Raw genomic sequence first — 230686 nt, 5'->3', positions numbered from 1 at the left:
TTCGGCATCGTCGAGGGTGACCAGCTCACCTGCCAGCTGCACGGTTGGCGCTTCGACCTGCCCAGCGGCCGTTGCCTGACCAGCGTCGGCCACAAGGTCCGCGCCCACCGGGTCGACGCCGAGACCCCGGCCCCGGCCGGGGAGGCGCTCAGCTGACGTACCGGCCGGGACGCCTGAGGTGGCGCCCCGGCGATCCGTGTCCGCCCGACCCCCCGATACGCCACCATGCAATGGAGGGCGGCGAAAGCCGCAGTCCGGTAGCTACCGGACACCATTGAGAGCGGGGCGGGCGTGGCGGGGGCGGACGCGCGACAGGGTTCGTACCGGTACGGGCGCGGCCGGGAGATGACCCGGGACGCGGCGCGGGTGGAGACGTTCAGCGACGGGGTCTTCGGGGTCGTCCTGACGGTGATGGCCGTCGAGCTGCTCCAGACCGGACCGGCCCGGGTGGGTGGGAGGGAACTCCCGGAGGCCCTGGCCGACGCCTGGCCGTCCTACCTGGCGTACGTGATCACCTTCGGGATCGCCGGTCAGGTCTGCGGCCGTACGCACACCGGGCCGAGGAGGCCTCAGCGACCTAGATCCGCGAGGATTTTCTGGGCGGCGTTGTGGCCGGCGGCGCCGATGACGCTGCCGGCCGGGTGGCAGCCGGCGCTGCCCGCGTACACGCCGTCGATGCCGGTGGCGTAGGGCATCCGGTCGGTGAACGAGACGGTGTTGTCGACGTGGTGGATGTGCCCGCCGGTGATGCCGAAGTGCTCCTCGATGCCGGGCGGGGGCAGGGGCACCGCGTCGGCGATGAGGTCACCGGTGCCCGGGGCGTACCGCTCGACGATCTCGACCAGCCGCTCGACGTAGCCGGGCAGTTCCGCGTCCCAGGTCGTGCCGGCCAGGTCGTAGGGGACCGACTGGACGAACAACGCCGACGAGTGGTGCCCGGCGGCGTCGGAGAGCGACGGGTCGACGGTGGTGTGCAGGTACCACTCGATGGTCGGCTCCGCCGGCAGTCGCCCGGCCTGCACGTCCGCCCACATCGCCCGCAGCGCGGTCATCGGTGAGGTGGCCTCCCCACCGACCAGCGAGGCGGAGCCGGGCAGCAGGTGGATGGTCGACCCGAACGGGCTCGGCGTGCCGGCCGGCAGGCAGGAGAACCGGGGCAGCCCGGTGAGCGCCAGGTTGAGCTTGAGGGTGGTGCCGGGGCGGCGGACCGCCGCCATCCGTTCGCCGAGTGGCGCCGGGAGCGCGCCGTCGGGCAACAGGTCCATCAGCCGGTACGGGTCACACGCGCCGAGCACCACGGGGGCGGCGACCTGTCGGCCGTCGGCCAGTACGACGCCGCTGGCCGCGCCGCCGTCCACTGTCACCGCGCTCACCGGCGTACCGGTGCGGATCGTCGCCCCGGCGGCGCGGGCGGCCTCGGCGAACGTCCGGGAGACCGTGCCCATCCCACCCTCGGCGATCATCCAGGTGCCGCCCGAGCCCGGGAGCCGGCACATGTTGTGCACGAGGAAGTTGTGGCCCGTCCCGGGGTCGTCCGGGCCGGCGTTGAGACCGGACAGCCCGTCGGTGACCGCGTACATGCTGACCAGCAGTTCGGAGCGGAACTCGAACCGGGCCAGGTAGTCGGCTACCGAACCCTGGACGAGGTCGACGAAGACCTGCCGCCCCGCCGGTCGGACGTGCCGCTCGGCGGTCTCCTCGACGCTGAGCGGCTCGGCCAGCCAGGCCGGGGCGAGGTCGTCGCGCAGCGCCGCCAGCTCGGCCTGCATGGCGTCGTCGGCGGCCACGTCGGCGGGGGAGAAGAACTCGGCGAGCTGCGCCCGGGTCGCGGCGGTGTCACTGCCGAAGAGCAGGTACGGCGAGCCGAGCCCGCCCGGCGTGGGCAGGAAGTAGTGCGGGTCGCGGCGCAGCACGGGGATCCGCACGTCGAGGGTGGCGAGCAACTCCGGCGGCATCAGCCCGAGCAGGTACGAGCCGGTGGAGTGGCGCAGCCCCGGCACCTTCGGGAACGGGTTCTCGGTGCGGGTCGCGCCACCGAGCACGTCGGCGGCCTCCAGCACCAGGACGTCCAGGCCGGCGCGGGCCAGCAGCACTGCGGAGACCAGGCCGTTGTGCCCGGCACCGACGATCACGACGTCGGCGCGGGCCGGAATCTCACTGCTCATGCCGCGGCAGCCTAGTCCGCTCCGCCGGGGCTGGGCAGCCCAACGCCTGCCCAGCCGTCACCGCTCGTTCACCGGGCAGTGGCTGCGGTCGATGCCCACGCGGTCCTACCGTCGGTCGGACATCGACCACTCCGGGAGGTTCACCGATGGACCGTCGTACCGTCCTGCGTTCCGCCGTCGCCGGCGCGGCCGCCTTCTCCGGCAGCCTCTGGGCCGGCGCCGCGTTGGCCGCCCCCGCCCAGCCCGGCCCCGGCCCGTACGGGGACCTGTTGGCGGCCGACGTCAACGGCATCCAGTTGCCGGCCGGTTTCACCAGCCGGGTGATCGCCCGGTCCGGTCAGCGGGTCGCGGGCACCTCGTACCTCTGGCACTGGGCGCCGGACGGCGGCGCCTGCTTCCGCGCCGGAGACGGCTGGATCTACGTGTCGAACTCGGAGGTCCCGTTCGTCGGGGGTGCGTCGGCGGTCCGCTTCGCCGCCGATGGCTCGGTCGTCTCGGCGTACCGGATCCTCGGCGGCACGAACGTCAACTGCGCCGGTGGGGCGACCCCGTGGGGCACCTGGCTGTCCTGCGAGGAGGTGCCCCTCGGTCGGGTCTTCGAGACGTGGCCGGACGGCAGCCGGTCGGCCGAGGAGCGGACCCGGATGGGCCGGTTCACCCACGAGGCCGCGGCGTGCGACCCGGACCGCAGGGTGGTGTACCTGACCGAGGACGAGGAGGACGGCTGCTTCTACCGCTTCCTGCCGGACACCTGGGGTGATCTGCGTACCGGTCGGGTGCAGGTGCTCTGCGCGCCGGCCGACCAGGTCGCCGGGCCGGTCACCTGGCGGGACGTCCCGGACCGGGACGGCTTCCCGATCCCCACTCGGCTCCAGGTGGGTGCGGCGAAGCACTTCGACGGTGGCGAGGGTTGCTGGTACGACCGGGGCACCTGCTGGTTCACCACGAAGGGCGACAACCGGGTCTGGGCGTACGACGCGGTCAACCAGCGTCTCGACCTGGCGTACGACGACTCGCTGGTGCCGGCCGGCACGGCACCGCTGACCGGGGTGGACAACATCACGGGTACCGCCTCCGGTGACCTCTACGTCGCCGAGGACGGCGGCAACATGGAAATCGTTTTGATCAGTCCGGACGCCGTTGTCACGCCTTTCCTCAGGATCGTTGGGCAGTCGTCGTCGGAGATCACCGGTCCGGCCTTCTCCCCGGACGGCTCGCGCCTGTACTTCTCCTCGCAGCGGGGCACCTCCGGCACGTCGACCGGCGCCAACGGCATCACCTACGAGATCCACGGCCCCTTCCGCCGCTGACCCCACCCCCACGCCCGCCCTCGCCCCGGTGATCAAGAGGTTTGCGTCAGCAGACGGCACGAAAATGACGCAAACCTCTTGATCAACCCGGCTGAGGGGTGCGGGCGGCGCGGTTGGTGCGCCAGGTGGAGAGGGCCAGGGTGGCGGAGTAGCCGGCCAGGACGATCACGTGGAACACGTACAGCCAGAGGAGCACCGCCACTCCGGCGCCGATCTCGTCGAAGCCGCCGAACGGCACCCCGAGGTCCAGGGGGAGCGAGGCGAAGAGCACGAAGCCGTGCAGGAAGCCGGAGAGGTTCGCCGCGGTGAACGACCCGATCCCCACGGTGGAGAGCCAGTCCGGTGAGGCGGGCCCGACCACCCGGAACACCCACACCAGCACCGGCGTGAGCACGAGCCAGACCGCCAGGAACGACAGCACCACGCCGAGCACACCGAACCAACCCCCCTGGCGTACGAGGCCGGTGGTGAGCGGGAGCGCCAGCAGGATCGACAGCAGCAGCGCGGGGGCCGGTGCGAGCAGCGGCAGCAGGAGCAGTCGGCCCCGCCAGCCGATCAGGTGCTCGTCGGAGCGAGGCGCGGCCACCGACACGAAGGCCCGGCGCAGACCCTCGCCGTAGAGCGACGCGGGCAGCAGTGAGGCCAACGCCAGCAGCGGGGTCAACTCCACTCCGGCGTTGACCAGCGCCTCCACCGCCCGTGGTGCGCCGATGGCGGTGGGCAGAGCCTCCACGGCGTGCGAGGTGAGTCGGCGTACCCGATCGGCTCCGGCCACCAGCGAGGTGAGCCAGATCGCCAGGAGGGCGACCGGCACCACCGCGATCGCCCCGTAGAAGGTGATCGCGGCGGCGTGTAGCGACAGGTCCCGCCCACGCACCGGGCGGAACGCGGCGCTGGTGATCCGCTTCGCCCGCTGCCATCCGTTGCCCATCGCCGTCTCCTTCCCCGTCGTCGGGGCCGCCACTCCTTAAGATCGCCCGTCATGACTGTTGTCACGACCGAACGCCTCATCCTGCGCGATTGGACCGATGATCCGGCGGATCTGGCCAGGATCTACGACATCTACTCCCGTCCGGACATCACCCGTTGGCTGGCCGTGTCGCCCGGCCTGCCGATGACCGACCCGGCCCAGGCCGCCGAGCGGCTGCAGATCTGGCGGGACCGGCACGCGGCCGACGACGGCCGGTACGGCACCTGGGCGATCGAGGTACGCGAGACCGGTCAGGTGGCGGGCACGGTGTTGCTCAAGCCGATCCCCGGCATCGACGAGGCGGTGCTCACCGAGCACATCGAGACGGGCTGGCACCTGCACCCGGACTCGTGGGGCCACGGGTACGCCACCGAGGCGGCAGGTGCGCTCCTGGCGCGGGAGTTCGCCACCGGCACCCCGGAGGTCTACGCGCTGGTGTCGCCGGGCAACGAGCCGTCGATGGCGGTCTGCCGGCGGCTCGGGATGGCGCACGTGGGGCAGCGCACGGAATGGTACGGCGGCGAGTTGTTGGAGACCTTCGTGTTGAGGGCGTCGGCTGCCTGAGCGTTCCGCTACGACCTGACGCAAGATCCGCACAGGTTCGAGGAAGGTGCCGCCTCCAGTCGTCGGAGGTGGCACCTTCCTCGCATTGTCGGCAGTCGAGAGTGGGCAACTCCGTCAATAGTTACCGCGATCGAAGTGTTGACGCTCCCGTAGCACGTCAGTAACCTTTGGTCAAAGTAACGCAAGATTTCGACAAACGCATGCTTGGTTCTGTGCATGCATGCGGAAGATTCAACGGGCCTCCAAGGGGGCCCGTTGATGGTCGTACCCCTCGTCGCCGGTCGCCCTCACCGGCCGGCGACGCACCGCCGCTCACCCCCACCCGTGGTCACCCCCGCCCGCGGCAACCGTCCCCCGACGACAGGACAGTCATGAGACGAACGAATCTGTTCAGGATGGTCGCGGCGACAGCCGCGGCCACGCTGATCGCCACGGCGGGGGCGACCGCCGTCGCGAACCCGGCCGCCGCCCGCCCCGCCGACACGGCGGCCGCGCCGAGCAGCGGCTTCGCCCCGGCCGCCACCAACCTCGCCCAGGGCCGCCCCACCCAGGAGAGCGGCCACGCCGACGTCTACGACTCGTCCAAGGTCGTCGACGGCAACGCGGGCAGCTACTGGGAGAGCGTCAACAACGCGTTCCCGCAGTGGGTGCAGGTCGACCTCGGCGCAGCGCAGAGCGTCAACCAGGTCGTGCTGAAGCTGCCGACGAACGGCTGGGCGACCCGGACGCAGACGCTGAGCGTGCGAGGCAGCACGAACGGTTCGTCGTTCACCGACCTGGTCGGGTCGCAGACGTACACCTTCAACCCGGCGAGCGCCAGCACTGTCACGATCAACTTCACCTCGACCTCCACCCGGTACGTCCGGATCACCGTCACCGCGAACAGCGGCTGGCCGGCCGGGCAGCTCTCCGAGCTGGAGGTGTACGGCAGCGGAGGCACCACCCCGGACACCACCGCGCCGAGCGTCCCGGGGACGCTGTCGCAGAGCACGTCGGGCAGCACGATCACGCTGAACTGGGGTGCCTCCACCGATTCCGGTGGCAGTGGCCTGGCGGGCTACAACGTCTACCGGGGTGGCAACCTGATCGCGACGCTGGGCACCGTGCTCACCTACCAGGACACCCAGCCGGCCACCGCCACCGTCTCGTACTACGTCCGTTCCCGTGACGGCGCGGGCAACCTGTCCGGCAACAGCAACACCGTCACCCGGACCGGCAGCAACCCGCCCGCCTGCACCAACGTGGCGCAGGGCAAGAGCATGACGGCGAGCGGCTCCACCTTCACCTTCACGCCGGACAAGGCGAACGACGGGCAGCTCGGCACCTACTGGGAGGGCGCGGCGAGCTACCCGCAGAACCTGACGGTGGCGCTGGGCGCGAACCACTCGATCTCCGGCGTCACCGTCAAGCTCAACCCCGACTCGGCCTGGGGCACCCGTACCCAGACCATCCAGGTCCTCGGCCGCGACCAGGCGTCGTCGTCGTACACCAGTCTGGTGTCGGCGGCGGCCTACCAGTTCGTGCAGGGCACCAACGTGGTGACCATCCCGGTCAGCGCGACCACCGCGGACGTGCAGTTGCGGTTCACCGGCAACACCGGTGCGCCGTCCGGCCAGGTCGCGGAGCTCGAGGTGTGCGGCACCCCGGCACCCAACCCGGACCTGGTGGTCAGCTCGGTGACCTGGTCACCGTCGTCGCCCAGCGAGGCCAGCTCGGTCACCCTGTCGGCGGTGGTGCAGAACATCGGATCCGCCGCCGCGGGGGCCACCACCGTCAACTTCAGCCTGGCCGGCGCGGTCGTGGGCAGCGCCACGGTGGGCGCGCTCGCGGCGGGTGCTTCGACCACCGTGTCGTTCAACGCCGGTACGCGGCCGATGGGCAGTTACGCCGTCTCGGCGGTGGTCGATCCGACGAACACGATCGTCGAGCAGAACAACGGCAACAACAGCTTCACCGCGGCGTCGCCACTGGTGGTGACGCAGGCCCCGGGCCCGGACCTTCAGGTGCTCAGCATCGCCTCGAACCCGCCGAACCCGGCGGTCGGGGCGTCCGTCACGTTCACCGTGGCGGTCCGCAACCGGGGTACCACCGCGACCGGCGCGACCACTGTCACCCGGCTGGTGGCGGGCGGCACCACGCTCAACACCAACACCGCCTCGATCGCGGCCGGCGCGACGGTCACCGTGGCGGTCAGCGGCAGTTGGACCGCCACCAGCGGCGGTGCCACGCTCACCGCCACCGCTGACGCCACGAACGTGGTCGCCGAGACCAACGAGACCAACAACGCGTTCAGCCAGTCGATAGTGGTCGGGCGCGGGGCCGCCGTCCCGTACACCTCCTACGAGGCGGAGGCCGGTCGTTACTCGGGCACGCTGCTGGAGACCGACCCGCTGCGGACCTTCGGGCACACCAACTTCGCGAGCGAGTCCTCGGGCCGCAAGTCGGTACGCCTCACCAGCACCGGCCAGTTCGTGGAGTTCACCTCGGCCAACCAGGCCAACTCCATCGTGGTGCGCAACTCCATCCCGGACGCTCCCGGTGGCGGCGGCATCGAGGCGACGATCAGCCTCTACGTCAACGACGTGTTCTCCCGGAAGCTGACCCTGTCGTCCAAGCACAGTTGGCTCTACGGCAACACCGACGGGCCGGAGGCGCTGACCAACACCCCGCAGGCCGACGCGCGGCGGCTCTTCGACGAGTCGAACGCGCTGCTGGCGCAGTCGTACCCGGCGGGCACCCGGTTCAAGCTGCAGCGCGACTCGGGTGACACCGCCTCGTTCTACGTCATCGACATGATCGACCTGGAGCAGGTGGCGCCTCCGGCGAGCCAGCCGGCCGGCTGTACCTCGATCACGTCGTACGGCGCGGTTCCGAACGACGGGCTCGACGACACCGCCGCGATCCAGCGGGCGGTGACCGACGACCAGAACGGCGTCATCGGCTGTGTCTGGATCCCCGCCGGGCAGTGGCGGCAGGAGCAGAAGATCCTGACCGACGACCCGCTGAACCGGGGTACGCACAACCAGGTCGGCATCAGCAACGTCACGATCCGGGGCGCCGGTATGTGGCACTCGCAGCTGTACACGCTGACCGAGCCGCAGAACGTGGTGGGTGGTATCAACCACCCGCACGAGGGCAACTTCGGCTTCGACATCGACAAGAACACCCAGATCTCCGACATCGCCATCTTCGGCTCCGGCCGGATCCGGGGTGGTGACGGCAACGCCGAGGGTGGCGTGGGCCTGAACGGTCGGTTCGGCACCGGCACGAAGATCAGCAATGTGTGGATCGAACACGCCAACGTGGGTGTCTGGGTGGGCCGCGACTACGACAACATCCCCGACCTGTGGGGACCGGCCGACGGGCTGGAGTTCACCGGCATGCGGATCCGCAACACGTACGCCGACGGCATCAACTTCAGCAACGGCACGCGCAACTCGCGGGTGTTCAACTCGTCGTTCCGCACCACCGGCGACGACGCGCTCGCGGTCTGGGCCAACCCGTACGTCAAGGACCGCACCGTCGACATCGCGCACGACAACCACTTCGTCAACAACACCATCCAGTTGCCCTGGCGGGCGAACGGCATCGCCATCTACGGCGGCTACGACAACTCGATCGAGAACAACCTGATCTACGACACCGCGAACTACCCGGGCATCATGCTGGCGACCGACCACGACCCGCTCCCGTTCTCCGGCACCACGTTGATCGCCAACAACGGGCTCTACCGCACCGGCGGCGCATTCTGGAACGAGGACCAGGAATTCGGTGCCATCACCCTCTTCCCCTCCACCCGGGACATCGTCGGGGTCACCATCCGCGACACCGACATCATCGATTCCACGTACGACGGCATCCAGTTCAAGAACGGCGGCGGCAACATGCCGAACGTCGCCATCACCAACGTGCGGATCGACAAGTCCAACAACGGCGCCGGCATCCTCGCGATGAGCGGCGCGCGCGGCAACGCCAACCTGACGAACGTGACGATCACCAACTCGGCCGACGGCAACATCGTCATCCAGCCCGGCTCGCAGTTCGTCATCACCCCCTGATCGACACGCGTTAACTGACGTCGGGGTGTCCGCACCGTGCGGACACCCCGACGTTCGTCGTGGACACCGCGGCGCAGGGTCCGCCGTGGCCGTCGGACCGCCGGCAACGCCGCGCGCCGCCGAGCCGGGCGTCACAGAACACTCGGGTACGCAGAAACTGTGCGTCCTCCTCGCTGAGCGTGGTCTCACCGAAGTCGACGACGGCGAGGTGACCGAGCGAGTCGCGAAGCGCCACGGCTAGGGCGGTGACCTCGTCGAGGCTGGTCAGCGTGGTCGGCAGATGGATGATCCACCTCGGCGCGGTCATCGCAACGCCACCGTTCCTCCCGTGATCAGCGTCTGCACCTGCTCATCGGTCAGGCCGCGTTGCTCCAGGACGCGACGGCCCCAGCGGTGCAGCCGGCACGGGTGTGCTGCCTCGTCCTTGCGGCAACGGTCACCGTTCGGCTGCTCGGGGGCGTGCACGGTGATCGCCCGCAGCGCCAGCACGACGTCCTCCGTGGTGACGTGGGGCGGAAGCGGTAGATCGTCGACAGCGCCCATGGTCCTCCCGTCCGGGCGGCGACCTCCCGACGAGCGTCATACCTCACAGTCATAAATATGACTCTGCGGTATAACGCTCCCGACGGTGGCCGACCCGATCTGTTGTCCGGCTGTCCACGATGGTCGTTTCACTGCTGGCCCAACGCAATCTTTCGCGGCAGAATCCAGACCAAGGGGCGAGGTGTCTTACACGACGACAGTCAGGGAGATGACGTGGACGACTCCGGCAGCACAGTCCCACGGAGGCAGCTCGGCAGATATCTGAGAGAGCTTCGCGAAATGCCTATGTGACGGTCACGGCGGCGGCCAAGGAATTGGAATGGTCGGCACCGCGCATCTGGCGGTACGAAACCGGCCAGGTCCCCATGCACCCGAACGACGTGGCGGCCATGTGCCGGGTCTACAACGCGTCTCCGGAGACGATCGAGACGATGCGGGCGCTGGCCCGCGAGACCAAGGCGCACGGCTGGTGGCACAGCTACGGCGAGGCGATCAAGGACTGGTTCAAGCTGTACGTCGGTCTGGAAGCCGCCGCCACCCGCATCCGCAAGTACGAGGCGGACCTCATCCCCGGCCTGTTGCAGACGGTCGAGTACATGACCGAGGTGATCGCCACCGACCATCCGCAGCTCGGCGAGGCGGAGCGCAAGGCTCGGGTAGACATCCGGCTGCATCGGCAGCGCTTGCTGGCCCGTGCGGTGCCCCGCGCCCCGCATCTCGACGTCATCCTGAACGAATCGGTGTTGCGTCGGCCGCTGCGCGATCGATCGGCCATGGTGCGGCAACTGGAGGCCCTGGTGGTGACGAGCGAGCGGCACAACATCAACCTGCGCGTGCTGCCGCTGACCGCTGGGCTGTTCCGCTGGGCATCGTCTGGCACCTTCACCATGCTCGACTTCCCGACCGACGTGCGGTCGCCGGAGCCGACCACGATCTATATGGACGGTCCCTGCGGCGCGGTTTACCTTGACAAGGCGCACGAGATCGAGGTCTACGAGAACGTGTGGCGCTCACTAGGGGAGCGAGCGCTGTCCCCGACCGAGTCCCGCGAGCTGATTGCGACGATAGCGAAGGAGATGACCGATGGAGCGTGACGGAGTCTGGCGCACGTCGACCCGGTCCGGTGGCGACGGCGACTGCGTCGAGGTGGCGGGCTTCGCCGAGACGGTCGGCGTACGCGACAGCAAGGACCGGCAGGGGCCGGTGTTGACCTTCACCCCCTCGGCCTGGACCGCCTTCATCACGTGCACGGTGGTCAGCCAGCCCACGCGATGACTGCGCTCTGCCTCGCCGTACCCCTTCTGTTCGTGCTCTGGCTGTGGGGCCGACCTCTGCTCACCGGCCGCTGGAAGACTCCGGGCTGGTTCGCCGCGACGGCCGGGCTCTCGATCGTCGCTGGCAAGGGCCTCGGGATGTGTAGATCTCGATGACGGACCGGGTGTGCGATCCCGCGCAACTGGGGCTGCGGTGATTAGGCTGAGCTGAACAGAATGTCCCGCTGAGGGGGTGAGCCGGATGGCCCAGGCAGCATTCGCGCCGGAGCCGGCGCCGCAGCACACCGAGCCGTCGTTCGACGTGCTGCGGTGGCACGACGAGCCGTGGACTGCGCAGCTCGCCCTCGACCTGTTGCCGGAGACCAGCGGCCCCAAGGTTGAGGTCCTGAGCGGAAGCGTGATCGTGACACCACACGCGGGAATCGACCATCAGTCGGTCGAGCGGGAGTTGCCCTACGTGTTGCACCGTGCTGCGCGGAAGGCGGGATTCTGGGTCTATCCGGAGATCAACGTCATCTGCGGGGATGATCTCTTCATCCCGGACATCGCTGTGCTGCGGAAGTCCGGTGGTGGCCGCACTACGGTTCCCATCGCCGAGGCGGTGTTGTTGGGGGAGATCGTCTCGCCAGGTAATCGGCGTAAGGATGTGATCGACCGCCCCCGCGAGTACGCCGCCGTCGGGGTGCCGTTCTTTCTCCGGGTGGACCTGCGTAACCGTGTGCCGACCATGGCCCTGTTCGAGCTGTCCGACGGGGAGTACCGGCCGTTGGCCGCCGCCGCGGCGGGGAGCACCTTCGCAATGCGGGAGCCGTTCGAATTCTCCATCGACCCGGCCGAGTTGCTGGACGAGGAGGAGTCGGGCGAGGAGGACTGAGTCGCCCCTTGATCGACACGAGGTCGGCGAGGTGGGGGTGTCGGGGAGCGGGGATGCCGCCAGGTCGGCGATGTGGTGTCGATCAACGGCAAGGGCGGGCGGAGGGACGGGCGGTGGCGGCGGTGGGCTGAGGCTCCCAGCGGGCTCGCAGTGACGGTGGGGAAGAATGGGCCTGTGACTTCCCCCCGCGATCTTGTTCTGCTCGGGTCCACCGGTTCGATCGGTACGCAGGCCATCGACATCGTCCGGCGCAACCCGGACCGGTTCCGGGTGATCGCCGTGGGCGCGGGCGGCGGCAACGTCGAGCTGCTCGCCGCGCAGGCCCTGGAGCTGGGCGTCGAGGCGGTCGGGGTGGCCCGGGCGTCCGCCGCGCAGGACCTCCAACTCGCGTTCTACGCCGAGGCGAGTCGGCGCGGGTGGGCCACCGGTGACTTCAAGCTCCCCAAGATCGTGGCCGGGCCGGACGCCATGACCGAGCTGGCCCAGTGGCCGTGCGACATCGTGCTCAACGGGGTGGTCGGCTCGCTGGGCCTCGCCCCTACGCTGGCCGCGCTCGGTGCTGGTCGTACCCTCGCACTCGCCAACAAGGAGTCGCTCGTGGCCGGCGGCCCCCTGGTCCGGGCCGCGATGACGCGGCCGGGGCAGATCGTGCCGGTCGACTCGGAGCACACCGCGTTGGCGCAGTGCCTGCGGTCCGGGTCGCGCCCGGAGGTACGGCGGCTGATCGTGACGGCCAGCGGTGGCCCGTTCCGGGGTCGGAGCCGCGACGAGTTGACGCAGGTCACACCCGAGCAGGCGCTCGCTCACCCGACCTGGAACATGGGGAAGGTCATCACGATCAACTCGGCCACCATGGTCAACAAGGCGCTTGAGGTGATCGAGGCGCACGAGTTGTTCGACGTTCCCTACGCCGACATCACCGTGATGGTGCACCCGACGTCGGTGATCCACTCCATGGTCGAGTTCGTCGACGGCTCCACGATCGCCCAGGCCAGCCCCCCGGACATGCGGCTGCCGATCGCCGTCGCGTTGGGCTGGCCGGACCGGGTCCCCGAGGCTGCCGCCGGAGTCGACTGGACGACCTCGCACACCTGGGAGTTCGCGCCGCTCGACGACGAGGCGTTCCCGGCCGTCGCGCTGGCCAAGGCCGCCGGAGAGGCCGGACGCAGCCGCCCGGCGATCTACAACGCGGCGAACGAGGAGTGCGTCGAGGCGTTCGCGGCGGGCCGGCTGCCGTTCCTCGGCATCGTCGACACCCTCGAACGCGTGTTGGAGGAGGCTCCGGACTTCGGCGAACCAGGTACCGTCGAGGACGTGCTCGCGGCCGAGTCGTGGGCACGCGCGCACGCGCAGGAGATCATCGCGGGTTCGGTGGAAGGAGCTTGATGTCGTACCTGCTCGGGGTGGTCCTCTTCGCCCTGGCCATTCTCATCTCGGTGAGCCTGCACGAGGCGGGGCACCTGCTGACCGCCAAGGCGTTCGGGATGAAGGTCACCAAGTACTTCGTCGGCTTCGGGCCCACGATCTGGTCGTTCAAGCGGGGTGAGACCGAGTACGGCCTCAAGGGCATCCCCCTCGGCGGCTTCTGCAAGATCGTCGGGATGACCCCGCAGGACGACGACGTCGAGCCGGGCGACGAGTCGCGGGTGATGTGGCGCTACCCGGTCTGGAAGCGGACGATCGTGATGGCCGCCGGGTCGATCACGCACTTCGCGTTGGCCCTGGTCACGATCTGGATCCTGGCCGTCTCCGCCGGCCTGCCCAACCCGGACTTCCCGACCACCGACGCGCAGGCCCGCCAGGAGCCGGCCGTCATCCGACTCAGTGACTGCGTGGTGGCGGAGAACTCGGTGCGCGCCTGCGCCCCCGGCGACGCCGCCAGCCCGGCCGCCCAGGCGCAGTTGAAGAACGGCGACCGGATCACCTCGATCAACGGCACTCCGATCAACTCCTACGGCGACCTGCTCACCACGCTGCGCGGCCTCAAGCCGGGCGACACCACGCAGATCGCATACGTCCGCGACGGGCAGCCGGCCACCACCAGCACCGTGCTCGCGCAGACCCAGCGTCCGCCGCTGGACGACCCGAGCGGCACCGTCGCGCCGGTGGCCGCGCTCGGCGTCGGGCTCGTCCCCAGCACCCCCACCCGAGTGACGTACGGCCCGGTCGGCGCCTTCGGCGCCACCGCCGACTTCACCGGTCAGCTCGCCGTCGGCACCGTCGAGGCGTTGCAGCGCCTCCCGCAGAAGGTCCCCGCCCTGTGGACCGCCCTCACCGGCGGCGAGCGCGACGTGGACACCCCGATCAGCGTGGTCGGCGCCAGCCGACTCGGCGGCGAGGCGGTGGAGAACAACGCCTGGCTGGTCTTCTTCATGCTCTTCGTGTCGCTGAACTTCTTCATCGGCGTGTTCAACCTGCTGCCGCTGCTCCCGGTCGACGGCGGCCACATCGCCGTCGCCTGGTTCGAACGCGCCCGTTCCTGGATCTACAGCAAGATCGGCCGCGCCGACCCCGGCCGGGTGGACTACCTCAAACTGATGCCCTTCACGTACGCGGTGATCCTGATCGGTGGCGCGTTCACGCTGCTGACCATCGCCGCGGACGTCGTCAACCCGATCACGCTCTTCCCAAGGTGAGTGCCTGAAGTGACAGCTATCAGTCTCGGTATGCCCGCCGTGCCGCCCCCGCCGCTCGCTCCCCGCCGGGCCAGCCGCCAGATCATGGTCGGCTCGGTGCCGGTCGGTGGCGGTGCGCCGGTGTCCGTGCAGTCGATGACCACGACCCTCACCTCCGACATCAACGCGACCCTCCAGCAGATCGCCGAGCTGACCGCGTCCGGCTGCCAGATCGTCCGGGTGGCGGTGCCGTCCCAGGACGACGTCGAGGCGCTGCCCGCGATCGCCAAGAAGTCGCAGATCCCGGTGATCGCCGACATCCACTTCCAGCCCAAGTACGTCTTCGCCGCGATCGACGCCGGCTGCGCCGCCGTCCGGGTCAACCCGGGCAACATCCGGCAGTTCGACGACAAGGTCAAGGAGATCGCCCGCGCCGCCGGGGACGCGGGGGTGCCGATCCGGATCGGCGTCAACGCGGGCTCGTTGGACAAGCGGCTGCTGTCGAAGTACGGCAAGGCCACCGCCGAGGCGCTCGTCGAGTCGGCGCTCTGGGAGTGCTCGCTGTTCGAGGAGCACGGCTTCCGGGACATCAAGATCTCGGTCAAGCACAACGACCCGGTCGTGATGATCCGCGCGTACCGGCAGCTCGCCGAGCAGTGCGACTACCCCCTGCACCTCGGCGTCACCGAGGCCGGTCCGGCGTTCCAGGGCACCATCAAGTCGGCGGTCGCCTTCGGTGCGCTGCTGGCCGAGGGGATCGGCGACACCATCCGGGTGTCGCTGTCCGCCCCGCCGGTCGAGGAGATCAAGGTCGGCAACCAGATCCTGGAGTCCCTCGGTCTGCGCGAGCGCGGCCTGGAGATCGTCTCCTGCCCGTCCTGTGGGCGGGCCCAGGTCGACGTCTACAAGCTCGCCGAGGAGGTCACCGCCGGTCTGGAAGGGCTGCCGGTGCCGCTGCGGGTCGCCGTGATGGGCTGCGTCGTCAACGGGCCCGGCGAGGCCCGCGAGGCCGACCTCGGTGTCGCCTCCGGCAACGGCAAGGGCCAGATCTTCGTCAAGGGGCAGGTCGTCAAGACGGTGCCCGAGGCGCAGATCGTGGAGACGCTGATCGAGGAGGCGCTGCGGATCGCCGACGAGATGGGCGCCGAGCTTCCCGAGGAGCTGCGCGGGCTGGTCACCGGCCCGACGGTCACCGTGCACTGATTTTCCATTTGGAAAATGCGGCCGTTCCCCGTGCGGGGAACGGCCGCATTCGTCGTACCCGATGCCGTCCTGCCGCCGTGCGCGGCGGGTGCCGTGCCTGCCGGTGTTTGCCGGCGCCTGTCGGTGTTCTCGGTGCCGTTCGTGCGGACGGTGGCGTGCGGGCGGCGTCGGCGTTCGTGCGGGTGTCGGAGTGCGTTCGGGCGGCGTTGGCGTTCGGACGGACGGTGGCGTGCGTTCGTGCGGGCGTCGGCGTTCGGGTCACTCGGATTCGGCGAGGATCGCGTACAGCTTGCGGCGCGTCTCGTCGAGCACCTGGGCGGCTCGCTCGCGTTGGTCGTCGGTGCCGTTCATCATGACCTGGCGCAGCGCGTTCATCGCTTGGGCCCCGGAGTCGCGGATGTCGTGCCAACTGGTCACCGTGGTCTGGGCGACGTCCGCCCAGGCCGGAGTCTGCGCGGCCTCGGCGGCCTCCGCCTGCCCGGCCTCGGTGACCGTGAAGCGCTTGCGCCCGCCGCCGGACTCCTCCGTGCTGGCGGCGATCACGCCCTCGTCCTCCAGGAGCTGGAGGGTGGGGTAGATCGACCCAGGGCTCGGTCGCCACGCGCCGCCGGTGCGGGAGTCGATCTCCTGGATCATCTCGTAGCCGTGCATCGGCCGCTCGGTGAGCAGAGCCAGCACAGCGGCCCGGACGTTGGGGCGTCGACCTCGACCTCGACCTCTGCCGCGACCCCGGCCGCCCCAGGGGCCGCCGTGTCCGTGCTCGTGGCCATGGTCGTGGGGGCCGGGCGGCACCGGCGGGAAGCCGAACCCTCGCATCCGCGCCTCGTGCCTCGAGTGGTGCTGTCGATGGAACCTCATCAGGTTCTCCCTCTCTTCGTACTGTCGCTGATGCATCAACGATATATCGGCAATGCATCGCCGACAACCCCGGGTCGCCGCCCCGACGCACGGCCCGCGACTGATCGCCCTGCGAGACCGCCCGTTCCTGGCCTTCACCCTGGTCGACGGGCTGATGTCCATGCACATCAGCCTGCTCACCATCGCCCTGCCGCTGTGGATCGCCGGGCACACCACGGCACCCGTCTGGATGATCTCCGCGTTGACGTTGGTCAACACCGGGCTCGTGGTCCTCCTCCAGGTACCGCTGCGGGCACCGCCGCCACCGTGCCCGGAGCCGCCCGTGCCGCCCGTCGAGCGGGCGTGGCAATCGGCCCTGGCCTGCGTACTCTTCGCCGCCAGCAGCGCGCTCCCCACCGCCGGAGCGGTGGCCTGCTCGGCGTCGGAGCGCTCGCCCACGTGACCGGGGAACTGTGGCACTCCGCCCTCGGCTGGGGCGTACCGGGCTGGCTGGTGCTCGGTGCGGTGTTCCTTCTGCTCGGAGCGCTGGTGCCGTCAGTCGTCCGCTGGGCCGAGCGGACCCGTTCCGCCAGCGAACCGGCCGAGCCGATGCCGGCCTTGTCACTCGACCGGCGAAGCGGGGGGTCGATCTGGCAGGCTGGTAGTCGTGCTGACGGTGCCGGTACGGCAACTCGGGGAATCGGAGCGCCGCGCGGTCGAGCGACTACTCGACCATGACCCGTACGCGGGCGCGCAGGTCGCCGAGCGAATCGCCGCGCGTGGCCTCTCGTGGTGGCGGGCCGAGGGGAGAATCCTGGGGTACGGCGCACGGCGCAACCTGGAATCGCTGTGCTGGCTCGGCGGCAACCTGACGCCGGTGCTGGCCAGCGACGCCGCGGTGGCCGCCTTCGCCGACCTGCTCGCCGGCGAGGAACGGCTGTGCTCCTCCATCGTCGGCCGGGCCGACGCCGTGCTGGGGCTGTGGGACCGGCTCTCCGACACGTGGGGGCCAGCGCGAGACGTCCGCCCCAACCAGCCACTGCTGGCCACCGACACCCTGCCACCCATCCCGGCCGACCCGGAGGTACGCCAGGTCCGCTCCGGCGAGGTCGACCGCCTCTTCCCGGCGGCGGTAGCCATGTACACCGAAGAGGTCGGCGTCTCCCCGCTGGCCGAGGACGGCGGGCGCAGCTACCGGCGGCGGGTCAACGACCTGGTCCGGTCCGGCCGGGCGTACGCCCGCTTCGTCGACGGCACTGTCGTCTTCAAGGCCGAGCTGGCCGTGGTGACCAAGCGGACCGCCCAGGTCCAGGGTGTCTGGGTGGCACCCGAGTGGCGGGGCCGCGGTATCGCCACCGCCGCCATGGCGGCCGTGGTCCGCGACGCGCTGCTGCGGGTCGCCCCCACCGTCAGCCTGTACGTCAACGACTTCAACCTCCCGGCCCGCCGCGTCTACGAACGCTGCGGCTTCCAACCGATCGGCACCCTCGCCACGGTCCTCTTCTGACCGCTGGGTGTCTGGTCGTCCCTGACCGTCACGCCCTTCCCAATGGCAGGTCGCGGGCCGAGCCGGCCCGGCTGTTTCGCTCTCCCGACGTGCAGGCCGTGAGTAGTAACTCCACAGATCTTGGACAGCTTCCGTTCCGCGGGCGGAACGGGAACTGCCCAAGATCTCGGTGTGGACGCGCCGCCACCCGTGGTGGCGGTGGTGGATATGCCGCTGGCCGGCACCCCGTTGTGGGGGTGCCGGCCAGCGGTCGAGCTGTTTCGGTGCGGGGTCAGCTGTTCCAGTACTGGCCGACCAGGTCGGTGGCCTGCTGCTCCCACTGGGCGTACGCGTCCGGGTAGGCCGAGACCTGCACGGTCTGCGCGGCATCCGTCAGCGGCATGCCCTGCCACCCGTCGACCTGCTTCAGACCCTTCAAGAACGCCGTCGTGGAGTAGGCGGGGTCGGTGATCTGCTCCGGCGTACCCCAACCACTGGACGGGCGCTGCTGGAACAGGCCCAGCGAGTCGTGGTCGTTGGCGTCGCCGAGGTGGCCCAGGTTCTCCAACTTCGACTCCTGCAGGCTCGTCGCGATCGAGATCACCGCAGCCCGCTCCGGCAGACCCGCCTTCTTCGTGGCGGCGATGATCGCCTTCACGTTCGCGGTCTGCTCACCGTTCAGGTCGATGTGCGACTGCTCACCCTGCGGCTTCGGCGCACCCGCCTGCACTGCGACAGCGGTGGCGGGCTTGGCGTCGACGGGGTTGGCGTGGGCGGCGATCGGACCGGCGAACACACCACCGGCGAACGCCAGACCAGCAACGGACAGCACACTCTTACGCATGATCGTGGTCATGGGGGAAGCTCCTTCGGGGGTCAGAACACCCACCCGGGTACGGCGGGTGCGAGCACCTCGTCCGGCGCTGCAACAAACGGGGGAAGTCTTGGGGGATCATCGGCGGCCTACGGGCGGGGGCTCGTGGCGCCGGGGTCCGGGTGTAACGACCCGGCGGGCCGGGTCATTCCGGGGTCGGCCGAGTCCGTGAGCACCCGGTGGAACGGGGTGCCGGTCGGGCCGGGGTCCAGGTGTAACGACCCGGGTTCGGGGGTCATTCCCGGGGGCGGACCATCGAGCCGACCGGCCGTGGTCCTGCCATCGTCAGGGTGTGTAACGACCCCGGCCCGGCCGTCATTCCGACCGACGAGTGCCGCCGACCACACCCACATACCACCCAAACGGAACAAACCGTACCGGACCGACACGGCCCCGGACCCCACGGCACCCACGCCTGCGGGCAGAACCCCCCGCCTCACGCATGATCCACTCGACTTCGCCGAAATCGCGGTATCCGCGCGGGGTTGATACCGCGACTTCACCGGAAACGCGTCGATCATGCCGGTCTGGGAGGTTCGGGGGCGTCGCGGCAGGGCGGCGAGGTCTGGGGGCGTTGCGGGTGCTGGTCGTCGAGGTCCGTCACCGCCCGACGGGTTGCCGAGGTGTCGAGGGCGCGCACCACCGGTGGGGTTCTTGGCGTGTCGAGGGCGCGGCACCGCCCCATGGGTCGTCGGGGCGCGGCGTCACCGGTGGGGACATGGTCGACGCCCTGCTCAGGGCCCGGAAAATCGGTTGAGACGGCGCACCTACGTCGGCAGGCTTAAGTCTCCGCCACCCCACGTCCGGAGGATTTTCCATGCGCCTGCTCCGAGATCTGTGGGACACCTCGACGCGCCGAATGACGATCGTGGTCACCCTGATCGTGCTCGGTGCCGCCGGTCAGGCCGGTGCCTCGGCGCTGGCGGGTGCGGTGCTCGTGCACCGCTCGGCCGGCTTCTTCGCCGTGCTGGCCGCGGCTCTGGTCGCTGTGGTCCTCAGTGACCTCGCGGTGAGCCTCTTGATGGCCGGTCTGACCGCCGACTGGTCCGCTGACGTGCGCCGCCGGCTCTGCCGGGTCGCACTCGGACAGGACCTGCCGACGCTGGAAACCACACCGGTCGGTGAGTTGCTCGACCGGATCGACGGGGACGTCTACCAGGTGGCGTCGGCCATCCGTAACCAGGGCACGCGGCTCGCCCAGGGGCTCTGCGTCGGTCTGCTGTCGATGGTCGTGGCCCTGGCCGTGTGGTGGCCGGCCGGGGTGGCGATGCTGCTGCTCACTGTGGTGCTCGCCGTCAGCCTTCGCCGGCCCACCGCGCGGATCGGTCCGGCACGGATGGCCGAGGAGGAGGCGTGGTCGGACCTGGCCGCGGTGATGGAGGAGGCGGTGCACGGCCAGGACGACGTACGCACCAGTCTGGCCCGGCCGTACGTGCTGCGGCTGTACGCGCGGCGCGCCGCCGCCGTGCTGTCCCGCGGCCGCGTGGTCTGGGTGCTGTCCGCCAAGGTGGCGACGGCCGCCACCGCGACGATCCGGGCCGGCATCGGCGTGGTGGTGCTCGGCGGCGCCTGGGCGCTGGCCACCGGCCGGGTCGACGCCGCCCGCCTCACCGCCATCTGGCTGCTGGCGCTCGCCTTCGGTGCGACAGCAGAACACGTCAGTCGGATGGTGCCGGAGATCCAGGAGGCTCTCGGCGCGTGGGCCCGGGTGCAGTTGCTCCAGCGTGCTCGGCAGGAGCCCGTCGGAGGGGCCAGCCCGAGCGAAGGTGACCTGCACATCGAGGACCTGACGTTCACGTACCAGGAGGGTGGCCGGGGGGCCGCCTTGCGCGGGCTCGATCTGACCTTCGCGCGGGGTCGCTCGTACGCGCTGATCGGGCGGACCGGTTCGGGTAAGTCGACACTGGCGAAGGTGCTCACCAGGGCGGTCGACGTGCCACCGGGAACGGTCTTCCTCGGCGGCACCGACCTGCGTGACCTCGACGTCGAACAACTGCGCCGCTGGGTGGCGCTGGTGCCGCAACGCACCGAGATCCTGGCCGGCACGCTCGCCGAGAACGTCGCACTCTTCGACTCGGATCTGCTCGACGCCGCAGCCCGCGCGCTCGACGAGCTGGGGCTGGCGGGCTGGATCGCCGAGCTGCCGGACGGTTCGGCGACCCGGTTGGGGGAGGGTGGGCATGTGCTCTCCGCAGGTCAGGAGCAGTTGGTGGCGTTCGCCCGGATCCTGGTCCGTGACCCGCATGTGGTGATCCTCGACGAGGCCACCGCGCGTCTCGACCCGGTGACCGAGGCGCGGGTGCAACGAGCCACCGAACGACTGTTGCGCGACCGGATCGGCATCGTCATCGCGCACCGGCTCTCCTCCGTGCGCCGTTGCGACGAGGTGGTGGTTCTGGCTGACGGCGCGGTGGTGGAGGCCGGTCCGCTGGAGACGTCGACGCGCTTCGCCGAACTGCTGGCCACCAGTCACGCTGCCGCCTTCGCCGCGGCGGCACCGGCCGGCCGCGCGGGCGGCGGCACCGACCTGCTGGTCGGCCCGGACCCGGCCGCCGCCTGGCCGACCGACCTGCCCAACGCCGCCTGGCCGACCAGCCCGGCCCTGGCCGCCGCTTGGCCGACCGACTCGGCCAACCCCGCCTGGCCGACCGACTCGGCGAGCCCGTGGGCCGACCCGGGCGAGCCGGCAACCGTGCGGCCCGACCCGGGCGAGCCGGCAACCGTGCGGCCCGACCTGGGCGAGCCGACGATCGTGCGGCCCGACCCGGACGAGCCGGCAACCGTGCGGCCCGACCTGGGCGAGCCGACGACCGTGCGGCCCGATCCGGACGAACCAAGGACCGGGCGCGCTGAGCTGGTCGAGCCGGGCAAGCAGGCCGAGCCGGTCGAACAGGCCGAGCCGGTCGAGCCCGTCGAGGCGACGAGCGGGTCGGTCGGGCCCACCCGGGCCGACCCGCCGCCGCTGCCGCCCGTGCCGCCGGCCCGTACGTTGCGGGAGATATTCCGGCTCTGTCTCAACGATCCCCGGTACGGGATGGCCGCGATAGTGCTGTTCCTCGGGTTGAGCCTGCTGGGGCTGGACGGGCCGGTGCTGCCGTGGCTCTGGGCTGATCTGGTCGACGGCACCGGCAGCCCGTACCTGCCGGCGGTGGGGATCGTTGCCGGGTTGCTGGTCACCCTGCCGCTGCCGTACTACACCCATGTCTGGTTCCCGGGTTGGTGGGTGCGGCAGATGCTGCGGATCGGCCTGCGCCTGGTGCACGGTCAGACCGGGCCGCGCCGGGTCAGCTCGCACACCCCGGCGGAGGTCGTGGCGCAGGGCGGCGACACCGAGCGGGTGGTTCAGCTCGCCGACAACGTGCTGGACCAGTCGGTGGCGCTGGTCCTGGTCGTGGCCATGACGGCGGTCACCGGCAGTGTCGTACCGGGGCTGTTCTTCCTCGGCACGATGGTCGTCTCCGGGTTGGCGGCGACGCTGTTCGGGCCGAAGCTCGAACGTGCCGCCCGGGCCACGGTGGCGGCACGGGCCGCCTTCGCCACGGCGCTGGTCTCCGCGCTGTCCGCGGCGCGGACGGTGAAGCTCGCCGGTGCTACGACGGCGGTGTTACGCCATCTGGCCGGCCTGGACGTGCTGCGCAGTGACCGGCAGCGGCGGGAGATCTCGGTGCAGGTGTGGGCGCGTTCCACCCCGTCGATGGCCAGCGGACTGTTGCCGATCGGCGCGTGGGCGCTCTACCTGGGCGGCGGGCTGTCCGCCGGTGCGGTGCTGGTGGCCGTCTCCACGTTGGGTGCGGCACGGTGGTTCGCCTGGACCACCGCGTCGTTGATCTCCCAGCTGCCGTCGGCGCGGGTCTGGACCCGGCGGACGGCGGCGATGACCGGAGTGAGCGCGTACTCCGCCGGGGTTCCGGCTGTCGACCTGGCCGCCGGGACGGCGCCCGCGCCGACGCCGCCGCCCCGGCATCCGCTGCGCCGCCTGGAGCTGCGCGATTTCGGGGTGGTGCACTCCGACGGCACGGTGGCCGTCCGGAACGTGGACCTGACCGTGCGGCGTGGGCAGTTGGTGCTGGTGGTCGGGCCGGTCGGGTCGGGTAAGTCCTCGTTGCTGCGGGCGCTGGCCGGGATCGTGCACCACACCGGTGAGCTGGCCTGGAACGGTGATCCGGTCACCGAGCCGGAGTTGTTCCTGCGCCCCAACCAGGTCGGCTACGTCGGCCAGTTGCCCCGGGTGCTGTCCGGCACGGTCGCCGAGAACATCGCCCTCGGGCACCAGGTCGACGCGGCCGGTGCGGTCAGCACCGCCCAGCTCGACCACGACCTGGTCGCCGCCGGTGGTGGGCTCGGTCTGCTCATCGGGCACAAGGGCACCCGGCTCTCCGGCGGGCAGTTGCAGCGGTTGGCGCTGGCGCGGGCGCTGGCACCGCGTACCGAACTGTTGGTCGCCGACGACGTGTCGTCGGCGCTGGACGTCACCACCGAGCTGGCGTTGTGGCAGGCGTTGCGCGACCACGGGGTGACGGTGGTCGGCTCGACCGCGAAGCGCGCGGCGCTGGTCCGGGCCGATCACGTGGTGGTGTTGCTCGGTGGGGCGGTCGCGGCCCAGGGCACCTGGCAGGAGCTGGAGGGCGACTGGTCGCACCTGGCCGGCTGACGGTCGGGCGGCTGCCGGGTACGGCAGCCGCCCGACCACGTCAGGTCAGTAGGCGCGGGCGTACTGGTCGGGGCCGCTGTACGTGACGCCGAGCTTCGCGGCGGCCCGGTGCGGCCAGTACGGGTCGCGCAGCAGCTCCCGGCCGAGCAGCACCAGGTCCGCTTCGCCGCCGGCGACGATCTGCTCGGCGTGCTCGGGCTCGACGATCAGGCCCACCGCGCCGGTCGGCACACCGGCTTCGCGGCGGATCCGAGCGGCCAGCGGCACCTGGTAGCCGGGACCGAGCGGGATGCGCTGCTCGACGCTGACGCCCCCGGACGACGCGTCGACCAGGTCGACGCCGACGCCGGCCAACTCGCCGGCCAGTGCCACGCTGTCCTCGATCGTCCAGCCGCCCTCGACCCAGTCGGTCGCGGAGATCCGGGTCAGCACCGGCACGTCCTCGCCGACCGCGGCGCGCACCGCGCGGGCCACCTCCAGGGTGAGCCGCATCCGGGCGGCCCGGTCGCCGCCGTAGGAGTCGGTGCGGTGGTTGGTCAACGGCGACAGGAACTCGTTGAGCAGGTAACCGTGCGCGGCGTGGATCTCCACGACGGTGAAGCCGGCGTCCAGCGCCCGTTCGGCGGCGGTCGCGAACGCCTCGACCACACCGGCGATGCCGGCGTCGTCGAGGCTGGTGGGCGTCCGGTAGCCGGTGGTGAACGGCTCGGAGCCGGGCGCGACGGGCGTCCAGCCGCCCTCGGCGTCCGGCACGCCGCCGCGTTCCGGTGCCCACGGCCGGTACGTGGAGGCCTTGAACCCGGCGTGCGCGAGCTGCACGGCCGGCACCGCGCCGTGGGCGGCGATGAACGCGGTCACCGGCCGCCACGCGTCGACGTGGGCACCGGACCACAGCCCGGTGTCCTGGGGGCTGATCCGGCCCTCGGGGAGCACGGCCGTCGCCTCGGTCATCACCAGACCGGCACCGCCGACCGCGCGAGAGCCGAGGTGGGTCAGGTGCCAGTCGGTGGGCAGACCGTCGGGGCCGCAGGAGTACTGGCACATCGGCGCCATCGCGATCCGGTTGGGCAGTGTGACGCCACGCAGGGCCAGGGGGGTGAACAGGGAGCTCATGGGGGACATCCTCTCGGAACGGCGACGGCGACGGACCCCCGGGGAGAGGGGTCCGTCGCCGTGCCGGGTGGTGTGGTCAGGCAGGAACGGGGGTCAGGTCGGGCCGGGTCTCGGCGACCGGCTTCGGCTCGGTCAGGTCACGTCGACCGGCGGACTCGTACGCGACGCGGTCGAGGGTGCCCTCGCGGGCGGCGACGACGGTCGGCACCAGGGCCTGCCCGGCCACGTTGGTGGCGGTGCGGATCATGTCCAGGATCGGGTCGATGGCCAGCAGCAGGCCGGCGCCGGCCAGCGGCAGGCCCAGCGTGCTGAGGGTCAGGGTCAGCATCACGATCGCGCCGGTCAGGCCGGCGGTGGCCGCCGAACCGACCACCGAGACGAAGGCGATCAGCAGGTAGTCGGTCACGCCGAGCTGCACACCGAACACCTGGGCCACGAAGATCGCGGCGAGCGCCGGGTAGATGGCGGCGCAACCGTCCATCTTCGTGGTGGCGCCGAACGGCACCGCGAACGAGGCGTACTCGCGGGGCACGCCGAGCCGCTCGACGGAACGCTGGGTCACCGGCATGGTGCCGACCGAGGAGCGGGACACGAAGGCCAGCTCGATGGCCGGCCAGGCGCCGGCGAAGAAGCGCAGCGGGTTGAGCCGGCCGGCGAGGACCAGCACCAGCGGGTAGACCACGAACAGCACGATGGCGCAGCCGACGTAGACGGCGGTGGTGAACTTCGCGAGAGGGGCCAGCAGGTCCCAGCCGTACGAGGCGACGGCGTTGCCGATCAGGCCGAGGGTGCCGATCGGGGCGAGGCGGATGACCCACCAGAGCGCCTTCTGGACGATCTCCAGCAGGGAACGGTTGAGCGCGACGAACGGCTCGGCGGCGTCACCGACCAGCAGCGCGGCCGCACCGATGACGAGGGCCAGGAAGACGATCTGGAGGACGTTGCCCTCGACGAACGCGCCGATCGGGTTGGTCGGCACGATGCCGGTGAGGAAGTCGGTCCACGAGCCGGTGTTCTTCGGCGGGGTCGCGCCACCCAGGTCGAGGGAGACGCCCCTGCCCGGGTTGATGAGCAGGCCGAGCCCGATGCCGATGCTCACCGCGACCAGGGCGGTGATGCCGAACCACATCAGGGTCTTGAGGGCGAGCCGGGCGGCGTTGGCGACACCGCGCAGGCTGACCACGCTGACCACGATGGCGGTGAAGACCAACGGCGGTACGGCCAGCTTGAGGAGCTGGACGAAGAGGCTGCCGACGGTGTGCAGGGTGCTGGTCAGCCAGCTCAGGTCGTTGGTGCGGGCCAGGAAGCCCAGCGCGACGCCGAGCACGAGGCCGAGCAGGATCTGCACGGAGAAGGGGATTTTGCGCAGGCTGAAGGGCATGGTCTATCCATTTGTCCGGTCTGATTCAGGGCAGGCGTGGAAGCGCGCTAGCCCGGACAGATGCCACTGGCCTGCAGTCGGAGATCGACATACAGGCGGACAGTGAGGCCCCAGACATTGGTCATCGTTCGCCGACGGTACGCCGATTTCCGTGCCCGGCAAGGAGCTGTCGGCGTGAGGCTCCTTACAACGGTTGACCTTTCGGCGCCAGGGCCAGCGCGGTGGCGGTGGCCAACCCCCACAGCACGGCGAGCGCGAGGATCAGCCGTTCCAGCACGCCCACGAACGTGCCCCGGCCGACGACGAGCATCGCCAGCCCGACGGCGGCGCAGAGCGGCAGGGCCAGCGCGGCGGCCAGGGCGGCCAGTCGGCGTACCACCCGGCCCGCCGCCCCGGACACGGTGAGCGTGACCATGGCGAAGACCACCGCCGCGATCGCCGCGATGCTCGCGCCGCCGTGCACCAGATCCGCCACCGTCGCACGCTCGAACGGCGGCAGCGGGCAGCCGGCAGAGCAGGTCACCGCCCCGGACACGGCGGTGCAGACGGCGCCGATGGCGAGCAACGCCGGGGCCGCCCACACCCCGGCAGGCAGCGCCACACCGATCAGCAGCAGCGCCGCGGCAAGGGCGAGAACCCCGATCCGGTACGTCAGGGCGTGCGCGCTGTCGGCGATGCCCGCCTCGCTGACGTACCCGGTGAAGCCCGGGCCGGGACCGGCGACCACGGCGACCGTCACCGCGACCGCACCGGCCACCGCGCAGCCGGCCGCGGCGGACCCGGCGACCCGGCGGGCGACGTCGGCGCGGATCCTCGCCGCGGTCGTGGTGCCGGGCCGACCCGCGTCAACCACGCCCGTGCGGCGTGCTCCAGCCGGACTCGTCCGGCCCGAGCGGCCCGATCCCGGTCGGATTGATCTCTCGGTGGGTGCCGTAGTAGTGCCGCTTGATGTGGTCGAAGTCCACCGTCTCGCCGAAGCCCGGGGTCTGGAACAGGTCCCGGGCGTACGCCCACAGCACCGGCATCTCGGTCAGCTTGCCGCGGTTGCACTTGAAGTGCCCGTGGTACGCGGCGTCGAAGCGGACCAGCGTGGTGAACAGCCGCACGTCGGCCTCGGTGATCGTGTCGCCCATCAGGTAACGCTGCCCGGCGAGCCGTTCGGAGAGGGCGTCCAGTCGGGCGAACAGGGCCCGGAACGCCTCGTCGTACGCCTCCTGGGAGGTGGCGAACCCGCACCGGTAGACGCCGTTGTTGACGTCGGTGTGGATCTCGGCCATCAGCGCGTCCATCTCGGGCCGCATCTCGACCGGGTACAGGTCGGGTGCCCCCGCACGGTGCAGCGACCGCCACTCCGTCGAGAAGTCGAGGGTGAGCTGCGGATAGTCGTTGGTGACGACCCGGCCGGTCAGGGTGTCCACCAGCGCCGGCACGGTCACCCGGCCGGTGTAGTCCGGGTCGGTGGCCAGGTACGCCTCGGACAGGAAGCTCACGCCGAGCACCGGGTCGAAGCCGTCCGGGTCGAGGGCGAACGCCCAGCCCCGCTCGTCCCGGATCGGGTCGACGGTGCCCAGCGAGATCGCGTCGTCCAGCCCGAGCAGGCCGCGTACGATCCTCGCCCGGTGCGCCCACGGGCAGGCCCGGCACCAGATCAGCCGGTACCGGCCGGCCTCCAGCGGCCAACGGTCCTGCTCGTCGGGGCCGCCACCCGGCGGCGAGGTCGAGTCGGCGGTGACCCGCCCGGTGAACCGGTTGGGCTGGCGGACGAACGCGCCGCCACTGCTGGTCTCTGCGCTGAACTGGGCCCGGGCCATGCCGTCAACCTATCCGCTGTCGGCGCGGATATCCTGGCGGCCGGTAGCCCCCGCGATCCGGTGGGCCTGCCCCCACCCCCGCCGTCTGCACCCCCGAAGGACTCGCGATGACCGTGGCATACCTGGTGGCCGGTGTCCGCACCCCGATCGGCCGGTACGCCGGTGCGCTGGCCGGCGTCCGCCCCGACGACCTGGCCGCGCACGTGATCCGGGAGCTGGTGGCCCGGCACCCCTCGGTGGACTGGGCCCGGGTGGACGACGTCGTGCTCGGCTGCGCCAACCAGGCCGGCGAGGACAACCGCAACGTGGCCCGGATGTCGGCGCTGCTGGCCGGCCTTCCCGAGGAGGTGCCGGGCAGCACCGTCAACCGGCTCTGCGGCTCCGGGCTGGACGCGCTCGCCACCGCCGCCCGATCCATCGTCGCCGGTGACGCGGAGCTGGTGATCGCCGGTGGGGTGGAGAGCATGAGCCGGGCGCCGTTCGTCATGCCGAAGGCGACGTCGGCGTACTCCCGGTCGGCCGAGGTGTACGACACCACCCTGGGCTGGCGGTTGGTCAACCCGCTGATGCGCGACGGGTGGGGCGTCGACTCGATGCCGGAGACGGCGGAGAACGTGGCCGCCGAGTACGGCGTCAGCCGGGCCGAGCAGGACGCCTTCGCGTACCGCTCGCAGCAGCGCGCGGCCAAGGCGCAGGCCGACGGCCGGTTCGCCGAGGAGATCGTGGCGGTGTCGGTGCCCGCCGGCCGTCGGGAGACCCGGCTGGTCGAGGTCGACGAGCACCCCCGGGAGACCACGCTGGAGAAGTTGGCGGCGCTGCCGACCCCGTTCCGCGACGGCGGCACGGTGACCGCCGGCAACTCATCGGGCGTCAACGACGGAGCCGTCGCGCTGCTGGTCGCCGGCGAGGCGGCGGTGGCCCGTTACGGCCTCACCCCGCTGGCCCGGGTCAGCGGCGCGGCGGCGGCCGGCGTACCGCCCCGGATCATGGGCATCGGCCCGGTCCCGGCGACCCGCAAGCTGCTCGACCGGCTCGGCGTCGAGCTGGGCGCGGTGGACGTGGTGGAGCTGAACGAGGCGTTCGCCGCGCAGTCCGTGGCGGTGCTGCGGGAGCTCGGGCTCCCCGTGGACGCCGAACACGTCAACCCGAACGGCGGCGCGATCGCGCTGGGGCACCCGCTCGGCGCCAGCGGCGCGCGCCTGGCGCTGACCGCCGCCCTGGAGTTGCGCCGCCGCGGAGGCCGCCGGGCTCTGGCCACCATGTGCATCGGCGTCGGTCAAGGGATCTCGCTGTTGCTGGAGTCAGCCGCCTAGAGTGGTCCACACCACACGACCCGCGGGTCTGCCGGTGATCGCGCACGTCCGTCGACGCCGGTGCCGTCCCGCGCCGCGGCGACGACACTGGGGAGCACACTGATGCCCGACGGACTGCCGACCGAGATCGATCTGACCAGGCCGAGCGCGGCCCGGGTGTACGACTACTTCCTCGGCGGGGCGCACAACTTCGAGATCGACAGGCAACTGGCCGAACAGATCGCGAGCATGACCCCGAACCTCGCCGCCACCATGCGGTCCGGCCGTGAGTTCCTGCGCCGGGCCGTGCGGACGCTGCTCGACGCCGGCATCGACCAGTTCCTCGACATCGGCTCCGGAATTCCCACCGTCGGCAACGTGCACGAGGTCGCCCAGGGGGTGAACCCCAAGGCCCGCGTGGTGTACGTCGACATCGACCCGGTCGCTGTCGCCCACAGCCGGGACCTGCTCGCGGGCAACGAGCTGACCGGTGTCATCCACGCCGACCTGCGCGAGCCGGAGCGCATCCTCGCCGAGACCCGGCAGCTCGGGCTGATCGACTTCAGTCGACCCATGGGCGTCCTGCTGGCCGGGGTGGTGCACTTCATCCCCGACGGCGACGGGCCCGAGGAGATCCTGGCCACCCTGCGGGCCGCCGCCGCGCCGGGCAGTTTCCTGGTCCTCTCGCACTCCACGTTCGAGGACCAGCCGCAGGAGATGCTCGACGCCCAGCGTCTCTCCGCCCGAACGGACACCGAGATCACCCTGCGCTCCCGCGCCCAGGTGACCGGCTTCTTCGGCGACTGGACCGTCCTGGAGCCGGGCGTGGTGCACATGCCGCTGTGGCGTCCCGACTCACCGTCCGAGGTGGACGAGCACCCGGAGCGGTTCGGCGCCTTCGGCGGCGTCGCCCGGTACGACCAGCCCGCCGGCTGATCCCATGGCCGCCGTCCCGGACTCCGCCGGGGTCGATGCCGGCCGGGACCCCGCCGGGGTCGATGCCGGCCGGGACCCCGCCGGGGTCGATGCCGGCCGGGTCGATCCTCGGGGGTACGCCGCCGACTGGGCCCGCGCGGTACGCCGCCTCGGTTTCGTGCCCCTCAGCCCGGCCGAGACCGAGCGGCTGCTGCTGGTGCACACGATCCGGCTGGCGGAGGCGGTGCGGGCGGAGCCGTTCACCACCCGCCCCGCCGAGGACGTCGGCGCGGCGCTGGTGGCGGCGCACCTGACCGAGCCACAGGCCCTGGACTGGACGGTGCACACCCTCGGTACGGACTTCCCGCACCGGGTGCTCGGTGCCGCCGACCGTCCGGCGGACCTCGCCGAGCGGATGGCGGCCCTCCAGGGTGGGCTGGCCGCCGGATTCGCCCGGGCGCTTCGCGACCGTACCTTCAGCCAGCAGGAGCGGATCGCCCGCTCGGCCTGGCAGGCCCGCGACGAGGTCGAGCAGGCGTTGCGCGACAGCGAGGCGCGGTTTCGGGCCGTCTTCACCGGTGCGGCCATCGGGATCGGCATCGCCGACGTGGACGGTCGGATCGTCGATGTCAACCAGGCGTTCGCCGACATGCTCGGCTATTCGATCGAGGAGCTGTGCGAGACCAACGTGGCCGCGTTGTTCCACGCCGACGACGCCGCCGGCATGTGGGAGCTGTACCAGGAGCTGGTCGAGGGCAAGCACGAATCCGCCCGGGTGGAGAAGCGGTACCACCGCAAGGACGGCAGCATGGTCTGGACCGACCTGGCGGTTTCGCTGATCCGGCACGACGACGGCCGGCCCCGCTACACGGTCGCGATGATCGAGGACATCACCCAGCGGTACGAACTCCAGCAGCGGCTGCGCTTCCAGGCCCTGCACGACCCACTGACCGGGTTGCCCAACCGGACGTTGTTCTTCGAGACGCTGGGCCGGGTCCTCGACAGCGCGGACACCGGGAAGCGGGTCGGGGTCTGCTTCCTCGACCTGGACGGCTTCAAGGCCATCAACGACAGCCTCGGCCACGACCTCGGTGACCAACTGCTCGTCATGATCGGCCGACGGCTGAACGCGTGCGTGGCCGACCACGGCCACCTGGTCGCCCGGATGGGCGGCGACGAGTTCGTGATCCTCGTCGACGGAGGGGACGACATCGACGACGCGGTGGCCGTCGCGGAGGCGGCGCTGGCCGCCGTCGCGGCCCCGGTGCACGTCGGCGACCACCAGTTGGCCGTCTCCGCCAGCGTGGGCATCGTGCAGTGCCCGGCGGCGGAGACCAGCCCGTCCGAGCTGATGAAGGCCGCGGACACCACGCTCTACTGGGCGAAGGCGGCGGGCCGGGGCCAGTGGGCGGTCTACGACCCGGAACGCAGCGCCCGCGACATCGCCCGGTCGGCGCTGGTCGCCGGGCTGCCGGCCGCGCTGGACCGGGGCGAGTTCGTCCTGCACTACCAACCGATCGTGTCGCTGCTGGAGGGCAGCATGCTCGCGGTGGAGGCGCTGGTCCGGTGGGAGCACCCGGAGCTGGGCCTGATCGGCCCGGACCGGTTCATCGGCCTGGCCGAGGAGACCGGCCTGATCGTCCGGCTCGGCGAGTGGGTGCTCCGGCAGGCCTGTCACGACGCCGAGCGGTGGTGGCGGGAGTTCCCCGACGCCCGGCTGGTGGTCAGCGTCAACCTGGCCGCCCGGCAGGCCGACGACCCGGCGATCGTGGAGACCGTGGCGGACGCGCTGCACACCAGCGGGCTGCCCGCGGGCCTGCTCCAACTGGAGCTGACCGAGAGCGCGGTGATGGGCAGCGCCGACGAGCCGTTGCGCAGCCTGCACCGGCTCGCCGCCCTCGGTGTCCGGCTGGCCGTGGACGATTTCGGCACCGGGTACTCCAACCTCGCGTACCTGCGGCGGTTGCCGATCCACTGCCTGAAACTCGCCGGCCCGTTCGTCGAGGGCATCCGCGCCGACGATGCCGCCGACCACCGCGACGAACGGATCGTCGACGCGTTGGTCCGCTTGGCGCACGCGTTGGAGTTGTGGGTGACCGCCGAGGCGGTGGAGACCGGCGAGCAGGCGGAACGCCTGCGGGCGCTGCGCTGTGACACCGGGCAGGGCCGGCTCTTCGGCGCCCCGGCCCCGGCCGAGGCGATCACCGCCCGGCTGCGTGGTGGCGTGAGCGAGCGGGGCGAGTGAGCCGGTGGGCGCGACGGCGTGGCGAGGCGAGTGAGCCGGTGGGTGCGACGGCGTGGCGGCGTGAGCGGGCGGCGCGACTGGGCCGGTGGGTGCGGGAGCGGAGCGCGGGCGCGGCGTTGCGGGCTGAGCGGCGGCAGGGGAAGGTGACAGTGTGAACCTGACCGACTCGCAGACGGCGGTGACCGTGGTGGCCGGGTTGGCCATCCTGGCCGGTTTGGCCGGCGTGGTGGTGCCCGGCCTGCCGGCGTTGCCGCTGTGCTGGGGTGGCGTGCTGGTCTGGGCGATCTTCGGTGGCGCGGGCGTGGCTGGCTGGGCGGTGTTCGCCGCTGCCACGGTGGCCGCCGCGGGTGGCGTCGTGATCAAGTACGCGTGGCCCGGACGGAACCTGAAACAGGCGGGTGTGCCGACGTCCACGCTGCTCGCCGGCGGGGTGCTCGGCATCATCGGGTTCTTCGTGGTGCCGGTCGTCGGGCTGGTGCTCGGCTTCGTCGGCGGGGTGTGGGCGGCGGAGCGGCTGCGGCTGGGCAGCAACCGCCTCGCCTGGCCGTCCACGGTGCAGGCGCTCAAGGCCGCCGGCCTGTCCATGCTCGTGGAGTTCCTCGCCGGACTCGTCATCGCCGCCCTATGGGTCGGCGGCCTCCTACTGACCTGACCCGAGCTACCAGGCTGCTCGGGTCAGGCGAGGTCAGGACTTTGTGCTACGACTGGAGCAGCTTCATCGCGTACTGCGGATTGCCGTAGTCCCGCCAGGCGGCGATCTTGCCGTCACGGATCTCGTAAACCGCCAGGTTCATGATGGGTGCGAGTTTGCCGCCCGGAAGTGCCAATCCATGCACCTGCTCGGCGAGTACGACGTCATCGTTCACCGCCTGGTTGACCGTCTCGAACTTCACCTGCGCGAAGGTGCGGAATACGCCCTCCCAGACCTGGACGACGTTGTCGCGCCCTTTCACCGGAGTCTCCCCGTAATTCTCGAAGACCACGTCGGGGTGCAAGAAGGTGCCTACCTTCTCCGCGTCCTTGGTGTTGAACGCCTCGACGAACTCCCGAACCAGATTGTCATTGTCCATCGCTGACATTGTCACTCCTTGGTCAAGTTTCGTAATACTTCTGCCGGGCGAAGATGTTCAGTACCAGCGTCCGCGTTGGGGAAGCCGACGCGTGGGCCGGAGCGGCTGGCAGTTAGTGATTCATGACGGCAACCCTGCCGCACCTAAAATGGACCCGCAAGTCCAATCCTTGTGCTTGGCGTACGCCACACCCAGGCTGTGCGGCCAGTCACTCTGGACTTGCAGGTCCAATTTCGCGTGGTCATTCTCGTGGTCACGGATCCGGCGACGCTTCGCGTTCGATCCGGCGGGCTGAAGGTCCGATTCTTGGCCCAACCCAATTCAGGTCGACACGTACGTCGACGTCTTTCATTCCAGCCGCCGCACTCAACGAGGGAAAACGCCATGTCGACATCCGCCGCCCCGCCGGCAGAGTCACTGCAGGTGCAGGGCTCACCCCGGCATAAGGCCGCCGCCGGGGCCGTTGCGATCCTGTTGCTGGGTCAATTCATGATCGTGATGGACTCCACGATCGTCAACGTCGCGCTTCCCGACATCGCCAGCGAGCTGCACTTCGGTCCGGCCGCGCTGTCGTGGGTGCTCAATGGTTACATCCTCGCTTTCGGCGGTCTCCTGCTTATGGGTGGCCGTCTGGGAGACGTGCTGGGCCGACGCCGCATGTTCTGGGCCGGACTGTTCGTCTTTACGCTGTTCTCGCTACTCAGCGGCCTGGCGACCTCGGGCACGTTTCTCGTGATCGCCCGGGTCGTCCAGGGTGCGGGCGGAGCGATCGCCGCACCGCAGGTGCTCGCGCTGCTCACCGCGAACGCGGCTACCGATGGTGCGCGTAACAAAGCGATCGCGCTCTTCTCCGGTGTCTCCGCGGTGGCCGGCACCCTGGGGTTCGTCATCGGCGGAGTGCTGACCGAGGTCGCCTCGTGGCGCTGGACCCTGCTGGTCAACGTGCCACTCGGTGTTATCGCGCTGGCGTTGGTCGCTTTCCTGATCACCGAAACTCCCCGGCGCCCCGGCCGGTTCGACGTCGGCGGCGCGCTCTCAGCCGTCGGCGGCGCGGTCGCCCTGGTGTGGGGGCTGACGCAGGCGCCGGAGAAGGGCTGGGCTTCCGCCCAGACGATCGGTGGCCTCCTGATCGGGGTGCTCCTGCTGGCCGTGTTCGTCGTTGTGGAGGGCAGGGTGCCCCACCCGTTGCTGCGGTTGGGGCTACTGCGCAGCCGGGTCCGGCTGGCGTCCCTGTTGGCGATCTTCGCCTTTGTCGGCTCTCAGATCGCGCAGTACTTCATCCTCGTCCAGTTCCTGCAGGTTCAGCTCACGTACTCCCCGCTCGAGGCCGGACTGACCTTCGTGGCCCTGTCCGCCAGCGTCGTCGCGCTGTCTCCCTTCGTGCCGCGGCTCCAGGCCCGCTTCGGCGGACCGACGCTGATGATCGTCGGCGCGGTCGGGACGGTCGCGAGTTTCCTCTGGCTGGCTACGCTTGGCCCGGAGAGCACCTTCCTGGGCGCGTTGCTCGGGCCGATGGTGATCAATGGCATCACAACGGCTCTCGTGGTCCTGCCGGCGACCGCGGGCGTGCTTGCCGGCGTCGAGCCCGAGCACTCCGGTTCCGCCTCCGGGTTGTTCCAGACCATGCAACAACTCGGCGGAGCGATGGGGCTTGCCGTCATCGCCTCGGTCTACGCCAGCAACTCGGTGCCCGGCCAGTTTCTGCCCGGGGTGCGGGAAGCCTTCCTCGCTGCCGCCGTGCTTGCGGCGGTCGCCGGCGTCGGCGCGCTGTGGTCGTCCTCAGGCCGAGCAGCGGGCAACGATTCTATTGGCTAACTCGCTGTGATCGGGGCTCGCCGCCGACCCAGGGCAATCCGGTCGGGTAGAGCGCGGCGGCGCGGGGCACCTTCGTCGGTTACGGCGGTAGCCGTACGAGAGAGAGGCGGTGTCCCGCGCCACCGTGTGCCGGGCGTTGCCGAGCGCCCGGCGGAGCCCGTTGCGATCGGGCCTGCGCACGGGATACAGCATGCGGTTGTCCAGCGTGCGGCGGCAACGGGATTAGCGGGACGGCACGCGCGACGTATTGACCGTCCCTGATCAACGGGACCACACTTTGCGCACTCGTTGACGGAACCACCTCAGGGGGGTGCGCAGTGGCCACGACGCCCGTTCCGACCGCAGAGCAACCGATGGACGACGACGCGCGGCGACTCGCCGAGCTCGGCTACAAGCAGGAACTGCGCCGCAAGTGGAGCGGCTTCTCCAACTTCGCCATCTCCTTCTCGATCATCTCGATCCTGGCCGGTTGCTTCACCACCTTCGGTCAGGCGTGGAACAACGGCGGTCCGGTCGCCATCTCCTGGGGCTGGCCGCTGATCTCGCTGTTCATCCTCATCATCGGCTTCTGCCTGGCGGAACTGGTGTCGGCGTACCCGACCGCGGGCGGAATCTACTGGTGGGCGGCCACCATGGGTCGCCCGGTGCACGGCTGGTTCACCGGCTGGTTGAACCTCATCGGTCTGGTGGCGGTCACCGCCTCGGTGGACTACGGCTGCGCGACGTTCCTCAACCTCACCCTGTCGGCGCTCTTCGACGGGTGGGCCGGGACGCTGCGGCAGGCGTTCGTCCTCTTCGTGATCATCCTGGTGCTGCACGGGCTGATCAACATCTTCGGGCACCGGATCATCGACGTACTCCAGAACGTCTCGGTCTGGTGGCACGTGGCCGGCGCGGCCGTCGTGGTGGCCATCCTGGTCTTCGTCCCCGACGACCACCAGAGCTTCCAGTTCGTGTTCACCGAGCGCTTCAACAACTCCGGCTTCGGTGACGGGGACGTCGGCGGGTTGACGTTCTGGTTCTACGTGCTGCCGCTGGGCTTCCTGCTGACGCAGTACACGATCACCGGGTTCGACGCCTGCGCCCACGTCTCCGAGGAGACCCGCGGTGCGTCGCAGGCCGCCGCGCGCGGGCTCTGGCAGTCCATCTTCTACTCGGCGGTCGGCGGCTGGATCCTGTTGCTGGCGTTCCTCTTCGCGGCCACCGACGTCGAGGCGGTCAACGCCGCGGGCGGCTTCTCCGGCGCGATCTTCGAATCCGCGCTGACCCCGGTGTTCTTCAAGATCGTCATCATCATCTCCACGATCGGTCAGTTCTTCTGCGGCATGAGCTGCGTGACGTCGATGAGCCGGATGGCGTACGCGTTCAGCCGGGACCGGGCGGTACCCGGTTGGCGCCTCTGGTCGACTGTCGACCGCAACGGCACCCCGGTCAACGCGATCATCGGCGCCACGGTGGCCGGCCTGGTGCTGACCCTGCCGGCGCTCTACGAGAGCTCGGCCGGCATCCCGGTCGCCTTCTACGCGGTGGTCTCCGTCGCGGTGCTCGGGCTCTACCTGTCCTTCCTCATCCCGATCGCCCTGCGGCTGCGCATGGGGGACCGGTTCGTCCCCGGCCCCTGGACGCTGGGGCGGAAGTACAAGCTGCTCGGCTGGCTCGCGGTGATCGAGATCGCGGTGATCGCCGTCTACTTCGTGCTGCCGATCGTGCCCGCCGGGGTGCCCGGCAACGACGGGTTCACCTGGACGGCGGTGAACTACGCGCCGCTCGCCGTCGGCGGGGTGCTGCTGGTGGTCGCCGTCTGGTGGTACGCGTCGGCCCGGAAGTGGTTCACCGGTCCGGTGCGTACCGTCGAGCAGCCCACGGCGCCGGTCGACGGCCCGGCCTGAGCCGCACCCGGCGGGACGGGCGTCGCTCCCGTCCCGCCGGGTTTGCCGCCGACCCTCGTGGGGGCATTGACGGTGATCCGGTTTGCCAGTAGACCTTGGTGATGGAGGCCCGCCATGAGTAAAGCGCCGCTCACGCTGGAACAACTGCGGGTCGCCGTCGACGAGGGCGAGATCGACACCGTGGTGTTGGCCCTGGTCGACATGCAGGGCCGGTTGCAGGGCAAGCGGTTCCACGCGCCGTTCTTCCTCGACCAGGTGGCGGAGCACGGCAGCGAGGGCTGCAACTACCTGCTCGCCGTGGACGTCGACATGAACACCGTCGACGGGTACGCGATGTCGAGCTGGGAGCGTGGCTACGGCGACTTCGCCATGGTGCCGGACTTCGGCACGTTGCGCCGGACGCCGTGGCAGCCCGGCTCGGCGATGCTGTTGGCCGACCTGACCTGGCTCGACGGCTCGGGTGACGTGGTCGCCTCGCCCCGGCAGATCCTGCGCCGCCAGTTGGATCGGTTGGCCGAGCACGGGCTGACCGCGTACGCGGGCACCGAGCTTGAGTTCGTGCTGTTCCGCGACTCGTACGAGGACGCCTGGCGGCAGGGCTACCGGGACCTCACCCCGGCGAATCAGTACAACGTCGACTACTCGTTGCTCGGCACCGCCCGGGTGGAGCCGCTGCTACGCCGCATCCGCACCGAGATGGCCGCCGCCGGGCTGACGCCGGAGAGCGCCAAGGGTGAGTGCAACCTCGGCCAGCACGAGATCGCGTTCCGCTACGACGAGGCGGTGGCCTGCGCCGACCACCACGTCATCTACAAGAACGGCGCCAAGGAGATCGCCGCCCAGGAGGGCATGTCGATCACCTTCATGGCCAAGCCGAACGAGCGGGAGGGCAACTCCTGCCACATCCACTTCTCGCTGCGCGACGCCTCCGGCTCGTCGGCGATGCTCGGGGACGGGCCGGCGCACCTGTCGCCGACCGGGCAGCGGGTGCTGGCCGGGCTGCTGGCCACCATGCGGGAGTTCAGCCTGCTGTTCGCCCCGAACATCAACTCCTACAAGCGCTACCAGCCGGGCTCGTTCGCCCCGACGGCGCTGCGCTGGGGGGTGGACAACCGCACCTGCGCGCTGCGGGTGGTGGGGCACGGGCAGGGCATGCGGGTGGAGAACCGGGTGCCCGGGGCGGACGTCAACCCGTACCTGGCGATCGCCGGGCTGGTCGCCGGGGCGCTGCACGGCATCGACCAGGAGTTGGAGTTGGGCGACGAGTGCACCGGCAACGCGTACGACGACCCGGAGGCCGAGCGGGTCCCCGGCACGTTGCGCGACGCGCTGGCGCTCTGGGAGGGCTCGACGGTGGCCCGGGAGGCGTTCGGCGCGGAGGTGGTGGCCCACTACGCCAACCAGGCGAGGGTGGAGCTGGCCGCCTTCGACGCCGCGGTGACGGACTGGGAGCTGACCCGTGGCTTCGAACGCCTGTGAGGCGGGGGTGATGGCGTGACCCTGGTTCGTGATCCTGCTTCTGAGGAGATCGTCCGGGAGGTTCCCGGGGCTTCCCTGGACTCGGTGGACGCGGCTGTCGCGCGGGCGGGTGTCGCCTTCGAGACGTGGCGGACGGTCGGGCCGGGGGACCGGGCCCGCTTGCTACGACGGTTCGCCTCCGTCGTCGACGCGCATCTGGACGAGTTGGCCGCGCTGGAGGTCCGCAACTCCGGGCACACCATCGGCAACGCCCGGTGGGAGGCCGGCAACGTCCGGGACGTCCTGGACTACTACGCCGGGGCGCCCGAGCGGTTGACCGGGCGGCAGATCCCGGTGCCGGGCGGGCTGGACGTCACCTTCCACGAGCCGCTCGGTGTGGTCGGCGTGATCGTGCCGTGGAACTTCCCGATGCCGATCGCCGCCTGGGGGTTCGTGCCGGCCCTCGCCGCCGGCAACACGGTGGTGCTCAAACCCGCCGAGTTGACCCCGCTCACCGCGCTGCGGCTGGCCGAGCTGGCCCGCGAGGCCGGCCTGCCCGACGACGTGTTCACCGTCGTACCGGGCGAGGGGGCGGTGGTGGGGGAGCGGTTCGTCAGCCACCCGGCGGTCCGCAAGATCTGCTTCACCGGCTCCACCGAGGTCGGCACCCGGATCATGGCCGGCTGCGCCGCGCACGTGAAGCGCCTCACTCTGGAGCTGGGGGGCAAGAGCGCGAACATCGTGTTCGCCGATGCGGACCTGGAACGCGCCGCCGCGACCGCGCCGGGCGCGGTCTTCGACAACGCCGGCCAGGACTGCTGCGCACGGTCGCGGATCCTCGTCCAACGCCCGGTGTACGACAGGTTCCTGGAACTGCTCGAACCGGCGGTACGCGCGGTGCGGGTCGAGGACCCGTCCCGGGACACCGCCGAGATGGGCCCGCTGATCTCCGCCGCCCAGCGGGACCGGGTCGCCGGCTACCTCGACGGGGCGGAGATCGCGTTCACCGGCTCCTGCCCCGACGGCCCCGGGTTCTGGCACGCGCCCACCGTGCTGCTGGCCGACTCACCGGCCGACCGGCACTGGCGGGAGGAGATCTTCGGACCGATCGTCTCGGTGTTGCCGTTCGACGACGAGGCCGACGCGGTCCGGCTCGCCAACGACACCGATTACGGCCTCTCCGGCTCCATCTGGACCCGGGACGTCGGTCGGGCGCTGCGCCTGGCCCGCGCCGTCGAGGCGGGCAACCTCAGCGTCAACTCGCACTCCTCGGTGCGCTACTGGACCCCGTTCGGTGGGATGAAGCGTTCCGGGCTCGGCCGTGAGCTGGGCCCGGACGCGTTGCACTCCTTCACCGACGTCAAGAACGTGTTCATCGCGACAGAGGAGTGATGCGGGTGCAGGGTCGGTTGCAGGACCGGGTGGCAGTGGTCACCGGCGCGGGCAGCGGCATCGGGTTGGCCACCGTCCGGCGGTTCGCCGCCGAGGGGGCCCGGGTGGTCTGCGTGGACATCGACACGACGGCCGGAACGAAGGCCGCCGAGGAGTGCGGCGGGGAGTTCGTCCACGCCGACGTGGCCGACGAGTCGGCGGTACGCGACCTGTTCGACGGGGTGGCCGACCGGCACGGCCGGGTGGACATCGCGTTCAACAACGCCGGCATCTCCCCGCCCGACGACGACTCCATCCTGGACACCGGCCTGGACGCGTGGGAGCGGGTGCTCCGGGTCAACACGACGAGCGTCTACCTGTGCTGCAAATACGCGATCGGACACATGCGTCGCCAGGGCAAGGGGTCGATCATCAACACGGCCTCCTTCGTGGCGCTGATGGGTGCGGCGACGTCGCAGATCGCGTACACCGCGAGCAAGGGCGGGGTGCTGGCGATGACCCGGGAGCTCGGTGTGCAGTTCGCCCGCGAGGGCATCCGGGTCAACGCGCTCTGCCCCGGCCCGGTGGCCACCCCACTGCTGTTGGAGCTGTTCGCCACCGACCCGGAGCGGGCCGCCCGCCGCCTCGTGCACGTGCCGATGGGCCGGTTCGGGCAACCCGAGGAGATCGCCGCCGCGGTGGCGTTCCTGGCCAGCGACGACGCCTCGTTCATGACCGCCGCGCAGTTCGTCGTGGACGGTGGCATCACCGGCGCGTACGTCACACCGCTGTGAGCGCCGACTCGGTGCGGAGGCCGCTGATCGGGATCAGCGCGTACGTCGAACCGGCCGGCTGGGCGGTGTGGCGGGGCGTACCGGCCGTTCTGGTGCCCGAGGCGTACGCGCGGGCGGTGACGAGCGCCGGTGGCCGGGCCGTCGTCCTACCTCCCGACGACCTGGACGGTGACGTGGTGGCGGTCCTGGACGGGCTGCTGTTGGCCGGTGGCGCCGACGTGGGTCCGGGGCGGTACGGGCAGCAGCCCGATCCGCGTACCGAGGACCGACCGGACCGGGACGCCGGTGAGCTGACAGTGCTGGCCGCCGCGCTCGCCGCCGACCTGCCGGTGCTGGGCGTGTGCCGGGGCCTGCAGTTGCTCGCCGTCGCCTACGGCGGAACCCTGCACCAGCACCTGCCCGACGTGGTCGGTCACGAGGCGCACCGCCCGGCACCCGGTGTCTACGGCAGCCACCCGGTGCGGTTCGCCCCGGGAAGCCTGGCCGCGACGGTGCTGGCCGGGGTGGACCGGGTCAACTCCTACCACCACCAGGCGGTCGCCGACCCGGGCCGGTTGACGGTCACCGGGTGGGCCGACGACGGCGTGGTGGAGGCGGTGGAGGATCCGGCCCTGCCGTTCGTGCTCGGTGTGCAGTGGCACCCGGAGAACGAGCCGGATCCCCGGCCGATCACCGCGCTGGTCCGGGCCGCCGGCCGGCGGGTCGACAACGGGTGTGACGCTCGTCGCCCCCGTGCCGTGCCGTCGCCGATGGGAGGATCGACGTATGGGCAAGGTCTATCCGGAGATCGACTCTCGACTGGGTGACTTCATCGCGGCTCAGCCGGTCTTCTTCGTGGCCACCGCGCCGTCCGGCGCCGAGGGGCACGTCAACGTCTCGCCGAAGGGCATGCGGGGCACCTTCGTGATCCTCGGGCCGCACCGGGTGGCGTACCTCGATTATCACGGAAGCGGCGCGGAGACCATCGCCCACCTGCGCGACAACGGCCGGATCACGCTGATGTTCTGTGCCTTCGAGGGGCCACCGAAGATCGTCCGGCTGCACGGCCGGGGCAGCAGCGTCGCCGTGACCGAGGCGACCTTCGCCGACCGGCTCGCCGAGTTCCCCGCGCCCCCGGACGTGCACGCCGTCCGGGCGGTGATCACCGTCGAGGTGGAGCGGGTCAGCGACTCCTGCGGGTACGCGGTGCCGTTGATGGACTTCCGCGCCGAGCGTGATCTGTTGCTCACCTCACACTCCCGCCGTACGGCCGACGATCTGGTGACCTACCGGGCCACCAGGAACGTGGCAAGCATCGACGGGCTGCCGGTCTTCTGACTGGTCGGGGTGCTCCGGTCAGGTCGTTCGACGTCGCCGCGCGCCCGCACTGTCCGGTGCCCGACGGCCCGCACGAACGTCAACAGCGTCCACCTGTCGTGATGCGTTACGTTGCTGGTCCGCTGGGGTACAAGTCGGAGCACGGCGGGTGAAGATCAACGGTCGCGGGGTACGACCGGGGCGGGAGGCTGCATGAGCTCGGCCCAGGGGGGCGCGGACGAACGGCATCCGGCCGCGTCCGGCAGCGAGACCTCCCCGATGCTGGCGGCGGCGTTCGCCGCCGGCGGTGAGTTGGGCGAGCGGCTGGCCGGCCTCGACTGGTCCACCGGTCCACTGGGCGCGCCCGGTCAGTGGCCGGTCGCGCTGTCCAACGCGGTCGGCATGATGCTCGCCTCCAGCGCGCCGATCGTCATGTTCTGGGGCGACGACCAGCTCGCCTTCTACAACGACGCGTACCGGCCGACCATCGGCGACAAGCATCCGGCCGCGATCGGCCAGCCGGCCCGCGCCTTCTGGGCGGAGACGTGGCCGGTGCTCGGCCCGCTGCTCGACGGCGTCCGCACCACCGGGCGCTCCTACCGTGGCGAGGACCACCCCTTCCTGCTGGACCGGCACGGCTTCGTCGAGCAGACCTACTTCGACGTCTCGTACGACCCGATCCGCAGCGCCGACGGCTCGGTCGGTGGCGTCTACTGCATCGTCAGCGAGACCACCGGCCGGGTGCTCGGCGAGCGTCGGCTCCGGGCACTGGCCGAACTGGGCGCCGAGCTGGCCGACGTCGGCAGCTCCGCCGAGCTCGGCCGGACCGCGGCCGAGGTGCTCGGCCGGCACCGCGCGGACGTGCCGTTCGCCCTGATCTACCTGGCCGACGACAGCGGTCAACTCGCCCTGACCGGCTGCACCGGCAGCGTCCCGCCCGCCGTCGAGGCCGTCGCGCAGGTCCTGGCCCAGGTGACCGCCGACGGCGTGCCCGCCACGGTCGAGGTGGCCGACCTGTTCGACCCGCCGCCTGTCGACGTCGCGGACCAGGCCCTCGTGGTGCCGGTCACGGCGACCAACGAGACGGTGGGCGCCCTGATCGTCGGCGTGAGCCGTCAGCTACCGCTCGGCGACGACTACCGGAACTTCTTCGACCTGGTCGCCGCCCAGATCTCCCGTGCGGTCGGCACGCAGCGGGCGTACGAGCAGGAACGTGCCCGGGCCGCCGAGTTGGCAGCGCTGGACCGGGCGAAGACCAACTTCTTCGCCAACGTCAGCCACGAGTTCCGTACCCCGCTGACCCTGGTGCTCGGCCCGCTGGAGGACATGCTGGCCGACCCGGCGCTACCCGCCACCGAGATCGAGCGGCTCACCACGATGCACCGCAACGCGTTGCGTCTGCTCAAGCTGGTCAACACCGTGCTGGACTTCTCCCGACTGGAGTCCGGTCGGCTCGCCGCCCGCTACCAGCCCACCGACCTCGCCGGCTACACGGCCCGGCTGGCCAGCACCTTCCGCTCGGCCACCGACCGGGCCGGGTTGCGGCTGGTGGTGGACTGCCCTCCGCTGCCGGCGCCGGTCTTCGTCGACCGGGACATGTGGGAGAAGGTCGTCCTCAACCTGGTGTCCAACGCGGTCAAGTTCACCTTCGACGGCGAGATCCGGGTGCGCGTCCGGGCCGTGGACGGCGCGGCCCGACTGGAGGTGACGGACACCGGCATCGGCATCGTGCCGGACGAGATTCCGCACGTCTTCGAGCGGTTCCATCGGGTGCCCGGCGCCCGTGCGCGCACCTACGAGGGCACCGGGATCGGCCTGGCGCTGGTCCGGGAGTTGGTCGAGATGCACGGCGGCGAGGTCGGGCTGACCAGTCGCGTCGACGAGGGCAGCACCTTCACGGTGACCGTCCCGACCGGTTCGGACCACCTGCCCGCCGACCGGGTGGTCACGTTCGGCCACCTGCCCGCGGCGGAGCCCGAACAGGCCCGCCTCTACGTGGCGGAGACCGCGTTGTGGACCGGCGCCGGCCCGGCACCCGAGTACGACAGCCGGCCGACCGACGGCACCGCGGCGGGCCGGATCCTGGTCGTCGACGACAACGCGGACCTGCGCGAGCACGTCACGCGGCTGCTCTCCCCGACCTGGGAGGTGGTCACCGCGAACGACGGGCTGGCCGCGCTGCCACTGGCCCGCGAGGGCGGCTTCGACCTGGTGCTCAGCGACGTGATGATGCCCCGCCTCGACGGGTTCGGGCTGGTGAGCGCGTTGCGGGCGGACCCGCGTACCCGGCATGTCCCGATCGTGCTGCTCTCCGCCCGCGCCGGCGCCGCGGAGGCCGTCGCCGGTCTGTCCGCCGGCGCCGACGACTACCTCACCAAGCCTTTCGTCAGCCAGGAGTTGATCGCCCGGGTCCGGGCCAACGTCGAGCTGGGCCAGCTGCGCGGGCAGATCGTCCGCCGGCTCCGGGCGCTGGCGGACGCGGCGGTGGCGGTGAACACCGCCCGGTCCACCGGCGACGTGCTCCAGGTCGCCGCCCGGCACGCGCTCAGCCTCGCCGAGGCCGCCCGAGTGGTGATCACCGCGGCCGGGGCCCGCTTCGAGGCGGACGGCGGCGGCACCGCCGCCGCGGATCCGACCTTCGCGACCGAGCTGACCGGCACCGCCGGCGACACTCTCGGCGAGCTGCGGGTCTGGCGGCCCGCCGGAGACGACGCGCAGACCGACGACGCCGCCCTGACCCAACTGGCCCGCCTGGTCGGGGTACGACTGGAGAACGCCCAGCTCTACGAGGCCGAACACCGCATCGCCACCACGCTGCAACACAGCCTGCTGCCGCGAGCGCTGCCACAGCTTCCCGGGGCGGTGCTGGCCAGCCGCTACCTGCCCGGCACCGCCGACGTGGAGGTCGGCGGGGACTGGTACGACGCCATCGCCCTCGACAACGGCGAACTGGTGCTGGTCATCGGCGACGTGGTCGGCAAGGGCGTCCAGGCCGCCGCCGCGATGGGGCAACTGCGCAACGCGCTGCGGGCGTACCTGTTGGAGGGCTACGGGCCGGGCGAGTCGCTGACCCGGCTCAACCGGTTGGTCGGGTCCACCGAGCGCCGCTCCTTCGCGACCGTGGTCTGTCTGCTGTTCGACCCGCGTACCGGCCGTCTGCGGTACGCCAGCGCCGGTCACCCGTCCCCACTGCTGATCAGAGGAGGCGACGTGGCGTTCCTGCACGTCCGCGCGCTCGGCCCGCCCGTCGGCGCCATCCCCGACGCGACGTACGAGACGGTCGAGGGTGAGTTGACGCCGGGCAGTCGGTTGCTGCTCTACACCGACGGGCTCATCGAGGACCGGCAGCTCGGCATCGACGGCGCGCTGGCCCGGCTGTGCCTGGACGCGGCCACCCCCAGCGAGCACGTGGCCGACCTGATCGACGCGGTCGTCGAGCGGGTCGACGGGCGGCCCCGCCGCGACGACGTGGCCGCCCTGGCCCTGGAGGCGGCGGAGCTGAACCGCTTCGCGCTGCGGCTACCGGCGGACCCGACCCGGCTGAGTGTGCTGCGTAAGCGCCTGGAGGACTTCCTGGTCGCGCACGAGGTCGGTGAGACCGCCGTGTTCGACCTGACCGTCGCGGTCTCCGAGGCCGCCGCGAACGCCATCGAACACCCGGTCCACCCCGCCGAGGCGACGATCAGCGTGGAGGTGTCGATCGAGAACCGGACGGTGACGGCCACCGTGCGGGACAGCGGTCGGTGGCGGGAGTCGACCGGCGCCGGATTCCGGGGGCGCGGCCTGGCCCTGATCAAGGCGTTGGGTGACCTGTCGGTGCGGCGTACCGACGAGGGCACCGAGGTGACGTTGCGCCGGCAGCTACGGGAGTGACCCCGCGCCCGGCGCTCAGGCCGGCCTGAGCCAGCTCTGCTCGCCCAGGCCGGAGATGTCCAGGACCCGGTGGACCTGCCGGGACGGCAGGACGGTGAGCGTGCCCGGGAACTGCTGGGCGAGCCGGACCAGGGCGTGGATGGCGGCCGAGTCGAAGAAGGTGACAGCGCGCAGGTCGAGGGTGATCTGCCCGGCGGGCTCCCGCAGCGCGGTCTGGAGCATCGTGTCCGCGGTCGCCATGTCGACCTCACCGGCCACCACCACGCGAAGGTGATCACCGTCGATCTCCGCGCTGGCGGAGAAGACGGGCGGTGCTCCCCCTTGATCCACGCAGACACGATGGCACAGCGACACTTGCAGGGCAACAACCACCTCGCGGCGGCCGTGGCGCGGGTCACCAGCACTCCCGGCGATAGGCTTGCCGCATGACCGTCCGCCCTCCGCTGACACCCGGCACGCTCTCCCCGACGCGACCGGTGCCGTCCCAGATCGCCCGACCGGAGTACGTGGGCAAGAAGCGTCCGCAGGAGTGGCGTGGCTCGCACGTGCAGACGCCGGAGACCATCGAGAAGATGCGGATCGCCAGCCGACTCGCCGCCCAGGCGACCCGACTCGCCGGTGAGCACTGCAAGCCCGGCGTGACCACCGACGAGATCGACAAGGTGGTGCACGAGTTCCTCTGCGACCACGGCGCCTACCCGTCGACGCTGGGCTACAAGGGCTTCCCGAAGTCCTGCTGCACGAGCATCAACGAGGTCATCTGCCACGGCATCCCGGACTCCACCGTCATCCAGGACGGCGACATCATCAACGTCGACGTCACCGCGTACATCGGTGGGGTGCACGGCGACACCGACGCCACCTTCTGCGTCGGTGAGGTCAGCGAGGAAGCCCGACTGCTGGTCGAGCGCACCCACGAGGCGATGATGCGCGGCATCCGCGCGGTCGCCCCGGGCCGCCAGATCAACGTGGTGGGCCGGGTCATCGAGTCGTACGCCAAGCGGTTCGGCTACGGCGTGGTCCGCGACTTCACCGGCCACGGCATCGGCGAGTCCTTCCACAGCGGGCTCTACGTGCCGCACTACGACAGCCCGCGCCCCACCGACATCATGGAGCCGGGAATGACGTTCACCATCGAGCCGATGATCACGCTCGGCACCTACCAGTACGACATGTGGGACGACGGGTGGACCGTCGTCACCAAGGACCGCAAGTGGACGGCCCAGTTCGAGCACACCATCGTGGTGACCGACGACGGCCACGAGATCCTCACCCTGCCATGACCGAAACCCCGGCAGCCCTGCGCGAGGCGCACCACGCCGACGTCTCCGGTGGCTGGCTGCGCCCAGCCGTCTTCGGCGCGATGGACGGCCTGGTCACCAACATCGCCCTGATCGCCGGTGTCGGCGGCGGCGGGGTGTCGGCGCACAGCATCGTGCTCACCGGCACCGCCGGCCTGGTCGCCGGGGCGATCTCCATGGGGCTCGGCGAATACACGAGCGTCCGGTCCGCCAACGAGCAGGTCGCCGCCGAGGTGGCCAAGGAGCGCCGGGAGCTGGAACGCCACCCCGAGGCGGAGGCCCGCGAGTTGGCCGACGCCTGGGTCGCCCGCGGCCTGCCCCGGGACCTCGCCACCCAGGTCGCCGAAGCGGTACGCCGCGACCCGGACGAGGCCCTGCGGGTGCACGTCCGCGAGGAGTTGGGTGTCGACCCCGACGACCAGCCCAGCCCCTGGGCCGCGGCGACCTCGTCGTTCCTGTTCTTCTCGGTGGGCGCCCTGATCCCGCTGCTGCCCTACCTGTTCGGCGCTACCGACCTGTGGCCGGCACTCGCCGTCGGCGGGCTCGGGCTCTTCGCCGCCGGAGCGGTGGTCGCCCGCTTCACCAACCGGCCCTGGTGGACCGGCGGCCTACGCCAACTGCTGCTGGGTGCCGCCGCGGCCGGCGCGACCTATCTCGTCGGCACGCTGATCGGGGTGCACGGCGGGCTGTGACCCGTCAACTCGTGAGCAACTCGTCGATCGTCCCGTCGACCGCACGACCACGGGCGGCCAACTCCTCGGCCTGCCGGGCCAGCACCGCACCCACCTCGGTCATGTCCGCGCCGGCCAACCCGGTACGCCGAACCGCGTCCCCCGGATCACGGAAGTAGGTGCGGCTCAGCAGACCCGTCACCGTGGCCGCCGCCAGCCGGGCCTCACCGAGCATCAGCAGCGCCTGGTCGGTCTCGTACCACTCGGCGAGCCGGGCCGCCCGGGCGTGCGCCGCGCTGCCCCGATACCAGGCCTGCCGGGCCGCGGTGCTGAACTCCGCCGGCCGGGCCCGGGCCAACCGGCCCAGATGCTCGTCGCGCAGCGTGCGCAACCAACCCGTCGGGTCGTGCAACGCCTGCGTGGTCACGTACCGGTCGGCGGTCAGCGGCCACAGCGCGGAGATCACCCGAGCCTGCGCCAGGTAGTCCTCCGCACCGGCCACGGTCAGGTCGACGAGCACCCCGTCGACGCGCCGGGTGGCAGGCGGCGGGCCGGTGCCGGACCGGTAGGTGACGACCAACATCCCCGCCTCGCGGTCCCCGCCGCCGTCGTCGTCACCGTGCGCCAGGGGACCGTGCACCGCGACCGCGAGCACCTCGGCCGGGAAGCGTCGCCGGACCGCCTCGGCGACCCGTTCCGCGACCGCCCACCGTCCATCGTCGAGACCCCGACCGACACCGGTCTGCCCACTGCTCGCGCTCACGGGGCCACCTCACCTTCCCTTCCCAAGATCCGCGCAACATCAGGGTTCTTGGTGTCTCCCGCGGGTCGGAGGCAGCAACATCCGGGACGTTGTTCGGATCTTGCGGTGTGCGGTGTGCGGTGTGCGGTGTGCGGTGCGGCGTGCGGTGTCTCGGCTCGCTTACTGCCGGTGAAGTTTAGCCAGCCGGCGGGGGAGCTGCGGGCTCGCCGCGCCCGGTCGGTACCAGCCGGAAGATGTGGATCTCCCGGCCACCGGCCCGCTGGACGTACGTGCGGTACGCGGGCCACTCGGTGACCAGCAGTCGCCACAGCCGGTCCCGTTCGGCGCCGGACGCCCGGTCGCCGCGCACCGGGAGTCGGCGGCCCTTCACGTCCACTGTGGCGGCCGGATCGGCGAGCAGGTTCATCGCCCAGCCGGGGTGGTGCGTCTGCCCCCAGTTGGAACCGATCACCACGTAGGCGTCACCGTCCGGCACGTACAGCAGCGGGTTGCTGCGCGGCTTGCCGGAGCGGCGGCCGGTCGTGGTGATCACCAGGGACGGCATCAGGCCGAGCGCGACCACCCGACCCCGAGTGAGCCGGCCGATCACCCGGTCGGCGGGAACCAACAGACGTGCGGCGGCACCGAACCACCGGTAGTGACCGACTCGGCGGGTGAGATTTCCCAGCACTGACACGCGGATCAGTGTGCCGGTTGCCCGGCCCCGGCGGCACCCCCGAATCGGCGACCTGTCCCGGCCGCGGCGGCGCGAGGACCGGCGGCGCTGCGGGCCGCAACGACCATCCGATCGTCAGTCCAGTCGCCGTTCGATCGGCAGTCGGGCGCGGGTGAACAGGCCCGCCCCGAGCATCGCCACCACCGGCACCAGCACCAGCACGCCGAGGGTCGGCCAGGGCACCAGGATCGGGTACGGGTCGGGGACCGGCCAGTCGCCGGCGTACTGCCGGTTGACCGAGAACAGCACGATCGCCGCGGTGCCGAGCCCGGCCACGATGCCGAGCACCGATCCGAGCCCGGCGATGACGCCGGCCTGACAGACCGCCAGCAATCGGCGCAACCCCGGTGCCGCGCCGACGGCCGCGAGGGTGGTCAGCTCGGCGCGTCCCTCGGCGGCGGCGAGTGCGGTGGCGATACCCGCCGCTCCCACCGTGATCAGTCCGGCCGCGGCCGCGAGCAGCAGGAGCAGCGGTGAGACGTCGCGGGGTGCGGCACCCTGCTCCACGTTGAGCGAGAACGTGCCGAACGAGCGCAGGGCGGCGCTGAACCGTGCCTGCTGCTCCTCGTCGGGCGGAGTGGTGCTGCCGACCACCCAGCCGGCCGGGGACCAGTCCAGGCCGAGGTGTCGGGCCGCGCCGGTGGACAGCAGCAGACGGGGATGGCCGACCGCCCGGGGCAGCGCGTACCCCGGCAGGTCACGGACCTCGGTCAGCTGGTCCGGCTCGGTGTCCATCCGGCTGACGCGTACCGTCACCAGGCCGTCGTGCAGGTAACGCGGGTCGGTCACCACCACGCCACCGGCGCGCAGGACCGCCACGGCCGCCGCGGTCGTCGTGGGGTCGGCGCCGGTGAGAAGTGGTAGCGCGCTGCCGTCGTCCACCTCGGGTTGCACGTAGCCCCCGGTGGGGTCCGCGCCGCAGCGTGGGTCGGTCCGGGCCTGCTGACGGTGCGACGCGGGGAGGTCGTCGCCGATCTGCCAGGGGCACGCCCGGTCCGTCGGGAGCACCGGCGCGATGTCGCAGTAGACGGTGCGCCCCGACGCGCAGTCCGGCGCGTGGACGGCGGCCACCGCGCCGACCCCCAACTGGTCCCGGGCCGCGTCGGCGACCTGGGCCAGCGTGGGCTGCTGACCCGACCCGTTCTGGTAGACCAGCATGTGGCCGGTCGGCAGCATCGGCTGGTAGGCACGTGCGTCGCGGGCATCGTCACTGGCCAGGTACCCACCGAGCGCCACGCTGCCGGCGACGGCGGCCATCACGGCGCAGATGGCCGGCACCGCCGAGGCCCGGTTGCGGCTGGCGTCGCGCACCGCGATCCGCGGTGCCAACGGCAACAGCCGACCGAGGCGGGCGAGCGTCCCGATCAACGTGGGCGTGCAGGACACCAGCCCCAACTCGCCGAGGATCAGACCGGTGAGGATCACCGCCGGGGAGGTCCGGCTGGCCCCGTAAGCCGCCAGCCCCGCCCCGCCCACCACCAGCGCCAGACCGACCACCAACCACCGGGCGGGGGACACCGGTGGGGTACGCCGCCCGGCGAGCCCGGCGCTGACGTCCTGCCGGGCCGCCGTCCACGCCGGTGCCAGCGCGGCGAGCACCCCGGCCAGCACCGCCACCGCGCCGAGCAGCACCAGGGCGCCCGGCCAACAGCGGTAGCCGCCGAAGCGGGCGCCGAAGACGTGCTCCTCCATCAGCGGGCGTCCGGCGAACGCCGCGCCGACGCCGACGACCAGGCCGGCGGCGGCACCCAGCACACCGAGCACCACGCCGTCGGCCAGCACGACCCGGCGCAGTTGGGCGGCGTCCCCACCGGCCACCGCGACCAGCGCCAGATCCCGACGTCGGCGACGGACGCCGACGGCGAAGGCCGGCCCGACCAGCAGGACGACCTCCAACAGCCCGAGGCCGGCGATCAGGAAGCCGGTACTCAGGTCGTTGGCGTCGCTCGCCCCGGTCAACCCGAACCACGTCCGGTTCGCCCCGCCCCCCGCGCCGGTCGGGTGCCGAGCGGTGACCAGCACCCCACGCTCGTTCAGCCGGGACACCAGCGCCGCGTCGACGGTCCCGGGCACGTCCGCCAACCAGACGCTGTCCGGCTCCGGACCGGTCCTCGGTACGGCTCCCGGGTGCAGCGCCACGACCGGACCGAGGTCGTCGGGGAACTCGACCAGCCCCACCACGGTGTACGCCCTGCTCCCGTCGGCGACCGTGACGGCGTCACCGAGGCGTAGGTCCAGGCGGCGCAGTGCCGCCTGGCTGACCGCGACCTCGCCGGGCTGCTGCGGTGCCCGGCCGGCCAGGAACCGCACCAGCCCGCGGGCCAGCGGGTCACCGAGGTCCAGCACCCGACCGGCCACGTCCTCGTCACGGTTCGGGCCGCGCAGGGTCAGTGGGGCGTGCGGGCGTACCTCGGTGACCCTGCTGCCCGGCCCCAGCAGCGCGGTCATCTGGGCCGCGGTGGCCCTCCCCGGTGCCGTGCCGTTGGTCGTGCTCCAACCCTCACCCCAGTCGTCCTGTCCGATCGGGCCGTTGGCGACCCACTGCAACTCCGCGTCGGCGACACCGAGTCGACGGTCGACACGTTCCTGCGGGGTCAGTTCGGCCATGTCGTAGCTCGCCGCGAGGAAGGCCAGCGCGGCCACCGGCAGGGCGATCATCGCGAGCACCAGGGCCGTTCGACCCCGGGCGCGGCGGGACTCGCGTCGCGCGATCCGCAGCGCGGTCCGCCAGGAGCCGGTCAGCTCGGCGATCCGCCGCCGACCGACCATGGCGGAGGGTCGGACCGGGACCTGCCGCGTACGGCGGACGGTCACCGCTCGCTGCCGGACAGCAACTGTTCGACGCTGCCCAGCGGTGCCGTCGTGTCGACGAGCACGCCGTCGCGGAGGAACACCACCCGGTCCGCCCAGCCCGCGTGTCGTGCCTCGTGGGTGACCAGCACTCCGGCGGCGCCCGCGTCGATGCGGCGGCGCAGCAGGTGCAGCACCGCCTCGCCGGTCTGCGAGTCCAGTGCGCCGGTGGGCTCGTCGGCGAGGACCAACCGGCGTTCACCCACCAGCGCGCGGGCGATGGCCACCCGCTGCTGCTGGCCGCCGGAGAGTTGGTCGGGGAAGCGGTCACCCAGCCCGGGCAGGCCCACCTCGGTGAGCGCGGCCCGGGCCAGCGCGCGGGCGCGGCGTCCGCTGGTGCCGTCGAGCTCCAACGGGAGCGCCACGTTCTCCAGCGCGCTCAGACTGCCCAGCAGGTTGAGCTGCTGGAAGATGTAGCCGATCCGGCGGCGACGCAACTGGGCGAGCCCGCGCCGGTCCAGGGCCCCGAGCGGTTGCCCCTCGACCCGGACCTCGCCGCCGGTCGGCCGGTCCAGCCCTCCGGCCAGGGCCAGCAACGTCGACTTGCCGGATCCGGACGGTCCCATCACGGCGACCAGTTCGCCGGGCCGGACGGCCAGGCTGACGCCCTGCAGCGCGTGCACCGCCGCCGGTCCGGTGCCGTGGGTGCGGTGGACGGCGCGGAGCTCCAACACCGCGTCGTCCGCCCCGCTCACCGTCGCGCCTCCTCGCCGGCCCACCTCGCCGCGTCACGTGCGTCGTCGTCCCCCGGTGGGGATAGGGGGAATGCCGGGCCGGTGGGTTGGTGCCGCACCAGACTGGTCTCGCAGTGGTCCAGCCAGCGCACCTCCGCCTCGGCCTGGAACACCATCGAATCCAGTACCAGGCGCCAGGGGAGGTCCTCCGGCCGATTGCTGCCGTACTTCAGCCGGGTCAGCTCCTGCAGGGCACGCATCGTCGCGCTGCGCTGGGCCTGCACCACCGAGCGGACGTCCACCCCCGGGGTGGTCAACGCCAACGCCAGCTTGATCGCCAACTCGTCGCGGGGACGGTCGGTGCGGCTGATCGGGGTGGCGAACCACAGCGCCAGGTCCGCCCGGCCCGCGTCGGTGATCTCGTACGGGCGCTGCCCGGCCTCGCTCTCCGGCAGCGGGCGCACCAGACCGTCTCGCTCCAGTCGGGCCAGCGTGGTGTAGACCTGCCCGATGTTCAGCGGCCAGGTCGAGCCGGTCGACTCCTCGAACGCGGCGCGCAGCTGGTAGCCGTACATCTGGCCGCGTTCGAGCAGGGCGAGCAACCCGTGACGGATGGACATGGCAACGGAGTATGCATACCTGGTATGCGCACCGCAACCGGGGCGGGCCTGTTCAGGCCGGTCGACCGGGAAACGGGACGGTCAGCGGGGTCGACCCGGCCGTCTTACGCCACCGGGTGGCGCGAACGGCGTACTCCACCAGGGCGGCCAGGGCCTGGTCCCGGTCGGCGCCGGTGGTGGACGCCAACGCCGCCCGCCAGTGCGCGGCCGTGCGTTCCTCCACCTCGGCGGCGAGCCGCAGGGCGCTGGCCCGGTCGGTGACCGGGAACGGCAGCGCGTAGCCGGCCCGGTCCGGCGGCACGACGCCGCCGGCGGTGGTGAGCTGCACGACCAGGGTGTCGCGTCGACGTCGGTGCGCGGCCTCCGCCTGGTGTGCCGCCTCCCGTGCCGCGCCGGTGAGCCGGACGCCGATCCGGCCGTAGGCGTAGATGGCCGCGTACTCGGCGGACAGGGCGGAGGCGAGGGCCTCCCCGGCGGACGGTTGCCTCACTTCAGTGCCTCCTGGTGGGTGGCGCGGGCGGCGACGATCGACCCGAGTAGCGCGGCCCGCTCCGCGGGCGCCGCCGCGCAGGCGGTGGACGCGGACTGCTGGGCGGTCTTCTCCAGTGCCCGCAGCGCCGTGAGCGCGCCGGTCGGGTCGGCCCCCGCGGCGGTGGTCGGGGCGCCGACCCCGGCCGACGGCAGGGCGACGCCGATCACCCGGGCCAGCTCGGTGGCGTGGGCGGTGTGCGCTTCGGCGATCGGGTCGAGCCGGCCGGCCAGGTCGGGGTGTGCGGTGGCGGTGCTCCGGTACGCCTCGGCCAGGGCGAGCGCCTCGTCCACCATCGGCCGCAGCGGGTCCGGCGGCGGCACCGGCTGATCGTCGCGGTCGAAAAGATCACAGCCGGTCAGCGGCGCGGCGGCGCCGCCGAGCACCAGCAGCGCCCCGCCGCGCAGGAGCTTTCGCCGGGAATGTCCGGATGACTGGTTGCGCTGTGTCGTTCTGCCGATCCCCACCGGCCAAGTCAACACCATGGGCGCCGGTCCAGGGGCCACCGGCGTCGGTGCGCCGCCCGGCCCGCCGCCGGGCAGGCGCGTTACGCTCTGCGCAGCCACCGGCGTGTCCGCTCCGGTGGCGTGCCGGCATGGCGGGAAGTCCCACCACCGTCGACCAGGGAAAGGGTGCGGAGATGACGCAGCGTGGCCGTGCCACCAGGCCGACCGGTCGACCCCGCGCTGCCGCGGGTCCCCGCGGTGGCGACCTCGCCGGGCGGCGTGCCCGGTTGCGGGCCGTGATCGAGCCCGTCGTCAACGACGCCGGCTACGACCTGGAGGACCTGTCGGTCTCCCGGGCCGGTCGCCGGCACGTGGTGCGGGTGATGGTGGACGCCGACGGCGGGATCGACCTGGACGCCGTCGCCGACGTCTCCCGGGCGGTCTCGGCCGCGCTGGACGCCGCGGAGGAGACCGGTGGCGACATCGTCGCCGGGGAATACCAGCTCGAGGTCAGTTCGCCGGGCGTCGACCGGCCACTCACCCTGCCCCGGCACTGGCGGCGCAACGTGAGCCGGCTCGTCAAGGTCACCGTCCGGGGCGCGACCGCGCTGCCCGGCCAGCGCGGCGAGCAGCCCACCGGTGATCGCCAACTGACCGGCCGGGTGATCGCCGCCGACGACGAGGGCGTGCAGCTGGAGACCGAGGACGGCCGGACCTCCTGGGCGTACGCCCAACTGGGCCCGGGTCGCGTGCAGGTCGAGTTCACCCGCCTCGCCGAGCTCGGCGAGGCGGACGAGGAGTTCGACGACGCGGACGACAGTGACGAGTTCGACGATTCAGACGACATCGACGACGAAGATGATGTGGAGGACGAGGAGAGGTGAACATCGACCTCGCGGCGCTGCGCGCACTCGAGCGCGAGCGGGAGATCCCGTTCGACACGATTCTCGCGGCGATCGAGACCGCGTTGCTGACCGCTTACCGGCACACCGACGGCGCCGAGCCGCACGCCCGGGTGGAGATCGACCGCAAGTCCGGCGCGGCCCTGGTGTACGCGCAGGAGATGGACTCCGACGGCAGTCTGGTGCGGGAGTGGGACGACACCCCGCACGACTTCGGCCGGATCGCCGCCATGACCGCCAAGCAGGTGATCCTCCAGCGGCTGCGGGAGGCCACCGACGAGGTGCACTTCGGTGAGTACGTGGGCCGCGAGGGTGACCTGGTCACCGGCGTGGTGCAGGCGCACGAGACGCGTACCGAGAAGGGCATCGTCAGCGTCGACCTGGGCAAGCTGGAGGGCGTGCTGCCGCAGTCCGAGCAGGTGCCCGGTGAGCGGTACGCCCACGGCGAGCGGGTCCGCTGCGTGGTGGTGCACGTGGCCAAGGGCATGCGCGGGCCGCAGATCACCCTGTCCCGGTCGCACCCGGCGCTGGTCAAGAAGCTCTTCGCGCTGGAGGTCCCGGAGATCGCCGACGGCACTGTCGAGATCGGCGCGATCGCCCGTGAGGCAGGTCACCGCACGAAGATCGCCGTCCGCTCCACGACTCCCGGGGTCAACGCCAAGGGTGCCTGCATCGGGCCGATGGGTCAGCGGGTACGCGCCGTGATGAGCGAGTTGCACGGCGAAAAGATCGACATCATCGACTGGTCGGACGACCCGGCCACCTTCGTCGGCAACGCGTTGTCGCCGGCCAAGGCGCTGCGGGTCGAGGTGGTCGACCTGGCCGGTCGGGCCGCCCGGGTGACGGTTCCCGACTTCCAGCTGTCGCTCGCCATCGGCCGGGAGGGGCAGAATGCCCGACTCGCGGCCCGTCTGACCGGTTGGCGGATCGACATCCGCTCCGATGCGGAGCAGACCGCCCCGGCCGCGCGTGAGGGAGCTGATCACGTGCGGGAGCCGGGCGGCGCGATCTCGGGCGGCTAGGGGTAGACTTCTTCCAGTGGTACGACGCACGCAGCCGGAGCGCACCTGTGTGGGCTGCCGACAACGTGCGCCGGCCAGCGAATTGCTGCGGATAGTCGCGGTCAGGGACGAGGCTGGTCACAGCCTCCGGCCTGATCCGCTTCGCAGGCTGCCGGGTCGGGGAGCGAACATGCATCCGGATCCGGCCTGCTTCGCGCTGGCGGTGCGGCGTCGCGCCTTCGGGCGTGCGCTGCGCATCACCGAGGTCCTCGACCACGGTGTGCTGGCGAAGCACGTCGATGCGCCAACCACTACGTCCGGTCAGCCCGACCGGGCGAGGGTCGCTAGCAGGGTAGGACGACCGACATGAGCACACGATGAAGTCCCTGAAATGACCAGGCTTCAAGTGCACGAGTGAGGTCTGCGGGTGCTGCCCGCACGACCTCGGAGTGAGGAGTGCAGTGGCAGGCAAGGCCCGCGTACACGAGCTTGCAAAAGAGCTCGGGGTCGAGAGTAAGACCGTTCTCGCCAAACTGAAGGAAATGGGCGAGTTCGTGAAGTCCGCGTCGAGCACCGTCGAGGCGCCCGTCGCCCGGCGGCTGCGTAACGCATTCGTCGCGTCCGCCGGTGCTCCGGCGCCGGCCGCCCCGTCGGCGCCCGCGTCGACGCCGGCTCCCAACCCGACCCCGACGACGTCCCCGACCCCGGGCGCGCCCCGGGTCTCGGCCAAGCCGATGCCGCCTCGGCGGCCGGCAGCGCCGATGCCCGGCCCGAAGCCGAAGGGTCCGGTGCCCGCTGCGCCGCAGCCCGCGGCCCCGGTCGCCAAGCCGGCGAGCGCCCACGACATCGAGGTGGCGGCCGCGGAGGCGCGTGCCGCCGCGCTGAAGGCTGAGCAGGAGGCCGCGGTCAAGGCCGCGCAGGCCGCCCGTCAGCAGCAGCGGGAGAACCCGGTTCGCCGGGAGCCTCCGGCAGACGGTGGCAACCGCCCCGGCCCCCGGCCGGGTCCGGCCGCGATGCCGCCCCGCCCCGGTTCGCCGGCAGCTCGCCCGAGCGCGCCTGCTCCGGGTCCGGGTGCCCGACCGGGTGGTCGCCCGCCGGCGCGCGGCGCCGGTAACAACCCGTTCGGCATCCAGGGTGGCCAGCAGCAGCGGCCCCCGGCCGCCGGTGCGGGTGGTCCTCGGCCCAACACCCCGGCGGGCATGCCGCCGCGGCCGAGCCCGAACTCCATGCCGCCGCGGCCCAGCCCGGCGTCGATGCCGAGCCAGCGTCCGGCTGCCGGTCGTCCCGGTCCCGGTGGCGCTGGTCGCCCCGGTGGTGGCGCTGGTCGCCCCGGCGGTGGCGGCGGTGGCTTCCGTGGCGGTCCCGGTGGTGGCGGCGGTGGTTACCGCGGCGGCCCCGGTGGCGGCGCGGGTGCCGGTGGTGGCGGTGGCTACCGTGGCGGTCCCGGCGGCGGCGGCGGTGCCCCCGGTGGCGGGTTCCGTCCGGGTGCGCCGGCCGGTGGTGGCGGCCGTCCGGGTGCGGGTGGTCGTGGCCGTGGCGGCGGTGCCGCGGGTGCCTTCGGGCGTCCGGGTGGCCGGCCGACGCGCGGTCGCAAGTCCAAGAAGCAGCGCAGACAGGAGTTCGACAACCTGTCGGCTCCGACCATGAGCTCGGGTGCTCCCCGGGGTCAGGGTCAGGTCGTCCGGCTGTCCCGCGGCGCCTCGCTGTCCGACTTCGCCGACAAGATCAACGCCAACCCTGGTTCGCTGGTCCAGGAGATGTTCAACCTGGGCGAGATGGTCACCGCGACCCAGTCCTGCTCTGACGACACCCTGCAGCTGCTGGGTGAGCACCTGGGCTTCGACATCCAGATCGTCAGCCCGGAGGACGAGGACCGCGAGCTGCTCGCGCAGTTCAACATCGACCTCGACGCGGAGGTGGCCGAGGAGCGTCTGGTCAGCCGTGCGCCGGTGGTGACCGTCATGGGTCACGTCGACCACGGTAAGACCAAGCTGCTCGACGCGATCCGTAAGGCGAACGTCGTGGCCGGTGAGGCGGGTGGCATCACCCAGCACATCGGTGCGTACCAGGTGCACGTTCCGCACGAGGGTGTGGACCGCGCGGTGACCTTCATCGACACCCCGGGTCACGAGGCGTTCACCGCCATGCGTGCCCGTGGTGCCCAGGTGACGGACATCGTGATCCTGGTCGTCGCGGCCGACGACGGCGTGATGCCGCAGACCATCGAGGCGTTGAACCACGCCAAGGCGGCCGACGTGCCGATCGTGGTCGCGGTCAACAAGGTCGACAAGCCGGACGCCAACCCGGACAAGGTCCGCCAGCAGCTGACCGAGTACGGCCTGGTCGCCGAGGAGTACGGCGGCGAGACCATGTTCGTCAACGTGGCCGCCAAGCCGGGCATCGGCATCGAGGAGCTGCTCGAGGCCGTCCTGCTGACCGCCGACGCGTCGCTGGAGCTGACCGCTCCGATCGACGGGCCGGCGCAGGGTGTGGCCATCGAGGCGCACCTGGACAAGGGCCGCGGTGCGGTGGCGACGGTGCTGGTGCAGAAGGGCACCCTGCGGGCCGGCGACTCGATCGTCGCCGGTGGGGCGCACGGCCGGGTCCGGGCCATGCTCGACGAGAACGGCAACCAGCTCTCCGAGGCTGGGCCGGCGCGTCCGGTCATGGTTCTGGGTCTGACCGCGCCGCCCGGCGCGGGCGACACCTTCCTCGCGGCGGCGGACGACCGCACGGTGCGGCAGATCGCCGAGCAGCGGCAGGCGCGGCGGCGGGCGGCGGCATTCGCCAACTCCCGTGGTCGGGCCACCCTCGAGACGCTCATGGAGCAGCTCAAGGAGGGCGAGAAGACGTCGCTCAACCTCATCCTCAAGGGCGATGTCTCCGGTTCGGTGGAGGCCCTGGAGGACGCGCTGTTCAACCTCGACATCCCCGAGGAGGTCCAGCTCAAGGTCCTCGACCGGGGCGTCGGTGCGATCACCGAGAGCAACGTCATGCTCGCGAGTGCGTCGTCCGAGCCGGTCACGATCATCGGCTTCAACGTGCGGGCCTCCAACAAGGTCCGTGAGATGGCCGACCGCGAGGGCGTGGAGATCCGGTACTACACCGTCATCTACCAGGCCATCGAGGAGATCGAGGCAGCGCTCAAGGGCCTGCTCAAGCCGGAGTACGAGGAGGCCGAGCTGGGCACCGCGGAGATCCGCGACGTGTTCCGCTCGTCCAAGATCGGCAACATCTCCGGTTGCATCGTCCGGTCGGGCATCATCCGACGCAACGCGAAGGCTCGACTGCTTCGGGACGGGACGGTCGTGGCGGACAATCTCACGATCACCTCGCTGAAGCGGTTCAAGGACGACGCCACCGAGGTCCGCGAGGGCTTCGAGTGTGGTCTGACCCTGGGCGGCTACAACAACGTCCAGGTCGGCGACGTCATCGAGACCTTCGAGATGCGGGAGAAGGTTCGCGCCTGATCCGGCAGTGACACGCTGATCAAGGGGTTTACGCCGCACGGCGTAAACCCCTTGATCATGCGGGCCGGGTTGGCGGTATCGTCCGGGGCGATGTTCACCGGAACCGCGGTCTTCGACCTGCTGCTGCCGGGCGACTCCCGGTCGCTCAAAGCCAAGAGATCATATGTACGGCCGATCGTGGCGGCGCTGCGCCGCTTCGAGGTGTCGGCCGCCGAGGTGGGGGCGCTCGACCTGCACGGTCGAGCGCAGATAGCGGTGGCCGTGGTGGCCGCCGAGACAGGGCACGTCCGCGAGGTGCTCGACTCCTGTGAGCGCCTGGTGGCCGCCCGTCCCGAGGTCGAGCTGCTGTCGGTTCGACGCCGGCTGTACGGCGTGGACGACGACTGACCACGGTGCCGGCTGTGCCGGGCGACCGGTACGGCCGCGAAGGTAGTGTTCGAGATGTTGGCCGGTCGGCCGGCGGCCTCCGGGTCGCCGGGCCGACCGGGAGCAGGACGCCGTGGAGGTGGCGAGATGTCTGATCCGGCCAAGGTACGCCGGCACGCCGAGCGGGTGCGTGAGCTGGTCGCGTCGGTGGTGCGGAGCCAGATCAAGGACCCGCGGCTCGGGATGATCACCATCACCGACGCCCGGATCACCGCGGACCTGCGCGACGCGACGGTCTTCTACACGGTGCTCGGCGACTCGGTGGCCCAGGCGGACACCGCAGCCGCCCTGGAGAGCGCCAAGGGGATGTTGCGCAGCACGGTCGGCAAGGCGCTCGGGCTGCGGCACTCGCCGACCCTGACGTTCGTCCTCGACGACGTACAGGACCAGGTCAAGCACATCGACGACCTGCTCGCCGCCGCCCGCAACGCCGACGCCGAGGTGCAGCGGCTCGCCGCCCGGGCGGAGTACGCGGGCGAGGCGCAGCCGTACCGGGTGGAGGACGACGCCGACGAGACGGACGAGGCCGACGAGGCCACCGACGTCACGGAGACCCCGCGGGGTGGGGAAACGCGGTGACCGGCGCCACCAGCACCCCGCTCGCCGGGGCGGCCGGGGGTGTCCCCACCGAGACGGACTGGGCTGCCGCCGAGGCGCTCGTACGGGCTCTCCCGGCGAGCGCCCGGGTGCTGTTGATCTGCCACGTCAACCCGGACGGCGATGCCCTGGGCAGCATGCTCGGCTTCGGTCTGGGCCTGCGGCAGCTCGGCGTACGCGAGGTGCAGGCGACCTTCCCCGGGCCGCCGGAGGTGCCGGAGCCGTTGCAGGGGCTGCCCGGGCTCGACCTGCTGGTCCCGGCGGACGTGGCGGACCTCGCACCCGATCTGGTGATCTGCTTCGACGCGGCGAGCGAGTCGCGCCTCGGTGAGCTGGCCGGGCGGTTGTCGTCGGCGGGCCCGGCGTTGGTGCTCGACCACCACGCCTCGAACCCGGGCTTCGGCACCGTCAACCTGGTCGACCCCGGAGCCGCGGCGACGTCGGTGGTGGCCGAGCGGTTGCTGGCCCGGCTCGGGGTCGTCGTGGACCGGGAGATCGCCGAGTGCCTCTACGTGGCGCTGACCACCGATACCGGTTCGTTCCGGTTCGCGGCGACCACCCCGGCGGTGCACGAGATGGCCGCCCGGTTGCTGGCCACCGGCATCTCGCCGGGCGACATCTCCCGGCGGGTCTTCGACACCCGGCCCTTCGGCGCGGTCCGGCTCTTCGGTGAGGTGCTCGGCCGGGCCCGGTTGGAGCCGTCCGCCGCCGGTGGCCGAGGGTTCGTCTGGACCTTCGCCACCCTGGACGACCTGGCCCGACACGACCAGCGGCCGTACGTGCTGGAGGCGTTGATCGACTCGGTGCGGTGCACCGCCGAGGCGGACGTGGGTTGTGTGTTGAAGCAGACCACGTCGGGCGACTGGGCGGTGTCGATGCGCAGCAAGGGTGCGGTGGACGTCAGCCGGGTCGCGGTCGCGCTGGGCGGTGGTGGTCACACGTTCGCGGCCGGTTTCACCGGCCGGGGCAGCGTCGATCAGGTGGTCGACTCGATCCGCGGTCAACTGGACGCGGCGCTGGTCAGCCCCGCGAACTGACGCCCACGTTCGCCGTCGTCGATCCGTCGACCCCGAAGATCAGGGTCAGCTCCGGGGAGTGTCGGTCTTCCCGCGCTCCGTGAGACCGGGAAGAATTGCGGGATGGAGCAGCCGCACGACCTCACCGTGGAGGCCCCCCGTGCCTGGGATCGGCCCGCCGTCTCCGTTCCCGTCCTGGTCTGCCTGTCGCTCGTCGGTGGTCGGTTCGCGTCCTTCTCGACCGAGGCGAATCTGTTCACCCTCGGCACCGGCGGGGTGCTGATCTGGCTCGGTCTGAGCAACCGGGTGCCGCGCCGGCCGGCACCGCCTCGGCTGGGTGCCGGAGCGGCCTGGTGGGCGGTGCCGGTGGTGGTCTTCGGTGTCTTCGAGGGTGCGACCTTCGTGCTGGCGGCCGGCGACGACTTCCCCACCTTCTCGCGTCTCGCCGATCCTCTCCTGGAAGATCACCTGACCCGGTCGGCGGCCTGGTTCGCCTGGCTGGCGGCCTTCTGGGGGCTGGTGCGGCGATGATGCGGACGCTTGCGATCGGTGGCTTCCTGGCCGCGCTGGTCCTCTTCGCGGTGGTCGAGTGGATGGCCCGGCGAGAGGGCTCGCGGATCCCCACCCTCGGCGAGGTCTGCGCGTACGTGATGCGCTACGAGGTCGGTCCGGTGCCGGTGGGCCGGATCGGTCTGTTCGGGTTCTGGTGGTGGCTGGGGTGGCACTTCCTGGCCCGTTGAACCGGGTTGCCGACCGTCCAGATGGCGGGAACCGTGAGCAGCATATGGACCTGAACGATAACTTGGGAGAGGGCCGGCGCCGCGTGGCGGCGCAGGTCATGGGCGGTGGTGCCACACCTCGTGCCGCCTCCCTCCAGGGTCGGACCGACCCGGGCTCAAGCTGCCCAGGCGGCTGCTCCGGTAACCCCGGACCGTCGTGGGGCGCTCAGCAGGACCGCCCGTGAGGGCCGCCGCCTGTCGGTGGCTCGCTCCCTGGAAGGACCACCGCCATGCCGAACAAGCCCAAGCCCGAGGCCACCACCGACGACGCCCGTGAGCAGGCCCGCCGCGCGCTGCAGACGTCGATGGACACCCGCCAGTGATCAGACCCGCCCGGCGCTGATCCCGCTGTCGGCCGGCGGAGAGGGCCGGACGCTTCTGGTCTGCCTGTGGAGCTGAATCGTCTGCGACATCACGACGGATCCGTCCGCGCCATCGTTCGCGGCACGCTGGATCGTTCGCGACATCGCGGCTGATTCGTTTACGGCATCAGCTCCAAAGCCTCTGACCGGAGGAGGCTCGCCCCGAGCGCCCGACTGCCCGAGCGCCCGACGGCCGGGCCGCCGGGCTGCGGACGCGCCACGCGCCACGCCCCTGAGCATCACCACCGACACGTAAGTGGTCGGCGGGATTGCGATCCTTACCGTGCTCGTGCCAGGATCGGCGGCGATGAGCCAGATCGCTGCCACCACCACGGGCCTGTCCGCATCGCCGCGCCGCATCGTCGGCCTCGCCCTGCCGGCTCTGGTGGTGCTCGCCGCCGAGCCGCTCTACGTGCTCGTCGACACGGCGGTGGTCGGTCACCTCGGTCGGGTGCCGCTCGCCGCGCTCGCCGTCGGCGGCACGGTGATGACGCTCACCGCGTGGGTCGGCACCGTGGTCGCGTACGGCACCACCGGGCGTGCGGCCCGCCGCTTCGGGGCCGGGGACCGGGCCGCCGCGGTGGCCGAGGGCGTCCAGTCGTCCTGGTCGGCGTTCGGTGTCGGCCTGCTGATCGCGATCGGCATGCAGTTCGGCGGAGCCGCGCTCGCGCGTACCCTCGTCGGTGGTGCCGGCGACGTCGCCGACGCCGCCGCACACTGGTTGCGCATCGCGGCCCTCGGCGCCCCCGGCCTGCTGCTCGCCGCGGCCGGCAACGGCTGGCTGCGCGGCGTGCAGGACACCCGCCGCCCACTGTTCTTCGTGCTCGGCCCCAACCTGCTCTCCGCGCTGCTCTGCCCGCTGCTGGTCTACCCCGGTGGGCTGGGTCTGGTCGGCTCGGCGGTGGCCAACGTCGTCGCGCAGACCCTCTGCGGGGCGCTCTTCGCCGCGGCGCTGGTCGCCGAACGGGTGTCGCTGCGACCCCGGCCCCACGTGATCCGCCAGCAGTTGGTGCTGAGCCGGGACCTGCTGATCAGAGGGCTGGCGTTCCAGGCCAGCTTCCTCTCCGCGACCGCCGTCGCCGCCCGCTTCGGCGCCGCCGCCGTCGGCGCCCACCAGATCGCCCTACAACTCTGGTTCTTCACCGCGCTGGTGCTCGACGCCCTCGCCATCGCCGCCCAGTCGCTGGTGGGCGCCGCGCTCGGCGCCGGCGACGACGTGGGAGCGCGGGCACTCGCCCGCCGGATCGGGCTGCTCGGCGGTGTCTGCGGCGTCGGCTTCGCGCTGCTCGTCGCCGCCGGCGCCGGCGTGGTGCCGTCGTGGTTCAGCTCCGATCCGGGGGTACGCGAGCAGGCCATGGTCGCGTGGCCGTGGTTCGTCGTCATGCTGCCGCCGGCCGGTCTGGTGTTCGCCCTCGACGGTGTGCTGATCGGCGCGGGTGACGTGCGTTACCTGCGCAACCTCACCATCGTGGCGGCGCTCGGCGGTTTCCTGCCCGCCATCTGGCTGGCGTACGCCCTCGACCTCGGGCTGGGCGGCATCTGGGCCGGGCTCACCGTGTTCGTGGTGATCCGCCTGGTCGCGCTGCTGCTGCGCCTGCGCAACGGCAGTTGGGCGGTGGTCGGCGCGGTCCGCTGACCACCGCCCGGTCAGCAGCGGGTGGTGGTCGGCGCGGGCGCGTCGAGGTCGAAGATCGTGCCCGGATCGCCCGCCGGGATCCGATCCCGGTGCACGCCGGCCACCCAGAACTGCTCCCGCACCCAGCCGTCCCGCAGTTGCGCGCAGTCCGCGTTCCAGGTCACCGCTTCCGCCGAGACGATCCACAGGCCTCGAGCGGAGGCCGGCACGTCGTCCGGGTGCGGCACCTGCCACACCACGCGGTCGCGCAACGCCACCACGCCGGCGCCGGCGGGTGCCCGCAGGTCCACGTCGAACGGGTACGCCCAGACGAACTCCGTGGAGACCTCCAACACCCGGACACCGTTCTCCGTGGTGGCGCGGTAGCCGACCCGGCCGTCGGCGCGGACGTCGGGCTCCCAGTCCGACGGCGACGCCATCCTGGTCGCGTACCGCAGGAAGCTGTTGCCGGTGAAGTCCGACCTGAGCTGCTCGCGGGCGTCCGGGGCGAGCACCTTGAGGAACGGCTCGGGGTCGCCCGTGAACATCGACGTGTCCAGCCGGCTCTCGATCAACCCCTTGCGTACCGACGCCAGCGCCGCCCGGACCTGGGCCGTGGTGAACGGCCCGGTGGCCTTGGCCGTCGGCATCAGCACTGCCTGCTCACCCGCTGCAAAGGAGGCCGCCGGTGAACCGGCGAACAGGTCCCGTGGTTCGCCGACCCTGCTGACCGGCGGGGTGGCGCTCGCGGTGGGGGTCGCCGGGGTCCCCGCGCGGACGCCGTCGGCGACCCGGTCGACCATCACCAGGCCGCCGCCGACCAGCAGGAGAGCCAGCACCAACCCGACGCCGAGCAGCAGCGCCCCGTTGTGCCGGGCGGAGAAGAAGCGGACCCGGTCCCAGCCGGTGGGCTGGTGCTCGGTCTGTGCCGAGTGCATCCACTCCGGCAGCCGTACGGGGTTGACCTCCGCTACCGCAGTGGGCGGCGGTGGTGGGTCTGCCGGGCCCGTCGGTGTGGGCTCGTCCGGTGGCGTCTGTGTCATGGTCTTTCCCCCGTCGGTGCTCGCCGCCGGTGACAGCGGGCGGATGATCTTCGCATTCTCGGGAGGTCGTCGGTCGTCCCGTCGGACAAACCGCCTCCAACCAGCGAACCCGCCGAGCGGCGGAGGCTCCGGTCACGCGCGGTGTGCCCACGCACCGGGCGGTACGGGCCGTCTGGCAGGCTTGGCCGACGTGAGCACCGATGGTCTGATCGTCGTCGACAAGCCCGGCGGCATGACGTCGCACGACGTGGTGGCGCGGATCCGCCGGCTGGCCAAGACCCGGCGCGTCGGCCACGGCGGCACCCTCGACCCGATGGCCACCGGTGTCCTGGTGATCGGTGTGGGTCGGGCGACCCGCCTGCTCACCTACGTGATCGGCGCGGGCAAGAGCTACACCGGCACCATCCGGCTCGGCCAGGCCACCGTCACCGACGACGCCGAGGGCGACGTGATCGCCAGCACTCCGGCCGGTCGGGTCACCGACGACGCGATCCGGGCGGCGTTGGCACCGCTGCGCGGCGAGGTCGACCAGGTGCCGAGCGCGGTCAGCGCCGTCAAGATTAACGGTCAGCGGGCGTACAAGCGGGTTCGCGAGGGGGAGAGCGTCGAGCTGCCCGCGCGACGGGTCACCATCTCCCGCCTGGAGGTGCTGGCGATCCGCCGTACCGAACCGGACCTGGTGGACGTGGACGTGGACGTGACCTGCTCCTCCGGCACGTACATCAGGGCCATCGCCCGGGACGCGGGCCTCGCGCTCGGCGTCGGCGGCCACCTGACCGCGCTCCGCCGGACCGCGGTGGGCGGCTTCACCATCGCCGAGGCGGCCACCCTCGACGACCTGGAGCAACGCGCCCCGGACGTGGTGAACCTGCCGCTGGACGCGGCGGCCGACCGCTTCTTTCCCCGCCGGGAGGCCACGCCCGAGGAGGCCCGGGTGCTCGCCCACGGTGGGCCGTTGGACCCGGCCGGCCTCACCGGGCCGTACGCCGTCTTCGGCCCCGCCGGCGGTCTGATCGCTATCGTCAGCGAGCGGGACGGGCGGGCCCGCGCGGAGATCGTGCTCGCCCCGGCCTGAGGCCGGGCAGTAGGGGAGGAACGGCATGCAGCGGTGGCGGGGGTACGACGCGGCGCCCGGTGGGTGGGGACGCTCCGTCGTCACCATCGGTGTGTTCGACGGTGTGCACAAGGGGCACCAGGCGACCATCGGGCACGCCGTGGCCCGGGCACGGGCGCTGGGCGTGCAGTCGGTGGTGGTCACCTTCGACCCGCACCCGGCCGAGGTGGTCCGGCCCGGTTCGCATCCGGCGGTGCTCACCGAACCGGCCCGCAAGGCCGAGTTGATCGAGGCGCTCGGCGTGGACGTGCTCTGCGTGGTGCCGTTCACCCCGGAGTTCTCCCGGCTGCCCGCCGAGCAGTTCGTGCACGACGTCCTGGTCGAGCACCTGCACGCCGCGTTGGTGGTGGTCGGCGACAACTTCCGCTTCGGGCACCGGGCGGCCGGTGACGTGGCGCTGCTGGAGCAGTTGGGGCGTACCTTCGGCTTCGGCGTGGAGGGCGGCCCACTGGTCGCCGACGACGGCACCGTCTTCTCGTCCACGTACATCCGCTCCTGCGTCGACGCGGGCGACGTGGGCGCGGCGGCCGCCGCCCTGGGCCGCCCCCACCGCCTGGAGGGCGTGGTGGTCCGCGGCGACCAGCGGGGGAGGGAACTGGGCTTTCCCACCGCCAACCTGCTCTGCCACCGGTACGCGGCGGTGCCCGCCGACGGGGTGTACGCGGCCCGGCTGATCCGCCGCGGGCAACGTGAACCGCTGATGGCGGCGGTGTCAGTGGGCACCAACCCGACCTTCTCCGGCCGGGAACGGCGGGTGGAGGCCTACGCGCTGGACTTCTCCGGCGACCTCTACGGCGAGCGCCTGGCCCTGGACTTCGTGGCGCACCTGCGCGGCCAGGTCCGGTACGACTCGATCGAGCCGTTGATCGCCCAGATGGAGCAGGACGTCACCCGTACCCGGCACGCCCTGGCCTGATCGGCGGGCCCGGCGGCGGCCCTTGGCCGGGTGTTACCGGCGAGTGCTGGTAGTCTTGCCGAGACGTCGGGTGACCGGCGTGGGGCCTCGCGTGCCTGCTCGACGCCGCGGGTGCGAGGTACCGGTCCGTTCCCGGTCGATCGGGACGACGGACAACCTACTTGATCAACCCATCGAAACAGGGAGAACATGGCGCTCGACCAGGAAGCCAAGGCCAGCATCCGCGCGGAGTACGCGACCGCCGAGGGCGACACCGGTTCGCCGGAGGTCCAGGTCGCGGTCCTCACCAAGCGGATCGCCGAGCTGACCGAGCACCTGAAGGTGCACAAGCACGACCACCACAGCCGCCGTGGGCTGCTGCTGCTGGTCGGCCGTCGCCGTCGGCTGCTCAACTACGTCCAGAAGAAGGACATCAACCGCTACCGGTCGCTCATCGAGCGGCTCGGCCTGCGCCGGTGACGTGACGGGGGAGTGGCCGACCGGCTGCTCCCCCGTACCGCGTCCCACCAGAGAAAACATGGGCCGCGCGACCACCCGACAGGGAGCCGGTCAGCGTACCGGTCTCCGGTAGTGGCCCCCGGGAACCCCGGCATGACGCCGGCCACCCCGGGCGCTTCGATCGAAGACCGGCCGGCTGAGCAGCTCCCCGATGTCGTGGGCCCACGACGCGAAGGAGCACGACAGCACATGACCGAGACCAAACTCGGCACCGAATCCCGCACCGCCGTGATCGACAACGGGTCCTTCGGCACCCGCGAGATCACCTTCTCCACCGGCCGGCTGGCCCGTCAGGCCGCCGGTTCCGTCATCGCCCAGCTGGGCGAGACGGTCGTCCTCTCCGCCACGACCGCCGGTAAGCACCCGAAGGAGCAGTTCGACTTCTTCCCGCTGACCGTCGACGTCGAGGAGCGGATGTACGCCGCGGGCCGCATCCCCGGCTCGTTCTTCCGCCGTGAGGGCCGGCCCAGCGAGGACGCGATCCTCACCTGCCGCCTGATCGACCGGCCGCTGCGCCCGTCCTTCGTCAAGGGCCTGCGCAACGAGGTCCAGGTCGTCGAGACCGTCCTCGCACTCGACCCGCAGCACCCGTACGACGTCGTGGCGATCAACGCCGCCTCGATGTCGACGAAGCTCTCCGGCCTCCCGTTCTCCGGCCCGATCGGTGCGACCCGCGTCGCCCACATCGACGGCCAGTGGGTCGCCTTCCCGACCCTGGAGGAGCTGGCCCGGGCCACCTTCGACATGGTCGTGGCCGGCCGCACGCTCGAGGACGGCGACGTCGCGATCATGATGGTGGAGGCCGAGGCCACGCCGAACGCCGTCGCCCTGATCTCGGCCGGTGCCACCGCCCCGACCGAGGAGATCGTCGCCAGCGGCCTGGAGGCCGCCAAGCCGGCGATCCGTGAGCTGTGCCGCGCGCAGAGCGAGCTGGCCGAGGTCGCCGCGAAGCCGGTCACCGAGTTCCCGGTCTTCCTGGACTACCAGGACGACGCGTACGACGCCGTCGCCGAGCTGGCCCGGGCAGAGGTGGCCGAGGCGATCACCATCGCCGGCAAGGCCGACCGCGAGGAGGCCCTGGACCGGGTCAAGGCCCGGGTCGCCGAGGAGTTGGGCGCTCGGTTCGAGGGTCGGGAGAAGGAGCTGTCCGCAGCCTTCCGCTCGCTGACCAAGTCCGAGGTGCGCAACCGCGTGCTGCGCGAGCAGGTCCGCATGGACGGCCGTGGCCCGCGCGACATCCGGACGCTGACCGCCGAGGTCGGCGTGCTGCCCCGGGTGCACGGTTCGGCTCTGTTCGAGCGGGGCGAGACCCAGATCCTGGGTGTCACCACGCTCAACATGCTCCGCATGGAGCAGATGGTGGACACGCTGTCCCCGGAGAACCGCAAGCGCTACATGCACAACTACAACTTCCCGCCGTACTCGACCGGTGAGACCGGCCGGGTCGGTTCGCCGAAGCGTCGCGAGATCGGCCACGGTGCTCTCGCCGAGCGCGCGCTGATCCCGGTGCTGCCGTCGCGCGAGGAGTTCCCGTACGCCATCCGGCAGGTGTCCGAGGCGCTCGGCTCCAACGGCTCCACCTCGATGGGTTCGGTCTGCGCGTCGACGCTGGGTCTGCTCTCCGCGGGTGTCCCGCTGAAGGCGCCGGTCGCCGGCATCGCCATGGGCCTCATCTCCGACGAGGTCGACGGCAAGACCCAGTACGTGACGCTGACCGACATCCTCGGTGCCGAGGACGCGTTCGGTGACATGGACTTCAAGGTCGCCGGCACGCCGGAGTTCGTCACCGCGCTCCAGCTCGACACCAAGCTCGACGGCATCCCGTCGGACGTGCTGGCCGCCGCGCTGCAGCAGGCGAACGAGGCCCGGCAGGTCATCCTCGGTGTCATGAAGGCGGCGATCGAGGCTCCGGCCGAGATGTCGGACTACGCGCCGCGAGTGACCACCGTCAAGATCCCGGTGGACAAGATCGGCATGGTCATCGGCCCGAAGGGTCAGACCATCAACGCGATCCAGGACGAGACCGGCGCCGAGATCTCCATCGAGGACGACGGCACGATCTACGTCGGTGCCACCAACGGCCCGTCGGCCCAGGCGGCTGTCGACCGGATCAACGGGATCGCCAACCCGACCCTGCCCAAGCAGGGCGAGCGGTTCCTCGGCACGGTGGTCAAGACCGCCGCGTTCGGTGCGTTCATCTCGCTGCTGCCGGGCCGTGACGGCCTGCTGCACATCTCCAAGGTGGGCGACGGCAAGCGGGTCGAGCGCGTCGAGGACTTCCTCAACGTCGGCGACCGGGTCGAGGTCGAGATCGCGGACATCGACGCCCGCGGCAAGATCTACCTGGACAAGGTCCGGCCGGAGGGCGCCGAGGCTCCGGCCGCCGGTGAGGCCGCCGGCGGCGACCGTCCGTCCGGTCGGGACCGGGGCGACCGCGGCCCGCGTGACCGCGGCGACCGCGAGCGTGGCGGTGACCGGGGCGGGCGTGGCCCGGAGCGCGGCGAGGGCGGCGGCGAGGGTGGCGAGGGCGGCGAGCGTCCGCGCCGCCGGACCCGGCACAGCTGACCACCAGCACCTGCGACACCCACCCCTCGTCGAACCGGGAGCACCACGTGAGTCGGGCCTTCAGCGCGCCGTTTACACCGGATCGACGGGGGGTGGCTCCTTCTCGGGCCGCAGGGGCGGGCCGTTCCCGCGGCACCGCCCGCGCGGTGACCCGGACGCTCAGCGACGATCCGCTGGGCGGCACGGTACGACGTACCGTGCTGCCCAGCGGCCTGCGCGTGCTCACCGAGGCGATCCCCGCGATGCGCAGCGTCTCGTTCGGCATCTGGGTGGCGGTCGGCTCGCGCGACGAGACCGGGCCGCAGGCCGGTGCCGCGCACTTCCTCGAACACCTGCTCTTCAAGGGCACCAACAAGCGCACCGCACTGGAGATCTCCTCGCAGATCGAGGCGGTGGGTGGTGAGACCAACGCCTTCACCACGAAGGAATACACCTGCTACTACGCCCGCGTGCTGGACGAGGACCTGCCGCTGGCGATCGACGTGATGTGCGACCTGGTCGCCGACTCGCTGTTGGACCCGTCGGACGTCGAGACCGAGCGCGGCGTGATCCTCGAAGAGATCGCCATGCACGACGACGAGCCGGGTGACGAGGTGCACGACCTCTTCGTCCAGGCGGTCTACGGTGACCACCCGCTGGGTCGGCTGATCTCCGGCACCGCGGAGACCGTCACGCCGATGACCCGCAAGCAGATCCAGAGCTTCTACCGGGGCCGCTACACCGCCCCGCAGATCGTCATCGCCGCCGCCGGCAATCTCGACCACGCCACAGTGGTCAAGCTGGTCCGCCAGGCGGTGCGGGGCACGCCTCTGGACAGCGACCCGGCCACCCCGGCGCCGCACCGCGCGGCGACCCCGGCGGTACGCACCGAGCCGGTGACCACGGTCGTGGAGCCGAAGGAGACCGAGCAGGCGCACATCATCCTCGGCTGCCCCGGCATCGACCGCCTCGACGAGCGGCGCTTCGCCCTCGGGGTGCTCAACAACGTGCTCGGCGGTGGCATGTCGAGCCGCCTGTTCCAGGAGATCCGCGAGCAGCGCGGCCTGGCCTACTCGGTCTACTCCTACGCCAGCCAGTACGCCGACACCGGCCTGTTCGCCGTCTACGCCGGCTGCGCGCCGGGCAAGGTGGACGAGGTGCTGGCCCTGACCCGAGCCGAGCTGGCCCGGGTCGCCGCCGACGGGTTGACCGAGGCCGAGGTGGCCCGCGGCAAGGGGATGAGCAAGGGCTCGTTCGTGCTCGGCCTGGAGGACACCGGTTCCCGGATGAGCCGGCTCGCCAAGGGTGAGCTGCTCTACGGCGACCTGATGCCGGTCGACGAGCTGCTCCGTCGGGTCGACGAGGTGACCGTGGAGGACGTGAACGTCCTCGCCGCCGAGCTGCTCAGCCGACCGATGTCGCTGGCCGTCGTCGGCCCCTTCGGCGAGGGCGACTTCGCGGTCTGAGCCCTTCCGCGCCGCGGTCTTGAGCCCTGTCGCCCTCTGGCGTGGGCTGCGTCCTTCCGCGCCGCGGCGCGGGCTGCGTCCCTCCGCTTCCGGGGCGGGGGAGGCCCTTTCGGGCGGGGCATCCCGGCCGGTGGATGCCCTCGGATCCGGCCCGAGGGTCACGTCCCGATTGGGATAGGTTGTGCCCCGTGACTGACGAGCAGAAGAAGACCCGGGTCGGCGTTCTCGGTGCCCGTGGCCGGATGGGCATCGAGGTCTGCAAGGCCGTCGACGCCGCCGACGACCTGGCTCTCGCGGCGTCGATCGATCAGGGCGACGACCGCTCCGCCGTTTCCGGCGCCGACGTGGTCGTCGACTTCACCACGCCGGACGTCGTCATGGACAACCTGAAGTGGTGCATCGACCAGGGCATCAGCGCGGTCGTCGGCACGACCGGCTTCACCGAGCAGCGGCTTGAGCAGGTGCGCGGCTGGCTCGCCGACAAGCCCGAGGTGGGCGTGGTCATCGCCCCGAACTTCGGCATCGGCGCGGTGCTCATGATGCAGTTCGCCGCGCGGGCCGCCCGGCACTTCGAGTCCGTCGAGATCATCGAGCAGCACCACCCGCGCAAGCTGGACGCCCCGAGCGGCACCGCCACGCACACCGCCCGGCAGATCGCCCAGGCCCGCGCCGAGGCCGGCCTCGGTCCGGTGCCGGACGCCACCAAGGACGAGGTCGCGGGTGCGCGCGGCGCCGACATCGACGGGGTACGCGTACACGCCGTACGCGCCACCGGGCTCGTCGCCCACCAGGAGGTGCTCTTCGGCGGCACCGGGGAGACACTGACCATCCGGCACGACTCGTACGACCGGGTGTCGTTCATGCCCGGTGTCCTGCTGGCCGTCCGCGCGGTGCGCAACCGTTCCGGCCTCACCGTCGGCCTGGACGCCCTACTCGACTGAGCCCGCGCAGATCTTGGACAGTTACCGTCACGCGTTGACGCGTTGACGCGTTGACGGAGACTGTCCAAGATCTCAGGCCGCCCACCAGGTAGCATCCGCCGATGATCAATGGTGGATACCTGGACCGGAGCGGCCGGCGGATCACGCTCCGACCGGTCGACGACGACAACTGGCGGGCGGTGGCCGATGTCGCCCCGCGCGACGACCAGCGCCGGTTCGTGGCCGCGCTCGGCGCGCGCTACCTGCTGCTGAGCACCCGTTCCGAGGTGTGGAACTCGCTGGCCGTCTACGCCGACGAAACCGTCGTCGGGCACGTCATGTGGGGCGTGGACGACGATGGCTCGCACTGGATCGGCGGAATGCTGATCGACGCCGCCGAGCAGGGCCAGGGCGTCGGTAGGGCCACCGTGCAGACGCTGGCCGACTGGCTGTCCACCCGGGAGGGCAACCCCCCGGTCCGCCTCTCGTACCACCCGGACAACACCCCCGCCGCCGCCCTCTACACCTCCCTGGGCTTCCACCCCACCGGCGAGGTGGACGACGACGAATTGATCACCGAGCTCCGCCGCTGACCCGGCGCGGCCCCACCCCACCCCACCACCCTTTCGCGCCGATCATGGAGTTGTGGTGCCCCTCATCAGGGGCATTCGCGGAGCGAAAGCCCACCACAACTCCATGATCGACGGGGACGGGGACGGGGCGGGCGCGGCGCGGCGGAGCGGGCGGGGTGTGTCTAGTGCGGGGCTGGGGTGGTGGGGCGGCGTTGGGCGGGGATGGTGGGGGTCAGCGGGGTGGGGAGGCCGGTCACCGTGGCTTCGCCGGTGGAGTCGACAGTGACGGTCACGGAGGCGTCAGCGACACGCAGTCCGTCGACGTGCAACCCGCCCAGCTCGGCGCCCGCCAGAGGAGCGATGCGCACCGTGCCGCCGGGCACGTCCGGGTAGAGGCCGGTCGCCGCCTGCAGCAGCAGCACTGCGCCCGCCGCGGCCCACGCCTGTGGACGGCACGCGGCCGGGTACGGCACCGGGCGGTGCAGCATTGACCGGTCGTCACCGCCGTACAGCTCCGGCAGCCGGTAGTCGAACGCCTCGGCCGCGCTGAGCAGCCCCTCGGCCAGGCCGAGCGCGGCCTGCCGGTGCCCGGCCCGCGCCAGCCCGCCGAGCACGATCGCGGTGTCGTGGGTCCAGATCGAACCGCAGTGGTACGACAGCGGGCTGAAACCCGCGTCGTCGGTGGCCATGGTGCGTAGCCCGAATCCCCCGGCGAGGGTGTCGGTGGTGAGCAACCGGGCGATCTGGGCCTCCTCGTCGCGGTCGAGCAGGCCGGTGCCGAGCAGGTGACCGATGTTGCTGGTCAGCGAGTCGACAGGGCGCTTGTCCCGGTCGAGGGCGAGGGCGGGTTGTGGGCCGTACCGGCCGTCCACCCAGAAGCTGTCGCGGAACCGGCGGACCAGGCCGGCGGCGTACTCACGCCAACGGTCCGCGCCCGGTCGGCCGAAGGCGTCCAGTAGGGCGGCGCCGTTCACCGCTGCCTCGTGTGCGTACCCCTGGACCTCGGCCAGCACGATCGGCGCGGTGGCCAGCGTGCCGTCGTGGAAGCGGACGGCGTCACCGGAGTCCTTCCAGCCCTGGTTGGACAGGCCGTGTCCGGTGGTGTCGACGTACTCGACGAGGCCGTCGCCGTCCGGGTCGGCGTGTTCGCCGAGCCAGCCCAGGGCCGCCTCGAGGTGTGGCAGGAGTGGCTCGATCTGCTCGGCGGGCAGACCCCAGCGCCACGCGTCGTGCAGCAGGTTGACCCAGAGCATGGTGGCGTCGACGGTGCCGTAGTACGCGGGCGGGAGGCGCAGGCCGTTGCCGGGCACCGTGAACTCGTGCCGGCGCAGCTCGTGCAGGATCTTGCCGGGGGCCTCGCCGGTCGCCGGGTCGATCCGGGTGCCCTGCCGGCGGGCGAGTACGCGCAGGGTGCCGGCGGCCAGGTCGGTGCCGAGCGGCAGCATCATCCGGGCGGCCCAGAGGCTGTCCCGACCGAACAGGGTGAGGAACCAGGGCACCCCGGCGGCGAGGAACACGTCCGTCGGCGCGCCGGTCTCGGCCAACCGTAGGCCGCGCAGGTCGTCCAGGCTGCGGTCCAGCAGTCGGACCAGGCGGCGGTCGTCGGCTGTCACCTGCGGCCGGGACCACTCGGGCCCGCCGGTCGGGCCGACGACGACGGCGCGCGGGTCCTCGACGGTCAGCTTCCAGCTCAGCACGGTCTCGCCACCGGGGGGCAGGTCGATCGACCAGGACAGCCGGGGTGCCGTCGCATGCTCGGCGGTGGCCAGCACCTCCGCGCCCGGCGCGGTGACGGTGACGGTGATCCCGGTCGCCGACCAGGTGAGCACGCCCGGGTGGCCGGACTTGGCCTCCAGTGCGGGGGCGGTGCCACCGGACTTGACGGCCTCGATGGGTGCGAGGTCGCAGCCGAGGTCGACGGTGACGGTGGCCCGTACGCCGACGGTGGCGGTGGAGACGACCCGTACCTCCTCGGTGAGGCCGTTGCCGGTGGCCCGGCGGAGTCGGTCGACGCGGACGGTCGGGTCGGGCGTGGGGTCGCCGAGCCGGCGGGCCAGGCCGACGAACCGCGCGCCGTGGGGGCCGTCGTCGCCGCGGGTCAGCCCTTCGAGTTCCCGCTCGTCGACGCGCAACTCGGCGCGGGAGAGCACCCGGGCGTCGGCGTGGAACACGCCCTGGACGCCGGTCGGGCGGATCTGCCCGGTCGCGTCCCCCAACGCGCTGGTCGGGGCGTGGACCACCCCGACCAACTCGTGCAGGAGGGGTTGCAGCTGGCGTTCGATCACGGTGTGGCTCCAGATCCTCGGGGTGCGGGGCGGACGTCTTGACAACGCGGCCCTGGCCGTGCAAAGTGCGAAACATTCCAGAAACTTGAACGATCTAATCCTGCCTTATCCAAATTGGATCGTTCAAGATGGCGAGAGGGATTAAGTGGCCGAAAAGGTGACCATAGCGACGGTGGCTCGGCACGCCCGAGTAAGCCGGCAGACGGTCTCCAACGTGCTCAACGCCCCGCACGTCGTGCGGCAGGAGACCCGTCAGCGGGTCGAGGAGGCCATCGCCGCGCTCGGCTACCGGGCCAACCAGGCCGCCCGACAGATGCGTACCGGCCGGTCCCGGCTGATCGCGGCCCGGATCGAGCCGACCCGTGACGGCATCAACGGCTCGGTGCTCGACCGCTTCCTGCACGGCCTCACCGAGACCGCCGACGCCGCCGGCTACCGGGTGCTGCTCTACACCGCCACCGACCACGAGCGGGAGATCGCCACCTACGACGACCTGCTCGGCACGTACGAACTGGACGCGTTCGTGCTGGTCGGCACCACGCACGGCGACCCGCGTACCGCCTGGCTCGCGGCCAGGGACGTGCCGTTCGTGACCTTCGGTCGCCCCTGGGACGCGCTCGACTCGCACCCCTGGGTGGACGTGGACGGCGCGGCCGGCACGGCCCGCGCCACCCGGCACCTGCTGGACACCGGCCACCGGCGGATCGCCTTCCTCGGCTGGCCGGTCGGCTCCGGCGTCGGCGACGACCGGCGCGCAGGTTGGCACGACACGCTGCGCGCGGCCGGCGTCGACCCGACCGGGCTGCACCGGGAGACCGAGGACGGCATCGCCGAGGGGGAACGACTGATGCGCGACCTGCTACACGCCGCGGCACCGACCGCGGTGGTCTGCGCCAGCGATTCACTCGCCCTCGGCGCGCTGCAGGCGATCCGCGGCATCGATCCACCGGCGTCGGTGATCGGCTTCGACGACACACCGGTCGCCGCCGCGGTCGGGCTGACCAGCGTCAGCCAACCGCTGGGCGAGGCCGCCGCCCGCTGCGTGGACCTCCTCACCGGGGTCCTCGACGACGACCACCAGACCCCCGCCCCCGTGCTGCTCCAGCCCGCGCTGGCGCTGCGGCACACCGCGTAGTCCCACCCCCCACCAGGAGAAACCAATGGCACCTCGAACCATCACCCGGGCGGCGGTGGCCGGCCTCGCCGCCGTCGCGCTCCTCGGCTCCGCGGCCTGCGGCAGCGGCTTCGACGACTCCTCCGGCGACACCGCCCAGTCCAGCGGCCCGGCCAGCCTGCAGGTCCTGATCGGCTCGTCCGGCGACGCCGAGACCACTGTGGTGCGGGAGGCCGCGGCGAAGTGGGCCGGCGGCTCCGGCAACACCGTGACAGTCACGCCGGCGCAGGACCTCACCCAGCAGCTCGGTCAGGCGCTGGCCGGCGGCACCCCACCGGATGTCTTCTACGTGGACGCGGCCCAGTTCGCCGACTACGCCAGCGTCGGCGCCCTGGAACCGTACGGCGACCGGATCAGCAACCCCGGCGACTTCTACGAGAGCCTGCGCACCACCTTCACGTACGACGGCAAGCTCTACTGCGCGCCCAAGGACTTCTCCACCCTGGCCCTGCAGATCAACACCGACCTGTGGGCCGAGGCCGGGCTGACCGACGCCGACGTGCCGACGACCTGGGACCAGCTCACCACGGTCGCCCAGAAGATCAAGGCGAAGGGGCAGGTCCCGCTCGCCCTCGGCGACACCCGGGACCGGATCGGCGCCTTCATGGTGCAGAACGGCGGCTGGCTGACGAGCAAGGACGGCAAGCAGCCCACTGCCGACACCCCGGAGAACCTGGCCGCCCTCCAGTACGTCAAGACCATGCTCACCACCGGTCTGGCGAAGTACCCGAAGCAGCTCGACGCCGGCTGGTCGGGTGAGGCGTTCGGCAAGGGCAAGGCCGTGATGACCATCGAGGGCAACTGGATCAAGGGTGCCCTGCAGACCGACTTCCCGAACGTGAAGTACAAGGTGGTGGCGCTGCCGGCCGGTCCCAAGGGCCAGGGCACGCTGTCCTTCACCCAGTGCTGGGGTGTCGCCGCCAAGAGCAGGTACAAGGACCAGGCGATCAAGTTCGTCGAGGCGATGACCAGCGGCGAGCAGCAGATGGCGTTCTCGAAGGCGTTCGGCGTCATGCCGTCCCGGCAGTCGGCGGGCGAGCAGTACAGCAGCGCCTTCCCTGCCGACAAGCCGTTCATCGACGGTGCCGCGTACGCGCAGGGCCCGGTGAACGCCCCGAAGATGGACAGCGTCCTCAAGGACCTCGACACCGGTCTGCAGGGGCTGGCCAACGGCGACCCGAAGACCGTCCTGCAGAACTTCGACAAGAACGCCAAGGCGGCGCTCGGCGGTAGCTGAGGTGTCGGCGGGGCCCGGGCGAACGCCTGGGCCCCGCCGCACGTCGGCCCGAGAGAGGGAGGGAGGAACGATGGCAACCGAGACACTGACCGCCGCGGCGACCACGCCGGGGTCGGGGCCGCGCCGACGCCGAGGCGGCATCCGGAGCGACGAGACAGTCGCCGGCTGGCTCTTCGTCGCGCCGGTGATCGTCATCCTGGGGCTGTTCCTGCTGCTGCCGATCCTGATGGCGCTCTGGGTCAGCCTGACCGACTGGAACGGCCAGGGCAGCCCCTTCACCGGTGACGTCCCGTTCGTCGGCGCGGACAACTACACCCGGCTGTTCGCCGAGGACGGGCTGGCCCGCCGCGACTTCATGACGAGCATCCGCAACAACGTCTACTACGTGGCGATCGTGGTGCCGGCGCAGACCGTGCTCGCGCTCGGCCTGGCCCTGGTCGTCAACAACCGGATGCTCAAGGGCAAGAGCTTCTTCCGCAGCGCCTTCTACTTCCCCTCGGTCACCAGCTCCGTCGCGATCAGCGTGGTGTTCCTGTTCCTCTTCGCCAACTCCGGTGCGGTGAACGCGCTGCTCGGATTCTTCGGGATCGACGGGCCGGAGTGGTTCGCCGACTCCCGAGGCGTACTGCACCTGCTGTTCGGCGCGGTCGGCGTCGACTCGCCACCGGCGGCACTGACCGACGGCGGCCCGTTCGGGCTGACCTGGTGGGACTGGCTGGCCGGCCCCAGCGTGGCGATGATCTCGATCATCGCGTTGGTCGTCTGGACCACGTCCGGCACGTTCATGCTGATGTTCCTGGCCGGGTTGCAGAACGTGCCCGTCGCGCTGGACGAGGCCAGCACCCTCGACGGGGCGTCCCGGTGGCAGCGGTTCCGGCACGTCACCCTGCCGCTGCTGCGGCCCACCACCTTCCTGGTGCTCACCCTCGGCATGATCGGCTCCTGGCAGGTCTTCGACCAGGTGTACGTGATGAGCCAGGGCGACCCGGCCAAGACCACGCTCACCCCCGCCTACCTGTCGTACCGGACCGCGTTCCGGGACTTCGACTACGGCTCCGGCGCGGCGATCTCCTTCATCCTGTTCCTGATCATCATCGTGCTCACGCTGGTCCAGCGTCGCGTGCTGGCCGAGCGGGACACCGACCGGCCGCGACGCGGCCGGTCGCGTCGGCGCGTACCGGAGAGGTCCTGAGATGGCCGTGCTCACCGACCGCCCGGCGGCGCCCGCGCGGCCCGACCACCGCGCGGCCCGCACCCTGGTCACCCGTTTCCTGGGGTACGCGACGCTCGTCTTCTTCGGGTTGGTGTTCCTCTACCCGTTCGTCATCCAGATCGGCAACGCCCTCAAGACCGAACCCGACGCGGCGGCGAATCCGCTGTCGCCGTTCCCCGACCCGCTCACGCTGGCCGGCTTCGAACGGATCTTCGCCGGCACCAACTTTCCGCTCTGGCTGGGCAACTCGCTGCTGGTGACGGTGCTGGTCACCGTCGGGCGGGTGTTCTTCGACTCGCTCGCCGGTTACGCGCTCGCCCGGCTGCGGTTCCGGGGTCGGGGCGGGCTGTTCGCGGCCGTCATCGCGGTGATGGCGGTGCCCGGCGTGGTGCTGCTGATCCCGAAGTTCCTGGTGCTCAACCAGCTCGGCATCTACAACAGCTACGCCGGGCTGGTGGTGCCGTTGCTGGCCGACGCGGCGGGCGTGTTCATCATGAAGCAGTTCTTCGAGTCGATCCCGGTCAGCGTCGAGGAGGCCGCTCGGATCGACGGGGCGAGCATCTTCCGCACCTTCTGGTCGGTGGTGCTGCCGATGGCGAAACCGGCGCTGATCACCCTGACCATCCTGTCGTTCCAGGGCTCCTGGAACGAGTTCCCGCACAGCCTCGTGTCGGTGCAGGACCCGGACCTGTTCACCCTCCCGCGCGGCCTGGCCGACCTGGTCAGCGGCTCGCTCGGCAAGGGCACCCAGTACCCGCTCAAGCTGGGCGCCGCGCTGCTGGCCACCATCCCGGTGGCGATCATCTTCGTGGTGTTCCAGCGGTACTTCGTCCGCGACGCCAACGACGGCTCGGACAAGGGCTGACCCGGCCGGGTCACCCGCCGGGGCGGTCCTCGGCGAGTGGCTCGGTCGGCACCGCCACGTGCAGGCGCACCTGAGGCACCAGCATGTCGTCGACGTCCAGCGCGCGCGCCGCCCCATCGGGCTCCCAGCCGGTGCTGGTGAGGAACTTCCGGGTCGCCTCGTCACCGTCGAACGCCCAGGCCACCGCCCGGCTCATCCCATCCTCGCGCCACAGGTCGACGGCGGCGGCGAGCAGTCGGCTGCCGTGCCCCCGGCGACCCCAGCGCGGTTCGACCAGCAGGTCGGTCACGGCGGCCACGTCCGGGCCGAACGCGTCGGCCGGCTCACCCGGGGCCAGGGCCTCGCCGTCGGCCGGGCCGGAGGCGGCGAACCCCACCAGATACGATTGCTCGGCCTGTTCGACGGCGACCAGCACCCGGTGCCTGCCGGAGGGCGGCTCCAGCACCGCCGCGCTCCACCGCCGGGCGAGGAACGCCTCGTCCAGGTTGTCGAGCACGTGCCGAGGCAGGATCCGGCGGTACGCGACCCGCCAGGTCGCGAGCTGGATGCGTGCGATCTCGCCGGCGTCCTCGGGACGCGCCGGGCGGACGTACCCGAGAGCCATGGGACGGAAGCCTACGCAGGGCGAGGGAGGCGACGGTGGCGCAGGGTGCCAAACGGACGACTGCGCAGGTCGTCGGGGTGGTGGTGCTCGCCGCGGCGGTCGCCGCGTTCCTCGCCGTCGCCGCCGTACGCCACGGTTTCTTCGACCTGAAGGTCTACTACGGCGCGTTGACGTGGTGGGTGCACGACGGCGGGGAGATCTACGACTACCTCAAGCCGAACACCCAGTACGGCTTCACCTATCCACCGTTCGCCGCCCTGGTCATGCTGCCGATGGCGTACCTGCCGTGGACGGCCGCGATCGTGGTGAGCGTGCTCGCCAGCGTGGTCACCACGACGGTGCTGATCTGGTGGCTGGTCGACCCCATCGCCCGCCGCGCCGGCTGGACCCGGTGGTTCGCGCTCGCCGTGGCGCTCTGCCTGGCCGCCGCGTTCGAACCGATGCGCGAGACGGTCAACTTCGGCCAGGTCAACACCCTGCTGCTCTTCCTGGTGGCGGTGGACCTGCTGCGGCTGCTGCCGACCGGCAACCGCTGGGCCGGGGTGGGTGTCGGGCTCGCCACCGCGATCAAACTGACCCCCGGTGTCTTCATCGTCTACCTGCTGGTCACCGGCCGCTGGCGGGCGGCTCTCACCGCCTCCGGCACCGCCGCCGCGGTGACACTGCTGGCCGGTGCGCTCTTCCCGGACGCGTCCCGGGAGTTCTGGACCGAGGCGCTGTGGAACACCGGTCGGGTGGGCGAGTTGGCCTTCGTCTCCAACCAGTCGCTGCGCGGGGTCGTCGCCCGGCTCGACCCGCAGCACCCGAGCACAGTGCTCTGGCTGCTGCTGGTGCTCGGCACCCTGGCGCTCTGGGCCTGGCGGTCCCGGGCCGCCGTCGCGGTCGGTGACGAGGCGACCGGCCTGGCGTTGACCGGTGCGGTGATGTGCCTGGTCAGCCCGGTCACCTGGGTTCACCACCTGGTCTGGCTGCTGCCTGCGCTGATCCTGCTGGTCGACAACGCGATGGCCGCGCCGGCCGGCCGCCGACGGCGGGTCGTGCTCGTCGCCGCGATCATCGGGTACGCGTTGCTCATCAGCCGGACCGTCTGGTTCTGGGAGAAGGACTTCACCGGCGTCGACGGCTTCCTGGGCAGCAACGCCTACGTGTGGGTCAGTCTGGCGCTGCTGGCCTTCCTGCCGATCCGCCGTTGGTCGACGACGGACGGGTCAGCGGTCGAGGCGTCCGGCGTACCGCAGCTCGACCAGCCCGACCGGCGGGATCCCGCCGGCCAGCGGCACCTGGTAGGTCGAGCGCTCACCGTCCGGTGACAGCCCGGCGCGCTCGCAGAACCGGCGGGCCCGCCGGTTGTCCGCCAGCACCCACGCGCGGTAGCCGGACCAGCCCCGCTCGGTGAGCCCGTGTCGGGCGGCGGCCAGCAGCGCGGCGGCCGTCCCGTCACCCCAGCGCGCCGGCTCCACGTAGATCGCCACCACCTCGCCGACCGTCGGGTCCAGGTCGTCCCGGTCCTGGTTGCGGCGGTACGGCCCGAAGGTGGTGAAGCCGACGACCAGCCCGTCCACCTCGCCCAGAAGGGTGGTGAACGGATGCTCGGGGTCGGCGGTCCCGACGTCGCGACGGCGTTGCGCCCAGGCCGCCACGTTCAGCCGCCGAAGCACCTCGTCGGGCATGAAGCCGGCGTAGCCCGCCTGCCAGCCGTGTACGTGCACCCGGGCGACCGCCTCGGCGTCGTCCGGCTCCTCCCGGCGGATCGTCAGCATTGCACCGTTCTATGCCCAGTTGGCCGTCGCGTCCAGCTTCCCGCACCGACGTCGTACCGATGAATTAGGGTCGCCGACGATGACCGCACCGGAATCGCTCTCCCTCGCCCAGGCCCGCCGCGTGGCGCTCGCCGCCCAGGGCTTCGCCGACCCGGCGCCCACCGGCGTGCCCACCCGCCGCCACCTGCGCCGGGTGCTGGGCCGGGTCGGGTTGATCCAGATGGACTCGGTGAACGTGCTGCAACGCGCTCACTACCTGCCGCTCTACAGTCGGCTCGGGCCCTACCCGACGACGCTCCTCGACCAGGCCGCCTACCGGCGCCCCCGCGAGGTGTTCGAATACTGGGGTCACGAGGCGTCGCTGGTCCCGGTCGAGCTGCACCCGGCGCTGCGGTGGCGGATGGCCCGGGCGCGCAGCGAAGCGTGGGGCGGCATGCGGCGGATCGCCCAGGAGCAGCCGGAGCTGGTCGCCTGGGTGCGCGACGAGGTGGCCGCCCGGGGCCCGTTGACGGCTGCCGAGATCGAGCACGACGCGCCACGGGAGACCGGCAACTGGGGGTGGAACTGGTCGGCGGTGAAGCAGGCGTTGGAGTTCCTCTTCTGGGCCGGCGAGGTGGCCGCCGCCGAGCGCACCACCTCCTTCGCCCGCCGCTACGACCTGCCCGAGCGGGTGCTGCCCGCGGCGGTGCTGGACGCACCGACCCCGACCGCCGCCGAGGCGTACCGCACGCTGGTGGCCCTCGCCGCGCGGTCGCTCGGGGTGGCCGCCGAGCCGGAGCTGCGCGACTACTTCCGGCTGCCGGTGGCCGGTGCCCGGCAGGCCGTCGCGGAGCTGGCCGAGGCCGGTGAGCTGGTGCCGGTCACGGTGGCGGGCTGGCGTCAGCCGGCCTGGCTGCACGCGTCCGCCCGCCTGCCCCGTTGGGTCCGGGGCAACACCCTGGTCAGCCCGTTCGACCCGCTGATCTGGGAACGCGCCCGCACCGAGCGGCTGTTCGACTTCACCTACCGGATCGAGATCTACGTCCCGGCGCCCCAGCGGGTCTACGGCTACTACGTGCTGCCGTTCCTGCAGGGCGACCGGTTCACCGCCCGGGTCGACCTGAAGGCCGACCGCAAGGCGGGGGTGCTGCTGGTGCCGGCCGCGTGGGTCGAGCCGGGCGTCGACGCGGGGGAGACCGCAGTGGCGCTCGCCGCCGAGCTGTACCGGCTCGCCGGCTGGCTCGGCCTGGACGCGGTGGCCCCGCCCCAGGCCGGTGACCTGGCCGGCCCGCTGAGCGCCGCGCTGGCCGGCGTGTCCGGTGTACCGTGAGCGCGTGACGAGCCCTTCCGGACCGGCCGACGAGCCGCAGCCCGCCCCCGGGGCGGTGCACACGCTGCCGACCGACACGACCGCCGTGGGCCCGACGGGCGTGACGTCGGCTGATGCCGGTGCGACCGGCTTCGTTTCGGCCGCTGCGGTTCCGGCCGGCGTCGCTGCGGCCGGCGCGGTTCCGGCCGGCGCGGTTTCGGCCGGCGCGGTTTCGGCCGGCGCGGTTTCGGCCGGCGTGGTTTCGGCCGAGGCGGGTCCGGTCGGTTGGCCGACGCCCCCGCCGGGTGGCTACCCGGCCCCCGAGCCGGACCGGCTCACCCGGTTCGTGCTGCGGATCTACGAACGCTCGCCGCGATGGGCCGTGCCGTTGGCCGCGGTCGGCTGTGTCGCCATCGGGATGGGCTACGCGCTGCTCAGCAACCCGACCCACGCCGCCCCAGACGCCGCACCCACCTGTCTGCTCAAGTTGACCACCGGGCTGGACTGTCCGGGCTGCGGCGGTACCCGCGCACTCTGGTACGTGTTGCACGGCGACCTGCCGGCCGCCGCCCGACACCACTTCCTGTTCGTCTTCGCGCTGCCGTTCCTGGCGTACCTCTTCGTGGCCTGGGCGGGAAACCAGGCGTTCGGTTGGCGACTGCCCGAGCTGCGGATCAGCTCGAAGGTCATCGGCGGGTTCCTGGGTGTGTGGCTGGCGTTCTCGGTGCTGCGCAACCTGCCCTGGGCGCCGTTCACCTCGCTCTACGTCTGAGCGCCCGCTGCCCGACGTGCCGCTCCTCAAGGGGCGCGCTCGGCCGGACGCGCCGCTCGGCCGGACGCGCCGCTCGGCCGGACGCGCCGCTCGGCCGGACGCGCCGCTCGGCCGGCATGCGTTGTCCGGGCGTCCTGTGGAGCTGAATCGTTTACGACATCACCTGCCGCTTCCTCCGCTGTGCCGCGCCACCCCACGCCGTCCGACGCCGCCCCGCCCGCCGCCGTCCGACGTCGCCCCGCCCGCCGCCGTCCGACGCCGCCCCGTCCGACGCCGCCCCGCCCGCCGCCGTCCGACGCCGCCCCGTCCGACGCCGCCCCGCCCGACGCCGCTCCGCCCGACGCCGCCCCGCCCGACGCCACTCCACGCAGTGATCGACTCGGTGTTCAGGAAACCGGGCGATCCACTCGCCTCGGACACCCCGACTTCCGGGAACCCGAGTCGATCAACCGGCGAACCCGCGAGCCCGCGCACCCGCGTCCTCTACGCGCGGCGCAAGGCGTACCGGGCCCCAAGATCGTGCTCGATCCTGGATTCAGTGGTGGCGGGCGGCTTGCATGCGACTACATCCACGATGATGTTGTGCGATCTTGCGGTCGGAGCGGCTGACGGGGCACTCGGACAGGGCACTCGGACAGGGCACTCGGACAGGGCACTCGGACGGGGCTCGTCGACTCGGCCGCCCGTTCGCGAGGCCGTCGACTCGGGCGGCCCTTCCGCGAGGCTGATGTCGTAAACGATTCAGCTCCACAGGACGCCCATGAAGGCCTCCGCCCCGGCTCCGACGACGAGGCGCGGGCACCCCGCCCCCGCTCGGGCGCTCGATCGGCTCCGCCACCGCCTAGTGATCGAGATTGCACGGTGCGCGCCTGAGTTGGGCCGAAAGGGGCCGCGCCACTACAGTCCCAGGAATGCCGGAGATGGTGCAGCCCCAGGTCAAGTTGATCGCGTGGACCCAGTTCGCGGCCCCGGACGATGTGCCGTGGTCGACCGACGCGGAGGGTGGCCAGGCGCTCGCCGAGTTCGCCGGGCGGGCCTGCTACCAGTCCTGGAAGAAGCCGAACCCGGCGACCGCCACCAACGCCGGCTACCTCGCGCACATCCTGGAGGTCGGGCACCTGTCGGTGCTGGAGCACGGGTCGGTCACCTTCTACTTCACCGGGGTGTCCCGCTCGTTCACCCACGAGCTGATCCGGCACCGGCACTTCTCGTACTCCCAGCTGTCGCAGCGGTACGTCCCAGAGCGGGACGCGGCCATGGTCGAGCCGGCGGTCATCGCCGACGACCCCGAGCTGCACAAGAAGTTCACCGAGGCCGCCGAGGCGAGCGTCCGGGCGTACACCGAGTTGTTGGAGGGCCTGGAACAGCGCTTCTCCGACGAGCCGAACCCGACGCTGCGCCGCAAGCAGGCCCGGCAGGCGGCTCGGGCGGTGCTGCCCAACGCCACCGAGACGCGGATCGTGGTCACCGGCAACTACCGGGCGTGGCGGCACTTCGTCGCGATGCGGGCCACCGAGCACGCCGATGTGGAGATCCGCGAGCTGGCCGTGGAGTGCCTGCGCCAGCTGCAGGGTGTCGCCCCCAACGTCTTCGCCGATTTCGTGATCTCCACGCTGCCGGACGGCACCGAGGTGGCGGCCAGCCCGCACGAGGCGTCCTGAGCCCTTCCCCGGCGGGCCCCGGCTGGTCGTCCGCTAGGTTGGAGGGTATGACGCACGACCACCTCGACGCCGCTGTCCGACCGGTGTCCCGCCCCTTCGGCCGGCTGCTCACCGCGATGGTGAGCCCGTTCACCCCCGACGGCTCACTCGACCTCGACGGTGCCGCCCGGTTGGCGAGCCACCTGGTCGACGAGCAGGGCAACGACGCGCTGGTGGTCAACGGCACCACCGGCGAGTCGCCGACCACCACCGACGCCGAGAAGGAACACCTGATCCGGGCCGTGGTGGAGGCCGTCGGTGACCGCGCCAAGGTGGTCGCCGGGGTCGGCACCAACGACACCCGGCACACCATCGAGCTGGCCGCCGGCGCCGAGAAGGCGGGCGCGCACGGCCTGCTCGTCGTCACTCCGTACTACAACAAGCCGCCGCAGAGCGGGTTGCTGCGGCACTTCACCGCGGTGGCCGACGCCACCGGTCTGCCGGTGATGCTGTACGACATCCCGCACCGCTCCGGTGTGCCGATCGAGACCGAGACGTTGGTCCGGCTCGCCGAGCACGGCCGGATCGTCGCGGTCAAGGACGCCAAGGGCGACCTGACCGCCACCAGCTGGGTGACCAGCCGGACCGCCCTCGCCTTCTACTGCGGCGAGGACGCCCTCACCCTGCCGGCGCTGGCCGTCGGCTCGGTGGGTGTGGTCGGCACCTCCACGCACTTCACCGGGGCGCTGACCGCACAGATGATCGACGCGTACGACGCGGCGGACATGCCTGCCGCGCTGGCGCTGCACCGGCGGCTGCTGCCGCTGTTCACCGGCATCTTCCGCACCCAGGGCACGATCCTGGTGAAGGCGGGCCTGGCGGCGCAGGGCCTGCCGGCCGGCCCGGTGCGACCCCCGCTGGTGGACGCCACCGACGACGAGATCGCCCAGCTGCGCGCGGACTTCGCGGCAGCGGGCCTGGAGCTGCCCGAATGACCAAACGACACGACGGACGCCGAGTGACGGCGTCGCAGATTGAGGTGGACGCGTGACCGAGGCGCACATCGAGGCGGAGCTGCCCCCGCCACTGCCGGAAGGCGGCCTGCGGATCATCCCGCTCGGCGGGCTCGGCGCCATCGGTCGGAACATGACCGTCTTCGAGTACGACGGCAAGCTGCTGATCGTCGACTGCGGGGTCCTGTTCCCCGACGTCGAGCAGCCGGGTGTGGACCTGATCCTGCCCGACTTCGGCCCGATCCTGGACCGGCTGGCCGACGTCCAGGCGATCGTGCTGACGCACGGCCACGAGGACCACATCGGCGCGGTGCCCTACCTGCTCGCCCACAAGCCCGACATCCCGCTGGTCGGGTCCCAGTTCACCCTCGCCCTAGTCGAGGCGAAGCTGGCCGAGCGGCGGATCCAGCCGTACACGCTGACCGTGCGGGAGGGTGGCCGCGAGCGGCTCGGCCCGTTCGAGTGCGAGTTCTTCGCTGTCAACCACTCGATCCCGGACGCCCTCGCCGTGGCCATCCGCACCCCCGCCGGCCTGGTGCTGCACACCGGCGACTTCAAGATGGACCAGCTCCCGTTGGACGGCCGGATCACCGACCTGGCCGGCTTCGCCCGGCTCGGCGCGGAAGGCGTCGACCTGCTGCTGTCCGACTCCACCAACGCCGAGATCCCCGGCTTCGTCACCCCGGAGCGGGAGATCGGGCCGGTGCTCGACTCGATCTTCGCGAAGGCGAAGGGCCGGATCATCGTGGCCTCGTTCGCCTCGCACGTGCACCGCGTGCAGCAGGTGTTCGACTCCGCCGTCGAGCACGGCCGCAAGGTCGCGCTGATCGGCCGGTCCATGGTCCGCAACATGGGCATCGCCCGGGACCTCGGCCTGCTCAACATTCCCGCCGGCCTGGTCATCGGGATCGAGGAGGCGACCACGCTGCCGCCCGAGCAGATCGTGCTGATGTCCACCGGATCGCAGGGTGAGCCGATGAGCGCGCTGGGCCGGATGGCCAGCGGCGACCACCGGCACATCACCATCGCCCCCGGTGACACCGTCGTGCTGGCCTCTTCGCTGGTGCCCGGCAACGAGACCTCGGTCTACCGGGTGATCAACCGGCTGGCCCGGGCCGGCGCGGTGGTCGTGCACAAGGACGTGGCGAAGGTGCACGTCTCCGGGCACGCGCCCGCCGGGGAGCTGCTCTACCTGCTCAACGTGGTCCGGCCCAGCAACCTGATGCCCGTGCACGGCGAGTGGCGTCACCTGCGCGCCCACGCCCGGCTGGGCATCGAGTCCGGGGTCGCCGCCGACCGGGTGGTGATCTGCGAGGACGGCGACGTGGTCGACCTGGTCGAGGGCCGCGCCAGCCTGGTCGGGCACGTGAAGAGCCGCTACGTCTACGTCGACGGCCTGGCCGTGGGTGACGTCAGCGAGTCGCTGCTCACCGAGCGGCGGATCCTCGGTGACGGCGGCTTCATCGCCACCACTGTCGTCGTCGACTCGGTCACCGGCAAGGTGGTCGCCGGTCCGACGCTGTCGGCGAAGGGCTTCTCCGAGGACCCGGAGGCGTTCAACCCGGTCATCCCGCTGGTCACCGAGGCACTCAACCGGGCTGCGGCGGACGGCATCACCGATCCGCACCAGCTTCAGCAGATCGTTCGTCGGACGGTGGGCCGGTGGGTCAACGACGCGTACCGGCGTCGCCCGATGATCGTGCCCACCGTGGTCGAGGTCTGAGCAACGTCCGCCGACGCCGGTCCGCCTTCGACGGGGTGGGCCGGCGTCGGCGTGTGCGGGGTCAGGCGAGCGCGGCGACCGCCTCGGCATAGGCGACGCCGGTGGCGATGGCGGCCTCCACCAGCACCGTGAGCTGCGCCGGGGTGACCCCGTGGGTCAGGTCGGTGGCCACGTCGCCGGCCAGCACCAACTCCTCGCCGAGGTCGTGCGTGTACGCCTTGGGCAGCAGCCGGTCGTGGTTCCAGGCGTTGCAGAAGGCGTACGCCTCGGAGCGGCGGGTCACCGGCAGCCGACGGGCGGCCATGGACCGGGCGTGCAGCACCTCACCGCGTTCGCCGGCCCGCCGGAACTGGATCACCACCGAACCCCACCGGCCGACCACCGTGTCGCCCCCTTCCACCACGTACTGGTCGCCGCGCCCGGTCAGTACTTCGGTGATCATGTCGAGGGTCAACGCCATCAGCTCGTCGGTGCGGGTCTCCTCGTCGGACGTGTCGGCGTCCGGCTCGGCGGCCCCGCCCGGCTCGTCGTCGGGGGGCAGCGGGACCGGTGTCGCGAGCGGACGCTCGGCGAGCCAGGCGGCCATCCGGCCGGAGTGGTGGCCGGTGCCGTTGCGGGCGTCGAAGCTGCCGGCCAGGTCACCGGCCACCCCGACCAGCAGCGCGCCGAGTGTGGACACGTCCGGCTCGGTGGCGGGTCGATCGCCGTACGCGGGGCGGGGCAGGGTCCGCCGGCCGAGGCCGGCCTCGTCGGCCAGTGCGCAGACCAGCGCTCCGGCGGCGGCGAACTCCATCGCGGCCAGGTCGTCGGTGGGCCGGTCCAGCCGGGGCAGCTGTTCGGTCAGGATGGTCAGCCCGCGTTCCAGGTGCCCGCCGAGCGCACAGAACCGCAGGTGCGCGGCGAGGTGCGGGAACGCGGCACGGTCGCGCCGGTGCCTGCGGTACGCCCGGACGTGTGCCGCCGCGGCCCGTTCCGGCTCGCCACCCCGCAGGGCCGGTAGCAGGGCGGCGACCAGGTTCCGTTCGGGTTGGTCGGTGCAGGCCGCCGGGTCGCCGTCGGAGTCCCGTAGCTCGTCGAGCGCGGCCCGCCACTCGCCCCAGCCGGTCAGCAGCTCCGCGCGTCGGGCCGATGCGCAGCCGGGGCAGCCGCCGGCCGGGCCGGGCCGGCTGCCCGACCACCGCTCGTACCAGTGGCGGGCGGTGGGTTCGTCGCCCAGGTGGTCGGCGATCCGGCAGTGCAGTTCCGCGACGGTCGGCGTGTCCGGACCGTCCACACCGACCCGATGGGCCAGGTCGTGCAGCAGGGACCGGGTCTGGTCCAACCCGACCCGGGGGGTGCCGAGCAGCGCCTCCACGGCGTACCGCTGGTAGCGCAGCAGCAGCCCGGTCTCGACGTGGGTGAGCACCTCGGGCCGGTGGTCGGCGGCGGCCCGGCAGCGCCGGACCGGTTCGACCAGGCGCCACCGCTCCCCGTCGAGCAGGTACGCCTCGATCAACGCGAACCGTGCGTCCACCCCGGAGCGGACGTCGCCGCACGCGTCGGCCCGCTCGGCGAGCCGTTCCAGGGCCACCCGCCGGGCCGGGCCGTCGGGCATGTCCCGGGCGTCGGCGAGCGCGGACTCCAGCGCCGGTACGCGAGAGTGCGCGAGGCGCCCACCGGCACCGGTGGGCGGGGTGCCGGTGAACTCGTCCCGGCCGCTCACGACGGCACCGCACCGGGCAGTCGGCGGACCGCCACGGCGAGTTGGCAGCCGGTGGTGATGCCACAGTCGAGCAGTCGGTCGAGCTGGTGCGGGGTCACCCCCCGTTCCAGGTCGGTGATCACCTCGCCGTAGACGCGGGCGCGACCGTCGTCGTCCACGTGCGTGAACGCCTTGGGCCAGAGCCGGTCGTGGTTCCACGAGTTGCAGAAGGCGTACAGGGCGGGCACCTGTTCGATTCCGAAGGTGGTGGTGACCATGGTGCGGACCTGGAGCAGCTCGCCGTCGTCGCCGAGGAGGAGGAACCAGATCAGGTTGTCGTCGAAGCGGCCCACCAGTTCGCCGTCCACGCTCCGGCCGACGGGGCGGCCACGGGCGGCGAGCACCGCGTTGACCAGTTCGCCGCTCAGCGGACGCACCGCACCCGGGTGCCCGGCCAGCGGGTCGTCCGGATCGCTCGCGATGTCCGGCGACGCCATGCGGGCATCCCTTCTGAGGCGGATATCACGACCGGCGGTGGGGTTCGTGTTGCGACGCGCGGACACGACCCGGAAAAGCGGGGATCTGCCCGGCCCCACCGTTACCGTGACTCTATGGCGGGCCGTACCTCTCAGGCGAGCCGGCGGCGCGGCGCGTCGCCGCGCGGTGGCACCAACAGTCGTGCCCGTCAACCGGCCAAGAAGACCCGGGCGCCGGTCCGGCGTCGCACCGCGCCGACCCGACCCGGCCCGGCCGTCTACGTGGGCCGCGCGGTGGGCGCACTGTGGATGGGTCTGGCACACGGCATGGGTTGGGCGGTGCGCGCCGCCGGTCGGCAGGCCGCCTCGGCCCGTGACCTCGACCCGGAGCACCGCCGAGACGGCGCCGGGCTGCTGCTGTTCGGGCTCGCCCTGCTCTCCGCGGTGGCGCTCTGGTTCTCCGGAGCGGGCCCGGTCGGCGCGCGGCTGGCCGACTCGATCCGGCTGTTCCTGGGCGCGATCTCGGTGGTCGTGCCGGTGCTGCTGATGATCGGGGCGTGGCGGCTGATGCGTCAGCCGGCCGATCCGGAGCACCGGGGGCGTGGTCTGATCGGGTGGGGTTCGCTGCTGGTGGCGACGGCCGCGCTGCTCCAGATCGGTCAGGACCCGGTGGACACCGTGGAGCGTGACTTCGCCGGGGGCCTGGTCGGCGCCGGTGTGGGCGGGTTGCTGGAACGGGCGGTGACCGCCTGGGTGGCCGTACCTCTGCTGGTCCTGCTGTTGCTCTTCGGCCTGCTCGTGGTCACCGCCACGCCGATCAACAAGATCCCGGAGCGGTTGGGCCTGCTCGCCGGTGGGCTGGTCGCGCCCCCGGAGGCCGCCGAGGAGGAGACCGACGAGTCGGCCGCGCGGCCCGCGCGCAAGCGGCCGGGGAAGCGGATGCCTCCGCCGATCGACCCGGACGACTTCGAGGACCTGGACGGCGCGGACCTCCAGGAGACCATGGTGCTGCCGCGCAAGTCGCCCGCGAAGGTGCCGGCGAGTCGCAAGCCGCCGGTCGAGCCGCCGGAGCACTCGCCCGCGCCGACCCGGGCCGAGCAGCTCGCGTTGACCGGGTTGGCCGGCGACTACACGCTGCCGCCGGCCAACATGCTCAGCAGCGGGGCCGCGCCCAAGACCCGCAGCAAGGCCAACGACGAGGTGATCGCCGCGCTGACCGGCGTCTTCGACCAGTTCGACGTGGACGCCGCCGTCACCGGCTTCACCCGGGGTCCGACGGTCACCCGCTACGAGGTGGAGTTGGGGCACGGCGTCAAGGTCGAGCGGATCACCCAGCTGTCCCGCAACATCGCGTACGCGGTGAAGTCGCCGGACGTGCGGATCCTCAGTCCGATCCCGGGCAAGAGCGCGGTCGGCGTGGAGATCCCGAACACCGACCCGGAGAACGTCGCCCTCGGTGACGTGCTGCGCTCCCGGGCGGCGACCAGCGACCACCACCCGATGGTGGTGGCGCTCGGCAAGGACATCGAGGGCGGCTACGTGGTGGCCAACCTCGCGAAGATGCCGCACATCCTGATCGCGGGCGCCACCGGCGCGGGCAAGTCGAGCTGCCTCAACACCCTGCTGGTGTCCATCCTCACCCGGGCGACCCCGGACGAGGTGAGGCTGCTGCTGATCGACCCGAAGCGGGTCGAGATGACCGGCTACGAGGGCATCCCGCACCTGGTCACCCCGATCGTGACCAACGCGAAGAAGGCGGCCGACTCGCTGGACTGGGTGGTCCGCGAGATGGACATGCGCTACGACGACCTCGCGGCCAACGGGGTCCGGCACATCGACGACTTCAACCGCAAGGTCCGCAACGGCGAGATCAAGGCCCCGCCGGGCAGCGAACGGGAGATGCGCCCGTACCCGTACCTGCTGGTGATCGTGGACGAGCTGGCCGACCTGATGATGGTCGCGCCGCGCGACGTGGAGGACTCGGTCGTCCGGATCACCCAGCTGGCCCGTGCCGCCGGCATCCACCTGGTCCTGGCCACCCAGCGCCCCTCGGTCGACGTGGTGACCGGTCTGATCAAGGCGAACGTGCCGTCCCGGCTGGCGTTCGCCACCTCTTCGCTCGCGGACTCGCGGGTCATCCTCGACCAGCCGGGCGCGGAGAAACTGCTCGGCCGTGGCGACGGGCTCTTCCTGCCGATGGGGGCCTCCAAGCCGGTCCGCATCCAGGGCGCCTGGGTCACCGAGCGGGAGATCGCCGACGTGGTGAAGTTCTGCAAGGACCAGCGCGAGCCGGAGTTCCGCCCGGACGTGCTGACCCCGGCGCAGGACAACAAGAAGAAGATCGACGAGGACATCGGCGACGACCTCGACCTGCTGGTGCAGGCGGTGGAGTTGGTCGTCACCTCGCAGTTCGGCTCGACCTCGATGCTTCAACGCAAGCTGCGGGTCGGTTTCGCGAAGGCGGGACGCCTGATGGACCTGATGGAGACCCGTGGCGTGGTCGGGCCGTCCGAGGGGTCGAAGGCACGCGACGTGCTGGTCAAGCCGGACGAGCTGGAGGAGGTCCTGGTCGGTCTACGCGGCGACGCGGACTGACCGACGGGCGACCCCACACGTGCGACGGGCCCGCCGGGATCCGGCGGGCCCGCGACGTGGAGGGGCGATCAATTGCTGATCAGCGCGGCGAAGACCACCAGGCCGAGGATCGCGGCGACGACGCTGGCCGCGGCGGCGTACCAGCCCAGCGGCTTGTCGCCGAGCACCGCGCCGACGACGCCCGCGATGACGCCGAGCACGCCGAAGATGATCGGGTTGAGCAGCAGGGCGAGGACTGCGAAGACGAAGCCCACGATGGTGAGGATGCGGGCGGCGTTGCTGCGGGGGCGTGCGGTGCTCGGCATGTCGGTCATGTCTTCCTCCAAGTGAGAGCCTGTCGTGACGATCGATCACTACCCACTGTGGGTGTTCGTCACGCGTGCTCGTCAATGGAAGATCTTCAGACCGATCACGCCCGCCACCACCAGCAGCAGGCAGAGGATCCGCGGCAGACTCGTCGACTCACCGAGCGCCAGCATCCCGATCAGTGCGGTGCCGACCGCGCCGATGCCGACCCAGACCGCGTAGCCGGTTCCGACCGGGATCTCCCGGAGCGCGTACGCCAGCCCGGCCATGCTCAGGACCAGGGTCACCACGAAGATCGCGGACGGGACCAACCGGCTGAGACCGGCGCTGCGGTCCAGGGCGACCGCCCAGGCCGTCTCCAGCATTCCCGAGATCACGAGTACGAGCCAGGCCATCGTTCACCTCACGGTAGGCGCCCGGGGCTGCCGCGCCGGGACGAGTCGAATCTGCATCTCACGCGGGGCGTCTTGGCCTGACCGGGTACGCCCACCACTCGTCCGGAGCGGCCCCGACCATCCGGGGCCACCGCTGTCGACGCTAGCACCGGCGTCCGGGGCGGGACGGTGACGCCCACCACGCCCCGTTGACCTGCACCTGACTTCAACTTGCAGGATGACGACCATGACCCTTCTCTACGCCGACCACGAGGTCGCCGCCGCGCTGGACGCCGCCACCACGGTCGACGCCATGCGTGCCGCCCTCCTGGCCGCGTACGAGGGACGTCTGGTCGCCCCGCCCCGGACCGCCGCCCCGCTCGACGGCGGGCGACTGGTGCTCACCGCCGGGCACCTGGTCGACGACTGGTACGGCTTCCGCTCCTACGACACCTTCGGGCACCCGGAGGGTGAGCAGGTGGTGGTGCTGCACGACGCCCGGACCGGGGCGGTGCGGGCGGTAGCGGTCGGAGAGGAGCTGGGTTCGCGTCGTACCGGTGGGTTGGGCGGCCTCGCCGTCGACGCGCTGGCCCGCCCGGACACGACCAGCCTCGGGGTGATCGGTTCCGGCCGGCAGGCCTGGACGCAGGTGTGGGCCGCCGCCGCGGTCCGCCCCCTGCGGGAGGTGGTCGTGCACAGCCGATCCGCCGCCCGGCGGGACGCCTTCGCCGCCCGGGTCCGTGCCGAGCTGGGTGTGCCGGCCCGCGCGGTGACCAGCCCGGGTGCGGCCGTCGCCGGGCGGGACGTGGTGGTGCTCGCGACCACCAGCCCGACCCCGGTGCTCCACGCCGCCGACCTCAGCCCCGGCACACACGTCAACGCGGTCGGCTTCAAGCAGCTCGACCGCAGCGAGTTCGGCACCGATCTGTTGGACGTCGCCGACCTGCTGGTCACCGACTCGCCGGCCCAGGCGGCGGACTACCAGCCGCCGATGCTGGCGGCCACACCCCCGTACGCCGGGCGGTTGGGTGACCTGGGCGGCGTCCTGGCCGGCGCGGCTCCCGGCCGGACCACCGCGGACCAGATCTCGGTCTTCTGCTGCACCGGCCTGGCCGGTACCGAGGTCTTCCTGCTCGACGCGCTGACCCGGGTGACCGCCGCGGCGCGCTGACGGGCGCCCGGGACCGCCGCGGCGCGCGGCGGATCGGCCCGTGACCCGACCCACCGACGTGGGCGGAGGAGCCCCGGCCGCCCGCGTGCGTGGGCTACCCAGGCTGGCCCGGTACCCTCGGATGGTGTCTGCCACCGCTCCTTCTCCTTCCGACAACGCCGAGGGCCGCCGTGTCGCCCTGCTGACCCTCGGCTGTGCCCGCAACGAGGTCGACTCGGAGGAGCTGGCCGCCCGGCTGCACGCCGACGGTTGGCAGGTGAGCACCGACGGCGAGGGCGCCGACGTGGTGGTCGTCAACACCTGCGGCTTCGTGGAGAAGGCCAAGCAGGATTCCATCCAGACCCTGCTCGCCGCCGCCGGGACCGGCGCCAAGGTGGTCGCGGCCGGTTGCATGGCCGAGCGGTACGGTCGGGAGCTCGCCGACAGCCTGCCCGAGGCCCAGGCGGTGTTGAGCTTCGACGACTACCCGGACATCGCCGCCCGGCTGAACGCTGTCGTCGCCGGCGAGCAGGTCACCGCGCACACTCCTCGGGACCGGCGGGAGCTGCTGCCGTTGACCCCGGTGAAGCGGCGCGACAGCGCGGTGTCGCTGCCCGGGCACGGCACCGTCACCCGGACCGCTGTCGACACCGACGAGCACACCCCGGCGCACCTGCGGCAGGTGCTTCGCCGCCGGTTGGACACCGGCCCGGTGGCCTCGTTGAAGCTGGCCAGCGGCTGCGACCGGCGGTGCGCCTTCTGTGCCATTCCCGCCTTCCGTGGCGCGTTCGTCTCGCGTACGCCGGACGAGCTGCTGGCCGAGGCGGAGTGGTTGGCCAAGACCGGCGTACGCGAGCTGGTGCTGGTCAGCGAGAACTCCACCTCGTACGGCAAGGACCTGGGCGACCCGCGTGCGCTGGAGAAGCTGCTGCCGCAGCTCGCCGCGGTGAGCGGCATCGTGCGGGTGCGGGCGAGTTACCTCCAGCCGGCCGAGACCCGGCCCGGGCTGGTCGAGGCGATCGCCGGCACCCCGGGTGTGGCCGCGTACTTCGACCTGTCGTTCCAGCACTCCAGCGAGCCGGTGCTGCGCCGGATGCGGCGTTTCGGCTCCACTGACCGGTTCCTGGAGCTGCTGGCGACCGCGCGTGCGCTGGCCCCGGACGCGGGTGCCCGGAGCAACTTCATCGTCGGGTTCCCCGGCGAGACCCGCGCCGACGTCGACGAGCTGGTGCGGTTCCTGACCGAGGCCCGGCTCGACGCGATCGGCGTGTTCGACTACAGCGACGAGGACGGCACCGAGGCCGCCGGGCTGCCCGGCAAGGTCTCCGCCGCGACGATCAAGCGGCGTTACGACCGGCTGAGCGCGCTCGCCGACGAGCTCTGCTCGCAGCGGGCCGAGGACCGGCTCGGCTCGACCGTCGAGGTGCTCGTCGACTCGATCACCGACGGTGTGGTCGAGGGTCGGGCCGCGCACCAGGCGCCGGAGGTCGACGGCTCGACGACCCTCGTCGCTCCCGCCGACGGCGGTGTGGACCTGGCCGCGCTGCGCCCGGGTGACCTGGTGCGCGCGACGGTGACCGGCACCGAAGGGGTGGACCTGCTCGCCGTGCCGGATGAGATGATCTCGGCGGCGCCCGGCGCGGCACGGTGACGGCGGGCCCGAGCGGAGCGGGGGAGCCACGTGGTGCGGTGCCGGGAACGCCGCGGCAGCCCGAGCGGGGTGCGCCGGTGACCGGGGCGACGGAGTCGACGCCGAGCCGGTCGGTGGCGGCCGTGGTGCCCGTCCTCAACGCGGCCAACGCGCTGACCGCCCTGCGGCTGGTGCTGGTGCCGGTCTTCGCCGCCTCGGTGATCGTGTCCGGGATGACCCACTCGGGCTGGCGGATGGCGGCCTGCCTGATCTTCGCGGTGGCTTCGGCGACGGACCTGGTGGACGGCTGGATCGCCCGCCGTTTCGGGCTGGTCACCTCGGTCGGCAAGGTGGCCGACCCGATCGCCGACAAGGCGCTCACCGGCGCGGCCCTGGTGCTGCTCTCCTGGTACGACCAGCTGCCCTGGTGGGTGACCGCGGTGATCCTGGTCCGCGAGCTGGGCATCACGGCGCTGCGGTTCTGGGTGATCCGGCACGGCGTGATCGCCGCCAGCCGAGGTGGCAAGGTCAAGACCGCGCTGCAGATCCTCGCGATCGTCTGGTACCTCTGGCCGATGCCGGCCGCCCTCGCCGCCGTCGGCCCGTGGATCATGGCGGCCGCGGTCCTGGTCACGGTCGCCACCGGGTTCGACTACGTAGCCCAGGCGCTGCGCCTCCGCCGACCCCGCTGACCTCCGCCCGATGATCTCCCGAGGCGGTGTGTCGGGAGGTCAAACCTCATGATCGGCGCGATCGGTCCGGCAGGGTTGGGGACCGGTCGGTGGGGAAGGATTGGTGCGTGGCAGCGGACGGGTCGACACAGCACGACACGGGTTTCGGGCGGCACGAGGTCGGTGTCTCGGATGACGCGGTGGCGGGCAGCGCGGCGGCGGCGGTGGTGCACCGGCTGGCACAGCGACACGAGACCATGGCCACCGTCGAATCGCTCACCGGCGGGCTGCTGGCCGCCTCGATCGTGGACGTCGCCGGGGTGAGCGCGATCTACCGGGGTGGCCTCGTGGTCTACGCCACCGACTTGAAGGACAGCCTGGCCGGCGTACCCGCCGCCCTGCTGTCCGAGCGGGGGCCGGTGGACCCGGACGTGGCGGCGGCGCTCGCCCGGGGCGGCCGCGAGCGCTGCGGCGCGGACTGGGGCGTCGCCACCACCGGAGTCGCCGGCCCGGAACCCCAGGACGGCAAACCCGTCGGCCTGGTCTACGTCGCGGTGGCCGGGGCGAACGGCGTCGAGGTCCGCCGACTCGACCTCGGCGGCGGGCGGGAACATGTCCGGACGACGGCCGTGATCGAGGCCCTACGGCTGCTCGCCGAGCGGATCTACGACGCCGATGCCCAGGACGCGGTGCCGACCGCCACCCCCGCCACCTCGGAGGCCGTCCCCCCGACGGACACCTCCGACACCTCGAACGGGACCAGCCGGGGCAGGGCGGGAACGGCCGGCGCCACCCGTCGCTGAGCCCCCGGCCGACGAACCGACGGGCGGGGCGGGATGTCGCCCGGGCTCGCAACGGGTACGGTTGCGGGAAGGCTCCGACGTTCGGGGTCGGCGCGGTTCCGCCGCGACCGGCTGCCGGCGGCGAGCGCGAGGTATCCCTCAGGGGGAGGTGCGATGATCCTGCTACGCCGGGTGATCGGTGACGCACTGCGAGCGCGCCGTCAGGGGCAGCAGCGCACGCTGCGTGAGGTGTCCACCGCCGCCAACGTCAGCCTCGGCTACCTCTCCGAGATCGAGCGGGGGCACAAGGAACCGTCCAGCGAGCTGCTCGCCGCGATCTGCGACGCCCTCGGCGCCCGCCTGTCCGAGCTGCTGCGTGAGGTGAGCGACACCGTGGCGCTCGCCGAGCAGATGCCCGGCGTCCTCGTGTCGATCCCGGAGGAGCCCGCCGACGCCGCAGCGGTGCCCAAGAGCACCGGCCGGGGCGTTCGCCAGGTCACCTCCGACGGCAAGGTCGCCGTGTCGGTCCGCCAGGATTCGCCGCTCAAGGCCACGCTTCGCAGCTCGCGCGTCCGCCCGACCGAGCGCGACCGGGACGTGGTCTGCGCCGCTTAGGGCGTCCTTCCGGTTGACCGTGGGCGGGCTGGCCCCGGCCGCGTAGGGTGGCCGGCAGGAGTTGCCGGTGCTGTCGACCCAAACGGTAAGGGTGCCTTCGCTGGCGTTCGACTGGGACGATGGAGACCGGCCGGTCGTGGTCGGCCCGTCCGACCGACCGTGGTCAAGCGACGCGACTGAGGGGATACCGCGGAGATGGCGAACCCGTTCGTCAAGGGTTGGAATTACCTGATGGCGCTCTTCGGCGCGAAGATCGACGAGCACGCCGATCCCAAGGTGCAGATCCAGCAGGCCATCGAGGACGCCCAGCGGCAGCACCAGGCGCTGGTCCAGCAGGCCGCCGCGGTGATCGGCAACCAGCGTCAGCTCGAGATGAAGCTGTCCCGGCAGATGTCCGAGGTCGAGCGGCTGCAGGGCAACGCCCGGCAGGCCCTGGTGCTGTCCGACCAGGCCCGGGCCAAGGGTGACGAGGCCGAGGCGGTGCGCTTCGAGCAGTCGGCGCAGACGCTGGCCACCCAGTTGGTCTCCGCCGAGCAGGCCACCGAGGACCTGAAGACCCTGCACGACCAGGCGTTGGGTGCCGCAGCCCAGGCCCGCCGCGCGGTCGAGAACAACTCGATGATCCTCCAGCAGAAGCTCGCCGAGCGCACCAAGCTGCTCAGCCAGCTGGAGCAGGCCAAGATGCAGGAGTCGGTGGCCCGTTCGCTGGAGTCGATGTCGTCGCTGACCGCGCCCACCAACACGCCGTCGCTGGACGAGGTGCGCGACCGCATCGAGCGGCGGTACGCCAACGCGATGGGTCGCGCCGAGCTGGCCGGCAACTCCGTCGAGGGCCGCATGTTGGAGATCCAGAAGGCCACCATCGACTCGGCCGGTTCCGCCCGGCTGGAGCAGATCCGGTCCAGCATGGCGGGGGAGCAGCTCGGCGGCGCGGCGCAGCGGCCGGCCGTGCCGCAGGCCGAGAAGGCCGGCCCGACCAGCGACCCGGCGGCGGCCGCCCGGCTGGACGAGCTGCGCGCCAGCATGGCTCGCGAGCGGGGCACCGGCGACCCGACCGCCGCCGGCTGAACGAGCGGACCGAGGGGGTCAGGGTGGCAGACGAGCGGACGCGATACTTCCGCAGGCTGGGTCGGCTGCGCCGGTCCGCCCGACGGTGGAGTGTGCTGGCCGGCGGGCTCGGCGGCGCCGCGGCGGTGCTGACCCCGTACGCCGGCCTCGGTCTTCCCGATGCGGCCTGGGCCGGCGCCGCGGGCAGTGCGGTGGCGCTGGCCGCCTGGCGCTGGATCGACGTGCGTGCCCTGGCCGCCCAGCCGGCACCCCCCGCGCTCGACCCGGCCGAGGCCGCGGCCCGGTCGCGGGCCCGGTTGGTCGCCGCCGTCGAGCGGCTGCCGGTCGGCCCGGGTGTGCTGGCCGAGGTCCGTCGGGTCCGTTCCCGGATCGCCCTGCGCGGCACCAGCGCGGGCGAGCAGTGGGCCCGCCTGGACCGGGCGGCCCTCACCCTGGCCGGGATGGCTCCCCGGCTCACCGGGCTGGCCGAGCCAGCGGTGCAGGAGGCCGCCGCCGCCGACGGTTCGCTGCGCGACCTGGCGGCCCGGGTGGCGAGCGTCGAACGAGCGCTGCGCCTGGCCCCGGCCGACGCGCGGGCCCCACTGGCCGAGGCGCACGCCGTGCTGACCGGCCAACTGGAGAGCGGGGTCGCCGCCTACGAACGGTTGGTGGTCGCCGCCGCCGGCTACCTGGCCGAGGACGCCCGCCCGGAGACCGCCCATCCGGCCGCCGACCGGCTCACCGAGGCGACCGACCTGCTGCACGGGGTCGCCGGCGCGCTCGCCGAGCTGCGCGCCGTCGGCACCCCACTGCGCGCGCCCACCCGCTGAGCCGGGCCGCGCCGACCGGTCACTGTGGTGTCGTGACCAGGACCGGCCCGGTGTACGGCGAGCTGCCCACGACGTTGAACGACCGGATCCGGTAGTGGTAGGTCACGCCTCGGGCCAGCCCGGTGTTGGTGAAACCCCGGCCGGTCACGGTGAAGGTGGCGACCTCCCGGTCGAACGCCGGGTCGAGGGCCCGCTGCACGATGAACCCGGACCCCTGCCCGCTCGGGGTGCTCGCCGCCCAGGCCAGGATAACCGTGGCGGTGTCCGGGCCGGGCGCGGTGGCGGTGGCGCTCACTTCGGTGGGGGTGCCCGGCGCGGGTGGCGAGGTCACCGTGGCGACTGTCGACCAGGCCGAGGCGGCGCCCAGGTAGGTGGTCCGCACCCGGTAGTAGTACGTGGTGTCCGGTGCCACGGTGACGTCCAGGTGGTTGTCGCTGACCCCGATCGCCGTGGTGCCCGGGCCGCTGGTGAACGTCGGATTGGTCGCCCGCTGCACGTCGATGCCGGTGGCGAACGACCGGTTCGACCAGCGCAACGCCACCCGTAGCGGCGCGGCCGGCGGGAGCGTCGCGACCAGGCCGGTCGGTGCGGCCAGGTGCACCGAGGCGGGTACGCCGTTCGACCAGGACGAGTAGCCGACGGCGTTCTCCGCCCGGATCCGGTAGTGGTACGTCACGCCGGGGGTGATCGTCGCGTCCGTGTACCGGGTGGCGGCCGCCGCCACGGTGATCGTGGTGACCTCGCCGCCGAAGGTCGCGTCGGTGGCCCGTTGCAGCAGGTGGCTGGTGGCGGGTGGGCGTCCGCCGTTGCTGGTCCAGGCCAGGGCGATCGCGGGAAGCGCGGTGGCCGAGCCGGACACCGGCGTGGCGGTCAGCCCGGTGGGTGCCTTCGGCGCCACCCGCAGCACCAGTGGCCGGGTCATTCCGGCGTCGCGGTGGCCGGCGAGCCGGCTGTGCCAGCGGTACTCCCAACCCAGGTTGACCAGTTGGTTGACCACCATGGCGGGTCGCCCGTCCGCCGGGCTGACCGGAGTCGACCCGGTCCGTGCCCCGGCCGGGCGACAGGGATCGAGCAGCCGGACGCTGTCGCCCAGCTTGAACGGCAGCACCGGGGCGACCGGGCGCAACGCCACCACGACGTCCTCCCGGGGGTTGACCCGGACGATGTCCTTCCAGCCCAACTCGTTGCCGTGCGGTGGCCGCAGCGTGCCGTCCCAGCCGACCCGGTTGACCACCTGCACGTCACAACCACCGAAGTGCAGCGGCTCGGTCTGCCGGACGTCGCCACTGATCCGCCAGAGTTGGGTGCCGTCGCCGGGCGCTCCCACCGGCACGGCCGGGTCGGTGGCGAAGAGCACCTCGGTGACCGGGTCGGTGGGGCCAAGCGGCAGCGTCGTCGGATGCAGCGGCCCGGCGTGCGGGTGCCCGACGCCGAGCCGGCCGGCCAGCCGACCACGGTCGGGCTCGAAGACCTGCTGGGCGGCCTTGACCGCGATCGGCAGGGTCACCGGGCCGGTGCCGCCCGCCGGGGTGAACGTCACGGTGCCGGCGTGCACCGGCACCGTCGTCTCCGACAGGGTCCGGGTGCCGAACGCCGCGTCGTAGGCCGGCTGCGGCACGATCGGCGGGCGCTGGCCGGCCGCGTACGCCACTGGTAGCCGCTCGCGCAGCCGGGCCCTGTCGTACGGCTGCCCGGGTGCCCCGACGACCCGGAACTGGAGCAGGGTGCGGGTGTTCGGGCCGTACCCCGGCTCGGTGCGGGGCGGACCACCCTCGGCGGTGCGGTCCGGCGCGTCGGTGTGCTGGTCGTAGCGGGGGTCGTAGCCGGGCAGCGGAGCCGGCGCGTCGTTGTACAGGATCAGGGTGCTGCCCGGTGGTACGGCGGAGAAGTCGACGAGCACGTCGGCCCGCTCGCCCGGGGCGAGCAGCAGGGTGTGCCCGTCGACGTTCAGCACGGTCGGGTCGAGCCGGTCGTACCGGTAGCCGATCGGGCGGTTCGGCAGCACCACAGGGGCGGGTAGCAGCCCCGCCTCGTTCCCGATCTGGACGAACTCGGGCCCGGCCGCGCGCGGGTCGGGCACCCCGCCGTCGCGTCCGTCGGTCGGCCAGCCGGGCGGCCGGTCCGCGGCCCGCACGGCGGCCACCATCGGCACCTCCCCGGCGTCGGCGTCGGCGAGCGCGCCGTCGGCCGTCCACATCGCCCCGTCCGAGCGGGCCCGGTAGAGCTGGAGGTTCAGGCTGCGGTCCAGGCAGGCGTTGAGGATCCGGAACCGGTACGCGCGCGGTCGCACCTCCAGGTACGGGTAGGCGACGCCGTTGACGAGCGGGGTGTCGCCGTACGCCTCGGGGACCGCGGACGGGTGCGGCAGGTCGGGGCTCAGCGGTGGCTCGTCCGGCGCGTCCACCGGGTCGTGGTGGGGGTTCGGGGCCCACCCGTCGGTGTGGACGCCGTCCGGGGTGGGGTTGTGCGACCAGGGGCCGTAGTCCCACCGGCCGGTCGGGTTGCGTCCGCCGGAGCGGTACGGGTTCTGCCGGGGCTGGTACACGTGCGGGTGCCAGAGGCTGCCCCGGGCTCCCCAGCGCTCCCGGTCCCAGGTGGGGTCCTCGGCGGCGAGTTGGGTGTCGTCCGGCACGAACGTCTTGTCCTCGATCACCAGCGGCAGCTGGTCGGCCGGCAGCACCCCGTCGGCGACGAGCTGGTCCTCGGCCGGGTCGGTGAGCAGGTAGAGGGCGAGCTGCCCACCGTAGACGGTGAGCCGGGCCAGGCCGGCGGTGTTGTCGTGCCACCACAGCAGGCGGCCGCTCTGGTCGTTCGGGTAGTAGAGCGTGGTCGCCCCCGCACCCGGCGCCGGCATGTCCGGCACGGGTGTCACTCCCACTCCGGTCGGGTACGGGGTGATCTCTTCGGCCGGAGTGATCCACTGCCCGGGGTTGCCGGCGCTGGTCCACCCGGTCTGCGCCCCGGCCAGGTGCAGCACCGCCCGGTTCTGCGGGTACGGTGCCGGTCCGTCCAGCGGGCCGAGACCGGCACCCTCGATGGTGTCGTCGACCGGCAGGAACAACTCGCCGGCCCGGCCGGTGGGGAGCTGGTTGATGAACTTCACCCGGACCGGTCGGCCCCGGCGGGCGAGGATCATCGGGCCGAGGTGCCACGGCCGGTCGGGGGGCGCCACCGTGTTGTGGCCCGTCGCGTCGGTGCCCAGGTTGAGCTGCCGGTAGCCGCGTAGCCGGGTGGCCGGCAGATCCCGGTGCAGCCGCTGCGCGTACTCCTGTAGGCCGATCTCGTAGTAGTCGCAGCCCGGATAGCTGATCGTGTCCGGCGTCGCCACCGGCAGGTGGCTGCCGAGGTCGGTGCGGGAGTGCCGGCCCGGAGTGGGCAACGGGTCGACGAACTTGCGCAGCCCGGTGCCGGGCACCACCCGCCCGCCGGGATCACGCGTCGGGCGGGGGCTGTGGGCGAAGTTCGGCACCGGGCCGAAGCACCGCGGCACCACGGCCGGGTCCAGGCTCGGGGCCGGGGCGGCCCCCTCGGCGGTACGCGCGGCGGGCACCGACGCCGTCCGCTCGGTGGCGGGATCGCCGGTGTCACGGATCGTCCGCTCGAAGAAGGTGAAGCGGAGTCTGCGGAACATCGCCATGACTCTCCCCGGGGTCGGGCAGGAGTCCGCCACCCCGACGTGGCGGACCGCCGCGCTCTGCTGACGGTCGGTGAGGGTTCAACCGCAGCATGCGACTCCGACGGCCGGATAGGAATTACCCAATCGTCCGTTTCTGGGAGAACATCGCGCTGGTCAGCTGGGCGCGGGCGGGCCGGGGCGCTCGGGCTGACAGACCGGGCACCAGTAGGTGACCCGCTCACCCAGCTCCTCCTTGCGGATCGCGGTGCCGCAGCGGCGGCAGGGTTGGGCGCGGCGACCGTACACGTAGCTGGTCTGCCCCCGGTGCAGGGAACCGGTGCTGCTCTGCGTCCACCGGCCCCGGTTGGCCGCGAGCAGCCGCTGCGACAGCGTCACCAGGCCGGGCAGGTCGGGCACCGCGCCGACCGGCGTCCACGGCGACACGCCCCGCAGGAACAGCACCTCGCACCTGTAGAGGTTGCCCACCCCGGCCAGGTTGCGCTGGTCGAGCAGCGCTTCGCCGATGGTCTGCTCCGGGTGCTCGGCGAGCCGGCGGACCGCCTCGGCCGGATCCCAGTCCGGGCCGAGCAGATCCGGGCCGAGATGGCCGACCAGCCGGTCCTCCTCGGCGGTCGGCACCAGGGCCAGCTCGTGCAGGTGGTAGCCGACCGCGACGGCGCCGGGGGTGCGCAGCACCACCCGGATCAGGTGCGCGGGTCGCCCGTTCCAGCGTTCCCCCGGCGCGTACGCCCGCCAGGCGCCGTCCATCCGCAGGTGCGAGTGCAGGGTCCAGGGGGCAGCGTCCGGGGCGTCGAGGCGCAACAGCAGGTGCTTGCCCCGACTGGCCGACTCGCGGACGGTCCAGCCGCTGAGGTCGGTGGTCGCGAGCTGCGGCACCCGGAAGTCACTACCGGTGACCCGCGCGCCGGCGAGCGCGCGGTGCAGCACGCGCGCGGTGTTCCAGACGGTGTCGCCTTCGGGCACCCTGCCATCCTCCCTCTTTCGAGCAGAATTCGCATGTGTCGCTATTTGTACTCAGGTTCCTCATGATCTCCCGACATGCGAGGGTCAAGAGGTTCTGAGGAGAATGCCCATGACGCGACCTCGTTGTCGTATCCCGTCCGTCGCCCTCGTCGCCACGTCCTCCCTCCTGCTCACCGCCGCACTCCTACCCACCGTCGGCGGTGTCGCCGACGCCGCAGCCGACCGGCCACTCGTCATCACCGCCGCCGCTCCCAGCGGCGAACGGTGGGATGCCGACCTCTCCGTCATCGACCGCGACGACGTCAACGTCCGGCGGACCGCCGCCGGGCTGCGGCTGCGCGAGGCCCGAGCCGCCGGGCACCGCGCCCGCAGCCCGCACAGCGCCGTCGCCGAAGGGATGCTGCTGACCACGTCCCGCACCCTCGCCCGGCCGGCCACCCGGGTCCGCGCCGAGATCAGCGCGGCGATCCCCACCGGCGCGACGGTGGAGGCGCAGGTCCGCGGTTGGCGGGCGCCGGGCTGGACGGAGTGGCAGGCCGCCACCACCGGCGCGGTCTTCGACCGACCGGTCAGCCGGGTGCAGACCCGGGTGGTGCTCACCGCACCCGACGGCGGTGCCACCGCGACGGTACGCGCCGTGCGGCTCACCGCCGACGCGACAGCCGCCGTGTCCGCGGCCACGCCCGGCCGCACCTACCGGGTGTACGCCACCCGCATCGGCCTGGTCGGCGAGGTGACCGCCAACGGCCGTACCGTGCAACCCCGGGACCACTTCGTGGCGCTGCCGTCGCGGCGCGGCCTGTCCCCGCTCAACACCGGCGACTACACGGTGCGGGTCTGCACGACCAGCGGCGCCCGCTGCGAGTACGCCCCGGTGTGGGACGTCGGGCCGTGGAACACCCGTGACGACTACTGGAACCCGTCATCGGTGCGGGAGAACTGGAAGGACCTGCCGCAGGGCCGCCCCGAGGCCCAGGCGGCGTACCAGTCCGGCTACAACGGCGGGCGGGACCAGTTCGGGCGGACCGTGCTCAACCCGGCCGGCATCGACCTGGCCGACGGCACGTTCTGGGACGGCCTCCAGTTGACCACGAACGCCTGGGTGGACGTCGCCTACCTGTGGACCGGCGGGGGGCCACGGGGCGTGGTCGGTGACGGACCACTCAACATCCGCTCCGGGGCCGGCACCTCGTACGCGGTGCGGGGCCTCGCCGCCCGACTGGCCCACGTGCCGATCCAGTGCTACGTCACCGGGCAACGGGTGGTCGGGCCCTACCGCACCACCACCCGCTGGAACCGCCTGGCGACCGGGCAGTACGTCAGCCACGGCTACATCTCGAGTGTGTACGGCGGCAGCGTCCCGGTCTGCTGACCACGCACCGCCCCGTCGGGTGCCGCGTCAGGGGCGCTCGTCGGGGCGGGCCTGACGCACCATGTCCTGGTAACGCGGGTGACTGGCCCCGTAGACGGCGTAGTTGAGTCGGGCGTGCGAGAGGCTCAGGTCGCCGTTGGGGCCACCCCGGACGGCGTCGGCGTCGGCGTCGGTCTGGCCGTCGTCGGTCCAGAAACAGACCGGGCAGGTCCCCCCGCCGGTCCGGGACGCGCAGCAGGGACAACCCACGGGAACCACGTGTTCACCCACCGGGGCAGCATTCCACAGTCGAATATCAGCCCGATACCCGCAGGACGTCACCCGGTACCACCTGAAGGAGATCCACAGCCCGCCCACCGTTGACCGCGACGGCGACCAGATCGGCCGAGTCGACGTACACCACCAGGCCACCCGCCGAGGCGTCGCCGAAGGTCCGCCCCCGTACGGCCGGTCGGGTCGGCTCCGAACCGGGCGACCCGACCCGCAGCGCCGCCGGAAGCGGGTCGAGCAGGCGCGCTGGTGCGGCCAACTGGACGTTGCCGAAATGGTCCACTGTCACCACCTCGGCGGTGAAGCCCTCGCCGTCCACTGTCAGCGTCGGCGTCGGCAGCCGGACCAGGTCCGCCGGATCGACCGGCGGCCCCGCCTCGGCCAGCGGAGCGCCGAGGGCCAGCCGGGCCGCCGCCGGGGCGAAGACGTCCCGCCCGTGGAAGGTGCTGGACACCCGTCCGGCCAGCCACCGCGGCTCGGCCAGCTCCACTGCGGCGCTCACCCCGCCGAGCGCGGCGGCGGCGTCCGGCAACAGCCCGTTGTCCGGACCGACCAGCAGCCCACCCGGGGTGGCCAGCGCCACTCCCCGGCGGGCGGTGCCCACCCCCGGATCGACCACCGCCACGTGCACACCCACCGGCAGGTACGGCACCGTCTGCGCCAGCACCGCCGCACCCCGCCGGACGTCCGCCGGTGGCACCAGGTGGGTCACGTCGATGATCCGGGCCGCCGGCGCGATCCGGGCGATCACCCCGTGACAGGCGGCCACGAAACCGTCGGCGAGGCCGTAGTCGGTGGTCAGCGAGATCCAGGGCGTGACGGACATGCCCGCAGGCTAACCCGAAGATCGAACGAGGTACGCGGAAGCGCCCGCGCCTCCTGCGCCCGCGCCTCGTGCGCCCGCGCCTCGTGCGCCCGCGCCTCGTGCGCCCGCGCCTCGTGCGCCCGCGCCTCCTGCGCCCGCGCCTGCTGCGCCAAGATCCGCGCAAGATCCCTGATGGTGCTGCCTGCGGCGCGTTTGAGGCAGCATCATCCCGGATCTTGTGCGGATCTTCCGGCGGAGGGCGGTTGGCGGAAACGGGACAGCACGGTGACCGACCGGCCCCTCGCGCTGTCCGGCACGGTTGGGCAGACTGCGGTGGTGACACTTCGGAGCCTGCCCGCCGTCGGAGCCCTGCTGGTCCTCGCCGCCGTCACCGCCGGTTGCGGTGGTGATGACGGCGCGAAACGGGCGAGCGCCGACCCCAGCGTCTCGTCCTTCTCGGCTCCGGCGGCCACCGGTCTCCCGGGTGCGCCGACTCCCTCGGCCGCTCCGTCCAGCACCGACGGGGCCGCGCCCCCGCCCGCACCGGCGACAGCCGCGCCGCAGGGGCCCACGCAACGGCGTCCGGCCAGCCCGCCGCCGGTGGTGCTGCCGCAGCGGCCGGCCGGGGCGCCGGGAGCCGCCCAGGTGGTCACCGCCTTCAAGGCCGCCGGCCTGAAGGTGCCGTACACGAAGGACCGCTCGGTCGACTGTGGACCGGACGGGCTGGGCCTGGGCTGCTCCGAGGTCGTCGCCACCGGTGCCGTCACGGTGTACGTGTTCCCCGACGAGACCAGCGCCGGCGACATCGCCGAGACCTGGGGCGGCCAGTCGTACCGACGCGGCGCGGTGGTGCTCAACTACCTGGAGGCGAGGACCCCGGCCGCCGACCGGCTCCGCTACGAGAAGGTCCTCAACGGCCTCGGCTGAGCTTCGGCCGGTGGCAGCTCGGCCGATGGCAGGCTCGGCCTCGGCTGAGCTTCGACCGGTGGTGGGCTCGGCCGATGGCAGGCTCGGCCGGTGGTGGGGCGGTCAGCCGCGCAGGCGCAGGCCGCGAGGGGTGGCCCGGAAACCGGCGGCGGTCAGCGCTTCGCGCAGCGGTGAGGAGTGCACCGCCTCGCCGTCGGCCCGCTCCACCGACATCGCGCCCAACGCACCCGAGTGCACGGCGTCGGCGAGCGCCTTGCCGGCCGCGGCGAGCGCGTCGGTGTCGTCGCTGAAGGAGAGCAGCGTCCGGCCGCCGCGTTCCACGTAGAGGACGAGGTCGCCGCCGACCTGCACCACCAGGGCACCGGCCTTGCGGCCGGCACGGTGCCCGGTCGCCGGGGCGGCCCCGTCACCGGAGTCGAGCGCCCGCTCCGGCCAGGGCAACGCCGCACCGTACGGGTTGGCGGGGTCGGTGGCGGCGAGCACGGTGGCGGGTGCGCCCCGCCCCCGGGTGCCGTCGGCGGGATCGGCCAACGCGCGGAGCCGGTCCACGGCGCCCGGCACCGCGAACTGCGCCGCGCCCAGCCCTTCGACGAAGTAACCCCGCCGGGCCGCGCCGCGCTCCTCCAACGCCGACAGCACCGGGTAGACCGCCGAGAAGCCGCCGACCACCTGCTCGGCCATCACCGCGCCACGGGTGACCACCCCGTGTCGCTCCAGCAGGACGTCGGCGAGTGCGGCGGCCCGTCGGGTGGGGTCGACGTCCCGCTCCGGCAGGCGTGACCAGCGACCGGCGACGGTCGGCGGACCACCCCGGCTGGGCAGCGCCACCCGACCCGGCCGCCGGTAACGGGTGCGGGGCGCGGACGGCCGGGACCGGTGCGCACCACCGGCACCGAGCACCGCACGCAGCGGGGCGAGGGTGTCGTTGGTGAGATGCCCGGCCCAGACCAGGTCCCAGATCACGGTGGTCAACGCGGCGTCGTCGGTCGAGCCGACCCGGTCGGCCAACGCCCGGAAGAACAACGCCTGCCCGTCGGCCAGCGCGTCGAGCACCGCGTCGTGCAGCGGCGTACGGGTCAACGCGTCATCCGGCGGCGGAAGCAGCAACGGTGCGGCGTCCGCGTACGCGAGGGTCACCCAGCCGTCACCCCCGGAGATCGCGCCCGAGCCGGCCCACAGCACCTCCCCGCTGGCGCACAGCTCGTCGAGGTGCGCGGGGGAGTAGTCGGCGACCCGCGCGGGCAGCACCAGCCGCTCCAGTGCGGACGCGGGCACCGCCGCGCCCTGCAACTGCTCCACCGTCGCGGCGAGCGCCTCCACACCTCGGGCGGAGGAGCCGACCTGCTGCCAGCGGGGCAGGAACGTGGCGAGCGCCCGGGGCGGCACCGGCTCGATCTCCCGGCGCAGCGCCGCGAGCGAGCGGCGGCGCAACATCCGCAGCACCTCCGCGTCGCACCACTGGGCACCCGCCGAGTCCGGGGTGAACTCTCCGGAGACCACCCGCCCGGTGGCGCCGAGCCGGCGCAACGTCTGCTCGACGACGAACACGCCGAGCCCGAAGCGGGCCGCGCAACCGGCGGCGGCGAACGGCCCATGGGTGCGGGCGTAGCGGGCCACCAGGTCACCGAGCGGATCGGCCACCGGCGCGAGGTACGCCTCGGCCACCCCGACCGGCAATGCGACGCCGAGAGCGTCACGCAGCCGGGCGGCGTCCTCGACACCCACCCAGCGCTGTTCACCGGCGATCCGGACCCGCAGCACCCGGCGGGCCGCCTCCAGGTCGCTCAGCCAGGTCTCCGGCACACCCCGCTCGGTCAACTCGGCGTCGCTCAGGTCACCGAGCACCCGCAGCAGCTCGACGACGTCCTCGGCGTCGCGGGGGCGACGTTGCTCGGTCAGCCACCGCAGCTGCCGATGCGTCTCGGTGAGCACCGCCGGGTCGAGCAACTCGCGCAGATCGACCCGGCCGAGCAGCTCGCCGAGGAGCGTGGAGTCCAGGGCGAGCGCGGCGGCGCGACGCTCGGCCAGCGGCGCATCCCCCTCGTAGAGGAACGCGCCCACGTAACCGAAGAGCAGCGACCTGGCGAACGGCGACGGCGCACTGGTCTCGACCTCGACCAGCCGCACCTTGCGGGTGGCCAGATCGCGCATCAACCCGGCCAGCGCGGGCTGGTCGAAGACGTCCTGCAGGCACTCCCGCGCGGCCTCCAGGGTGACCGGGAAGTCCGCGTACTCGCGGGCGACGTCGAGCAGTTGGGCGGCGCGTTGCCGCTGCTGCCACAGCGGTTGGCGGCGGCGCGGGTCGCGGCGGGGCAGCAGCAGCGACCGGGCGGCGCACTCCCGGAAACGGGCGGCGAAGAGCGCGGACGTGCCGACCGACTCCTCGACGAGCTGGGCGATCTCGTCCGGCTCGAAGACCACCACGTCAGCGCCGGGCGGCTCGTCGGCGGTGTCCGGAAGCCGCACCACGATGCCGTCGTCGGAGGGCATCACCTGGGCGTCCACCCCGTACCGCTCGGCGAGCCGGCGGCCGACGGCGAGCGCCCACGGCCCGTTGACCCGTGCGCCGAGGACGCTGTGCACGGCGAGCCGCCAGTCGCCCAGCTCGTCGCGGAACCGCTCGACCACCACCGTGCGGTCGTCGGGCAGCGAACGGGTGGCCTCCCGCTGCTCGCGCAGGTAGGCCATCAGGTTGCCGGCGGCCCAGTCGTCCAGACCGCCGTCGCGCAGCAGGGCCAGGGCCGCCTCGTCACTCTGCCGCAGCAGGGTGCGCACCCGGGCGCCGATGGCCCGGCCCAGCTCGACCGGTCGGCCCAGCTGGTCGCCCTTCCAGAACGGCATCCGCGCGGCCTGCCCGGGGGCGGGCGAGACCAGCACCCGGTCGGGCGTGATCTCCTCGATGCGCCAGGAGGAGGAGCCGAGCAGGAAGACGTCACCGACCCGCGACTCGTAGACCATCTCCTCGTCCAGCTCGCCGACCCGGGCGGCCCGTTCGGCGCCGGCCAGGAACACCCCGAACAGCCCTCGGTCCGGGATGGTGCCGCCGCTGGTCACCGCGAGTCGCTGCGCGCCGGGACGGCCGGTGAGCAGGTCGGTGGCCCGGTCCCAGACCAGTCGGGGGCGCAGCTCGGCGAAGGCGGTGGAGGGGTAACGGCCGGAGAGCATGTCCAGCACGGCGTGCAGCGCGGAGTCGGGCAGCTCGGCGAAGGGCGCGGCCCGGCGGACCAGCACGGCCAGGTCGCCGAGCGACCACGGCCCCAGTGCCACCATCGCGACGATCTGCTGGGCCAGCACGTCCAGGGGATTGCGCGGGTAGTGCAGCTCCTCGATCGCGCCCTCGGTCATCCGCTCGGCGACCACGGCGCAGGACAGCAGGTCGCCGCGGTGCTTGGGGAAGACCACCCCCCGGGAGACGGCGCCCACCTGGTGCCCGGCCCGGCCGACCCGTTGCAGGCCGGCGGCCACGCTGGGCGGCGCCTCGATCTGCACCACCAGGTCGACCGCTCCCATGTCGATGCCCAGCTCCAGGCTGGAGGTGGCCACCACCGCGGGCAGTTGGCCGGACTTCAACGCCTCCTCGATGTGCTTGCGCTCCTCCCGGGAGACGCTGCCGTGGTGGGCGCGGGCGATCACCGGCGCCGCGCCGGTGGCCGCACCGGACTGGGCCATCACCTCGGCCGGTGGTCGGTTGCGCACCGGGCCGGCGGGACCGCCCCACCGCTGCGACCCGGCCGCCGGGTCTTCGCCCGCCGACAACCCCGGGGGTACGTCGATCGCGCCCTCGCCCGACGCGGAGGCGACCGCGGCGGTGGCCACCTCCTCGGCGGCCAACTCGTTGAGGCGGGCGCAGAGGCGCTCGGCGCTGCGGCGGGAGTTGGTGAAGACGATCGTCGAACGGTGCTGCCCGATGAGGGTGAAGACCCGCTCCTCGACGGCCGGCCAGATCGAGGCGCGCCGGGGCCCGGGGCCGCCGAGATCGTCCTCGGGTGGCTGCTCCTGCTCGTCGAGGCGGGTCATGTCCTCCACCGGGACCTGGACGCTCACCTCGATGGTCTTCGGGGTGGCCGGCTGCACCACGTCGACCGGCCGGGCGCCGCCGAGGAACTGCGCGCAGGCGTCGATCGGCCGGACGGTGGCGGAGAGGCCGATGCGTTGCGCCGGGGCGGGCAGCAGCTCGTCGAGGCGTTCGAGGGAGAGGGCGAGGTGGGCGCCTCGCTTGCTGCCGGCCACCGCGTGCACCTCGTCGACGATCACCGTCTGGACGCCGCGCAGCGAGTCGCGGGCCGCGGAGGTGAGCAGCAGGAACAGCGACTCGGGTGTGGTGATGAGGATGTCGGGCGGGGTGCGGGCGAAGGCTCGTCGCTCGTCGGCCGGGGTGTCGCCGGTGCGCATGCCGACGGTGATGTCGGGTGGTGCGACGCCCAGCCGGGTCGCCGCCTGCCGGATGCCGGCCAGCGGGGCGCGCAGGTTGCGTTCCACGTCGACGGCGAGAGCCTTGAGCGGGCTGACGTAGAGCACGCGGCACCGCTGGCGGGCCTCGGTCGGGGCCGGTTCGCGGGCCAGCCGGTCCAGTGACCAGAGGAACGCCGCGAGCGTCTTGCCGGAGCCGGTGGGCGCCACCACGAGAGCGTTTCGACCGGCGGCGACGGACCGCCACGCGCCGGTCTGGGCGGCGGTGGGTGCGGCGAAGGCCGCGTCGAACCACGCACGGGTGGCCGGACCGAAACCGGCGAGCACCGTGCCGGCGTCTGCGTCTGCCCCGGTCACCGGTCCATCGTGCCCCGCCGGTACGACATCCACGAACGGACCGGGTGGGGAATGTGCCCGACTAAAGCAAAAAGCGTGGAAGGTGCGCTTAATACGTTAAGTCTCACTTAACTGCTTGCTTCTACGGAGCAACATAAAGTAACTTCACTCGCAACGCGAACCGGGGTGAGGGGATTTGATGGCCGGCGAGCAGCGCACCGTCGAACCGGGCACCGACGTGCTGATTCGCAAGGTTGACAGTCATCTGGCCGCGCTCCGCTGCGGTCTGCACGGCCCCGAGTTGGAGCTCGCCGAACGCCTCGCCCGCTGCCTGCGTGAGTTGGTCCGCTGCACCGCGCAGGCGAGCGCCGCCGATCGCGGCCAGGTCCGCGTCGCCGTGCACTACTTCGTGCTGCGTCGGGAGAGTCGTGGCCGCTTGCTCTCGGTGCGGTCGCTGGCCGCCGCCGAGCGGGTGGTCGATCGCGTCGCGCGCCAGCTCGGCCGCCTGGACCTGCTGGCCGAGCTGCACCGCGACCGCCCCACCCCGGACGACGCCCAACCCCTGAACAACGCACTCCTCCACTGACCCCCCACCCCCGCACCGCTCCGCCTGCGGGTCGACGGCGACGCGTGGAGAGCCCACCCGGCTCCCGCCCCCCGCCGTCGATCATGGGGTTGTGGTGGGTGAGAAGGCCCCTTTTCCGCCTCGAAGTGGACACCATAACTCCATGATCGACCGGGGTTGGGTGGGGTGAATTCCGGCAAAACCGCCCGGGGGGCGACGAACTGGCGTCTGATCGCTGCTAGGCGTCACTGCTGCACGGGCGTCGGCCACCTCGATCGGGAGCGCAGGTGCTGGTACTGCTCGTCCTCCACCTCGTGGCGGCCCTCGCCGCACCGCTGCTCGTCCGGTGGTGGGGTTCCAGCGCGTGCTACCCGCTGGCGCTGGCACCGGCCGCCGCCTTCTGCTGGGCCGTGGCCCGCACCCCGGCCGTCGCCGACGGCGGGGCCGTGGTCGAGACGTACCCCTGGGTCGGTCAGTTGGGTTTGGACATCGCGTTGCGGCTCACCACGCTGTCCTGGCTGATGACGCTGCTGATCGGCGGCGTCGGCGCGCTGGTGCTGGTCTACAGCGCCCGCTACTTCGACGCCGGCTCGACCGGGCTCGCGCAGTTCGCCGGGGTCCTGGTCGCGTTCGCCGGCGCGATGCTCGCCCTGGTCTTCGCCGACGACCTGCTGCTGCTCTACGTCGGTTGGGAGTTGACCACGATCTTCTCCTACCTGCTGATCGGGCACAGCACCGAACGGCGTTCCAGCCGGTGGGCGGCGGCGCAGGCGTTGACGGTCACCACGCTGGGCGGGCTCGCCATGCTGGTCGGGTTCATCATGCTGGGCGAGCACGCCGGCACCTACCGCTGGTCGCAGATCACCGCCGAAGGGCTGCCCGACGGCGGCTACCTGATCACGGCCGTGCTGCTGATCCTGGTCGGCGCGTTGTCCAAGTCGGCGGTGCTGCCGTTCAACTCCTGGCTGCCGGTGGCGATGGCGGCACCCACGCCGGTCAGCGCGTACCTGCACGCCGCGGCGATGGTCAAGGCCGGCGTCTACCTGGTCGGGCTGCTCGCGCCGGTGCTCGCCACGGTCGGCCCGTGGCGGCCGGTGGTGCAGGTCGCCGGCGTGGCGACGATGCTCGTCGGTGGCTGGGCGGCGCTGCGGCAGACCGATCTGAAGTTACTGCTGGCGTACGGGACGGTCAGTCAACTCGGTCTGCTGATCGCGGTCACCGGCTCGGGCACCCCGGACGCGGCCCTGGCCGGCGTGGCGATGCTGCTGGCGCACGCGTTGTTCAAGGCGGCGTTGTTCCTGGTCGTCGGCATCATCGACCACAGCGCGGGCACCCGTGACCTGCGCGAGTTGACCGGACTGCGGCACTGGTCCCGGCCGCTGTTCGTGGTGGCGGTGCTCGCCGCGGCGTCGATGGCGGGGGTGCCGCCGCTGGTCGGCTTCGTGTCCAAGGAGGCGGTGTTCGCCGCGTTCACCGATCAGCCGGTGCTCCTCACCGGCCTGGTCGCCGGAACGGTGCTCACCGTCGCGTACAGCGCACGTTTCCTCTGGGGCGCGTTCGCCGACCGGACGGGCGTCGAACCGGTCCGACCGGGGCCGGTGGCCGCGTCGTTGCTGGTGCCACCGGCGGTGCTCGCCGGGGTGGGTCTGCTCGCCGGTCCGGCCGCGAGCGTGCTGGACGACCTGCTGCGCCCGTACGCCGATCTGCTCGGTGGGGTGGACGCGCACCTGGCGCTCTGGTCCGGGCCGACTCCGGCGCTCGGCCTGTCCGTGGTGGCGCTCGTCGGCGGTGGCCTGCTCTTCGCCCTGCGTGGGCCGTTGGCCCCGGTGCTGGCCCGCCTGCGCGCGCCGGTCGGCGGCAACCAGGGGTACGAGTGGATCGTGGGCCGCTTCGACCGGCTGGCCATCGAGGTCACCGGCGCGACCCAGCGTGGTTCCCTGCCGCAGTATCTGGGCGTCATCCTGGTCTCCCTGGTGCTGGTGCCCGGCACGGCGATGCTCTCCGCCGGCCCGTGGCGGGCTCGGCTCCCACTCTGGGACAGCCTGCTGCAACCGGTGGTCGTCGTGGTGATCGCGGTCGCCGCGGTGTTGGCGGTCGGTGCCCGTCGCCGCCTGACCGCGATGCTGCTGGTGGGGATGACCGGCTACGGCACGGCGATGCTGTTCGTCCTGCACGGGGCACCCGACCTGGCGCTCACCCAGTTCCTGGTGGAGACCGCGACGATCGCGGTCTTCGTGCTGGTGCTGCGTCGGCTGCCGGAGCGGTTCTCGGCCCGCCCGCTGCGCCGTACCCGGTGGGTCCGCCGGGTGATCGGGGTGGCGGTGGGTGTGGTGGCCGCCGGGCTTGCCCTCACCGCCGCCGGTGCCCGCCGGGCACCGGACATCTCCGCCGTCTTCCCGGACCTGGCGGTCATGCAGGGGTACGGCCGCAACGTGGTCAACGTGACCCTCGTCGACATCCGGGCCTGGGACACCATGGGGGAGTTGGCGGTGCTGGTGGTGGCCGCGACCGGGGTGGCCAGCCTCATCTTCGAGCGCTCCCGCACCGGGCCGCGACCGCGCCGACCGGAGGCGGACCGCCGACTGACCGAGTCGGGCCGGTCGGTGTGGCTGCGCGGTGGCCCCACCCTCTACGAGGAGCGTCGCTCGATCGTGTTGGAGGTGGTCATCCGGCTGATCTTCCACACCGTGGTGCTGTTCTCCCTCTTCCTGCTCTTCTCCGGGCACAACGCGCCGGGCGGTGGCTTCGCCGGCGGCCTGGTGGCGGGTCTCGCCCTGGTGGTGCGCTATCTGGCCGGTGGCCGGTACGAGTTGACCGAGGCCGCTCCGATCGGCGCCGGTGCGATCCTCGGCGCGGGGCTGGCCGTGTCGGCGGGCAGTGGGGTGGTGGCGTTGTTGGCCGGTGGCGCGGTGCTGGAGAGCGCCAAGCTCGACCAGACCCTGCCAGTGGTCGGTGACACCCACCTGGTGACGTCGCTCTTCTTCGACATCGGCGTGTACCTGGTCGTGATCGGGTTGGTGCTGGACATCCTGCGCAGCCTCGGCGCGGAGGTGGACCGGCACATCGAGGCCGCCGGGGAGGCACCCGGTGGCCTGGCCGTCGACAAGGGGGACCGGCCGTGAGCGCGAGGAGTGAGCCGGTGTTGCGAGCCCCGCAGTCGCGAGCAGAGGTGGCGCCGTGAGCGCGAGGAGTGAGCCGGTGTTGCGAGCCCCGCAGTCGCGAGCAGAGGTGGCGCCGTGAGCGCGAGCGACGCTGGGCCGACCTTGGTGATGGTGGTGGCCGTCGCGGTGTTGTTCGGGTGCGGGGTGATCCTGCTGTTGGAGCGCAGCCTGACCCGGATCCTGCTGGGTGTGATCCTGCTCGGCAACGGGGTGAACCTGTTGATCCTGCTGGGTGGGCGGTCGGGTGGGGCGCCGATCGTCGGCTCGGGTCCGGTGGATCGGATGAGCGACCCGCTGCCGCAGGCGATGGTGTTGACCTCCATCGTGATCACCTTCGGGTTCACCGCGTTCCTGCTCGCTGTGGCGTACCGCAGTTGGTATCTGTCGGGTGACGACGAGGTGCCCGACGACCTGGAGGACCGGCAGATCATCCGCCGGGCCGGGCGCAACGAGATGGGTGCCGTCGACCATGGTGGGGAGGGGCCGAACGGCGACCCGGAGCAGGTCGATCCGGAGCCCGCCCGTCGTCGGCTGCGGCGCGGGGACGACTCGTGATGGGCGCGTTGGTGCCGTTGCCGGTGGTGGTGCCGCTGTTCGGTGCGGCGTTGACCCTGCTGTTGGCCGGGATGCCCCGACTTCAGCGCGCGATAAGTGTGCTCTGCCTGTGCGGCACGCTCGTCGTGGCGCTGGTGCTGCTGGTGCAGGCGTACCGGCACGGGCCGGTGGTGGTGACGGTCGGCGCCTGGCCGGCTCCGGTGGGCATCGTGCTGATCGCCGACCAGTTGGCCGCGCTGATGGTGGTGGTCTCGTCGGCGGTGACCCTCTGCGTGCTGCTGTACTCGATCGGTCAGGGCCGCAGCGAGACGAGCGAGTCCACGCCGGTGTCGATCTTCCACCCGACGTACCTGGTGCTCACCGCGGGCGTGACCAACGCCTTCCTGGCCGGTGACCTGTTCAACCTCTTCGTCGGCTTCGAGATCCTGCTGGCTGCGAGCTTCGTGTTGATCACGTTGGGCGGCACCGAGACCCGGATCCGGACCGGGTCGACGTACGTGGTGGTCAGCATCCTCTCCTCGATGATGTTCCTGACGGCGGTGGGCCTGGTGTACGCGGCCACCGGCACGCTCAACCTGGCCCAGCTCGCCCACCGTCTCGACGACCTGCCCGACGGCGTACGGCTGGCTCTGGAGTTGACGTTGCTGCTGGCCTTCGCGATCAAGGCGGCGGTCTTCCCGTTGTCGGCCTGGCTGCCGGACAGCTACCCGACGGCGCCGGCCCCGGTCACCGCCGTCTTCGCGGGTCTGCTCACCAAGGTCGGCGTGTACGCGATCATTCGTACCGAGACGTTGCTGTTTCCCGGTGGGCACGCCGACACGCTGCTGATGGTCGTCGCCGGGCTGACCATGGTGGTCGGCATCCTCGGCGCGGTGGCCCAGTCCGACCTGAAGCGGCTCTTCTCCTTCACCCTGGTCAGCCACATCGGCTACATGATCTTCGGGGTGGCGTTGAGTACCGCCGCCGGGCTCTCCGGCGCGATCTTCTACGTGGTCCACCACATCACCATCCAGACCACGCTGTTCCTGGTCGCGGGTCTGGTCGAGGAGCGCGCCGGAAGCACGGACCTACGCCGCATCGGCGGGCTGGCCCGGGTCGCGCCGCTGCTCGGGGTGCTGTTCTTCGTCCCGGCCATGAACCTCGCCGGGGTGCCACCGTTCTCCGGCTTCCTCGGCAAGCTCGGTCTGCTCCAGGCCGGGGTGGCCGCCGGTGGGCCACTGCCCGGGGTGCTGGTGGCCGCCGGCACGGTGACCAGCCTGCTCACCCTGTACGTGGCGTCCCGGGTGTGGAACATCGCCTTCTGGCGAGCGCCCCGGCTGGCCACCGGCGATCCCGTCGTCCGGCTGCCGAGGCTGATGGTCGGGGCCACCGTGGCCCTGGTCGCTCTCGGACTGGCGCTGACCGTGCTGGCCGGTCCGCTCTTCGACGTCACCGCCGACGCGGCGGCCGACCTGCGTCTGCGTACCCCGTACGTGCGTGCGGTGCTGCCGGGCGGTGAACCGTGACCGGCCCGCCCGGGCGGACCCGAGACGACGGCGGGTCGCCGGTGTCGCGCGGCGGGCTCGGACGCTGGCGGGACCAGCTGGTGGCGCTCGGCTGGCTGGTGCTGGTCTGGATCCTGCTCTGGGGTGACGTCAACTGGGCGAACCTCGTCGGCGGCCTGCTGGTCGGCACGGCGGTGCTGTTCTTCTACCCGCTGCCGGCGGTCACCTTCGGCGGTCGGCTCCGGCCGGGGGCGCTGCTGGTGTTCGCCGGCCGGTTCGTCGTCGAACTGGTCCGCGCGAGCATTCACATCGCCCGGATCGCCGTGCAGCCCGGCTACCGGCCGCGCGGCGCGATCATCGCGGTCCAGCTACGGGTGCGTACGGACCTGAACCTGGCGCTCACCGCGGAGGCGGTCTCGCTGGTGCCCGGCACGCTGATCATCGAGGTGGACCGGCGGTCCGCGACCCTCTTCGTGCACGTGCTGGACACCCATCGGCCGTCGGACCTGTCCGCGGCCCGCAAGCGCACGCTCGCCGTCGAGCGCCGTCTCATCCGTGCCGTGGGTTCCGCCGCCGAACTGCGACTTGTCGAGTCCCGACCCGTCGAGAAGGGAACCGATTCATGACCATCTTTTTGGCCGCCGTCCTCACCGCTCTACTGTCGGTGACCGCGCTGCTGGCACTGGCCCGCCTCTACCGGGGGCCGTCCCTGATCGACCGGGTGATCGCCGCGGACATGCTGCTCGCCACCATGGTCGGCGCGGTGGGCGCGGAGGCGGCGGTCAACCGGCACGCCACCACGCTGCCGGTGCTCGTGGTGCTCTCCCTGCTGGGGTTCATCGGTTCGGTGTCGCTGGTCCGTTTCGCCGTCCGGGAGCAGGTGTGATCAGCACCCTCGCGGACTGGCTGGGCGCGGCCTGTCTGATCGCCGGAGCGCTGCTCGCCCTGGCCGCCGCGATCGGTGTGCTCCGCTTTCCCGACGCCCTGTCCCGGATGCACGCCGCCACCAAGCCGCAGGTGCTCGGAGTGCTCCTGCTGCTGCTCGGCATCGCGCTGCGTCTCCGTTCCGGATCGGACCTCGGCATGCTCCTGCTCGTGGCTGTGTTTCAGCTCGCCACCGCGCCGGTGGCGGCTCAGATGATCGGGCGGGCCGCGTACCGGGCGGGTCGACTCGACCGGAGCCTGCTCGACGCCGATGAGCTGGCCGAACGCGGATCGGGCGGCGGGCCGCAAGGCCCGGCGTGACGGCCCCGGGCAGGCCGGTGAAACGGACGATCCGCTCCTTCGGCCCACCCCCAGCGAAGTCCCAGCCAGCGCCGATAAAATGGCGGCATGATCGACTCTTCTGCCCAGGAGGGCAGCAGTAGCCAGCCGGGTCGTGCCCGGCATATCCCCGTACCGACGACCCCGGGAGCCCTGAGCGACCCGTGTTGATCGTCGTTGGTCTTCTCTTGATCGTTGTTCTCACTGCCGCCACCGGTTACTTCGTGGCGCAGGAGTTCGGCTACGTCGCCGTGGACCGGGGCAAGCTGCGTCAGCTCGCCGACGACGGCGACCAGGCCGCCGCCCGGGCCCTGACGGTGACCAGCCGGCTCTCCTTCATGCTCTCCGGCGCCCAACTCGGCATCACCGTCACCGCCCTGCTGGTCGGCTACGTCGCCGAGCCGTACCTGGGCGCCGGCCTCGCCGACCTGCTCGGCGTGGCGGGCGTCAGCGAGGGGGTCACCCTGCCACTCTCGGTGGTGTTGGCCCTGGTCATCGCGACCATCGTGCAGATGGTCCTCGGTGAGCTGGCCCCGAAGAACCTGGCCATCGCGCGTGCCGAGCCGTTGGCCCGCGCGCTGAGCCGGTCCACCCTCGTCTACCTCGCCGTCGCCGGGCCGGTGATCCGGCTCTTCGACCGGGCGTCGATCCGGCTGCTCCGCCGGGTCGGCATCGAGCCGATCGAGGAGCTGCCCAGTGGCGCCACCCCGGCCGACCTGGAGCAGATCATCGCCGAGTCCCGCGAGGAGGGCAGCCTGGACGCGGAGATGTCCACGCTGCTCGACCGAGGTCTGGACTTCCGCGAGCTGACCGCCGGGGAGGCCATGGTGCCCCGGGTCGACGTGCACACCGTACGGGCGCACGAGTCGGTCAGCCGCGTGGTCGAGCTGCTGGACACCGGCCACTCCCGCTTCCCGGTACGCGGTGCGGAGGGCGTCGACGACCTGGTCGGCGTCGTCGGCATCGCCGACGTGCTCGGCGTACCCCCGGAGAAGCGGGCGACCACGCCGGTGAGCGCGGTGGCGGGCCCGCCGCTGCTCGTACCGGAGACGTTGCCCCTGCCCACGGTGCTGGACCGCCTGCGGTCCGGCCACCGGCAGATGGCCTGTGTGGTCGACGAGTACGGCGGTTTCGCCGGGGTCATCACGCTGGAGGACATCGCCGAGGAGTTGGTCGGCCCGATCCGGGACGAGGACGACCCACCGGAGCGGGCACCCGCCCGCCAGGACGACGGGTCGTGGGTGGTGCCGGCCCGCTGGCGGATCGACGAGGTCGCCGACAGCACCGGCATCGCGCTGCCCGAGGCACCGGAGTACGACACCCTGTCCGGGTTGGTGATGCGGGAGTTGGGCCGGGTGCCGGAGGTCGGTGACCGGCTGGAGATCAGCCTGCTGCCGGAGGGCGCGGACGGCGAGGTCAACGAGGCGGAGCCGCGCGCGCTGGTCGAGGTGCTGGCCGTGGACCGGCACGTGGCGGATTCGGTGCGGTTGCAGCTGAGCAAACCCGAGGTGACCGCATGAGCGCGAGGAGTGAGCTCGCGAGCCCCGCAGTCGCGAATGAAGGGCGGCACCGATGAGCCCCGGGATCGCGCTGTTCAGTTCGGTGATCCTGCTGGCGCTGAACGGGTTCTTCGTGGCCGCCGAGTTCGCTCTGGTGGCCAGCAAGCGCTACCGCCTGGAGCAGGCGGCAGCGAACGGTGGCCGGGCGGCACGCGCCGCGCTGGACGGCGTCCGCGAGCTGTCGCTGATGCTGGCCGGCGCGCAGCTCGGCATCACGCTGTGCACCCTGGGTCTCGGCGCGCTGGCCGAGCCGGCGATCGAGCACCTGCTCAGCCCACTGCTGCATGCGGTGGGCCTGCCGGACGCGGCCAGCCACCTGATCGCCCTGGTCTTCGCCCTCGGGGTGGTCACCTTCCTGCACCTGGTGGTGGGGGAGATGGCCCCGAAGTCCTGGGCGATCACCGACGCGGAGCGCTCGGCGACGCTGCTCGCGTTGCCGTTCCGGGCCTTCGCCCGGGTGTCGCGGCCGGTCCTGTCCGCGCTCAACGCGCTGGCCAACGCGATCCTGCGGCTGTTCGGGGTCAACCAGCAGGATCAGCTCGCCCAGGTGCACGGCCCGGACGAGCTGCGGATCCTGCTGGAGCAGTCCCGCGAGCACGGGCTGCTCGGCGCGGAGCAGCACCAGTTGTTGACCAGCATGCTGGAGTTGCAGGGCACGTCGGTGGCGCAGGTGATGGAACCTTTCGCCACCATGGTCACCGTCCGTCGGGACGACCCGGCCGGGCGGATCGAGGAGGTCAGCCGGGACAGCGGCCGGTCCCGGTTGGCGGTGCTGGACGAGCAGGGCGACGTGTGTGGCCTGGTGCACGTCCGGGAGGCGGTACGGGTGGTCACCACCGGCCGTGCCGCGACCGCCGGGGAGTTGATGACTCCCGCGTTCACCCTGCCCGCGACGTCCTCGGTCACCGAGGCGGTGGCGGCGATGCGGGCCCGGCAGTCGCAGCTCGCGTTGGTGCGCAACGGCGGTGGCCCGGCCCGACCGATCGGTTTCGTGGCTCTGGAGGATCTCCTGGAGGAGGTCATCGGCGAGTTCGACGACGAGACCGACACGGTCCCGCGCGGACGTCGCCTGCGGTGACCCTGTCGACCCGGCCGCGCCGACGTGGTGCGGCCGGGTCGGCGCTGCCCCGCCGGGTGTCCGCCGGGGTAGGCGCGGTCGGGGCCGACGGGTGCGGCCCGGGTCGGCGCGGTGGGCGTGAGGTCATCGCGACCGGGTAGGCGCGCCGGGTGGGGCCGACGGGGTCCCGTCCGGGAGGGGGCCCGCGGTGCGACTGACCGGAGTGTCCCGGGAGTCCGGTTGGACCGGCCTGTCCGTGCAGACCACACTTCCCAACCCGAGCACCCGGCCGGGCCTGCGCCTGCCGGGGCGGGTGACAGTCGCGGCCGGACCGGAGGACGTGCTGGTCCGGCACATCCGGCTCGGCCTGGTCACCACCGTCGAACCGGATGATCCGGACGCCGCCCGCCGCCTCGTGCAGTTCCACCAGGCGCCGATCGCCGGTCGGTTCGTCGTACCCGCCGGACGGCGGCGCGCTGTCGACTTCGCGTTGCCGTTGCCCTGGGAGACCCCGGTGACGACCTTCGGTGGGGTGCCGCTGCTCAGCCTGCGGATGGGTCTACGGACCGAGGTGTCCGTCGACCCCGACCTCGACCAGGGTGCGATGGTGCCCGTCTTCGTCCACCCGCTCCCCACCCAGCAGCACGTGTTCGCGGCGTTGGACACGCTGGGCTTCGCGATCCGCCAGGCGGGGTTGCAGGAGGGCGGGCTGCCCGGGGTGGAGCACACCCTGCCACTGCACCAGCGCTGGGGCTTCTGGGTGGGGCCGCTCTACGCCGGTCCGATCACCGAGCTTGAGGTGATCTTCGTGACCGACTCGGCGGGCCTGGAGGCGATCCTGTGGATGGATCGCCGGCTGGCGCTGGCCGGCATCACCCACCAGAGCATCAGCCGGTTCCGGATCTGGCACGAGGACGCCGACCGGCGGGACTGGGTCGCCACCGTGGACGGCTGGCTCCGCCAGGCGATCAACAGGCACGCCGCCGCTGCCGCGCACGCCGACTGGTCCGCGCGGATCGGCGGGTCCGCCCACGTCAGCCGCCACCCCGACGAGCCGATCCGTCCGGGCTACGGTCTCGGCGGCACCGCCGGCGGCGCGGGCGTCGGTGGCGGCGGCTCCGGCGGCGGCGACGGCACCTGACCCGGCCGCCGACGGGTCAGCCGGCGGTGGCGGTGGCCAGTTTGAGGCTGAAGGCCAGGAAGAGGGCGGCCACGGCGGTGGTGCCGCCGGCGGCCAGGCGGCGGCGCTGCCGGAACTGGGCCGCCAGGAAGGTACCCGCGAAGATCAACGCGGTCAGGTAGAGCGCGCTCGTCACCTGTGCGATCAGCCCGAGGAGCAGGAACGACAGCGCCGGCCAGGCGTAGCCGGGGTCGACGAACTGGATGAAGAACGAGATGAAGAACAGGATCGCCTTCGGGTTCAGCAGGCTGATCACCAGCGCCTTGCGGAACGGGCTGCGCATCGCCGCCGGCTCCGCGGCGTCGATGAGCCGCGGCGTGCTCGGGTCGTTGCGGTCGCGCCAGCGCCGCGCGGCGCCGAGCAGCATGGTCACCCCGACATAACCGAGGTACGCGGCACCGGCGTACTTGATCACCAGGAACAGCGGAGGGTACGCCTTGAGCAACGACGCCACCCCGGCGGCGGAGAGGAACATCAGCACCCCGTCGCCGACGAACACGCCCCCGGCGGCCCGGTAACCGACCGCTACCCCTCGTTTGGCCGCGGTGGAGAGCACGAAGAGCGAGTTCGGCCCGGGCAGCAGGATGATGGCCACGGTGCCCAGCACGTACGTCCAGATGTCGGTGATCCCCAGCACGCCCGCCATCATCACGCCACCGGTGCCGTACGGCGAAGCCTTTCTCGCAGCCTGACCTGTGCGTTCGGCCACTCGTCGACGGTCATCGCGTACTGGACGGTGTCCCGCCAGGAGCCGTCCGGGCGTTGCCGGTGCATCCGCAGGACGCCTTCCCGGGTCGCGCCGAGCCGTTCGATGGCCGCCTGGGAACGGACGTTGCGGATGTCGGTGTGCCAGACCACCCGCACCGCGCCCAGTTCGTCGAAGGCCCGGCCGAGCAGCAGCAGCTTCGCCTCGGTGTTGATCCCGGTACGCCACCAGGGCCGACCGAGGAAGGTGTGCCCGATCGCCACCGCCCGCCGCTCGGGGTCGATCTCGTAGTAGGACGTGGTGCCCACCACCGCTCCGGTCGCCACGCACCGCTGCACCCAGGCCACCCGCTCGCCCTGGTGCTGAGCGGCCAGGGCGGTGCCGATCACCTCGGCGGTCTCGCCCGGGGTGCTGGGCCGGGTGCTACCGAGGTGCTGCCACACCTCGTCGTCTGCGGTGGCGGCGTGCAACTCATCGGTGTGCGCCACCTCCAGCGGCTCCAGCCGGACGTGCTCGCCGTGCAGCGACACCGGGTCGTGCCAGGGCGTACGCGCCGTACGCAGGAACGCCGGCAGCGGCGCGGTGACCCCGGGGGCCGGTTCGGGTTGCCCGGCGGTCAACCGCAGCGGCAGCACACCGGCCCAGTGCGGCAGGTGCAGGTCCGCCTCGTCCTCGCGGACCCCGCCGCTGCGGGACCGGACGGACACCTCGCGCAGGGGCAGCGCCAGCACGGCGGTCTCGGCCAGCTCCCGTCGGCTGGGCGGGCGGGTGTCGGTGCTGCGTCCCGAGCCGACCTTCTCCACCAGCGCGGTGAGCATGGCGAGCTTCTCCCGCTCGTCGGTGACCAGGCGGGCGGTGCCGTGCGCGACGACCGAGCGGTAGTTGGCGCTGTGGTGGAACTGGGAACGGGCGTAGACCAGCCCGTCGAGCAGTGTCACCGCGACGCAGACCGGCAGCCCGTCGCCCCGGGCGGCGAGCAGTGGCCGGCTTCCGGTGGATCCGTGCAGGTAGAGGGTGTCGCCGATGCGGACGTGCAGGGTGGGCAGCACCCGGGGCCGGCCGTCGACGGTGAACCCGAGTGCGCAGTCGTACGCCTCGTCGAGCACGGCGTGAGCCGCGGCCTCGTCGTAGCTCATCCGGTCGCGGGAGCGGTGGGGTGTGGTCCGGGCGGTGGGTGGATACATGCGCTCGTCCCTTTGTTCTAGTACAATCTCTTGTTTGTGTCAGCACGCTATCAGCTCAGTGGTACGACGGCCGTCGAGATTTCGGCCGGTATCGAGTCGGGCATCCGTATCGGTGCCCTGTCCCCCGGGGCCGCGCTGCCCCCGGTGCGGGCGCTCGCCGCCGACCTGGGTGTCAGCCCCGCCACCGTCGCCCGCGCCTACCAGGAGCTACGCCAACGTGGCCTGCTCGTCACCGCCGGACGGCACGGCACCCGAGTCCGCCCCCGCCCTCCGGTGGCCGCCCGCCGCTCCGCGCTCCGTCCGCCGCCGCTGCCCGGGGCCCGCGACCTGTCCCGGGGCGAACCCGACCGCCGGCTGCTCCCTCCGCTCGGCCCGCACCTGGCAGCGCTCGCCGCCGACATCGGCCCCTCGGTCAGCTACTCCGACGCCGGAGTGCTGCCCGAACTGGCCGAGGTGGCCCGGGCCCGACTGGACGCCGACGGCGTACCGGCCGGGGACCTGACCCTCACCGGCGGCGCGCTCGACGGCATCGAGCGGCTGCTCGGCGCCCACCTGCGGCCCGGCGACGCGGTAGCGGTGGAGGACCCGGGCTGGGCCAACCTGCTCGACCTGGTGGCCGCGCTGGGGCTGCGCCCGATCGGCGTACCCGTGGACGACGAGGGCCCGCTGGTGGCCGGGGTGGCCGCCGCGCTCGCCGCCGGGGCACGGGCGCTGGTGGTCACCAGCCGAGCGCAGAACCCGACCGGCTCGGCCGTCTCCGCGCAGCGTGCCGAGGCGCTGCGGACGCTGCTCGGCGGTCGCCGGGACCTGCTGCTGATCGAGGACGACCACGCCGCCGAGCTGGCTCGCGTACCCCTGCACCCGCTGGCCGGTGTGACCGCGAGCTGGGCCTTCCTGCGGTCGGTGAGCAAACCCTTCGGCCCGGACCTGCGGCTCGCGGTGCTGGTCGGCGACGAGACGACGGTGGCCCGGGTGGCCGGTCGGACGCGGGTCGGCGCGGGCTGGGTCTCCACCGTTCTGCAACGGCTGCTCCTCGCCCTCTGGCGCGACCCGGCGGTCGACGAGGTGGTGCGGCGGGCGGCGCAGAGCTACGAGCGGCGACGCGACGGGCTGCTGGGCGCGCTGGCCGAGCACGGCCTACGGGCGCACGGCCGCAGCGGACTCAACGTCTGGCTGCCGGTGCCGGACGAGACCAGCGCGGTCACCGCGTTGCGCGACGCCGGCTGGGGGGTCGCCCCCGGCGCCCTCTTCCGGATCGCCGCCGCGCCCGCCGTGCGCGTCACGGTCAGTTCGCTGGACGCCGACGACCTGGTCCCGCTGGCCGCCGCCCTGGCGGACGCCGTCGACCCGACCCCACCCCCGGGCTTCCCCACCTGACCGCCCTCGGTCGGCCGCCCTGCTCCAGGTGTCGGCGGGACCGACGGTTCGACCAGAAAGTGCGAGGTTGCGGGGATTCATGACTAAGGGGCGGGTATGCGGGCCGCCGGAGGTGGGGACCATGGCTTCTCCTGGAGCGCGCAAGGGAATCTGGATCGTGGTGGCGCTGGTGATCATCATCATCGTCATCGTGTTGATCGCGATCGCTTCCGGTGGTGACGGCGGCGGAAACGGATACTGATCCGGTTCGGCGGTCGGGCGTACCCGGCACCGGGCGACGAACGGGTATATAACAGTCGGCATGGCCGAGCAGACCGGGAACGCCCCGGGCGCCCAGCGGTTCATCCCGCCCGACGCCGACACCATCGACGCCCTGCGTACCGCCGCCGGCGGCTGTCGGGGTTGCGAGCTGTACCGGGACGCGTCGCAGACGGTCTTCGGCCGGGGCGACGAGAGCGCCCGGGTGGTGCTGGTCGGCGAGCAACCGGGCGACATGGAGGACCAGAAGGGGCTGCCCTTCGTCGGCCCCGCCGGTCGGCTGCTGCGCCGCGCCGTCGACGACGCCGGGCTGGACCCGGGCCACCTCTACCTGACCAACGCCGTGAAGCACTTCCGTTTCGAGTTGCGCGGCAAGCGGCGGATCCACCAGACCCCTGACCAGGTGCACATCACGGCCTGCCGACCCTGGTTGGTCGCCGAGTTCGCCCGGTTACGCCCGGAGATCGTGGTGGTGCTCGGCGCGACCGCCGCCAAGGCGCTGCTCGGGCCGTCCTTCCGGGTCACCAGGCAGCGGGGCGAGCTGCTGCCCTGGCCCGCCTCGGCCCAGCGTCCGGAGGACTTCCAACGGGTGCCGGTGGACAACGCCGGAAAGCACGCCGACGCGCCGCAGGCTCGGCTGCTGGCCACCATCCACCCGTCCGCGGTGCTGCGCGCCGACGACCAGGACAAGGCGTACGAGGGGTTGGTCGCCGACCTCACCGTCGTCACCCGCGCCCTGCCCGAGTAGCCCGGCGGTCGTAACCACCGGTTGAGCCCACCGCCCGTATCGGAAACTGTCCACGATTGACAGTGCTCCCGGGGATTGCGCGGCGGTCGAGCCTGGGTAACGAGAGCCGATGGACGTTGACAGCGACCCCCGTCGTGCCGATGCGCCCACCGAGGCCGGGGAGGGCCACCGAGGATGGCGGCGGTTCCTCGAACGGGCGCCCGGTCTCCAGCTCATGGCCGTCTACTGGGTGCCGGTCACGGTGTTCGTCGGGCTGCCGATGCGCTGGCTCTTCGACCGGCAGGAGTCGCTGGTCGATGCCGTGCTGGGCGGCGCCTGGAACGCCGTCTGCATCGGTCCCGCGATCTACCTCGGCCGGCTGGCCGCCGGCGAGCAGGCCGCGCGGCGGGACCCCGAGGGGTACGCGCTGCGCGAGGCCCTGCGTACCGGCACGGTGCCCGAGGACGAGGCCACCCGCGCCGCACTGCCCGGCTACCTGACCGCACAGCGGCGGGCCACCCGGGCGGCGCTGCTGTTCATCCTCACGATCTGTCTCGGCCTGGTCCTGCTGGCTCTGCTCGCCGCCGACAACGAGGGCTCCGTGGTCCTCTCCGGGACGGTAGCCGTCGTCAGTGTGGCCGTCGCCGTGCTGACGCTGACCCGGATCCGCCGGCTCGCATCCCTGCTGCGGGCCGACCCACCGGGCTCGCCCCGATAGGCACCGGCCTCAGCCGTCCGTCGTGATCTTGCTGAACACGTCCTTGGCGGCGATCAGACCGTCTCGGAGCAGGTAGAGATCCACTCCGCGCAGCACGGTGCCGTCCTCCGCCAGCGGCCAGCTCCACTCGCACAGGACCCGGTCGCCGGCCGCCCGCACCGCGCCCAGGGTCGGTCCACTGCCGAGATGGTCGGCGAAGGCGCGGCACACCGCGTCCCGCCCTCGCAGGGTGCGGGCCGGCCCGTCCCAGGCGCTCGGACTGTAGGTCACGTCCTCGGCCAGGCACGCGGCCACCGTGGTCAGGTCGCCCCGATGCCAGGCGTCGTTGAAGCGTTCGACCAACCGCATCCCGGTATCGCCCATTGCGGCACCATAGGCGCGGTCCACGCCGGATGCGACCCCGTTCCCGCCGGAGGTGTGCTCGGCGCATGCGGGTGAGTCGACACACCGCCGGGCTCGACCCGGGCACCTCTACCTGACCAACGTCATGAAGCACTTCCGGTTCGAGCCGCGCGGCAAGCGCCGGATTCACCAGACTGACCGAGCGGTCGCCCGTACGGGTGGCGCAGGGGTGCCTAGGTGAGGGGCGGGAGGGTGAACCGTCCTGCCTTGGGAGCCTGTTCGTGGTCGAGGCAGTCCATCTGGTCATTGTCTGGTCCTGAGCAGATGTCCCGACCAGAGGCCTTTCGGGGCCTCATCGGCGATACCTGCCGGAAACGGCACTGCGCGATTCACGAAACAGCCTCTCTGCAGACTCATGCGAGTCGATCTTGTATAGGGGAGGCGTGATGAGCGGTCAGACACAGTCGACGGTCAGCCGGCGTGGGTTCCTGCGGGCGGTGGGAGTCAGCGGTGGTGCCGGTGCGATGCTCGCCACGATGGGCGCGATGGGCCTCGCTCCCAGCGCGGAGGCGTCGGTCACCCCGGCATTCCGGCCGCCGGAGCGGTCCGACTTCACGCTGACCGGGCGGCCGGGTGCCAGCGTGGTCATCCTCGGGGGCGGCATCGCCGGTCTCACCGCCGCCTACGAGCTGGGCAAGGCGGGTTACCGCTGCACGATCCTGGAGGCGCGGCACCGCGTCGGCGGGCGGAACCTGACCATCCGCGGCGGCGACGTCGAGACCGACCTCGATGGACGGACGCAGCGTGCGGGCTTCTCCGACGGGGTCTACTTCAACGCCGGGCCGGGCCGGATCGCGCAGTGGATGGTGACCATGGACTACTGCCGGGAACTCGGCGTGCCCGTCGAGGTCTTCACCAACCAGAACGCCGACGCCTGGATCTACAACGAGTCCGCCGGCATGACCGAGCCGGTCCGGTACCGCACCGCCAAGGCCGACGTGTACGGCTACGTCTCGGAACTGCTGGCGAAGGCGACCGACCAGGGCGCGTTGGACGCCCAGCTCACCACCGAGGACCGGACCCGGCTCCTGGCGTTCCTGCAGAGCTTCGGCGCGATCGGCGGACGCACCAACGGATGGGCGTACACCGGGACCAGCCGTCGGGGCTTCGCCGCCTATCCGGGCGCGGGCAACGACGTGGGCAGCCCTCTCGGTGCGCCCCCGGCGCTCTCCGACGTCTTCGCCAGCAACGTCGGCCGGTACTTCTCCTTCGAGTTCGGCTACGACCAGGCCATGCTGATGTTCCAGCCGGTCGGCGGCATGGACCAGATCCCCCGGGCCCTGGCCAAGGCGGTGGGCATGCACCGGATCCGACTCGACGCCGAGGTGACCGGGGTGACCGATCGGGGCGGCGCCGTCGAGGTGACCTACCGGCAGGGTGCCCGGCAGGCACAGATCACCGCCGACTACTGCGTGGCCACGTTGCCACCGCACCTGATGGCCCGCGTACCGCACAATCTCGGCACGGCCGTGACCGCCGCCCTGGCCGACTTCCCGGTGACCGCCGCCGGCAAGATCGGTCTGGAGTACCGCAGCCGCTGGTGGGAGACCGACCAGCGGATCTACGGCGGTATCACCGAGACCGACCTGGACCTGTCACACATCTGGTACCCGTCGCACGGCTTCCACGGCAAGCGCGGCCTGGTCGTCGGCTACTACAACACCGGTGCGAACGCCAGGGCGTACAGCGGGCTCACCCCCGAGCAGCGCAGGGAGCGTGCGGTCGCCCAGGGTGTGAAGATCCATGGTGACAAGTACCGCAGCGAGCTGGTCACCTCGTACTCCCACGCCTGGGACCGGACCCGCTACATCGAGGGCGCCTGGACCTCACCTCGCTACGGCACGGCCGGCTACAACCTGTTGCTCCAGCCGGCCGGGCGGGTCTACTTCGCCGGGGACTGGCTGAGCCACGAGGTGGCCTGGCAACACGGCGCGTTCGTGGCGGCCCGCTCGGCGGTGTCGTCGCTGCACCAGCGCGTGATGGCCGGCTGACCGACCACGCCGACCGGGCGTATCCGCCCCGGAACGCAGGACCCGCACCCGGGTCAAGGCCCGACCAAGATCCGCGCAGTTTCGGGGAAAGTGCTGCCTCCGGGCACGCTGAGACAGCAACATCCCTGAAACTGCGCGGATCATGCGGGCGCGGGGCGCGGGGCGCGGGGCGGCGGGGTGCGGGGCGGCGGGGTGCGGGGCGGCGGGGTGCGGGGCGGCGGGGTGCGGGGCGGCGGGGTGCGGGGCGGCGGGGTGCGGGGCGGCGGGGCGCGGGGCGGCGGGGTGCGGGGCGCCCGCGGGGCGGGGCGGCGGGGGCGGGGTGGGTGCGCGAGGATGGGGTCACCTCGTTCGTAAGGAGCGTCGATGGCCACCGACCTGACCGCGCCGGGCGCCGCGACTCGCCCCGACATCACGTCGATCCAACGTCGTACTCTGCGGTTGCTCTTCACCACCCAGATCGTCGGCGGTGTCGGCGTCACCATCGGCATCGCGGTGGGCGCGCTGCTCGCCGCGCGGATCGCCGGCACCGCCGTGGCCGGTGTGGCGCAGAGCGCCGGGGTGGTCGGCGCGGCGTTGCTCGCCGTCCCGGTCACCCGGATCATGGCGCGGCACGGGCGGCGACCGGGGCTGGTGGTGGCGTACGCGGTCGGTGCCGTCGGCGGCGTGCTCGTGGTGCTGTCCGCGGTGACCCGCTGGGTGCCGCTGCTCTTCCTCGGCATGTTGCTCTTCGGTGGGGGCACCGCCGCGAACCTCCAGGCCCGCTACACAGCCGTGGACCTCGCCGAGCCGGCCCGACGAGGGCGGCAGCTCTCCCTGATCGTCTGGGCGACCACCATCGGTGCGGTGACCGCGCCGAACTTCGCCGCGCTGGCCGACCGGGTCACCACCGGTTGGGGGCTGCCACCGCTGGCCGGCCCGTTCGCGTTCAGCTCGGCCGCGTTCGTGCTGGCTGCCGTCGTACTCCTCGGGTTGCTCCGGCCCGACCCGCTGCTCACCGCGCGGCGGCTCGCGGCGGCCGACACGCCCGTGGTGGCACCGACCGACGCCGCGCCGGTCAAGGTGCGCGCGCCGCGCGGCGCCGGGATGCGGGCGGCCTGGTCGGTGGTACGCGAGCGGCCCGCCGCCCGACTCGGCATCGCCGCCGTGGCGGTCGGCCACCTGGTCATGGTGGCGGTGATGGCGATGACCCCGGTCCGGCTCGGCGAATCGCACGCCGACGCCGACGTGCTGCGTCTGGTCGGCATCGTGCTGAGCCTGCACATCGCGGGCATGTACGCGTTCTCCCCGGTGGTGGGTTGGCTCACCGACCGGCTGGGTCGGCGGGCCGTGATCCTCGGTGGGGTCGGGTTGCTGCTGGCCGCCTGCGCGGTCGCCGGCACCGCCGGGCACCACACACCCCGGCTCTCGGTGGGCCTGGTCCTGCTCGGGCTGGGCTGGTCGGGGACCATGGTGGCCGGCTCGACGCTGCTGTCCGAGTCGGTGCCGGCCGGGGTGCGGCCGAGCGTCCAGGGGTTCTGCGACCTGGTCATGGGGTTGGCCGGGGCCGTCGCGGCCGTGGTCAGCGGGTTTGTCATGCAGTTCGCCGGTTATCCGGTGCTCACCCTGCTCGCGGCGGTCGCGGCGGCGCCCCTGGTGGCGCTAGCGTTGCGCCCGGTGCCGACCGGGGCACCGGACGAGGAGGGCTGATCACGTGCGGCTGACCGACTTCTGGGCGCGCCTGGAGGAGGCGTTCGGGCCCGGCTACGCGGCGAGCATCGCCCGCGACCAGGTGCTGTCCCAGCTCGACGGACGGACCATCGAGCAGGCGTTGGCGGCGGGTGAGCGGACGAACGTGGTGTGGCGGGCGGTCTGTGCCGCGTACCCCGACCGAGTGCCTGCCCGACTACGCTGAGCAGCCTTTTCGTTGCTTCCGCGTGTCGCTTGTCGAGTCGTACACCTGTTCGGCTATTGTCCACAGCGGGGTGCTCGTCCACAGCTCGCGGCCCGTCGGCTGGTTTTCTGTCGGACCTAGCGCCTAGCGTGTCCGCGTGACGCGAAGCTCAGCAAAGACGCCGGCGAAGGCAGGGGTGGCAACCATGGCAGCAGGGCCTGACCGGGAGAAGGCACTCGACCTTGCTCTCGCTCAGATCGACAAGCAATTCGGCAAGGGCTCGGTGATGCGGCTGGGGGAGCGGCCCGTCGTCCAGACCGCCGTGATCCCGACCGGCTCCATCGCGCTCGACGTGGCGCTCGGTGTGGGTGGTCTGCCGCGGGGTCGGGTGATCGAGGTCTACGGCCCCGAGTCCAGCGGTAAGACCACGGTGGCCCTGCACGCGGTGGCCAACGCCCAGCGCAACGGCGGCATCGCCGCCTTCATCGACGCCGAGCACGCGCTCGACCCGGAGTACGCGAAGGCCCTCGGTGTCGACACCGACGCGATGCTGGTCTCCCAGCCCGACACCGGCGAGCAGGCGCTGGAGATCGCGGACATGCTGATCCGCTCCGGCGCGCTCGACATCATCGTGATCGACTCGGTGGCGGCCCTGGTGCCGCGCGCCGAGATCGAGGGCGAGATGGGCGACAGCCACGTGGGTCTCCAGGCGCGGCTGATGAGCCAGGCCCTCCGGAAGATCACCGGTGTGCTCAGCAACACCGGCACCACGGCGATCTTCATCAACCAGCTGCGGGAGAAGATCGGTGTCATGTTCGGCTGCATGTCGTACTCGACCCGGGTCACCCTGGCCGACGGCACGCAGGAGAAGATCGGCAAGATCGTCAACCAGCGGATGGATGTCGAGGTCCTCTCCTACAACCCGGACTCTGACCGGGTCGAGCCGAAGCGGATCACCAACTGGTTCAACAACGGTCGGGCTGAGCAGTTCCTCCAGTTCACCGTCGCCAAGTCAGGTGGTAACGGTCGCGCGCAGTTCGCCGCGACTCCCAACCACCTCGTGCGTACGCCCGGCGGCTGGCGGGAGGCGGGTGAGCTGATCGCCGGTGACCGAGTGATGCTGACCGAGCCGCGGCGCCTCAGTGACCAGCAGTGGCAGGTGGTCCTCGGCTCGCTGATGGGCGACGGCAACCTGTCACCGAATCTTCGGGACCGTTCCGGCGTTCGGTTCCGCCTGGGCCACGGCGCGCAGCAGGTCGACTACCTCGACTGGAAGGTGTCGCTGCTCGGCAACATCGCCGTGTCGCGTCGAGTCGATTCCCGAGGTGCCTCCTTCGCCGATTTCACGCCCCTGCCCGAGCTGGACGAGCTCCGTCGGGCGGTCTATCTCGGCGACGGTAAGAAGCACCTGAGCTGGGATTATCTCAAGGCCCTGACGCCGCTGGCGCTCGCGGTGTGGTTCATGGACGACGGCTGCTTCACGCTGCGGTCCAAGGGGCTGCAGGAGCGCACCGAGGGTGGCTCCGGCCGGATCGAGATCTGCGTCGAGGCGATGGCCGAGGGGAGTCGGGATCGGCTGGTCGAGCACCTGCGCGACGCGTATGGCATGGACGTGAAGCTCGTGGCTCGTGGCTCCCGGCAGACGGTGTCGATCATGTTCACCACTGCCGCGACGGCGAAGTTCCAGGCACTGATCGCGCCATACGTGCCGGCGACGATGGAGTCCAAGCTGCTGCCACGATTCCGTGGCCGGTGTGTCGTTGAGCCCCAGTTCGTTTCGGCGGAGCTCATGCCGGTGCCGGCTCGGATCATCGACGTGCGCGTCAAGCCCAAGACGCGCTCGATGAACCGGTTCGACATCGAGGTGGAGGGCAATCACAACTACTTCGTCGATGGCGTCATGGTGCACAACAGCCCCGAGACCACCACCGGTGGGCGGGCGCTGAAGTTCTACGCCTCGGTCCGGCTCGATGTGCGCCGCATCGAGAGCCTCAAGGACGGCACCGACGTGGTCGGCAACCGCACCCGGGTCAAGGTCGTGAAGAACAAGGTGGCCGCGCCGTTCAAGCAGGCCGAGTTCGACATCATGTACGGCAAGGGCATCTCGCGTGAGGGCTCGCTGATCGACGTCGGCGTGGAGCAGGCGATCATCCGCAAGTCCGGAGCGTGGTACACGTACGACGGCGACCAGCTCGGCCAGGGCAAGGAGAAGGCCCGGGAGTTCCTGAAGGAGAACCCGGACGTGGCCGCCGAGATCGAGAAGAAGATCCTGGAGAAGCTCGGCGTCGGGGTCGGCGCGGGTGACGCCGCCGGTGGCCCGGAGTTGCCGCCGGTCGACTTCTGACCGGCCGCTGACCCATGGCAGGACGACGCGCGCGCACGGGGCGGGGCTGGGATGCCAGTCCGCCCCGTGCGGGCGACGCCGCTGACCCGCCGCGTCCCCGTCGGGGTCGCCGGGCCGAGTCGCCGACGGACGAACCGGCGCAGCCACCGCGCGACGAGTCCGAGGTGGCTCGCGAGATCTGCCTGCGCCAACTCGCCGTCCGGCCGCGTACCCGGGCCGAGTTGGCCGGGGCGTTGGCCAAGCGGGGCATCTCCGAGCAGGTGTCGGCCGAGGTGCTCGACCGGTACGACGAGGTCGGCATCATCGACGACGCCGCGTTCGCCCGAGCGTGGGTGTCCAGTCGGCACTCCGGTCGCGGGCTGGCTCGCCGTGCGCTCGCCAACGAGTTGCGCCGCAAGGGCGTCGACGGCGACGTGGCCACCGAGGCGCTGGATGAGCTGGACGAGGAGACCGAGGCCGACACCGCCCGCAGTCTCGTGGAGCGCAAGCTACGCACGGCCCGAGGCGAGCCTGACGCGGTCTTCCGCCGGCTGGTGGGCATGCTGGCCCGCAAGGGCTACCCGCCGGGGGTCGCGATCCGGGCGGTGAAGGACGCCCTCGCGGCGCAGAGCGCCGAGGCGGCCGAGTTCGCCGAGCAGATCGACGCCGACGCGCTCGCCGACGCCGAGGGCGACCCGGACCGCGACACCCGCACGGTGGGGTGAACGGCCCGAGGGGCTGTCGGGCTCGACGGTGACGGCGGGCGGCGGCTCGGTGCCGACGTCATGGTTGTCACAAAGTCGGCTCTGCTCACCGGGTCGTCGTCCCTGAACAGGTACGACATGTCAATCGCGCCTGCCAGGTCGCCGTTTTTGTCATCCTGTGTCCGCAACGACATCAGCTTTGGGTGACGATTCAACTTCTCTCCGTTCGGGGGGTTTGATCATGAGTCCTTGACCAGAGCACCCCCGGAGACCTAGCCTCGCCATACAGGCTCACATTGCCCGACCATTGCAGGCTAAGCGCACAACATAGATCGCGTAACAAGACAGCATCACTTTGGCCGACTCCGCGGCCTTTGGCGGCAACTCCGGACTGGCCGGTCCGGGACGCCGCGACAACTGCACCCGGTCGCCGACGTTGCCCGCGGGCACCGCCGGCGGAGAGAGCTACCCACGGCCAGCCGCTCCGGTCGGGCGTCCACAGCCGCAGGAGTGTGCCCCGGCACGGTCGCTGCGGTCTCGACGTTAGGGGAGGCGGCCATGGCGGGGCGGCGGCACAGGTTCACCGGTAGACCCGACGGGGTCCCGGCATGAACGCCTTCGATGTCGTGCTCCTCGCGGCCGTCCTCGTCCTCGCGGTGGTCGTGATCGGGGCCGTGCTGGTGGGCATCCGGACGATGCGCCGGATGGGTGCCGGGCCGGCTCCGGAGGATCCCGCCTTCATCGCCGAGAAGGATCGTCAGGAGCAGTCGCTCGCTGCCCTGCGAACGGCGGCCGACGAGGCGAACAGCACGATCGACGTGGCGAAGTCCGCCGCCGCGGCAGCCCGTACCGAGGCCGCGGCGGCGAAGGCGGAGGCGAAGGCGGCCCGTGCCGAGGCGCGTCGGGTGCTCGACGACGCCCGCGCCGAGGCGGACACCGTTTTGGAGCGCGCCCACAAGCAGGCCGAGGCGGACGCCGAGCAGCTGCGGACGGCAGCGCGGCGCAGCGGCGAGCGGGAGGTCGCGGTGCTGGCCGCCACCACCCGGGAGCAGGCCGCCGAGGTGGAACGCCGGGCCGCCCGGATGGACGAGCGGGAGCGGATGCACACCGAGGAGGTGGAGCGGTTCGCCGAGCGGGAGCGGCAGCTCACCGCCGCGAAGGCCGACCTTGCCGCCCGGGAGTCAGCGCTCGCCCAGCGGGAGGTCGAGCTGGCCGAGTCGGAGGAACTCCGGCGTCGGGAGTTGGAGCGGGTCGCCGGGCTGACCGCCGAGTCGGCCCGACTGGAGCTGGTCGAGGCGATCGAGACGTCCGCCAAGCGGGAGGCGGCACTGCTCGTCCGGGACATCGAGTCCGACGCGCGCAACACCGCCGAGCAGCGGGCCCGACACATCGTGGTGGACGCGATCCAGCGGGTCGCCAGCGAGCAGACCGCGGAGAGCGTGGTCAGCGTCCTGCACCTCCCCGGTGACGAGATGAAGGGGCGGATCATCGGCCGGGAGGGGCGCAACATCCGCGCCTTCGAATCGGTGACCGGCGTCAACCTGATCATCGACGACACCCCCGAGGCGGTGTTGCTGTCCTGCTTCGACCCGGTCCGCCGGGAGGTGGGCCGGCTGACGCTGGAAAAGCTGGTACTGGACGGGCGGATCCACCCGCACCGGATCGAGGAGGTCTACGACCTGGCCCGGCAGGAGGTGGAGCAGCTCTGCCTCCGCGCCGCCGAGGACGCCCTGGTCGAGGTCGGCATCACCGAGATCCATCCGGAGCTGGTGACCCTGCTCGGCCGCCTGCGCTACCGCACCTCGTACGGGCAGAACGTGCTCAAGCACCTGGTCGAGACCGCGCACATCGCCGGCATCATGGCGGCCGAGCTGCGGTTGGACGTGCCGATCATCAAGCGGTCGGCGTTCCTGCACGACATCGGCAAGGCGCTCACCCACGAGGTGGAGGGCAGCCACGCCATCATCGGCGCGGACCTGGCCCGCAAGTACGGCGAGCACGAGGACGTGGTGCACGCCATCGAGGCGCACCACAACGAGGTGCCCCCGCAGACCATCGAGGCCGTCCTCACCCAGGCGTCCGACGCCTGCTCAGGCGGTCGGCCGGGCGCGCGTCGGGAGAGCCTGGAGGCGTACGTCAAGCGGCTGGAGCGGATCGAGGAGATCGCGGCCGGCAAGCTCGGCGTGGACAAGGTCTTCGCCATGCAGGCCGGCCGGGAGATCCGGGTGATGGTCAAGCCGGACGACGTGGACGACATCGGGGCGGCCGTGCTGGCCCGCGACGTGGCCAAGCAGATCGAGGAGGAGCTGACCTATCCGGGTCAGATCCGGGTCACCGTGGTCCGCGAGTCCCGGGTCACCGAGATCGCCCGCTGATGTCTTGAGAAGTGTCGGCGGGACGAAACCTGCGGTGAAGTCTCAGCCGTAACGGGATCGACACCGTCAGCATATTTCTATATTCCTGTGTCTCATTGCGTCGAAAGCGGCGCAAAAGGGACGGGGAGGCACTATGCGTAAGAGGTCGATTCGTAGCTTGGTCAGCACCGGATTCGTTCTGGCGGCGATCAGTTCGGGCATCGTCGTCGTGGAAAGTGCTCCTGCGCAGGCGGCTCCCTGCACCGCATCACGGGACTGGACCTACACCCACGGCGCCAAGTCCCAGTGCGCTGCGGGGACGTATCGCTGGTGGCACCGGGTCTGGATCAAGTGTGTTGAGGGACCGAACAACACGACCAAGACCTACTACGGCAATTACGCCGGAGGGACCTCCGTATCCAAGGTTCAGTGCGGCTCGGGCGCAACCAAGAGCGTCTCCAGCTACGGCGTGGAGCAGGGCCAGGACGACTGAGATTTCATAGCTCGTACCGAAGCGGCGCAGGGGATGACCGATGGTCATCATCCCTGCGCCGCTTCGGCGGATGTCGAGGACCTCGCTTCGTGGTCCGGCAACACGACCGAACGGTCACACCATCCGGCCGGCGGCATCGCCCACGTCCTGCGAGGGCAGCACCTTCGCCGCGGTACGCCGGCTCCGGCCCATCCGCTTCTGCAACCACCAGGCCAGGACCGACAGCGCACCGCAGATGGCGATGTAGATCGCCGCCACGATCAGATACGTCGGCACGTACGGCAGCCCGAACGGTAACCGGCCGCCGATCTGCTTACCCACGAAGAGCAGTTCGGGGTACGTGATGATGAAGCCCAGCGCGGTGTCCTTGAGCAGCACGACGAGCTGACTGACGATCGCCGGGAGCATCGACCGCACCGCCTGCGGCAGCAGGATCAGCCGCAGCACCTGGTTCTTGCGCATGCCGACCGCGTAGGCGCCCTCGGTCTGCCCGTACGGGACGGCGTTGATGCCGGCCCGGAAGATCTCCGCGAGCACCGAGCCGTTGTAGAGCACCAGCCCGATGACCAGCGCCCACAGCTTGTCGATCGACCAGCCGTACTGCAGCGGCACGTAATAGCCGAAGAAGATCAGGATGAGCAGGGGGATCGCCCGGAACAGCTCCACGACGAAGGTCGCCGGGCTACGCAGATACCACTTGTCGCTCAGTCGGGCACTGGCGAAGAACGCGCCGAAGATCAGCGCCAGGACCGCGGCGATGCCGGCCGCCTTGAGCGTTGCCCCCAGGCCCCCGAGCAGTTCGCGTTGCACAGAGGCGTACTGGAACTGCTCCCACTTGCGAGCCTCGAACTGACCCGTGTCGGCGAACTTGTAGCCGATGAAGGCGATGAGAGCGATGATGCCGACCGTGGAGGCGACGCCCAGGATCGCGTTACGCCGCTTGGCGCGAGGCCCGGGCAGGTCGTAGAGGATCGACGCCTGGCTCAACTCTGCCACCTTCCGCTCGCGACGACCCGGCTCGTCAACTCACTCATCGGGCCACCCTCCACTTGCGCTCCAGGAACCGCTGCAACGCCACCAGCGGCAGAATCAGGATCAGGAAGCCGATGGTGATCCAGAGCAGGACGGCGAACTGCGGCTCGCCTCGCTCAGCCATGTACGCGGGGATCGCGCCGGCTTCCAGCACCGAGAAACCGGCGGCGATGGTGGTGTTCTTCAGCATCGCGATGAACACGCTCACCATCGGCGGGACCATCGCCCGCAACGCCTGCGGCAGCACGATGAGCGTGAGCACCTGACCGAAGGTCATGCCGAGCGCGCGGGCTGCCTCGGCCTGACCGGCGGCGACCGTGTTCACACCGGAGCGGATCACCTCGCACACGAAGGCGGAGGTGTAGACGGTCAGCGCGATGGTGGCGCTGGCGAAGTAGTCGATGTTGACGTCCAGCTTCGGCACCGCGAACACGAGGAACGCGAAGACCAGCGTCAGAGGGGTGTTGCGCACCAGGTTGACGTACGTGGCGCCGAACGCGCGCAGCGCCGGCACGGGGGAGACCCGCATCGCGCCGAGCAGCGTGCCGAGGACGAGGCTGCCGACCGCGGCGATCAGGAAAAGTTTGACGGTGTTGGTGAACCCGTCAACGAACAGTTGCCCGTTGTCCGTCAGTACGCGGAAGAACTCGCCCATGCCTCGCTCTCAGTCCTCGGACGGACGCCGGACGGGGACGAGCCCCGTCCGGCGTCACCACTCGTGTCGAACCGGTTGATCAGTACCGCTCGAGGGTGGGCGGGGTGCCGGCCGAGCCGGACAGGCCGAGCGTGCCGTCGTAGATCTTCTGCCAGGTGCCGTTGCCGAACGACGCCTCGATCTGGTTGTTGACGTAGTCGCGCAGCGCCTTGTCGTCCTTCGGCAGGCCGATGCCGTACTTCTCGGTGCTGAACGGCTGGCCGACGACCTTCAGCTCGCCCGGGCTCTGCGCCGCGTAGCCCTTGAGGATGGCGTCGTCGGTGGTGACGGCGTCGACCTTCTTGTCGAGCAGCTGCGAGACGCACTCCGAGTAGGTCTTGAACTCGACGATGTTGTTCGGTTCGGTCAGACCCTCGTCGCGGACCTTCTGGATCGGGGTCGAGCCGGTGGCCGAGCAGACCTTCTTGCCCTTGAGGGTGTCCTTGCCGGTGATCGACGACTCGTCCTTGCGGACCAGCAGGTCCTGGCCGGCAACGAAGTACGGGCCGGCGAAGGAGATGTCGTTCTTGCGCTTGTCGGTGATCGAGTAGGTGCCGACGTAGTAGTCGACCTCACCACCCTTGATCGCGGTCTCCCGGTTGGCCGACGCGATCTCCTTGTACTCGATCTTCGCCGGGTCGATGCCCAGCGTGCTCGCCACGTACTGGGCGATCTCGATGTCGAAGCCGCACCGCTTGCCCTGGGCGTCCTTGTAGCCGAGGTTCGGCTGGTCGAACTTGACCCCGACGGAGACCTTGCCGGCGGTCTTGATCTTCTCGAAGGTCGGGCTGCCGGTGATGGCCGCGTCGGTCTTCGGGGTGAAGGTCGCGCCGGAGCTCTTGCAGGTGTCCGACTGGGCGGCACCGGAGGCGCTGCCGCCCGCGCTCGGGGTCGGCTCACCCTCCTTGCCACACGCGGCGGCCGACAGGGCGAGGGAGGCCATCATGGCGACCGCCGCCACGCGCTTCATACGCATACTCTTCTCCTTCTTCAACGGAGCCCACCGAGGTGCGGCGCGCTCCACTACGGACGCCTAGTGCGTGAGGATTTTGGAGAGGAAGTCCTTCGCCCGGTCGCTGCGCGGGTTCTCGAAGAACTCCGCCGGGGAGGCGTCCTCGACGAGCTTGCCGTCAGCCATGAAGATGACCCGGTTGGCGGCGTGCCGCGCGAAGCCCATCTCGTGCGTGACCACGACCATCGTCATGCCGTCGCTGGCCAGCGAGGTCATCACGTCCAGCACCTCGCCGACCATCTCCGGGTCCAGGGCGCTGGTGGGCTCGTCGAAGAGCATCGCCTTGGGCTGCATGGCCAGCGCCCGGGCGATGGCCGCCCGCTGCTGCTGCCCGCCGGAGAGCTGGGCCGGGAACTTGTCCGCCTGGTTGGCGATGCCGACCCGGTCGAGCAGAGCCAGGCCGCGCTCACGGGCTGCGGCCGGCTTCTCCTTGCGGACCTTGATCGGGCCGAGGGTGACGTTCTCCAGGATGGTCTTGTGCGCGAAGAGGTTGAAGGACTGGAAGACCATCCCCACCTCGCTGCGCAGCTTCGCGAGGGGCTTGCCCTCGGCCGGCAGCAGCTGGCCGTCGAAGGTGATGGTGCCGGAGTTGATCGGCTCGAGTCGGTTGATGGTGCGGCACAGCGTCGACTTGCCGGAGCCGGACGGGCCGATCACCACGACCACCTCGCCCCGACCCACCGACAGCGAGACGTCGTCCAGCACGTGCAGCGGCCCGAACCACTTGTTGACCGCGTCCAGCACGATGAGCGGTTCGCCCGTCGTCACGTCGTCCACCGTCCCCTGTCGTCTCCCGGATCGGGGTCGGTTGACCCCCGGTGCGGCCACTGTAGGCGGCCTGATGTGGCGGAATGCAACTCAGCGGGTCACGGAGCGGTAACACCGGTCCCGATCGTCGCCGCGGGTCCGATTTCGGTCACCGTCTGGGCGGCGGCGGTAGCGATCGTGGCGCGTTGTCGAGATCATGAGGGAATGACCGAACCGGTACGGCTGACTCGTTACGCCCGCGGCGGTGGCTGCGCCTGCAAGATCCCTCCGGGGGAGTTGGAGATCATGGTGGCCGGTCTCGGCCCGGCGACCGGCACCGCCGAGTTGCTGGTCGGGCTGGATCACGGCGACGACGCGGCGGTGGTACGCCTCGACGAGCGGACCGGTCTGGTCAGCACCGCCGACTTCTTCACTCCGGTGGTCGACGACGCGTACGACTGGGGTCGGATCGCCGCGGCGAACGCGCTCTCCGACGTGTACGCGATGGGCGGCACCCCGTTGGTGGCGCTCAACCTGCTCTGCTGGCCACGGGACGTGCTGCCGATGGAGTTGGCGGGCGAGGTGCTGCGCGGGGGGCAGGACGTGGCGCGGGAGGCCGGCTGTCACCTGGCGGGTGGGCACAGCGTGGACGACGACGGCCCGAAGTACGGGCTGGCGGTCACCGGCACGGTCCGGCCCGAAGAGCTGATCACCCTGGACGCCGGGCGGGCCGGCCTGCCGTTGTCGCTGACGAAGCCGCTCGGGGTGGGTGTGTTGAACACCCGGCACAAGAACACCGGTGAGAGCTTCCCGCAGGCGGTGGCGTCGATGAGTGCGCTCAACCGGGACGCCGCCCGCGCGGCGGTCGCTGCCGGCATCCGGTGCGGCACCGACGTGACCGGGTTCGGTCTGCTCGGGCACGCCTCGAAGCTGGCGCGGGCCAGTCAGCTCACGGTGGCCATCGACACGGCCCGGGTGCCGTACCTGGAGGGCGCCCGGGAGGCGTTGCGCGACGGCTACGTCAGCGGTGGCAGCCAGCGCAACCTGGCGTGGGTGACGCCGTGGACCGACTTCGGCTCCGCCGGGGCGGACGACCGGCTGCTGCTGGCCGACGCGCAGACCTCCGGCGGCCTGCTGGTGGCCGGGGAGGTGCCGGGCGCCCCGGTGGTGGGCGAGTTGCTGCCGCGCGGGGAGCACCTGGTCGTCCTGCGCTGACCGATCCGTAGCACGTGGCCGCGGCGGCGAGGAACGTGAGGACACGCGGCGCCCGGTGGTGCGGCCGGCGCACCGTACCCGATAAACTGTCACCTTCCCGCTACTCCGAGCAATGCCGCTCAGGGAAATTTTGCCCGGAATGGTCACAGACCGGTAACTTGCGCCCGGCTGGGGTCAAATGCCCTCCACCATCGTCAGTAAGGCCCGATCCGGAGGCCGGTGGGGACGAACGCAGCGAGGAGGCGAAATGACCGAGCTGTGGAACTGGAGAATCGACGGGGCTCAGCCCGTCCAGGTCTACCCGGCGCTGGCCGAGGCCATTGGTCGGGTGGTGATGCCGTTGGCGGTGGCCGATCCGGCCCGGCTGCCGGCGTACGCGGTGGTGTGCGACGTCTGGGAGGCGCCAGGCGAGTTCGCGACAGTGATCGACATCTACGGGGTGCCCGAGCGGCTCCCCGAGCACGCCAGCATCGCCGCGCTCGCGCGACTGCTGGGCCGCAACTGCCTGTTGCGCGACGACACGCTCGACGCGGGCCGGCACCTGCTCGTGGCCCCGGACGGCACGGTCCGTCCGGTGCACTTCGACGTGCGGGACACCGACGACGGTGAGGTGCTCACCCGCAAGCGGCTCTGCACGCTGGGCGACCCGGGTTGCCGGGGCTGGTCGCAGTGCCACCGCTCGCGCTGGGCGCCGGACACCATCCTTCCCGCGCTCGCCGCGGCCTGACCTCTCCGAGGTCGGGCCGGGGCGGCGGTCAGTGGGAGGCGGTGGCCGGCCGGTCCGAGGTGCCCGAACCGGCGCCCCGCACCACCAGTTGGTCGAGCAGGGTGCGCGTCGCCTCGGCCACGGCGGCCACCGCGGCGTCGAACGCGGCGGCGTTGTGCGCGGCGGGCGCCCGGAAGCCAGAGATCTTCCGGACGTACTGCAACGCCGCCGCCTCGACATCCGCGTCCGTCACCTGCGGGGTGAACGGTTCACGCAACGTCTTGATGCTCCGGCACATGTGCGCTCCTCCTCTGTCGGCCCGGCGGTCTGCCACCCGTGGTGCCGACGACTGTACCGACGGTGACACTTGGTCGATATTTGTCTATCCTGGTCACGGACCAGAGCCTTTCGAGCCATTGTCGTCGCTCGCGCTCCCAGCGCCCCGGGCCCCCGGAGACTCATTGTGGACCACGCCCCCACCCGCTCATCCCGTCCCGACCTGGACGACCTCACCCGTAGCCTGCACACCCCACTGGAACGGATCGCCGTCGAGCACGCCGAGCTGGTCGAGGCGGTGCGCCGTCGGGTCGTCGGCCAGTCCATGCCGTCCGGCAGTGTGCCCGTCGCCGCCTTCAACTCGTCCATCTGAGCGATGACCTGTCGGTGCGGTGCGTCCGGAACGGATGGATCCTGCCGGCGGGTCAGCCAGTTCGTGCTGAAGGTGCACAGTCGGTGCGACCTCAGCTGCGACCACTGCTACGTCTACCAGCACGCCGACCAGACGTGGCGGGACCGACCGGTGCGGATGTCGCCGGCCACCGTCCGGGCCGCCGCGCGGCGCATCGCCGAGCACGCCCGCGAACACGGGTTACCGGTCGTGCACGTGGTGCTGCACGGGGGTGAGCCGCTGTTGCTGGGCGCCGCCGGGCTGCGTGAGGTGCTGACCGAGCTGCGGTCGGCGATCAGCCCGTGGACGCGGCTCGACCTGCGCATGCAGACCAACGGCGTGCTGCTCGACGAGGAGCTGTGCCGGCTGCTCGTGGAGTACGGCGTCCGGGTCGGCGTGTCGTTCGACGGCGATCGCGCCGCCAACGACCGGCACCGGGTCTTCGCCCACGGCGGCAGCAGCCACGACCACGTCCGACGTGCGCTGGCCCTGCTCCGGCAACCGGAGTTCCGTGGCAGCTACGCCGGCATCCTCTGCACCGTCGACGTCCACAACGACCCGGACCGGGTGTACGAGGCGCTGCTGGCCGAGAGCCCACCCCGGGTGGACCTGCTGCTGCCGCACGCCACCTGGGACAACCCACCGCAGCGGCCCGGCCCCGGCGCCACGCCGTACGCGGACTGGCTTCTCCGGATCCACCGGAGGTGGGTGGACGACGGTCGCCCCGGGTCGATCCGGCTGTTCGAGGCGCTGCGCCCGGGTGGCGGGGGCACCGAGGCGTTCGGTCTCGCGCCGGCCGACGTGCTGGTGGTCGAGGCGGACGGCAGTTGGGAGCAGGTCGACTCGTTGAAGACGGCGTACCACGGCGCGGCCGGCACCGGGTTCGACGTGTTCGACCAGTCGGTGGACGAGGCCGCCCGGCACCCCGGGGTCGCCGTCCGTCAGGAGGGCGTGGAGGGGCTCTGCGGGACCTGCCGGGCCTGCCCGGTGGTCGACAGGTGCGGTGGCGGGCTGTACGCCCATCGGTGGCGCACCGGCACCGGCTTCGACAACCCCTCGGTCTACTGCGCCGACCTGTTGCGCCTCATCGAGGGCGTGGACGCGTACGCGAAGCCCGCCCACGAGTGGTCCGCCCCCTCGTCCGTCGACGAGCTGCTGGACGACCTGGCGACCGGGCACGGGTCGCCGCGGACCGTCCGACGGCTCGCCGACGACCAGGTCGCCATCACCCGGATGTTGGTGGCCGCCTGCCGGGAGGTGTCCGGCCCCACCGCCGCCTGGGAGGTGCTCGCCGACCTCGAGGTGACGGCGCCGACGGCGGTCCGAGCGGTCCTGGAGCATCCCTTCATCCGCCCGTGGTTGGTGCATCGCCTCGACCCGTCGGTCGGGTCCGGTGTCCGCGCGGCTGTCGACCCGCTACCGGCCCTCGCCGTCGCCGCCGCCGTCCGGGCGGGCGTGCCCGTCACAGTGGATGTTCCGGTGCGACCTGACGTGATCACGCTGCCCACGCTCGGCAGCCTGGTGCTGTCCGGCCTGCGGGGGAGTGCCGAGGTGACCGTCCGGCCCGGGGGTTTCCGGGTCCGCTGTGGGTCGGCGGACCGGACGGTGCACCTCGACCGGAGCGAGCCGTCGACGGGTTGGCGGCCGACCCGCGACGTGCCGGTGCCCGCCGGACGGTTGCTCATCGAGGACGACGACCCCTACCGGGACTGCTACGGCCAGCCGGTCGCGCCCGGCCTCACGCCCTCGGCCGCGCGGGCGTTGGGCCGTACCCTCGCCGAGGCCTGGCAGATCATGCACCGCGACGTGCCGGCGCACCTGGCGGCGCTCGACGGCGCCCTGCGGGCCGTCGTGCCGCTGTCGCCCGATCCGAGCCGGCCCCTGCGGAGCGCGACCGCCCGGCACGCGTTCGGTGCGGTCGCCGTCACCGTCCACCCGGACGCGGAGACGGTGGCGGTGCTGCTGGTGCACGAATGGCAGCACGCGAAGCTGGGCGCGGTGCTCGACCGGTACGACCTGGTCGTGCCGGGTCAGGGCACGGTGATCCGGGTGCCCTGGCGTCCCGACCCGCGGCCGCCCGAGGGCGTCCTCCAGGGGGTGTACGCCCACCTGGCCGTCACCCAGGTGTGGCGGGCCCGGGCGGCGGCCGACGGCGGGAGCGCGGCGGAGCACGCCGACCGCTACCTCGCGTGGACCCGTGACGGTGCCGACGCGCTGCTGGCCAGCCGTTCGCTCACCGCCGCCGGTGAGCGGTTCGTCGAGCGGTTGCGTCATGCCCTGGAGGAGACCTGTGTCGGGTCCCGATGAGCGGCCGTGGCCCGTGCTGGGCCGGCTTCGCCTGGCCGACGACCTGCGGGCGCTGGGAGTCCGCCCGGGTGCGTGCCTCGTGGTGCACTGCGGTCTGCGTCGGGTGGGCCCGTTGGAGCACGGCCCGGCGACCCTCGCCGGGGCCCTGCGGGACGTCCTCGGCCCGGCCGGGACGCTGCTGGTGCCCACCCAGACGGACGGCAACTCGACCACCTCCCGAGTGCACCTGGCCGCCGTCGCCGGCATGGATCGGGCGCAACGCGAGCGCTACGAGGCGGCGCTGCCGGGCTGGGACCGGCGAACCACCCCCTCGCAGCGGATGGGCGCGCTCGCCGAGTACGTCCGCTGCGCTCCCGGTGCGGTGCGCAGCGACCATCCGCAGACCTCGTTCGCGGCGCTCGGCCCTCGGGCCCGGCAGCTCACCGACGGCCACGAGCTCACCTGCCACCTGGGGGAACGCTCACCGGTCGGCAACCTGTACGCGGCCGACGGGCAGATCCTGCTGCTCGGCGCGGGCTACGACTCGTGCAGCGCTCTGCACCTGGCCGAGTACCGGCTGCCGGTGCCGCCGCCCGAGCGTGACTACCACTGCTTCCGGCTGGTCGACGGGCGTCGGGTCCGACTCGACTTCCGCGCGCTCGACCTGGACGACACCGACTTCCCCCAGGTCGGTGCCGCCCTCGACGACATGCCCTTCGTCCAGCGCGGTCGGGTCGGTCGGGCCGAGGCCCGGCTGCTGCCGGCGCGTGCCGCAGTGGACTTCGCGGTCGGCTGGTTCGCGGCGAACCGGTTGGCGGTGCGACGTTGACGCGGGGACTACGCTGATGGTCCGGCCGCGTGGGGAGGGCGGAGGGGCAGCGGTGAGCACAGTGGACGCACCCTCCGGGTCGCGCGCCCCGCTCTTCTTCATCAGCTACTCGCGCGCGCCGATCGGCCGGGCCACCGGCAAACCCGCCGAGTACGTCTCGCGGTTCTTCGAGGACGTCTCCGTCCACGTCAGTGAGCTGGTCGGCCCGGTGACCGGTGTGGACGCCGGCTTCCTGGACACCTCCATCGCCGGTGGTGAACGGTGGAGCCCGGAGCTTCTCCAGGCCGCCGGCACCTGCCAGGTCTTCGTCCCGCTGGTGTCCAGCGCGCTGATCGGCAGCGCGTGGTGTGGTCGCGAGTGGGACGCGTTCTCCCGCCGACGGATCGTCCCGCGGCACAGCTCCGCCTCGCCCCACGAGACGGCGATCGTGCCGGTCACCTGGTCGCCGACGAACGGCACGGCGCTGCCCCGGGTGCTCCGCGACATCCAACGGTTCACCCCGACCGCGATGCCGGATCCCGACATCGCGGCGCACTACCAACGGGATGGGGTCTACGGCTTGCTGACCATGCAGTGGGAGAACGCGTACCGGGCGGTGGTCTGGCGACTCGCCCAGCGGATCGTGGCCATCCACCGGTCGTACCTGGTGGAGCCCTGGGTGCCGGAGAGCGTGGACGAGCTGTGCAACAGGTTCGCCGAGGAGCCGGGATGAGCCCGCCGGCGGACCGCCGTCGACCGGCGTCGCGAGGAACGTACTTCTTCCTCAGCTACGCGCATTCGGCCCCGCCGCCGGGCGCCCGCGCCGACGCCGACGTGTGGGTCGGCCAGTTCTTCGCCGACCTGACGGACGAGGTGCGTCGGCAGGCGCGACCGGTGGCGGGGATGCGGATCGGCTTCTTCGACCAGAACATCCCGCTGGGGGCCGACTGGAAGGCGGCTCTCGCCGAGGCGCTCGGCGACGCCGAGGTCTTCGTCCCGCTCTACTCACCCGGCTACTTCAGTCGTCCCTGGGCGTTGGGGGAGCAGGAGTCCTTCCGGGCCCGGCTGGCCGCCGCCGGGTCGGCCCGGCTCACCGCCGGTCACCTCCTGCCGGTGCTGTGGATCCCGTTCCCCCCGTGGGAGTCCCATCCGGAGTTGGACGGCGCGCTGGACCTGGGTCGCGACGTCCCGGCGTACGCCGAGGACGGTCTGCGCGCCTTCTGCATGCTGGCCCCCTACCGGGAGCAGTACGAGCTTCTGCTGAGTCGCCTGGCCGGCCGGATAGTGCACACCGCCGAGCGGCGGCCGCTGGGTCCGTCCCGCGCGCCGAGCCTCGACGAGGTCGTCCGCCCGGGGACGACCGACCCGGACTTCGTCGTCGCCGTGCTGGCCCCGACCCGGGACCACCTCCCGGCCGACCGCGACCCCGCCGGTTACGCGGCCAGCGGCCGGCTCTGGCGGCCGTACGGGCGTCGCCAGGAGTTGCCCGCCGCCGAGTACGCGGCCAGCACCGCCGAACGACTCGGGCTGTCGGCCCGCACGGCCGACTTCGCGCAGGCCGCCGGGCTGCTCGGTCGGCGGCCCGCCGTGCTGCTGGTCGACCCGTGGATCGCGGCGGCGCCGGACGGAGCCCGAACTCTGGCCGGCATGCTGCGCGGCCTGCGGGAGTGGGTCGTCCCACTGGTGGTCACCGACGACGACGACACCCAGGACGCCGACCGGTGGGCGACCGAGGTGACCCGACTGCTGCACGACGCCGGTCTGCCCCAGGTCAAGCGCGCCTGCACCGTGCCGGAGTTCGTCGACCTGATGCCGGCGCTGGTCACCGAGGCCCGCCGTCAGTTCCTCAAGTACGGCCCGGTGGTCCCCTTCGAACCGCCGCCCGAGCCGGTGCCGAGCCTGCGTGACGGCCTGTCCGCCACCGGCCCGGCCGCCCCCACCGACCCCGCGTCCGGGCCCGATGGTGCGGCCCCACTGCGTCCCCACGGAGAAGACCGATGAGCAACGATCGCGACGGGCAGGTCGTCACCTTCTACTCGTTCAAGGGTGGGACGGGCCGGACGATGGCGCTGGCCAACGTGGCCTGGATCCTCGCGGCCAGCGGTCGGCGGGTGCTGGTCGCCGACTGGGACCTCGAATCGCCCGGCCTGCACCGCTTCTTCCACCCGTTCCTCGACGCCGAGGCGATCCAGGGCACCAGCGGTGTGATCGACATGATCCGCGACTACGAGTGGGAGACCACCCGGGTCGACGACCGACCGGACCGCTGGATGGAGCAGTACGCCCGGGTCGGCCGACACGCGTTCTCGCTGCGCTGGAACTTCCCGAACGGCGGTGGCCTCGACTTCCTCTCCGCGGGCCGGCAGAACAGCGACTACGCCGTCTCGGTCAGCGGGCTGGACTGGGATAACTTCTACAACCGGTTGGGCGGCGCGCAGTTCTTCGAGGCGCTGCGCGCGGACATGAAGCGCCATTACGACTTCACCCTGATCGACAGCCGGACGGGGCTGAGCGACGTCGCCGACATCTGCACCCTGCACCTGCCGGACACCCTTGTCGACTGCTTCACGCTCAGCGACCAGGGCATCGAGGGCGCGGCCCGGGTGGCGCACTCGGTACGGGACCGGTACCGGCGGCGCGACATCCGGGTCCTGCCCGTCCCGATGCGGGTCGACCAGGCCGAGAAGGAGCGGGCCGAGGCGGGGCGTCTGCTGGCCATGCGCCGGTTCGCCGGGTTGCCGGCCGGCATGACCGAGGCCGAACGGCGGCGCTACTGGGCCGCCGTCGAGGTCCCGTACCGGCCGTTCTACGCGTACGAGGAGACCCTCGCCACGTTCGGCGACCCGCCCGGCTCGCCGACGTCGCTGCTGGCCGCGTTCGAGACGTTGACCGGGATCCTCACCGACGGCGCGGTGACCGCGCTGCCGGTGATGGACGAGTCGGTGCGGGAGCGCGGCAAGGCCCGCTTCCGCCGACGCACCGAGGCGATCGACGACCAGATCGTGCTCCGCTGCGCGCCGGAGGACGCCATCTGGGCCGAGTGGCTGGAACGGGTGCTCAGCTCGGCCGGGCTGCGGGTGGTCGATCCGGCGGCCGCCGTCGGCTCCGCCGGTACGCCGGCACCGCGCACGCTGACCGTGGTCTCACCGGCCTATGTGGCGACGCCGTCCGGCGGTCTGCCCGCTCGCGACACGAGCACCGGATCCACGGCTCTCGCCGTGTACGTCGCCGACCTGCGTCCGCTGGCGGAGTTCCCCTCGCAGAGTTCCACCAACCTGGTCAACGTGAGCGCGGCGACCGCCGTGGAGCGGGTGTTGCGGCTGGTCGGTCGGCCGGTGCCGTCGTCGGCGGACGGCCCGGCGGGCGGCAGCACCCGGTTCCCCGGCGCCGAACCGTTGATCTTCAACGCGCCCAACCGGAACGCCCGGTTCACCGGCCGGGAGGACGACCTGGCCCGGTTGCGCGCGCAACTGCAGAGCGGGGGCAGCGCGGTGGTGCTGCCGGTCGCCCTGCAGGGCATGGGCGGCGTCGGTAAGACACAGGTGGCCCTGGAGTACGTGCACCGGTTCAAGGCCGCGTACGACGTGGTGTGGTGGATCGTGGCGGACCCGCCGCAGTTCGTCGACACCGCCCTGGCCGACCTCGCCGGTCGCCTCGGCATCCTCGCCGGGCCGACTCTGCCGGACACGGTCCGGTCCGTGCTGCAGGTGCTCGGCCGGGGCGAGCCGTACGAGCGGTGGCTCGTCGTGCTCGACAACGCCGAGGAGCTCGACCAGATCGAGCCATTCCTGCCCCAGGGCCCCGGGCACGTCCTGCTGACCTCCCGCAACCGCGCCTGGGGGGACCGGGCGAACCCGATCCAGGTGGACGTCTTCGACCGCACCGAGAGCGTCGCGCACCTCGCCCAGCGGGTGCCCACGATCAGCGCCGAGGAGGCCGACCGGGTGGCCGAGGCGCTCGGCGACCTGCCGATCGCGGTGGCCGCCGCGGGCGCCTGGCTCGCCGACACCGGCACGTCGGTCGGCGACTACCTGCGGCAGATCGAGCGGCACGGCCCGAGCGCCCTCTCCGTCGAGGCCACCTGGGACCTGTCGCTGAACCGGCTGCTCGAACAGGCACCGGCCGCGTACCGGCTGTTGCAGCTCTGCTCGGTGCTGGCCCCGGAGATCTCGCTGGAACTCATCTACAGCGACGAGATGGCGGCGGCCCTCGTGCCGTTCGACCCGTCGGTGTCGGAGCGGCTGGTGCGCGGTGCGCTGGTCCAGCAGATCAACCGGTTGGCGCTGCTCAAACTCGACGTGCAGGGCGGCCGGGTCCAGGTGCACCGGTTGTTGCAGGCGGTGGTCCGCGACCGGATGACCGAGGACGAGATCGCCGCCGCCCGACACCAGGTGCACCTGGTGCTGGCCGCGTCCCGGCCCCGTGGCGACGTGGACGACCCGAGCACCTGGGCCCGGTTGCGCATGCTCTGGCCCCACCTGGAGGTCTCCGAGGCGCTGACCTGCCCGGACGAGTCGGTGTGCCAACTGCTGATCGACCGGGTTCGGTATCTGTGGCAGCGCGGTGGTCTGGACCAGGCCGACGTGTTCAGCCAGGAGGTCGACGACACCTGGACGGCGCGGCTCGCCGACACGCCGGACGAGACCGAGGCGTCGGCGTTGGGCCGGCAGTTGCTGCACCTGAGGTTCAACCGGGCGAACATCCTGCGCAGCCTGGGCCGGTTCGAAGAGGCCCGGGACCTGGACGAGGCGGTGCTGGCCGAGCAACGCCGACTGCTGGGCCCGATGCACCCGCACAGTCTGATGACCGCCGGCAGCCTCGGCGGTGACCTGCGCGCGCTCGGCCGCTACGCCGAGGCGCTGGAACGGGACCGGTCCACCTACGCCTCCTGGCTCCAGGTGTTCGGCGAGGACCACCCCCGGACGTTGAGCGCCGCCAACAACCTCGCCGTCTCGTACCGGCTGGTCGGCGACTACCGGGCCGCCCGGCGGTGGGACGACGAGGTGCACCAACGGCGGCGACTGGTGCTCGGCCCCACCCACCCGTACACTCTCGTCTCCGCCGTGCGGCTGGGGAGCGACCTGCGGGAGGCCGGCGAGTACGAGAGGTCGGCGACCCTGCTGCGCACCGTCTACGAGACGTACTGCGAGGTGCTCGGGCCGGACGACGGCCAGAGTCTCGCCGCGCAGGTCAACCTGGCGGTGTCACTGCGCAGCGCGGGCCGGGGAGCGGAGGCCGCGCCGATGTTCGAGACGGCCTACCGGGAACTCGACGAACGGTTCGGCCCGGACAACCCGGACACGGTGGCGTGCCGGTCGAGTCGCGCGGCGAACCTGCTGGCCGTCGGCGACGGCGCCCGGGCGCTCACCGAGATGACCGCGGTCCGGCAGTCGTACGAGGAGCAACTGCACCTCGGTGCCGAACACCCGCACACCCTTGCCACGCTGAGCAACATCTCCGCCGCCGAGCGCTCGGTCGGGCGCAGGTCGGACGCGCGCGCGTCGGCCGCCCAGGCGTCCGGTGAGCTGCGCAAGGTGCTCGGCCCCGACCACCCGCACACCCTGGCGGCGGAGGTGAACCACGCGGTCTGCCTCGCCGAGGAGGGGGAGTGGGAGTCGGCCCGGGACCGCCTGCGGGAGACCGCCGGTCGTCTGGCCGCGGTGATCGGCGCGGAGCACCCGGACACGCTGCGGTGTCTCGGTGATCTCGCCCTGGTGTCGAGGCGGGTCGGCGGCGAGGCGGCGGGCGAGGACGTCGGCGACGTGGCGGACCGGCTGGCCGAGGTGATCGGCCCGGAGCATCCGACCGTGCAGACCCTGCGCGAGCGGCGGTTCGTGGTCCGGGTGATCGACCCGCACACGATCTGACCGGGCTGGTCCGGCTGACCGGGCTGGTCCGACGGGCGGGGCGGGCCCGGCCCGCCGTCCCGCCTGCCGGTCTGGGCCCGTGCCGGTCTGGGCCCGTGCCGGTCTGGGCCCGTGCCGGTCTGGGCCCGTGCCGGTCTGGGCCCGTGCCGGTCTGGGCCCGTGCCGGTCTGGGCCCGTGCCGGTCTGGGCCCGTGCCGGTCCGGGCCCGTGCCGGTCAGAGGCGCGGGCTGGTCGCCAGGTCCGGCCGGGCCAGCCAGCTCAGGGTCTGCGGCAGGATCTCCACCGCACCGAAGTGCGCGGCCCCGGGCTGCACCTGGACCTCGGCGCGGGAGATCCGCGAGGCGAGCCAGTGGGAGTGCTCCACCGGGGAGAAACGGTCCTGCTCGCCGTGCCAGAGCCGGACCTCCGCCTGGATGGCGCCCAGGTCGAACCCCCAGCCGCGTCGGATCGCCAACACGTCGTCGATCCAGCCCTCGGGGCCGTGCCGCAGCGCCTCGGAGTACATGTCGGTGAGGAGCCGGCGGATCGCGATGTCGTCGACCACCCGGATGTCCTCCTCCGGCAACTGGGGGCGGAGGAACTCCAGCAGCGTCATCGGGTCCCGCCGGGCCTCGTCGGCGCGCACCTTCAGGTTGAGGGTCAGCTCGGCCAGGTCCTCGTCGGCCTGCCCGTAGTCCTCGATGTTCGATTCCGCCATGCCCGCGTACCAGTCCAGGTCGGGTGCGCCGGCCGGGGCGAGCCCCACCAGCACGGCGGCCCGGGTGACCCGGTCGGGCAGCAGCGCCGCGCAGGCCAGGGCGTGCGGGCCGCCACCGGACCGACCCACCACCGCGAACCGTTCGATGCCGAGCTGGTCGGCGATCGCCGCCACGTCGGCCGCCGCGTCGGCCACCCGCCGACCCTCGTGCCGGTCGGAGTCGCCGTAACCGGGCCGGTCGTAGCAGACGAGGTGCACGCCGAGGCGGTAGACGACGATGCCCCGTGGCCGGGGGCCGCTGCGACTGCCCGGGGTGCCGTGCAGCAGGAAGACCGCGGGCCCGTCCGGTGAGCCGGAGGTCTCCACCGCGAGGTGCCGCCCGTCCGGGGTGGTGACGGTGCGCTGTGCCGCATCTTGTCGCGTCACGGTTGGCCTCCCGCGGGTCGTCATGTGCTCCCCCGTGAACGGAGCCGCGCATCGTCGGCGCCGAGTGCAAAGCCCCCGAAATCGCCCAGAACACATTCTTGTTGTGCAGCGTACTGCCCGTCGTGGATGCCCGCCATGGGCCACCGGGTCAATGCCGGTGGGTGGGGCCCACCGAACGGGCCGCTACCCTGGTAGCCCGAGGGGAAGGGGCACCAAGAGGGTGGCTAGGACCTACAACGTCGTGACGTACGGCTGCCAGATGAACGTGCACGATTCCGAGCGCATCTCCGGGCTGCTCGAACAGGCCGGCTACGTGCGCGCGCTGCCCGCCGACGACACCCCGGACATCGTCGTCTTCAACACCTGCGCGGTGCGGGAGAACGCGGACAACCGGCTCTACGGCAACCTCGGTCGCCTGCGCCCGGTGAAGGACAAGCACCCCGGGATGCAGATCGCGGTCGGCGGCTGCCTGGCCCAGAAGGACCGGGGCGACATCGTCCGCAAGGCGCCCTGGGTCGACGTGGTGTTCGGCACCCACAACATCGGCGCGCTGCCGGTGCTGCTGGAGCGGGCCCGGCACAACGCCGCCGCCGAGGTGGAGATCCTGGAGTCCCTCGACGTCTTCCCCTCCACGCTGCCCACCCGCCGCGAGTCCACGTACGCCGGTTGGGTGTCGATCTCGGTGGGGTGCAACAACACCTGCACCTTCTGCATCGTGCCGGCGCTGCGCGGCAAGGAGAAGGACCGACGGCCCGGCGACATCCTCTCCGAGGTACGCGCCCTGGTCGACGAGGGTGTGCTGGAGGTGACGCTGCTCGGGCAGAACGTCAACTCCTACGGCGTCGAGTTCGGCGACCGGTACGCGTTCGGCAAGTTGCTGCGCGCCTGTGGCGACATCGACGGGTTGGAGCGGGTCCGGTTCACCAGCCCGCACCCGAAGGACTTCACCGACGACGTGATCGCCGCGATGGCCGAGACGCCCAACGTCTGCCACTCGCTGCACATGCCGTTGCAGTCCGGCTCCGACGACGTGCTGAAGGCGATGCGCCGGTCCTACCGCTCCGAGCGTTACCTCGGGATCATCGAGAAGGTCCGGGCGGCGATGCCGGACGCGGCGATCACCACCGACATCATCGTCGGCTTCCCCGGCGAGACCGAGGCCGACTTCCAGCGCACCCTGGACGTGGTCCGCGAGGCGCGGTTCTCCTCGGCCTTCACCTTCCAGTACTCGAAGCGGCCCGGCACCCCGGCCGCGACGATGGACGACCAACTGCCCAAGCAGGTCGTGCAGGAGCGCTACGAGCGGCTGGTCGCGACCGTCGAGGAGATCACCTGGGCGGAGAACAAGCGCCTGGTGGGCGAGACCGTCGAGGTGCTGGTCGCCGTCGGAGAGGGCCGCAAGGACGAGCGCACCGGCCGGATGTCCGGCCGGGCCCGCGACGGTCGGCTGGTGCACTTCGCGACCGAGGGCCCCGGCGGGGAGTCACTCGCCGAGCGGATCCGCCCGGGCGACATCGTGCACACCACCATCACGTACGCGGCACCGCACCACCTCAACGCCGACGGGGCGCTGGTGGCACACCGGCGTACCCGGGCCGGCGACGCGGCCGAGGCGGGGCGCTCTCCGCGTACCCCCGGGGTGTTGTTGGGGATGCCGACGATCGGCGCACCGCCGGTCGTGCCCGCGCCCACGGCGGGCTGCGCCGCGCACTGACGGGACGGAAGGGCCCCTCGTCGAGAGGCCCTTCCGCGGTCAGATGGTGATCTTGCCGGCGCCCGCGCCCGCCGTCACGATGGACTTGACGTTGCTCGCGGTGTCCAGCTGGTAGGAGTAGGGGATGCTCGCCACGCTGCCACCGGCCTGGCCGGTGGGCGAGTCGACGAAGTGGTTGTTGCGGGCGACCAGGCCGCCGGGCCCGGAGTCACCCTCACCACGGTGGTACGGGTCGTCGACGTTCTCGAAGTAGTTGCCCTCGACGAGCACACCGGCGTTCTCGGTGGACGCGACGCCGTAGCCACCGTTGGCCCGGTAGTAGTTGTTGTAGACGTGTACCGGGTTGCCGAAGCGCACCCGGGGGTTGCGTTGGTTGCTGCCGTCGAAGTAGTTGTGGTGGTAGCTCACCCGCAGGTGACCGACGTCCTGGCCGGCGTTGTCGTCGCTGTGGCCGAGCAGCATGGTCTTGTCGTGGCTGAAGACCCGGTTCCACGAGACGGTGACGAAGTCCGAGCCGCGCTTGATGTCGACCGCGCCGTCGTACCCGTTGCTGAAGGTGTTGTGGTCGATCCAGATGTTGGTGGCCGACTCCTGGACGTTGATCGCGTCGTCGTTCCAGTTGCGGAAGGTCAGGTTGCGGATGATCACGTTGCGGTCACCGTTGATGTTGAGACCGCAGCCGACGATCGTCGCACCGTAGTTGCCGATGATGGTCTTGTTGGATCGGACCCGCAGCATGCCCGAGCAGGTGATGGTCCCGGTCACCCGGATCACCGCCGCCCCTGTCGCGTTCAGTGCGCTGGTCAGGCCGGAGGCGTTGCTGACGGTGGTGGTGCCGGCGTTGCCACCGCCGGTGGTACCGCCGTTCTGGGTGGCCCAGCCGACCAGGTTCGACGGCTGCGGGGTGGTCGGCGGTGGGGTGCTCGACGGCGGCGGGGTGGTCGGCGGTGGGGTGCTGGGCGGCGTCGTCGGGGTGGTGCCGCCGGTGCAGGCGACGTTGTTCAGGGTGAAGCTGGTCGGGGCGGGGTTGCTGGAGTTGTTCCAGCTCGCGTTGAAGCCGAACGAGGCGGTGCCGTTGGTGGCCAGGTTGCCGTTGTAGTCGACGTTCGTCGCGGAGACCTGGCTGCCGCTCTGCGAGATTGTCGCGCCCCACGCCTGGCTGGTCTGCTGGCCGGCCCCGTACGACCACCGCAGCGTCCACCCGGAGACCGGGTCGCCCAGGTTGGTGACCGTGACGTTGCCGGTGAAGCCGCCCGGCCACTGGCTGGCGACCGAGTAGGCCACCTGGCAGCCGGCGGCCGCCTGGGCGGAGACCGAGGTCAGCAGACCTGCGGTGACCAGGGTTGCGGTGGCTGCCGCGGTGGTGGCGATCAGCGTCGTTCGACGCCGTCCTGTGCGCATGCTGCTCCCTTTCGATGAGGCGGACGGACCGTCGCGTCGCCCATGCCCGTGGGCGGCGAGGTCGGCCGGGACCAGTGGTCCTCGGGCCCGCCGGTGCAGGTTCGTGAAGGAAAGCGGCTCCCGCGCTTACGCCCGCCGACAGTGAGGCAAGCGCTTTCCTGATGAAAGCATAGAAGAGCATGCATGTAAATGGTCAGGGCGGCCGATGCCTCGCGCACCGCCTCGCCACTCAGTAGCTCGCGCTGCTGAGTTTCACCGTGCCCGGGCGCACCGGCTCGTCACTCAGCGCCCCACCCCATGATCGCGCTCGATCCTGGATGTAGTGGCCTGGCGTGCGACGGAGACCACTACATCAAGGATCGAGCGCGACCTTGACTGACGCCGACGCCTGAACCCCTTCCCGACCGTTCCAGCGCGCTCGTCGCCGCCGAGATCCGCGCAACATCAGGGATGTTGCTGCTTCCCGCGCGTCGGATGCAGCAACATCCGGGAAGTTGCGCGGATCTTGGAGCGGTGCGGCGCGGCGCGGCGTGGCGTTGGAGCGGCGGGGCGGCGGCGCGGCGTGGCGGCGGCGCGGCGTGGCACGGGATTGCTCGGGGCGGCGTTGGGCGATGTGAAACGGGGCGCAGGCGCCTGGGTACGCGGGAGCCCCCGGTCCCCGGAACGGGGGGCCGGGGGCTCCGGAGGAGGTCAGCTCACCCGGCCTGCTCGGCGAGCTGGAGGAACTGCCGCTTGGAGGCGAGCGCCTGCTCGGCTTCCTTGATCCGGCGGGCGTCCCCGGCGCTCTGCGCCCGGGCCAGCCGGTCCTCGGCTTCCGCCACCTGTGCCCGCATCTGGGCGAGCAGCGGGTTGTCTTCCTTGGTGGTGCGACGCCACGCCGAGTCCATCACGTCACGGACCTTGTCGTCGATGGCGCGCAGTCGGCGCTCCAGCCCGGCTGCCGCCTCGCGCGGGACCCGGCCGGCCTCGTGCCACTGTGCCTGGATCTCCCGCAGCTTGGCCTGGGCGCCCTTCGGGTCGGCGTCGACGTCCAACGCCTCGGCCTCGGCGAGGAGGGCCTGCTTGCGCTCCAGGTTGCCGCGCTGCTCGTTGTCCCGGGCGGAGAAGACCTCACTGCGGCGGCTGAAGAAGGCGTCCTGCGCACCCCGGAACCGTTCCCAGAGCTTCTGCTCGGCCTCCTTGGAGGCGCGCGGCGCGGCCTTCCACTGGGTCATCAGGTCCTTGAGCTGGTTGGCGGTGGCGGCCCAGTCGGTGGAGTCCTGAAGCTTCTCCGCCTGGGCGACCAGCTCCTCCTTGGCGGTCTGCGCCTGCTTGCGCTGCGAGTCCAGGGAGGCGAAGTGGGCGCCGCGGCGTCGGGTGAAGCCGTCCCGGGCGGCGGCGAACCGCTTCCACAGCTCACCGTCGGCCTTCTTGTCGACCCCACGGATGGTCTTCCACTCGTCGAGGATCTCCTTGAGCCGGTCCCCGGCGGTCTTCCAACCGGTGGACTCGGCGGCCAGCTTCTCGGCCTCCTCGACCAATGCCGTCTTGCGGGCCAGGGCCTCGCCGCGTGCGGCGTCCCGGGCGGCGCGCGCCTCGCCGGCCTTCTCCTCGGCGAAGGTCGCCAGCTTGTCCAGACGCGCGGTCAGGGCGTCGATGTCGCCGACCACGTTGGCCTCGGGCAGCGTGGTGCGGATCCGCCGGATCGTGCTCAACGAGTGCCCGGCATCCGCCGCACCCGACTTGAGCCGTGCTTCCGTCAGGTCCACCTCGGTGACCAGATCGGCGAAGCGGCGCGCGAAGTGTGCCAGACCTTCCTCCGGCGCACCCGCCTGCCAGGATCCGACCACCCGCTCGCCCTCGGTGGTCTTGACGTACACGGTGCCGTCCGCGTCCACCCGTCCGAAGGCAGTCCAGTCGCTCATGTGCCCATCCTCGTTCTCCCGGCGTCGAGGGAACGAACCCCCGTCGCCGCCACGGCGCAGCCAAGTTGCTTCCGGCATTGTCACAGGTCTCACCCGGTCCGCGTCGAGCGCCTATCGCCGACCGTGACCATACGGTGTCCTAGGGGCCGAATGACCGGATCGGCGCGGAGACGCACCGGGGATTCCCGCTACGGTGAACGGGTGCCACTGGTCGCCGCCGCCGTCTGCCCGCATCCACCCCTGCTCGTTCCCGAGGTGGCCGGCTCCGCGGCCCCGGAGTTGGACGATCTCCGGGCGGCCTGCGACACCGCCGTACGCCGGTTGCTGGCCGTGGGCCCGGACACCGTGGTGCTGCTCGGGACCGGCCCGGTGACCGGCCCGATCCGCACTCCGGCGACTGGCTCCCTCCAGCCCTGGGGTGTCGACCTGGACGTGCCGCTGGGTCCCGGTCAGCCCGACCGGGGTGCGGTGCTGCCGCTGAGCCTGACCATCGGCGCGTGGCTGCTGGCCCGCCACTACGAGGCACCACCGCCGTCCGAGGCAGCGCCGTCCGACGCAGCGCCGTCCGACGCGGCAGCGCCGTCCGACGCAGCGCCGTCCGACGCGGCAGCGCCGTCCGACGCGGCGCCGTCCGACGCGGCGCCGTCCGAGGCAGCGCCGTCCGACGCAGCGCCGTCCGACGCGGCAGCGCCGTCCGACGCGGCACCGTCCGAGGCGGCGCCGCCCAGCGCGCTGACGATCACCGCGGTGCAGGTGGCCGCTGACGCGGGCCCGGCCGAGCTGGCGGCTCTCGCCGACGAGATCGCCGCGGCGGGTGACCGGGTGGCGTTGCTGGCGCTCGGGGACGGGTCGGCCTGCCGGGGGGAGAAGTCACCCGGGTACTACGACCCACGCGCCCTCGCGTACGACCAGAGGGTTGCGGCGGCGCTGGCCGACGCGGACCTGGGCGTCCTGCTCGACCTGGACCCGGTGGTGTCGGCGGAGCTGAAGGCCGCCGGTCGTGCGCCCTGGCAGGTGCTGGCCGGCGCGGCCCGGGCGGCTGGCGGCGGGTGGCGCGGGGAGTTGTTGCACCATGCGGCTCCCTATGGTGTCGCCTACTTCGTGGCGTCCTGGGAGCGGCTGTGACCAGCGGTACGGTCGTCGCGGTGGTCGGCCCGACCGCGGCAGGTAAGTCGGCGTTGAGCATCGCGTTGGCGCACGCCCTGGGCGGGGAGGTGGTGAACGCCGACTCGATGCAGCTCTACCGGGGCATGGACATCGGCACCGCCAAACTGACAGTCGCCGAGCGGGACGGGGTGCCGCACCATCTCCTGGACATCTGGGAGGTCACCGAGCCGGCGAGCGTCGCGGAGTACCAGCGGCTGGCCCGCGCGGCGGTCGACGACATCCTGGCCCGGGGGCGGGTGCCGCTGCTGGTCGGCGGTTCAGGGCTGTACGTGCGGGCGGTGCTGGAACGGTTCGAGTTCCCGGGCACCGACGCGGTGCTGCGGGAGCGGCTGGAACGCGAGTTGGCGGAGGTCGGCCCGGCGCCGCTGTACGCGCGGCTGCGTGCCGCCGACCCGGTCGCCGCCGAGAGCATCCTGCCGGCCAACGGCCGGCGGATCGTCCGGGCCCTGGAGGTGATCGAGCTGACCGGGGCGCCGTTCACCGCGTCGCTGCCGCAGCCCACACCGTATTACCCGTCGGTGCAGCTCGGCGTCGACCTGGACACCGGTCTGCTGGACGAGCGGATCGCGGTGCGGGTCGACCGGATGTGGGCCGACGGCCTGGTCGCCGAGACCCGCGAGTTGGTCGGGCGGGGGCTGCCCGAGGGGCGGACGGCGAGTCGGGCGCTCGGCTACCAGCAGGTGTTGCGGATGCTCGCCGGCGAGCTGACCGAGGCGCAGGCGCACGATGAGACGGTCCGGGCGACCCGCCGTTTCGTCCGCCGGCAGCGATCCTGGTTCCGGCGGGATCCGCGGATCCACTGGTTGGACTCGGCGGAACCGGACCTGATCGGGGCCGCCCTGCGCCTGGTGCCGGCAGCTGCGCGATGATGGGGGCGTGGAGTTCACCAAGGGCCACGGCACCGGCAACGACTTCGTCCTCCTTCCCGACCCGGACGGTCAGCTCGACCTGACCCCGGAGCTGGTCGCGGCGCTCTGCGACCGGCGGCGGGGCGTCGGCGCGGACGGCGTGCTGCGGGTGGTCCGCGCGGCCAAGCACCCGGACGGCGCCGGGTTGGCCGGCGAGGCCGAGTGGTTCATGGACTACTGGAACGCCGACGGTTCGTTCGCCGAGATGTGCGGCAACGGCGCCCGGGTCTTCGTGCGCTACCTGCTCGACACGGGGTTGGCGACGCCCGCGGGTGCGGCGTTGCCGGTGGCGACCCGGGCCGGCGTCGTGCGCGCGCTGGTCGAGGGCGACGCCGTGTCCGTTGAGATGCGCCGACCCCGGGTGTACGACGAGTCGACCGCCACCCTCGGCGAGCTGACCCTGACCGGCGCCGCCGTGGACGTCGGCAACCCGCACCTGGTCTGCGTCCTGCCCGCCGGTGTGGAGCTGTCCGCGTTGGATCTGACCAGGGCTCCCGGGTACGACCCGATGGTCTTCCCGAGCGGGGTGAACGTGGAGTTCATCGTGGCGGGCGTCCCGGTCGACGGCACGGACGGGCACACCCTCATGCGGGTGTACGAGCGTGGCAGCGCGGAGACGCTGTCCTGCGGCACCGGTGCCTGCGCGGTGGGCGCGGTGGCCCTGCGCGACGCGGGCCGGGACACGGGTGTGGTCGCGGTGGACGTCCCCGGTGGCCGCCTGACGGTCACCGTGACAGCGGATTCCTGCTGGCTGTCCGGCCCCGCCGTCCTGGTGGCGACCGGCGAGATCGACCCGGCCGCCCTACTCCGTCCCTGACGCGGGGCCCGCCGCCCCACTCCGTCCCTGACGCGGGGCCCGCCGCCCCATCCGTGTTGATCAAGAGGTTTGCGTCAGATTCCACGGTCTTCCTGACGCAAACCTCTTGATCGACAAGCCGGTCCCTTACGGGGTTGCGCTGGCGGTCGCCGCGATCTCGGGGAGGTCCGCCGGGCCCGGGTCGGCGGCCGGCCGACGGCTGGGGTTGTTCGCGGCGGCGCGGACGGCGGCGGCGACGGCCGGGGCGACCCGGGAGTCGAAGACGCTCGGCACGATCACCGTCGGGTTGATCTTGTCTTCGCCCACCACGTCGGCGATGGCCTGGGCGGCAGCGATCGCCATCTCCTCGGTGAACTCCTCGGCGTGCGCGTCGAGCATGCCGCGGAACACCCCGGGGAAGGCGAGCACGTTGTTGATCTGGTTCGGCTGGTCCGACCGGCCGGTGGCGACCACGGCGGCGTGCTTGCGGGCCTCCCGGGGGTCGACCTCCGGGTCCGGGTTGGCGAGGGCGAAGACGATTGCGTCCTTCGCCATCTGGGCGATGTCGTCGCCGGTGAGCAGGTTCGGCGCGCTCACACCGATGAACACGTCGGCACCCCGGATCGCACCCGGAAGGTCACCCGAGTAGTTCTCCTGGTTGGTGTTGTCCGCCAACCACTGCCACGCCGAGTTGAGCCCGGTCAGCCCACGGTGCAGGGCACCCTGCCGGTCGTACGCGATGATGTCCCCGACGCCCTGCCGCAGCAGCAGCTTCATGATCGCGGTCCCGGCCGCGCCGGCGCCGGAGACGACGACCCGGACGTCCGAGAGCTGCTTGCCCACCACGCGCAGCGCGTTGGTCAGCGCCGCCAGCACGCAGATCGCGGTGCCGTGCTGGTCGTCGTGGAAGACCGGGATGTCCAGCGCCTCACGCAGCCGGGCCTCGATCTCGAAGCAGCGCGGCGCGGCGATGTCCTCCAGGTTGATCCCGCCGTACGCGGGCGCGATCGCCTTGACGATCTGCACGATCTCGTCGGTGTCCTGGGTGTCCAGCACCACCGGCCAGGCGTCCACCCCACCGAAGCGCTTGAACAGCGCCGCCTTGCCCTCCATCACCGGCAGCGACGCGGCCGGGCCCAGGTTGCCCAGGCCCAGCACCGCGGAACCGTCACTGACGACCGCGACGGTGTTGCGCTTGATGGTCAGTCTCCGGGCGTCCGCCGGGTTCTCCGCGATCGCCATGCAGACCCGGGCCACCCCCGGGGTGTACGCGCGGGACAGCTCGTCGCGGTTGCGCAGCGCGACCTTCGAGGTCACCTCGATCTTGCCGCCGAGGTGCAGGAGGAACGTGCGGTCCGACACCTTGCGCACGTCCACGCCGTCCAGCGCGGTCAGCGCCTCGACCACCTGGTCGGCGTGCCCGGCGTCGGCGGTGTCGCAGGTCAGGTCGACGATCACGTGGGTCGGGTCGGAGTCCACCACGTCCAGCGCCGTGACGATCGCCCCGGCCTCGCCGACGGAGGTGGTGAGCCGGCCGATCGAGGAGGCGTCCGCGGTCACGGCGATCCGGATGGTGATCGAAAATCCGGCGCTGGGCAGTCGGGTGATGGCCACGGGATCCCTCCGTCACGGCTGTGCGGCCGGTCGGCCGCCGCCCGCATTTCTACTCGGTTGTCGAGCCCGACCAGCATTCGGCCCCACTTTTGGCGACCTTCACCATGGGCATATAGCAGGTGCGTTCGGCGTTGTGTCATGTCAGGATTACGTTCTACTTATCAAAACGGACAGGAGAACCGCTTGCGAGACCAGGAGAACTTCGTCCCCGTCGAGGACGAGTTCGACGACGTCACCACCGGCGAGCTGGACCTGTCGGAGCGGCAGTCTCTCCGGCGCGTCCCGGGCCTTTCTACCGAGCTCAGCGACGTCACCGAGGTGGAATACCGCCAGCTGCGGCTGGAGCGGGTGGTCCTGGTGGGTGTCTGGACCGAGGGCACGGTGACCGACGCCGAAAACTCCCTGACCGAGCTCGCCGCGCTGGCCGAGACCGCCGGCTCGCAGGTGCTCGAAGGGCTCATCCAGCGCCGCACCCGGCCCGACCCGGCCACCTACATCGGTCGGGGCAAGGTCGACGACCTCGGCGCGGTGGTCCTCTCGACCGGCGCCGACACGGTCATCTGCGACGGTGAGTTGTCCCCGTCCCAGCTGCGCAACCTGGAGCAGCGCACCAAGGTCAAGGTCGTCGACCGGACGGCGCTGATCCTCGACATCTTCGCCCAGCACGCCAAGAGCAAGGAAGGTAAGGCGCAGGTCGAGCTGGCTCAGCTCGAATACCTGCTGCCCCGGCTGCGCGGTTGGGGTGAGACCCTCTCCCGGCAGACCGGTGGTTCCGGCCGGGGTGGTGGCGCCGGCGGCGGTGTGGGTGTGCGTGGTCCCGGTGAGACCAAGCTGGAGACCGACCGGCGGCGCATCCGGCACCGCATCTCCCGCCTGCGTCGCGAGATCAAGAGCATGCGGACGGTACGCGTCACCAAGCGCGCCCGACGCACCCGCAACTCCGTCCCGGCCGTGGCCATCGCCGGTTACACGAACGCCGGCAAGTCCAGCCTGCTCAACCGGCTGACCGGCGCGGGTGTGCTGGTGGAGAACGCGTTGTTCGCGACGTTGGATCCGACCACCCGTAAGGCCACCGCCTCGGACGGGCGGCTCTACACCCTCTCCGACACGGTCGGCTTCGTCCGGCACCTCCCGCACCAGATCGTCGAGGCGTTCCGCTCGACGCTGGAGGAGGTGGCGGAGGCGGATCTGGTGGTGCACGTCGTCGACGGCACCCACCCGGATCCGGAGGAGCAGGTCCGGGCGGTCCACGCGGTGCTCGCCGAGGTCAGCGCCGACCGGCTCCCCGAGCTGTTGGTGGTCAACAAGACCGACGCCGCCGACGAGGACACGCTGCTGCGACTCAAGAGGCTCTGGCCGGATGCGATCTTCGTGTCCGCGCACTCCGGTCGAGGCATCGACGGGTTGCGCGCGGCGATCGAGGAGCGGCTGCCGCGCCCCGCCGTGGAGGTTCGGGCCGTGCTTCCGTACGACCGGGGTGACCTGGTGGCACGGGTGCACCGCACGGGTGACGTGCTCAGCACGTCGCACCTGCCGGAGGGCACGCTGCTGCACGTCCGGGTCGGCCCGGAGCTGGCTGCGGAGTTGGCGCCCTACGAGGTCCAGCGGGAGAGTCAGGTGGCCGGCGTCCGGTCCTGAGCGGCCACGGCGTCATCCACCGGAAACGCGCGGCATGCGACACTGCACGGATGCGCCGCGTTGTTTCCTCGGTCACGGTTGCCCTCGGCCTGCTCGGGGCAACCGTGGCGCTCACCGGAGTCGCTGTGGCGGCTCCCGCTCCCGGGTTGTCCGCCGTCACTCCCGGCCAGAAGCGGTGCACGATCGTCGACGAGCGGCTGCGGGAGTTGTCCGGGCTGGTCGCGACCAAGAGCGGCTACATCGTCATCAACGACGGCACCGAGAACGCGGCACGTAAGCGGATCTTCTTCCTCGACACCAAGTGCAAGATCTCGAAGGAGCCGGTCCGCTACTCGGGGCAGGGCCCGGCCGACACCGAGGACCTGGCGCTCTCCAAGGACGGCAACACTCTCTGGATCGCCGACATCGGTGACAACGCCGACTCGAAGACCCGCCGTACGCGGGTCGCGCTCTGGTCGATGCCGGTCAGCGGCACCAAGCAGCCGACGCTGCACCGTCTGGCCTATCCCGAGGCGAAACCGCACGACGCCGAGGCGTTGCTCATCGGCGACGACGGCAAGCCGCTGATCATCACGAAGGTGACCAGCGGCAAGGCCGAGATCTACACACCGACGGCGGCTCTGAAGAGCGGCGACACCGAGCCGGTGCCGATGCGTAAGGCCGGCGAGATCACCCTGCCGAAGACGCAGACGGAAAATCCGCTCAACACGTTCGGCCGGATCGCCATCACCGGCGCGGCCCGGTCACCGGACGGCTCCCGGGTGGTGCTGCGCACCTACGCGGACGCTTTCGAGTTCGACGTGAGCGGCGGTGACATCGTCGGCGCGCTCACCACCGGCAAGCCTCGGGTGACACCGTTGACGGATCCGTTCGGCGAGGCCATCAGCTACACCCCGGACGGCAAGTCGTTCCTCACCGTCTCCGACGCCACCCGGTTCGCCGAGGACGAGGTCCTCGACATCCTCAGCTACACCCCGTCCACCTCGACCGCCGTGCCACCGGCACCGGGAGGTGGAGCGGTCGCCAAGCCGGCCTCCTCGCGGTCGTGGACGGACGGGTTGAGCTTCGACGACATCACGTACCTGGTCGGCGCGGTCGGGTTGATCGGTCTGCTGCTGGTCGGCGCGGGCATCTTCGGCATCATCCGGGCCCGTCGCCGGCCGATGGCTGATGATGATTCCGACTCGGCGGGCCCGGACGGTGATCCGCTCGACCCCCGCGCGGGCCGTTCCGCCGATGCTCCCCGAGGGTCTGCCGACCGTCCGGGCGGTGTCTACGGTGGCGGCGCGGCGGCGGGCGGCGCGGTCTACGGCGGTGCGCCTGGTCGTGGGGGTCCCCAGGGTCGCGGAGGCGCGGCCCCGGCAGGTGGTGCCGTTTACGGAGGTGCTCGCCCGGCGACGTCCGACGGTGGCTACGGCGGGGGCCGATCGGATGGCGGCAACGGCGTCTACGGCGGCGGACGGCCTCCGGCCGGTGGCGGTGGTCGCCCGCAGGGCACCGGGGGCCGCCCGCAGGGCGGTGGCGGTGGCGGTCGCCCGCAGGGTGGTGGTCGTCCCCAGGGTGCCGGTGGTCGCCAGCAGGGCGGTGGCGGTCGGCCCGGTGGCGGGGTCTACGGCGGCGGTGGCGGCCAGCCCGGCACCGGCCGTGCCGAACCACCCCGGCGCGGCGGCCAGGAGCCCGACCAGCGGGGTCAGCGGCCCGGCCGCCGACGGGACGACGACGCGCCCGTCGATCCGTACGGGCAGTATCCCGGCGGCGGTCGCGGCTATCGGGGCGACCGCTACTGAAGGCTCTGCCGGCCACCCGCCCCTGATGGACGGGCGCGGGTGGGCACCACGTGCGCCCACCCGCCGGTCGGTCAGATCCGGCGCAGCACCGCCACGACCCGGCCCATGATGGTGGCGTCGTCACCGGGGATGGGGTCGAAGGCCGGGTTCTGCGGCATCAGCCAGACATGCCCGTCACGGCGACGGTAGGTCTTCACCGTCGCCTCGCCGTCGAGCATGGCGGCCACGATCTCGCCGGAGTCGGCGGTCGGCTGTTGCCGGACGACGACCCAGTCGCCGTCGCAGATCGCCGCGTCGAGCATCGAGTCACCCTTGACCTGGAGCATGAAGACCTCGCCCTCGCCCACCAACTCGCGTGGGAGCGGGAAGATGTCCTCCACGGCCTGCTCGGCGAGGATGGGACCACCGGCGGCGATCCGGCCGAGCATCGGCACGTACGCCGGGGTGGGCCGCTGTGCCCGGGACAGCTCGTCGTCGATCGCGTCGCTCGGAGCGCGGACGTCGACGGCGCGCGGCCGGTTGGGGTCGCGGCGCAGGAAGCCCTTCTTCTCCAGCTCCTTGAGCTGGTAGGCGACGCTGGACGGCGACACCAGGCCGACGGCCTCGCCGATCTCGCGGACGCTCGGCGGGTAGCCGTGGCGCTCCACCCAGGTGCGGATGAACTCCAGGATGCGACGCTGACGGGCGGTCAGGTCGATCGTCGCCGGGTCGGGGAAGGCGCTGACCACCGGTGTGACCGGGCGCACGGCGGGCTGACCCGTCCGGCTGCGCGCGGCGCCTCGGCGTCGGGTGGCCGGCGGGCCCGCCTCGGTGATCTGCTGCGGGCTCTTCGGCCGGCTGGCCCGGTCCTCGGTCACGTCCGTCCTCCCTGGTCGGCGCTGGGTGCCTCGTCGGCTCGTGGTGCGTGCGGGGTGCCACGTTGTTCATGACCGTATAGGTGAGATCAGTCATTTTCAAACATCTGTACGACCTCTCACCGGCGTGTCGGGGTGAAAAAGCGCTCCGGTCGTACGGATGTTCTGATAAATGGTACGTCAGGTAGCACTGGTGTTCGATCCTCGGCCGTTTTCTGGGTCGGTCCGGCCTGCTGGCCGGTAACCCGGGCGGGGGCTCGGCGGTTGGGTCTTCGGGCGCTGACGGTCGCTGATGACCGGATGGTCCGTGACGCGCCGGACACGCGGTTCAACTTGACCCGGCCTTCCCGGCGGCATACGGTCGACCCCTAGATGTAGTAGTGACACGGGCGTAAGTTGCCCACAGGTTGGGTCCGACTACCGACCGCACTCCCGTAAGGTCGAGCACGGCGGGCGTCGTCCGAGGATGGCACCGTCGCGGTGAGCCGTGTCCGGGGGTGCCCGGTGTGGGCGCAGTTGATCATTTTTAGGAGGTGGGCGATGCGGTGTCCGTACTGCCGACACGCTGACTCCCGAGTGGTCGACTCGCGGGAGGCCGACGACGGCCAACTCATCCGACGGCGGCGGTCCTGCCCGGAGTGCGGCAAGCGGTTCACCACCGTCGAGGAGGCGGTCCTCGCGGTCGTCAAGCGCAGCGGGGTGACCGAGCCGTTCAGCCGTACGAAGATCATCGGCGGGGTGCGCAAGGCGTGCCAGGGTCGGCCGGTCGACGACGACTCGCTCGCGCTGCTGGCGCAGCGGGTAGAGGAGACCGTCCGGGCCAAGGGGGCCGCCGAGATCCCCAGCCACGAGGTGGGCCTGGCGATCCTGGGCCCGTTGCGCGACCTGGACGAGATCGCCTACCTGCGGTTCGCCAGCGTCTACCGCTCCTTCGACTCGCTTGCCGACTTCGAGCGCGAGATCGAGACGTTGCGGGCCGCGGCGCGGGCCCGGGCCGACGCGGTCGAGGCCGCCGGCCGTACCAGCTGAATCTTCACTGTTTTCAAGCGATTGGGACGCGCGGTGGGTGACCGCGCAGACGAGGGGGGCGACGGCGTGACAACTAGCCGTTCACGGAACAAGGCAGGCGCGGGGCTGAAGATCGAGCGGGTGTGGACGACCGAGGGGGTCCACCCGTACGACGAGGTCAGCTGGGAGCGCCGCGACGTCGTGATGACGAACTGGCGGGACGGCTCGATCAACTTCGAGCAGCGGGGGGTCGAGTTCCCCCAGGCGTGGAGCGTCAACGCGGCCAACATCGTCACGACCAAGTACTTCCGGGGCGCGGTGGGGACCCCGGAGCGCGAGTGGTCGCTCAAGCAGCTGATCGACCGGGTGGTCTCCACCTACCGCACCGCGGGTGAGGAGTACGGCTACTTCGCCAGCCCGGCGGACGCCGAGATCTTCGACCACGAGCTGACCTGGATGCTGCTGCACCAGGTGTTCAGCTTCAACTCGCCGGTCTGGTTCAACGTCGGTACGCCGTCGCCGCAGCAGGTCAGCGCCTGCTTCATCCTGGCCGTCGACGACTCGATGGACTCCATCCTCGACTGGTACAAGGAGGAGGGGCTGATCTTCAAGGGCGGCTCCGGCTCCGGGGTCAACCTGTCGCGGATCCGTTCGTCGCGGGAGCTGCTCTCCTCCGGCGGCAACGCCTCCGGCCCGGTCAGCTTCATGCGCGGCGCGGACGCCTCGGCCGGCACCATCAAGTCCGGCGGTGCCACGCGGCGCGCGGCCAAGATGGTCATCCTCGACGTGGACCACCCGGACATCCAGGAGTTCGTGGTCACGAAGGCGCGCGAGGAGGACAAGATCCGCGCGCTGCGTGACGCCGGGTTCGACATGGACCTCGGCGGCTCCGACATCGTCAGCGTGCAGTACCAGAACGCCAACAACTCGGTCCGGGTCTCCGACGAGTTCATGTCGGCGGTCGAGAACGGCAAGGGCTTCGACCTGCGCGGCCGGCTGGACGGCTCGGTGATCGAGACCGTCGACGCCAAGAACCTGTTCCGCTCCATCTCGCAGGCCGCCTGGGAGTGCGCCGACCCGGGCCTGCAGTACGACGACACGATCAACGACTGGCACACCTGCCCGGAGACCGGCCGGATCACCGCGTCGAACCCGTGCTCGGAGTACCTGCACCTGGACAACTCCTCGTGCAACCTGGCGTCGCTCAACCTGATGAAGTTCCTCCGCGCCGACGGCGGCTTCGAGGTGGAGAAGTTCGTCAAGTCCGTCGAGTTCGTCATCACTGCGATGGACATCTCGATCTGCTTCGCGGACTTCCCGACCGAGAAGATCGGCGAGACCTCCCGCGCGTACCGGCAGCTCGGCATCGGCTACGCCAACCTGGGCGCCCTGCTGATGGCCTCCGGCCTGCCGTACGACTCGGAGCAGGGTCGCTCGGTCGCCGCGGCGATCACGTCCCTGATGACCGGCACCGCGTACCGCCGCTCCGCCGAGCTGGCCGGCGTCGTGGGCCCGTACGACGGCTACGCCCGCAACGCCGAGCCGCACAAGCGGGTCATGCGCAAGCACGCCGCCGCCAACGACGAGATCAAGCCGACCAGCCCGGTGGCCACCGCGATCGTCCGCGAGGCGACCAAGCAGTGGACCCAGGGCAACAAGATCGGTGACAAGTTCGGGTGGCGCAACGCGCAGGCGAGCGTCCTCGCCCCGACCGGCACCATCGGCTTCATGATGGACTGCGACACGACCGGTGTGGAGCCGGACCTGGCGCTGGTCAAGTTCAAGAAGCTGGTCGGCGGCGGCTCGATGCAGATCGTCAACCAGACGGTGCCGCGCGCCCTGCGCAGCCTCGGTTACCCCGAGGAGCAGGTCGAGGCGATCGTGGAGCACATCGCCGACCACGGTCACGTGGTGGACGCGCCGGGCCTCAAGCCGGAGCACTACGCGGTCTTCGACTGCGCGATGGGGGAGCGGACGATCGCCCCGATGGGTCACGTTCGGATGATGGCGGCCATCCAGCCGTTCGTCTCCGGCGCGATCTCCAAGACGGTCAACATGCCCGAGGCGGCCACCGTCGAGGACGTCGAGAAGATCTACTTCGAGGGCTGGAAGCTCGGCCTCAAGGCACTGGCGATCTACCGGGACAACTGCAAGGTCGGCCAGCCGCTCTCGGTGGCGAAGTCCAACAAGGCCACCGAGCCGGCCGCCGTCGAGACCGCAGCCGCAGCGCCGGCCGCGGTCGAGAAGGTCATCGAGTACCGGCCGGTGCGTAAGCGCCTGCCGAAGAAGCGCCCGTCCGAGACGGTCAGCTTCTCCGTCGGCGGTGCCGAGGGCTACCTCACCGCGTCGTCCTACCCGGACGACGGCCTCGGCGAGGTCTTCCTCAAGATGTCCAAGCAGGGCTCGACGCTCGCCGGTGTGATGGACGCCTTCTCGGTGGCCATCAGCATCGGCCTGCAGTACGGCGTTCCGCTGGAGACGTTCGTCAGCAAGTTCACCAACATGCGCTTCGAGCCGGCCGGCATGACCGACGACCCGGACGTGCGGATGGCCGCCTCGGTGATGGACTACATCTTCCGTCGCCTGGCACTGGACTTCCTGCCCTACGAGCGCCGCGCCGAGCTGGGCATCTTCACCGCTTCGGAGCGGGCCGCCCAGCTGCGGGCCGAGGCCGACGCGGAGGCCGCCGCGACCGGTGCGGACCTCACCGCCATGGCGTCCTCCGCGCCGGTCGAGGCTCCCGCCAAGACCGAGGCGGTCGCCCAGCCGGCGCAGGAGATGGCCGACGTGGCCGCCGCCAAACCGGCACCGAGCGTGGGTTCCAGCACCGAGTTGCTGGAGGCCGTGATCGGCAAGGCCGCCGACGCACCACTCTGCTTCACCTGCGGTACGAAGATGCGCCCGGCCGGTAGCTGCTACGTCTGCGAGGGCTGCGGCTCCACCAGCGGCTGCAGCTGACGTACGCGAAACGCGGCGCTGCCCCGACTTCCCTCGTGGGAGGTCGGGGCAGCCCCGTTACCCGGTTCTCCCGAACTTATGAGGAAAGCGTCGTGTGCGCAGGGCCGCTACTCGCGGCCGAGCCAGGTGGCGATGCATGCCTCGTTGCCCTCGGGATCGGCCAGAACCCACCACATCGGCGCGTGCGCGTCGGAAACGACACGTCCCCCAGCGGCCAGGGCGGCTGCAATGCGGCCCTCGGCCTGATCGTGCGCAACGGCGATGTCCAGGTGCATACGATTGCGATGTGGTCGCACCGCCTCCATAGGTTGCAACCCGAACCCGGGGCCGCGTCGCGCCGGGTCGGCCAGATAGTCGTCACCGATCGGTCGATAGCCAAGCAGCGCCTGCCAGAAAGGCAGCACGTCGGTGCTCAGGGCGTCCAGGGTGATGTTGATGAGCTGTACGGCCGTGGGGTCGGCGGGGATGCCCAGCGCCCGGGCAGCGGCCGAGATCCGTCGGGCCAGTGATATGTCGCGTCGGGACAGCGACACGGTCACGCCGGCATGGCGCAGGTCCACGTTGAGATGCTCGCGTTCGTCGCCGACAGCGAGCCGACCCATCTCATCGACGAGCGCGATGCCCACGGACAGCGAGCCGGTCGGGAAGTAGGCCGAGACCAGGTGGTAGAGACAACGCCAGTCCTCGACACCGTCAGCCGCGTGGAAGCGTTCAGCGGGGATCTGCACTGTCATGCCGGCGAACCTAACATCGACAACAGCGCGCATACCGCCGTGCACCGCAATGCTCGTACCAGTTTTGGCTGCCTCGACGCATGCGCCACAGCTGTTGTCGCTGTAGCTCGACTTACGGCCTCTGGCTGATACCAGCGGATCTTCGACGCGTCACCTTCGAGGTCCAGGTACTGACGGACCGGTCCGAAACGACCTTCTGCTAGTTGCAGCCGAATCAGTGGTCTTTGTCGCCTTCAGTTGGGCGTGGTGGGCGGTTGTGCCTGGCCCACTCGTCTACCTCGTCGGCGTCCCAGATAGTCGTCCCGATCAGGCGGGCCATCGGCTCGGGAAAGCCGGGCCGGCGGGTGATCTGGAGTACCCTCTGCCGCGACACGTTGAACAGGGCGGCCAACTCGCCAGGCCCGTACAAGCGCGGTCGCTTCACAGCCTTACCGTAGGTGAGCGTTGGGTTGTGCCCGGGGCCGGTCTACCAGGACGCACCTTACCTCGACGTGGGTGCCGCTTGCCGCCGCCGGAAGCTCTAGCGCCACCCAAGGGCATGGCACGCCTGCTGCCGTGGGTATTGCGACCGGGAGCTACCGGATGTTCCGGACGAACCCCGTCCATGCGCCTTTCGTGAAGCGAAGGGTCGACCCATTGGGGTCCTTGCTGTCGCGCACCACGATGCTCGTGTCCAGCTCGGCAACCTCGACACAAGCGCCGCCGTTGTTGTCGCTGTAGCTCGACTTGCGCCAGACCAGGCGATCCGAAGTCTCCATGATCACTCTCTCAGGTCTGTTGCCGCTCCACGTCGTCCGCCATCCTCAGGATGAGCTTGCGCGACTCTACCGGCCCGAGAGCGGCTGCCCGGAGTCGGTCCCACAGTCGAGTGTAGGCCCGTACGGCGTCTGGCCGGTCAAGGTAGTCGGCGTCGGTGAACGTCTCGACGTAGATCACGTCCGATGCCGCGTCGTCCCCGAAGCGCAGGATGATGAAGCTGAACGATGCCGTCTCATAGGTCTGTGCGTTGAACGGAAACACTTGAAGGGTGACGTTGGGCTGCTCGCTCACCTCTGCCAGGTGCAGGAGCTGATTGCGCATCGTCGTCGCGTCACCGATGCTTCGGCGCAGCGCCGACTCGCTGAGGATGAAGCTCAGGTCAGGCCCGTCGTCCTGCCGCAGAATCGACTGCCGTTCCAAGCGCACGGCAACCTGCCGGTCGACCTCATCGGTGGGCGGGCGTGGGTGGGCGATCGCGTTCATGGCGCGGATGTAGGGCTCGACCTGAAGGACTCCTGGGATGACCTCTGGCTGGTACCAGCGGATCTCTGACGCGTCACCTTCGAGGTCCAGGTACTGGCGGAACCAGTCCGGCACGGCGTTTCGGTATGTGCTCCAGCGCCCGCGTTGTCGCCCTGCTCGTGCAAGGTCGCGTAGCGGCTCGGCGTCATCGCCCCGGACCCCATAGAGGTCGAGTAGCAGGTTCAGGTCGGTGAGCTTGATGCCCGACTGTCCAAGCTCGACTCTGCTGATCTTGCTTGCTGCCGCGTCGATGACGGCGGCCGCCTCGTCCTGCGTCTTGCCTGCACCTTCACGGGCGCGTTTGAGGGCAAGGCCGAGGCGTCGTCGCTGGATCGTCGGGTTCACCACCGGCTGATTATGGCGTGGCTCTAGCTGGATCCCACGACACGCCGCGTAGAGGTTCCCAAAATAGGAGTCCAACTTAAATGTGGTTGTACTTCCAAAATAGGAGTCCAAGTTTGGGGTCTCATGGGATCGCATGTGCCGTACGACGACTACCTGCTGGCGGTGGCGCTGACTCTGGCTCGGCGCCATCGGCCGGTCTGGTCGTGGCAGCGGTGGCGGTGGGTCTGCCGATGTGGGGCCGACCTGCCGTGCCAGGCCAGGCACCGCATCCCGATCCGGCGAGGCCACTGGCCGGGGGAGGAGCAGGAGTGACCGAGGATCAGATCGGACGAATCTTGTCCGTGCACCTGCCCGGCGTCGACGGGCTCTGCGCTGGCTGTCGCTGGTGGTGGGCGCGACTGTCCCCGTACCCCTGCTATCAGGCCGAATGGGCCACCCGCTGGCATGCCCGGGCCACCACCCGGCGTTTCCTGGATGGTCTGCCGTGACCACCCACGGCCCGGTCCTACCGGTGTGGACCTGCGGCGGCTGCGACGCGCCCTGGCCCTGCCCGACCCGGCGCACCGAACTGCGCGCCGAGTTCGAGGGCACACCTGTGTCGTTGGCCCTCTACATGGGGTCCTACCTGGTCTGGGCTGCCGAGGACCTGACCTGGGTGCCCGCCGGGCTGCTGCACCGACGCTTCCTGGGCTGGGTCCGGTGAGCCTGATCCGGCCGGGCGACGAGCGGTTCCACTACAGCGACAACTCGCACAAGTGGATCCCGCCGGATCCGGACTACGACCAGGAGGTCTGGGACGAAATGGTCCGGCAGCACCAGCTCCAGCACCTGGAGGAGATCTCCCTGCGCAAGAAGCCGCGCCAATGAACTGCGTTGTCCTTGAGCCGCAGGCCATGCAGGATGTCGACATGACCGGGAGAATCGAACCCGCCACCATCCGGTGAAGCATCCGGAGGCGAGCGTGCTGGGTGCCGGGCCGTTCCGCGAGATCGGCCAGCCCTGCGTCACTGCTGAATCTCCCGACGGCGATCTGATCGCGGTCGGTGGTTCTCTGGGCCGATTGCAGTGGCACGGCTGTGCCGTCTCTGCGGTTCCGGGTCGAATCGGGTGGCGGTATACCGGACCGACGACCTCGGATGGCGTGAGAGGCCGTGCGGCAACGAGCGGGGTCAGGGCTGGCGACGACGCGAACACGACGGGCACAATGCCCTACGTGAGTCGGCCAGCACCACGTCGGGCCGAGGAGAGAGCCGTTCGGCTCGACTATGGGCAGTTCTGCCTCTGCGGTAATCCATCGCCTGATGCCGACTACATGACCCTCCTCGAACAAGCGATCAACGGTTCAGGCATCGCGGCAGACGACCACGGGGTCATCGTTATCTCCCCTCACCAGAACAACGTCGAGATGCCGTTCCGTCTGGAGCTCTGGGAAGCCCGGCCGCTCGATGATTCCGAGGATTGGGAAGAGGCGTTCGAGGCCGGCCTCCGGGTGGTCGATGATGTGCTTCGCTACTTGAGCCCCACTGACGCCGTTGCCGACTTCGAGGTGCCGAGCGGTCGATATGGCGCACGGATATCGGGTCGAGGGTTCGTCAACCGCGGCTGGCCCGGCTCGATCACCCCTGGCGACAGGTGGCGGGTGCAGCTCTGGCCGTATGCCGGCTACATGCCCGTGCGCCGGCTCAAGGAGTGGCGCCCTCCGCTCTGACTGCTCAGCATCACGTGATCTCGGCGATCGGGCTGCTTGCTCGCGCGCTCGGCGGCGCGTACGGCATTGCGGAACAGCATCGCGACGGTGGTCGGGCCGACACCGCCCACCCGGGGCGTGGTGGCACCGGCGGCCTCGGCGCACGTTTCGTCCACGTCCGGCGGCGGCGACGAGGATGTCGGCGCGGCTGCCCAGTTGCGCCGTCAGTGCCGGGCAGACCCGGGCTGGGGGCATGCTGCTGTTAGTCCGTATACCTCAGGGTCATAGTTATGACTCTGAGGTGTATCGCTTTTCGGGATTGGTGCCCTCGACAGGGCGGGCGGGTAGGCGCGCCATGCCGGCCGACACCACGAGGGCTCAGTCAGTCGGCAGGAGCGGGCGCATGAACGTCCGCTCGTATCGCACGACACAACCCGAGTCGTCGCGGATGCGGTCGGCCGCGACGAACTCCGGGTCGTGGCCGAACCGAGCGCGGTAACGCTCGTACGCTGCCAGGCTCTCGAAGCTGAACAGCGCCTCGGCCTTGTCGCTGGCACCCTCGGCGGGCAGGAAGTAGCCGTGGTGCACCCCGCCGTGGCTGGCCACGAGCCCCATCCATGCGCGGGCGAAGTCCTCGAACGCCGCGATCTGCGCGGGATCGATCGTGTAGTGCACGACGCACGTGATCATGACCCCACCCTACGACCGGTGCCGGGCTCCTGGCGGAAAGCAACCCGGTCAGGGCTGGGTGAACAGCGGCCCGTAGTTCGACCGGAACAGCTGCTCGCCGAGGCGGCGCATCACCAGGTCGCGCAGCGCGGGCGGAAGCCCGGTGGCCTTGTCCCGGCGGTGCGTCTGGCTGAGCACCCAGTTCGTGCGCGGGCGTCGCCGCGCCTCGTAACCCCGCAATGCCTCGGCGACGGAGTCGGCGGCGGTCAACGACGACGCGAGCACGACCGCGTCCTCCAGGGCCATGGCCGCGCCCTGGGCCATGTTCGGTGAGGTGGCGTGGGCGGCGTCGCCGATCAGCAGCACCGGCCCCCGGGACCAGGAGTCGAGCGCGATCTCCTGGTTCGGCCCGGCGTGCAGGGTGCTGTCGTCGTGGTCCAGGGCCTTGAGCATGATGGCCGCCGGCTCGGTGAACGACTTGGCCACGTCGTCGCGCCAGCCCGGCCGATCGGCCACCGGGCCGTCGTTGTAGTAGCAGTACGTCTGCTCGGTGCTGATCGGGATCGTCAGGAACTGCCTCCCGCGCCCGAACTGCACCGACCAGAACGGCTCGTCGTCGATCCGGGGAGCAACCCAGCGGTACGCGTACTGGCCGAGATCGCGGGCCGCCTGGCCGTCGAAGGCGAGCCGGCGCACGGTCGAGTTCACCCCGTCCGCGCCGATCACCAGGTCGTACCGCTCGGTGCTGCCGTCGTCGAACTCCACGGCGACCCGGTCGCCCTCCTGGGAGAGTGCGGTCGGGTGGTGCCCCCAGCGGATCGGGGCGCCTCCGACGCCGGCCAACAGGGCCCGGTTCAGCTGTGCCCTGGGCAGCGACATGCACGGCCCGACGCCCTGCCACAGCGCGGCCACGTCGATGTCGAAGAGGCGACGCCCGCGCTGGTTCGCGCTGCGCTGCCGGGTGATCTCCACGGCGACGTCGGCGACCGGTTCCCGCAGCCCGAGGACGTCGAGCGCGCGAGTGGCGTTGCCGGTGAGGTAGATGCCGGTGCCGGAGTCGGTCGGCCCAGGCGACCGTTCGACCACGTCGACAGTGGCGCTCCACTCGCGCAACGCGGCGACAGTCGCCAGCCCGGCGATGCCCCCGCCGGCGATGAGTACGCGGACATTGTTACCCCGCACGACACGTCCCTCCCCGTTGCCCAGGCCGGCTGAGCTGCTGCTCAAGGGTCCGACCGCCGCAGCACTCTAGAAGGCGGGTGAGCCAACCCACGGGTACGGGGGCTGAAATACCGAGGAGTGGGCTGCGACGATGACCGCATGACGACCGCCGAGGCGTACGTCGAGTTCGGCAGCCGTGAGGCGCGCGGGGTGTCGCCCACCTACGAGCGCCTGTCGGCTGCCGTCGCCCACGATGAGTCCCTGCTCGATCTGCTGGACGAGGTCCCGCCGGCCAAGCGGCAGCCGAACCTGTTGTTCAGCGTCGTCCGCTGGCTGGGCGGGCCGGTCGGCGACCCGGCCGCGTTCCACGACTACGTGCTGACGCACTGGCCCGCCGTCAAGGCGGAGCTGCTCACCCGGGCGACTCAGACGAACGAGGCCGGCCGGTGCGCGGTGCTGCTGCCGGTGCTCGCCGCGCTGCCACAGCCCCTCGCCCTGCTGGAGGTCGGCGCGTCAGCCGGGCTCTGCCTCTACCCCGACCGGTACGCATACCGCTACGGGGAGCACCAGGTCGGCACCGGTGAGCCGGTCCTGGAGTGCGCGGCCGAAGGGTTGGTGCCGCCGGCAGGCGTACCCCGGGTGGTGTGGCGGGCCGGTCTCGACCTGAACCCGCTCGACGTGACCGACCCTGGCGACGTGTCCTGGCTTGACGCGTTGATCTGGCCGGAGCACGCGCACCGGCGGGCCCGGCTGCGCGCCGCGGCGGCGGTCGCCGCGGCCGATCCGCCGCTGCTGGTCCGTGGTGATCTGGTGGACGACCTGCCGGCGCTGGCGGCCCGCGCGCCGGCCGACGCGACGCTCGTGGTCTTCCACACGTCGGTGCTGTACCAGGTGCCCCCACCGCGGCGGGACGCGTTCGTCCGGCTGGTCGGTGAGCTGCCCGGCCACTGGATCGCGAACGAGGCGCCGGAGGTGCTGGGGCACGACGGGTTGCCCGACCCGCCGACCGACGCGCTGCACAACGTCCTCGCCCTGGACGGGCGGCCGTTGGCCTGGACCAGAGGCCACGGCCAGGCGATGACCTGGTTCGGCTGAGCGGCTCACCCGACCGGCTCGGGCATCCGGTGGCGCAGGGCCCGGATGAACCAGTCCACCGCCGGTGCCGTCGCATCGCCGGTCGACCAGCCGTTGAGCACCGCCAACAGGTCGAGGTAGCGGTCCCGGCGGGGGTCGTTGGCCGGAATCAGCCGGTCGAGCAACCGCCGACGCAGGTCGGCCTCATCGCAGTGACCGTGCAGGCTCATGTACCGGTTGGAGACGGCCGCGACCACCGGATCGGCATCCGGGCTGGTCGGGTCGAGACCCGCAGCGAGGGCGGGTGCCACCGCGTCCCGGACCACCGCGACGGCGTCCGGGCGGGGCAGCCCCGGGACGTCGTGGTCGGCGGCGTACTGCTGAGCCGTTCGCCGCATGCTCGCCCGGAACGTGTCGTCCTGGCACAGTTCGGCCAACTCCAGCCACGCCTCGACCTGCTCGATGGTGGGCTCGTCGGGCAGCTCCGGCGTCATCGAGACGATCACACCCGGGTACGCGGGCACGCCGTCCAGACCAGCTCATCCACCTCGGCCGGGCCCGATCCGCGCCTTGCCGCGACGGTGAGCACCGCCTGGCGCAGCCGTAGCACCCGGATCTGTACCGCCAGCGCTTCGGCGTGCGCGGCGGTCACGTCGTGCAGCGGCACCTCGTGGTTCACCACGCGGCGGATGGCGGCCAGATCCACCCCCAGGTCACGCAGTGTGCGGACCAGTTCCAGCCGGGCAACCGCCTCGGCGTCGAACAGCCGGTAGCCCGCCGGGCTCCGGCCGGTCGGCGGGACGATCCCGCTGTCGGCGTAGTACCTGATGGTCTTGACGCTCAAGCCGGTCCGCCGGGCCAGGTCGCCGATCGTGTGCCGCGTCTCCCCGCTCATGTCATCACCTTCGCGTCTCCCCCCGGTGGAGACTCAAGAACGCCGCCACCGGCACGGTGAACGCCTCGGCGTCGTCCACCCATGGGTAGTGCCCCGCGCCCGCCTGCACGACCAACTCGGCGTGTGGGATCAGCTCTGCCAGCTGGGCGATCAGACCCGGCGGCGCGCCCAGGTCGACCTCACCGGTCAGTAGCAGCACGGGGCCTCGATGCGCGGCGAGCGCAGCACGGGTGGCCGGCGGGTCGAAGGCGCCGTCGGCGGCGAAGATCTGCGCCGCCTCGTCGTTGCGCTGGCCAGCCTCGGCGGCCTGGTGCGCTTGCGCCGACGGGCCCCAGCGGCCGTAGAAGAACGGACCTATCGCCTGCCAGGCGTCCGGGCTGGATCGGCCGGCCACCATCGAGTCCAGTGCCGCTGCGGCCACCGGGAACCACGGCTCGGCCGCCCGCGCCCGGGTGACCTCCTCGCGTAGCGCGGCCGTCGCCGTCAGCCCCACCGCCCGGGTGCTGGGATTGACCAACGCGAGCCGATCCACCCGCTCGGGGTGTCGGGTCACGTACTGCATTGCCAGGTTGGCGCCCGCGGAGTGCCCGAGCACATCGAGCCGGTCCAGACCCAGGTGTACGCGCAGCGCCTCCACATCGTCGACCATGCGGTCGCAGCGGTACGTGGACACGTCCGCCGGGACGGCCGAACGGCCGGTGCCTCGCGGATCGAGGATGACCAGCGTCCGGTGCGCTCCCAGACCGCCAAGGTCATCGAGGTACGCCGAGTCGCGCATCGGTCCGCCGGGCAGGCAGACCAGCGGGTCTCCGACTCCGACGGTCCGGTAGGCGAGCGTGGTGCCGTCAGGCGCGACGAACGTGGTCATGAGCGCACCATTCCAGAACACCGCGGTCCGTGAGAACCGATCCGGACCGCCCTGCGTTCGACCAACCACATCTCGGTCCTGTCCCGTCACCGAGGAGGGCCTGTCCCTAGACTGCGGCGGTGACCGGAGAGCGGAAACCCCTGGCCGGCCGGCCGCTCACCGAGCCGCACCCGTCCCGCCTGTCGCCGGAGCACCCCGACCGGGCCCGGATCCTCGCCGCGCACGACGCGGCGCTCGCCGCCGACGAGGCCGGTTACCTCGACCCGGCGAGTGGGCTGTTCGTCCTCAGCGCCGGTTTCCTGGCCCGTCGCGGCACCTGCTGCGGGCGAGGCTGCCGACACTGCCCGTACGTGGACGATCCACCGTCCGGATAGGCGTAAACGAGGGCTTCCGCCCGACCCGGACACCCCGTACGGTTTCCGACGGACATCCGGCGGGCGCGTTTCCGCCGTCGGTCGGCGAGAGGGTGGGACGTGCGCGGGCGGATCGTGGTCGCCGGGGTGACGGGGCTGCTGGTGAGCGGGTGCGCCGCCGAGGCCGAGCCGGTGGCGGTGCCGCCGCCGGTGCCGATCGCGGTGGACGTGGCGGCTGCCTCCTCGGGCGGGGCCTGCCGACTGCTGGACTTCACGGTGATCGAAGAGACGGTCAAGGTGCGCTTCGACGTGGCGGCGGCCAGCGAACAGGGCGACACGCACACCTGCGTGGTCCGGGCCACGGGAGCGACGCTGCCGGAGCTGACGTTGACTGTGTCGGAGACCACGGTCGACAAGACGACCTTCGGCGCGGACGTGGTGCCCGACAAGGCGGCGAAGGTCACCGGGCTGGGCCAGCAGGCGTACCGGCGTACCCTCGCCGCCGCGAGCGGGCGTGGGCCGGTCGCCGAGGTGGGTTGGCTGGCCACCGACGGGCGGTTGGCCACGGTGAGCTGGACGTCGGCCCGGGGCAGCGAACGCTCGACGGTGGAGAAGCTGACCGGTGACCTGACCGCGCTGGCGAAGAAGGTGAACACCCGGGCGCTGTGACGCCCGGGTGGCTGGTTGGTCAGTTGGCGGCGACGAAGACCCGGGAGGCGACCTCGCGGGGCAGTCGCACCCGGTCGCCGGATCGGTCGATGGAGACCCCGTCGCGCTCCTGCGCCACGGTCACCGTCGCGCCCGGGTCGACACCGGCGGCGTGCAGTTGACGCAGCACGTCACCGTCGGTCTGCACGCTCTCGCAGATCCGGCGGACCACGACCGGCCCGGAGAGGCCCGGGAAGGCCAGGTTGCGCTCACCCTCGACGGCCGCGGTGGTCTCCGCCTCCGGTGAGCCCAGCTCTTCCAGACCCGGGATCGGGTTGCCGTACGGGGAGCGGGTCGGCCGGTTGAGCAGGTCGTAGACCCGCTTCTCCACGGCGTCGCTCATCACGTGCTCCCAGCGGCAGGCCTCCTCGTGGGCCTCCTCGTAGGGCATCCCGATGACGTTGACCAGCAGCAGCTCGGCGAGGCGGTGCTTGCGCATCACGGACACGGCCGTGCCGCGACCCAGCGCGGTGAGGGTGAGGTGTCGGTCACCCTCGACGGTGAGCAGGCCGTCGCGCTCCATCCGGGCGACGGTCTGGCTCACGGTGGGGCCGCTCTGTCGTAGCCGCTCGGCGATGCGGGCACGCAGCGGCGGCACCCCCTCCTCTTCCAGTTCGAGGATGGTGCGCAGGTACATTTCGGTCGTGTCGACCAGGTCGTGAGACTTCATAACGTCAGCGGCCCTCCGGTGCACGATATTACCTCGGTGAACGACTGACGACCGCCGCCGAACCGCGTGCCGTCGACACGGATGGTGTTTGATGGTCGCCATGTCCGGTCCCCAGGAGCCGTTGGTCGAGGTCGACCGGCTCGCCGCCGCTCTCGACGACGTCGACCCGCCCACCGTGCTCGACGTCCGCTGGCGGCTCGTCGGCCCGCCCGGCCGCGACGACCACCTCGCCGGCCACCTGCCCGGCGCGGTCTTCGTCGACCTGGACACCGTGCTCTGCGGTGCGCCGGGCGTCGGCGGTCGACACCCTCTTCCCGACCCGGCGGCCTTGCAGGCCGGGCTCCGGGCTGCCGGCGTCCGGGCCGGTCACCCCGTCGTGGTGTACGACGGCGGCGACGGCATGGCCGCCGCGCGGGCCTGGTGGACGTTGCGCTGGGCGGGACACCGTCCGGTGAGCGTGCTGCACGGTGGCTACCCGGCCTGGGTCGCCGCCGGTCTGCCCGTCTCCACCGAGACGCCGAGTCCGACTCCCGGCGACGTCGTGGTGCGTCCCGGTGGGCTTCCGGTCCTCGACGCGGAGCAGGCCGCCGCGTTGGCCGACACGGACGACGCCGTGCTGCTCGACGTACGGGCGGCTCCCCGCTACCGGGGTGAGGTGGAGCCGATCGATCCGGTCGCCGGGCACGTGCCGGGCGCGGTCAACCTGCCCGCCGGTGAGTACGTCGGCCCGGACGGGCGCTTCCCGGCCGCCGACGTGTTGAGCGAGCGGTTCGCCGCCGCCGGGGTGACCGGGGCGCGGACCGTCGGGGCGTACTGCGGCTCCGGGGTGACCGCCGCGCAGGCGGTGCTCGCGCTGCACCTGGGGGGCCGCACTGATGCGGCGCTCTACGTCGGATCGTGGAGCAACTGGGTGGCCGATCCGGCTCGCCCGGTCGCCGTCGGGCAGACACCTGGCCGTTGACCAGCGCGTGCGGTGGGCCGGCCGCGGTCCCCGTGCGACGATGGGCTCATGTCCGACGACACGGTGGTGGTGTGGGACGAGTCGCTGCTCGCCTACGACATGGGCGACCATCCACTCGATCCGGTCCGGGTGGAGTTGACCGTCGCGCTCGCCCGTGAGCTGGGCGTCCTGGATCGTCCCGGGGTGCGCGTGGTCAAACCGGAGATGGCCGACGACGCGGTGCTCACCCGCGTGCACGACCCCGCCTACCTGGCCGCGGTGCGCGCCGCGCCGCGCGACCCGCTGTTCGCCGGATACGGGCTGGGCAGCTCGGACAACCCGGTGTTCGAGGGGATGCACGAGTCGAGCGCGTTGATCGCCGGAGCGACGGTGGCCGCCGCCGAGGCGGTTTGGCGCGGGGAGGCGCGGCGGGCGGTCAACGTGGCAGGTGGGCTGCACCACGCGATGCCCGCGCGGGCCTCCGGCTTCTGTGTCTACAACGACCCCGCGGTGGCCATCGCCCACCTGCTCGCCCTCGGTGCCGAGCGGATCGCGTACGTGGACGTCGACGTGCACCACGGCGACGGGGTGCAGCAGGTCTTCTGGGACGACCCCAGGGTGCTGACGGTCAGCCTGCACGAGACCCCGCTGGCGCTCTTCCCGGGCACCGGTTTCGCGGACGAGACGGGTGGGCCGGGCGCGCAGGGCACCGCCGTCAACATGCCGTTGCCCCCGGGTGTCGACGACAGCGCCTGGCAGCGTGCCTTCCACGCGATCGTGCCGTCGGTGCTGCGCGCGTTCCGGCCGCAGGTGCTGGTCACCCAGTGCGGCGCGGACGGGCACCGGTTGGATCCACTCGCCGACCTGAACCTGACCGTGGACGGGCAGCGGGCCACCTACCTGGCGATGCGCGCACTCGCCGACGAGCTCTGCGACGGTCGCTGGGTCGCCACCGGCGGCGGCGGGTACGCGCTGGTCGAGGTGGTGCCCCGGGCCTGGAGTCACCTGCTGGCGGTGGCCACCGGCGCGCCGATCGACCCGGCCACGCTCACCCCACCCGGGTGGCGGAGCCTGGTCGCCTCCCGTCGTCTGGGCCGCGAGGTGCCGCTGCGGATGACCGACGACGCGGACCCGTCGTACGAGCCGTGGCAGCCGACCGGTGAGCCCAACGCGGTGGACCGGGCGATCGCGGCCACCCGCAAGACGGTCTTCCCGCTGCTCGGGCTCGACCCGCACGACCCACGGGACTGAGCCGGGCCGTTCCGGTGACGACCGTGGACCAACCGGTGGACGTGCTGCTCAGCGACGGCAGCACGGTCCAGTTGCGACCGATCGACCCGACCGACGCACCGGGCATCGTGGCGATGCACAGCCGGTTCTCCGAGCGCACCCGCTACCTGCGCTACTTCTCGCCGTACCCGCGCATTCCGGAACGGGATCTGATCCGTTTCGTCACCGTCGACCACCGCGACCGGGAGGCGTTCGTGGTGGTGGCCGCCGGCCGGATCGTGGCCGTCGGCCGGTACGAGCGGCTGGGCCCGCAGGCCCCGGAGGCGGAGGTGGCCTTCGTGGTGGAGGACGCCTACCAGGGGCGGGGCATCGGCTCGGTGCTGATGGAGCACCTGGCCGACGCCGCCCGCCGCAACGACATCATGAGCTTCGTCGCGGAGGTGTTACCGGCCAACGGGACGATGCTGCGCGTCTTCGCCGACTTCGGCTACCAGGTCCAGCGCGAGTACGCCGACGGCGTGGTGCACCTGAGCTTCCCGATCGCGCCCACCGAGGCGACCCTGGAGGTGCAGCGCGGCCGGGAGCACCGCACCGAGGCCCGCTCGATCGCCCGGCTGCTCGCCCCTCGGGGCATCGCCGTCTACGGTGCCAGCGCCACCGGTCAGGGCGTCGGCGCGGCGGTCCTCGGGCACCTGCGCGACGGCGGGTTCACCGGGGCGGTCGTGCCGGTGCACCCGAGCGCGTCGACGGTGGCCGGCCTGCCCGCGTACCCCTCGGCGGTCGAGGCCGGGACCCCGGTGGACCTGGCGGTGGTGGCGGTCCCGCCGGAGGCGGCGACCGCGGTGGTCGCCGACGCCGCCGCGGCGGGGGTGCACGGCCTGGTGGTCATCTCCGCCGGCTTCGCGGAGGCCGGCGCCGAGGGCGCGGCCACGCAACGGGCGCTGGTCCGCGCGGCACACGCGGCGGGCATGCGGGTGATCGGCCCGAACTGCCTGGGCGTGGCCAACACCGACCCGACGGTACGCCTCAACGCCACCCTCTCCCCGGCACTGCCGCCGGCTGGACGGGTGGGCATCTTCAGCCAGTCCGGCGCGTTCGGGGTGGCGTTGCTCGCCGAGGCGGACCGGCGTGGCCTCGGGCTGTCCAGTTTCGTCTCGGCCGGAAACCGGGCCGACGTCTCCGGTAACGACCTCCTCCAGTACTGGCAGGACGACCCCGGCACCGACGTGATCATGTTGTACCTGGAGACCTTCGGTAACCCGCGTAAGTTCGCCCGGTTGGCCCGGCGGATCGGCCGCGCCAAACCTGTCGTCGCGCTCGCCTCACCGGCCCGCCCGGTCGGGGTCGGTGATGCCGCCGGGCCGGACGAGGTGGCGGTGGCCGCGCTCTTCGCCCAGTCCGGCGTGATCCGGGTGGACACCGTGCCGGAGCTGCTCGACGTGGGCGTGCTGCTGGCGAACCAGCCGTTGCCGGCGGGCGGGCGGGTCGGCGTGGTCGGCAACTCCTCGGCTCTGACCGGCCTGGCCGCCACCGCCTGCGTCGGGCAGGGCCTCACCGTGGCCGACGGTTACCCCCGCGACGTGGGGCCGAGCGCCGGTGCCGCCGAGTTCGCCGCCGCTCTCGCCGAGACGGCCGACGACGACCGGGTGGACGCCCTGGTGGTGGTCTTCGCCCCGCCGCTGCCCGGGCAGCTGACCGATGTGGACGCCGACGTGACCGCCGCGCTGCCCGCCGCCCTGGCACTGGGCAAGCCGACAGTGGCGACGTTCCTGGTCGGGCGGCTGCCGCCGGGCGTGCCCGCGTACGGGGGCGTGGAGGAGGCGGTACGCGCCCTCGCCCGGGTGCACCGCTACGCGGAGTGGTTACGCCGTCCGCCCGGGATCGCCCCCGAGTTGCCCGGCGTCGACCGGGCCGCCGCGCAGGCCGCGCTCCGCGCCGACGGCACCGATCCGGGTGCGCTGCTGGCCGCGTACGGCATCGATGTGGTGGCCTCGGTGACAGTCGACTCGGTCGACGCGGCGGTCGACGCGGCGGTCCGGCTGGGCTTCCCGGTGGCCCTCAAGGCGGCCGCCCCCGGGTTGCGGCACCGGCTCGACCTCGGTGCGGTCCGGCTCGACCTGCCCGACGAGCCGACGGTGCGTCGCGCGTACGCCGAGCTGGCGGCGGCCTTCGGCGCGGAGGCGCTGGTCCAGCCGATGGTGCCGCCGGGGGTGGCCTGCGTGGTGGAGGTGGTGGGGGATCCGGCGTTCGGGCCGGTGGTCGGCTTCGGCCTCGGTGGGGTCGCCACCGAACTGCTGGGCGATCGGGCCTGGCGGGCGGTTCCGCTGACCGACACGGACGCGACCGAACTGGTCGACGAGCCCCGGGCGGCGCCGTTGCTGCGCGGGCACCGGGGTGCCGCACCGGTCGACCGGGCGGCCCTGGCCGACCTGCTGCTGCGGGTGGGTCGACTCGCCGACGAGCAGCCCCGGGTGCGCTCGTTGACCCTCAACCCGGTGCTGGCGCGGCCGGGAGGCATCTCGGTCCTGCACGCCCAGGTGCGGGTGGGCGGCGTCGCCGCCCGCCCGGACACCGGCCCCCGAAGACTCTGAACGCGGCCGGTCAGGCGCGGCTGGAGATCTGTTGGACGGCCCAGGAGTTGCCGTCCGGGTCGCTGAAGAAGACGAACCCCACGTTGTCCAGTGGCTCCGGCACCGGCCGAGGATTACGGCCCACCACCTGGACGTCGCTGACCTGCACGCCACGGTCGACCAACTCCGCGTGGGCCCGCTCGATGTCGGGCACCACCAGTTGCAGGCCCTTGAGCGAGCCCGGTGGCATCTCCGGGACGACGCCCTCGCCGATCACGATCGAGCAGCCGGAGCCGGGCGGCGTGAGCTGGACGATGCGCGCCTCGTCGCTGATCACGGTGTCGTGATCGACGGTGAAGCCGAGCTGGTCGGCGTAGAACGTCTTCGCCCGGTCCACATCGGAGACCGGCACGATCACCACTTCCAACGTCCAGTTCATCGTCGCCCTCCTCGCGTCGCTCAACAGCTCCCCAGTCAAACACCCCGACGGCTCGGAAGACCCCGGCGAACCGCCAGGGTCTTCCGAGGGAACCGGGCGCGTCAGCAGGCGTACGCCTCCAGGCGCTGGGCCCGCTCCGGTGCGCGCAGCTTCAGCAGCGTCACCTTCTCGATCTGCCGGATCCGCTCCCGGGACAGCCCGAACTCCCGTCCGACCTCGTCCAGCGTGCGCTGCCGGCCGTCGTCGAGACCGAACCGGAGTCGGATGACCGCCTGCTCCCGCTGGGACAGGGTGGCCAGCACGACGCTGACCTCGTTGCGCAGCTCACCCTGGGCGGCGGCGTCACCCGGCTCGGTACGCGGATCCACCGAGGCCACGAAGTCACCGAGCGCGCTCTCGCCGTCGTCGCCGACGGCCTGGTCCAGGCTGACCGGCTCCCGGTCGTAGGAGATCAACTCGATGACCTGGATCTCGGGGATCTCCAGGGCGCGGGCGACCTCGCTGACAGTGGGCTCGCGTCCCAGCGTCACCGACAGCTCGCGGCGGGCACGGACCATCCGGTTGACCTGCTCCACCATGTGCACCGGGATGCGGATCGTGCGGGCCTGGTCAGCCATCGCGCGGGTGATCGCCTGCCGGATCCACCACGTCGCGTACGTGGAGAACTTGTAGCCCTTGGCGTAGTCGAACTTCTCCACCGCGCGGATCAGACCCAGGTTGCCCTCCTGGATCAGATCCAGGAACGCCATGCCGCGACCGGTGTAGCGCTTGGCGATGCTGACCACCAGCCGCAGGTTCGCCTCCAACAGGTGGTCCTTAGCGGCGCGGCCCTCCGCGACGATCAGCTCCAGGTCGGCCCGCAGCTCGGCGGAGACCGGGGTGCAGGTGGCGAGCTTCTCGTCGGCGAACAACCCCGCCTCGATCCGCCGGGCCAGGTCGACCTCCTGCGCGGCGGTCAGCAGCTTCGTCCGGCCGATCCCGTTGAGGTACGCCCGGACCAGGTCGGTGGAGATGCCACGCTCGTCGGTGGCGTCCAGGTCGACGAGGACCTCCGAGGTCCCGTCGGTGTCGGTCGTGGTGGCTGGGCGCGTCCGGTGTTCCGTCATCTGCAGGACCATCTCTGTCTCTCCCCGTTTCCACGTCTGTGCCGTGTCTCCGGCCCAGCGGTGCCGGTGTGAGACACAGCTTGGCGGGCGGGGCGTAAAACGGGAGTGAGGCGATCGGGCACCCGACAGGAATCGGGTCGGGTCGCTGGTGCGGTGTGTCGCCCGGGTGTGCGGTTGCCCGCCACGGTTACGTTGCGGACGGTCGGCCGACTCGGGTCGGCGAGGACGACAGATGGAGGACGGCGTGGTCTTCAAACGGCTCATGAAGGCGATGGGCGTCGGCGGCCCGTCGGTGGAGACGGTGCTGGCCGACCCGAACTGCCGCCCGGGCGGCCGACTGGAGGGCCGGATCCAGGTGGTCGGCGGCGACCACCAGGTCGACATCGACCAGGTGAGCCTCGGCCTGGTCACCCGGGTCGAGGTGGAGAGTGGCGACAGCGACTACGACACCACCCAGGAGTTCCACCGCCAGCAGATCACCGGCGCGTTCCGGCTGGAGCCGGGGCAACGCCACGACATTCCGTTCCGCTTCGCCGTGCCGTGGGAGACACCGGTCACCGAGCTGTACGGGCAGCACCTGCACGGCATGACGATGGGTCTGCGTACCGAGTTGGAGGTCGCCCGCGCGGTCGACAAGGGTGACCTGGACGCCGTGTCGGTGCGCCCTCTGCCGGCGCAGGAGCGACTGCTCGACGCGTTGCTGCGACTGGGCTTCCGGTTCGCCCGCGCCGACGTGGAACGGGGGCACATCTACGGGGTACGGCAGACGTTGCCGTTCTACCAGGAGATCGAGTTCAACCCGGCGCCGCAGTACGCCCGCTCGATCAACCAGTTGGAGGTCACCTTCGTCGCGGATGCGCAGCAGATGCAGGTGATCCTGGAGGTCGACAAGCGCGGCGGTGTCTTCACCGAGGGCCGGGACGCGTTCGGCCGGTTCACCGTGGATTACGCCACCGCCGACCGTACCGACTGGACCGTCGAACTCGACAACTGGCTCCGCCAGTCCCTGTCCCGCCGAGGCCTCTTCTCCTAACCCGACCTACTCCCACCCACGCGCGCGCCACCCGCCCCGCCGACTGTCCCCGGTTGATCATGAGGTTGACCGGCGATTCGATCTTCAAAGGGCCCGCCAACCTCATGATCAACCGGGCTGGGGAGGGGTGGGGGAGGGGGTTAGAGGTCTAGGAGGAGGGTTTGGGGACCGATATTGACGCTTTCCACGAGCATGTGGGCGCGGAAGCGGCCGGTCTCGACAGTCGCGCCGCGCTCGCGTAGCGCGTCGACCACGGCGGTCACCAGTGGTTCGGCCACCTCGGCGGGGGCCGCCGCCGTCCAGCTCGGGCGGCGCCCCTTGCGCGCGTCGCCGTAGAGGGTGAACTGACTGACCACCAGGATCGGCGCGCCGGTGTCGGCGGCGGACCGCTCGCCGTCCAGGATGCGCAGCTCGTGCACCTTGCGGGCCATCGTCTGGGCGATCTGGAGGGTGTCGGTGTGGGTCACCCCCAGCAGCACCAGCAGGCCGTTCTCGATCGCGCCGACAACGTCGCCGTCCACTGTCACGCCGGCCCGTCCGACGGTCTGCACCACCGCCCGCATCAGCCGATCACCGCCGGGCCCGCCCCGACGCCCGCCGCGGTCGAGCCCGTCGTCCGCCTCACGCGGTCACCCGCTCGATGAAGCCGCGCTCCACCAGGTGCGCCACGATCGGGCCGGCGGCCTCGGCCATCTCGTCGGGCTCGACATCGTGCGCGGCGGCGAGCAGGGCGAGCTGGTCACGCAGCGGCAACCGGCCGTCGGCGCCACCGACGAGCGCCAACACCAGCGGGTCGATCTCCTCGGTCCAGCGCAGGCCGTGCGGCATCGCGAGGACCTGCCGGTCAACCGCCCAGCCCTCGTCGCCCATGGTGGCCTCCTGCCGCAGTTGGAGGCCCTCGGCGGCCCGGTAGCGCTCGGCGAGCAGCGCCTCGGTGTCGCGTACCCGGAGGAAGTCCTGGCGGTCGAACCAGGCGGCGATCTGGTCGCCCAGCGGTGGCTGCACCCGCTGGCGCAGGTCCTCCACCCGCACCACCGGGTCGGCGTGCCCGCCCCGGCGCAGCGACACGATGCCGAAGCCGATCCCCTCCACCTTGTGCGCGTCGAACCAGTCCAGCCAGGCGGCCATCCGCTGCGGGTCGGCGGTCTCGCCGACGTCGGTGAGCCACAGGTCGACGTACGCCATCGGGTCGGCCACCTCACGCTGGATGACCCAGGCGTCCAGGCCGGTGCCGGCGAACCAGCCGGCCACCCGCTCGTCCCACTGCTCACCGGCGACGTGCACCCAGTTCGCGAGGTACTGCATGGTGCCGCCCTCGGTGAGCAGACCCGGGGCGGCGGCGGCCAGTTCGGCGCCGATCGCGTCACCGACCCGGCCGGAGTCGCGGTAGACGTGCGTGGTCGTACCCGGGCCGACCACGAACGGCGGGTTGCTCACCACCAGGTCGAAGCGCCGGCCGGCCACCGGGGCGACCAGGTCGCCGCGCAGCAGTTCCCAGTCCTGGCCGTTGAGGGCGGCGGTGGTCGCGGCGAAGCGCAGCGCCCGCTCGGAGAGGTCGGTGGCGGTCACCGAGTCGGCGTGGGTGGCCAGGTGCAGGGCCTGGACGCCGGAGCCGGTGCCCAGGTCCAGTGCCGTGCCGACCGGCCGGCGCATGGTCGCGCCGATCAGGGTGTGGGTCGCGCCGCCGACGCCGAGCACGTGCTCGGCGTGCAACGGGCGACCCGGGCGGGCGCTGGCCGGCACGTCGGCGAGCACCCACCACTCGTCCCCGTACGGCTCCAGGTCGACGCCGGCGCGCAGCCCGTCGCCGTACCGCTCGACCAGCCCGCCGGCCAACGCCTCCTCGATGCTCAACGGCGTCAGCGCGGCGGCCACCGCCGCCTCGGGCTCGGTCTGGTCGCAGATGAACACCCGGATCAGCGTGCCCAGCGGGTCGCCGTCCTCGGTGGCGCGCAGCGCGGCCCGGTAGTCGTTGCGGGCGACCGCGGCGGTCGCCTGCGCGCCCAACCTCTCGGCGATGCCGTGGCCGGTGAAACCGGCCCGGGTCAGCGCGGTGCGCAGCGCGTCGACACCGGCGGGGGAGAGCAGCATGTCGTGTTCGTCCACCCCGACATCCTGCCCCCCGTCGCGCCCCGGGTCAGCGCCACCCGGCAGATCCGTGCCGCCAGCGGTGCCAACCGAGAATGATCGACGTGGCAGCCAGGTGCTGCGTGTGCATCGTCGTACCTGAACGGTCGGGTCGTAGGGCGGATCAGCCGTCTGAGTTGCAGAGCGCCAGGGTGCCGAGTCGCTCGGTGTAATGGTCCGCCAACGCGTTGAATCGCACCCGGGCCTCGCCTGCCATGACCGCATCCCACGTCGAACGCAGCCGTGCCACGGTCTGCGCCACCGTGTCGAATGTCCGCTCCGGGTCCGCGCCAGCCCGCTCCGCCAGCCGCCGAAAGTGATCGCCGGTGACAGCGCTCGGTACCACCTCTCCATCCAGGCTGAGCGCCAGTGGCGCCCAACGGTAGGTGGAGTAGACCGATAAAGAGTGGAAGTCGTAAACAGGAGCGAGGTGCGGGGTCCGTCCGTCCGCGTACCTGATCGCCCAGTTCTTCAGATGCCCATCCGTATTGCCCACGATCAGCAGGGCGGCGAGACGAGCGATGAAGTCGTGGTAGCCCTCGTCCCCGGTCAGTTGCCGGATGCGGCGGCGAGACTGTCGTACGAGGCACCCGACTCGCTGTACTTGAACATGGGTTCGACGTCCACGACCTGGGCGAAGTCCTCCACGTGGATGCGTTCGCCAGGGGCGCGGTCAAACCGTTGGATGACGTAGACGAGATCGGTCGGGCGGACCAGGCCGTCGGGCAGACCCTTGACCTCATCGGCCCGCAGGAGATGCACCGCCGGCACCGGGAATCCGGCTGCAGCCAACCAACTCATCGTCAGGTATTCGTTGGCGGGCAGGTCACGCAGACCCTGGTCGGGCAGCTTCACGATCCACCAACCGCCCTGTCCGCTCACTGGTACGGCGAGCCGGTCGGTTGAGATCGAATATTTGAGCTGCACACCGGCCAACGAGTGGCGCAGCGGATGGTCGAGCTGACCCGTCTCCGGAGGAAAGTCGTCCTTCGGCTCGCTGTCGGCGTGCACGGTGACGGCACCCGGCAGGTTGCTGCCCACTCTGAGCAGCAGGGTGAAGTCCCCCACTCTGCCGCCCCCGAGTTCACGAACGATCTGGCGACGCAAAGCGCCCTCGGGCAGCAGGTTGGCGAACCAGGGGGGCAGGCCAACCCGGGTGCGTCTGACCGACCGGGGATCGTCCTCGAAGATCTGGCCGAGAACCCGGTGGTCGGGCGAGGAGAGGTCATCGTCGTAGATGAATTCGGATCCGCCCTGGTGAAACTGAAGTTCGCCCACCCGACGGCCGTGTAGCCGCACCTCGGCTGTCGTTCCGGTCATGTCACGCGGCCGTCCGCAGTATGTCCGTGAGTGATCGTCCGTCCCGTGCACCCCACTCGGCCATCCGGTTGACGTGGCCGGTGATGGTCCTGGAGCACTCCTGAGCCCGCAGATCCAGGAAGCCGGCCCAGTCGTCGCGCAGTGCCAGACGCCGGGCGTCCTCGGTGATCAGATGGCTGGCCGCGACGGCCGTGGAAGCGCCCACGAGGGCTGCGCGGGTGACACGTTCCCCGGGCGGAAGCACGAAACGGTTGGCGATCGTACCCAGGGCGGAGCCGCTGCCGTCGGGCAGCAGCGGCCGTAACGGACTGCCCTGTTCCAACAGGCGGGAGATGTCGATGATCTCGCCGCTGTTGAGATCGCGTGGCTCGGCCGAGAGTAGTCCCAGAGTGTTGAGTTTGGTCATCGCATGGTTGAAGTGGACCTTGTCCAACTCCGCCGAGAAGTCGGGGAAGGATTGCACTTGCCGCAACACGTTGGACGCAGCCGTTAGCGCGTCGGGTGCGTCAACCGAGTCCACCTGATTACGGACGTCGGCAACGCTGATCCCACGGGCTCGGGTGCCCGCGACAGCACTGCGCCAGACCCAGCGTCGCAGCAAGGTCGCTGGTCGGCCGGCCGGTGTTCCGTGCAATCGAATGAACCGGACCAGGATCGGCAGTACGTGTGAGTAGGGCAAGAGTCGAATGTGCGGGATGCCGCACTCGCCGCGCAGGAATTCGACAGCCTCCCGCAGTCGGGCGGCCACCTCCCGCAGCGTCTCCGCCGGGTCGTCCTGAGGGCCGAACTCCTGCCGGAAGTCCTCTCGGAAGATGTCGCCGCCCCGATACGCAAGGATGCAGCGCAAGGCCAGCCGGTCGTCGAGCGTTCCGAATCCGAGCGTGGCCGGAACCTGGCCCAGGCCATGCAAGCTGCTCAGCTCGTCACTGACGGCACCAGTGTGCAACGCCTGAAAGACTTCGGACTTGGTGAGCCGCTTCCCCGTGGTGTTCATCCGGGTGAAGATTTCGAGCAGGGCCTCCTCATCCGCCGAATGAACGATGTATGTCGGAATCTGGTACTCACGTATCGCCTTTGCTGCCTGATCAGCGAGGGCGAGTTGATCCTCGGAAAGCCACTCGGAGTTGTCCCGCATCCACCGGAGCAGGACCGCAGTGTCCAGCAGGGAGCTGACCGGTACCCAGGAACGCGGCGGCCGTTGACGGTTGCCGATGGTGTGAAACTCGCCCGCATCCAGGTCGAGATGGACCCGGAACCGTGGGTCGACCGAGCGGTCCGCCCGGGTCAGAGCACCAACGAGAGAGACGATGCGCTGCTGGCCATCGACAACCCAAAGAGCTGCGGCCGTCTCGGGCGCCACAACTTCCAGCGGGCCGACCTGGAGGCGTTGCGCCGGCGCCGGACGCCGCCACAGCAGCAGATTTCCGATCGGGAAGCCGCGTAGCAGACTGTCGAACAGTCGGACGATGTCCGCCGCTTCCCACTTGAAGGATCGCTGGAAGGGCGGGATCCGCACCAGTCCGGCGGTGACGTCACGCACCAGATCCTCCGGCGTGCGGTACTCGACCCGGGGCCTCTCCAAGCTAGGCACGGCCACCTCCTTCCAAGGACTCACCGACAGTATCGGCAACATGTCTCCAGTCCCAGCTACGCGGCCGACGAAACCCGCCGACGTCAGGGCTGTTGTTCACCCCCATCCGAGCGAACAGGCAGGATGGTCCGCATGACGCTCGTTCTGCCCATCGACCCCGAGGCCAACCGGCTGCTGGAGCGCAGCCCACTGGCCCTGCTCCTCGGCATGGTGCTCGACCAGCAGGTGCCGATGGAGAAGGCGTTCTCCTCGCCGTACGTGCTGACGCAGCGGCTCGGTCATGACCTGGACGCGGGGGAGTTGGCCGGGTACGACCCGGAGGCGCTCGTCGCGATCTTCGCCCAGCCGCCCGCGTTGCACCGGTTCCCGAAGGCGATGGCGGCCCGGGTGCAGGACGTCTGCCGGGTGCTGGTGGAGCGCTACGACGGGGACGCGGCGTTGCTCTGGGACGGGGTGGCCGACGGTCCGGAGTTGCTGCGCCGGGTGGCCGGGCTGCCCGGTTTCGGCAAGCAGAAGGCGCAGATCTTCGTGGCCCTGCTCGGCAAGCGGTTCGGGGTGACCCCGCAGGACTGGCGGCAGGCCGCCGGCGGGTACGGCGACCCGGGCGCGTACCGGTCGGTGGCCGACGTCACCGACGTCGACTCGCTGCGCCGGGTGCGGGAGTACAAGCAGCAGATGAAGGCGGCGGCGAAGGCGGAGAAGGGCTGACGCTCAGGCGGCGGTGGGGTGCGCCAGCGAGGCCAGCGCGCGCCGGACGTCGGCGAGCGAGACGGTGGCCGAGTCGTCCAGGTCGGCCAGGCCAGCCTCGATCCACTGGCGCATCAGGGTGGTGACGCCGATGCCCCGGGCGTCGGCGGCGGCGCGCACCCGCTCGTAGGTGTCCAGCGGCAGCCGGACCGACCGGCTGACCATCGGCACGTCCGTGTCGGGGGTGGGGAGGTCCACCGCCGGGCTCTCGTCGATCAGATCGGCGATCCGGTCGTCGCCGCTGTGGAACTGCTTGGTCGCGTCGTTTCGGTGCATCGTCACGGCCCCCCTCATCGGCGGTCTCTCCGTACGGCCTCGTCGTAGCGCTTGGACTCGGCGTCGCTCAGCTCACGGGCGGAGAGGATGTCCCAGTCGTTGTCGGTGCCATCGGCCTCGGCGAGCAGCACCGCCAGTCGGCGGCCCCGACGGGCGGCGGCGTAGACCACCATCACGTCGTCGCCCAGATGGCGGATGACCCGTCGGGCGCTGTGCAGCGCCTCCCAGACTTCCCCGGGCGTGACGTCGTAGACCCTCAGGTTGGCCAACGCCTCGTCGGTGAAGCTGAACCTGCTGCCCACGATCGGAGCGTACCACGCACGTAACACGCACCGGGACGGCGTGAAGGTGGCTGTTCGCGGCCTGACGGTGACAGGATGAGGCGTAATCCCTTGGAGGAGGTCCATGGTGAAGCGGCAGGCGTACCAGCCGATTCTGATCACCGACGCCTCGCGCAGCCAGGACGATCAGCTCAACAGTCGCCAGCGCCGCTATGTCCTGATGATGGGCATCCGCGTGCTGTGCATCGTCGTCGGCGCGATCCTGGTCGGTGCGAACGCCCCACTGCTCTGGCTCTGGCTGCCGCTGTGCGGCCTCGGCATGGTGCTCATCCCCTGGCTGGCCGTGCTGCTGGCCAACGACCGGCCGCCGAAGGAGGAGCACCGGCTGGCCAACCGGTTCCACCCCCGTCGGCGGGACGACACCCCGCCGATGAGCCTGACGGCCGAGGAGCGCCCCCACAAGATCATCGACGCCGAGCCCTGACCCGCGAACGGGCCAGGGCTCGTACCGTCAGGGCTGTGGGCGTGCGCCGGCGGTGGAGACGGCCAACGCCCCCAGGTCGGTGGCGCGGTTCAGCGCCGCCGCCGGGCCGGCTCCCGCCAGCCACGCGGTGAGCAGCCCGGCCGCGAAGGCGTCGCCCGCACCCGTGACGTCCACCACCGCCGTCCGGCGGGCGGCGACCGCGTGGACCGCCGCGCTGCGGTCGACCCAGACCGCGCCCGCCGCGCCCCGCTTGACCACCACCCGCCGGGCCGTCGCCGACAACACCCGCCCCTGCGCCGCCGGGTCCAGCCCACCGGCGAGCGCCGTCGCCTCGTCCGCGTTGACCAGCAACAGGTCGATGTCGCGTACCCAACTCAGGAACACCGCCGCACCGACCCGCCGCAGCGGCGCCGCGGAGGCCGCGTCGACGCTGATGGTGAGCCCACGCTCGCGCGCCGCGGCCAACGCCCGCAGGCCCGCGCCGCGCGACCCGGCGTCCAGCAGGGTGTACGCGGACAGGTGCAGATGCCCGGCGTCGGGCGCCGCGGCGATGGCCCGCTCGACGTGCGCGCCGCTCAGCCGCAGGTTCGCGCCCCGCTGGCTGACCATGCTCCGCTCGTCGTCGGCCGCCAACACGATGACCGTGCCGGTGGGTACGCCCTCGATCCGCTCGACCGCGCAGTCGACGCCCGCCCGGGTCAGCTCGGCCACCCGGTCCCGCCCCGCGTCGTCGTCACCGACAGCGCCGACGAGCGTGACGTCCACCCGTTGGGCGGCGATCCAGGCTGCGGTGTTGGCCGCCTGGCCGCCGCCGCCGAGGCTGATCTCCGCCCCGGTGTCCGAGCCGGCCGCGAGGGGCCCGGACAGCACGGCCACCACGTCGGTGATCACGTCGCCGACGACGACCAGCCGGGCCGGTCGCGTCACGCCGGGACGGTGGTGCTGCGGGCCGCCGCGGCGACCGCGATCCGCGCGGCCAGGTCGGCGTTGCGCAGGATGATCCGGACGTTCACCGCCAGGCTCGCGCCCTCGGTTGCCGAGTGGAAGTGCGCCAACAGGTACGGCGTGACCGCCTTCCCGGTGATGCCGTCGCGCTCCAGCAGGGCCAGGCCCTCGGTGAGTGTCCGGTCGTGCAGCTCCGGGTCGAGCTGCTCGTCGACCGGCAGCGGGTTGGCGACGAGCAGCCCGCCGGTGTGCACGGCGTGCTCGTCCCGGGCGGCGAGAACGGCGGCGACCTGCTCCGGTGAGTCCACCGACCAGTCCAGGTCGAAACCGGCGTCGGTGAGGTAGAAACCGGGGAACCGGCGCGTGCGGTAACCGACCACGGCGACGCCGAGGGTCTCCAGGCGTTCCAGCGTCGCGCCCACGTCGAGAATCGACTTGACCCCGGCACAGACCACCGCGATGGGGGTCTGGGCGAGGGTGGTCAGGTCCGCCGACTCGTCGAAGGTGTGTGCCGCCTCCCGGTGCACGCCACCCAGCCCGCCGGTGGCGAACACCCCGATGCCGGCCGCGGCGGCCACCGCGCTGGTCGCGGCCACCGTCGTCGCGCCGTCCGCCCCGGTCGCCGCCGCCACAGCGAGGTCGCGGACCGAGAGCTTGGTCACTCCGTCGACGGTGGCGAGGCGGGTCAGTCGGGCATCGTCGAGGCCGACCACCAACTCGCCGCGGATCATTCCGATCGTCGCCGGAACGGCCCCGGCGTCCCGAACCGCCTGCTCGATCTCCCGGGCCACCCGCAGGTTCTCCGGCCGGGGGAGGCCGTGCGAGACGATGGTGCTCTCCAGGGCGACGACGGGCCGGCCGTCGCGCAGGGCTTCGGCGACCTCGGTGCCGTAGCTGATGCGAAAGTCAGTCACGTTGGCACCGTACGGGGTCGGGTGTCCGCCGGCCTCAAGTGGACCCGGCCGTGATGACCTGCCAAACTTGGCGGTTGGAGGTGCAGACGTGAGCACAGAGGTTCTCGAGCGTCCGGAGCTGAAGGACGCCGACACCGGTCCCGAGATGTTCCACTACGTCCGCAAGGAGAAGATCGCCGAGAGTGCCGTCATGGGCACATTCGTCGTCGCGCTCTGCGGCGAGACGTTCCCGGTCACCAAGGCGGCCAAGCCGGGTTCGCCGGTCTGCCCCAAGTGCAAGGAGATCTACGACTCGTACCGCGAGTGAACGCGGGCCGGCCTCCCGGCCGGCGACGTAGCCTGCGGCGGTGACCACCTCCACCGCCCTGCTCCTCGCCGACCTGACCGGGGTGGCGGTGTTCGCCGCGTCCGGCGCCTCGGCGGCGGTGGCCAAGCGACTCGACCTCTTCGGCGTCGCCTTCGTCGGCTTCGTCGCCGCCCTCGGCGGCGGGATCCTCCGGGACCTGGTCATCGACGAGGTCCCACCACTGGCCTTCGCCGACTGGCGGTACGCGGCCACCGCCGCGATCACCGCACTCGCCGTCTTCTGGCTGCACCCGCAACTGGCCCGACTGCGCACCACGGTCCTGGTGCTGGACGCGGCCGGTCTGGCACTGTTCACCGTAACCGGCACGCTGAAGGCGCTCGACGCCCAGGTGCCGGCGGTCGGCGCATGCCTGATCGGCATGCTGACCGCGATCGGCGGCGGGCTCGGCCGCGACCTGCTCACCGCCGAGATCCCCGTCGTGCTGCGCCGGGAGATCTACGCGCTGGCCGCGCTGGCCGGCTCGATCCTCGTGGTGCTCCTGTACGCCACCGACCAGACCGGGCCGGTGCCGCTCACCGCCGCCGCCGTCCTGGTGTTCGGGCTACGCCTGATCGCCCTACGACGCCGGTGGTCCGCCCCGGTGGCGACGCTGCGCCCGCCGCGCACCGGTGACCCGGAGTGGTGAGACCGCTCCCGTCGGGGGTGACAGATGTGACCAGCGTGGCGTCGCCTGGGACGTGGGGCCGACGCTGGTTATGCTGAGTCGGCCTTCGCGGCAGCTTCTGCGCGGAGGCGTTTTCATGGGCGGCGGTCACCGTGGCCCTCGCCCCGGATCCGCCGTCGTGCGGTCGGAGAGGAGCTTCGCGTGGCAGCCCGGACGCCGGTACTCGAGACGTTCCCGGCACTACGCGCCTGGCAGCGTAAGGCCCTGGTCGAATACCTGCGACGGCGTACGGAGGACTTCACCGCGGTCGCCACCCCCGGCGCCGGTAAGACCACCTTCGCCCTGCGGATCGCGGCCGAGCTGCTCGCCGACGGCACCGTCGAGGCGGTCACCGTCGTCGCACCGACCGAACACCTGAAGAACCAGTGGGCCGAAGCCGCTGCCCGGGTCGGCATCCAACTCGACGCGGCGTTCCGCAACGCCGACGTGCACTCCGCGGCCGACTTCCACGGCGCGGTGATCACCTACGCCCAGGTGGGAATGGCCCCACAGGTGCACCGGCGGCGCACCATGACCCGACGCACCCTCGTCATCCTCGACGAGATCCACCACGCGGGTGACTCCCGATCCTGGGGCGACGGGGTGAAGGCGGCCTTCGAGCCCGCCGTACGCCGGCTGATGCTCACCGGCACCCCGTTCCGCTCCGACGACAACCCGATCCCGTTCGTCAGCTACGAACGCGGCGGAGACGGGCTGCTCCGCTCCCGCGCCGACTCGGTCTACGGCTACTCCGACGCGCTTCGCGACGGCGTCGTCCGGCCGGTGCTCTTCCTGGCGTACTCCGGGGAGACCCGCTGGCGGACCAACGCGGGGGAGGAGCTCGCCGCCCGCCTCGGTGAACCGATGACGCAGGATCTGGTGGCACAGGCCTGGCGTACCGCCCTGGACCCCGCCGGGGACTGGATGCCGCAGGTGCTGCGGGCCGCCGACGCCCGACTCACAGTGCTGCGCAACGCCGGCATGGCCGACGCCGGCGGGCTGATCATCGCCACCGACCAGCAGACCGCCCGTTCGTACGCCAAGCTGATCGAGCAGGTGACCGGCGAGAAGGCCGCTGTGGTGCTCTCCGACGACCAGGGTGCCTCCGCCCGGATCGCGACGTTCGCGGCGTCCGACCAGCGGTGGTTGGTCGCGGTACGGATGGTGTCCGAGGGTGTCGACATCCCCCGCCTCGCGGTCGGGGTCTACGCCACCAGTGCCAGCACTCCGCTCTACTTCGCCCAGGCGATCGGCCGGTTCGTCCGGGCTCGCCGTCCCGGGGAGACCGCGTCGGTCTTCCTGCCCAGCGTGCCGCACCTACTCGGGCTGGCCAGCGAGATGGAGACCGAGCGCGACCACGTACTCGGCAAACCCAAGGAGTCCGACGGCTTCGACGACGACCTGCTGGAACGGGCGCAGCGCGACGACCAGGCCAGTGGGGAGTTGGAGAAGCGTTTCGCCGCGCTCTCGGCCACCGCCGAGCTGGACCAGGTGATCTTCGACGGCGCGTCGTTCGGCACCACGGCGCAGGCCGGCACCCCCGAGGAGGAGGAATACCTCGGCCTGCCCGGTCTGCTCACCGCCGATCAGGTGTCGCTGCTGCTGACCAAGCGGCAGGCCGCACAACTCGCCGCCCAGCGCCGCCGTACCGCCGACGGGCCCGCTCAGCCGGCCGCTGCGCCCACCGCGGCGCCGCCGGCACCCATGAGCGCCGCCCAGCGCCGTGTGGCGCTCCGGCGCCAACTGAACGCTCTGGTGGCGGCACGCCACCACCGCACCGGCCAACCGCACGGCAAGATCCATGCCGAGTTACGCCGCCTCTGCGGTGGTCCCCCGAGCGCCCAGGCCACCATCGAGCAACTCGAGGAACGCATCGCCACCGTCCAGACCCTCTAGGGCCACCCACACCACCGACACCATCCGCATGCGCCCGCCGCCCGGCCCTGCGTTCGCCGCCCGGCGTCGTGTCCGCGTCCCGCGTCTGCCGCCGGGATGCCGTCCGCGTCCGCGCCCGTGTCCGCGCCGCGCCCGCGCCCGCGCCGCGCCCGCGCCGCGCCCGCGCCCGTGTCCGTGCCCGCGCCCGTGTCCGTGTCCGTGTCCGCGCCAAGATCCGCACAAGTTCGGGGATGTTGCTGCCTCGGACGTGCGGGAGGCAGCAACATCCCGGAAAGTGCGCGGATCTTGGGGAATAGTCCGGCGTGACGGGTGTACGAAGCCGTCGCACGGGGCCGCGCCCGGAGGGCGGGGGTTCGGGCAGGTAAAAGCCGACCGGAGACACCCTCGGGGTGCCTCCGGTCGGCTATGTCGGTTTGCGGATTCAGTTCGCCATCAGATCGGCGCCACGCCAGCTGAAATCGGGCTCCGTCGCGAACCGCTCGGTGATCTTCACGAGATCCTCCGCGTACTTGTTCGCATGGTGCCCGCAGAACACCAGCTCGCTCCCACCCGCCAGAGTGATCCGGAGCTTCCCGGCAGCATTGCAGCGGTCGCACCGTTCATCGGCGGCTGGGGGCGCCACCGTCTCGGGCGGCGGCGTGAGGGTCGGGGTCATCGCCTTCCTCCTCTGGTCGTCACCGATGAACAATCTCTTCGGTCGTTGCTCACCTATGGTGCAACACCCTTACTAGGCACTGCCTTCCCTGTGTGCCCGCGGGGGACCGAGGTCACACCTGGCAGGGACAGTGTGCCGTGCACCAAGGGTGCCACGTCAACGATCACATTCGTGCATCCGGACGATCACCATCTGGTGTTGCACGCCAGGTGGTCAAAACGACACGTTCGGTTGACGAAACCCGGTCAGTCCAGGTAGTCGCGGAGGACCTGCGAGCGGGACGGGTGGCGCAGCTTGGACATCGTCTTGGACTCGATCTGCCGGATCCGCTCCCGGGTCACCCCATAGACCTGGCCGATCTCGTCCAGCGTCCGCGGCTGGCCGTCGGTCAGGCCGAAGCGCAGGCGTACCACACCCGCCTCACGCTCGGAGAGCGTCTGCAGCACCTGCTGGAGCTGGTCCTGCAGGAGCGAGAACGAGACCGCGTCCACCGCGACCACGGCCTCGGAGTCCTCGATGAAGTCACCGAGCTGGCTGTCGCCCTCGTCACCGATGGTCTGGTCCAGAGAGATGGGCTCCCGGGCGTACTGCTGGATCTCCAGCACCTTCTCCGGTGTGATGTCCATCTCCTTGGCCAGCTCCTCCGGGGTGGGCTCGCGGCCCAGGTCCTGGAGCAGCTCGCGCTGGATGCGGCCGAGCTTGTTGATGACCTCGACCATGTGCACCGGGATGCGGATGGTGCGGGCCTGGTCGGCCATCGCGCGGGTGATCGCCTGCCGGATCCACCAGGTCGCGTACGTGGAGAACTTGTAGCCCTTGGTGTAGTCGAACTTCTCCACCGCGCGGATCAGGCCGAGGTTGCCCTCCTGGATCAGGTCGAGGAAGGCCATGCCGCGACCGGTGTACCGCTTCGCGAGGGAGACGACGAGGCGGAGGTTCGCCTCCAGGAGGTGGTTCTTGGCCCGCTCGCCGTCGCGGGAGATCCAGCCCAGGTCACGGACCATCTCCCGGACCAGCTTCTCCTCGCCCTCGTCGGCGGCCCGCAGCCGCTCGGCGGCGTAGAGCCCGGCCTCGATCCGCTTGGCCAGCTCCACCTCCTGCTCGGCGTTGAGCAGCGGGACCTTGCCGATCTGCTTCAGGTACGCCCGGACGGAGTCGGCGGAGGCGGTCAGCTCGGCGTCTCGCCGGGCCTGCTTGAGGGCCTCGGACTCCTCGTCGTCCCACTCGAAGTCGTTGTCGGTCGCCGAGGCGGCCGCGTCGGTCTCGGCGGCCTGGGCCAGCTCGGCGGGCTCCTCGACCACCACGTCCTCGATGGCGGCGGCGAGCTCCTCCGGGTCGATCTCGCCCTCGGCGCCCTCGCCCTTGGCCTTGGTGCCGGCCTTGGTGCCGGCGGCGGCGACCGTCGCCTTGGTGGCCCGGGTCGACTTGGTGGCCTTCGCCGGCGCGGCAGCGCCGTCGGCCGGGGTGCCGGTGGCCTTGCGTGCGGCCACCTTGCGCGGGGCCGGCGCGGACGGCGTGTCGTCGGAGGCGGGCGCCTGCTTCGGGGCGGGGGCGGCGGCCTTCTTGGTGGTCTTGGCGGTGGTGGCCCGGGACGCCGGTGTGGTCGAGCGGGCCGCGGCGACGCGACGGCGGGTGCTCGCCGAGCCGTCCACCACCACTGTCACTCCCGCCTCGGAGAGCGCCCGGAGAATCTTCTTGGCCTGGGCCGGAGTCACCTCGGCGGACTCGACGGTGCGCGCGAGCTGGGCCGACGTGAGCTGGCCGCCGGCGCTCTGGGCGTGGGCGATCAGGGTGTCGGTGAGCGAGCGAACGTCGGCGCCGGTCTGGCGGGGTTCTGTCACGAATGACCTTCCGGAGGCGAAGAGCGGGCACGGCCGGGTTGTCCGGCACAGCGAGGGGCAACCGGGCCGGGCGATGTGGTTGAGGGACCCTCGTGTCCCGGACCGGCCGGTGGTCGGCGGTCCGTGGCGCGTGGGCAGGGGTGAATTGTAACGCCGTCTGCGGCGATCATCCTGCGCCGCACTGCGTAACCGCAGCGGGACCGCCGATTCGGCGCTGATGTGGACTTTGTAAGGATGATACTCGCGCGGGGCCCGGAACGCCCCGGTCGTGCGGGAAGGGGACGTCGGGATGGAGCATTCGGCGCCGTCACCTCGGGAACTTCTGGCTGTCGCGCTGGGCGTCGCGAGGGATGCGGCGGCCACCGCGTACCGGATGCGGGTCGAGGGTGTTTCCGTGGCGGCGACCAAGAGCACGGTCACCGACGTGGTCACCGCCGCCGACCGGGCGGTCGAGCGGCAGGTGTTGGACGCGCTCAAACAGTTGCGACCGGACGACGCGGTGCTGGGCGAGGAATACGGTACGCGCGACACCGGGCCGGTCGCCCCGGGCGGCGTACGGTGGATCGTCGACCCGATCGACGGGACCGTGAACTACCTCTACGGGCTGCCGCACAGCGCCGTGTCGCTGGCTGCCGAGGTGGACGGGGTGGTGGTCGCCGGCGTGGTGCGCAACGTGCACACCGGCGAGGAGTGGACGGCCACGGTCGGGGGCGGGGCCTGGCGCGACGGTGTCCGCCTGCGCTGCTCCGGCGAGGTCGATCCGGGGCAGGCGCTGGTCGGCACCGGCTTCGGATACGACGCTGGTCGTCGCGCGCACCAGGCCCGGGTGGTGGCCGGGTTGATCGCGCACGTACGGGACATCCGCCGGCTGGGCGCGGCCGCGCTGGACCTGTGTCTGGTCGCGGAGGGCCGACTCGACGCGTACTTCGAGAAGGGTCTCGCGGCCTGGGATCTGGCGGCGGGTGGGCTGGTCGCGGCGGAGGCGGGGGTCCGGGTCGCCGGTCTGGCCGGTGCGCCGCCGGGGCCGGATCTGGTGATCGCGGCCCCGCCGGCGCTGTTCGGGCCGTTGCACGACCGGCTCGCGGAGCTGGACGCCGCAGGTGGCCCCTGACGGGCCGGTCAGACCGGCCCGGCGGTCACTTGGCGACCGGCGAGGGGCAGGAGCCCTTGGGCGCGCGGGGCGCGCCGATGTCACCGAGGGACTGGTTGACCTCGGTGGTGGTGGCGAGCTGCTGGAAGCCGTTGCCGAGCACCACGTCCACGGTGTCGTCGGTACGCTTTTCGTCGTAGCCCGGCACGGCGTTGTTCAGGAAGTACGCCTGGAGCAGGTGCGCGGAGCCGACACCCTTCGGGCCGTACCGCAGCAACGCCACGTCGTCGAACCCCTTGGATTCGTTGCCGATCTTCTTGACCTGGAACTTGCGGTTGCGGAAGTCGTCCGCGACGCTGCCGGCCCGGCCGGGCTCGTCGGTCGCGTTGAACACGTTGATCTTGACGTCCTTGGGCTCGTGCAGGGTCACGTCGGCCAGCGGCCAACCCTCCGGGCAGCCCTCGGCCGTTCCCGCCTTCCCCTGGGTGTCCCGGACGATCGCGGTCACCACGAATGCCAGGGCCAGCACCCCCAGCAGGCCGACGACGACGAGTGCTCGCACCCGCGCAAAACTCATCTGAGCACTCCCGGGACCTCAGGTGGGTGGCGGCGGCCGGAAACGATCGGACAGGCCGCCGGCCGTCGAATACGCCGCTGAGGTTAACGGTTGTCCGGCTGTGGCGTGGAAACAGCCCGACATCCCGGCGCGCCGACCGCGAACCGGGTACTACTACCCCTATCTTCGTGTCGCCTGAATCACATTGGGAACAACTTCGCGTGCAGGGGCGTACATCTCAGCCGCAAGGGCGGTATACATGCCTCGCCCAAGGGGGGGTAAGGTTCCGCGCTCGCGGGGGAGTCGCCCCGGCGAGCTCGACCCGTTCGGTCCTCGGGTCGGGTGCCCGACACAAGTGGTGGCCGGCCAGCGGAACCGAAACAGCGTCGTCCGGCGTTACAACCGGAAGCGACAACATCGATATGGGAGAGTGAAACCGATGGCCACCGACTACGACGCCCCGCGTCGCGACGAGGTCGACCTCGGCGAGGACAGCCTGGAAGAGCTCAAGGCACGGCGCGTCGACTCACAGTCGGGCGCGGTGGACGTCGACGAGGCCGAGGTGGCCGAGAGCTTCGAGCTGCCCGGCGCCGACCTGGCCGACGAGGAGCTCACGGTCAAGGTGCTTCCGATGCAGCAGGACGAGTTCCGATGCGCCCGCTGCTTCCTGGTCCACCACCGTAGCCAGCTGGCAGTCGAGCGTAACGGCGAGTTGATCTGCCGCGAGTGCGTCTGACATCAACGACACCGGCGGCGGCCTCCGGAACGGGGCCGCCGTCGCCGGTGTAGGCATGCGCCACCGGTGGGTACCTGCTTGACTCGTAACGGGTAGCCACACACCGGGAGGTCCGATGAGCGATCGACGCGGCACCACCGACGGCGGCACCGGCGACCTCGACGCCACCGGCGGTGTGGGTGATCCCGGCGCGCCCAGCGGCACCGGCGACCTGGGTGCCATCGGTGGCACAGCAGACCCCGGCGCCACCGGTGGCGCGGACGACCTCGGCGCCACCGTCGCCGCGCTGACGGCGGACGACATCGCGCCGGCCCGCCGCCGTCAACTGCTGACCCGGATGGTCGGGCAGGCCCGCGCACGGGGCATCTCCGACCTGTTCAAACCCCGTGCCGCCGTGCGCTGGATGGTCGACACCGTCGCCGAGATCGCCCCGCACGTCCCGGTCCGGGACCTGGACACCCTGCGTCGGCACTTTCCCGGCCTGGACGATGCCGCCCTGGCCGACCGACTCGTTCGCAACGCCTCCCGGACCACCGCCGCGATCGGCGCGGCCGGGGGCGGCGTCGCCGCCGTCGAGTGGACCGTCGCTCCGACCCTGCTCTCCGCGCCGGTGCTGCTCGCCGCCGAGACCGTCGCCGTGGTGGCGGTGGAACTGAAGCTGGTCGGCGAGCTGCACGAGATCCACGGCGTGGCGCTGCCCGAGGGCGGCAGCCAACGGGCGGTCGCCCTGGTGCACTCCTGGGCCACCCAGCGGGGCGTCAACCCGATGGTGCCCGGCGTGGGAGTGGGCGCGGTGCTCGGCACCGCCGCCCGCAAGGAACTGCGGGAGATGCTGCTGCGGCGGTTCGGTCGCAACCTCACCACCCTCGGGCCGTTCCTGACCGGCGCGGCGGTGGCCAGCTTCCTCAACCGGCGGGCCACCCAGCAGATGGCCGAGCAGCTTCAGGTGGACCTACGCCGGCGGGGCATCGCCCGACCAGCGCCACCGGCGGCGCTGCCGGGCCCGCCGACGGGAACCTGAGCGGGACGGCGTCAGCCCTGTTCGGTGGTCGGTCCGCTGACCGCCAGCGCGTCCCGCGCGGCCAGCACGGCCTCGGCCAGCTCGACCGGGTGCCGGGTGCTCACCACCCAGAACGGGGTCGGGTCGGCCGGGTCGTCGAGCACCACCTGCACGGCACCGCCGATCCACGGTCGCTGCACCACGAACGCGAGCGGGTCCGCGCCGACGCCGAGCACCTCACGGCGGCCGGCCGCGTCCAGCGGCACCACGTCGGCCACGAAGCGGACCGGCAGGCGCGCGTCGTCGACCCGCAGCTCGGAGCCGACGACACCGACCCGGATCCGGCCCAGCCACCACAGGCCGGCCGCGGTGAGTGGCAGCAGCACGGCGAACGGCAGCCAGGAGCGGAGGCCGGGGGCACCCATCCAGATCTCGACGGCCAACAGCGCGGCGGCGACCAGCCCGGCCAGCCACAGCCACCAGGGCAGGTCCAGCCGTTCGGCGTACGCCGTGCGGGCGTCGACCGGCGGCTGATCGGCGGACGGAGAGGGCGACATGCTCACTCCTGCGAGGGTACGGCGCACGGCGGCCGGGTGAACCGGCAGGATGGCAGGGTCACCCCGAGAAACGGACGGAAGAGGGGACCCGTGACCGACGTCGTACCCGTGCTCGTGCAGCTGCTCGACTCCGAGCTGCCGCTGCCCACGTACGCCCATCCCGGCGACGCCGGGGCCGACCTGGTGGCGGCCGCGGACGTGGAGCTGCCACCCGGTGGCCGCGCCCTGGTGCCCACCGGCGTGGCCATCGCGCTGCCGGAGGGGTACGTGGGCCTGGTCCATCCCCGTTCCGGTCTGGCGGCCAGGCTCGGCGTGACGGTGCTCAACGCGCCCGGTACGGTCGACGCCGGCTACCGGGGTGAGATCCTGGTCAACCTGATCAACCATGATCGGGATGTGCCGGCGAAGATCTCCCGTGGTGACCGGATCGCTCAGCTCGTGGTCCAGCAGGTCGCGCGGGCGCGGTTCGAGCCGGTCGCCGAGCTGCCGGCCTCCCGGCGCGGGACCGGCGGGCATGGTTCCACCGGCGGGCACGCGGGGCTGGTGCCGTCGCCGGCGGGTCAGGAGCGCGTCGAGCGTCGGACGGACGAGCCGGGCCGCGGGCAGACGGAAGAAATGGCAGGGTGAGTGTGAACAGCGGAGGGTGGGCGCAGTGATCTTCTCCCGAAAGCGGGCCGGTGCCGAGCGGCAGACCCGTGACGAGCGGGCCACCCAGGTCCCGGACCAGGGCGATGCGGCGCCGACGTTGGAGCGCGGGCCGTACGACATCTCCGAGAGCTACCCCGACGTGCAGCGGCTCGACCTGGGCAGCCTGCACATCCCGGCGATCGCCGACGTCGAGGTGCGGGTGCAGGCCGACCCGCAGGGCGTGATCCAGCAGGTCGTGCTGGTGCACGGCGACAACGCGCTCCAGCTGGGCGTCTTCGCCGCCCCCCGGTCCGAGGGGATCTGGGACGAGGTGCGCGAGGAGATCCGCCAGTCGCTGCTGCGCGACGGGGCGAGCGCCCAGGAGGTCGAGGGCGAGTACGGGCCGGAGCTGCACGCTCAGGTGCGTACCCCGGACGGCCCGACGAACCTGCGGTTCGTCGGTGTCGACGGGCCGCGCTGGATGGTCCGCGGCGTGTTCCAGGGCCCGGTGGCCACCGACCCGGCCCTGGCCGGACCGCTGGTGGAGTGCCTCGACGGCCTGGTGGTCGACCGTGGCCAGGAGGCGAAGCCGGTCCGCGAGCCGCTGCCGCTGCGGCTGCCTCGGGAGGTCGCCGACCAGGCCGCCGCCCAGTCGGGCGACGCCGCCGCCGAGCCGCGCCAGGTCTGACCCGAGCCCACCGGCCCGCCGGAATCGGCTCCGTCGGCGTACGCTGGCGGCACGGTTCCGGCGCCGCCGGTGCCGGCGAGCGTGGAGAGGGTGACGCGGAGGTCATGATGACCGACGAGGGCAGGGCGTCGCTGCGGCGGCTTCTGCAACGGTTCACCGCCAGCGAGGCCGAGATCGACGCGCAGGAGCTGCGTCGGGAGAGCGCCGAGTGCGGCGGGATCCCGGCCCAGCAGTGCTCCCGGGGTCAGCTGGTCTCGATCGCCGGTCGGCTGCGCACCGTGGTCTACACGCCACGCACCAACCTGCCCACCCTCGAAGCCGACCTCTACGACGGCAGCGACGTGGTCACCCTGGTCTGGTTGGGTCGACGGCACATCGCGGGCATCGAGCCGGGCCGGCACCTGACCGCGCGTGGTCGGGTGGCCGTCCGTGACGACCGCAAGGTCATCTACAACCCGTACTACGAGTTGGACTCGCCGAAGTGACGGCACCGCGGACGGAAGGCCGGCGATGACGACGGGACAGGACCGGGCGGCACAGCCGGAGATCGACCCTCAGGGCGACGAGCCGCTGCCGACCATCGCCGAGCAGATGGCCGACCAACTCGGCGGTTGGCGGGGCCTGGTCGAGTCGAGCATTCCGGTCGTGGTCTTCGTGGTCGCCAACATCATCGGCGAGTTGCGGCCCGCGGTGATCGCCTCGGTCGCCGTCGCGTTGCTGATCGCCGGGGTGCGACTGGCCCAGCGTCGGCCGATCCGGCACGCCGTCAACGGCCTGTTCGGCGTCGGCGTCGGCGCGGCCATCGCCTGGCGCACCGGCGACGAGCGCGACTTCTACCTTCCCGGTATCCTCTACGGCATCGGGTACGGCGTCGCCCTGCTGATCTCGGCGGCGATCCGGCAGCCCCTGGTCGGCTGGATCTGGTCGGTGCTGGTCGCGAAGGGTCGCTCGGAGTGGCGGGCCGATCCGAAGCTGGTGCGGACCTTCACCCAGCTCACCGTGCTCTGGGGCGTGGTCTGGCTGGCCAAGGTGGGCGTGCAGGCCGGGCTCTACCTGGCCCACCAGGACACCGCGCTGGGCGTGGCCCGGTTGGTGCTGGGCTACCCGCCGTACGCGCTGCTGCTGCTGATCACGGTCTGGACGGTGCGCCGGGTCACCCGGGACGCTCCGCCGACCCCCGTGCCCGGCGCCTGAGCGAGGCGGGGCCGGTCGGCCGTCGGTCAGCGTGAGCTGCGGGTCCGCTCGACGCTGTCCGGTCCGAGGACCACCACGCGGACCTGGTCCTCCACCTCGGCTGTGCAGACGAAGATCAGCTCGTCGCCGGCCTCGATCGGGTCGTCCGGGCTGGGCACCAGGACCCGCTTGCCGCGCAGGATCGCCACCAGCGCGGCGTCGCGGGGCAGCGGCACGGCGTGCAGGGGCTGACCGACGTAGGGCGCGGTCGGCGGCAGGGTGATCTCGACAAGGTTCGCCTCACCCTGGCGAAACGTCATCAGCCGGACCAGGTCGCCGACGGTGACCGCCTCCTCGACCAGCGCGGCCATCACCCGCGGCTTGCTCACCGCGACGTCGACCCCCCACTGCTCGGTGAACAGCCACTCGTTCTCGGCCCGGTTGACCCGGGCCACCACGCGGGGCACCGCGAACTCGGTCTTGGCCAACAGCGACAGCACCAGGTTGGCTTTGTCGTCGCCGGTCGCCGCGACCACCACGTCGCAGCCGGCGACGTTCGCCTCCTCCAGGCTCGCCACCTCGCACGCGTCGGCGAGCACCCACTCGGCGGCCGGCACCCGGTCCGGGCGCAGCATCTTGGGTTGGCGTTCGATGAGCATCACCTGGTGGCCGTTGTCGATCAACTCCTGGGCGATCGAGCGGCCCACGTTGCCCGCGCCCGCGATGGCGACCCGCATGGCTCAGTGCCCCCCTTCCGGCGGCGCCGCCGCCACCGACGTGACAGTCGCCACGATGTCATCGCTGACCAGCATGAACACCTGGTCACCCTCCTGCATGACGGTCGAGCCGGTGGGTAGCGTGCCGATGCCGAAGCGGATCAGGTAGGCCACCCGGGCGCCGGTCGCGTCCTCCAGGTTGCGCACCGACCGGCCGATCCAGTCCTTGTGCACGGGAACCTCGACGATCGACACCGTGCTCGTGGGGTCGCGGAAGATCTCCACGTTGCCCTCCGGCACCAGGTGCCGCAGCATCCGGTCGGCCGTCCAGCGCACCGTCGCGACGGTGGGGATGCCCAGCCGTTCGTAGACCTGCGCGCGGCGCTGGTCGTAGATGCGGGCGGCGACCCGGGACACGCCGAACGTCTCGCGCGCCAGTCGGGCCGAGATGATGTTGGAGTTGTCGCCGCTGGAGACCGCCGCGAAGGCGTCCGCGCGCTCGATGCCGGCCTGTCGGAGCACCTCGCCGTCGAAGCCCGCGCCGGTCACCGTGATCCCGGCGAAGTCGGGGCCGAGCCGGCGGAAGGCGTCGGCGTCCTGGTCGATCACCGCCACCGAGTGCCCTCGGGACTCCAGGCTGTGGGCGAGGGTCGACCCGACCCGGCCACACCCCATGATCACGACGTGCACGCTGTCCCTCCCAAGGTGCGACCGCCCCCGGCTGCCGGTGGCCTTCCGAGTGCGAGCCTGCCACGTCCGGGTGCGGAGCGGGGACCGACGGTACCCCGTCGTCGTGAGCGGAGGTGATCGCCCACCCCCGCGTTCCCGCCGTGGTGGTCGTACTCTTGGCGTTCGTGGCCAGTCCCACCTCGCTGGTGAAGCGACTTCTCCTCGGTCGACCGTTCCGGTCCGACCGGCTGCAGCACACCCTCCTGCCGAAGCGCATCGCGCTGCCCGTGTTCGCCTCCGACGCGCTGTCCAGCGTCGCGTACGCGCCCGACGAGATCCTGCTGACCCTCTCCATCGCGGGGGCCTCCGCGTACGTGTTCTCCCCGTGGATCGCCCTCGCGGTGGTCGTGGTGATGCTCACCGTGGTGGCGAGCTACCGGCAGAACGTCTACGCCTACCCCTCCGGCGGCGGCGACTACGAGGTGGCCAACGTCAACCTGGGCCCGAAGTTCGGCGTCGGGGTGGCCAGCGCGCTCCTCGTCGACTACGTGCTCACGGTGGCGGTGTCGGTCTCCTCCGGGGTGGCCAACCTCGGCTCGGTGGTGCCGTTCGTGGCCACCCACAAGGTCATGATCGCGGTGCTGGCGGTGGTCCTGCTCACCGCCGTCAACCTGCGCGGGCTGCGCGAGTCGGGCACCGCGTTCGCCATCCCCACCTACGGCTTCGTGATCGTGATGGGTGGGATGCTGCTCACCGGGCTGTTCCGGGTGTTCGTGCTGGGCGACGACCTCCGCGCGCCGAGCGCCGACCTGGTGATCCAGGCCGAGCACAGCGTGACCGGTTTCGCGCTCGTCTTCCTGCTGCTGCGGACGTTCAGCTCGGGTGCCGCCGCGCTCACCGGCGTGGAGGCGATCTCCAACGGGGTGCCGGCGTTCAAGGCGCCGAAGAGTCGCAACGCCGCCACCACCCTGCTGCTGCTCGGCACCATCTCGGTGAGCATGCTGGTCGGGATCATCTGGCTGGCCCGACTGACCCACCTGCAGTTCGTCGAGGATCCGGGTCTCCAGATCGTCTCCGGCCCCGACGGGTACGTGCAGAAGACGGTCACCACCCAGCTCGGCGAGACGGTGTTCGGCTCCGGCTCGATCCTGCTCTACGTGGTGGCCGGAATGACCGCGCTGATCCTGTTCCTGGCGGCGAACACCGCGTTCAACGGTTTCCCGGTGCTCGGCTCGATCCTCGCCCAGGACCGCTACCTGCCCCGCCAGTTCCACACCCGGGGCGACCGGCTGGCCTTCTCCAACGGCATCAGCTTCCTCGCCCTCTTCGCGATCGTGTTGATCGTCGGCTTCCAGGCCGAGGTGACGAAGCTGATCCAGCTCTACATCGTCGGGGTCTTCGTCTCGTTCACCGTCTCCCAGGCCGGCATGATCCGGCACTGGAACCGGCGTCTGCGTACCGAGCGGGACCCGGAGGCGCGCCGCCGGATGCACCGCTCCCGGGCGATCAACACCTTCGGCGCGGGCCTGACCGGCACCGTGCTGGTGATCGTGTTGGTCACGAAGTTCCTGCTCGGCGCGTGGATCGCGATCGCCGCGATGGCGGTGATCTACGTGTTGATGCTCGCCATCCGCCGGCACTACGACCGGATCGCCGTCGAGCTGACCCCGCCGGACGAGGGCCGGGCCGTGCTACCCGCCCGCAACCACGCGATCGTGCTGGTCAGCAAGCTGCACCAGCCGACGCTGCGGGCCATCGCCTACGCCCGGGCCACCCGCCCGGACACGCTGACCGCGGTGACCGTGAACGTGGACGAGAACGACACCCGGGACCTGCAGGCCGACTGGGAGCGGCGGGAGATGGCCATCCCGCTCACCGTGATCGACTCGCCGTACCGGGAGATCACCCGGCCGATCCTGGACTTCGTGGCCTCCACCCGCCGTAAGTCACCCCGCGACGTGGTCACCGTCTTCATCCCGGAGTACGTGGTCGGCCGCTGGTGGGAGAACCTGTTGCACAACCAGAGCGCCCTGCGACTCAAGGGCCGGCTGCTCTTCGAGCCGGGGGTGATGGTGGTCAGCGTGCCGTGGCAGCTCGCGTCGACGGCCAGCAAGAACCTGGACCGGCTCGACGCCACGCTGTCCCGGACACCGGCGCGCGGGCCACGCGGCACGGTGCCGCCGGTCTCCGCCCCGCCGGTGGCCTCCGCCCCGCCGGCCTCCGACTCGCCGGTGGTCCCGACGGCGCCGGTCTCCGCCCCGCCCGGGGAGGGCCCGGCCGGTGACGGGACGGGAGACGGTGGCCGTGGCTGAGCCGGACGAGCGCGGACTGGCCGAGGCGGAGCGGGTCGAGCTGACCGTCGACGCGGTCGCCCCCGGAGGGCACTGCGTGGCCCGGGTGGACGGACAGGTCGTCTTCGTCCGGCACGCGCTGCCCGGTGAACGGGTGATCGCCGAGGTGACCGAGGTGCACCGCGGGTTCGTGCGGGCCGACGCGGTGACGGTGCTGGACGCCTCACCGGATCGGGTCGAGCCGCCCTGCCCGTACGCGAAACCGGGTGCCTGCGGTGGCTGCGACCTGCAACACGTGGCCCCGGAGGCGCAACTGGCCTGGAAGACCGCCGTGGTGCGCGAGCAGTTGGTCCGCCTCGGCGGGCTGACCGACGCCGAGCTGGACCGGCTCGACGTCCGGGTCCGGGCGTCGCCCGGCGGGCTGCTCGGCTGGCGCTCCCGGGTCCGCTACGCGGTGGACGCCGCGGATCGGGCCGGCCTGCTCAAACACCGGTCGCACGAGGTGGTGCCCATCGACCGCTGCCGGATCGCCCACCCGGCCATCCAGAAGCTGCCGGTGCTCAGCCCGACCGGCGCGCGCTGGTCGGCCGCCGAGGCGGTGGAGACCGTCGCCAGCACCGGCGGGGACGTCACGGTCACGGAGATCCGCGAGGGAGTGCCCGCCCCGGTGAGCGGGCCGGCCGAGGTCCGCGAGGTGGCCGCCGGGCGGGACTGGACGCTGCCCGCGTCCGCGTTCTGGCAGGTGCACCCGGCCGCGGCGAGCACCCTCTCCGCTGCGGTGCTGGAGCTGTTGGACCCGCAGCCGGGCGAGATCGCGTGGGACCTGTACGGCGGCGCGGGGCTGTTCGCCGCCGGGCTGGCCGAGCGGGTCGGTGCGACCGGCCGGGTGACCCTGGTCGAGACGGCCGGGCAGGGCGTCGCAGCGGCCCGGGAGAACCTCGCCGACCTGCCCACCGTGGAGGTCGTGTCGGCCCGGGTGGAGACCGCGCTGGCCCGTCGACGGATCACCGGCCCGGTCGACGTGGTGGTGCTCGACCCGCCGCGCTCCGGCGCGGGCGCCCCGGTGGTGCGCGCACTGGCCGCCGCCGGCCCGCGGGCGGTCGCGTACGTGGCCTGCGACCCGGCGGCCTTCGCCCGGGACGTCCGCACCTTCGCCGATCTCGGGTGGCGGCTGGCCGCGGTGCGGGGCTTCGACCTGTTCCCGATGACGCAGCACGTCGAGCAGGTGGGGCTGCTGCTCCCGCCGACGGCCTGACTACCCTGACCCGATGAAGATCGTCGGGTTGATGTCCGGGACGTCGTACGACGGGGTGGACGTCGTCGCGGCGGAGTTCGACGTCGAGGGGGACACCCTCTGGCTGCGGCCGTTGGGCCACCGTGGGCTGGACTACGACGAGGAGTTGCGCGCCGAGATCGCGGCGCTGCTGCCCCCGGCGACCACCACCGTCGAGGCCGTCTGCCGGCTCGACAACCGTCTCGGCGAGGTCTTCGCCGACGCGGCGGCGATCGGCCTGGAACTGGCCGGTGGGCGGGCCGACGCGGTGGTCTCGCCCGGCCAGACGGTCTTCCACTGGGTCGACGAGGGCCGGGCCCTGGGCACCCTGCAACTGGGCGCGGTGGCGCGGGTGGCCGCCCGGGTCGGCGTACCGGTGCTCGGTGACCTGCGCTCGGCGGACATCGCCGTCGGCGGGCAGGGCGCGCCGCTGGTGCCGGCCTTCGACGCCCTGCTGCTCGACGCCGCCGCCGGACCGCGCGCGGCACTGAACCTCGGCGGCATCGCCAACCTCACCGTGGTCGCCCCGGGGGCACCGGTCCTCGGGTACGACGTGGGCCCGGCCAACGCGCTGCTGGACGCCGCCGCCCGCCGCTTCCTGGACCAGCCGTGCGACATCGACGGCGCGCGGGCGGCCGGCGGTCGGGTGCATCCCGGGCTGCTCGCCGCGCTGCTGGCCGAGCCGTACTACGCGGCGGTCCCGCCCAAGTCCACCGGCAAGGAGCTGTTCCACGCCGGCTACCTGGACCGGCACCTCGCCGCGCTGGACACGCCGGTGCCGGTGGACGACCTGCTGGCCACGCTGACCGAGCTGACCGCGCGGGTGGTGGCCGCCGAGTGCGACAGGCACGGCGTGACCGAGGTGATCGCCGCCGGTGGTGGGGTGCGCAACCCCACCCTGCTGCGGCGGCTCGCCGCCCTGGGCGACGGCCGGTGGCGGCTGCGCGGCACCGACGAGTTGGGCGTCCCCGCGCAGGCCAAGGAGGCGTACGCCTTCGCGCTGCTCGGCTGGCTGTCCTGGCACGGGCTGCCCGGGTCGATCCCGTCGGTGACCGGCGCCGCCCGAGGCGCGGTGCTGGGGTCCTGGACACCCGCCGGGCCGACGTACGCGGGCCGTCCCGCCGAACCACCCCGGCGGCTGCGGATCCGGCCCTGATCAGGCAGTCATCCCGTGGGCGTGGGTACGCCGGGCTCGGCCCGGGCTGCGGAGTACCACCGGGCCGATAGACTCTCCGGTCATGAGTGTTGAAGAGGACACGGCCAACCACGGCCGGCTGCTCGGGACGGTGCGCGGTCCGCAGGACGTCAAGCGGATGTCCGGCGAGGAGCTGGACGTCCTCGCCGCCGAGATCCGGGACTTCCTGATCGCCAAGGTCTCCCGCACCGGTGGGCACGTCGGGCCCAACCTCGGTGTGGTCGAGCTGACCCTGGCCATGCACCGCGTCTTCGACTCGCCCCGCGACCGGCTCCTGTTCGACACCGGCCACCAGGCGTACGTGCACAAGATCCTCACCGGGCGCCAGGCCGGCTTCGACAAGCTCCGCCAGCGCGGTGGCCTCTCCGGCTACCCCAGCCAGGCGGAGAGTGAGCACGACCTCATCGAGAACTCGCACGCCTCCACCGCGCTCTCCTACGCCGACGGCCTGGCCAAGGCGTACGCCCTGCGGGGTGAGCAGCGCAGCGTCGTGGCCGTGGTCGGCGACGGCGCGCTCACCGGCGGCATGTGCTGGGAGGCGCTGAACAACATCGCCACCGCCGGCAACTCGCTGGTGATCGTTGTCAACGACAACGGTCGGTCCTACTCGCCCACCATCGGCGGCCTGGCCGACCACCTCTCCTCGCTGCGGCTCAACCCGGGCTACGAGAAGGTCCTCGACACGGTCAAGGACGCCCTCGGCTCCACCCCGCTGGTCGGCAAGCCGATGTACGAGGTGCTGCACGCGGTCAAGAAGGGCATCAAGGACGCCGTCGCCCCGCAGGCCATGTTCGAGGACCTCGGCATCAAGTACGTCGGCCCGGTGGACGGGCACGACGTGGCGGCGGTCGAGGCGGCGCTGCGCGCGGCGAAGAACTTCGGCGGCCCGGTGATCGTGCACGCGGTCACCCGCAAGGGCTACGGCTACCGTCCGGCCGAGGAGGACGACGCGGACTGCCTGCACGGCCCGAGCAGCGCCTTCGACGTCGAGACCGGCGCCCTGCTGGCCGCCCCGTCGGTGAAGTGGACGCACGTCTTCGCCGACGAGCTGCTCGCCATCGCCGACGAGCGCCCGGACGTGGTGGGCATCACCGCCGCCATGGCCGAGCCGACCGGCATCGCGAAGCTCGCCCGCAAGTACCCCGAGCGGGTGTACGACGTGGGCATCGCCGAGCAGCACGCCGCCACCTCGGCGGCCGGGCTGGCGCTCGGCGGCCTGCACCCCGTCGTCGCGGTCTACGCCACCTTCCTCAACCGCGCGTTCGACCAGGTCCTGCTGGACGTGGCGATGCACAAGCTGCCGGTGACCTTCGTGCTGGACCGGGCGGGCATCACCGGCCCGGACGGCCCCAGCCACTACGGCATCTGGGACATGTCGGTCTTCGGGGTGGTGCCCGGGCTGCGGATCGCCGCCCCCCGCGACGCCGCCACGCTGCGGGAGGAGCTGCGCGAGGCGATGGCCGTCGACGACGGCCCCACCGTGCTGCGTTTCCCGACCGGCTCGGTCGCTGCGGACCTTCCGGCGCTGCGTCGGGTCGGCACCGTCGACGTGCTGGCCGAGTCGGCGCGTACCGACGTGCTGCTGGTGGCCGTCGGCTCGTTCGGCCAGTTGGGCATGGAGGTGGCCGCCCGGGTCGCCGAGCAGGGCTACGGAGTCACTGTGGTCGACCCGCGCTGGGTGCGTCCGGTCCCGGCGGAGCTGGTCGACCTGGCCGCCCGGCACCGGCTCGTGGTCAGCGTCGAGGACGGCGTACGGGTCGGCGGGGTGGGCGACGCGCTCGCCCAGGCGATGCGTGACGCCGACGTCCGGGTGCCGCTGAAGGACCTGGGTGTGCCGGCCGACTGGCACCCGCACGGCACGCGGGCGCAGATCCTCGCTGACCTGGGCCTGACCGCTCAGGACGTGGCGCGCGACGTCACCGGCTGGATCTCCGGCCTGGACGCCACGCCGGACCGCCTGACCCCGAGCGACGCGGCCGCGCAGAACTGACCCGATCAACGCACGGCGGGCGCTCCCTCCCGGGGACGCCCGCCGTCGCGTCGTACGGGTCGGGGTGGGGTTAGTCGGCTGGTTTCACCGAGCGGTAGTGGGTCTTGTCGGTGTTGGCGAGGCTGTAGGTCTGGGAACGGGACGGGCTGGGGATGACCGCCAGGCCGGGCCGCTCGACGAGCAGCGGAGTGCCCGGCGGCACCGACAGGGAGCTGTCCCGGGTGGGCCGCCAGCTGAGCACCACGAGCGGTTGACCGGGGACCGGCAGTTGGTACGCCTGCAACGGGGTGGCCCGGTCGGCGGGGGAGACGACCGGCGCGCTCCCGTCGGCCGGTCGGTAGACCACCGCGGTCATCGCCCCGGCGTCGGTGTCCCAGCTGAGCTGCTGCAACTCGGCTGCCTCGCCACCTCCGAGGGCGACCTCGCCGAGCGAGCGGACGGTGAGCTTCGCCATCGGCCAGGACGTCGGCACCGAACGCGGCGCGTCCCGGTCGCCGATCCGGCGCGGGATGCTGCCGAACGGGCCACGGTCCCCGGCCAACACGCAGGTGTCCAGGCCGGTCAGTGCCCGCCGCCCCGTGCCCGACTCGTCGCGGACCAGCGGATAACGCGGATCGACGGTGCCGGTGCCCAGGTCGAGTAGCCGGTCGGCGGCCCGGCCCCGGGGCAGCGACTCGGTGCTGCGCAGGGTCGCGGTCACCCCGACGGCCGTGCAGGACGGCACCTCCACCGGCGCGCTGAGACCGTCCGCCACGGCCAACGTTCGATCCTGCGGCCCGACCAGCGTCTGCACCCGAGCGGAGACCAGGTAGCGCCGGCCGGCCGCGGTCTGCACCGGCAGCACGTCGGAGTAGACGAGGTAACCCGGGTCGGTGTACTCGGTGGCGCGGGTCACCGCGTACCGGTCGCCGTCGCGGGTGAGTTGCAGCAGCCAGGAGGCGCTCTCACCGGGCACGTCGGCGGCCACCAGAGCCAACGGGGCGCTGTCCACCCGACCGGAGAAGAGGATGCCGGACGAGGGGAGGTGCGCCCGGTCGTCGTCCGGTGAGCGCCAGTCGCGGACGGCCCGGGTGACGGCTGTCGTCGCCGTGGCGTCGGCCGACAGGTCACCCCGGGGCGGCCAGACGGCCAACGCCCCGTCCAGGGTGTCGTACCCGACCCGCAGGTCCTGCGACTTCCGCTCGGCCACCGGGCCGCAGGCCGTGCTGACCAGCAGCGCGCTGAGCAGGACGGGAAGCGCCCTGCCGTACCGACGGCCTGGAGTCACCTGGCCCGCCCCCGATCGCTTCACCGTCGCTGTCGGAAAGCGCCATAGTACGAGATGTCCGACGCGAACCCTCAGTTGCCCGCCGCCGAACTCGCCACATTGGACCACACCGGGGCTTTAGTGCTTTTTCGTTGCTCCGGTAGACTCCGCCGACTGTGACGCCTGCCGAGTCCCGGGCCCTGCCCGCGCCGCACCCGGAGGCCGCCGCCGGCCCCGACGAACTGGTGAACTACCGCACACCTGTCGGCATCCTCGCCGGCCCCGCCGCCCTGACCGGCACGTCCACCGCCCCGGCCGAGTCGCCGCCCGCCTCCGGCGCGGCGCTCGCCGCGACGACCGACGCCACCGCGCCGGCCCCCACCACGACCCCGGACGCCCCGGCCGAACCCGTAGTGCCGGTCGAGCCGGACGCTCCGGTCGAGCCGGACGCTCCGGTCGAGCCGGACGCTCCGGTCGAGCCGGACGCTCCGGTCGAGGACGCGGCGCCGGTCGAGCCCGGAGCGGCCGCCGACGACGCGGAGGCGGTGGCGACCAACCGCTGGTGGCATCGCTGGAGCCGGCGGCGACAGCACCTCGCCGTGGGCGGGTTGTTCCTGCTCGCCGCGCTCTGGGTCACCAGCCGGATCTGGCTGGACCCGTCCGGTCGGGTGGCGTCGCTCTACACCGGTGACCCGGCCCAGGTGCAGTTCTTCCTCGCCCACTCGGTACGCGTGGTGCTGCACGGGGAGTATCCGTTCTACACCGAGCAGTTCAACTACCCCGACGGCGTCAACCTGATGGCCAACACGGCGGTACTGGCACTGGGTATCCCGATGGTCCCGGTGACGCTGCTCTTCGGGCCGGCGGTCTCCTTCGTGGTGCTGGTGACGCTCGGCCTCGCCGGAACCGCGATGGCCTGGTACCTGATGCTCTCCCGCCACCTGGTGCGCACCCCGCTCGCCGCCGCGGTGGGCGGCTGGTTCTGCGGTTTCTCGCCCGCGATGCTGTCGCACGCGAGTTGGCACCCGAACATCATCAGTCAGTTCCTGCTGCCGTTCATCATCTGGCGGGTGCTGGTGCTCACCCGGTCCGGTCGGCCGATCCGGGACGGGGCGTTGCTCGCCCTGCTGGTCACCGCGCAGGCGTTCATCAACGAGGAGATCCTGCTCTTCACCGCGCTGGCCTGCGGGGTGTTCCTGCTCGCGGTGCTCGCTCAGGAGCCGGCCCGCTGGCGGGCGGCGTGGCGACCGCTCGGCGTCGGTGTGCTGACCTGCGCGCTGCTGGCCGGGGCGCTGCTGGCGTACCCCCTGTACGTGCAGTTCGCGGGGCCGATGGCGTACCACGGGCTCAGCGACGCGGTACGCGACTACGGCAACGACATCGCGGCCTTCTTCGCCCAGGGCTCGCCCACCCTCGGCGGCAACCAGCGGGCCAACATCAACCTGGCGCCGAACTACTCCGAGGAGAACGCCTTCTTCGGTTGGAGCCTGGCGATGATCGCCATCGGCATCGTGGTCTGGCTACGCCGGGAGATGATCGTCCGGGCGCTCGCGGCGACCGGCGTGTTCTTCGCCGTGCTCTCCCTCGGTGAGCGGGTCTCCTGGTGGGACCGGGAGCTGTTCACCGGGCCGTGGCAGTTCCTGGTGCACCTGCCGCTGCTGGACGCGGTGGTGCCCACCCGGTTCGGCCTGATCACCAGCGTGGTGGTCGGTCTGCTGCTCGCGCTCGCCGTCGAGCGGGCCTGGGCGCTGCGCCCGGCCGACCGGCGTACCGTTCGGACGCTCACCGCGGCGGGCCTGGCGTTCGCGCTGCTGCCGATCGCTCCGATGCCACTGCGGATGGTCTCCCGTCCGCCGGTGCCGGACTTCATCACGGCCGACCGCTGGCGGGCGTACGTCGGACCGGACCAGACGCTGGTGCCGATTCCGGTGCCCAGCATGGGCAACACGCACGGCATGCGCTGGGCGGCGGCGACCAACCTCGACTTCAAGATCCCCGGCGGTTACTTCCTCGCCCCGCGCAACGGCAACACCGGCGACCGGGGTCGGTTCGGCGGCCGACCCAGCGGTGTGGGTCAGATGCTGGAGGAGGTGGCGACCACCGGGCGTACGCCGAAGCTCGACGACCGGCAGCGGCGTCGCTTCACCGACGAACTGCGCCACTGGAGGGCCGCGATCCTGGTGCTCCCGGTCCGTCAGCAGAACTCCGAGCCGCTACGACGTGCCGTCGAGGATCTGGTCGGCCCCGGCCGCCAGGAGTTGGACGTCTGGGTGTGGGACGTTCGGGCGCTGACCGACCGTTCGGTGTGATGACCACCGGGACGGCGTCCCCGACCGAGGCGCCCGCGACCGAGGCCCGTACACCCCGTCCGGACCGGCTCCGGGACCTGCTGGTGGTGACCGGCTACCTGACGCTCGCCGTCGTGCTGACCAGCGCGCAGTGGGGGTACCAGTGGCGGCTGTTCCACCAGGCGGGCGACCAGATCCTCTTCGAGTGGATGCTGGCCCACGCGGCGCACGCCGTCGTCGACTGGGAGAACCCGCTCTACAGCGCCCTGTTGAACTCCCCCGACGGGGTGAACCTGATGGCGAACACCTCGGTGCTCGGCCTGGGCGTCCCGTTGACCCCGGTGACGCTGCTCTTCGGCTCGCAGGTCGCGTTCTGCGTGGCTGTCGTCTGCTGCCTCGCCGGCACCGCCTCGGCCTGGTACGCGCTGCTGCGCCGCCGCCTGGTCACCACCCGGGCCGCAGCCGCGGTGGGTGGCCTGGTCTGCGGTTTCGCCCCGGGCATGATCGCCCAGGCGGGCGCGCACCTGCACATCGCCGCGCAGTTCCTGGTGCCCGCGATCCTCGCGGTGGTGTTCCGGCCCACCTCGGACGGGCCGCACCGGCTGGCCGGAGTGTGGCGACCCGGCATCGTCCTCGGGCTGCTGCTGGTCTGGCAGGTCTTCATCGGCGAGGAGGTGCTGGTCTTCCTGGCGCTCGCGGCCGGGGTGTTCGCGCTCGGCTACGCGCTCGCCGACCGGGTGGCCGCCCGGCGGCTCGCACCGGCCCTGTTCGGCCGACTGGCGGTGGCGGCCGGTGTCGCGACGGTGCTGCTGGCGTACCCCGTGTGGTTCCAGTTCTACGGCCCGCAGCACTACTCGGGGATGGCGTTCGCCGCGCACGCCTTCCAGTTGGACGCCGCGTCGTTCACCGCGTCGGCGCGGCAGACCGTACTCGGCGACGACTGGCTCCCGGGGTTGCTCTCGCCGAACCCGACCGAGGAGAACTCGTTCTTCGGCCCGGGGTTGCTGGTGCTCGCCGTGGTGATCGTGATCTGGCTGTGGCGGCGACCGCTGGTTCGCGCCCTGGCCGGCTGTGGGTTGGTGTTCGCCCTGCTCTCCCTCGGCACCGAGCTGCGGGTCGACGGCACCGCCACCGGCATCCCCGGGCCGTACCGGCTGGTCGCCGGGCTGCCCCTGCTCGACCTCGCGGTGCCGGCCCGGTTCGCGCTGGTCTGCGTACCGGTGCTGGGTGTCCTGGTGGCGCTCTCCCTGGACCGGGTCCGCGGGGCGCGTCGGCTGTCGGCTGCCCCCGGGCTGCCGGTGCGGTTGCTGTGGGCCGGGGCGGTGGCCGCCGTGTTGCTGCCGTTGGTGCCGACGCCGATCCGGGTGGTGCCGGTCAACCCGGTGCCCGGGTTCGTCGCGGACGGCGGGTGGCGGTCCCTGGTGCCGCCGGGTCGCACGCTGGTCGCCGTACCGCCGGTGACCGGCGCGGCGCGGAGCCCGGTGATGCTCTGGTCCGCCCGTAGCGGGCTGGCGTTCAGCGCGCCGGGCGGCTACTTCATCGGCCCCAGCGGCCCGGACGACCCGGCGGCCCGCTGGGGTGCGCCGGACCGGCCCACGTCGGTGCTGCTGCGCCGGGTCGCCGAGACCGGCGCGGTGCCCGTGCTGACCGACCTCGACCGCCGCCGGGCCGTCGAGGACCTGCGGCACTGGCGGGCCGCCGTCGTGGTGCTCGGCCCGCTGCCCAACGCAGACCCGGTCCGGCGGACCGTCGACGACCTGCTCGGGCCGGGTCGCCCGGTGGACGGCGGGTGGGTGTGGGACGTGCGGAACCAGGTCGGCTGATCAGCCCACCAGGGCGCGGACGTCCCAGACCCAGACGTCGTCGACCCGCTGCGGCGGCCCGATCAGGCCGGTGACCAGCTCACGCAGCACCGCCTCGCGTGGGTGCGCCCCGAGAACCACCACCGACGCCCGCCAGAACCGCAGATCCTCGACGGCCTGGCGGCGGTTCTCCTCGGTCAGCACCGGGACCGCGTCCTTGTCCATCGTGGAGTAGACGAGCGTGCTGGTGGGCCGGTTCGGCGCGCCGAAGACCCCCTCGCCGACCTCGTTCGGGCCGATGAAGTAGCCGCCCGGGATCGGGAACTCCTGCCCGGTCAGCGCGCTCCAGCGCAACGTGGGCAGGCCGTGCACGTTGCTCGGGATCGGCACCGGCACCAGGGTCCGGCCCGCCGGCACGTACGGCCGCCAACCACCCGAGGTGATGAAGTGCGGTGGCGGGTCGATCTGCTGGGCCGGCAACGGCCGGGGGAAGAGCGGCAGCACGGCGAGGGCGACCGCCGCGTACCCCACCGGGCGCAGCCAGCGGCGACGGGTCGCGACCGGCGCGGGCTGGTCTCCGGCCCCGGTGTCGTCGGGAGTCGCCGCGACCGCGTCGCCCGCGCGCTGCGCCGGCACCCGCGGTCGGTCGGCCACCGGGCGTCCCTGGCGGTGCGCGGCGTCCCAGGTCAGGGCGAGCAGGACGCCCACCGCGGCGGCCACCACGAGCGTCAACCGGGTCGGCATCATCATCTCGACCAGCGGCAGGTCGTCCGGCACGTACGACCACGGGCCGCGCACATCCGTCTCGACGCCGTCGAACCGCACCCGGGGCCCGATCGACGCCACGGTGAAGACGACGATCAGCACCGCGGCGATCCGGGCGGGAAGTGAGCGGCGGACGAGCAGCACCAGGGCGACCACCGTCAGCAGCACCAGCGGCCAGCCGAACCAGGTGTTCTGCTCGGTCAACCCGATCGTCTTCTCCACCGCCGGGTCACCGGCCCAGGTGTCGCGGGCGAAGGTGACGAAGGCGACCAAGTCCTCGCCCCAGTTGTGAAAGACGCCGCCCTGCAGGCCCCGGTAGGACTGTGGACCGTTGAACTGGAACCAGATCGGGTACGCGGCGAGCACCAGGGCGAGCCCGCCGGCGACGCCGAGCCCGGCCAGGAACGTGCCGGCGGCGGCCCGGGTGGCGGCCGGGCGCTGCACGGCGTACGCGAGCACGACGACCAGGCAGGCCAGGGCGGTGAGGAGCAGCATCTCCTCGTTGATGAAGATCTGGTACGTCACCAGCGCGCCGAGCACCAGTCCGTTGCGCCGCCACCGGCCCGGCTCACCGAGACGCAGCACCCGCACCACGATCAGCGGCAGCAGGAAGTTGGACACGAAGTTGGGTTGGCCGTTGGCGTGGTGGACGATTCCCGGCGCGAAGCCGAGGAACGCGCCGCCGACGAACGCCGCCGCGCGGGAGCGCACCAGGTGGCGGGAGAGCATCCAGTAGCCGGTGCCGGCGGTGGCGGCCAGCGCTCCACCCAGGTAGAGCGCGTACATCACCTGGGGGCCGAGCAGCATGGTCAGCGGGGCCAGCGGCAGGGTCACCCCGAGCAGCGAGGTGTTGGCGATCATGTTCACCCCGTCCGGGGCGTTCTGCCGGGCCGTGAACAGCGGATTCTCCAGGTGCCGCACGGAGTACGCGCCGTGCGCGAACAGCCACTCGAACCAGCTGTGGTCGGTGGGCAGGTGCGAGGAGACCCGGCCGTTGACGTCACCCCAGTAGTTGAGGCAGACGAAGACGCCCAGCAGCACATAGGCTCCGAGGGCGAACAGGTCGGCTCGGGCCGGACGGCGTCGAGGCCGTCGGGGCGACTCGGCCTCGGCCGGGTCGGCGTCGGTCAGGGGATTCAGCGAAGGGTCTACCACCGGCACGGCCACGACGGGCCATCGTACAGGCCCGGTTCCGTCGCTTTTGCCGGGCCGGTGCACCCACGGCCGGTTTGCCGGACGGTGACCAGGGGTGACGGAAGGACGCTTGTTGTCGATCATCGAGCTGGGCGAGGTCCGGGACGAAGCCTCGTCGACGCCCACGGTCCGTCGACCGCGCGCTGCCGGCCGCCCGCTGCGCAGCGTGGCGGTGCTGGTCCTCGCCCTGGTGCTGCTGGCCGCTGCGACACCGGTGCCGCAGCAGGTGGTGAGCGTGGTGCCGGCGGTGCGGACGTCCACTGCGTACCTCGGCGGCGACAGCGTCTTCGTGGTCGACCCGCCGGCACCGGAGGGGGAGCGGTACCTGACCGCGTACGCCCAGCCGTCCCGGACCGGTGCGGGCGTGCATAGGCGGTGGCAGGCCCCGCTGGCCCGCCTCGGTGACTACCTCGACGTCCGGGTCGAGCAGGGGCTGGTGTTGGCGATGGCGGTCAACGACGACGGAGTGTTCGAGACCACCGCCTACGACAGCGCGACCGGCCAGCGGCGCTGGCAGCACCCCGGTGGTCCCCAGCCGATCGCCCAGGGCGGCCTGCTGCTGACCGAGAACCGGGGAGACCGGGAGGGCGCGATGGGCCGGGTCGATCCCGGCACCGGGCGGGTGCTCTGGTCGATGTCGATCCCGGCACCCAGCAATCCCGCCTACCACCGTCGAGACGGCCAGATCGACCAGTTCGTGCTCCTGCAACCGACCGGCGAGGTGCAGGTGTACGACGCCGGCACGGGCCGCCTGCTGCGCGGCATCGACACGCTGCCCGGTGACCGGGCGGCGTACCAGCGGGTGTGGGTCGTCGACGACCTGCTGTTGCTCGTCCCACCCGGCAGCACGCGCCTGATCGCCTACCGGCTGGCCTACCTGCAACCACTGTGGACGGCCGAGGTGCCGTTGATCTCGTTCGTGTTCGCCTGCGCGGATCTGCTCTGCGCGGTACCGCAGACCGGTGGCCTCCAGGTGCTCGATCCGGCCACCGGCGTCGTACGGTGGTCGGACTCCGGTCCGAACAACCTGGCGGACGTCCGGCATGGTCAGTTGCTGATGGCCAGACCCGGTCGGGGTTACGAGGTGTGGGACGCGGCGACGGGGCGGGTGCGCACCGAGCTGGGCCCGTGGGCCCTGATGCAGGTGCTCGGGCCGGACGCTCCCCTGGTCGGGACGCGGTCGGGTGACGACGGCCGGATGGTCGTCGCCGAGCTGGATCTGGTGGCCCACCGGGCGCGGATCGTCGACGTGTTGCCGGCCATCGCCGGCAGCTGCCAGGCGTCCCTGCCGATGCTGCTCTGTCAGCGCCTCGACGGCACCACCGCGCTGTGGCGGTTGACCCGATGAGCGACTCGGTGATCGACCTCGGTGTGCTGCGGCACGGCCCGGACCCGGACCCGTCGCCCCGCCCACCTCGCGCCAACGGTCGGCAGCTGCGCGTGGCGCTGGTCGCCCTGCTCGCGCTGCTCACCCTCGCCGCCGCCGGTGCGCCGCAGCCCCGGCGATCCGTGGTGACGCTGCCGGCGCAGCCCGGGGCCGACGTGCTCGTCGACGGGGACCTCGCCGTGGTGATCGAGCCGACCAGCACGTCCAACCTGCAGCAGCGGCGACTGGCGGCGTATCGGCTGCCCGGCGGCGAGCCGGCCTGGCAGGCGCCGCTGTCGGCGGACGCCCGGTACTGGGGGATCTTCCCGCTGGGCGAGTTGCTGGTCGTCACCGGGTTTGAGATCGGCCCGCGAGGCCGGGACGTGACGACCATCGCGCTGGACCGGGCGACCGGCGCGTACCGGTGGCAGCAACCGGCCGGCGCCAACCGACTGGCCGACGGCAACCTCCTGCTGCGTGCCGGCGGCGAGAGCGAGCCGAGCGTCCTGCGCGTGGTCGACCCCTGCTGCGGCACCGTGCGGTGGCAGTTGCCCGCGACCACCGCCGAGATCACCTTCCGCGAGACCGAGCGCGGGATCGATCGGCTGATCCTGAACCCGCCGGACGGGCCGACGGAGGTACGCGATGCGACCACCGGAGCGGTGCTGGCTCGCGCCGACCTGCGACCAGCCGATGGTGGGCGATTCGGGCTGGAGGTGCTGAACGACCTCCTGCTGGTCATCGACCGGGGTTCGGGCGCGGTCACCGCGTACGGCCTGGACCAGCTCGACCGGCGCTGGATCCGCCCGAACGTGACCGTCGACTTCGCGCTGGACTGTGGCCCCGTCCTGTGTTTGCGCACCGGTGCCAACCAGCTGCAGGCGCTCGACCCCGCCACCGGCGAGGTGCGCTGGAGCAGCGATCGTTGGGGGTGGGCGTGGGGGGCCGAGGATCGGCTGCTGGCCAACGTGGTCGGCGGCGGGGATTCGCCTGGCCGCTTCGTCGTGCTGGACGCGCCCACCGGTCAGGAGGTGGCCGTCCTGGGCCAGTGGGACCTGTACCGACGGGATCGGGGCGGTCCGCTGACGACCGTCCGCAAGCACCCCGATGGCGGGGTGGTCGTCGGTGAGGTGGATATGCGAGCCGGGACGGTACGCAAACTCGACGTGCTGCGCGATGCCACCGGGGATTGTCAGGTGACCGACTCCCACCTGCTGTGCGTGGGCCCCGGTACCTACCGGCTGTGGCAGTTGCGCCGGTGACTACCAGTTCGCCTGGGCGGGCGGCGGGGGCAGCGGCACCGACGGGGGTCGCAGCACGTACGCCACGCCGCCGCTGCCACGCTGCCAGACCGCCTCGAACGGCTGCCGGGGCACGGTACGGCGGACGCCGTCGTCGTCCGGGGCGTACGGGTCGTTGAGCACCGGGTCGCCGTCGTCGGTGAAGCCCACCAGCACCATGAGGTGCCCCCGGGTGTCGTAGGCGAGACCCGGCACCTCGTCGGCCCGGAACGCGGCGGACACGATCAGCGGGACGCCGGCCGCGACGAACGCCTCCGCCTCGGCCAGCGACCGGAGCCGGGTGACGAACGCGTCCACCCCGAACCGACCGGCGTACGCGGTGTTGAACGGCCAGTTGCCGGCCCCGGCGTACGCGTGGTCGTAGCAGTGCCGGGCGGCGTGCACCACCACCGGGCGCGGGCCGGGCGGCTGCACCCAGGCGTAGTGCTCCTCCGTCGGCCCGAGGCCCCAGTAGGCGAGCACCATCGA

General features: G+C 71.9%; 204 protein-coding genes, 6 pseudogenes and 1 riboswitch (2 of these 211 cut by a window edge). Of the genes and pseudogenes, 136 read left to right on the top strand and 74 right to left on the bottom strand.

Going from position 1 to position 230686, the window contains the following annotated elements:
* Both O7617_RS05420 and O7617_RS05415 read left to right on the top strand, forming a co-directional pair.
* On the top strand, positions 1 to 156 hold the 3' portion of the coding sequence (locus O7617_RS05420; RefSeq protein ID WP_282261935.1) for a Rieske 2Fe-2S domain-containing protein. The gene continues 1425 nt to the left of window position 1, outside the view; only the last 156 of its 1581 coding nucleotides appear in the window; its start codon lies off the left edge, out of view; the stop codon is at positions 154 to 156.
* 189 nt (positions 157 to 345) lie between these two features.
* Positions 346 to 537: pseudogene (locus O7617_RS05415) on the top strand (TMEM175 family protein); the annotation flags it as partial.
* 32 nt (positions 538 to 569) lie between these two features.
* Here the strand turns inward: O7617_RS05415 and O7617_RS05410 are convergent.
* Positions 570 to 2165, bottom strand: a complete 1596-nt coding sequence (locus tag O7617_RS05410) for an NAD(P)/FAD-dependent oxidoreductase (RefSeq protein WP_282261933.1) — start codon at positions 2163 to 2165, stop codon at positions 570 to 572.
* A gap of 146 nt (positions 2166 to 2311) precedes the next feature.
* On the opposite strand from O7617_RS05410, the gene O7617_RS05405 reads away from it, so the two are divergent.
* Entirely contained in the window at positions 2312 to 3475 is a 1164-nt protein-coding gene (locus tag O7617_RS05405; protein ID WP_282261931.1) for an alkaline phosphatase PhoX, read from the top strand.
* Between the two features lie 82 nt (positions 3476 to 3557).
* Here the strand turns inward: O7617_RS05405 and O7617_RS05400 are convergent, their stop codons facing one another.
* On the bottom strand, positions 3558 to 4406 hold the full coding sequence (locus O7617_RS05400) for a YhjD/YihY/BrkB family envelope integrity protein (protein ID WP_282261929.1): 849 nt from the start codon (positions 4404 to 4406) through the stop codon (positions 3558 to 3560).
* Positions 4407 to 4457: 51 nt separating this feature from the next.
* Here O7617_RS05400 and O7617_RS05395 point away from each other — a divergent pair, with 51 nt between their 5' ends.
* Together O7617_RS05395 and O7617_RS05390 are read left to right on the top strand one after the other, a co-directional pair.
* Positions 4458 to 5009, top strand: coding sequence for a GNAT family N-acetyltransferase (locus tag O7617_RS05395; protein ID WP_282261928.1), 552 nt, complete (start codon positions 4458 to 4460; stop codon positions 5007 to 5009).
* Between the two features lie 371 nt (positions 5010 to 5380).
* Positions 5381 to 9067 (top strand): CARDB domain-containing protein, encoded by a 3687-nt coding sequence (locus O7617_RS05390; protein ID WP_282261926.1) that lies wholly within the window; start codon positions 5381 to 5383, stop codon positions 9065 to 9067.
* Between the two features lie 10 nt (positions 9068 to 9077).
* Here the strand turns inward: O7617_RS05390 and O7617_RS05385 are convergent, their stop codons facing one another.
* Together O7617_RS05385 and O7617_RS05380 are read right to left on the bottom strand one after the other, a co-directional pair.
* Positions 9078 to 9374, bottom strand: a complete 297-nt coding sequence (locus O7617_RS05385; protein ID WP_282261924.1) for a hypothetical protein — start codon at positions 9372 to 9374, stop codon at positions 9078 to 9080.
* A complete protein-coding gene (locus tag O7617_RS05380) occupies positions 9371 to 9610 on the bottom strand; it encodes a hypothetical protein (RefSeq protein ID WP_282261923.1) in 240 nt (79 codons plus the stop codon). Before O7617_RS05380 ends, O7617_RS05385 begins: the two co-directional genes overlap by 4 nt.
* Before the next feature lie 287 nt (positions 9611 to 9897).
* On the opposite strand from O7617_RS05380, the gene O7617_RS05375 reads away from it, so the two are divergent.
* The 6 genes from O7617_RS05375 (at position 9898) to ispG (ending at position 15576) form a co-directional block, all read left to right on the top strand.
* The gene (locus O7617_RS05375; protein ID WP_282261921.1) at positions 9898 to 10704 is read left to right on the top strand and encodes a helix-turn-helix transcriptional regulator; all 807 of its coding nucleotides are present in this window, start codon (positions 9898 to 9900) and stop codon (positions 10702 to 10704) included.
* Complete coding sequence (locus O7617_RS05370; protein ID WP_282261919.1) at positions 10694 to 10885, top strand: DUF397 domain-containing protein; 192 nt, start codon at positions 10694 to 10696, stop codon at positions 10883 to 10885. The genes O7617_RS05375 and O7617_RS05370 overlap by 11 nt, the downstream gene beginning before the upstream one ends.
* 240 nt (positions 10886 to 11125) lie before the next feature.
* The gene (locus tag O7617_RS05365; protein ID WP_282261918.1) at positions 11126 to 11758 is read left to right on the top strand and encodes a Uma2 family endonuclease; all 633 of its coding nucleotides are present in this window, start codon (positions 11126 to 11128) and stop codon (positions 11756 to 11758) included.
* A gap of 174 nt (positions 11759 to 11932) precedes the next feature.
* Positions 11933 to 13144 carry a 1-deoxy-D-xylulose-5-phosphate reductoisomerase gene (gene dxr, locus O7617_RS05360; RefSeq protein ID WP_282261917.1) on the top strand — a complete coding sequence of 404 codons (1212 nt, stop codon included), beginning with the start codon at positions 11933 to 11935 and terminating at the stop codon, positions 13142 to 13144.
* The gene (locus tag O7617_RS05355) at positions 13144 to 14394 is read left to right on the top strand and encodes a site-2 protease family protein (RefSeq protein WP_282261915.1); all 1251 of its coding nucleotides are present in this window, start codon (positions 13144 to 13146) and stop codon (positions 14392 to 14394) included. The genes dxr and O7617_RS05355 overlap by 1 nt, the downstream gene beginning before the upstream one ends.
* 9 nt (positions 14395 to 14403) lie before the next feature.
* Positions 14404 to 15576: a flavodoxin-dependent (E)-4-hydroxy-3-methylbut-2-enyl-diphosphate synthase gene (ispG, locus tag O7617_RS05350; RefSeq protein WP_088991003.1), complete on the top strand. Its 1173-nt coding sequence runs from the start codon at positions 14404 to 14406 to the stop codon at positions 15574 to 15576.
* A gap of 258 nt (positions 15577 to 15834) precedes the next feature.
* On the opposite strand, the gene O7617_RS05345 is transcribed toward ispG, so the two are convergent.
* Positions 15835 to 16434: a PadR family transcriptional regulator gene (locus tag O7617_RS05345; protein ID WP_282261913.1), complete on the bottom strand. Its 600-nt coding sequence runs from the start codon at positions 16432 to 16434 to the stop codon at positions 15835 to 15837.
* 52 nt (positions 16435 to 16486) lie between these two features.
* Here O7617_RS05345 and O7617_RS05340 point away from each other — a divergent pair, with 52 nt between their 5' ends.
* Together O7617_RS05340 and O7617_RS05335 are read left to right on the top strand one after the other, a co-directional pair.
* Complete coding sequence (locus tag O7617_RS05340; protein WP_282261912.1) at positions 16487 to 16876, top strand: hypothetical protein; 390 nt, start codon at positions 16487 to 16489, stop codon at positions 16874 to 16876.
* 204 nt (positions 16877 to 17080) lie between these two features.
* Positions 17081 to 17920 (top strand): DUF4081 domain-containing GNAT family N-acetyltransferase, encoded by an 840-nt coding sequence (locus O7617_RS05335; protein WP_282261911.1) that lies wholly within the window; start codon positions 17081 to 17083, stop codon positions 17918 to 17920.
* A gap of 271 nt (positions 17921 to 18191) precedes the next feature.
* Here O7617_RS05335 and O7617_RS05330 read toward each other — a convergent pair whose 3' ends face one another.
* Positions 18192 to 18755 (bottom strand): hypothetical protein, encoded by a 564-nt coding sequence (locus O7617_RS05330; protein WP_282261909.1) that lies wholly within the window; start codon positions 18753 to 18755, stop codon positions 18192 to 18194.
* An 835-nt stretch (positions 18756 to 19590) separates the two neighbouring features.
* Between O7617_RS05330 and O7617_RS05325 the strand changes: the two genes are divergently transcribed.
* Positions 19591 to 23424: an ATP-binding cassette domain-containing protein gene (locus O7617_RS05325; RefSeq protein ID WP_282261908.1), complete on the top strand. Its 3834-nt coding sequence runs from the start codon at positions 19591 to 19593 to the stop codon at positions 23422 to 23424.
* Between the two features lie 45 nt (positions 23425 to 23469).
* On the opposite strand, the gene O7617_RS05320 is transcribed toward O7617_RS05325, so the two are convergent.
* From O7617_RS05320 to O7617_RS05305, 4 genes are all read right to left on the bottom strand, one after another.
* On the bottom strand, positions 23470 to 24537 hold the full coding sequence (locus O7617_RS05320; protein ID WP_282261907.1) for an NADH:flavin oxidoreductase/NADH oxidase: 1068 nt from the start codon (positions 24535 to 24537) through the stop codon (positions 23470 to 23472).
* Between the two features lie 76 nt (positions 24538 to 24613).
* A complete protein-coding gene (locus O7617_RS05315) occupies positions 24614 to 25906 on the bottom strand; it encodes a dicarboxylate/amino acid:cation symporter (protein ID WP_282264643.1) in 1293 nt (430 codons plus the stop codon).
* A 196-nt stretch (positions 25907 to 26102) separates the two neighbouring features.
* On the bottom strand, positions 26103 to 26771 hold the full coding sequence (locus tag O7617_RS05310) for a DUF998 domain-containing protein (protein ID WP_282261906.1): 669 nt from the start codon (positions 26769 to 26771) through the stop codon (positions 26103 to 26105).
* Positions 26764 to 27729, bottom strand: coding sequence for a glutathione S-transferase C-terminal domain-containing protein (locus tag O7617_RS05305; protein WP_282261904.1), 966 nt, complete (start codon positions 27727 to 27729; stop codon positions 26764 to 26766). The genes O7617_RS05310 and O7617_RS05305 overlap by 8 nt, the downstream gene beginning before the upstream one ends.
* 107 nt (positions 27730 to 27836) lie before the next feature.
* Between O7617_RS05305 and pcaF the strand changes: the two genes are divergently transcribed.
* From pcaF to O7617_RS05280, 5 genes are all read left to right on the top strand, one after another.
* Entirely contained in the window at positions 27837 to 29042 is a 1206-nt protein-coding gene (gene pcaF / locus O7617_RS05300; RefSeq protein ID WP_282261902.1) for a 3-oxoadipyl-CoA thiolase, read from the top strand.
* A gap of 102 nt (positions 29043 to 29144) precedes the next feature.
* Positions 29145 to 29957, top strand: a complete 813-nt coding sequence (locus O7617_RS05295) for an SAM-dependent methyltransferase (protein ID WP_282261900.1) — start codon at positions 29145 to 29147, stop codon at positions 29955 to 29957.
* A 4-nt stretch (positions 29958 to 29961) separates the two neighbouring features.
* On the top strand, positions 29962 to 32181 hold the full coding sequence (locus O7617_RS05290; RefSeq protein ID WP_282261899.1) for an EAL domain-containing protein: 2220 nt from the start codon (positions 29962 to 29964) through the stop codon (positions 32179 to 32181).
* Positions 32178 to 32336 (top strand): hypothetical protein, encoded by a 159-nt coding sequence (locus O7617_RS05285; RefSeq protein ID WP_282261897.1) that lies wholly within the window; start codon positions 32178 to 32180, stop codon positions 32334 to 32336. Before O7617_RS05290 ends, O7617_RS05285 begins: the two co-directional genes overlap by 4 nt.
* The gene (locus O7617_RS05280) at positions 32333 to 32833 is read left to right on the top strand and encodes a DUF456 domain-containing protein (RefSeq protein ID WP_282261896.1); all 501 of its coding nucleotides are present in this window, start codon (positions 32333 to 32335) and stop codon (positions 32831 to 32833) included. The genes O7617_RS05285 and O7617_RS05280 overlap by 4 nt, the downstream gene beginning before the upstream one ends.
* A 46-nt stretch (positions 32834 to 32879) precedes the next feature.
* Here the strand turns inward: O7617_RS05280 and O7617_RS05275 are convergent, their stop codons facing one another.
* Complete coding sequence (locus O7617_RS05275) at positions 32880 to 33260, bottom strand: nuclear transport factor 2 family protein (protein ID WP_282261894.1); 381 nt, start codon at positions 33258 to 33260, stop codon at positions 32880 to 32882.
* Positions 33261 to 33635: 375 nt separating this feature from the next.
* Here O7617_RS05275 and O7617_RS05270 point away from each other — a divergent pair, with 375 nt between their 5' ends.
* From O7617_RS05270 to O7617_RS05235, 8 genes are all read left to right on the top strand, one after another.
* Positions 33636 to 35066 (top strand): MFS transporter, encoded by a 1431-nt coding sequence (locus tag O7617_RS05270; RefSeq protein ID WP_282261892.1) that lies wholly within the window; start codon positions 33636 to 33638, stop codon positions 35064 to 35066.
* Between the two features lie 353 nt (positions 35067 to 35419).
* The gene (locus O7617_RS05265; RefSeq protein ID WP_282261890.1) at positions 35420 to 36955 is read left to right on the top strand and encodes an amino acid permease; all 1536 of its coding nucleotides are present in this window, start codon (positions 35420 to 35422) and stop codon (positions 36953 to 36955) included.
* Between the two features lie 114 nt (positions 36956 to 37069).
* Positions 37070 to 38434 (top strand): glutamine synthetase family protein, encoded by a 1365-nt coding sequence (locus O7617_RS05260; RefSeq protein WP_282261889.1) that lies wholly within the window; start codon positions 37070 to 37072, stop codon positions 38432 to 38434.
* Positions 38435 to 38449: 15 nt separating this feature from the next.
* Positions 38450 to 39805: an aldehyde dehydrogenase family protein gene (locus tag O7617_RS05255; RefSeq protein ID WP_282261888.1), complete on the top strand. Its 1356-nt coding sequence runs from the start codon at positions 38450 to 38452 to the stop codon at positions 39803 to 39805.
* A 5-nt stretch (positions 39806 to 39810) separates the two neighbouring features.
* The gene (locus tag O7617_RS05250; RefSeq protein WP_348774187.1) at positions 39811 to 40578 is read left to right on the top strand and encodes a 3-oxoacyl-ACP reductase; all 768 of its coding nucleotides are present in this window, start codon (positions 39811 to 39813) and stop codon (positions 40576 to 40578) included.
* The gene (locus O7617_RS05245) at positions 40575 to 41384 is read left to right on the top strand and encodes a gamma-glutamyl-gamma-aminobutyrate hydrolase family protein (RefSeq protein WP_348774171.1); all 810 of its coding nucleotides are present in this window, start codon (positions 40575 to 40577) and stop codon (positions 41382 to 41384) included. Before O7617_RS05250 ends, O7617_RS05245 begins: the two co-directional genes overlap by 4 nt.
* Positions 41344 to 41895, top strand: a complete 552-nt coding sequence (locus tag O7617_RS05240; RefSeq protein ID WP_282261886.1) for a pyridoxamine 5'-phosphate oxidase family protein — start codon at positions 41344 to 41346, stop codon at positions 41893 to 41895. The genes O7617_RS05245 and O7617_RS05240 overlap by 41 nt, the downstream gene beginning before the upstream one ends.
* Before the next feature lie 192 nt (positions 41896 to 42087).
* The gene (locus tag O7617_RS05235; protein WP_282261885.1) at positions 42088 to 45747 is read left to right on the top strand and encodes a SpoIIE family protein phosphatase; all 3660 of its coding nucleotides are present in this window, start codon (positions 42088 to 42090) and stop codon (positions 45745 to 45747) included.
* A gap of 15 nt (positions 45748 to 45762) precedes the next feature.
* Here the strand turns inward: O7617_RS05235 and O7617_RS05230 are convergent, their stop codons facing one another.
* On the bottom strand, positions 45763 to 46077 hold the full coding sequence (locus O7617_RS05230; RefSeq protein WP_282261884.1) for an STAS domain-containing protein: 315 nt from the start codon (positions 46075 to 46077) through the stop codon (positions 45763 to 45765).
* A gap of 95 nt (positions 46078 to 46172) precedes the next feature.
* Here O7617_RS05230 and map point away from each other — a divergent pair, with 95 nt between their 5' ends.
* Complete coding sequence (map, locus tag O7617_RS05225) at positions 46173 to 47030, top strand: type I methionyl aminopeptidase (RefSeq protein WP_282261883.1); 858 nt, start codon at positions 46173 to 46175, stop codon at positions 47028 to 47030.
* A complete protein-coding gene (locus O7617_RS05220; RefSeq protein ID WP_282261881.1) occupies positions 47027 to 47740 on the top strand; it encodes a VIT1/CCC1 transporter family protein in 714 nt (237 codons plus the stop codon). Before map ends, O7617_RS05220 begins: the two co-directional genes overlap by 4 nt.
* 4 nt (positions 47741 to 47744) lie before the next feature.
* Here the strand turns inward: O7617_RS05220 and O7617_RS05215 are convergent, their stop codons facing one another.
* From O7617_RS05215 to O7617_RS05185, 7 genes are all read right to left on the bottom strand, one after another.
* Complete coding sequence (locus tag O7617_RS05215; protein ID WP_282261879.1) at positions 47745 to 48482, bottom strand: nucleotidyltransferase domain-containing protein; 738 nt, start codon at positions 48480 to 48482, stop codon at positions 47745 to 47747.
* A 175-nt stretch (positions 48483 to 48657) separates the two neighbouring features.
* Complete coding sequence (locus O7617_RS05210; RefSeq protein ID WP_282261878.1) at positions 48658 to 49158, bottom strand: nitroreductase/quinone reductase family protein; 501 nt, start codon at positions 49156 to 49158, stop codon at positions 48658 to 48660.
* 114 nt (positions 49159 to 49272) lie between these two features.
* Positions 49273 to 52011: an FtsX-like permease family protein gene (locus O7617_RS05205; RefSeq protein WP_282261876.1), complete on the bottom strand. Its 2739-nt coding sequence runs from the start codon at positions 52009 to 52011 to the stop codon at positions 49273 to 49275.
* Positions 52008 to 52721: an ABC transporter ATP-binding protein gene (locus O7617_RS05200; RefSeq protein ID WP_282264641.1), complete on the bottom strand. Its 714-nt coding sequence runs from the start codon at positions 52719 to 52721 to the stop codon at positions 52008 to 52010. Before O7617_RS05200 ends, O7617_RS05205 begins: the two co-directional genes overlap by 4 nt.
* A 17-nt stretch (positions 52722 to 52738) precedes the next feature.
* Complete coding sequence (locus O7617_RS05195; protein ID WP_282261875.1) at positions 52739 to 53341, bottom strand: PadR family transcriptional regulator; 603 nt, start codon at positions 53339 to 53341, stop codon at positions 52739 to 52741.
* A 52-nt stretch (positions 53342 to 53393) separates the two neighbouring features.
* Entirely contained in the window at positions 53394 to 53831 is a 438-nt protein-coding gene (locus O7617_RS05190; protein WP_278144381.1) for a ferritin-like domain-containing protein, read from the bottom strand.
* Positions 53828 to 54355 (bottom strand): hypothetical protein, encoded by a 528-nt coding sequence (locus O7617_RS05185; RefSeq protein ID WP_282261869.1) that lies wholly within the window; start codon positions 54353 to 54355, stop codon positions 53828 to 53830. Before O7617_RS05185 ends, O7617_RS05190 begins: the two co-directional genes overlap by 4 nt.
* Positions 54356 to 54510: 155 nt before the next feature.
* On the opposite strand from O7617_RS05185, the gene rimP reads away from it, so the two are divergent.
* The 10 genes from rimP (at position 54511) to O7617_RS05135 (ending at position 64505) form a co-directional block, all read left to right on the top strand.
* The gene (gene rimP, locus O7617_RS05180) at positions 54511 to 55200 is read left to right on the top strand and encodes a ribosome maturation factor RimP (RefSeq protein ID WP_282261867.1); all 690 of its coding nucleotides are present in this window, start codon (positions 54511 to 54513) and stop codon (positions 55198 to 55200) included.
* Positions 55197 to 56240: a transcription termination factor NusA gene (gene nusA, locus O7617_RS05175; protein WP_278137985.1), complete on the top strand. Its 1044-nt coding sequence runs from the start codon at positions 55197 to 55199 to the stop codon at positions 56238 to 56240. The genes rimP and nusA overlap by 4 nt, the downstream gene beginning before the upstream one ends.
* Positions 56241 to 56256: 16 nt before the next feature.
* Positions 56257 to 56589, top strand: coding sequence for a YlxR family protein (locus O7617_RS05170; protein WP_282261864.1), 333 nt, complete (start codon positions 56257 to 56259; stop codon positions 56587 to 56589).
* A gap of 91 nt (positions 56590 to 56680) precedes the next feature.
* Positions 56681 to 59689, top strand: coding sequence for a translation initiation factor IF-2 (gene infB, locus O7617_RS05165; protein WP_282261863.1), 3009 nt, complete (start codon positions 56681 to 56683; stop codon positions 59687 to 59689).
* A gap of 90 nt (positions 59690 to 59779) precedes the next feature.
* Positions 59780 to 60076 (top strand): DUF503 domain-containing protein, encoded by a 297-nt coding sequence (locus tag O7617_RS05160; protein ID WP_282261862.1) that lies wholly within the window; start codon positions 59780 to 59782, stop codon positions 60074 to 60076.
* A gap of 126 nt (positions 60077 to 60202) precedes the next feature.
* On the top strand, positions 60203 to 60694 hold the full coding sequence (gene rbfA, locus O7617_RS05155; RefSeq protein WP_282261861.1) for a 30S ribosome-binding factor RbfA: 492 nt from the start codon (positions 60203 to 60205) through the stop codon (positions 60692 to 60694).
* Entirely contained in the window at positions 60691 to 61749 is a 1059-nt protein-coding gene (locus tag O7617_RS05150) for a bifunctional oligoribonuclease/PAP phosphatase NrnA (RefSeq protein ID WP_282261859.1), read from the top strand. Before rbfA ends, O7617_RS05150 begins: the two co-directional genes overlap by 4 nt.
* 102 nt (positions 61750 to 61851) lie before the next feature.
* Positions 61852 to 62259 (top strand): hypothetical protein, encoded by a 408-nt coding sequence (locus O7617_RS05145; RefSeq protein WP_282261857.1) that lies wholly within the window; start codon positions 61852 to 61854, stop codon positions 62257 to 62259.
* Positions 62259 to 62468: a DUF6186 family protein gene (locus O7617_RS05140; protein WP_282264640.1), complete on the top strand. Its 210-nt coding sequence runs from the start codon at positions 62259 to 62261 to the stop codon at positions 62466 to 62468. Before O7617_RS05145 ends, O7617_RS05140 begins: the two co-directional genes overlap by 1 nt.
* Positions 62469 to 63176: 708 nt before the next feature.
* Entirely contained in the window at positions 63177 to 64505 is a 1329-nt protein-coding gene (locus O7617_RS05135; RefSeq protein WP_282261855.1) for an MATE family efflux transporter, read from the top strand.
* 11 nt (positions 64506 to 64516) lie between these two features.
* Here O7617_RS05135 and O7617_RS05130 read toward each other — a convergent pair whose 3' ends face one another.
* Positions 64517 to 65527 (bottom strand): hypothetical protein, encoded by a 1011-nt coding sequence (locus tag O7617_RS05130; protein ID WP_282261854.1) that lies wholly within the window; start codon positions 65525 to 65527, stop codon positions 64517 to 64519.
* 190 nt (positions 65528 to 65717) lie between these two features.
* Here O7617_RS05130 and truB point away from each other — a divergent pair, with 190 nt between their 5' ends.
* The 7 genes from truB to O7617_RS05095 all read left to right on the top strand — a co-directional run bounded on the left by truB (position 65718) and on the right by O7617_RS05095 (position 73578).
* A complete protein-coding gene (gene truB / locus O7617_RS05125) occupies positions 65718 to 66602 on the top strand; it encodes a tRNA pseudouridine(55) synthase TruB (RefSeq protein ID WP_282261852.1) in 885 nt (294 codons plus the stop codon).
* 25 nt (positions 66603 to 66627) lie between these two features.
* On the top strand, positions 66628 to 67557 hold the full coding sequence (locus O7617_RS05120) for a bifunctional riboflavin kinase/FAD synthetase (RefSeq protein ID WP_282261850.1): 930 nt from the start codon (positions 66628 to 66630) through the stop codon (positions 67555 to 67557).
* A gap of 189 nt (positions 67558 to 67746) precedes the next feature.
* Entirely contained in the window at positions 67747 to 68016 is a 270-nt protein-coding gene (rpsO, locus tag O7617_RS05115) for a 30S ribosomal protein S15 (protein WP_278137994.1), read from the top strand.
* A gap of 228 nt (positions 68017 to 68244) precedes the next feature.
* On the top strand, positions 68245 to 70620 hold the full coding sequence (locus O7617_RS05110) for a polyribonucleotide nucleotidyltransferase (RefSeq protein WP_282261848.1): 2376 nt from the start codon (positions 68245 to 68247) through the stop codon (positions 70618 to 70620).
* A 47-nt stretch (positions 70621 to 70667) separates the two neighbouring features.
* A complete protein-coding gene (locus O7617_RS05105; protein WP_282261847.1) occupies positions 70668 to 72065 on the top strand; it encodes a pitrilysin family protein in 1398 nt (465 codons plus the stop codon).
* Between the two features lie 188 nt (positions 72066 to 72253).
* Positions 72254 to 73006 (top strand): 4-hydroxy-tetrahydrodipicolinate reductase, encoded by a 753-nt coding sequence (gene dapB, locus O7617_RS05100; RefSeq protein ID WP_282261845.1) that lies wholly within the window; start codon positions 72254 to 72256, stop codon positions 73004 to 73006.
* A 101-nt stretch (positions 73007 to 73107) separates the two neighbouring features.
* Positions 73108 to 73578 (top strand): GNAT family N-acetyltransferase, encoded by a 471-nt coding sequence (locus O7617_RS05095; RefSeq protein WP_282261844.1) that lies wholly within the window; start codon positions 73108 to 73110, stop codon positions 73576 to 73578.
* Positions 73579 to 73739: 161 nt separating this feature from the next.
* Here O7617_RS05095 and O7617_RS05090 read toward each other — a convergent pair whose 3' ends face one another.
* A complete protein-coding gene (locus tag O7617_RS05090) occupies positions 73740 to 75842 on the bottom strand; it encodes a glycogen debranching N-terminal domain-containing protein (RefSeq protein ID WP_282261843.1) in 2103 nt (700 codons plus the stop codon).
* A 172-nt stretch (positions 75843 to 76014) separates the two neighbouring features.
* Between O7617_RS05090 and O7617_RS05085 the strand changes: the two genes are divergently transcribed.
* From O7617_RS05085 to O7617_RS05070, 4 genes are all read left to right on the top strand, one after another.
* Entirely contained in the window at positions 76015 to 76977 is a 963-nt protein-coding gene (locus tag O7617_RS05085; protein ID WP_282261842.1) for a LacI family DNA-binding transcriptional regulator, read from the top strand.
* A gap of 25 nt (positions 76978 to 77002) precedes the next feature.
* Positions 77003 to 78253 carry an extracellular solute-binding protein gene (locus O7617_RS05080; protein WP_282261841.1) on the top strand — a complete coding sequence of 417 codons (1251 nt, stop codon included), beginning with the start codon at positions 77003 to 77005 and terminating at the stop codon, positions 78251 to 78253.
* A gap of 70 nt (positions 78254 to 78323) precedes the next feature.
* Complete coding sequence (locus O7617_RS05075; RefSeq protein ID WP_282261840.1) at positions 78324 to 79445, top strand: sugar ABC transporter permease; 1122 nt, start codon at positions 78324 to 78326, stop codon at positions 79443 to 79445.
* Position 79446: 1 nt separating this feature from the next.
* Entirely contained in the window at positions 79447 to 80331 is an 885-nt protein-coding gene (locus O7617_RS05070) for a carbohydrate ABC transporter permease (RefSeq protein WP_282261838.1), read from the top strand.
* Positions 80332 to 80341: 10 nt separating this feature from the next.
* On the opposite strand, the gene O7617_RS05065 is transcribed toward O7617_RS05070, so the two are convergent.
* Positions 80342 to 80935 carry a GNAT family N-acetyltransferase gene (locus O7617_RS05065; RefSeq protein WP_282261837.1) on the bottom strand — a complete coding sequence of 198 codons (594 nt, stop codon included), beginning with the start codon at positions 80933 to 80935 and terminating at the stop codon, positions 80342 to 80344.
* Positions 80936 to 80970: 35 nt separating this feature from the next.
* Here O7617_RS05065 and O7617_RS05060 point away from each other — a divergent pair, with 35 nt between their 5' ends.
* Positions 80971 to 82245: a glycosyltransferase family 87 protein gene (locus tag O7617_RS05060; RefSeq protein ID WP_282261836.1), complete on the top strand. Its 1275-nt coding sequence runs from the start codon at positions 80971 to 80973 to the stop codon at positions 82243 to 82245.
* On the opposite strand, the gene O7617_RS05055 is transcribed toward O7617_RS05060, so the two are convergent.
* A complete protein-coding gene (locus tag O7617_RS05055) occupies positions 82144 to 82695 on the bottom strand; it encodes a GNAT family N-acetyltransferase (RefSeq protein WP_282261834.1) in 552 nt (183 codons plus the stop codon). The genes O7617_RS05060 and O7617_RS05055 overlap by 102 nt on opposite strands.
* A 79-nt stretch (positions 82696 to 82774) precedes the next feature.
* Here O7617_RS05055 and O7617_RS05050 point away from each other — a divergent pair, with 79 nt between their 5' ends.
* The 5 genes from O7617_RS05050 to O7617_RS05030 all read left to right on the top strand — a co-directional run bounded on the left by O7617_RS05050 (position 82775) and on the right by O7617_RS05030 (position 89131).
* On the top strand, positions 82775 to 84004 hold the full coding sequence (locus O7617_RS05050) for a crosslink repair DNA glycosylase YcaQ family protein (RefSeq protein WP_282261832.1): 1230 nt from the start codon (positions 82775 to 82777) through the stop codon (positions 84002 to 84004).
* Positions 84005 to 84239: 235 nt separating this feature from the next.
* Positions 84240 to 84755 carry a DUF2752 domain-containing protein gene (locus O7617_RS05045; RefSeq protein WP_282264639.1) on the top strand — a complete coding sequence of 172 codons (516 nt, stop codon included), beginning with the start codon at positions 84240 to 84242 and terminating at the stop codon, positions 84753 to 84755.
* A 920-nt stretch (positions 84756 to 85675) separates the two neighbouring features.
* A complete protein-coding gene (gene thyX, locus O7617_RS05040; RefSeq protein WP_145785820.1) occupies positions 85676 to 86416 on the top strand; it encodes an FAD-dependent thymidylate synthase in 741 nt (246 codons plus the stop codon).
* 47 nt (positions 86417 to 86463) lie between these two features.
* Positions 86464 to 87390, top strand: a complete 927-nt coding sequence (gene dapA / locus O7617_RS05035; protein WP_282261831.1) for a 4-hydroxy-tetrahydrodipicolinate synthase — start codon at positions 86464 to 86466, stop codon at positions 87388 to 87390.
* A gap of 52 nt (positions 87391 to 87442) precedes the next feature.
* The gene (locus O7617_RS05030) at positions 87443 to 89131 is read left to right on the top strand and encodes a ribonuclease J (RefSeq protein ID WP_282261830.1); all 1689 of its coding nucleotides are present in this window, start codon (positions 87443 to 87445) and stop codon (positions 89129 to 89131) included.
* Positions 89132 to 89192: 61 nt separating this feature from the next.
* On the opposite strand, the gene O7617_RS05025 is transcribed toward O7617_RS05030, so the two are convergent.
* Positions 89193 to 90725: a YbjN domain-containing protein gene (locus tag O7617_RS05025; RefSeq protein WP_282264638.1), complete on the bottom strand. Its 1533-nt coding sequence runs from the start codon at positions 90723 to 90725 to the stop codon at positions 89193 to 89195.
* A gap of 104 nt (positions 90726 to 90829) precedes the next feature.
* Positions 90830 to 91309, bottom strand: a complete 480-nt coding sequence (locus O7617_RS05020; RefSeq protein ID WP_282261829.1) for a YbjN domain-containing protein — start codon at positions 91307 to 91309, stop codon at positions 90830 to 90832.
* A 114-nt stretch (positions 91310 to 91423) separates the two neighbouring features.
* On the opposite strand from O7617_RS05020, the gene O7617_RS05015 reads away from it, so the two are divergent.
* Positions 91424 to 93883, top strand: a complete 2460-nt coding sequence (locus O7617_RS05015) for a DNA translocase FtsK (protein WP_282261828.1) — start codon at positions 91424 to 91426, stop codon at positions 93881 to 93883.
* Between the two features lie 68 nt (positions 93884 to 93951).
* On the opposite strand, the gene O7617_RS05010 is transcribed toward O7617_RS05015, so the two are convergent.
* Positions 93952 to 94197 (bottom strand): hypothetical protein, encoded by a 246-nt coding sequence (locus O7617_RS05010; protein ID WP_145784982.1) that lies wholly within the window; start codon positions 94195 to 94197, stop codon positions 93952 to 93954.
* Between the two features lie 72 nt (positions 94198 to 94269).
* Complete coding sequence (locus O7617_RS05005; RefSeq protein WP_282261827.1) at positions 94270 to 94584, bottom strand: SMR family transporter; 315 nt, start codon at positions 94582 to 94584, stop codon at positions 94270 to 94272.
* A gap of 61 nt (positions 94585 to 94645) precedes the next feature.
* A riboswitch (guanidine-III (ykkC-III) riboswitch) is annotated at positions 94646 to 94718 on the bottom strand.
* A 92-nt stretch (positions 94719 to 94810) separates the two neighbouring features.
* Between O7617_RS05005 and O7617_RS05000 the strand changes: the two genes are divergently transcribed.
* The 7 genes from O7617_RS05000 to O7617_RS04970 all read left to right on the top strand — a co-directional run bounded on the left by O7617_RS05000 (position 94811) and on the right by O7617_RS04970 (position 101288).
* Entirely contained in the window at positions 94811 to 95734 is a 924-nt protein-coding gene (locus O7617_RS05000) for an ornithine cyclodeaminase family protein (protein ID WP_282264637.1), read from the top strand.
* Between the two features lie 121 nt (positions 95735 to 95855).
* Complete coding sequence (rimO, locus tag O7617_RS04995; RefSeq protein WP_282261825.1) at positions 95856 to 97364, top strand: 30S ribosomal protein S12 methylthiotransferase RimO; 1509 nt, start codon at positions 95856 to 95858, stop codon at positions 97362 to 97364.
* Between the two features lie 77 nt (positions 97365 to 97441).
* Positions 97442 to 98035 carry a CDP-diacylglycerol--glycerol-3-phosphate 3-phosphatidyltransferase gene (pgsA, locus tag O7617_RS04990; protein ID WP_282261824.1) on the top strand — a complete coding sequence of 198 codons (594 nt, stop codon included), beginning with the start codon at positions 97442 to 97444 and terminating at the stop codon, positions 98033 to 98035.
* Positions 98036 to 98214: 179 nt separating this feature from the next.
* Positions 98215 to 98817, top strand: coding sequence for a CinA family protein (locus O7617_RS04985; protein WP_282264636.1), 603 nt, complete (start codon positions 98215 to 98217; stop codon positions 98815 to 98817).
* Positions 98818 to 98970: 153 nt separating this feature from the next.
* Positions 98971 to 99411: a helix-turn-helix transcriptional regulator gene (locus O7617_RS04980; RefSeq protein WP_282261823.1), complete on the top strand. Its 441-nt coding sequence runs from the start codon at positions 98971 to 98973 to the stop codon at positions 99409 to 99411.
* A gap of 195 nt (positions 99412 to 99606) precedes the next feature.
* Positions 99607 to 100479 carry a PspA/IM30 family protein gene (locus O7617_RS04975; protein WP_282261822.1) on the top strand — a complete coding sequence of 291 codons (873 nt, stop codon included), beginning with the start codon at positions 99607 to 99609 and terminating at the stop codon, positions 100477 to 100479.
* Between the two features lie 23 nt (positions 100480 to 100502).
* Positions 100503 to 101288, top strand: a complete 786-nt coding sequence (locus tag O7617_RS04970; protein ID WP_282261821.1) for a hypothetical protein — start codon at positions 100503 to 100505, stop codon at positions 101286 to 101288.
* A gap of 19 nt (positions 101289 to 101307) precedes the next feature.
* On the opposite strand, the gene O7617_RS04965 is transcribed toward O7617_RS04970, so the two are convergent.
* Entirely contained in the window at positions 101308 to 104925 is a 3618-nt protein-coding gene (locus O7617_RS04965) for a hypothetical protein (protein ID WP_282261820.1), read from the bottom strand.
* Positions 104926 to 105078: 153 nt separating this feature from the next.
* Complete coding sequence (locus O7617_RS04960) at positions 105079 to 105888, bottom strand: DNA-formamidopyrimidine glycosylase family protein (protein ID WP_282261819.1); 810 nt, start codon at positions 105886 to 105888, stop codon at positions 105079 to 105081.
* Between the two features lie 109 nt (positions 105889 to 105997).
* Between O7617_RS04960 and O7617_RS04955 the strand changes: the two genes are divergently transcribed.
* Positions 105998 to 107260, top strand: coding sequence for a hypothetical protein (locus tag O7617_RS04955; RefSeq protein WP_282261818.1), 1263 nt, complete (start codon positions 105998 to 106000; stop codon positions 107258 to 107260).
* Positions 107261 to 107287: 27 nt separating this feature from the next.
* On the opposite strand, the gene O7617_RS04950 is transcribed toward O7617_RS04955, so the two are convergent.
* On the bottom strand, positions 107288 to 107530 hold the full coding sequence (locus O7617_RS04950; protein WP_278138018.1) for a CPCC family cysteine-rich protein: 243 nt from the start codon (positions 107528 to 107530) through the stop codon (positions 107288 to 107290).
* Between the two features lie 25 nt (positions 107531 to 107555).
* On the bottom strand, positions 107556 to 108356 hold the full coding sequence (locus O7617_RS04945) for an SAM-dependent chlorinase/fluorinase (protein WP_282261816.1): 801 nt from the start codon (positions 108354 to 108356) through the stop codon (positions 107556 to 107558).
* A gap of 315 nt (positions 108357 to 108671) precedes the next feature.
* Between O7617_RS04945 and O7617_RS04940 the strand changes: the two genes are divergently transcribed.
* The gene (locus O7617_RS04940; protein ID WP_282261815.1) at positions 108672 to 109262 is read left to right on the top strand and encodes a hypothetical protein; all 591 of its coding nucleotides are present in this window, start codon (positions 108672 to 108674) and stop codon (positions 109260 to 109262) included.
* A 102-nt stretch (positions 109263 to 109364) separates the two neighbouring features.
* On the opposite strand, the gene O7617_RS04935 is transcribed toward O7617_RS04940, so the two are convergent.
* Positions 109365 to 114029, bottom strand: coding sequence for an ATP-dependent helicase (locus O7617_RS04935; RefSeq protein ID WP_282261814.1), 4665 nt, complete (start codon positions 114027 to 114029; stop codon positions 109365 to 109367).
* Positions 114030 to 114207: 178 nt separating this feature from the next.
* On the opposite strand from O7617_RS04935, the gene O7617_RS04930 reads away from it, so the two are divergent.
* The 10 genes from O7617_RS04930 to O7617_RS04885 all read left to right on the top strand — a co-directional run bounded on the left by O7617_RS04930 (position 114208) and on the right by O7617_RS04885 (position 124793).
* Positions 114208 to 114594: a hypothetical protein gene (locus tag O7617_RS04930; RefSeq protein WP_282261813.1), complete on the top strand. Its 387-nt coding sequence runs from the start codon at positions 114208 to 114210 to the stop codon at positions 114592 to 114594.
* 266 nt (positions 114595 to 114860) lie between these two features.
* Positions 114861 to 117695 carry a Na+/H+ antiporter subunit A gene (locus tag O7617_RS04925; protein ID WP_282261812.1) on the top strand — a complete coding sequence of 945 codons (2835 nt, stop codon included), beginning with the start codon at positions 114861 to 114863 and terminating at the stop codon, positions 117693 to 117695.
* Between the two features lie 114 nt (positions 117696 to 117809).
* A complete protein-coding gene (locus O7617_RS04920; RefSeq protein WP_282261810.1) occupies positions 117810 to 118289 on the top strand; it encodes a Na(+)/H(+) antiporter subunit C in 480 nt (159 codons plus the stop codon).
* Complete coding sequence (locus O7617_RS04915) at positions 118289 to 119794, top strand: Na+/H+ antiporter subunit D (protein ID WP_282261809.1); 1506 nt, start codon at positions 118289 to 118291, stop codon at positions 119792 to 119794. Before O7617_RS04920 ends, O7617_RS04915 begins: the two co-directional genes overlap by 1 nt.
* Positions 119791 to 120399 carry a Na+/H+ antiporter subunit E gene (locus tag O7617_RS04910; protein ID WP_282261808.1) on the top strand — a complete coding sequence of 203 codons (609 nt, stop codon included), beginning with the start codon at positions 119791 to 119793 and terminating at the stop codon, positions 120397 to 120399. The genes O7617_RS04915 and O7617_RS04910 overlap by 4 nt, the downstream gene beginning before the upstream one ends.
* Positions 120396 to 120659: a monovalent cation/H+ antiporter complex subunit F gene (locus O7617_RS04905; RefSeq protein ID WP_282261807.1), complete on the top strand. Its 264-nt coding sequence runs from the start codon at positions 120396 to 120398 to the stop codon at positions 120657 to 120659. The genes O7617_RS04910 and O7617_RS04905 overlap by 4 nt, the downstream gene beginning before the upstream one ends.
* Entirely contained in the window at positions 120659 to 121018 is a 360-nt protein-coding gene (gene mnhG, locus O7617_RS04900; protein WP_282264635.1) for a monovalent cation/H(+) antiporter subunit G, read from the top strand. The genes O7617_RS04905 and mnhG overlap by 1 nt, the downstream gene beginning before the upstream one ends.
* Positions 121019 to 121200: 182 nt before the next feature.
* Positions 121201 to 122556 carry a hemolysin family protein gene (locus O7617_RS04895; protein WP_282261806.1) on the top strand — a complete coding sequence of 452 codons (1356 nt, stop codon included), beginning with the start codon at positions 121201 to 121203 and terminating at the stop codon, positions 122554 to 122556.
* A gap of 52 nt (positions 122557 to 122608) precedes the next feature.
* On the top strand, positions 122609 to 123673 hold the full coding sequence (locus tag O7617_RS04890) for a hemolysin family protein (RefSeq protein ID WP_282261805.1): 1065 nt from the start codon (positions 122609 to 122611) through the stop codon (positions 123671 to 123673).
* 187 nt (positions 123674 to 123860) lie between these two features.
* Complete coding sequence (locus O7617_RS04885) at positions 123861 to 124793, top strand: sporulation protein (protein ID WP_282261804.1); 933 nt, start codon at positions 123861 to 123863, stop codon at positions 124791 to 124793.
* A 16-nt stretch (positions 124794 to 124809) separates the two neighbouring features.
* Here the strand turns inward: O7617_RS04885 and leuE are convergent, their stop codons facing one another.
* Together leuE and O7617_RS04875 are read right to left on the bottom strand one after the other, a co-directional pair.
* Positions 124810 to 125481 carry a leucine efflux protein LeuE gene (leuE, locus tag O7617_RS04880; protein ID WP_282264634.1) on the bottom strand — a complete coding sequence of 224 codons (672 nt, stop codon included), beginning with the start codon at positions 125479 to 125481 and terminating at the stop codon, positions 124810 to 124812.
* A complete protein-coding gene (locus tag O7617_RS04875) occupies positions 125481 to 126722 on the bottom strand; it encodes a bifunctional pyridoxamine 5'-phosphate oxidase family protein/GNAT family N-acetyltransferase (RefSeq protein WP_282261803.1) in 1242 nt (413 codons plus the stop codon). The genes leuE and O7617_RS04875 overlap by 1 nt, the downstream gene beginning before the upstream one ends.
* 36 nt (positions 126723 to 126758) lie before the next feature.
* Here O7617_RS04875 and O7617_RS04870 point away from each other — a divergent pair, with 36 nt between their 5' ends.
* The 3 genes from O7617_RS04870 to O7617_RS04860 all read left to right on the top strand — a co-directional run bounded on the left by O7617_RS04870 (position 126759) and on the right by O7617_RS04860 (position 129802).
* Positions 126759 to 128099, top strand: a complete 1341-nt coding sequence (locus O7617_RS04870; RefSeq protein ID WP_282261802.1) for an aminotransferase class I/II-fold pyridoxal phosphate-dependent enzyme — start codon at positions 126759 to 126761, stop codon at positions 128097 to 128099.
* Between the two features lie 301 nt (positions 128100 to 128400).
* Positions 128401 to 129105: a UdgX family uracil-DNA binding protein gene (locus O7617_RS04865; protein ID WP_282261801.1), complete on the top strand. Its 705-nt coding sequence runs from the start codon at positions 128401 to 128403 to the stop codon at positions 129103 to 129105.
* Between the two features lie 109 nt (positions 129106 to 129214).
* Positions 129215 to 129802 (top strand): hypothetical protein, encoded by a 588-nt coding sequence (locus tag O7617_RS04860; protein ID WP_282261800.1) that lies wholly within the window; start codon positions 129215 to 129217, stop codon positions 129800 to 129802.
* 9 nt (positions 129803 to 129811) lie between these two features.
* On the opposite strand, the gene O7617_RS04855 is transcribed toward O7617_RS04860, so the two are convergent.
* Positions 129812 to 130165, bottom strand: a complete 354-nt coding sequence (locus O7617_RS04855) for a nuclear transport factor 2 family protein (RefSeq protein WP_282261799.1) — start codon at positions 130163 to 130165, stop codon at positions 129812 to 129814.
* A gap of 425 nt (positions 130166 to 130590) precedes the next feature.
* On the opposite strand from O7617_RS04855, the gene O7617_RS04850 reads away from it, so the two are divergent.
* The 10 genes and pseudogenes from O7617_RS04850 (at position 130591) to O7617_RS04810 (ending at position 139939) form a co-directional block, all read left to right on the top strand.
* The gene (locus O7617_RS04850; RefSeq protein ID WP_282261797.1) at positions 130591 to 132195 is read left to right on the top strand and encodes an FAD-dependent oxidoreductase; all 1605 of its coding nucleotides are present in this window, start codon (positions 130591 to 130593) and stop codon (positions 132193 to 132195) included.
* Positions 132196 to 132558: 363 nt separating this feature from the next.
* Positions 132559 to 133881 carry an MFS transporter gene (locus tag O7617_RS04845; RefSeq protein WP_282261795.1) on the top strand — a complete coding sequence of 441 codons (1323 nt, stop codon included), beginning with the start codon at positions 132559 to 132561 and terminating at the stop codon, positions 133879 to 133881.
* Between the two features lie 4 nt (positions 133882 to 133885).
* The gene (locus O7617_RS04840; protein ID WP_088990915.1) at positions 133886 to 134086 is read left to right on the top strand and encodes a DUF3046 domain-containing protein; all 201 of its coding nucleotides are present in this window, start codon (positions 133886 to 133888) and stop codon (positions 134084 to 134086) included.
* A gap of 184 nt (positions 134087 to 134270) precedes the next feature.
* A pseudogene (recA, locus tag O7617_RS04835) lies at positions 134271 to 134885 on the top strand (recombinase RecA); the annotation flags it as partial.
* Positions 134877 to 135737 (top strand): annotated as a pseudogene (locus tag O7617_RS33435) (recombinase RecA); the annotation flags it as partial. The pseudogenes recA and O7617_RS33435, both read left to right, overlap by 9 nt.
* Before the next feature lie 185 nt (positions 135738 to 135922).
* Positions 135923 to 136160: pseudogene (locus O7617_RS33430) on the top strand (hypothetical protein); the annotation flags it as partial.
* On the top strand, positions 136152 to 136409 hold the full coding sequence (locus O7617_RS33425; RefSeq protein WP_348774186.1) for a hypothetical protein: 258 nt from the start codon (positions 136152 to 136154) through the stop codon (positions 136407 to 136409). The pseudogene O7617_RS33430 and the gene O7617_RS33425, both read left to right, overlap by 9 nt.
* Positions 136410 to 136423: 14 nt before the next feature.
* A complete protein-coding gene (locus O7617_RS04820; protein ID WP_282261793.1) occupies positions 136424 to 137113 on the top strand; it encodes a regulatory protein RecX in 690 nt (229 codons plus the stop codon).
* A gap of 587 nt (positions 137114 to 137700) precedes the next feature.
* Complete coding sequence (gene rny / locus O7617_RS04815) at positions 137701 to 139467, top strand: ribonuclease Y (RefSeq protein WP_282261792.1); 1767 nt, start codon at positions 137701 to 137703, stop codon at positions 139465 to 139467.
* Between the two features lie 133 nt (positions 139468 to 139600).
* Positions 139601 to 139939, top strand: a complete 339-nt coding sequence (locus tag O7617_RS04810) for a hypothetical protein (protein ID WP_282261791.1) — start codon at positions 139601 to 139603, stop codon at positions 139937 to 139939.
* A 114-nt stretch (positions 139940 to 140053) separates the two neighbouring features.
* Here the strand turns inward: O7617_RS04810 and O7617_RS04805 are convergent, their stop codons facing one another.
* From O7617_RS04805 to O7617_RS04790, 4 genes are all read right to left on the bottom strand, one after another.
* Positions 140054 to 140935: an amino acid ABC transporter permease gene (locus O7617_RS04805; RefSeq protein ID WP_282261790.1), complete on the bottom strand. Its 882-nt coding sequence runs from the start codon at positions 140933 to 140935 to the stop codon at positions 140054 to 140056.
* Positions 140936 to 140969: 34 nt separating this feature from the next.
* Complete coding sequence (locus O7617_RS04800) at positions 140970 to 141626, bottom strand: amino acid ABC transporter permease (RefSeq protein WP_282261789.1); 657 nt, start codon at positions 141624 to 141626, stop codon at positions 140970 to 140972.
* A gap of 79 nt (positions 141627 to 141705) precedes the next feature.
* A complete protein-coding gene (locus O7617_RS04795; protein ID WP_282261788.1) occupies positions 141706 to 142641 on the bottom strand; it encodes a glutamate ABC transporter substrate-binding protein in 936 nt (311 codons plus the stop codon).
* 57 nt (positions 142642 to 142698) lie between these two features.
* On the bottom strand, positions 142699 to 143454 hold the full coding sequence (locus tag O7617_RS04790) for an amino acid ABC transporter ATP-binding protein (RefSeq protein WP_282261787.1): 756 nt from the start codon (positions 143452 to 143454) through the stop codon (positions 142699 to 142701).
* 195 nt (positions 143455 to 143649) lie between these two features.
* Here O7617_RS04790 and selD point away from each other — a divergent pair, with 195 nt between their 5' ends.
* Positions 143650 to 144639: a selenide, water dikinase SelD gene (selD, locus tag O7617_RS04785; protein ID WP_282261786.1), complete on the top strand. Its 990-nt coding sequence runs from the start codon at positions 143650 to 143652 to the stop codon at positions 144637 to 144639.
* A 247-nt stretch (positions 144640 to 144886) separates the two neighbouring features.
* Positions 144887 to 145366, top strand: coding sequence for a hypothetical protein (locus O7617_RS04780; protein WP_282261785.1), 480 nt, complete (start codon positions 144887 to 144889; stop codon positions 145364 to 145366).
* 28 nt (positions 145367 to 145394) lie between these two features.
* Here the strand turns inward: O7617_RS04780 and O7617_RS04775 are convergent, their stop codons facing one another.
* Positions 145395 to 145643: a DUF2277 family protein gene (locus O7617_RS04775; protein WP_282261784.1), complete on the bottom strand. Its 249-nt coding sequence runs from the start codon at positions 145641 to 145643 to the stop codon at positions 145395 to 145397.
* A 165-nt stretch (positions 145644 to 145808) separates the two neighbouring features.
* Here O7617_RS04775 and O7617_RS04770 point away from each other — a divergent pair, with 165 nt between their 5' ends.
* The 6 genes from O7617_RS04770 (at position 145809) to fxsT (ending at position 154973) form a co-directional block, all read left to right on the top strand.
* Complete coding sequence (locus O7617_RS04770) at positions 145809 to 145994, top strand: hypothetical protein (protein WP_282261782.1); 186 nt, start codon at positions 145809 to 145811, stop codon at positions 145992 to 145994.
* Positions 145995 to 146057: 63 nt separating this feature from the next.
* Positions 146058 to 148319 carry an FxsB family cyclophane-forming radical SAM/SPASM peptide maturase gene (locus tag O7617_RS04765; RefSeq protein WP_282261779.1) on the top strand — a complete coding sequence of 754 codons (2262 nt, stop codon included), beginning with the start codon at positions 146058 to 146060 and terminating at the stop codon, positions 148317 to 148319.
* Positions 148303 to 149127 carry an AAC(3) family N-acetyltransferase gene (locus O7617_RS04760; RefSeq protein WP_282261778.1) on the top strand — a complete coding sequence of 275 codons (825 nt, stop codon included), beginning with the start codon at positions 148303 to 148305 and terminating at the stop codon, positions 149125 to 149127. The genes O7617_RS04765 and O7617_RS04760 overlap by 17 nt, the downstream gene beginning before the upstream one ends.
* A gap of 52 nt (positions 149128 to 149179) precedes the next feature.
* Positions 149180 to 149839 carry a TIR-like protein FxsC gene (locus O7617_RS04755; protein ID WP_282261777.1) on the top strand — a complete coding sequence of 220 codons (660 nt, stop codon included), beginning with the start codon at positions 149180 to 149182 and terminating at the stop codon, positions 149837 to 149839.
* Positions 149836 to 151107, top strand: a complete 1272-nt coding sequence (locus O7617_RS04750) for a TIR-like protein FxsC (RefSeq protein WP_282261775.1) — start codon at positions 149836 to 149838, stop codon at positions 151105 to 151107. The genes O7617_RS04755 and O7617_RS04750 overlap by 4 nt, the downstream gene beginning before the upstream one ends.
* Positions 151104 to 154973, top strand: a complete 3870-nt coding sequence (gene fxsT / locus O7617_RS04745; RefSeq protein ID WP_282261774.1) for an FxSxx-COOH system tetratricopeptide repeat protein — start codon at positions 151104 to 151106, stop codon at positions 154971 to 154973. Before O7617_RS04750 ends, fxsT begins: the two co-directional genes overlap by 4 nt.
* 214 nt (positions 154974 to 155187) lie before the next feature.
* Here fxsT and O7617_RS04740 read toward each other — a convergent pair whose 3' ends face one another.
* Positions 155188 to 156096 carry an alpha/beta hydrolase gene (locus tag O7617_RS04740; protein WP_282261773.1) on the bottom strand — a complete coding sequence of 303 codons (909 nt, stop codon included), beginning with the start codon at positions 156094 to 156096 and terminating at the stop codon, positions 155188 to 155190.
* Between the two features lie 220 nt (positions 156097 to 156316).
* Here O7617_RS04740 and miaB point away from each other — a divergent pair, with 220 nt between their 5' ends.
* Positions 156317 to 157810 carry a tRNA (N6-isopentenyl adenosine(37)-C2)-methylthiotransferase MiaB gene (gene miaB, locus O7617_RS04735; RefSeq protein ID WP_282261772.1) on the top strand — a complete coding sequence of 498 codons (1494 nt, stop codon included), beginning with the start codon at positions 156317 to 156319 and terminating at the stop codon, positions 157808 to 157810.
* Positions 157811 to 157849: 39 nt separating this feature from the next.
* Here the strand turns inward: miaB and O7617_RS04730 are convergent, their stop codons facing one another.
* Together O7617_RS04730 and O7617_RS04725 are read right to left on the bottom strand one after the other, a co-directional pair.
* Complete coding sequence (locus O7617_RS04730) at positions 157850 to 159211, bottom strand: cellulose binding domain-containing protein (RefSeq protein ID WP_282261771.1); 1362 nt, start codon at positions 159209 to 159211, stop codon at positions 157850 to 157852.
* Between the two features lie 695 nt (positions 159212 to 159906).
* Positions 159907 to 161115: a DUF349 domain-containing protein gene (locus O7617_RS04725; protein ID WP_282261770.1), complete on the bottom strand. Its 1209-nt coding sequence runs from the start codon at positions 161113 to 161115 to the stop codon at positions 159907 to 159909.
* 201 nt (positions 161116 to 161316) lie between these two features.
* On the opposite strand from O7617_RS04725, the gene O7617_RS04720 reads away from it, so the two are divergent.
* The 3 genes from O7617_RS04720 to dapF are packed head-to-tail and all read left to right on the top strand — an operon-like array spanning position 161317 to position 164007.
* Entirely contained in the window at positions 161317 to 162240 is a 924-nt protein-coding gene (locus O7617_RS04720; protein ID WP_282261768.1) for a hypothetical protein, read from the top strand.
* A complete protein-coding gene (gene miaA, locus O7617_RS04715) occupies positions 162237 to 163151 on the top strand; it encodes a tRNA (adenosine(37)-N6)-dimethylallyltransferase MiaA (protein WP_282261766.1) in 915 nt (304 codons plus the stop codon). Before O7617_RS04720 ends, miaA begins: the two co-directional genes overlap by 4 nt.
* Before the next feature lie 7 nt (positions 163152 to 163158).
* Positions 163159 to 164007, top strand: a complete 849-nt coding sequence (dapF, locus tag O7617_RS04710; protein WP_282261765.1) for a diaminopimelate epimerase — start codon at positions 163159 to 163161, stop codon at positions 164005 to 164007.
* Between the two features lie 126 nt (positions 164008 to 164133).
* On the opposite strand, the gene O7617_RS04705 is transcribed toward dapF, so the two are convergent.
* Positions 164134 to 165600 carry an NAD-dependent malic enzyme gene (locus O7617_RS04705; protein ID WP_282261763.1) on the bottom strand — a complete coding sequence of 489 codons (1467 nt, stop codon included), beginning with the start codon at positions 165598 to 165600 and terminating at the stop codon, positions 164134 to 164136.
* A 183-nt stretch (positions 165601 to 165783) separates the two neighbouring features.
* Between O7617_RS04705 and hflX the strand changes: the two genes are divergently transcribed.
* Together hflX and O7617_RS04695 are read left to right on the top strand one after the other, a co-directional pair.
* Positions 165784 to 167238, top strand: a complete 1455-nt coding sequence (gene hflX / locus O7617_RS04700) for a GTPase HflX (RefSeq protein WP_282261762.1) — start codon at positions 165784 to 165786, stop codon at positions 167236 to 167238.
* Positions 167239 to 167288: 50 nt separating this feature from the next.
* The gene (locus O7617_RS04695) at positions 167289 to 169025 is read left to right on the top strand and encodes a hypothetical protein (protein WP_282261761.1); all 1737 of its coding nucleotides are present in this window, start codon (positions 167289 to 167291) and stop codon (positions 169023 to 169025) included.
* 71 nt (positions 169026 to 169096) lie between these two features.
* On the opposite strand, the gene lexA is transcribed toward O7617_RS04695, so the two are convergent.
* Positions 169097 to 169882, bottom strand: a complete 786-nt coding sequence (lexA, locus tag O7617_RS04690; RefSeq protein ID WP_282261760.1) for a transcriptional repressor LexA — start codon at positions 169880 to 169882, stop codon at positions 169097 to 169099.
* A 537-nt stretch (positions 169883 to 170419) separates the two neighbouring features.
* Between lexA and nrdR the strand changes: the two genes are divergently transcribed.
* Positions 170420 to 170908: a transcriptional regulator NrdR gene (gene nrdR / locus O7617_RS04685; RefSeq protein ID WP_282261759.1), complete on the top strand. Its 489-nt coding sequence runs from the start codon at positions 170420 to 170422 to the stop codon at positions 170906 to 170908.
* Between the two features lie 33 nt (positions 170909 to 170941).
* Complete coding sequence (locus O7617_RS04680) at positions 170942 to 173845, top strand: vitamin B12-dependent ribonucleotide reductase (protein ID WP_282261758.1); 2904 nt, start codon at positions 170942 to 170944, stop codon at positions 173843 to 173845.
* Between the two features lie 107 nt (positions 173846 to 173952).
* Here O7617_RS04680 and O7617_RS04675 read toward each other — a convergent pair whose 3' ends face one another.
* The 3 genes from O7617_RS04675 to O7617_RS04665 all read right to left on the bottom strand — a co-directional run bounded on the left by O7617_RS04675 (position 173953) and on the right by O7617_RS04665 (position 176208).
* The gene (locus tag O7617_RS04675; RefSeq protein WP_282261756.1) at positions 173953 to 174579 is read right to left on the bottom strand and encodes a VOC family protein; all 627 of its coding nucleotides are present in this window, start codon (positions 174577 to 174579) and stop codon (positions 173953 to 173955) included.
* 575 nt (positions 174580 to 175154) lie between these two features.
* Positions 175155 to 175337 carry a DUF397 domain-containing protein gene (locus O7617_RS04670; protein WP_282261755.1) on the bottom strand — a complete coding sequence of 61 codons (183 nt, stop codon included), beginning with the start codon at positions 175335 to 175337 and terminating at the stop codon, positions 175155 to 175157.
* A 10-nt stretch (positions 175338 to 175347) separates the two neighbouring features.
* Entirely contained in the window at positions 175348 to 176208 is an 861-nt protein-coding gene (locus O7617_RS04665; RefSeq protein ID WP_278138072.1) for a DUF5753 domain-containing protein, read from the bottom strand.
* A gap of 305 nt (positions 176209 to 176513) precedes the next feature.
* On the opposite strand from O7617_RS04665, the gene O7617_RS04660 reads away from it, so the two are divergent.
* The 4 genes from O7617_RS04660 to O7617_RS04645 all read left to right on the top strand — a co-directional run bounded on the left by O7617_RS04660 (position 176514) and on the right by O7617_RS04645 (position 177913).
* Positions 176514 to 176693 (top strand): hypothetical protein, encoded by a 180-nt coding sequence (locus O7617_RS04660; protein WP_282261753.1) that lies wholly within the window; start codon positions 176514 to 176516, stop codon positions 176691 to 176693.
* Entirely contained in the window at positions 176690 to 176908 is a 219-nt protein-coding gene (locus O7617_RS04655) for a hypothetical protein (RefSeq protein ID WP_282261752.1), read from the top strand. The genes O7617_RS04660 and O7617_RS04655 overlap by 4 nt, the downstream gene beginning before the upstream one ends.
* Positions 176905 to 177072, top strand: a complete 168-nt coding sequence (locus O7617_RS04650; RefSeq protein ID WP_282261751.1) for a hypothetical protein — start codon at positions 176905 to 176907, stop codon at positions 177070 to 177072. Before O7617_RS04655 ends, O7617_RS04650 begins: the two co-directional genes overlap by 4 nt.
* Before the next feature lie 73 nt (positions 177073 to 177145).
* On the top strand, positions 177146 to 177913 hold the full coding sequence (locus O7617_RS04645) for a hypothetical protein (protein ID WP_282261750.1): 768 nt from the start codon (positions 177146 to 177148) through the stop codon (positions 177911 to 177913).
* Here O7617_RS04645 and O7617_RS04640 read toward each other — a convergent pair.
* From O7617_RS04640 to O7617_RS04630, 3 genes and pseudogenes are all read right to left on the bottom strand, one after another.
* A pseudogene (locus O7617_RS04640) lies at positions 177868 to 178074 on the bottom strand (hypothetical protein); the annotation flags it as partial. The gene O7617_RS04645 and the pseudogene O7617_RS04640 overlap by 46 nt on opposite strands.
* 196 nt (positions 178075 to 178270) lie before the next feature.
* Positions 178271 to 178582, bottom strand: a complete 312-nt coding sequence (locus tag O7617_RS04635; protein WP_282261748.1) for an NIPSNAP family protein — start codon at positions 178580 to 178582, stop codon at positions 178271 to 178273.
* A 48-nt stretch (positions 178583 to 178630) separates the two neighbouring features.
* A complete protein-coding gene (locus O7617_RS04630) occupies positions 178631 to 179743 on the bottom strand; it encodes an FAD-dependent monooxygenase (protein WP_282261746.1) in 1113 nt (370 codons plus the stop codon).
* A gap of 138 nt (positions 179744 to 179881) precedes the next feature.
* Between O7617_RS04630 and O7617_RS04625 the strand changes: the two genes are divergently transcribed.
* Positions 179882 to 180817, top strand: a complete 936-nt coding sequence (locus O7617_RS04625; protein ID WP_282261744.1) for a DUF2332 domain-containing protein — start codon at positions 179882 to 179884, stop codon at positions 180815 to 180817.
* 5 nt (positions 180818 to 180822) lie between these two features.
* Here the strand turns inward: O7617_RS04625 and O7617_RS04620 are convergent, their stop codons facing one another.
* Genes O7617_RS04620 through O7617_RS04610 form a run of 3 tightly spaced genes read right to left on the bottom strand, consistent with a single transcriptional unit; the run spans position 180823 to position 182559 of the window.
* Positions 180823 to 181320 (bottom strand): hypothetical protein, encoded by a 498-nt coding sequence (locus tag O7617_RS04620; protein ID WP_282261742.1) that lies wholly within the window; start codon positions 181318 to 181320, stop codon positions 180823 to 180825.
* Positions 181299 to 181691, bottom strand: a complete 393-nt coding sequence (locus tag O7617_RS04615) for a MerR family transcriptional regulator (protein WP_282261740.1) — start codon at positions 181689 to 181691, stop codon at positions 181299 to 181301. The genes O7617_RS04620 and O7617_RS04615 overlap by 22 nt, the downstream gene beginning before the upstream one ends.
* 4 nt (positions 181692 to 181695) lie before the next feature.
* The gene (locus O7617_RS04610) at positions 181696 to 182559 is read right to left on the bottom strand and encodes an alpha/beta hydrolase (protein WP_282261738.1); all 864 of its coding nucleotides are present in this window, start codon (positions 182557 to 182559) and stop codon (positions 181696 to 181698) included.
* A 119-nt stretch (positions 182560 to 182678) separates the two neighbouring features.
* On the opposite strand from O7617_RS04610, the gene O7617_RS04605 reads away from it, so the two are divergent.
* Complete coding sequence (locus tag O7617_RS04605; protein WP_282261736.1) at positions 182679 to 182933, top strand: DUF5522 domain-containing protein; 255 nt, start codon at positions 182679 to 182681, stop codon at positions 182931 to 182933.
* Positions 182934 to 183032: 99 nt separating this feature from the next.
* The gene (locus O7617_RS04600) at positions 183033 to 183581 is read left to right on the top strand and encodes a hypothetical protein (RefSeq protein ID WP_282261734.1); all 549 of its coding nucleotides are present in this window, start codon (positions 183033 to 183035) and stop codon (positions 183579 to 183581) included.
* 19 nt (positions 183582 to 183600) lie between these two features.
* Here the strand turns inward: O7617_RS04600 and O7617_RS04595 are convergent, their stop codons facing one another.
* On the bottom strand, positions 183601 to 184290 hold the full coding sequence (locus tag O7617_RS04595) for a metal-dependent transcriptional regulator (protein WP_282261732.1): 690 nt from the start codon (positions 184288 to 184290) through the stop codon (positions 183601 to 183603).
* A gap of 100 nt (positions 184291 to 184390) precedes the next feature.
* Between O7617_RS04595 and O7617_RS04590 the strand changes: the two genes are divergently transcribed.
* From O7617_RS04590 to O7617_RS04580, 3 genes are read left to right on the top strand one after another with little or no spacing between them, the layout of a single operon-like run.
* Positions 184391 to 185251: a sulfurtransferase gene (locus O7617_RS04590; protein ID WP_282261730.1), complete on the top strand. Its 861-nt coding sequence runs from the start codon at positions 184391 to 184393 to the stop codon at positions 185249 to 185251.
* A 48-nt stretch (positions 185252 to 185299) separates the two neighbouring features.
* On the top strand, positions 185300 to 186481 hold the full coding sequence (locus tag O7617_RS04585) for an acetoin utilization protein AcuC (protein WP_282261727.1): 1182 nt from the start codon (positions 185300 to 185302) through the stop codon (positions 186479 to 186481).
* 14 nt (positions 186482 to 186495) lie between these two features.
* Entirely contained in the window at positions 186496 to 189051 is a 2556-nt protein-coding gene (locus O7617_RS04580; protein ID WP_282261725.1) for a bifunctional GNAT family N-acetyltransferase/acetate--CoA ligase family protein, read from the top strand.
* 10 nt (positions 189052 to 189061) lie between these two features.
* On the opposite strand, the gene O7617_RS04575 is transcribed toward O7617_RS04580, so the two are convergent.
* Both O7617_RS04575 and sigB read right to left on the bottom strand, forming a co-directional pair.
* Positions 189062 to 189469: a VOC family protein gene (locus tag O7617_RS04575; protein WP_282261723.1), complete on the bottom strand. Its 408-nt coding sequence runs from the start codon at positions 189467 to 189469 to the stop codon at positions 189062 to 189064.
* 101 nt (positions 189470 to 189570) lie between these two features.
* Positions 189571 to 190575 (bottom strand): RNA polymerase sigma factor SigB, encoded by a 1005-nt coding sequence (gene sigB, locus O7617_RS04570; protein ID WP_282261721.1) that lies wholly within the window; start codon positions 190573 to 190575, stop codon positions 189571 to 189573.
* A 244-nt stretch (positions 190576 to 190819) separates the two neighbouring features.
* Between sigB and O7617_RS04565 the strand changes: the two genes are divergently transcribed.
* A complete protein-coding gene (locus O7617_RS04565; RefSeq protein WP_282264632.1) occupies positions 190820 to 191608 on the top strand; it encodes a sporulation protein in 789 nt (262 codons plus the stop codon).
* A 140-nt stretch (positions 191609 to 191748) separates the two neighbouring features.
* Here the strand turns inward: O7617_RS04565 and dtd are convergent, their stop codons facing one another.
* The 4 genes and pseudogenes from dtd to O7617_RS04545 form a co-directional block, all read right to left on the bottom strand.
* Positions 191749 to 192171, bottom strand: a complete 423-nt coding sequence (dtd, locus tag O7617_RS04560) for a D-aminoacyl-tRNA deacylase (RefSeq protein ID WP_282261719.1) — start codon at positions 192169 to 192171, stop codon at positions 191749 to 191751.
* Between the two features lie 58 nt (positions 192172 to 192229).
* Entirely contained in the window at positions 192230 to 193714 is a 1485-nt protein-coding gene (locus O7617_RS04555) for a methyltransferase (protein ID WP_282261717.1), read from the bottom strand.
* Between the two features lie 145 nt (positions 193715 to 193859).
* Positions 193860 to 195055: pseudogene (locus O7617_RS04550) on the bottom strand (HipA domain-containing protein).
* A 1-nt stretch (position 195056) separates the two neighbouring features.
* Complete coding sequence (locus O7617_RS04545; RefSeq protein WP_282261715.1) at positions 195057 to 196646, bottom strand: DUF262 domain-containing protein; 1590 nt, start codon at positions 196644 to 196646, stop codon at positions 195057 to 195059.
* A gap of 123 nt (positions 196647 to 196769) precedes the next feature.
* Here O7617_RS04545 and O7617_RS04540 point away from each other — a divergent pair, with 123 nt between their 5' ends.
* Positions 196770 to 197354: an HhH-GPD-type base excision DNA repair protein gene (locus O7617_RS04540; RefSeq protein WP_282261712.1), complete on the top strand. Its 585-nt coding sequence runs from the start codon at positions 196770 to 196772 to the stop codon at positions 197352 to 197354.
* A gap of 3 nt (positions 197355 to 197357) precedes the next feature.
* Here O7617_RS04540 and O7617_RS04535 read toward each other — a convergent pair whose 3' ends face one another.
* Together O7617_RS04535 and O7617_RS04530 are read right to left on the bottom strand one after the other, a co-directional pair.
* The gene (locus tag O7617_RS04535; RefSeq protein ID WP_124771984.1) at positions 197358 to 197669 is read right to left on the bottom strand and encodes a hypothetical protein; all 312 of its coding nucleotides are present in this window, start codon (positions 197667 to 197669) and stop codon (positions 197358 to 197360) included.
* 14 nt (positions 197670 to 197683) lie between these two features.
* Positions 197684 to 197971, bottom strand: a complete 288-nt coding sequence (locus tag O7617_RS04530; protein ID WP_282261710.1) for a hypothetical protein — start codon at positions 197969 to 197971, stop codon at positions 197684 to 197686.
* A gap of 103 nt (positions 197972 to 198074) precedes the next feature.
* Here O7617_RS04530 and O7617_RS04525 point away from each other — a divergent pair, with 103 nt between their 5' ends.
* Positions 198075 to 198434: a DUF3099 domain-containing protein gene (locus O7617_RS04525; protein ID WP_282261708.1), complete on the top strand. Its 360-nt coding sequence runs from the start codon at positions 198075 to 198077 to the stop codon at positions 198432 to 198434.
* Between the two features lie 27 nt (positions 198435 to 198461).
* On the opposite strand, the gene O7617_RS04520 is transcribed toward O7617_RS04525, so the two are convergent.
* Both O7617_RS04520 and O7617_RS04515 read right to left on the bottom strand, forming a co-directional pair.
* Positions 198462 to 199361, bottom strand: coding sequence for a PfkB family carbohydrate kinase (locus O7617_RS04520; RefSeq protein ID WP_282261706.1), 900 nt, complete (start codon positions 199359 to 199361; stop codon positions 198462 to 198464).
* Positions 199358 to 200293 carry a pseudouridine-5'-phosphate glycosidase gene (locus O7617_RS04515; protein ID WP_282261704.1) on the bottom strand — a complete coding sequence of 312 codons (936 nt, stop codon included), beginning with the start codon at positions 200291 to 200293 and terminating at the stop codon, positions 199358 to 199360. Before O7617_RS04515 ends, O7617_RS04520 begins: the two co-directional genes overlap by 4 nt.
* 88 nt (positions 200294 to 200381) lie before the next feature.
* Here O7617_RS04515 and O7617_RS04510 point away from each other — a divergent pair, with 88 nt between their 5' ends.
* The 3 genes from O7617_RS04510 (at position 200382) to O7617_RS04500 (ending at position 203199) form a co-directional block, all read left to right on the top strand.
* Positions 200382 to 200600: a DUF3039 domain-containing protein gene (locus O7617_RS04510; protein ID WP_007456912.1), complete on the top strand. Its 219-nt coding sequence runs from the start codon at positions 200382 to 200384 to the stop codon at positions 200598 to 200600.
* Between the two features lie 40 nt (positions 200601 to 200640).
* Positions 200641 to 201285 (top strand): trimeric intracellular cation channel family protein, encoded by a 645-nt coding sequence (locus O7617_RS04505; RefSeq protein WP_282261696.1) that lies wholly within the window; start codon positions 200641 to 200643, stop codon positions 201283 to 201285.
* A 180-nt stretch (positions 201286 to 201465) separates the two neighbouring features.
* Complete coding sequence (locus tag O7617_RS04500) at positions 201466 to 203199, top strand: DEAD/DEAH box helicase (RefSeq protein ID WP_282261694.1); 1734 nt, start codon at positions 201466 to 201468, stop codon at positions 203197 to 203199.
* 421 nt (positions 203200 to 203620) lie between these two features.
* Here O7617_RS04500 and O7617_RS04495 read toward each other — a convergent pair whose 3' ends face one another.
* Positions 203621 to 203854 carry a hypothetical protein gene (locus O7617_RS04495; protein WP_030337431.1) on the bottom strand — a complete coding sequence of 78 codons (234 nt, stop codon included), beginning with the start codon at positions 203852 to 203854 and terminating at the stop codon, positions 203621 to 203623.
* Between the two features lie 245 nt (positions 203855 to 204099).
* Entirely contained in the window at positions 204100 to 205695 is a 1596-nt protein-coding gene (locus O7617_RS04490) for an RNA polymerase sigma factor (RefSeq protein WP_282261693.1), read from the bottom strand.
* 289 nt (positions 205696 to 205984) lie between these two features.
* Between O7617_RS04490 and O7617_RS04485 the strand changes: the two genes are divergently transcribed.
* Complete coding sequence (locus O7617_RS04485; protein ID WP_282261691.1) at positions 205985 to 206806, top strand: inositol monophosphatase family protein; 822 nt, start codon at positions 205985 to 205987, stop codon at positions 206804 to 206806.
* A 25-nt stretch (positions 206807 to 206831) separates the two neighbouring features.
* Here the strand turns inward: O7617_RS04485 and O7617_RS04480 are convergent, their stop codons facing one another.
* Positions 206832 to 207347, bottom strand: coding sequence for a LytR C-terminal domain-containing protein (locus tag O7617_RS04480; RefSeq protein ID WP_282264631.1), 516 nt, complete (start codon positions 207345 to 207347; stop codon positions 206832 to 206834).
* A 433-nt stretch (positions 207348 to 207780) separates the two neighbouring features.
* Here O7617_RS04480 and O7617_RS04475 point away from each other — a divergent pair, with 433 nt between their 5' ends.
* The gene (locus tag O7617_RS04475; RefSeq protein ID WP_007075406.1) at positions 207781 to 208077 is read left to right on the top strand and encodes a DUF4193 domain-containing protein; all 297 of its coding nucleotides are present in this window, start codon (positions 207781 to 207783) and stop codon (positions 208075 to 208077) included.
* A 115-nt stretch (positions 208078 to 208192) separates the two neighbouring features.
* A complete protein-coding gene (locus O7617_RS04470; RefSeq protein ID WP_282261688.1) occupies positions 208193 to 209098 on the top strand; it encodes a hypothetical protein in 906 nt (301 codons plus the stop codon).
* An 11-nt stretch (positions 209099 to 209109) separates the two neighbouring features.
* On the opposite strand, the gene O7617_RS04465 is transcribed toward O7617_RS04470, so the two are convergent.
* Complete coding sequence (locus O7617_RS04465; protein ID WP_282261686.1) at positions 209110 to 209634, bottom strand: DUF3093 domain-containing protein; 525 nt, start codon at positions 209632 to 209634, stop codon at positions 209110 to 209112.
* A gap of 90 nt (positions 209635 to 209724) precedes the next feature.
* On the opposite strand from O7617_RS04465, the gene dut reads away from it, so the two are divergent.
* From dut to O7617_RS04445, 4 genes are all read left to right on the top strand, one after another.
* Positions 209725 to 210261 (top strand): dUTP diphosphatase, encoded by a 537-nt coding sequence (gene dut / locus O7617_RS04460; protein WP_282261685.1) that lies wholly within the window; start codon positions 209725 to 209727, stop codon positions 210259 to 210261.
* A gap of 25 nt (positions 210262 to 210286) precedes the next feature.
* On the top strand, positions 210287 to 210949 hold the full coding sequence (locus tag O7617_RS04455; protein WP_282261684.1) for a DUF3710 domain-containing protein: 663 nt from the start codon (positions 210287 to 210289) through the stop codon (positions 210947 to 210949).
* 104 nt (positions 210950 to 211053) lie between these two features.
* On the top strand, positions 211054 to 211434 hold the full coding sequence (locus tag O7617_RS04450) for an OB-fold nucleic acid binding domain-containing protein (RefSeq protein ID WP_282261683.1): 381 nt from the start codon (positions 211054 to 211056) through the stop codon (positions 211432 to 211434).
* A gap of 25 nt (positions 211435 to 211459) precedes the next feature.
* Positions 211460 to 212143, top strand: a complete 684-nt coding sequence (locus O7617_RS04445) for a DUF3159 domain-containing protein (protein WP_282261681.1) — start codon at positions 211460 to 211462, stop codon at positions 212141 to 212143.
* A 26-nt stretch (positions 212144 to 212169) separates the two neighbouring features.
* Here O7617_RS04445 and O7617_RS04440 read toward each other — a convergent pair whose 3' ends face one another.
* Positions 212170 to 212859: a TrkA family potassium uptake protein gene (locus O7617_RS04440; protein WP_282261678.1), complete on the bottom strand. Its 690-nt coding sequence runs from the start codon at positions 212857 to 212859 to the stop codon at positions 212170 to 212172.
* 3 nt (positions 212860 to 212862) lie between these two features.
* Positions 212863 to 213528, bottom strand: a complete 666-nt coding sequence (locus tag O7617_RS04435; RefSeq protein ID WP_282261677.1) for a TrkA family potassium uptake protein — start codon at positions 213526 to 213528, stop codon at positions 212863 to 212865.
* A 164-nt stretch (positions 213529 to 213692) separates the two neighbouring features.
* Here O7617_RS04435 and O7617_RS04430 point away from each other — a divergent pair, with 164 nt between their 5' ends.
* The 4 genes from O7617_RS04430 to dxs all read left to right on the top strand — a co-directional run bounded on the left by O7617_RS04430 (position 213693) and on the right by dxs (position 220256).
* Complete coding sequence (locus tag O7617_RS04430) at positions 213693 to 215819, top strand: APC family permease (protein WP_282261676.1); 2127 nt, start codon at positions 213693 to 213695, stop codon at positions 215817 to 215819.
* Positions 215788 to 217053, top strand: coding sequence for a class I SAM-dependent RNA methyltransferase (locus tag O7617_RS04425; protein ID WP_282261675.1), 1266 nt, complete (start codon positions 215788 to 215790; stop codon positions 217051 to 217053). Before O7617_RS04430 ends, O7617_RS04425 begins: the two co-directional genes overlap by 32 nt.
* A gap of 13 nt (positions 217054 to 217066) precedes the next feature.
* Positions 217067 to 218227, top strand: coding sequence for an anhydro-N-acetylmuramic acid kinase (locus O7617_RS04420; RefSeq protein WP_282261674.1), 1161 nt, complete (start codon positions 217067 to 217069; stop codon positions 218225 to 218227).
* 82 nt (positions 218228 to 218309) lie between these two features.
* A complete protein-coding gene (gene dxs, locus O7617_RS04415; protein ID WP_282261673.1) occupies positions 218310 to 220256 on the top strand; it encodes a 1-deoxy-D-xylulose-5-phosphate synthase in 1947 nt (648 codons plus the stop codon).
* A 70-nt stretch (positions 220257 to 220326) separates the two neighbouring features.
* On the opposite strand, the gene O7617_RS04410 is transcribed toward dxs, so the two are convergent.
* Complete coding sequence (locus O7617_RS04410; RefSeq protein ID WP_282264630.1) at positions 220327 to 221484, bottom strand: hypothetical protein; 1158 nt, start codon at positions 221482 to 221484, stop codon at positions 220327 to 220329.
* Between the two features lie 563 nt (positions 221485 to 222047).
* Here O7617_RS04410 and O7617_RS04405 point away from each other — a divergent pair.
* A complete protein-coding gene (locus O7617_RS04405; RefSeq protein ID WP_282264629.1) occupies positions 222048 to 223811 on the top strand; it encodes a hypothetical protein in 1764 nt (587 codons plus the stop codon).
* Positions 223811 to 225613 (top strand): hypothetical protein, encoded by a 1803-nt coding sequence (locus O7617_RS04400; protein WP_282261672.1) that lies wholly within the window; start codon positions 223811 to 223813, stop codon positions 225611 to 225613. Before O7617_RS04405 ends, O7617_RS04400 begins: the two co-directional genes overlap by 1 nt.
* Here O7617_RS04400 and O7617_RS04395 read toward each other — a convergent pair whose 3' ends face one another.
* On the bottom strand, positions 225614 to 227524 hold the full coding sequence (locus O7617_RS04395; protein WP_282261671.1) for a hypothetical protein: 1911 nt from the start codon (positions 227522 to 227524) through the stop codon (positions 225614 to 225616).
* Positions 227525 to 227606: 82 nt separating this feature from the next.
* Between O7617_RS04395 and O7617_RS04390 the strand changes: the two genes are divergently transcribed.
* The gene (locus O7617_RS04390) at positions 227607 to 228899 is read left to right on the top strand and encodes a PQQ-binding-like beta-propeller repeat protein (RefSeq protein WP_282261670.1); all 1293 of its coding nucleotides are present in this window, start codon (positions 227607 to 227609) and stop codon (positions 228897 to 228899) included.
* Positions 228896 to 230179 carry a PQQ-binding-like beta-propeller repeat protein gene (locus O7617_RS04385; RefSeq protein WP_282261669.1) on the top strand — a complete coding sequence of 428 codons (1284 nt, stop codon included), beginning with the start codon at positions 228896 to 228898 and terminating at the stop codon, positions 230177 to 230179. Before O7617_RS04390 ends, O7617_RS04385 begins: the two co-directional genes overlap by 4 nt.
* Here O7617_RS04385 and O7617_RS04380 read toward each other — a convergent pair whose 3' ends face one another.
* Positions 230180 to 230686, bottom strand: the 3' portion of a protein-coding gene (locus O7617_RS04380; RefSeq protein WP_282261668.1) for a peptidase C39 family protein. 612 nt of this gene lie beyond the right edge of the window; the window shows 507 of its 1119 coding nt (coding positions 613-1119); its start codon lies beyond the right edge, outside the window — the gene reads right to left on this strand; its stop codon occupies positions 230180 to 230182. It lies immediately after the preceding gene.

This window comes from Micromonospora sp. WMMD1155 (assembly GCF_029581275.1).
Classification (GTDB): domain Bacteria; phylum Actinomycetota; class Actinomycetes; order Mycobacteriales; family Micromonosporaceae; genus Micromonospora.
Note: the sequence above shows the minus strand (reverse complement) of the source record. Positions and strands in the feature narration are given on the sequence as shown.

Coding starts and splice junctions, on each gene's coding strand:
- O7617_RS05070 (WP_282261838.1), top strand. CDS start 79,447: ATGGCCGTGCTCACCGACCGCCCGGCGGCGCCCGCGCGGCCCGACCAC.
- O7617_RS04420 (WP_282261674.1), top strand. CDS start 217,067: ATGAAGATCGTCGGGTTGATGTCCGGGACGTCGTACGACGGGGTGGAC.
- O7617_RS05395 (WP_282261928.1), top strand. CDS start 4,458: ATGACTGTTGTCACGACCGAACGCCTCATCCTGCGCGATTGGACCGAT.
- fxsT (WP_282261774.1), top strand. CDS start 151,104: ATGAGCAACGATCGCGACGGGCAGGTCGTCACCTTCTACTCGTTCAAG.
- O7617_RS05235 (WP_282261885.1), top strand. CDS start 42,088: ATGAGCTCGGCCCAGGGGGGCGCGGACGAACGGCATCCGGCCGCGTCC.
- O7617_RS04575 (WP_282261723.1), bottom strand. CDS start 189,469: ATGAACTGGACGTTGGAAGTGGTGATCGTGCCGGTCTCCGATGTGGAC.
- selD (WP_282261786.1), top strand. CDS start 143,650: ATGACCGAACCGGTACGGCTGACTCGTTACGCCCGCGGCGGTGGCTGC.
- O7617_RS04450 (WP_282261683.1), top strand. CDS start 211,054: ATGATGACCGACGAGGGCAGGGCGTCGCTGCGGCGGCTTCTGCAACGG.
- O7617_RS04890 (WP_282261805.1), top strand. CDS start 122,609: ATGAGCCCCGGGATCGCGCTGTTCAGTTCGGTGATCCTGCTGGCGCTG.
- O7617_RS04675 (WP_282261756.1), bottom strand. CDS start 174,579: ATGACAGTGCAGATCCCCGCTGAACGCTTCCACGCGGCTGACGGTGTC.
- O7617_RS04930 (WP_282261813.1), top strand. CDS start 114,208: ATGGCCGGCGAGCAGCGCACCGTCGAACCGGGCACCGACGTGCTGATT.
- O7617_RS05385 (WP_282261924.1), bottom strand. CDS start 9,374: ATGACCGCGCCGAGGTGGATCATCCATCTGCCGACCACGCTGACCAGC.
- O7617_RS04610 (WP_282261738.1), bottom strand. CDS start 182,559: ATGACCACGTTCGTCGCGCCTGACGGCACCACGCTCGCCTACCGGACC.
- O7617_RS05055 (WP_282261834.1), bottom strand. CDS start 82,695: ATGCTGACGATCCGCCGGGAGGAGCCGGACGACGCCGAGGCGGTCGCC.
- O7617_RS05015 (WP_282261828.1), top strand. CDS start 91,424: ATGGCGGGCCGTACCTCTCAGGCGAGCCGGCGGCGCGGCGCGTCGCCG.
- O7617_RS04975 (WP_282261822.1), top strand. CDS start 99,607: ATGGCGAACCCGTTCGTCAAGGGTTGGAATTACCTGATGGCGCTCTTC.
- O7617_RS04635 (WP_282261748.1), bottom strand. CDS start 178,582: ATGATCACGTGCGTCGTGCACTACACGATCGATCCCGCGCAGATCGCG.
- O7617_RS05025 (WP_282264638.1), bottom strand. CDS start 90,725: ATGCCCGACGGCCCGGCCCGGCGGGTGGCCCTGGAACGGCTCGCCGAG.
- O7617_RS05260 (WP_282261889.1), top strand. CDS start 37,070: ATGAGTAAAGCGCCGCTCACGCTGGAACAACTGCGGGTCGCCGTCGAC.
- O7617_RS04820 (WP_282261793.1), top strand. CDS start 136,424: ATGGCAGGACGACGCGCGCGCACGGGGCGGGGCTGGGATGCCAGTCCG.
- O7617_RS05405 (WP_282261931.1), top strand. CDS start 2,312: ATGGACCGTCGTACCGTCCTGCGTTCCGCCGTCGCCGGCGCGGCCGCC.
- O7617_RS04695 (WP_282261761.1), top strand. CDS start 167,289: ATGCGCCGCGTTGTTTCCTCGGTCACGGTTGCCCTCGGCCTGCTCGGG.
- O7617_RS04865 (WP_282261801.1), top strand. CDS start 128,401: ATGGCCGAGCAGACCGGGAACGCCCCGGGCGCCCAGCGGTTCATCCCG.
- O7617_RS05370 (WP_282261919.1), top strand. CDS start 10,694: ATGGAGCGTGACGGAGTCTGGCGCACGTCGACCCGGTCCGGTGGCGAC.
- O7617_RS04595 (WP_282261732.1), bottom strand. CDS start 184,290: ATGAAGTCTCACGACCTGGTCGACACGACCGAAATGTACCTGCGCACC.
- O7617_RS04810 (WP_282261791.1), top strand. CDS start 139,601: ATGCGTAAGAGGTCGATTCGTAGCTTGGTCAGCACCGGATTCGTTCTG.
- O7617_RS05065 (WP_282261837.1), bottom strand. CDS start 80,935: ATGGCTCTCGGGTACGTCCGCCCGGCGCGTCCCGAGGACGCCGGCGAG.
- rimP (WP_282261867.1), top strand. CDS start 54,511: ATGACGCAGCGTGGCCGTGCCACCAGGCCGACCGGTCGACCCCGCGCT.
- O7617_RS05195 (WP_282261875.1), bottom strand. CDS start 53,341: ATGTCCATCCGTCACGGGTTGCTCGCCCTGCTCGAACGCGGCCAGATG.
- O7617_RS05265 (WP_282261890.1), top strand. CDS start 35,420: ATGGACGACGACGCGCGGCGACTCGCCGAGCTCGGCTACAAGCAGGAA.
- leuE (WP_282264634.1), bottom strand. CDS start 125,481: ATGATGGCGGGCGTGCTGGGGATCACCGACATCTGGACGTACGTGCTG.
- sigB (WP_282261721.1), bottom strand. CDS start 190,575: ATGACGGAACACCGGACGCGCCCAGCCACCACGACCGACACCGACGGG.
- rpsO (WP_278137994.1), top strand. CDS start 67,747: ATGGCGCTCGACCAGGAAGCCAAGGCCAGCATCCGCGCGGAGTACGCG.
- nrdR (WP_282261759.1), top strand. CDS start 170,420: ATGCGGTGTCCGTACTGCCGACACGCTGACTCCCGAGTGGTCGACTCG.
- O7617_RS04855 (WP_282261799.1), bottom strand. CDS start 130,165: ATGGGCGATACCGGGATGCGGTTGGTCGAACGCTTCAACGACGCCTGG.
- thyX (WP_145785820.1), top strand. CDS start 85,676: ATGGTGCAGCCCCAGGTCAAGTTGATCGCGTGGACCCAGTTCGCGGCC.
- O7617_RS05095 (WP_282261844.1), top strand. CDS start 73,108: ATGATCAATGGTGGATACCTGGACCGGAGCGGCCGGCGGATCACGCTC.
- O7617_RS05000 (WP_282264637.1), top strand. CDS start 94,811: ATGACCCTTCTCTACGCCGACCACGAGGTCGCCGCCGCGCTGGACGCC.
- O7617_RS05355 (WP_282261915.1), top strand. CDS start 13,144: ATGTCGTACCTGCTCGGGGTGGTCCTCTTCGCCCTGGCCATTCTCATC.
- O7617_RS05380 (WP_282261923.1), bottom strand. CDS start 9,610: ATGGGCGCTGTCGACGATCTACCGCTTCCGCCCCACGTCACCACGGAG.
- dxs (WP_282261673.1), top strand. CDS start 218,310: ATGAGTGTTGAAGAGGACACGGCCAACCACGGCCGGCTGCTCGGGACG.
- O7617_RS05290 (WP_282261899.1), top strand. CDS start 29,962: ATGGCCGCCGTCCCGGACTCCGCCGGGGTCGATGCCGGCCGGGACCCC.
- O7617_RS04525 (WP_282261708.1), top strand. CDS start 198,075: ATGGTGAAGCGGCAGGCGTACCAGCCGATTCTGATCACCGACGCCTCG.
- rimO (WP_282261825.1), top strand. CDS start 95,856: ATGGTGTCTGCCACCGCTCCTTCTCCTTCCGACAACGCCGAGGGCCGC.
- O7617_RS04850 (WP_282261797.1), top strand. CDS start 130,591: ATGAGCGGTCAGACACAGTCGACGGTCAGCCGGCGTGGGTTCCTGCGG.
- O7617_RS05020 (WP_282261829.1), bottom strand. CDS start 91,309: ATGGCGTCGCCGGACATCGCGAGCGATCCGGACGACCCGCTGGCCGGG.
- map (WP_282261883.1), top strand. CDS start 46,173: ATGACCGTCCGCCCTCCGCTGACACCCGGCACGCTCTCCCCGACGCGA.
- O7617_RS04725 (WP_282261770.1), bottom strand. CDS start 161,115: ATGAGCGACTGGACTGCCTTCGGACGGGTGGACGCGGACGGCACCGTG.
- O7617_RS05275 (WP_282261894.1), bottom strand. CDS start 33,260: ATGTCAGCGATGGACAATGACAATCTGGTTCGGGAGTTCGTCGAGGCG.
- O7617_RS04535 (WP_124771984.1), bottom strand. CDS start 197,669: ATGCACCGAAACGACGCGACCAAGCAGTTCCACAGCGGCGACGACCGG.
- O7617_RS05135 (WP_282261855.1), top strand. CDS start 63,177: ATGAGCCAGATCGCTGCCACCACCACGGGCCTGTCCGCATCGCCGCGC.
- O7617_RS04775 (WP_282261784.1), bottom strand. CDS start 145,643: ATGTGCCGGAGCATCAAGACGTTGCGTGAACCGTTCACCCCGCAGGTG.
- O7617_RS04495 (WP_030337431.1), bottom strand. CDS start 203,854: ATGACCCCGACCCTCACGCCGCCGCCCGAGACGGTGGCGCCCCCAGCC.
- O7617_RS04730 (WP_282261771.1), bottom strand. CDS start 159,211: ATGCGCACAGGACGGCGTCGAACGACGCTGATCGCCACCACCGCGGCA.
- O7617_RS05390 (WP_282261926.1), top strand. CDS start 5,381: ATGAGACGAACGAATCTGTTCAGGATGGTCGCGGCGACAGCCGCGGCC.
- dtd (WP_282261719.1), bottom strand. CDS start 192,171: ATGCGGGCGGTGGTGCAGACCGTCGGACGGGCCGGCGTGACAGTGGAC.
- O7617_RS05320 (WP_282261907.1), bottom strand. CDS start 24,537: ATGAGCTCCCTGTTCACCCCCCTGGCCCTGCGTGGCGTCACACTGCCC.
- O7617_RS04955 (WP_282261818.1), top strand. CDS start 105,998: ATGACGCGACCTCGTTGTCGTATCCCGTCCGTCGCCCTCGTCGCCACG.
- O7617_RS05005 (WP_282261827.1), bottom strand. CDS start 94,584: ATGGCCTGGCTCGTACTCGTGATCTCGGGAATGCTGGAGACGGCCTGG.
- O7617_RS04800 (WP_282261789.1), bottom strand. CDS start 141,626: ATGGGCGAGTTCTTCCGCGTACTGACGGACAACGGGCAACTGTTCGTT.
- O7617_RS04875 (WP_282261803.1), bottom strand. CDS start 126,722: ATGTATCCACCCACCGCCCGGACCACACCCCACCGCTCCCGCGACCGG.
- O7617_RS05220 (WP_282261881.1), top strand. CDS start 47,027: ATGACCGAAACCCCGGCAGCCCTGCGCGAGGCGCACCACGCCGACGTC.
- pcaF (WP_282261902.1), top strand. CDS start 27,837: ATGACCGTGGCATACCTGGTGGCCGGTGTCCGCACCCCGATCGGCCGG.
- O7617_RS05240 (WP_282261886.1), top strand. CDS start 41,344: ATGGGCAAGGTCTATCCGGAGATCGACTCTCGACTGGGTGACTTCATC.
- O7617_RS05050 (WP_282261832.1), top strand. CDS start 82,775: ATGACCGCACCGGAATCGCTCTCCCTCGCCCAGGCCCGCCGCGTGGCG.
- O7617_RS05305 (WP_282261904.1), bottom strand. CDS start 27,729: ATGGCCCGGGCCCAGTTCAGCGCAGAGACCAGCAGTGGCGGCGCGTTC.
- O7617_RS04780 (WP_282261785.1), top strand. CDS start 144,887: ATGACCGAGCTGTGGAACTGGAGAATCGACGGGGCTCAGCCCGTCCAG.
- O7617_RS05325 (WP_282261908.1), top strand. CDS start 19,591: ATGCGCCTGCTCCGAGATCTGTGGGACACCTCGACGCGCCGAATGACG.
- O7617_RS05295 (WP_282261900.1), top strand. CDS start 29,145: ATGCCCGACGGACTGCCGACCGAGATCGATCTGACCAGGCCGAGCGCG.
- O7617_RS04980 (WP_282261823.1), top strand. CDS start 98,971: ATGATCCTGCTACGCCGGGTGATCGGTGACGCACTGCGAGCGCGCCGT.
- O7617_RS04615 (WP_282261740.1), bottom strand. CDS start 181,691: ATGAGCGGGGAGACGCGGCACACGATCGGCGACCTGGCCCGGCGGACC.
- O7617_RS05400 (WP_282261929.1), bottom strand. CDS start 4,406: ATGGGCAACGGATGGCAGCGGGCGAAGCGGATCACCAGCGCCGCGTTC.
- O7617_RS04470 (WP_282261688.1), top strand. CDS start 208,193: ATGAGCGATCGACGCGGCACCACCGACGGCGGCACCGGCGACCTCGAC.
- O7617_RS04965 (WP_282261820.1), bottom strand. CDS start 104,925: ATGGCGATGTTCCGCAGACTCCGCTTCACCTTCTTCGAGCGGACGATC.
- O7617_RS05080 (WP_282261841.1), top strand. CDS start 77,003: ATGGCACCTCGAACCATCACCCGGGCGGCGGTGGCCGGCCTCGCCGCC.
- O7617_RS05410 (WP_282261933.1), bottom strand. CDS start 2,165: ATGAGCAGTGAGATTCCGGCCCGCGCCGACGTCGTGATCGTCGGTGCC.
- O7617_RS05140 (WP_282264640.1), top strand. CDS start 62,259: ATGCGGACGCTTGCGATCGGTGGCTTCCTGGCCGCGCTGGTCCTCTTC.
- O7617_RS04625 (WP_282261744.1), top strand. CDS start 179,882: ATGACGACCGCCGAGGCGTACGTCGAGTTCGGCAGCCGTGAGGCGCGC.
- O7617_RS05010 (WP_145784982.1), bottom strand. CDS start 94,197: ATGACCGACATGCCGAGCACCGCACGCCCCCGCAGCAACGCCGCCCGC.
- O7617_RS05110 (WP_282261848.1), top strand. CDS start 68,245: ATGACCGAGACCAAACTCGGCACCGAATCCCGCACCGCCGTGATCGAC.
- dapA (WP_282261831.1), top strand. CDS start 86,464: ATGACGCACGACCACCTCGACGCCGCTGTCCGACCGGTGTCCCGCCCC.
- O7617_RS04795 (WP_282261788.1), bottom strand. CDS start 142,641: ATGCGTATGAAGCGCGTGGCGGCGGTCGCCATGATGGCCTCCCTCGCC.
- O7617_RS04445 (WP_282261681.1), top strand. CDS start 211,460: ATGACGACGGGACAGGACCGGGCGGCACAGCCGGAGATCGACCCTCAG.
- O7617_RS05145 (WP_282261857.1), top strand. CDS start 61,852: ATGGAGCAGCCGCACGACCTCACCGTGGAGGCCCCCCGTGCCTGGGAT.
- O7617_RS04540 (WP_282261712.1), top strand. CDS start 196,770: ATGGTCCGCATGACGCTCGTTCTGCCCATCGACCCCGAGGCCAACCGG.
- O7617_RS05330 (WP_282261909.1), bottom strand. CDS start 18,755: ATGACCACGATCATGCGTAAGAGTGTGCTGTCCGTTGCTGGTCTGGCG.
- O7617_RS04465 (WP_282261686.1), bottom strand. CDS start 209,634: ATGTCGCCCTCTCCGTCCGCCGATCAGCCGCCGGTCGACGCCCGCACG.
- O7617_RS04750 (WP_282261775.1), top strand. CDS start 149,836: ATGAGCCCGCCGGCGGACCGCCGTCGACCGGCGTCGCGAGGAACGTAC.
- rny (WP_282261792.1), top strand. CDS start 137,701: ATGAACGCCTTCGATGTCGTGCTCCTCGCGGCCGTCCTCGTCCTCGCG.
- O7617_RS04670 (WP_282261755.1), bottom strand. CDS start 175,337: ATGGAGACTTCGGATCGCCTGGTCTGGCGCAAGTCGAGCTACAGCGAC.
- O7617_RS05340 (WP_282261912.1), top strand. CDS start 16,487: ATGCATCGCCGACAACCCCGGGTCGCCGCCCCGACGCACGGCCCGCGA.
- O7617_RS04400 (WP_282261672.1), top strand. CDS start 223,811: ATGACCACCGGGACGGCGTCCCCGACCGAGGCGCCCGCGACCGAGGCC.
- O7617_RS33425 (WP_348774186.1), top strand. CDS start 136,152: ATGTACGGCAAGGGCATCTCGCGTGAGGGCTCGCTGATCGACGTCGGC.
- O7617_RS05345 (WP_282261913.1), bottom strand. CDS start 16,434: ATGAGGTTCCATCGACAGCACCACTCGAGGCACGAGGCGCGGATGCGA.
- O7617_RS04845 (WP_282261795.1), top strand. CDS start 132,559: ATGGCCACCGACCTGACCGCGCCGGGCGCCGCGACTCGCCCCGACATC.
- O7617_RS05185 (WP_282261869.1), bottom strand. CDS start 54,355: ATGGTGTTGACTTGGCCGGTGGGGATCGGCAGAACGACACAGCGCAAC.
- O7617_RS05075 (WP_282261840.1), top strand. CDS start 78,324: ATGGCAACCGAGACACTGACCGCCGCGGCGACCACGCCGGGGTCGGGG.
- O7617_RS05365 (WP_282261918.1), top strand. CDS start 11,126: ATGGCCCAGGCAGCATTCGCGCCGGAGCCGGCGCCGCAGCACACCGAG.
- O7617_RS04945 (WP_282261816.1), bottom strand. CDS start 108,356: ATGTCCGTCACGCCCTGGATCTCGCTGACCACCGACTACGGCCTCGCC.
- O7617_RS04905 (WP_282261807.1), top strand. CDS start 120,396: ATGACCATCTTTTTGGCCGCCGTCCTCACCGCTCTACTGTCGGTGACC.
- O7617_RS04385 (WP_282261669.1), top strand. CDS start 228,896: ATGAGCGACTCGGTGATCGACCTCGGTGTGCTGCGGCACGGCCCGGAC.
- O7617_RS04475 (WP_007075406.1), top strand. CDS start 207,781: ATGGCCACCGACTACGACGCCCCGCGTCGCGACGAGGTCGACCTCGGC.
- O7617_RS04590 (WP_282261730.1), top strand. CDS start 184,391: ATGTCCGGTCCCCAGGAGCCGTTGGTCGAGGTCGACCGGCTCGCCGCC.
- O7617_RS05120 (WP_282261850.1), top strand. CDS start 66,628: ATGCAGCGGTGGCGGGGGTACGACGCGGCGCCCGGTGGGTGGGGACGC.
- O7617_RS05130 (WP_282261854.1), bottom strand. CDS start 65,527: ATGACACAGACGCCACCGGACGAGCCCACACCGACGGGCCCGGCAGAC.
- rbfA (WP_282261861.1), top strand. CDS start 60,203: ATGTCTGATCCGGCCAAGGTACGCCGGCACGCCGAGCGGGTGCGTGAG.
- O7617_RS04585 (WP_282261727.1), top strand. CDS start 185,300: ATGTCCGACGACACGGTGGTGGTGTGGGACGAGTCGCTGCTCGCCTAC.
- O7617_RS04860 (WP_282261800.1), top strand. CDS start 129,215: ATGGACGTTGACAGCGACCCCCGTCGTGCCGATGCGCCCACCGAGGCC.
- O7617_RS04440 (WP_282261678.1), bottom strand. CDS start 212,859: ATGCGGGTCGCCATCGCGGGCGCGGGCAACGTGGGCCGCTCGATCGCC.
- O7617_RS05160 (WP_282261862.1), top strand. CDS start 59,780: ATGTTCACCGGAACCGCGGTCTTCGACCTGCTGCTGCCGGGCGACTCC.
- O7617_RS04915 (WP_282261809.1), top strand. CDS start 118,289: ATGGGCGCGTTGGTGCCGTTGCCGGTGGTGGTGCCGCTGTTCGGTGCG.
- O7617_RS04485 (WP_282261691.1), top strand. CDS start 205,985: ATGGAGCATTCGGCGCCGTCACCTCGGGAACTTCTGGCTGTCGCGCTG.
- O7617_RS05270 (WP_282261892.1), top strand. CDS start 33,636: ATGTCGACATCCGCCGCCCCGCCGGCAGAGTCACTGCAGGTGCAGGGC.